Annotated in this window: 207 protein-coding genes, 3 tRNA genes and 3 pseudogenes (2 of these 213 only partly in view); 127 read left to right on the top strand and 86 right to left on the bottom strand. The window is 37.4% G+C overall.

The window, feature by feature from the left end; translation table 11 throughout:
- The 5 genes from QF004_RS05195 to QF004_RS05175 form a co-directional block, all read left to right on the top strand.
- A protein-coding gene (locus tag QF004_RS05195) for a YciI family protein (protein ID WP_133438456.1) crosses the window boundary here: on the top strand, positions 1-132 show its final stretch. Its footprint begins 132 nt before the window's first position; the window shows 132 of its 264 coding nt (coding positions 133-264); the start codon falls outside the window, past its left edge; its stop codon occupies positions 130-132.
- A 193-nt stretch (positions 133-325) separates the two neighbouring features.
- Positions 326-691 carry a transposase gene (locus QF004_RS05190; RefSeq protein ID WP_307423553.1) on the top strand — a complete coding sequence of 122 codons (366 nt, stop codon included), beginning with the start codon at positions 326-328 and terminating at the stop codon, positions 689-691.
- Positions 692-884: 193 nt separating this feature from the next.
- Entirely contained in the window at positions 885-1,763 is an 879-nt protein-coding gene (locus tag QF004_RS05185) for a glycosyltransferase family 2 protein (protein ID WP_307423550.1), read from the top strand.
- Between the two features lie 6 nt (positions 1,764-1,769).
- Positions 1,770-3,464, top strand: coding sequence for an amidohydrolase (locus QF004_RS05180; protein ID WP_307423547.1), 1,695 nt, complete (start codon positions 1,770-1,772; stop codon positions 3,462-3,464).
- A gap of 18 nt (positions 3,465-3,482) precedes the next feature.
- Positions 3,483-4,541, top strand: a complete 1,059-nt coding sequence (locus QF004_RS05175) for a hypothetical protein (RefSeq protein ID WP_307423544.1) — start codon at positions 3,483-3,485, stop codon at positions 4,539-4,541.
- A gap of 4 nt (positions 4,542-4,545) precedes the next feature.
- Here QF004_RS05175 and QF004_RS05170 read toward each other — a convergent pair whose 3' ends face one another.
- Entirely contained in the window at positions 4,546-6,024 is a 1,479-nt protein-coding gene (locus tag QF004_RS05170; protein ID WP_307423541.1) for a lipopolysaccharide biosynthesis protein, read from the bottom strand.
- A gap of 289 nt (positions 6,025-6,313) precedes the next feature.
- Here QF004_RS05170 and QF004_RS05165 point away from each other — a divergent pair, with 289 nt between their 5' ends.
- A complete protein-coding gene (locus QF004_RS05165) occupies positions 6,314-7,939 on the top strand; it encodes an alpha-amylase family glycosyl hydrolase (RefSeq protein WP_307423538.1) in 1,626 nt (541 codons plus the stop codon).
- Between the two features lie 3 nt (positions 7,940-7,942).
- Complete coding sequence (locus QF004_RS05160; RefSeq protein ID WP_307423535.1) at positions 7,943-8,467, top strand: thioredoxin-like domain-containing protein; 525 nt, start codon at positions 7,943-7,945, stop codon at positions 8,465-8,467.
- On the opposite strand, the gene QF004_RS05155 is transcribed toward QF004_RS05160, so the two are convergent.
- From QF004_RS05155 to QF004_RS05145, 3 genes are all read right to left on the bottom strand, one after another.
- The gene (locus QF004_RS05155; protein ID WP_133438449.1) at positions 8,464-9,120 is read right to left on the bottom strand and encodes a DUF2461 domain-containing protein; all 657 of its coding nucleotides are present in this window, start codon (positions 9,118-9,120) and stop codon (positions 8,464-8,466) included. The genes QF004_RS05160 and QF004_RS05155 overlap by 4 nt on opposite strands.
- A gap of 170 nt (positions 9,121-9,290) precedes the next feature.
- Entirely contained in the window at positions 9,291-9,872 is a 582-nt protein-coding gene (locus QF004_RS05150; RefSeq protein WP_133438448.1) for a hypothetical protein, read from the bottom strand.
- A gap of 96 nt (positions 9,873-9,968) precedes the next feature.
- Positions 9,969-10,559, bottom strand: a complete 591-nt coding sequence (locus QF004_RS05145) for a DUF1572 family protein (RefSeq protein ID WP_133438447.1) — start codon at positions 10,557-10,559, stop codon at positions 9,969-9,971.
- A 227-nt stretch (positions 10,560-10,786) separates the two neighbouring features.
- Here QF004_RS05145 and QF004_RS05140 point away from each other — a divergent pair, with 227 nt between their 5' ends.
- Together QF004_RS05140 and glgP are read left to right on the top strand one after the other, a co-directional pair.
- On the top strand, positions 10,787-11,623 hold the full coding sequence (locus QF004_RS05140) for a DUF3667 domain-containing protein (RefSeq protein WP_307423529.1): 837 nt from the start codon (positions 10,787-10,789) through the stop codon (positions 11,621-11,623).
- 92 nt (positions 11,624-11,715) lie between these two features.
- A complete protein-coding gene (gene glgP / locus QF004_RS05135) occupies positions 11,716-13,374 on the top strand; it encodes an alpha-glucan family phosphorylase (RefSeq protein WP_282906011.1) in 1,659 nt (552 codons plus the stop codon).
- 86 nt (positions 13,375-13,460) lie between these two features.
- Here glgP and QF004_RS05130 read toward each other — a convergent pair whose 3' ends face one another.
- Both QF004_RS05130 and QF004_RS05125 read right to left on the bottom strand, forming a co-directional pair.
- The gene (locus tag QF004_RS05130; protein ID WP_282906010.1) at positions 13,461-13,772 is read right to left on the bottom strand and encodes a DUF962 domain-containing protein; all 312 of its coding nucleotides are present in this window, start codon (positions 13,770-13,772) and stop codon (positions 13,461-13,463) included.
- 4 nt (positions 13,773-13,776) lie between these two features.
- A complete protein-coding gene (locus tag QF004_RS05125) occupies positions 13,777-15,465 on the bottom strand; it encodes an APC family permease (protein ID WP_307423524.1) in 1,689 nt (562 codons plus the stop codon).
- Between the two features lie 127 nt (positions 15,466-15,592).
- Between QF004_RS05125 and QF004_RS05120 the strand changes: the two genes are divergently transcribed.
- Positions 15,593-19,138 carry a T9SS type B sorting domain-containing protein gene (locus tag QF004_RS05120; protein ID WP_307423521.1) on the top strand — a complete coding sequence of 1,182 codons (3,546 nt, stop codon included), beginning with the start codon at positions 15,593-15,595 and terminating at the stop codon, positions 19,136-19,138.
- 198 nt (positions 19,139-19,336) lie between these two features.
- Positions 19,337-19,990 carry a fructose-6-phosphate aldolase gene (fsa, locus tag QF004_RS05115; protein WP_133438441.1) on the top strand — a complete coding sequence of 218 codons (654 nt, stop codon included), beginning with the start codon at positions 19,337-19,339 and terminating at the stop codon, positions 19,988-19,990.
- Between the two features lie 115 nt (positions 19,991-20,105).
- On the opposite strand, the gene QF004_RS05110 is transcribed toward fsa, so the two are convergent.
- Complete coding sequence (locus QF004_RS05110) at positions 20,106-21,527, bottom strand: T9SS type A sorting domain-containing protein (RefSeq protein ID WP_307423516.1); 1,422 nt, start codon at positions 21,525-21,527, stop codon at positions 20,106-20,108.
- A gap of 187 nt (positions 21,528-21,714) precedes the next feature.
- Between QF004_RS05110 and QF004_RS05105 the strand changes: the two genes are divergently transcribed.
- The 3 genes and pseudogenes from QF004_RS05105 to QF004_RS05095 form a co-directional block, all read left to right on the top strand.
- Positions 21,715-22,347, top strand: coding sequence for an NAD(P)H-dependent oxidoreductase (locus QF004_RS05105; protein WP_307423513.1), 633 nt, complete (start codon positions 21,715-21,717; stop codon positions 22,345-22,347).
- 29 nt (positions 22,348-22,376) lie between these two features.
- Entirely contained in the window at positions 22,377-22,817 is a 441-nt protein-coding gene (locus tag QF004_RS05100; RefSeq protein ID WP_307423510.1) for a MarR family winged helix-turn-helix transcriptional regulator, read from the top strand.
- A pseudogene (locus QF004_RS05095) lies at positions 22,818-22,940 on the top strand (organic hydroperoxide resistance protein); the annotation flags it as partial. It abuts the gene before it with no gap.
- 205 nt (positions 22,941-23,145) lie between these two features.
- Here the strand turns inward: QF004_RS05095 and QF004_RS05090 are convergent.
- The 11 genes from QF004_RS05090 to acs all read right to left on the bottom strand — a co-directional run bounded on the left by QF004_RS05090 (position 23,146) and on the right by acs (position 36,331).
- Positions 23,146-23,219: transfer RNA gene (locus QF004_RS05090), tRNA-Arg, on the bottom strand.
- Positions 23,220-23,269: 50 nt separating this feature from the next.
- On the bottom strand, positions 23,270-25,045 hold the full coding sequence (locus tag QF004_RS05085; RefSeq protein WP_307423507.1) for a TonB-dependent receptor: 1,776 nt from the start codon (positions 25,043-25,045) through the stop codon (positions 23,270-23,272).
- Positions 25,046-25,126: 81 nt separating this feature from the next.
- A complete protein-coding gene (locus QF004_RS05080) occupies positions 25,127-28,090 on the bottom strand; it encodes a lipopolysaccharide assembly protein LapB (RefSeq protein ID WP_307423504.1) in 2,964 nt (987 codons plus the stop codon).
- A 383-nt stretch (positions 28,091-28,473) separates the two neighbouring features.
- On the bottom strand, positions 28,474-28,728 hold the full coding sequence (locus tag QF004_RS05075; protein ID WP_133438434.1) for a phosphopantetheine-binding protein: 255 nt from the start codon (positions 28,726-28,728) through the stop codon (positions 28,474-28,476).
- A 19-nt stretch (positions 28,729-28,747) separates the two neighbouring features.
- Complete coding sequence (locus QF004_RS05070) at positions 28,748-30,019, bottom strand: beta-ketoacyl synthase (protein WP_307423501.1); 1,272 nt, start codon at positions 30,017-30,019, stop codon at positions 28,748-28,750.
- A gap of 1 nt (position 30,020) precedes the next feature.
- Entirely contained in the window at positions 30,021-30,455 is a 435-nt protein-coding gene (locus QF004_RS05065; protein WP_307423498.1) for a 3-hydroxyacyl-ACP dehydratase FabZ family protein, read from the bottom strand.
- A 1-nt stretch (position 30,456) separates the two neighbouring features.
- Positions 30,457-31,254 carry an SDR family oxidoreductase gene (locus QF004_RS05060; protein WP_307423496.1) on the bottom strand — a complete coding sequence of 266 codons (798 nt, stop codon included), beginning with the start codon at positions 31,252-31,254 and terminating at the stop codon, positions 30,457-30,459.
- Complete coding sequence (locus QF004_RS05055) at positions 31,248-32,300, bottom strand: type III polyketide synthase (protein WP_307423493.1); 1,053 nt, start codon at positions 32,298-32,300, stop codon at positions 31,248-31,250. Before QF004_RS05055 ends, QF004_RS05060 begins: the two co-directional genes overlap by 7 nt.
- Entirely contained in the window at positions 32,297-33,010 is a 714-nt protein-coding gene (locus QF004_RS05050; protein ID WP_307423491.1) for a methyltransferase domain-containing protein, read from the bottom strand. The genes QF004_RS05055 and QF004_RS05050 overlap by 4 nt, the downstream gene beginning before the upstream one ends.
- Positions 33,010-34,152, bottom strand: a complete 1,143-nt coding sequence (locus QF004_RS05045; protein WP_307423489.1) for an NAD(P)/FAD-dependent oxidoreductase — start codon at positions 34,150-34,152, stop codon at positions 33,010-33,012. Before QF004_RS05045 ends, QF004_RS05050 begins: the two co-directional genes overlap by 1 nt.
- A 271-nt stretch (positions 34,153-34,423) precedes the next feature.
- Positions 34,424-36,331: an acetate--CoA ligase gene (gene acs, locus QF004_RS05040; protein WP_307423486.1), complete on the bottom strand. Its 1,908-nt coding sequence runs from the start codon at positions 36,329-36,331 to the stop codon at positions 34,424-34,426.
- A 391-nt stretch (positions 36,332-36,722) separates the two neighbouring features.
- On the opposite strand from acs, the gene QF004_RS05035 reads away from it, so the two are divergent.
- The 8 genes from QF004_RS05035 (at position 36,723) to argH (ending at position 44,870) form a co-directional block, all read left to right on the top strand.
- Positions 36,723-37,310, top strand: a complete 588-nt coding sequence (locus tag QF004_RS05035; protein WP_307423483.1) for a GNAT family N-acetyltransferase — start codon at positions 36,723-36,725, stop codon at positions 37,308-37,310.
- Positions 37,282-38,475: an argininosuccinate synthase gene (locus tag QF004_RS05030; protein ID WP_307423479.1), complete on the top strand. Its 1,194-nt coding sequence runs from the start codon at positions 37,282-37,284 to the stop codon at positions 38,473-38,475. The genes QF004_RS05035 and QF004_RS05030 overlap by 29 nt, the downstream gene beginning before the upstream one ends.
- Complete coding sequence (gene argC, locus QF004_RS05025; RefSeq protein ID WP_307423476.1) at positions 38,472-39,434, top strand: N-acetyl-gamma-glutamyl-phosphate reductase; 963 nt, start codon at positions 38,472-38,474, stop codon at positions 39,432-39,434. Before QF004_RS05030 ends, argC begins: the two co-directional genes overlap by 4 nt.
- A 24-nt stretch (positions 39,435-39,458) precedes the next feature.
- Positions 39,459-40,595 (top strand): aspartate aminotransferase family protein, encoded by a 1,137-nt coding sequence (locus tag QF004_RS05020; RefSeq protein WP_307423473.1) that lies wholly within the window; start codon positions 39,459-39,461, stop codon positions 40,593-40,595.
- Between the two features lie 57 nt (positions 40,596-40,652).
- Positions 40,653-41,609 (top strand): N-acetylornithine carbamoyltransferase, encoded by a 957-nt coding sequence (locus QF004_RS05015; protein ID WP_307423470.1) that lies wholly within the window; start codon positions 40,653-40,655, stop codon positions 41,607-41,609.
- 12 nt (positions 41,610-41,621) lie between these two features.
- Entirely contained in the window at positions 41,622-42,419 is a 798-nt protein-coding gene (argB, locus tag QF004_RS05010; protein ID WP_133438421.1) for an acetylglutamate kinase, read from the top strand.
- Positions 42,394-43,476 carry a M20 family metallo-hydrolase gene (locus tag QF004_RS05005; RefSeq protein WP_307423618.1) on the top strand — a complete coding sequence of 361 codons (1,083 nt, stop codon included), beginning with the start codon at positions 42,394-42,396 and terminating at the stop codon, positions 43,474-43,476. Before argB ends, QF004_RS05005 begins: the two co-directional genes overlap by 26 nt.
- Positions 43,477-43,565: 89 nt before the next feature.
- On the top strand, positions 43,566-44,870 hold the full coding sequence (argH, locus tag QF004_RS05000) for an argininosuccinate lyase (protein ID WP_307423465.1): 1,305 nt from the start codon (positions 43,566-43,568) through the stop codon (positions 44,868-44,870).
- On the opposite strand, the gene QF004_RS04995 is transcribed toward argH, so the two are convergent.
- A complete protein-coding gene (locus tag QF004_RS04995; RefSeq protein ID WP_133438419.1) occupies positions 44,867-45,322 on the bottom strand; it encodes an Lrp/AsnC family transcriptional regulator in 456 nt (151 codons plus the stop codon). The genes argH and QF004_RS04995 overlap by 4 nt on opposite strands.
- A gap of 240 nt (positions 45,323-45,562) precedes the next feature.
- Here QF004_RS04995 and QF004_RS04990 point away from each other — a divergent pair, with 240 nt between their 5' ends.
- The 7 genes from QF004_RS04990 (at position 45,563) to QF004_RS04960 (ending at position 55,823) form a co-directional block, all read left to right on the top strand.
- On the top strand, positions 45,563-46,468 hold the full coding sequence (locus QF004_RS04990; protein WP_133438418.1) for an aspartate carbamoyltransferase catalytic subunit: 906 nt from the start codon (positions 45,563-45,565) through the stop codon (positions 46,466-46,468).
- Positions 46,469-46,590: 122 nt separating this feature from the next.
- Entirely contained in the window at positions 46,591-47,697 is a 1,107-nt protein-coding gene (locus QF004_RS04985; RefSeq protein ID WP_307423462.1) for a carbamoyl phosphate synthase small subunit, read from the top strand.
- Between the two features lie 149 nt (positions 47,698-47,846).
- Positions 47,847-48,674: a Bro-N domain-containing protein gene (locus tag QF004_RS04980; RefSeq protein ID WP_307423459.1), complete on the top strand. Its 828-nt coding sequence runs from the start codon at positions 47,847-47,849 to the stop codon at positions 48,672-48,674.
- Between the two features lie 42 nt (positions 48,675-48,716).
- Positions 48,717-51,899, top strand: a complete 3,183-nt coding sequence (gene carB, locus QF004_RS04975; RefSeq protein WP_307423457.1) for a carbamoyl-phosphate synthase large subunit — start codon at positions 48,717-48,719, stop codon at positions 51,897-51,899.
- A gap of 217 nt (positions 51,900-52,116) precedes the next feature.
- A complete protein-coding gene (locus tag QF004_RS04970) occupies positions 52,117-52,272 on the top strand; it encodes a hypothetical protein (protein ID WP_307423454.1) in 156 nt (51 codons plus the stop codon).
- 87 nt (positions 52,273-52,359) lie between these two features.
- Entirely contained in the window at positions 52,360-55,344 is a 2,985-nt protein-coding gene (locus QF004_RS04965) for a DEAD/DEAH box helicase (RefSeq protein WP_307423451.1), read from the top strand.
- Entirely contained in the window at positions 55,332-55,823 is a 492-nt protein-coding gene (locus QF004_RS04960) for a DEAD/DEAH box helicase (protein WP_307423615.1), read from the top strand. The genes QF004_RS04965 and QF004_RS04960 overlap by 13 nt, the downstream gene beginning before the upstream one ends.
- Positions 55,824-55,904: 81 nt before the next feature.
- Here QF004_RS04960 and QF004_RS04955 read toward each other — a convergent pair whose 3' ends face one another.
- Together QF004_RS04955 and QF004_RS04950 are read right to left on the bottom strand one after the other, a co-directional pair.
- Positions 55,905-56,672, bottom strand: a complete 768-nt coding sequence (locus tag QF004_RS04955) for an anti-sigma factor (RefSeq protein ID WP_307423448.1) — start codon at positions 56,670-56,672, stop codon at positions 55,905-55,907.
- A gap of 2 nt (positions 56,673-56,674) precedes the next feature.
- Positions 56,675-57,250: an RNA polymerase sigma factor gene (locus tag QF004_RS04950; RefSeq protein ID WP_246012404.1), complete on the bottom strand. Its 576-nt coding sequence runs from the start codon at positions 57,248-57,250 to the stop codon at positions 56,675-56,677.
- A 153-nt stretch (positions 57,251-57,403) separates the two neighbouring features.
- Here QF004_RS04950 and msrB point away from each other — a divergent pair, with 153 nt between their 5' ends.
- The 6 genes from msrB (at position 57,404) to QF004_RS04920 (ending at position 61,636) form a co-directional block, all read left to right on the top strand.
- Complete coding sequence (msrB, locus tag QF004_RS04945) at positions 57,404-57,880, top strand: peptide-methionine (R)-S-oxide reductase MsrB (RefSeq protein ID WP_307423613.1); 477 nt, start codon at positions 57,404-57,406, stop codon at positions 57,878-57,880.
- An 83-nt stretch (positions 57,881-57,963) separates the two neighbouring features.
- A complete protein-coding gene (locus QF004_RS04940; protein WP_185145769.1) occupies positions 57,964-58,539 on the top strand; it encodes a fasciclin domain-containing protein in 576 nt (191 codons plus the stop codon).
- A 145-nt stretch (positions 58,540-58,684) separates the two neighbouring features.
- Positions 58,685-59,284, top strand: a complete 600-nt coding sequence (locus QF004_RS04935; RefSeq protein WP_307423444.1) for a DUF2911 domain-containing protein — start codon at positions 58,685-58,687, stop codon at positions 59,282-59,284.
- Between the two features lie 260 nt (positions 59,285-59,544).
- Positions 59,545-60,588 (top strand): bifunctional transcriptional activator/DNA repair enzyme AdaA, encoded by a 1,044-nt coding sequence (locus QF004_RS04930; protein WP_307423441.1) that lies wholly within the window; start codon positions 59,545-59,547, stop codon positions 60,586-60,588.
- 17 nt (positions 60,589-60,605) lie between these two features.
- A complete protein-coding gene (locus tag QF004_RS04925) occupies positions 60,606-60,968 on the top strand; it encodes a nuclear transport factor 2 family protein (protein ID WP_307423438.1) in 363 nt (120 codons plus the stop codon).
- 122 nt (positions 60,969-61,090) lie between these two features.
- The gene (locus tag QF004_RS04920; protein ID WP_307423435.1) at positions 61,091-61,636 is read left to right on the top strand and encodes a GNAT family N-acetyltransferase; all 546 of its coding nucleotides are present in this window, start codon (positions 61,091-61,093) and stop codon (positions 61,634-61,636) included.
- Positions 61,637-61,638: 2 nt separating this feature from the next.
- On the opposite strand, the gene QF004_RS04915 is transcribed toward QF004_RS04920, so the two are convergent.
- On the bottom strand, positions 61,639-61,797 hold the full coding sequence (locus tag QF004_RS04915) for a hypothetical protein (RefSeq protein ID WP_165983168.1): 159 nt from the start codon (positions 61,795-61,797) through the stop codon (positions 61,639-61,641).
- 216 nt (positions 61,798-62,013) lie between these two features.
- On the opposite strand from QF004_RS04915, the gene QF004_RS04910 reads away from it, so the two are divergent.
- From QF004_RS04910 to QF004_RS04900, 3 genes are all read left to right on the top strand, one after another.
- Entirely contained in the window at positions 62,014-63,564 is a 1,551-nt protein-coding gene (locus QF004_RS04910) for an aldehyde dehydrogenase family protein (protein ID WP_307423431.1), read from the top strand.
- Positions 63,565-63,765: 201 nt separating this feature from the next.
- The gene (gene lat, locus QF004_RS04905) at positions 63,766-65,100 is read left to right on the top strand and encodes an L-lysine 6-transaminase (protein ID WP_133438409.1); all 1,335 of its coding nucleotides are present in this window, start codon (positions 63,766-63,768) and stop codon (positions 65,098-65,100) included.
- 125 nt (positions 65,101-65,225) lie between these two features.
- Positions 65,226-65,468, top strand: coding sequence for a putative signal transducing protein (locus tag QF004_RS04900; RefSeq protein WP_133441016.1), 243 nt, complete (start codon positions 65,226-65,228; stop codon positions 65,466-65,468).
- A 135-nt stretch (positions 65,469-65,603) separates the two neighbouring features.
- Here QF004_RS04900 and QF004_RS04895 read toward each other — a convergent pair whose 3' ends face one another.
- A complete protein-coding gene (locus tag QF004_RS04895) occupies positions 65,604-67,322 on the bottom strand; it encodes an AraC family transcriptional regulator (RefSeq protein ID WP_307423427.1) in 1,719 nt (572 codons plus the stop codon).
- Positions 67,323-67,506: 184 nt separating this feature from the next.
- Between QF004_RS04895 and QF004_RS04890 the strand changes: the two genes are divergently transcribed.
- The 7 genes from QF004_RS04890 to QF004_RS04860 all read left to right on the top strand — a co-directional run bounded on the left by QF004_RS04890 (position 67,507) and on the right by QF004_RS04860 (position 76,899).
- A complete protein-coding gene (locus tag QF004_RS04890) occupies positions 67,507-67,734 on the top strand; it encodes a hypothetical protein (protein WP_307423424.1) in 228 nt (75 codons plus the stop codon).
- Between the two features lie 360 nt (positions 67,735-68,094).
- Positions 68,095-70,524: a thiamine pyrophosphate-dependent enzyme gene (locus QF004_RS04885; protein WP_307423421.1), complete on the top strand. Its 2,430-nt coding sequence runs from the start codon at positions 68,095-68,097 to the stop codon at positions 70,522-70,524.
- A gap of 646 nt (positions 70,525-71,170) precedes the next feature.
- Complete coding sequence (gene lpdA / locus QF004_RS04880; RefSeq protein WP_307423418.1) at positions 71,171-72,562, top strand: dihydrolipoyl dehydrogenase; 1,392 nt, start codon at positions 71,171-71,173, stop codon at positions 72,560-72,562.
- A gap of 70 nt (positions 72,563-72,632) precedes the next feature.
- A complete protein-coding gene (locus QF004_RS04875; RefSeq protein ID WP_307423416.1) occupies positions 72,633-72,929 on the top strand; it encodes a hypothetical protein in 297 nt (98 codons plus the stop codon).
- Positions 72,930-73,120: 191 nt separating this feature from the next.
- On the top strand, positions 73,121-75,064 hold the full coding sequence (locus QF004_RS04870; protein WP_307423414.1) for an alpha/beta fold hydrolase: 1,944 nt from the start codon (positions 73,121-73,123) through the stop codon (positions 75,062-75,064).
- 73 nt (positions 75,065-75,137) lie between these two features.
- Positions 75,138-75,923 carry a patatin-like phospholipase family protein gene (locus tag QF004_RS04865; protein WP_307423412.1) on the top strand — a complete coding sequence of 262 codons (786 nt, stop codon included), beginning with the start codon at positions 75,138-75,140 and terminating at the stop codon, positions 75,921-75,923.
- Positions 75,924-76,113: 190 nt separating this feature from the next.
- Positions 76,114-76,899 (top strand): patatin-like phospholipase family protein, encoded by a 786-nt coding sequence (locus tag QF004_RS04860; RefSeq protein ID WP_307423409.1) that lies wholly within the window; start codon positions 76,114-76,116, stop codon positions 76,897-76,899.
- Here QF004_RS04860 and QF004_RS04855 read toward each other — a convergent pair.
- The 8 genes from QF004_RS04855 to QF004_RS04820 form a co-directional block, all read right to left on the bottom strand.
- Complete coding sequence (locus QF004_RS04855) at positions 76,883-77,236, bottom strand: diacylglycerol kinase family protein (protein ID WP_307423406.1); 354 nt, start codon at positions 77,234-77,236, stop codon at positions 76,883-76,885. The two genes, QF004_RS04860 and QF004_RS04855, sit on opposite strands and share 17 nt — an antisense overlap.
- Positions 77,236-78,600, bottom strand: a complete 1,365-nt coding sequence (locus tag QF004_RS04850; RefSeq protein WP_307423403.1) for a M20/M25/M40 family metallo-hydrolase — start codon at positions 78,598-78,600, stop codon at positions 77,236-77,238. The genes QF004_RS04855 and QF004_RS04850 overlap by 1 nt, the downstream gene beginning before the upstream one ends.
- A 55-nt stretch (positions 78,601-78,655) precedes the next feature.
- On the bottom strand, positions 78,656-79,900 hold the full coding sequence (locus tag QF004_RS04845; protein ID WP_307423400.1) for a DUF1015 domain-containing protein: 1,245 nt from the start codon (positions 79,898-79,900) through the stop codon (positions 78,656-78,658).
- Positions 79,901-79,903: 3 nt separating this feature from the next.
- Positions 79,904-80,866, bottom strand: coding sequence for a D-2-hydroxyacid dehydrogenase (locus QF004_RS04840; RefSeq protein ID WP_307423397.1), 963 nt, complete (start codon positions 80,864-80,866; stop codon positions 79,904-79,906).
- Positions 80,867-81,931 (bottom strand): 3-phosphoserine/phosphohydroxythreonine transaminase, encoded by a 1,065-nt coding sequence (serC, locus tag QF004_RS04835; protein ID WP_307423393.1) that lies wholly within the window; start codon positions 81,929-81,931, stop codon positions 80,867-80,869.
- 100 nt (positions 81,932-82,031) lie between these two features.
- Positions 82,032-82,382 (bottom strand): 4Fe-4S binding protein, encoded by a 351-nt coding sequence (locus QF004_RS04830; RefSeq protein WP_133441003.1) that lies wholly within the window; start codon positions 82,380-82,382, stop codon positions 82,032-82,034.
- Positions 82,383-82,815: 433 nt separating this feature from the next.
- Entirely contained in the window at positions 82,816-83,415 is a 600-nt protein-coding gene (locus QF004_RS04825) for a mobile mystery protein B (RefSeq protein WP_307423390.1), read from the bottom strand.
- Positions 83,406-83,864, bottom strand: a complete 459-nt coding sequence (locus tag QF004_RS04820) for a mobile mystery protein A (protein ID WP_307423388.1) — start codon at positions 83,862-83,864, stop codon at positions 83,406-83,408. The genes QF004_RS04825 and QF004_RS04820 overlap by 10 nt, the downstream gene beginning before the upstream one ends.
- Before the next feature lie 766 nt (positions 83,865-84,630).
- Here QF004_RS04820 and QF004_RS04815 point away from each other — a divergent pair.
- Positions 84,631-85,665 (top strand): acyl-CoA reductase, encoded by a 1,035-nt coding sequence (locus QF004_RS04815; protein WP_307423384.1) that lies wholly within the window; start codon positions 84,631-84,633, stop codon positions 85,663-85,665.
- Positions 85,666-85,849: 184 nt separating this feature from the next.
- On the opposite strand, the gene QF004_RS04810 is transcribed toward QF004_RS04815, so the two are convergent.
- On the bottom strand, positions 85,850-86,164 hold the full coding sequence (locus QF004_RS04810) for a DUF4286 family protein (RefSeq protein ID WP_133441001.1): 315 nt from the start codon (positions 86,162-86,164) through the stop codon (positions 85,850-85,852).
- 146 nt (positions 86,165-86,310) lie between these two features.
- Between QF004_RS04810 and gyrA the strand changes: the two genes are divergently transcribed.
- The 3 genes from gyrA to QF004_RS04795 all read left to right on the top strand — a co-directional run bounded on the left by gyrA (position 86,311) and on the right by QF004_RS04795 (position 92,576).
- Positions 86,311-88,908 (top strand): DNA gyrase subunit A, encoded by a 2,598-nt coding sequence (gyrA, locus tag QF004_RS04805; protein WP_307423381.1) that lies wholly within the window; start codon positions 86,311-86,313, stop codon positions 88,906-88,908.
- A 30-nt stretch (positions 88,909-88,938) separates the two neighbouring features.
- A complete protein-coding gene (locus tag QF004_RS04800) occupies positions 88,939-90,327 on the top strand; it encodes a hypothetical protein (protein WP_307423378.1) in 1,389 nt (462 codons plus the stop codon).
- Positions 90,328-90,803: 476 nt separating this feature from the next.
- A complete protein-coding gene (locus tag QF004_RS04795; protein WP_307423375.1) occupies positions 90,804-92,576 on the top strand; it encodes an aminopeptidase P family protein in 1,773 nt (590 codons plus the stop codon).
- A gap of 52 nt (positions 92,577-92,628) precedes the next feature.
- Here the strand turns inward: QF004_RS04795 and QF004_RS04790 are convergent, their stop codons facing one another.
- The 25 genes from QF004_RS04790 to QF004_RS04670 form a co-directional block, all read right to left on the bottom strand.
- The gene (locus QF004_RS04790) at positions 92,629-92,922 is read right to left on the bottom strand and encodes a hypothetical protein (RefSeq protein WP_307423372.1); all 294 of its coding nucleotides are present in this window, start codon (positions 92,920-92,922) and stop codon (positions 92,629-92,631) included.
- Positions 92,923-93,354: 432 nt separating this feature from the next.
- Positions 93,355-93,846: a nucleoside deaminase gene (locus tag QF004_RS04785; RefSeq protein ID WP_307423370.1), complete on the bottom strand. Its 492-nt coding sequence runs from the start codon at positions 93,844-93,846 to the stop codon at positions 93,355-93,357.
- Positions 93,847-93,909: 63 nt separating this feature from the next.
- Positions 93,910-94,890 (bottom strand): dipeptidase, encoded by a 981-nt coding sequence (locus QF004_RS04780; RefSeq protein WP_307423367.1) that lies wholly within the window; start codon positions 94,888-94,890, stop codon positions 93,910-93,912.
- A gap of 386 nt (positions 94,891-95,276) precedes the next feature.
- Complete coding sequence (locus QF004_RS04775; RefSeq protein ID WP_307423364.1) at positions 95,277-96,269, bottom strand: glycosyltransferase family 4 protein; 993 nt, start codon at positions 96,267-96,269, stop codon at positions 95,277-95,279.
- Positions 96,269-97,165 carry an NAD-dependent epimerase/dehydratase family protein gene (locus QF004_RS04770; protein WP_307423361.1) on the bottom strand — a complete coding sequence of 299 codons (897 nt, stop codon included), beginning with the start codon at positions 97,163-97,165 and terminating at the stop codon, positions 96,269-96,271. The genes QF004_RS04775 and QF004_RS04770 overlap by 1 nt, the downstream gene beginning before the upstream one ends.
- Positions 97,165-98,310, bottom strand: a complete 1,146-nt coding sequence (locus QF004_RS04765) for a glycosyltransferase family 4 protein (protein WP_307423359.1) — start codon at positions 98,308-98,310, stop codon at positions 97,165-97,167. Before QF004_RS04765 ends, QF004_RS04770 begins: the two co-directional genes overlap by 1 nt.
- A gap of 105 nt (positions 98,311-98,415) precedes the next feature.
- Entirely contained in the window at positions 98,416-99,573 is a 1,158-nt protein-coding gene (locus QF004_RS04760; protein ID WP_307423356.1) for a glycosyltransferase, read from the bottom strand.
- Positions 99,563-100,705, bottom strand: coding sequence for a non-hydrolyzing UDP-N-acetylglucosamine 2-epimerase (gene wecB / locus QF004_RS04755; RefSeq protein WP_307423353.1), 1,143 nt, complete (start codon positions 100,703-100,705; stop codon positions 99,563-99,565). Before wecB ends, QF004_RS04760 begins: the two co-directional genes overlap by 11 nt.
- Before the next feature lie 223 nt (positions 100,706-100,928).
- Positions 100,929-101,297, bottom strand: coding sequence for a GxxExxY protein (locus QF004_RS04750; RefSeq protein WP_307423350.1), 369 nt, complete (start codon positions 101,295-101,297; stop codon positions 100,929-100,931).
- Between the two features lie 198 nt (positions 101,298-101,495).
- Entirely contained in the window at positions 101,496-102,614 is a 1,119-nt protein-coding gene (locus QF004_RS04745; RefSeq protein ID WP_307423347.1) for an NAD-dependent epimerase/dehydratase family protein, read from the bottom strand.
- A gap of 18 nt (positions 102,615-102,632) precedes the next feature.
- Positions 102,633-103,046, bottom strand: coding sequence for a WxcM-like domain-containing protein (locus tag QF004_RS04740; RefSeq protein WP_307423345.1), 414 nt, complete (start codon positions 103,044-103,046; stop codon positions 102,633-102,635).
- 8 nt (positions 103,047-103,054) lie between these two features.
- A complete protein-coding gene (locus tag QF004_RS04735) occupies positions 103,055-104,086 on the bottom strand; it encodes a polysaccharide biosynthesis protein (protein ID WP_307423342.1) in 1,032 nt (343 codons plus the stop codon).
- Between the two features lie 11 nt (positions 104,087-104,097).
- Entirely contained in the window at positions 104,098-105,198 is a 1,101-nt protein-coding gene (locus tag QF004_RS04730; protein WP_307423339.1) for a hypothetical protein, read from the bottom strand.
- Positions 105,199-105,208: 10 nt separating this feature from the next.
- A complete protein-coding gene (locus tag QF004_RS04725) occupies positions 105,209-105,658 on the bottom strand; it encodes an acyltransferase (RefSeq protein ID WP_307423337.1) in 450 nt (149 codons plus the stop codon).
- Positions 105,659-105,756: 98 nt separating this feature from the next.
- Entirely contained in the window at positions 105,757-106,965 is a 1,209-nt protein-coding gene (locus QF004_RS04720) for a glycosyltransferase (RefSeq protein ID WP_307423334.1), read from the bottom strand.
- A gap of 2 nt (positions 106,966-106,967) precedes the next feature.
- Positions 106,968-108,182: a glycosyltransferase family 4 protein gene (locus QF004_RS04715; protein ID WP_307423331.1), complete on the bottom strand. Its 1,215-nt coding sequence runs from the start codon at positions 108,180-108,182 to the stop codon at positions 106,968-106,970.
- Entirely contained in the window at positions 108,145-109,395 is a 1,251-nt protein-coding gene (locus QF004_RS04710; RefSeq protein WP_307423328.1) for an O-antigen ligase, read from the bottom strand. Before QF004_RS04710 ends, QF004_RS04715 begins: the two co-directional genes overlap by 38 nt.
- A 9-nt stretch (positions 109,396-109,404) precedes the next feature.
- Positions 109,405-110,862 (bottom strand): lipopolysaccharide biosynthesis protein, encoded by a 1,458-nt coding sequence (locus tag QF004_RS04705; protein WP_307423325.1) that lies wholly within the window; start codon positions 110,860-110,862, stop codon positions 109,405-109,407.
- A 195-nt stretch (positions 110,863-111,057) separates the two neighbouring features.
- Positions 111,058-112,083, bottom strand: a complete 1,026-nt coding sequence (locus QF004_RS04700) for an NAD-dependent epimerase (RefSeq protein WP_307423322.1) — start codon at positions 112,081-112,083, stop codon at positions 111,058-111,060.
- A 7-nt stretch (positions 112,084-112,090) separates the two neighbouring features.
- Positions 112,091-113,257: a nucleotide sugar dehydrogenase gene (locus QF004_RS04695; protein WP_307423319.1), complete on the bottom strand. Its 1,167-nt coding sequence runs from the start codon at positions 113,255-113,257 to the stop codon at positions 112,091-112,093.
- 53 nt (positions 113,258-113,310) lie between these two features.
- Positions 113,311-114,591 carry a nucleotide sugar dehydrogenase gene (locus tag QF004_RS04690; RefSeq protein ID WP_307423318.1) on the bottom strand — a complete coding sequence of 427 codons (1,281 nt, stop codon included), beginning with the start codon at positions 114,589-114,591 and terminating at the stop codon, positions 113,311-113,313.
- Positions 114,581-115,588, bottom strand: a complete 1,008-nt coding sequence (locus tag QF004_RS04685; RefSeq protein ID WP_307423315.1) for an SDR family oxidoreductase — start codon at positions 115,586-115,588, stop codon at positions 114,581-114,583. Before QF004_RS04685 ends, QF004_RS04690 begins: the two co-directional genes overlap by 11 nt.
- A 75-nt stretch (positions 115,589-115,663) precedes the next feature.
- The gene (locus QF004_RS04680; RefSeq protein WP_307423313.1) at positions 115,664-118,009 is read right to left on the bottom strand and encodes a tyrosine-protein kinase; all 2,346 of its coding nucleotides are present in this window, start codon (positions 118,007-118,009) and stop codon (positions 115,664-115,666) included.
- Positions 118,010-118,012: 3 nt separating this feature from the next.
- Positions 118,013-118,810 carry a polysaccharide biosynthesis/export family protein gene (locus QF004_RS04675; RefSeq protein ID WP_307423310.1) on the bottom strand — a complete coding sequence of 266 codons (798 nt, stop codon included), beginning with the start codon at positions 118,808-118,810 and terminating at the stop codon, positions 118,013-118,015.
- A gap of 925 nt (positions 118,811-119,735) precedes the next feature.
- Positions 119,736-120,122 (bottom strand): HU family DNA-binding protein, encoded by a 387-nt coding sequence (locus QF004_RS04670; protein WP_133440975.1) that lies wholly within the window; start codon positions 120,120-120,122, stop codon positions 119,736-119,738.
- 230 nt (positions 120,123-120,352) lie between these two features.
- Between QF004_RS04670 and QF004_RS04665 the strand changes: the two genes are divergently transcribed.
- From QF004_RS04665 to QF004_RS04645, 5 genes are all read left to right on the top strand, one after another.
- Complete coding sequence (locus QF004_RS04665; RefSeq protein WP_307423305.1) at positions 120,353-121,147, top strand: helix-turn-helix domain-containing protein; 795 nt, start codon at positions 120,353-120,355, stop codon at positions 121,145-121,147.
- Between the two features lie 2,146 nt (positions 121,148-123,293).
- A complete protein-coding gene (locus QF004_RS04660) occupies positions 123,294-124,265 on the top strand; it encodes a polyprenyl synthetase family protein (protein ID WP_307423302.1) in 972 nt (323 codons plus the stop codon).
- Between the two features lie 557 nt (positions 124,266-124,822).
- On the top strand, positions 124,823-125,773 hold the full coding sequence (locus tag QF004_RS04655) for a GSCFA domain-containing protein (protein ID WP_133440972.1): 951 nt from the start codon (positions 124,823-124,825) through the stop codon (positions 125,771-125,773).
- Positions 125,774-126,094: 321 nt separating this feature from the next.
- Positions 126,095-126,859: a TatD family hydrolase gene (locus QF004_RS04650; RefSeq protein ID WP_307423299.1), complete on the top strand. Its 765-nt coding sequence runs from the start codon at positions 126,095-126,097 to the stop codon at positions 126,857-126,859.
- Between the two features lie 9 nt (positions 126,860-126,868).
- Positions 126,869-127,990, top strand: a complete 1,122-nt coding sequence (locus QF004_RS04645) for a 1-acyl-sn-glycerol-3-phosphate acyltransferase (protein WP_307423295.1) — start codon at positions 126,869-126,871, stop codon at positions 127,988-127,990.
- 110 nt (positions 127,991-128,100) lie between these two features.
- On the opposite strand, the pseudogene QF004_RS13955 reads toward QF004_RS04645, so the two are convergent.
- Positions 128,101-128,223: pseudogene (locus tag QF004_RS13955) on the bottom strand (helicase-related protein); the annotation flags it as partial.
- Between QF004_RS13955 and QF004_RS04635 the strand changes: the two are divergent.
- From QF004_RS04635 to QF004_RS04625, 3 genes and pseudogenes are all read left to right on the top strand, one after another.
- Positions 128,209-128,508, top strand: a pseudogene (locus QF004_RS04635) (TatD family hydrolase); the annotation flags it as partial. The pseudogenes QF004_RS13955 and QF004_RS04635 overlap by 15 nt on opposite strands.
- Positions 128,509-128,587: 79 nt before the next feature.
- The gene (locus QF004_RS04630; protein WP_133440969.1) at positions 128,588-128,821 is read left to right on the top strand and encodes an addiction module family protein; all 234 of its coding nucleotides are present in this window, start codon (positions 128,588-128,590) and stop codon (positions 128,819-128,821) included.
- Positions 128,818-129,108 carry a type II toxin-antitoxin system RelE/ParE family toxin gene (locus QF004_RS04625; RefSeq protein WP_307423289.1) on the top strand — a complete coding sequence of 97 codons (291 nt, stop codon included), beginning with the start codon at positions 128,818-128,820 and terminating at the stop codon, positions 129,106-129,108. Before QF004_RS04630 ends, QF004_RS04625 begins: the two co-directional genes overlap by 4 nt.
- A gap of 71 nt (positions 129,109-129,179) precedes the next feature.
- Here the strand turns inward: QF004_RS04625 and QF004_RS04620 are convergent, their stop codons facing one another.
- The 5 genes from QF004_RS04620 to hpt form a co-directional block, all read right to left on the bottom strand.
- The gene (locus tag QF004_RS04620) at positions 129,180-130,433 is read right to left on the bottom strand and encodes a DEAD/DEAH box helicase (RefSeq protein WP_133440967.1); all 1,254 of its coding nucleotides are present in this window, start codon (positions 130,431-130,433) and stop codon (positions 129,180-129,182) included.
- Positions 130,434-130,821: 388 nt separating this feature from the next.
- The gene (locus QF004_RS04615) at positions 130,822-131,298 is read right to left on the bottom strand and encodes a DUF6438 domain-containing protein (protein ID WP_307423284.1); all 477 of its coding nucleotides are present in this window, start codon (positions 131,296-131,298) and stop codon (positions 130,822-130,824) included.
- A gap of 90 nt (positions 131,299-131,388) precedes the next feature.
- Positions 131,389-132,372, bottom strand: coding sequence for a GTPase ObgE (gene obgE / locus QF004_RS04610; protein WP_133440965.1), 984 nt, complete (start codon positions 132,370-132,372; stop codon positions 131,389-131,391).
- Between the two features lie 85 nt (positions 132,373-132,457).
- Complete coding sequence (locus QF004_RS04605; protein ID WP_133440964.1) at positions 132,458-133,036, bottom strand: adenylate kinase; 579 nt, start codon at positions 133,034-133,036, stop codon at positions 132,458-132,460.
- Positions 133,037-133,058: 22 nt separating this feature from the next.
- Positions 133,059-133,616, bottom strand: a complete 558-nt coding sequence (gene hpt / locus QF004_RS04600; RefSeq protein WP_133440963.1) for a hypoxanthine phosphoribosyltransferase — start codon at positions 133,614-133,616, stop codon at positions 133,059-133,061.
- A 154-nt stretch (positions 133,617-133,770) separates the two neighbouring features.
- Here hpt and QF004_RS04595 point away from each other — a divergent pair, with 154 nt between their 5' ends.
- The 21 genes from QF004_RS04595 (at position 133,771) to QF004_RS04495 (ending at position 151,640) form a co-directional block, all read left to right on the top strand.
- The gene (locus QF004_RS04595) at positions 133,771-135,057 is read left to right on the top strand and encodes an adenylosuccinate synthase (protein ID WP_307423273.1); all 1,287 of its coding nucleotides are present in this window, start codon (positions 133,771-133,773) and stop codon (positions 135,055-135,057) included.
- Positions 135,058-135,287: 230 nt separating this feature from the next.
- Positions 135,288-136,106, top strand: coding sequence for an energy transducer TonB (locus tag QF004_RS04590; protein WP_307423270.1), 819 nt, complete (start codon positions 135,288-135,290; stop codon positions 136,104-136,106).
- 171 nt (positions 136,107-136,277) lie between these two features.
- Complete coding sequence (locus QF004_RS04585) at positions 136,278-137,051, top strand: ParA family protein (RefSeq protein ID WP_133440960.1); 774 nt, start codon at positions 136,278-136,280, stop codon at positions 137,049-137,051.
- Positions 137,052-137,106: 55 nt separating this feature from the next.
- Positions 137,107-137,994, top strand: a complete 888-nt coding sequence (locus QF004_RS04580) for a ParB/RepB/Spo0J family partition protein (RefSeq protein ID WP_307423265.1) — start codon at positions 137,107-137,109, stop codon at positions 137,992-137,994.
- A complete protein-coding gene (locus QF004_RS04575; RefSeq protein ID WP_133440958.1) occupies positions 137,994-138,623 on the top strand; it encodes a DUF5683 domain-containing protein in 630 nt (209 codons plus the stop codon). The genes QF004_RS04580 and QF004_RS04575 overlap by 1 nt, the downstream gene beginning before the upstream one ends.
- Positions 138,624-138,917: 294 nt before the next feature.
- On the top strand, positions 138,918-139,622 hold the full coding sequence (gene dapB, locus QF004_RS04570) for a 4-hydroxy-tetrahydrodipicolinate reductase (RefSeq protein WP_307423260.1): 705 nt from the start codon (positions 138,918-138,920) through the stop codon (positions 139,620-139,622).
- 117 nt (positions 139,623-139,739) lie between these two features.
- Positions 139,740-141,389, top strand: a complete 1,650-nt coding sequence (gene lepB, locus QF004_RS04565) for a signal peptidase I (RefSeq protein WP_307423257.1) — start codon at positions 139,740-139,742, stop codon at positions 141,387-141,389.
- A 232-nt stretch (positions 141,390-141,621) separates the two neighbouring features.
- On the top strand, positions 141,622-142,233 hold the full coding sequence (locus QF004_RS04560) for a WbqC family protein (RefSeq protein WP_307423254.1): 612 nt from the start codon (positions 141,622-141,624) through the stop codon (positions 142,231-142,233).
- 1 nt (position 142,234) lies between these two features.
- Positions 142,235-143,947, top strand: a complete 1,713-nt coding sequence (locus tag QF004_RS04555; protein ID WP_307423251.1) for a S8 family serine peptidase — start codon at positions 142,235-142,237, stop codon at positions 143,945-143,947.
- A 123-nt stretch (positions 143,948-144,070) separates the two neighbouring features.
- Positions 144,071-144,550, top strand: coding sequence for a lipocalin family protein (locus QF004_RS04550; RefSeq protein ID WP_133440953.1), 480 nt, complete (start codon positions 144,071-144,073; stop codon positions 144,548-144,550).
- A 19-nt stretch (positions 144,551-144,569) separates the two neighbouring features.
- Entirely contained in the window at positions 144,570-145,262 is a 693-nt protein-coding gene (locus QF004_RS04545) for an OmpA family protein (RefSeq protein WP_133440952.1), read from the top strand.
- Positions 145,263-145,350: 88 nt separating this feature from the next.
- The gene (locus tag QF004_RS04540; RefSeq protein ID WP_133440951.1) at positions 145,351-146,238 is read left to right on the top strand and encodes a decaprenyl-phosphate phosphoribosyltransferase; all 888 of its coding nucleotides are present in this window, start codon (positions 145,351-145,353) and stop codon (positions 146,236-146,238) included.
- A complete protein-coding gene (locus tag QF004_RS04535; RefSeq protein WP_307423243.1) occupies positions 146,235-147,548 on the top strand; it encodes an FAD-binding oxidoreductase in 1,314 nt (437 codons plus the stop codon). Before QF004_RS04540 ends, QF004_RS04535 begins: the two co-directional genes overlap by 4 nt.
- 64 nt (positions 147,549-147,612) lie before the next feature.
- Entirely contained in the window at positions 147,613-148,338 is a 726-nt protein-coding gene (locus QF004_RS04530) for an SDR family NAD(P)-dependent oxidoreductase (protein WP_307423241.1), read from the top strand.
- Between the two features lie 62 nt (positions 148,339-148,400).
- The gene (locus QF004_RS04525; RefSeq protein WP_307423238.1) at positions 148,401-148,988 is read left to right on the top strand and encodes an HAD-IB family hydrolase; all 588 of its coding nucleotides are present in this window, start codon (positions 148,401-148,403) and stop codon (positions 148,986-148,988) included.
- Positions 148,989-149,028: 40 nt separating this feature from the next.
- The gene (locus QF004_RS04520) at positions 149,029-150,204 is read left to right on the top strand and encodes a cysteine desulfurase family protein (protein ID WP_307423234.1); all 1,176 of its coding nucleotides are present in this window, start codon (positions 149,029-149,031) and stop codon (positions 150,202-150,204) included.
- A 70-nt stretch (positions 150,205-150,274) separates the two neighbouring features.
- Complete coding sequence (trxA, locus tag QF004_RS04515; protein ID WP_133440946.1) at positions 150,275-150,592, top strand: thioredoxin; 318 nt, start codon at positions 150,275-150,277, stop codon at positions 150,590-150,592.
- A gap of 223 nt (positions 150,593-150,815) precedes the next feature.
- Positions 150,816-150,889, top strand: a tRNA-Asp gene (locus tag QF004_RS04510).
- Positions 150,890-150,952: 63 nt separating this feature from the next.
- Positions 150,953-151,026, top strand: a tRNA-Asp gene (locus QF004_RS04505).
- Between the two features lie 37 nt (positions 151,027-151,063).
- Positions 151,064-151,303: a GIY-YIG nuclease family protein gene (locus QF004_RS04500; RefSeq protein ID WP_133440830.1), complete on the top strand. Its 240-nt coding sequence runs from the start codon at positions 151,064-151,066 to the stop codon at positions 151,301-151,303.
- A gap of 97 nt (positions 151,304-151,400) precedes the next feature.
- A complete protein-coding gene (locus tag QF004_RS04495) occupies positions 151,401-151,640 on the top strand; it encodes a GIY-YIG nuclease family protein (RefSeq protein ID WP_133440829.1) in 240 nt (79 codons plus the stop codon).
- A 137-nt stretch (positions 151,641-151,777) separates the two neighbouring features.
- Here the strand turns inward: QF004_RS04495 and QF004_RS04490 are convergent, their stop codons facing one another.
- A complete protein-coding gene (locus QF004_RS04490) occupies positions 151,778-153,934 on the bottom strand; it encodes an outer membrane beta-barrel family protein (RefSeq protein WP_307423229.1) in 2,157 nt (718 codons plus the stop codon).
- A 410-nt stretch (positions 153,935-154,344) separates the two neighbouring features.
- Here QF004_RS04490 and QF004_RS04485 point away from each other — a divergent pair, with 410 nt between their 5' ends.
- The 6 genes from QF004_RS04485 to apaG all read left to right on the top strand — a co-directional run bounded on the left by QF004_RS04485 (position 154,345) and on the right by apaG (position 161,941).
- Positions 154,345-155,613, top strand: a complete 1,269-nt coding sequence (locus tag QF004_RS04485; protein WP_307423226.1) for a glucose-1-phosphate adenylyltransferase — start codon at positions 154,345-154,347, stop codon at positions 155,611-155,613.
- Between the two features lie 84 nt (positions 155,614-155,697).
- The gene (locus QF004_RS04480) at positions 155,698-156,735 is read left to right on the top strand and encodes a polyketide cyclase (protein ID WP_307423223.1); all 1,038 of its coding nucleotides are present in this window, start codon (positions 155,698-155,700) and stop codon (positions 156,733-156,735) included.
- A gap of 101 nt (positions 156,736-156,836) precedes the next feature.
- Positions 156,837-159,644, top strand: a complete 2,808-nt coding sequence (locus tag QF004_RS04475; protein WP_307423220.1) for a 2-oxoglutarate dehydrogenase E1 component — start codon at positions 156,837-156,839, stop codon at positions 159,642-159,644.
- Between the two features lie 8 nt (positions 159,645-159,652).
- Entirely contained in the window at positions 159,653-160,219 is a 567-nt protein-coding gene (locus QF004_RS04470) for a hypothetical protein (RefSeq protein WP_307423217.1), read from the top strand.
- 26 nt (positions 160,220-160,245) lie between these two features.
- Positions 160,246-161,472, top strand: a complete 1,227-nt coding sequence (odhB, locus tag QF004_RS04465; protein WP_307423214.1) for a 2-oxoglutarate dehydrogenase complex dihydrolipoyllysine-residue succinyltransferase — start codon at positions 160,246-160,248, stop codon at positions 161,470-161,472.
- A gap of 82 nt (positions 161,473-161,554) precedes the next feature.
- A complete protein-coding gene (apaG, locus tag QF004_RS04460; protein ID WP_307423212.1) occupies positions 161,555-161,941 on the top strand; it encodes a Co2+/Mg2+ efflux protein ApaG in 387 nt (128 codons plus the stop codon).
- A 13-nt stretch (positions 161,942-161,954) separates the two neighbouring features.
- Here the strand turns inward: apaG and QF004_RS04455 are convergent, their stop codons facing one another.
- From QF004_RS04455 to QF004_RS04430, 6 genes are read right to left on the bottom strand one after another with little or no spacing between them, the layout of a single operon-like run.
- The gene (locus QF004_RS04455; protein WP_307423209.1) at positions 161,955-162,512 is read right to left on the bottom strand and encodes a 3'-5' exonuclease; all 558 of its coding nucleotides are present in this window, start codon (positions 162,510-162,512) and stop codon (positions 161,955-161,957) included.
- A gap of 45 nt (positions 162,513-162,557) precedes the next feature.
- Entirely contained in the window at positions 162,558-163,328 is a 771-nt protein-coding gene (locus QF004_RS04450; protein WP_307423206.1) for an alpha/beta hydrolase, read from the bottom strand.
- Positions 163,329-164,621, bottom strand: coding sequence for a hemolysin family protein (locus tag QF004_RS04445; RefSeq protein ID WP_307423204.1), 1,293 nt, complete (start codon positions 164,619-164,621; stop codon positions 163,329-163,331).
- A 54-nt stretch (positions 164,622-164,675) separates the two neighbouring features.
- Complete coding sequence (locus tag QF004_RS04440) at positions 164,676-165,539, bottom strand: alpha/beta hydrolase (protein WP_307423201.1); 864 nt, start codon at positions 165,537-165,539, stop codon at positions 164,676-164,678.
- 54 nt (positions 165,540-165,593) lie between these two features.
- Complete coding sequence (locus tag QF004_RS04435) at positions 165,594-166,556, bottom strand: glycosyltransferase family 2 protein (protein ID WP_307423605.1); 963 nt, start codon at positions 166,554-166,556, stop codon at positions 165,594-165,596.
- Between the two features lie 35 nt (positions 166,557-166,591).
- Positions 166,592-167,467: a lysophospholipid acyltransferase family protein gene (locus QF004_RS04430; RefSeq protein ID WP_307423198.1), complete on the bottom strand. Its 876-nt coding sequence runs from the start codon at positions 167,465-167,467 to the stop codon at positions 166,592-166,594.
- 82 nt (positions 167,468-167,549) lie between these two features.
- On the opposite strand from QF004_RS04430, the gene QF004_RS04425 reads away from it, so the two are divergent.
- Complete coding sequence (locus QF004_RS04425; protein ID WP_307423195.1) at positions 167,550-168,140, top strand: thioredoxin family protein; 591 nt, start codon at positions 167,550-167,552, stop codon at positions 168,138-168,140.
- 207 nt (positions 168,141-168,347) lie between these two features.
- On the opposite strand, the gene QF004_RS04420 is transcribed toward QF004_RS04425, so the two are convergent.
- Positions 168,348-169,709 (bottom strand): aldehyde dehydrogenase, encoded by a 1,362-nt coding sequence (locus tag QF004_RS04420; RefSeq protein ID WP_307423192.1) that lies wholly within the window; start codon positions 169,707-169,709, stop codon positions 168,348-168,350.
- A 134-nt stretch (positions 169,710-169,843) separates the two neighbouring features.
- Between QF004_RS04420 and QF004_RS04415 the strand changes: the two genes are divergently transcribed.
- The 7 genes from QF004_RS04415 (at position 169,844) to purF (ending at position 180,113) form a co-directional block, all read left to right on the top strand.
- Positions 169,844-170,650, top strand: a complete 807-nt coding sequence (locus tag QF004_RS04415) for an SDR family oxidoreductase (protein WP_133440817.1) — start codon at positions 169,844-169,846, stop codon at positions 170,648-170,650.
- Positions 170,651-170,706: 56 nt separating this feature from the next.
- Positions 170,707-172,134, top strand: a complete 1,428-nt coding sequence (gene purB / locus QF004_RS04410; RefSeq protein WP_307423187.1) for an adenylosuccinate lyase — start codon at positions 170,707-170,709, stop codon at positions 172,132-172,134.
- A gap of 119 nt (positions 172,135-172,253) precedes the next feature.
- Positions 172,254-175,943, top strand: coding sequence for a phosphoribosylformylglycinamidine synthase (locus QF004_RS04405; protein WP_307423182.1), 3,690 nt, complete (start codon positions 172,254-172,256; stop codon positions 175,941-175,943).
- A gap of 358 nt (positions 175,944-176,301) precedes the next feature.
- Positions 176,302-176,907: a SatD family protein gene (locus QF004_RS04400; RefSeq protein ID WP_133440814.1), complete on the top strand. Its 606-nt coding sequence runs from the start codon at positions 176,302-176,304 to the stop codon at positions 176,905-176,907.
- The gene (locus QF004_RS04395) at positions 176,908-177,609 is read left to right on the top strand and encodes a DUF3307 domain-containing protein (RefSeq protein ID WP_133440813.1); all 702 of its coding nucleotides are present in this window, start codon (positions 176,908-176,910) and stop codon (positions 177,607-177,609) included.
- 214 nt (positions 177,610-177,823) lie between these two features.
- Positions 177,824-178,543, top strand: coding sequence for a phosphoribosylaminoimidazolesuccinocarboxamide synthase (gene purC, locus QF004_RS04390; RefSeq protein WP_133440812.1), 720 nt, complete (start codon positions 177,824-177,826; stop codon positions 178,541-178,543).
- Positions 178,544-178,622: 79 nt separating this feature from the next.
- Complete coding sequence (gene purF / locus QF004_RS04385; protein ID WP_307423173.1) at positions 178,623-180,113, top strand: amidophosphoribosyltransferase; 1,491 nt, start codon at positions 178,623-178,625, stop codon at positions 180,111-180,113.
- A gap of 57 nt (positions 180,114-180,170) precedes the next feature.
- Here purF and QF004_RS04380 read toward each other — a convergent pair whose 3' ends face one another.
- The gene (locus QF004_RS04380) at positions 180,171-180,776 is read right to left on the bottom strand and encodes a porin family protein (RefSeq protein WP_133440810.1); all 606 of its coding nucleotides are present in this window, start codon (positions 180,774-180,776) and stop codon (positions 180,171-180,173) included.
- A 295-nt stretch (positions 180,777-181,071) separates the two neighbouring features.
- Positions 181,072-182,112, bottom strand: coding sequence for a 3-dehydroquinate synthase (aroB, locus tag QF004_RS04375; RefSeq protein WP_307423170.1), 1,041 nt, complete (start codon positions 182,110-182,112; stop codon positions 181,072-181,074).
- A 90-nt stretch (positions 182,113-182,202) separates the two neighbouring features.
- Here aroB and QF004_RS04370 point away from each other — a divergent pair, with 90 nt between their 5' ends.
- From QF004_RS04370 to QF004_RS04345, 6 genes are all read left to right on the top strand, one after another.
- Complete coding sequence (locus tag QF004_RS04370) at positions 182,203-183,372, top strand: proline dehydrogenase family protein (RefSeq protein ID WP_307423602.1); 1,170 nt, start codon at positions 182,203-182,205, stop codon at positions 183,370-183,372.
- Positions 183,373-183,650: 278 nt separating this feature from the next.
- Complete coding sequence (gene priA, locus QF004_RS04365) at positions 183,651-186,104, top strand: primosomal protein N' (protein WP_307423600.1); 2,454 nt, start codon at positions 183,651-183,653, stop codon at positions 186,102-186,104.
- A 152-nt stretch (positions 186,105-186,256) separates the two neighbouring features.
- On the top strand, positions 186,257-187,708 hold the full coding sequence (dacB, locus tag QF004_RS04360) for a D-alanyl-D-alanine carboxypeptidase/D-alanyl-D-alanine-endopeptidase (protein WP_307423167.1): 1,452 nt from the start codon (positions 186,257-186,259) through the stop codon (positions 187,706-187,708).
- A gap of 80 nt (positions 187,709-187,788) precedes the next feature.
- Positions 187,789-189,720 carry a M1 family aminopeptidase gene (locus QF004_RS04355; protein ID WP_307423166.1) on the top strand — a complete coding sequence of 644 codons (1,932 nt, stop codon included), beginning with the start codon at positions 187,789-187,791 and terminating at the stop codon, positions 189,718-189,720.
- Positions 189,721-189,817: 97 nt separating this feature from the next.
- Positions 189,818-191,011 carry a glycine C-acetyltransferase gene (gene kbl / locus QF004_RS04350; protein WP_307423163.1) on the top strand — a complete coding sequence of 398 codons (1,194 nt, stop codon included), beginning with the start codon at positions 189,818-189,820 and terminating at the stop codon, positions 191,009-191,011.
- A gap of 4 nt (positions 191,012-191,015) precedes the next feature.
- Positions 191,016-191,459 carry a hypothetical protein gene (locus tag QF004_RS04345; protein ID WP_307423159.1) on the top strand — a complete coding sequence of 148 codons (444 nt, stop codon included), beginning with the start codon at positions 191,016-191,018 and terminating at the stop codon, positions 191,457-191,459.
- Positions 191,460-191,561: 102 nt separating this feature from the next.
- Here QF004_RS04345 and QF004_RS04340 read toward each other — a convergent pair whose 3' ends face one another.
- The 7 genes from QF004_RS04340 to QF004_RS04310 all read right to left on the bottom strand — a co-directional run bounded on the left by QF004_RS04340 (position 191,562) and on the right by QF004_RS04310 (position 197,299).
- Positions 191,562-191,765: a type II toxin-antitoxin system RelE/ParE family toxin gene (locus QF004_RS04340; RefSeq protein WP_307423157.1), complete on the bottom strand. Its 204-nt coding sequence runs from the start codon at positions 191,763-191,765 to the stop codon at positions 191,562-191,564.
- Positions 191,766-191,849: 84 nt separating this feature from the next.
- Entirely contained in the window at positions 191,850-192,086 is a 237-nt protein-coding gene (locus tag QF004_RS04335) for an addiction module protein (RefSeq protein WP_133440803.1), read from the bottom strand.
- Between the two features lie 251 nt (positions 192,087-192,337).
- Entirely contained in the window at positions 192,338-193,834 is a 1,497-nt protein-coding gene (locus tag QF004_RS04330; RefSeq protein WP_307423153.1) for a TSUP family transporter, read from the bottom strand.
- Positions 193,835-193,861: 27 nt separating this feature from the next.
- Positions 193,862-195,103, bottom strand: a complete 1,242-nt coding sequence (locus QF004_RS04325; protein WP_307423152.1) for a sulfate adenylyltransferase subunit 1 — start codon at positions 195,101-195,103, stop codon at positions 193,862-193,864.
- 76 nt (positions 195,104-195,179) lie between these two features.
- Complete coding sequence (cysD, locus tag QF004_RS04320) at positions 195,180-196,091, bottom strand: sulfate adenylyltransferase subunit CysD (protein WP_307423149.1); 912 nt, start codon at positions 196,089-196,091, stop codon at positions 195,180-195,182.
- A 15-nt stretch (positions 196,092-196,106) separates the two neighbouring features.
- A complete protein-coding gene (locus tag QF004_RS04315) occupies positions 196,107-196,802 on the bottom strand; it encodes a phosphoadenylyl-sulfate reductase (RefSeq protein ID WP_307423146.1) in 696 nt (231 codons plus the stop codon).
- A gap of 89 nt (positions 196,803-196,891) precedes the next feature.
- Complete coding sequence (locus tag QF004_RS04310) at positions 196,892-197,299, bottom strand: Rrf2 family transcriptional regulator (RefSeq protein WP_307423143.1); 408 nt, start codon at positions 197,297-197,299, stop codon at positions 196,892-196,894.
- 314 nt (positions 197,300-197,613) lie between these two features.
- Here QF004_RS04310 and QF004_RS04305 point away from each other — a divergent pair, with 314 nt between their 5' ends.
- The gene (locus tag QF004_RS04305) at positions 197,614-198,042 is read left to right on the top strand and encodes a DUF4268 domain-containing protein (RefSeq protein ID WP_133440798.1); all 429 of its coding nucleotides are present in this window, start codon (positions 197,614-197,616) and stop codon (positions 198,040-198,042) included.
- A 126-nt stretch (positions 198,043-198,168) separates the two neighbouring features.
- Here the strand turns inward: QF004_RS04305 and gldG are convergent, their stop codons facing one another.
- The 4 genes from gldG to QF004_RS04285 all read right to left on the bottom strand — a co-directional run bounded on the left by gldG (position 198,169) and on the right by QF004_RS04285 (position 202,182).
- Positions 198,169-199,824: a gliding motility-associated ABC transporter substrate-binding protein GldG gene (gene gldG, locus QF004_RS04300; RefSeq protein ID WP_307423139.1), complete on the bottom strand. Its 1,656-nt coding sequence runs from the start codon at positions 199,822-199,824 to the stop codon at positions 198,169-198,171.
- A gap of 25 nt (positions 199,825-199,849) precedes the next feature.
- Positions 199,850-200,578 (bottom strand): ABC transporter permease subunit, encoded by a 729-nt coding sequence (locus QF004_RS04295; RefSeq protein ID WP_133440796.1) that lies wholly within the window; start codon positions 200,576-200,578, stop codon positions 199,850-199,852.
- Positions 200,579-200,693: 115 nt separating this feature from the next.
- Entirely contained in the window at positions 200,694-201,245 is a 552-nt protein-coding gene (locus tag QF004_RS04290; RefSeq protein WP_133440795.1) for a CopD family protein, read from the bottom strand.
- Between the two features lie 109 nt (positions 201,246-201,354).
- Positions 201,355-202,182: an S-adenosyl-l-methionine hydroxide adenosyltransferase family protein gene (locus QF004_RS04285; RefSeq protein ID WP_133440794.1), complete on the bottom strand. Its 828-nt coding sequence runs from the start codon at positions 202,180-202,182 to the stop codon at positions 201,355-201,357.
- Positions 202,183-202,310: 128 nt separating this feature from the next.
- Here QF004_RS04285 and QF004_RS04280 point away from each other — a divergent pair, with 128 nt between their 5' ends.
- The 3 genes from QF004_RS04280 to QF004_RS04270 all read left to right on the top strand — a co-directional run bounded on the left by QF004_RS04280 (position 202,311) and on the right by QF004_RS04270 (position 205,109).
- Complete coding sequence (locus tag QF004_RS04280) at positions 202,311-203,270, top strand: PhoH family protein (RefSeq protein ID WP_133440793.1); 960 nt, start codon at positions 202,311-202,313, stop codon at positions 203,268-203,270.
- A 303-nt stretch (positions 203,271-203,573) separates the two neighbouring features.
- The gene (locus QF004_RS04275) at positions 203,574-204,053 is read left to right on the top strand and encodes a hypothetical protein (RefSeq protein WP_307423132.1); all 480 of its coding nucleotides are present in this window, start codon (positions 203,574-203,576) and stop codon (positions 204,051-204,053) included.
- A 474-nt stretch (positions 204,054-204,527) separates the two neighbouring features.
- Positions 204,528-205,109, top strand: coding sequence for a hypothetical protein (locus QF004_RS04270; RefSeq protein WP_246012375.1), 582 nt, complete (start codon positions 204,528-204,530; stop codon positions 205,107-205,109).
- A gap of 188 nt (positions 205,110-205,297) precedes the next feature.
- Here QF004_RS04270 and ffh read toward each other — a convergent pair whose 3' ends face one another.
- Positions 205,298-206,668: a signal recognition particle protein gene (ffh, locus tag QF004_RS04265; protein ID WP_307423126.1), complete on the bottom strand. Its 1,371-nt coding sequence runs from the start codon at positions 206,666-206,668 to the stop codon at positions 205,298-205,300.
- Positions 206,669-207,685: 1,017 nt separating this feature from the next.
- Here ffh and QF004_RS04260 point away from each other — a divergent pair.
- The 12 genes from QF004_RS04260 (at position 207,686) to QF004_RS04205 (ending at position 217,441) form a co-directional block, all read left to right on the top strand.
- Positions 207,686-207,955 (top strand): hypothetical protein, encoded by a 270-nt coding sequence (locus QF004_RS04260; RefSeq protein ID WP_307423123.1) that lies wholly within the window; start codon positions 207,686-207,688, stop codon positions 207,953-207,955.
- An 80-nt stretch (positions 207,956-208,035) separates the two neighbouring features.
- On the top strand, positions 208,036-209,151 hold the full coding sequence (atpB, locus tag QF004_RS04255) for a F0F1 ATP synthase subunit A (RefSeq protein ID WP_307423121.1): 1,116 nt from the start codon (positions 208,036-208,038) through the stop codon (positions 209,149-209,151).
- A gap of 41 nt (positions 209,152-209,192) precedes the next feature.
- On the top strand, positions 209,193-209,414 hold the full coding sequence (locus tag QF004_RS04250) for an ATP synthase F0 subunit C (protein WP_034716508.1): 222 nt from the start codon (positions 209,193-209,195) through the stop codon (positions 209,412-209,414).
- A gap of 94 nt (positions 209,415-209,508) precedes the next feature.
- Positions 209,509-209,997: a F0F1 ATP synthase subunit B gene (atpF, locus tag QF004_RS04245; RefSeq protein WP_307423110.1), complete on the top strand. Its 489-nt coding sequence runs from the start codon at positions 209,509-209,511 to the stop codon at positions 209,995-209,997.
- A gap of 1 nt (position 209,998) precedes the next feature.
- A complete protein-coding gene (atpH, locus tag QF004_RS04240) occupies positions 209,999-210,538 on the top strand; it encodes an ATP synthase F1 subunit delta (protein WP_307423107.1) in 540 nt (179 codons plus the stop codon).
- Between the two features lie 18 nt (positions 210,539-210,556).
- Complete coding sequence (gene atpA / locus QF004_RS04235; protein ID WP_133440784.1) at positions 210,557-212,134, top strand: F0F1 ATP synthase subunit alpha; 1,578 nt, start codon at positions 210,557-210,559, stop codon at positions 212,132-212,134.
- 69 nt (positions 212,135-212,203) lie between these two features.
- On the top strand, positions 212,204-213,061 hold the full coding sequence (gene atpG / locus QF004_RS04230; protein WP_307423102.1) for an ATP synthase F1 subunit gamma: 858 nt from the start codon (positions 212,204-212,206) through the stop codon (positions 213,059-213,061).
- A gap of 156 nt (positions 213,062-213,217) precedes the next feature.
- Positions 213,218-214,576 carry a hemolysin family protein gene (locus QF004_RS04225; RefSeq protein WP_133440782.1) on the top strand — a complete coding sequence of 453 codons (1,359 nt, stop codon included), beginning with the start codon at positions 213,218-213,220 and terminating at the stop codon, positions 214,574-214,576.
- 32 nt (positions 214,577-214,608) lie between these two features.
- Positions 214,609-214,926, top strand: coding sequence for an ATP-dependent Clp protease adaptor ClpS (locus QF004_RS04220; protein ID WP_282905887.1), 318 nt, complete (start codon positions 214,609-214,611; stop codon positions 214,924-214,926).
- A 42-nt stretch (positions 214,927-214,968) separates the two neighbouring features.
- The gene (locus QF004_RS04215) at positions 214,969-215,625 is read left to right on the top strand and encodes a rhomboid family intramembrane serine protease (protein ID WP_133440780.1); all 657 of its coding nucleotides are present in this window, start codon (positions 214,969-214,971) and stop codon (positions 215,623-215,625) included.
- A gap of 440 nt (positions 215,626-216,065) precedes the next feature.
- Positions 216,066-216,875, top strand: coding sequence for a GLPGLI family protein (locus tag QF004_RS04210; protein WP_307423095.1), 810 nt, complete (start codon positions 216,066-216,068; stop codon positions 216,873-216,875).
- A gap of 143 nt (positions 216,876-217,018) precedes the next feature.
- Entirely contained in the window at positions 217,019-217,441 is a 423-nt protein-coding gene (locus tag QF004_RS04205; protein ID WP_307423092.1) for a hypothetical protein, read from the top strand.
- A gap of 472 nt (positions 217,442-217,913) precedes the next feature.
- On the opposite strand, the gene prmC is transcribed toward QF004_RS04205, so the two are convergent.
- The gene (prmC, locus tag QF004_RS04200) at positions 217,914-218,765 is read right to left on the bottom strand and encodes a peptide chain release factor N(5)-glutamine methyltransferase (RefSeq protein ID WP_307423090.1); all 852 of its coding nucleotides are present in this window, start codon (positions 218,763-218,765) and stop codon (positions 217,914-217,916) included.
- A gap of 165 nt (positions 218,766-218,930) precedes the next feature.
- Between prmC and QF004_RS04195 the strand changes: the two genes are divergently transcribed.
- The 13 genes from QF004_RS04195 to hisA form a co-directional block, all read left to right on the top strand.
- The gene (locus QF004_RS04195; protein ID WP_307423087.1) at positions 218,931-219,470 is read left to right on the top strand and encodes a C40 family peptidase; all 540 of its coding nucleotides are present in this window, start codon (positions 218,931-218,933) and stop codon (positions 219,468-219,470) included.
- Positions 219,471-219,509: 39 nt separating this feature from the next.
- A complete protein-coding gene (locus QF004_RS04190) occupies positions 219,510-220,319 on the top strand; it encodes a 2,3,4,5-tetrahydropyridine-2,6-dicarboxylate N-succinyltransferase (protein WP_133440775.1) in 810 nt (269 codons plus the stop codon).
- A gap of 20 nt (positions 220,320-220,339) precedes the next feature.
- Positions 220,340-221,509 carry a glycosyltransferase family 87 protein gene (locus QF004_RS04185; RefSeq protein ID WP_307423083.1) on the top strand — a complete coding sequence of 390 codons (1,170 nt, stop codon included), beginning with the start codon at positions 220,340-220,342 and terminating at the stop codon, positions 221,507-221,509.
- Positions 221,510-221,522: 13 nt separating this feature from the next.
- A complete protein-coding gene (locus QF004_RS04180) occupies positions 221,523-222,452 on the top strand; it encodes a glycosyltransferase family 2 protein (protein WP_307423080.1) in 930 nt (309 codons plus the stop codon).
- 2 nt (positions 222,453-222,454) lie between these two features.
- Positions 222,455-223,231 (top strand): polysaccharide deacetylase family protein, encoded by a 777-nt coding sequence (locus tag QF004_RS04175; protein WP_307423077.1) that lies wholly within the window; start codon positions 222,455-222,457, stop codon positions 223,229-223,231.
- Positions 223,228-224,325: a glycosyltransferase family 1 protein gene (locus QF004_RS04170; protein WP_307423074.1), complete on the top strand. Its 1,098-nt coding sequence runs from the start codon at positions 223,228-223,230 to the stop codon at positions 224,323-224,325. The genes QF004_RS04175 and QF004_RS04170 overlap by 4 nt, the downstream gene beginning before the upstream one ends.
- Positions 224,326-224,378: 53 nt before the next feature.
- The gene (locus tag QF004_RS04165) at positions 224,379-224,807 is read left to right on the top strand and encodes a hypothetical protein (RefSeq protein ID WP_307423071.1); all 429 of its coding nucleotides are present in this window, start codon (positions 224,379-224,381) and stop codon (positions 224,805-224,807) included.
- Positions 224,808-225,078: 271 nt separating this feature from the next.
- On the top strand, positions 225,079-225,936 hold the full coding sequence (gene hisG, locus QF004_RS04160) for an ATP phosphoribosyltransferase (protein ID WP_282905856.1): 858 nt from the start codon (positions 225,079-225,081) through the stop codon (positions 225,934-225,936).
- A gap of 47 nt (positions 225,937-225,983) precedes the next feature.
- Positions 225,984-227,279 carry a histidinol dehydrogenase gene (gene hisD, locus QF004_RS04155; RefSeq protein ID WP_307423066.1) on the top strand — a complete coding sequence of 432 codons (1,296 nt, stop codon included), beginning with the start codon at positions 225,984-225,986 and terminating at the stop codon, positions 227,277-227,279.
- Positions 227,269-228,291 carry a histidinol-phosphate transaminase gene (gene hisC, locus QF004_RS04150; protein WP_307423064.1) on the top strand — a complete coding sequence of 341 codons (1,023 nt, stop codon included), beginning with the start codon at positions 227,269-227,271 and terminating at the stop codon, positions 228,289-228,291. The genes hisD and hisC overlap by 11 nt, the downstream gene beginning before the upstream one ends.
- Before the next feature lie 3 nt (positions 228,292-228,294).
- Complete coding sequence (hisB, locus tag QF004_RS04145; protein ID WP_307423061.1) at positions 228,295-229,389, top strand: bifunctional histidinol-phosphatase/imidazoleglycerol-phosphate dehydratase HisB; 1,095 nt, start codon at positions 228,295-228,297, stop codon at positions 229,387-229,389.
- Positions 229,386-229,967 (top strand): imidazole glycerol phosphate synthase subunit HisH, encoded by a 582-nt coding sequence (gene hisH / locus QF004_RS04140; RefSeq protein ID WP_307423058.1) that lies wholly within the window; start codon positions 229,386-229,388, stop codon positions 229,965-229,967. The genes hisB and hisH overlap by 4 nt, the downstream gene beginning before the upstream one ends.
- Before the next feature lie 158 nt (positions 229,968-230,125).
- Positions 230,126-230,686: the 5' portion of a 1-(5-phosphoribosyl)-5-[(5-phosphoribosylamino)methylideneamino]imidazole-4-carboxamide isomerase gene (gene hisA, locus QF004_RS04135; protein WP_133440764.1), read on the top strand. 153 nt of this gene lie beyond the right edge of the window; 561 of the gene's 714 nt are visible here — the first part of the coding sequence; its start codon is at positions 230,126-230,128; the stop codon falls past the right edge of the window.

The following is a 230,686-nucleotide window of genomic DNA, read 5'->3' as shown; positions in this document are numbered from 1 at the left end:
GTTCCCGGAGAAGGCGCGATGGCGATTTTTATCGATAAAGCCGTTGCCGAAGAGTTTGTGAAAAGAGATCCTTTTGTTTTGGAAGGATTGATCGCAAAAGTTACCATCAAAGAATGGAACGACGAAATGTAGATTATGAAATTCCTGAGTTTGTATAAAAATCATCAAAATTTGTAAATGATATCATTTTTACAAAGATTTAAAAAACTCCAGCGGAGTTTAATCTCTGTAGTAAAATATGAAGTCAAAATTCTGCGTTCCGTAGGAACGCCATCTAAAAAAGATAGAAATAATGTTATATCTTATTTAAATTGATATTTTAAAAATGGCAAATACCTACACACAGATTTACATTCAACTGATTTTTGCTGTGAAATTTCGGGAAAATAAAATTTCAGAAGAAATAAGAGATGAGGTAGAAAAATATATTTGCGGAATTTTTAATCATAAGAAACAAAGCGTTTTAGCCATTTATGCAAATCCGGATTACATTCATATTTTCTTTTGCTTCAGAAATCTTCAAATTTCAATTCCAGATCTGGTAAAAGTGGTTAAGGTTGAATCAACTAATTTTATTAACGAAAAGAAATATTTAAAAACTCATTTTTCATGGCAGGAGGGATATGGTGCTTTTTCCTATTCGAAAAGCCAAAAAGAAAATGTGATCAAATATGTTTTAAATCAAAAATAACATCATCAAAAACAAAGTTTTAAACATGAATATATCGGTTTTTTGAAAAAGTTGGAAATAGAGTTTAAAAATGAATATCTATTTGAATTTTTTGAATAACCAGCAGAGAGCGTTCCTCTGGAACGTGATTTTAAACTACAAAACCTAAATCTACAGAAATAAGATTCCGTAGGAATCTTGAAATAAATATTAAATGAAATTCCTGATCATCATTCCAACACACAACGAAGAGAATAATATTCTTTTCACCCTGAAATCTCTGCAACAACAGACTTTTCAGGATTTTTCCTGCATTGTAGTCAATGATGGTTCTACGGACAAAACCCAGCAGGTTGTTGACGGATTTATTCTTAACCATCCTAAATTTAAAATTCTGAATTTACAGGAATCAGCGCATCAACCTGGCGCGAAAGTAGTCCGGACTTTTAATAAAGGTTTAGAAACCGTTGTTTTAAATGATTTTGATGTCATCTGTAAATTCGATGCAGATATTATTTTTCCGCCCAATTATTTAATGAAAGTTAATCAGATCTACGAAACGCAGCCTAAAGCAGGAATGGTATCGGGGATCGTTAAAATACCGAAATCTATTTTTGAAATGGCGTTGGCATTCGATTTTAAAGATGAAAAGCACCAATGGAAATTCGAAAATTTATCCTCCAAAAATCATGTTCGCGGCCCGATAAAATCCTATAGGAAACAATGCTTTCAGGATATGAAAGGTTTGCGCCCGGTTTTGGGCTGGGATAATATCGATGTGATGTTGGCCAGAAAAAACGGTTGGGAAACGATCACTATAAAAGACTTGTGGGTCAAGCATTTACGTCCGACCGCTTTTCAGTATAAGAATCAGAAAGCCGAAAAACTCGGTGAGTATTTTTATAATATTGGGTTGAATCTGCCTTTGACTCTGATTTCATCGGCAAAATCATCATTGAAAAACAGATCATTGGGAGAGTTTTTAACGACGATGAAATCTTTTTTTAAACAAAAAGGAAAACGGGAATTATCAAAAGATGAAATCAAATTTATAAGAAAATTACGCTGGAAACAGATATTCACTAAAAAATAAACAAATATGAAAAAAATAATTTCCCTTTTAACGGCGTGTTTTTCGATTTTTTCAATTGCCCAAAAAAATGCTGATCTCATCATCACCAATGCGAAAATCTACACGGTCAATCAAAATTTTGATACCGCAGAATCGATGGCGATTTCTAATGGGAAAATTGTTGCGGTGGGAAAATCTGCGGATGTTCTGAAAAATTACAAATCTAAAAATATTCAAAACCTTCAGGGGAAAACTGTTTTTCCAGGATTGATCGACGCGCATTGCCATTTCACAGGTTTCGCGACCGACAAATGGAAATGCGAATTGTGGGGTACCAAATCGTGGGATGAGATTGTGGCAAGAATTTCAGATTTCGCAAAAACTGCACCGAAAGAGTGGTTATATGGTAGAAGTTGGGATCAGAATGACTGGGCCGTTAAAGAATTTCCAAATAAGGAAAAATTGGATCAGTTGTTCCCGAACCGTCCGGTTTATTTAAAACGAATCGACGGTCACGCTGCGGTTGCGAATCAAAAAGCGTTGGATATTGCCGGAGTTACAAAAGATTCAAAAATTTTGGGCGGCGAAATTGAAGTGAAGAACGGGAAACTGACGGGGATTTTAATCGATAACGCCATGTTATTGGTAGAAAAGCACATCCCGGAAATTGAGGATAAAGAGGCCATTCAGTATTTTGCAGATTTACAGAAAGAATGTTTTTCTTATGGTTTGACCTCGCTTCACGATTGCGGAATTACCGAAAAAACGCTGGGTCTTTTAGAAAAAGCACAGGCACAGAATACTTTGCAAATGAAGATTTTTGCTTTGATGGAAGATAATCGTGATTACTATGACCGTTGGATTAAGAAAGGAAGATATACCAATAAAAACATTACTGTTGGCGGTTTCAAAGTCTATTCCGATGGAGCTTTAGGTTCGCGGGGCGCAAATTTAATTCACGATTATTCGGATAAAAAAGGCTGGAGAGGTTTTCTTTTAAGTGAAAGAACTCATTTCGAAAACTTAGCCAAGAAATTAAAAAACAGTGATCTTCAGATGTGTACCCACGCGATTGGAGATTCTGCTAACCGAACGATTCTTCAGATTTATGGTGAAGTTTTGGGTATGAAAAACGACAGGAGATGGAGAATTGAACATGCCCAAATTGTCGATAAAAACGATTTCGATCTGTTTGGGAAATATTCAATTATTCCGTCTGTTCAGCCAACGCATGCGACTTCTGACATGTATTGGGCGGAAGACCGTTTAGGAAAAGACCGTTTGAAATATGCATATGCTTATGAAGATTTATTGAAGCAGAATGGCTGGCTTCCGTTGGGAACCGATTTTCCGGTGGAAGAAATAAATCCGTTAAAGACTTTTCATTCTGCCGTGGCGAGAAAAGATTCACAGAATTTTCCTGCAAACGGATTTCAGAAAGAAAATGCGTTGACCAGAGAACAGGCAATTCGTGGAATGACCATCTGGGCGGCAAAAGCTGCGTTTCAGGAAAATGAGATCGGAAGTTTAGAAGTTCGGAAATCTGCGGATTTTGTGGTTTTAAATCAGGATTTAATGCAGGTGGAGGAAAGTAAGATTTTGGAATCTAAAGTTCTGGAAACGTACAGCGGAGGAAAAAGAGTCTTTTATAACAAAGAATATTACGATGATTTAGCCCAAAAGTTGTCAGGAAGAACTTATGGAATTTCCTCTTCTAAATAATTCCGAATACCCTTAACCTTGAAAAAAATCGCCTACATCGAGCTCGATACCCACGCAGAAATTGCGGGAAATTTCATGGAATTAATGAAAGAATCCAAAGCATTTGAGGTGGATTATTATCTCTCGGAAAGGATCATTAAACAAATCGGGAAACATCATTCTAATATTCATTTAAGTGAAAACACCGAACTTTTAAACCAGTTAAATAAGAAGCAATATGATCTGGTAATCATTGGAACGGTGCATCGGTATTTTAATTTGTTTAATGAAATTGCCGAAAAATTCAACACTTCGGTGATTGTTCATAATCTGAATTTTACCAAGATCTCCCGTGTGCAACTTTTTAAAAATATCTTTAAAAAAGACTTTAAATACCGTTTGAAACTCTGGCTAAAAGAAGATTTGCTTTCTGCACCGGAAGTCTTTAAAAAAGCAAAAAACCTTTTGGTTTTAGATCAAAGTTTACTGCAGCAAAATCTTAAATATTTCCCTGTTTTCTTTAATCAGTTTCAGGAGGTGAACAATTCAGGAATTGATACGGTTGTCATTCCCGGCGCGGTTTCTCAGGCGAGAAGAGATTATAAAAAAGTGTTTGCTGATCTAAGGAATTATAGCCATACCAGATCTCATTCTGCAAAGTCTGTTCAAGTAATTTTTCTCGGAAAAGCAGAGGGAAAAGAACTTTTGTGGTTAAAAGATTTTGAAAAAGAAAAATCCCCAAATATTTCAATTCAGTATTTTAACGAAAAAGTTCCTCAAAATGTTTTTGATGAATGGATGAATAAAGCCCATATTTTGTGGTGCCCTATTCAAAGTGAAACCGAATTCTTCAGCAACAAAGAAATCTACGGGAAAACCAAAATGAGCGGTAATATCGGCGATGCGATTAAGTATGGGAAAGTGGCTGTCTTTCCCGAAAATTATCCGTCGGATTTTGAGTTTATTATTAATGAAAAGGCGAATTCAGGACAGGAAATTTTCGACTTTAAATCAGAAAACTCGTACGATTTTCAAAAGGAATTCAGTGAAAATAAAATCGCTGCTGAACTTGAAGAAATCTTGAAATCTTTACTCTGAATTTTTAAAATTTAAAGATGCTTTTAAAAAACTTTTTATTCAGATAATCTTCGGTTGGGAAGATTTTCATGACATGATTTGCACCGAAAATTACGATGAGAACAAACGCAGGTTTGTACAAGAGATTAACCAAATTGCTATTTGTTACCGGGAACATGATCGCCAAAGTGATCGCCAAAGTGCAGATAATGAAAACGTACATCATTTCGATGGTCAGCGGGAAAACTTTAAATTTCACGTAATTAAAATAAATTTTAATCATATTAAATAAGGTGAGCGAGATCGCTGTTGCCATGGCAATTCCGATAATTCCAAACTGGGTTTTCGTGAGGAAAAGGTAGTTCAGGGATATTGTGGTAATGGCTAAGAACAGCATCACTACAATATTGAACCGGTAGTATTTTGACAGCGAAATAATATGTCCGTTGAAGCCGGTGGCCAAATCGAAAAGCATGGCGAATCCTAAAATCCAGACCACAGGTTCGGCTTGCTGCAACTGTTCCCCATTTTTTATAAAATTGCTCAGGTAAGGGAATCCCACCAAAATACACGAGAATAATACGGCACCCAGAAAAAACAGGGTTAAAGAAGTTTTTTTATGGAAACGGTCCAGTTCTTCGAATTCACCTTCAGCAATGGTTTTATTGATAATCGGCGCCGAGATATTGAACAGACCCATTTGCGGAATAAGGATAAAAGAGAGAATTGATAAAATAATACTGTAAACTCCATTTTCTTCAAAATTCAGAAATTCTCCAATCATGAAATTGTCAACCCGGAAAGCGATATAATTCCCGATATTTCCCAGGAAACCATAAAAACTATAATTCAGGATTTCTTTCCAAAGGTTGTCTTTTTTTATATAATCTGTACTGAAATCGGGCTGTATTTTTTCAAGTTTATTGGCATAAAAAAAATAGCCTACCAATGATAAAATAAACATTCCTAAGAAAAATCCATACGATCCTTTTTCTGAAACACCTAAAAAGAAAAACAAACAGAAAGCTCCCAAATTGGCGATTTTGGGAAAGAGATTTTCGAAAATATTCGGAACAACAATCCGCTTGAAGTTGGTGAGATACTTATTGAAAACTGCAGATAAAGCCATTATCAGAATAAGCGGCAGAATTAACATTTTCATTTTCCACAACTGCAGAGTTTTGAATTGAGGAAACAACAGGAAAAAAGCGAAAAATAAAAGCGAAAAAATGATGAAATTCACCAGAACCCCGGCAAAGGAAAGGGAAAGTAAATTTTGATGTTTACCCTCTTTTTGGGTCTGATGAAAAAACTTAACGGTAGAAAAAGAAAGTCCAAAAACCACGATAGGCAAAAGCATTTCGGCGGTCGGCATAATGTAGCGCAATTTGCCGTAGAACTCCATGTCATACGGGAAAATAAAAATCGCAGAAATGGTTCCCAGTAAAAAACCAAAATATCCGATTAAGGAATATTTAAAACCCTGGCGAGCAACTACACTCATAGTTTGTTGGTTTTTGTAGAATGTAAATTTTCTTTGAAAGTGAAATTTCGCACCATATTATTAACGGTAAATTGGTTTTTTAAATCGAATTAGTCAGTAAATTTCTAAATCATCAATGTTGTTTTCAAATTCAAGAAAACAAAGATAGTAAAATATGTTAAATAAATGTTAAATTCGCAAGAGGATCTGAAATGATTTTAAGTTGACGGGATTTTGTATTACATTTAACGAGAATCTGATATGACCCAAATTAAATCTGGACAGACTAAAAGTTTCTGCCTAAAATATTATGAAAAAAGTCCTTATTTTCCTCGTTTTTAGTTTATTGACCTCGTGTAATTCCGTTAAAAAAATTCAAGAAAAACCATTTGTTTGGGAAGGTGCCAATGTTTATTTTCTTTTAACCGATCGTTTCAAAAATGGAGATCCTTCCAATGATATAAATTATGGAAGAAAGGAAAAAACTGCGGTTCTTCGTGGATTTGAAGGTGGCGATTTAAGAGGGGTTATTCAAAAAATTGATGATAATTACTTTTCTGATTTAGGAATTAACGCGATATGGATAACTCCCATTGTAGAGCAGATTCACGGCGCAACCAATGAAGGAACAGGAAACACTTATGGTTTTCATGGGTATTGGACCAAAGACTGGACGGAACTCGATCCGAACTTCGGAACCAAAAATGACCTTGGAGAATTGGTAGAGAAAGCCCATAAAAAGGGAATTCGAATTGTCTTAGATGCAGTTATTAATCACACCGGTCCGGTGACTGATATCGATGAAGTCTATCCTGATTCCTGGGTACGAACTTCGCCAACCTGTACTTATAATAATTTTAAAAATACAACAGAATGTACTTTGGTGGCTAATCTTCCAGACATTTTAACTGAATCAGACGAATCTGCTGAACTGCCGCAAATGTTAGTGGATAAATGGAAAAGAGAGGGAAAATATGAATCTGAAATGAAATCCCTTGACGCCTTTTTTGGGAGAACAGGTTATCCTCGGGCACCGAAATATTACATTATGAAATGGCTGGCTGATTATGTTCAGGAATACGGAATTGACGGTTATCGCGTTGATACTGTAAAGCACACCAACGAAGACGTTTGGAAAGATTTCCAGAAAGTTTGTCAGGAAGCTTTTAATATTTACAAAAGAAATAATCCTTCGAAAGTACTTGATAACAATCTGTTTTTCACTGTTGGTGAAGTGTATGGCTATGGAATTTCTCAAAAACAAAATTACGATTTCGGTGATAAAAAAGTAAATTATTATCAAAATGGTTTTAAGTCGCTCATCAATTTTGATTTTAAAGGAGATGCAAACCAACCTTATGAAGAACTCTTTTCTAATTATTCAAAATTATTGCATTCTGATTTAAATGGAAAGACAGTCATGAACTATTTAACTTCTCACGATGACGGTTCACCCTTTGACAAGGAAAGGAAAAGAACTTATGAGGCAGGAACAAAATTATTATTAGCACCTGGAATTTCACAGGTTTATTACGGAGATGAAACGGCCAGAACATTAGCGGTCGCCGGTGCAGAAGGTGATGCAAATCTCCGTTCGAACATGAACTGGAATGATTCAAACAATAATTTAGCTACCCAGAAACTATTGGAACACTATCAGAAATTAGGGAAGTTCAGAGCGGATCATTCTTCAGTAGGAGCGGGCGTTCACCGGTTGATTTCCTCTTCACCATACTGGTTCACGAGAAGTTATAATGATGATAAAGTGTTAATCGGTTTAGACTTGAATTCTGGAATTAAAGAAATTTCGGTATCGGGAATTTTTGATGATGGCATTCGCCTCCGGGATGCTTATTCGGGGAAAGTCATTAGCGTTCAAAATGGGAAGGCCACCATTAATACAGATCATTCCATCGTCTTATTTGAAAAAATTTAAAATATGAAAAAACTGATTCAACTATTTTTATTATCAATTTCAACGATATTTTTTGCACAAAAAGTTCCCGAAATTAACAAGACCGAATTTTCAAAAGAGGCCTTAAACCAAAAAATAACCGCTCTGGAAGGAAAGAAAATTTCCATCTCAGATGTTTTGAAAAAACACGAAGGCCGAATCTTAATTATTGATTTCTGGGCGAGTTGGTGTCGCGACTGTATCCTCGCACTGCCTGCTACAAAAGAGTTAAAAGAAAAAAATCCCGAAATAGACTTTGTGTATTTTTCGCTGGACCGTTCCCACGAACAGTGGAAAAGAGGATTGGATAAATATGAAATTACCTCCCAGGAAAATTATTGGTTTGACGAAGGTTGGAAAAACAATTTCAATAATTACATCGATTTGAATTGGGTGCCACGATTTATGATCATTGATCAAACCGGTAAAATTGCCAAGTATTACTCCATTCATCCGAACGATCAGGATATTCAGACAACGATTGATTCTTTAAAACAGAAGTCTTTTTAATGGAAAGGCAATTCCAGGAAATTATTCAGCGGTTGAATACTCCGGAAAATTTCCGCGAAATTTTTGGCTGCCTCCCGGGCAAAAAGTGAATCGTCAGAAACCGGATGGCTAACGGTAAAACTTTTCAGTTTCAGATATTCTGCCATCGGATGGTTCTTTTCAAAACCGGTGGGAACTCTTTTTAATTTGCTTTCTACACTTAATCCACGGAAATTATTCCGGAAATCGTTCTGTTCTAAAATCTTTAAAAAATCGTCACCACTGGCCGAAATTTCCTTTCGGATTTCTTTTAAAATCGCAGGTTCCGGATTATAAACTCCGCCAGCCAGAAAAGATTTGCCCGGTTCGATATGCAGGTAATATCCCGAAATTTTACTGCCTTTTCCCATCCCTAAACTTACGCCGAAATGCGTTTTATACGGAGTTTTATCTTTAGAAAAACGGGTGTCACGATAAATTCGAAACAGAGATTTTTTAGGATCAATTTTCAAAATTTCTTCATCAAATTCAGCAATTTCCTGAATTAAAGTTTCAACAAAAGATAACACATCGTCTTTCGCTTTTTCGTATTGATCTTTGTTTTCATTAAACCAGACGCGGTTATTGTTTCTTTCGAGAGTTTTTAGAAAGCTTAAAGTTTCGTTTTTTATCATTTTAGTTTTTTTTGAAACGGTCAGATTAACCGGAATTTTTTTTGCAATTAAGGATATCACAAATTTAAAGATTATTCCTTTTCAACAATAAAATGAATTGAACAAAAAAAACCACAACAAGTTGTGATTTTCTAATGAATGAAATTTAATTTGAAATGAAATTTAGTATGTTATATTTGAATGATTTTTTTGTAATGATTTTGCGGTAAATTCCAGGAGCAGGATTTCGCTTCACTGGAGAGGTAGGCGATTTTTCGGTTTTCAGTGTCAAAAATTCTGACGCCTTCCACCCATAATTTCGGAGTTCTGTAAATATGAAGACTCACCGAAATGCCTTCCGAATTATTAATGATAGAATTGATGTCGGTTTGTTCTTCTACCAAAACATCACCAACTCTGGCAGTTGTTTTCGAGTCATATTCGATAAAGTTTGAATTTTCACGATAACTGGCTTCGGTTAAGCTTCCTTTTAAAACTTTGATTTTTGCGTCGTAATTGGAATGGTCTCGGATTGCAGAATAATTATTAATTCCCCAGATCTTTAGCGAAGCCACAAATTCATCATGATAAACCGGAATTCGCATCAGGGTTTCGTTCGGAACTTCTAAAGGAGAAATTTGAAATAATTCGTCGAAATCTTTGAACTGAAACGTAAACAACAAGTCGCAGACATCGTCGAAACTTAAATGTTTCTTGGTTTTTAAATCCAGTAAAACCTGCTCCAGATTATGTATTCCACCATTTGTTTTCATGTGTTTTAGTTTGATGGTGTAAAATTAGTCACAACCTTCTGGAATGTTTTATAAAAAGGTGCTGACTTTTATCACAAGTGATTTATGTCAGCGTTTTCAGATCTTATAATCGTCCCGAATTTCATCGCTTTTTGCGAAACAAACCGGTGAAGAATTTTCCTGAATTTCCGGTGAATCAAGACTTTTTAATTTTTCTGAATTAAATTTTTCAGACTCATTTTTTGCGATGGACAGGGTTTTCCAGTTTGTGTTTGTCAACATTTTTCCGAGATAAACGATTTGCCCGATGTGGTAAGGATGATGGGCGAACTGTCGTAGAACGGCATCCAGAATGCTGAGTTGTTCACCACGGATGAGGATGGTATCATTCCAGTTTTCTTCTTTAATCTGGTTCAAAGCACCGAAAAAAACAGTCCATCCTTTTTCCCAGACCGTCAGCATTTCTGCTTTGGAATTAATGTCATTTTCAAATTCGGCGTCGCGGTTGCGGTTCGGTTTTTCGCCGTCTTCGGTACGGAAATCAGTCCAGCGCGAAAGCATATTTCCCGAAAGGTGTTTTGCTAAAGTGGCGATAGAATTACTTTCTTCATTGTATTTCCAAAACAGCTGTTCCTCAGAAACCTGATCGAAAGTTTTTTCGGCAAGTTCTTTATAATATTGAAAACGTTTGATGAAAAGCTCTTTCATTTTAAATCTTTTTTAATAAAAATTGGAACGATCAAATTTAGTGAAAAGTAAAAGACAGGAGATGCTTTTTTTATAAAATGCGTTTCAGAATATTATTTTTTTATAAATTTAATATTTTGATATCTAGATAATTACCAGCTTGAAAAGTCTTTCTTGCTACAGTTGATTTTCTCTTTAAAATATTATTTATTTTGCCTGAAAGTTGTAATTTTGATAAAAACAAAATCATGATTGGCCTTGAGAACCGTTGCAAAAATTGCAGTCAACATTTGCTTTTGAATCAAAAATACTGTCACGCGTGTGGCCAAAAAAGTGATACGCACCGGATTAATTTTCACTTTCTTCTGCATGAAGTTCAGCACGGTATTTTGCATGTACACAGCGGAATTGTTTTCACCATAAAGGAACTTTTTACAAGACCCGGCCACATGTTGCGCGAATATCTCGATGGCAGGCGAAAACAGCACTTTCCGCCGCTGCTTTTTGTTTTGGTAATGGGTTCGGTCTGCGCGCTGATTCAGTTTTTTTTGAAACATAAAACGGAAGCAAAAAGTGATCATACACTGACGACAAATTTATCAAAAACAGAAATCGCCAACTATATTGATTTTAAAGGTCTTATCGCTTATTTTGAGCATATTTTCGAGTGGCTGGGCGGACATCTGGCTTTTACCATTTTGCTGATGCTTCCCATTGCGGCGCTCGCTTTCTTTTTGGGTTTCAGAAAGTATCGGTATAATTATCCTGAATGGCTGGTTATCCTTCTTTTTCTTGCTGGACAGTGCCTAACTTTTTATGTTCCGTTTATTTTTCTCAGTCATTTTGCAGGGAATTTTAATTTTCTGTTTTTCGTGCTTTGTTGGGCTTTTGTTACTTTTTCACTTATTCAGCTTTTTAACAGCCGCGGGAAATGGTATGTTTTTTTACGGGCATGTTGGTCTCTGTTTCTCAGTTATTTATTTTCAGTAATCTACATCATATTTGCGATTTTATTGATCACCGCAGTAGGAATTTTGCTGTATGGCTATGATAATATTACTCCTAAAATAATGAATAAACTGTGATAAGTAACAGCTATTCAAAAAATGCAAGGATATTTTTAATATTTAAAAGTTTTAATCAATACATTTGTAATCGACTTTTTTAAAATATTAAGATGGACTTTAAAAACTTTTCGATGCCGTACAGCATCAACCCCGATTACGCACAAAAAGTGGCTTACTTTTCAATGGAATTTGCCATTGATCAGGCGTTAAAAATATATTCCGGAGGCCTTGGGTTTTTAGCCGGTTCTCATATGAAAAGCGCTTATAATTTGAAGCAGGATATCGTAGGAATCGGTATTTTATGGAAGTTCGGTTATTACGATCAGGCCAGAAATCATGACCAGACCTTGCAGCCAACCTGGACCCGGAAAATGTATTCGTTTTTGCAGGATACGGGAATCATGTATCAGATCGAAATTCATTCTGCTCCTGTTTGGGTAAAAGTGTATTATTTGGCACCTGAAATTTTCCATACAGCTCCGATGTTTTTTCTTTCCACGGATGTTCCTGAAAATGACCATGTTTCAAAAACCATCTGTCACCGCTTGTATGATGCCAATGAATCGACCAAACTCGCGCAGTATATTCTGTTGGGAAAAGGGGGAGCAAAGTTGTTGGACATGATGAATTTCGAACGGGATGTTTATCATTTGAATGAAGCGCACGGTCTCCCGGCAGCATTTTATCTGTTGAAAAAATTCGGCGGCGATTTGGAAAAAGTGAAAGAGAAACTGGTATTTACCACCCATACGCCTGAAGAAGCCGGAAACGAGAAGCACAATATTTTTATGTGCCATGATATGTCGTATTTTTCGGGATTATCGATTGACGAAGTGAAAACGATTGAAGGTGTTGAAGATGACCGTTTTAACCATTCTCTCTGTGCGCTGCGCATGGCGAGAATTGCCAATGGAGTTTCCCAGTTGCACGGCGTAGTGTCGCGGGCAATGTGGAGCAAATATTCTAAAATTTGCGAAATCAAAGCGATTACCAATGCGCAGGAATATAAATACTGGGCAGATAAACCTTTATATCAGTCGAAAGATGAAGATGATTCGACGATGTTTGATTTCAGGAAGAAACATTTAAAGAAAAGATTATTCAAAATTGTGGCAGATCAAACTGGAAATTTATTTGATTCAAATGTATTCACCATTGTTTGGGCCCGAAGATTCGCCGGTTATAAAAGAGCGGATTTATTACTTCACGATAAAGAACGGTTTGAAAAATTATTAAATAATCCGAAATATCCGGTACAGATTATTTGGGCAGGAAAGCCTTACCCAATGGATTATTCAGCGATTTCTACTTTTAATGGTTTAGTAGAAGAGAGCAAGAATTACAAAAACATGGCGGTGCTTACCGGTTATGAATTGGCATTGAGTAAATCGATGAAGCAGGGATCGGATCTTTGGTTAAATAATCCGCGCGTACCGAGGGAAGCATCCGGAACCTCTGGAATGAGCGCTGCGATGAACGGCTCCGTAAACCTGTCCACCGATGATGGCTGGATTCCTGAGTTTGCAAAACATGGCGAGAACTCTTTTGTAGTTCCAAAAGCAGATTACGAAAATATGAGCGTTTACGATCAGGATAATTACGACCTCGGGAAATTATACGAAATTTTAGAAAACGAAATTATTCCCATGTATTACGACCGGCCGGCGGAGTGGAGAAAAGTGCAGCAAACCGCAATGGATGATGTTAAAATTGCCTTTAATTCTGACCGAATGGCCGATGAATATTATAAGCAGATTTACATTAAATAAACTTGTTAAAATAAAAAGAAATCCGGAAGCAGCAATGTTTCCGGATTTTTTTATGAATTATTGTAGAATTATTTTAGAAAAAAAAATTAAGGTCTGAACTTCTGCTTGCCCATTATCAGATCAAAGAACATTTTGAAATCAGCTATCAAACTCCACAAAGGATATCTGAAGGTGGCCGGTTTGTTCTTTTCGAATACCGCGTGGCTGAACCAGGCAAATCCATATCCAAATATAGGAATATACCACAGAAACCTTTCTTTTCCCGATCGGATAACATAAAAGATAACCACAAATATTAAAAGTGTTCCCACGAAATGGAAAATCCTCGTCCATTTATTGGAATGCTCCGTGAGATAAAAGTCGTAAAAGTCCTTGAAATTTTTAATTCTGTTCTCCATAATTTTAATCTAAATCGCCATTTAATTCCTTTTGTAATTTGCTGTTTCTGTAACCATAAGAGAAATAGATTATAAGGCCAATGGCGAACCAGACCAGAAACCAGAACCAATTGTTATGCGTCATTCCGGTTAGTAGATACAGACATGAACTTAAACCCATTAATGGGATAAGTGATAGGTTTTTCACAAAAGCTAAAACACAAAGTCCCAAATTGATGATCAGGAAGAAGAACATCGAGATTCTAAATTCACTTTCATTCGGATCTTTCCAATCCATAATCGTATGAAAAAATGAAGGCTGCCAAAAGTAGAAAAACGTTAATCCTCCCAGGAATATGATGGGGAATATAATTTTAGAATTGATATAGGGCATGTGAAATCTGCCGGGTATTTTTTTCTTTGAAGGCAGTAACAACACGCCACCGCAAACGAGTACGAAAGCGAAAATGGTTCCAATGCTTGTAAAGTCCAGGATGAAGGACTTGTCTGTAAATAAAATAGGGATTCCGACCACGATTCCGGTAATAATTGTCGCGAAAGAAGGAGTTTTGTGTTTCGGATGAATTTCCATGAATTTTTTTGGCATCAAACCATCTCGACTCATGGCATACCAAATTCTTGGCTGTCCCATCTGAAAAACAAGTAATACGGTGGTGATGGCGACGATTGCTCCCAGAGAAACTACGAATTCCATCCAGGCGACATTGGCATTTGTCTTTTCGAAAATGAAAGCCAGTGGATCCCCGATACCATCAAATTTTCTATAATCAACCATTCCGGTAAGAACCAGGGTTAAAATAATATAAATTACGGTACATAAAATCAACGAAATAATCATTCCCCGCGGGAGATTTTTCTGTGGATCTTTGGTTTCTTCGGATAGCACACTTAAGGCATCAAAGCCGATATAAGCAAAGAATACTCCGGAAACCGCACTCATTACTCCGGCAAAACCATTCGGCATAAATGAATGTTCACCCGTGATTATACTTTTTGGAAACCAGTTATCGGTATTCATATATCCGATTCCGACTGCAATAACCAGAAGGATGATGAATAATTTTAAAATGACAAAAATGTTGTTGAAGTTTTTTGATTCTTTGATCCCAACATACACGAGCCAGGTGATTAATCCATTGATGACCAAGGCTGGAACATCAAGAATGATTTTTAAATTTCCGATTAAGGGAGCATTTTTCCAGGCATTAATTAATTCTAAATTTTGGGAACCTTTCAAAAACGCTTTATGTGCTTCAGGATAACTACAGGTTAAATATTCGGGAATAAAAACACCGATCCTGCCCATAAAACTGGTGAAATAATCGGACCAGGAGAATGCGACGTAAATGTTTCCGAACGAATATTCCATGATCAAAGCCCAACCTATAATCCAGGCAATGAGTTCGCCGAAACTTGCATAAGCATAAGTATAGGCGGATCCTGCGGTGGGAATTCTACTTGCGAATTCCGCGTAACAAAGGGCTGTAAAACCGCAGGCAAAGCCACAAATAATATATAAAACAATGACGCCGGGACCGCCACGAAATACGGCTTCCCCCAAAGAACTGAAGCTTCCGGCACCAATAATGGCAGCAATACCGAAAAAAACAATATCCCAAACGCCTAAAACGCGCACCAAACCTGAGGGTTTATCACTTGCACTGTATTGTTTTCTTCTGAAAAGTTGGTTCATCTTAAAAATTTAATTTACACAAATGTAACAGAAAATTTTAAAAAACATAATTTTTCAACACTTTTATACGAAAATAGGTGAATATTGTGTTTTAATAAATAACGTATTTTTGGCAAAAATTGATTTGATGAAGAAGTTTTATTTTCTAGTCTTTACCTTTTTACTCGCGCTCGGATATGGACAGTCTGTTCAGCTCTATAATCCGGCCACGAGCGAAATCTACCAGAACGAACAATATTTTTGTGCCGGCGAAAAATTTAATTTTAAAGTGGATGCGGTTGCGAGTTCTACAGGGGATTATGTGATGAGCAGCGCGTTACCTACTGATTTTGGGCTTTCTACAGGATCGCTACCAATAAATTTTCCTTCTTCCGGTGCAGATAAATTCAGTGAAGCATTTCCGATCGGATTTAATTTTAGTTTTTATGGAAAAACGTATTCCAAAGTGGTCATGGGTAGCAATGGCCGATTGGTTTTTACAAATGATCCCGAATTAGAAAATCTCAAAAATACAGCGGTTTACACAGATCGCACCTTCAGTGGGGTTACAGGTTACAATACTTTCGCTGCCTTACCTTCTGCAGACTATAATAAGATTTTCAAAGCTAATAGAGCCCAAGAGTTAAATCTGGCACAGATATTTTTTGGTTATACCGATTTGGTTCCTAAATCTGCGAATGGTTCCGTTGTTTATTTATACAAAAATGTAGTAGTGGGCGGAGTAAATGGGCTGATGGTCTCTTTTCAGAATCAGATTAGAACCAACGGAACAGGCGATATTTCGAGTACAGGATATTACAGTTATATTTTGCTCCTCGAGGACGGAAGAATAGTAATTTATGTCAATAATAAATCGGAAATTAGGTATAATGCAATCCTTGGGATACAAAATGATGATGCGATTAAATTTAAAGTTCCTACACACAGTATTTCAGGAGAAAATTATAATAACGGGCCGTGGAAAAGTGAAGGTAAAGCTTGGCTTTTCACCCCGAATCAAAATTTAACCCCAGTTTTTAAATGGTTTCAAAACGCAACTTTATTGGGAGAAACTACCAATACTTTACTCAATTTCTCTCCTAATGATGGCGATATTCTGAAAGTTGAAGTTACGTATCACGATCCTTCGGGAGCGCAGGTTGGCGCGATGGTTTCTGATCAGGTGATATTTAAGAAAATTGCAAAACCTATGATTTCTTATAACGCTGCAGCTGCCTGTGTGAGTGGCGTTTCGATGACGGTTCCGAATGATCCCGATTTAAATTTTGAATGGTATCTCGTCGGAAATGCAACAGCTCTCGGTACAGGAAATTCTTATTATGCAACACAAAATGGAAGTTATTTTGTACGGGCTACCCGGAAAACTTTGCCTATATGTTCCGTAGATTCTGATTCTGTTCCCGTTAATTTAAATTCTACGATTCCGCCTTTTAACCCAAATAATGTTTCTCTCAAATATTGTGACAATACGGGAGCGACATCTAAAATAATTAATTTATATGATTACTATCCTCCAGGTTCTAATTATACCTTACAGTTCATTGATGGGGTAACTCCAGTTGCAGATCCTACGAATTTTATTATATATGCAAATACAACAAGAACAGTTGGAATTTATGCTAATGATCCAGTTTCTGATTGTACAGTTTTGAGAAATTTTGATCTTCGGTTCGATTCATTACCAGTGGCTGCTAATAATTTAACAAAAAGATTTTGTTTTGGTGAAACTTCAGTAGATATTTCCCAATATTTGCAGGATTTGGCAGGTTCTAATTTTTCTGTGTTTGATTATCAATATTCTAGTGATGGAATTAACTATGCAGTAAACTCAATTATTAATCCCAGACAATTTCCAAAAGTTTGGGTGAAAATAGTTCCTAAAAATGTAAGTACAGGATCTTGTAACACTATTTCTACCCTTATTTTCACTGAAGATGCGAAAGTTATTGCAAATGCTCCTACAACACAACTTGCTCCGCAATGCTCAAGCTCTTTTTCTCCTTTTAATTTAAATTCTTTAAAACCTGAAATTAATTCTGGAAACGTTACGGTTACTTATCATAACACTTTAAATGGTGCAATTTATGACAATGATTTATTTCTGAATGATAACGCAGTAGGATCGAAGACTGTTTACGTTCGTGTGGTAGATAATGTCACAGGTTGTGTTTCGCCTGATCATCCTTCGGCTAGCCTTTTGGTTTATGCAAAACCCACTTTACTCCTTACTTCAATTCCTAAAAGTAATTGTCAGGGAAATACAATATTTAATTTAAAACAAAACGTAAGTGACCTAGTAACTGTAGCAGCGCCCATCACTGTAACTTTAGAATACCACGCACCCAATGGAGATCTACTCGTGGGTAGCCAAATTACAGCTTATGATGAATCGGTTTATGGGCCAAATCCTTATATTAAAGTGATTTATAATACGACTTGCAGCGATTCGGTTTCTTTCAGCTTATCATATAATCTAAAACCTGTTGCAATAACTTCTTCGATTTTACTTTGTGCCGAAACAACCTATTCCTTGCAGGATTTTAAAAATAAAGCAATCAGTAATCCAGTAAATTATACTTTTACGGATCTTTCAGGCAGTCCGCTTCCTGCCAGTTTTAATCTTTCAGTGTTGCCGAAAAGCGTTGACTTTTTTATTAAAGATAATACGACCGGCTGTGTTTCTAATCCTCAAACCATTACTTTTGTTAAGGGCGGAAGTTCTGTCCTGATGCAGTCCGAAGCAGATTATATTCTTTGCGATATCGATTTTGACGGGAAAACCGCTTTTAATTTAGATTCAAAAAAAGCTGAATTTACAAATTCTTCCGCCACTTTTGAGTATTTTAAAGATTCCGGGTTCACTCAGAATATCAGTTCGGATTATACCAACGAAACGCCTTTCGCGCAGACAGTTTATGTTCGAATTACGGTTGCTGGTTTCTGTCCGTCTACTGCGAAAATTAATTTAAAAGTCAATACGCCCACAAAATCGATGTCGCTTTTAAACAAATACATGATTTGTTTTGGCGAAACTATTCTCGTAGATGCCGGTTCTGAAAATGTGATGTATAAATGGAGCACAGGTGAAACCACAAGAACGGTCAACTTTTCAAAAACTGGAAATTATTCCGTTGTATTAACAAACGCTAATGGCTGTTCTTACACTCACAACTTCACGATTTCCGATGAAAATCAACCCAAAATTCAGGTTGTCAACCAAACCAATAATTCGATCGAAGTTATTGCGGAAGGAGGTGCAAAGCCTTATCAATACTATTTTAACGGAGTTGCTCAAAGTTCAAATATTTTGCAGAATCCTGCGGCATCCTCTTATGTAATTCAGGTTAAATCGGCGGCAGGCTGCTTAGGTCCGCCAAAAACGGTTTACTTTATAAAAATCAATAATACGTTTACGCCCAATGCCGATGGTATTAATGACGTCTGGAAAATCGAAAATCTAGCGAAAATGCAGGAGGTATCGATTCTGATCGTTGACCGAAACGGAACGAAAGTTTTTGAATCCACCAATCCCACTAAAACGGAATGGGACGGAAAAGCGAACGGAAGAACGTTACCAACTTCTACTTACTGGTACGTTATTTCGTGGTATGATGCAGTCACACAAAAAGCTGAGCAGCGCCAAGGTTGGATTCTGATGAAAAATAGAAATTAAACGTGGAAAATTTAAATGCAAAAACTGCAGAATTGATTCTGTGTTACTGAAGAAGAGTAAATTGAAATTCCTGCAATAACTTTTGCGCCAGATAACTCAGATTATTTTTATGGTTTACCAATTTTTACCCCGATTTAAGATCAAAATCATTTTCCTGTTGCACCCGAAAATCTTACCTTTGCGAAAACAAAAAGTAATATGAAATTTTTTATCGACACTGCTAATCTGGAGCAAATTAAAGAAGCACAGGATTTAGGGATTTTAGATGGAGTTACCACCAATCCATCACTGATGGCCAAAGAAGGAATCAGTGGGAAAGACGCAATTTTGAACCATTACAAAACCATTTGCGAAATTGTTGACGGAGATATCTCTGCCGAAGTTCTGAGTACCACTTATGAAGAAATGATTAAGGAAGGCGATGAATTAGCAGCAATTCACCCAAATATCGTGGTGAAAATTCCAATGATTAAAGACGGTATTAAAGCGTTGAAATATTTCTCCAACAAAGGAATTAAAACCAACTGTACTTTGATTTTCTCGGCCGGTCAAGCTTTATTGGCAGCAAAAGCTGGAGCGAATTACGTTTCTCCTTTCCTCGGAAGATTAGATGATATTTCAGTAGACGGCATGAACCTGATCGAAGAAATCAGAATTATTTTCGATAACTATATGTTTGATACAGAAATTCTTGCAGCGTCGATTCGGTCGCCAATGCATATCATCAACTGTGCAAAAATCGGTGCCGATGTGATCACTTCGCCATTAGATTCGATTCTTAATTTATTAAATCATCCATTGACCGATAAAGGTTTAGCGCAGTTTGTTGCTGATGCTAAAAAAATGGGATAAAATATTTTTATTTAAAAGAGTAAACCGTCCGAATTTTTCAGGCGGTTTTTTGTTTGATAAAATTTTGAAATGAATTTTAAATATTAAGTTTAAAATTATAATTAAAAGAACGGTTTTAATTCTTAATGAGTTTTTTTGAAAATATTTCTCCGTTTTTCATACTCATTTTTAGGATGTAATTTCCTTTTGGAAGATTTGCAGTATTGATGTTTTTAAAATTTCGGGAAGCTAAAATCTTTCTTCCTTCCACATTGTAAATCTCAAAACTTTCAGCGTTTTCGGCATTTGTAATATTTAAAAAATCTTTGATGGGATTTTCTACTTCTATCTTCTTAAGTGTATTATTAGAAGTCGAAAGCTGTTCTTTTGAGATTAAAAATTTTTCTATTTTCACCCGGACCAGATTTTGATAATCATCGGGAAGTATAGAATTCACTAAAATATAATTGTCTTTGATCTCAATTTCGTGCCCCGAAAGAAGATTAAAATCTCTCTGGCTGTTAATTTTTAAAGAAGTTCCGCTTTGAGAATAGGCCTTGAGCGCTTTTTCATTTCCTTTCTGATTTAAAATGAAAAATACATTATCTGCAAAACCTGAATCTAAAAATTGCTCGTAGTTCTCAGAAGTCACAAACCCTTTTGCATTAAAATCAGGATCTAACTGCTCATTCCTGATCACCACCAGTCTGCTGAAATCCGGAAGCGGATAATTCTGATATTGAAAAACGGAATGCACCATTCCACTGCTGGTCATTCTTGTAGAGGTATTGGTTTTGTTCTGCAACGGAAAACCATTGTATTGGTGGCATTCTTTCTCATTTAAATTCAAGACAGTGTTAGCAGTCAGAGCATTGAGGTTATAAAATGAATACACCGAGGAAGAAAGAGAACTCACATCACACGTGGCAATTTTTCCGGTCGAGGACTGGCCAAGCGGAAAGTAATAATTATAAATTATTTCGCCATTACTTCCAAACCCAGTATCCAGCCGGCCATCAACTGTAAATTTTTTCGGATAAATACTGTTGGAATTGGTCACCACTAAACTTTGATCCTCAAGAACCAAAACGCTCAGTGATTGTGGATTTGTACTTTCCGTAACTTCATTGATAACGCCGTTGTTCCCAAAAGTGCTGTCCAGCGTTCCGTTGAGATGGTATCTCAAGATTTTCGAATCTCCGTAAGTATTATAATCAAGCGGTTTTGGCCCCAAATAAACGATTATTTTATTGCCTTGTAAAACAGCATTGAGAAAATTATTTTCTCCGAATTCCAACCTGCCATTGTCAGCAAAATCTGAATCTAAAGTCCCGTTCGGATGCAGCTTGAGGATATAATTCCTGTTCGCGGTATTAATAATGTACAGCATCGCATTATTGGGCAAAACCAGAACATTACTGTTGAGAACGGTTTGGTTGGAATGGAAGTTGGCAGTGAAGACGCCGTTGTTTCCGAATGAACTATCCTTTGTGATAGTAATCTGCGAAAATATCTGAATACCGCATAGGGTAATCAGAAAAAAGGTAAATTTTTTCATAGCATTTGTGTGTATGCAAATTTAGAAAATTTAATTAATCTAAAAAGGGCGAAATAACCCTATTTAAGAAAACCACGAAAGACAGCGAAAATTCACAGTAAGAATTTAATCGTAATTAAATTGCACACAATATAATTGTTTGATATATTTGCGGTTCGAAAATACATAATCATTTAAAATACAAAATATGTCATTACTGGAAGATTTAAAATGGAGACATGCCGTAAAAGCTTACGATCCTGCAAAAAAAGTATCAGAGCAAGATTTAAATAAAATATTAGAAGCGGCCAGACTGGCGCCAACTTCATCGGGATTACAGCCTTTCCGGGTGATTGTGGTAGAAAATCAGGAACTGAAAGAAAAAATGGTGCAGGGCGCGCTGAATCCTGAAGTGATGAGAGATTCTTCTCACGTTCTTGTTTTTGCAGCTTGGGACCGTTACTCTGATGAAAAAATCGATAAAGTTTACGATTACCACACCGATGTGAGAGAATTACCAAGAGGAAGATTCGGCAGTTATACCGATAAACTGAAAGAAATTTATAACGCTCAAACTGCGGATGAAAATTTCGCTCATACCGCTCGTCAAACATATATTGCTCTTGGTTTAGCGATGGCTCAAGCTGCAGAATTAAAGATTGACAGCACACCAGCCGAAGGTTTCAGCAATGAGGTTGTAGATGAAATTTTAGGTTTGAAAGAACTGGGTTTAAAAAGTGTCAGTCTTTTATATTTAGGCTATAGAGACATCGAAAAAGATTATCTTTCTCACATGAAAAAAGTGAGAATTCCGATGGAGGAATTTATCATTCAAAAATAAGTTATTTAATTAAACCTTCTTTTTGCCTTATGGAAAATCAGGATACTCCAAAATTGGGAAATCAAATTTGTTTTCCGCTGTACGTCATCGCCAAAGAGATTACGGGAATGTACCGGCCGTTTTTAGATGAACTGGATATTACCTATTCTCAGTATTTAGTGATGATGGTACTTTGGGAAGAAGAAGGTTTAACGGTAAATCAAATCGGTGAAAAACTGTATCTGGACAGTGGAACTTTGACGCCTTTATTAAAAAGACTGGAAGCAAAATCTTTTTTGCAGCGAAACAGAAAAAAGGAAGATGAACGTGTAGTGCAAGTTTTTTTAACCCAAGAAGGAAAGGATTTGCAAAAACTGGCTTGTGCAATTCCGGGCAAGATGAAAGAGAGACTCAATTTTTCAGATGAAGATCTGCTCGAATTAAAAATAACAGTCGATAAAATTTTAAACAAAGTAGAAAATAAGAAGTGAAATATTCCCGGCGTTTCGATAGAGGAAGCACAGTCGCTCACAGAAAAGGCGCATCAGGTTTGTCCTTACTCGAATGCGACAAGAAATAATATTGAGGTTAAATTGGCAGTAACCAATAATTAATCTTTTCAGATTCATTTAAAAAAAACACATTTATTATATATCGAGGTTGAATTAATAACTTGATTTAATCATCATTAAAACGACAAAACCATAACCGGTTTTGTCGTTTTGTTTGTTGCGCATTTCAGAAAGATTGAAATTGTAAAATAAATGAGAGTCCTAAAAAACAAAAAAAGGATAAAAAATTAATTTTATCCTTTTTGTGTGACCGCGAAGGGATTCGAACCCCTAACCCTCAGAGCCGAAATCTGATATTCTATCCAGTTGAACTACGCAGCCTTTTTTTATGAGTAATGAGTAATATTGCTCATTACTCATTGCTCATTTTTTTAAAAACTTATCTTCACTCCTCCCAAAATCTGTGCTCCCAAAACTTTATAACCTTTGTAAGTTTGATACTGGGTGTTGAGTAAATTGTTTCCGAGTGCAAAAATACTGAAATTTTTGTGAACTTTGTACTCTGCGGACAAATTTAAATCAGCAAATCCACCAATTTTGTCATTTTTATTTTCCAGAGCGCGAAAATTAGGATCAATTGCTTCATGATTTACTTCAAATGAATTGGTTGTCTGATCCGTCGCAAAAATCGCTTTCGCTCCCAAATTCAGTTTTTTGTCCAACATCGAATATTTTCCACCCAAACTGGCTTTTACCAAAGGTTTATTGTAAATGTTCTCATAATTTTCAAGATTATATTTCTCAAACTTTAATTCTGCATCCAGCGCCAAATTCGCCAATGGAAAATATTGCACACTCGCTTTTGCCTCACTCACAGTTCCGTTATCGTAAACAGATGAAAAAGTGTTGGCATAATCATAAGGCAAACGGTTATATTCAGCGGCTACATTAAACAAATTATTTGCTTTAAAGAAAAGAATATCATTCATTTTTCCAAATCCTGCGCTGAAATCGTATTTAATATTCTGATCAATATCGCCCCGCAAACCAAAGTAGAATTTATATTTTGTTTCTGTCGCACGCAATTCCTGGTCCGAAACCAAATAAGGATTTTGTTCCAGTAAATCGGCGTAAGTATTTAATTGTAAACCACCGGTAATCCCAGCATAAAACTTGAATTCATCGGCGGCTGCAAACTGCAGTTCTGCTTTTGGGAACCAATAGGTTTTATTATTTTTCACCTCTTCTGCTAAAGTCATATTTGAATTCTTTGCATTTAAAAATGAAAAATCCGAACCGATGATCAAATAAGATTTTCCTTTAAAGAAAGTCATTTTCGGTGCTAAAGTCGCATTGAGAAATTGAGAGGAATTTTTAGTAAGCAATTCAAAATCAGATTTTACGGTTTCTAAATTTAAACCCAGATCCGCATTGAAATTCACATCATCAAAACTTGGCAATTCTACGCCGTGCTTTGATAAATTCACCAAAATTTCAGCCTGATTTTCCTTCGCTCCAAAATGATCGCTCAGGAAAGAAGATTTCACGCGGACATCATTCAGGATTTCATTGGAATAAAAATCGTAGTAACCGTTTACTTTAAAACGGTTGGTTTTCTGCTTTAAATCGACATTGTTTGAAGCCGGAGCTAATGCATAAATTCCGTAATAATTATAATCGTTTAAACCATAATCTGCATTCACGCTGAATTTTCCTTTCTCACCATAAGAATTTAGAAAGGCGCCAATATTCGCAGTACTTTGTTTGGAATCCCAGGCATAAACTTTCTTTAGACCGCTTGTAGAAAGGAAATGAACGTCGCCACCGGCTTCCATTCCGTTTTCCAGTTTGGTGGAAATATTTCCATCGGCAAGAATTTTTCCGTAATTTCCCATTCCAAGCTGGAAATAGTTATTTTGATATTCGGCATCGAATTTCGGCGAAATATCTTCTCCCTGAATCAGCGAAGTTTTAAAATCTGAAGACGCCGGAACATTGGTAATGTCGTACGTCGGCGGATTCGCGGATTTTTCCTGCGGCGGATAATTTTTCTCTGCTTCGACGGATGTTTTTTTCTTTTCGATTTTCTTTACTTCCGGTTCACGCTTTCGGTCCAAAATCAATTTCTCTTCTTTGATCTGGGAAAAAACTGCGGTCGAGGAAAATAGTAAACCGAGGAAAAATATATGTTGAATGGTCTTGTTCATTGTTTTTATATTACTGTAAAATGTGGAGTGTACAATGTCGATACGTTTTACATTGTACATAATACTTTGTACAATTTAATTTTACTTTTTAATTTGCTTTTTTAAATCTTTCGCTTCGGCGACAATTTCCGGGAAATCGCCATAATTGGCAATAATCTGATCAGCGGTGTAACTCGCCTGATAATTGTCTTTCAAACCGATGTAATTCTTAACCATTAAAACCAAAGATTTTGCACCCCAAAATTCTTCGGAAGCATAATTATTGGCCAGCTTGAAAATGGTTTCATTCGATGATTTAAAGGCTTTTCCTTTGTTTTGATAAAAAGCTTTTGCGTATAAAGCTTCCGCCGCAACTTCGGTATTCGAAGATTTTTCTAAAGCCGCATAAGCTGTTTTTGCGTCGTTATCTTTTCCGTTGTTCATCAAGCTTCTGGCTTTGATGACTTTTGCCTGTTCATTCACCGAGGCAGAATTTTTAGGATTCTGCAACACTAAATCAGCCAGCATTTCTGCTTTTTTGAAATCTTTTTCGTCAGAATAAATTTTCATTAATTCGACATTGGCAAAATTTTTCACGTTGACATTGGTCGAATTCGAAAGTGAGACCAGATATTTCTTGGCTTCATTCGTATTATTCTGCGCTAAATAAATTTGTGCAACCCTGGTTTGCGCATCTTCCTGATAATCATTCTGAACATTTGCAACTTCCTGTAAAACCAATAATGCTTTGGCGGAATTCTGCGTCTGGAAATAACTTTCGCCCAATTCATATTGCGCCTGATACAAACCTTCACCGGTTGGATTCTGCGTTAAATATTTTTCAAAAAGCGGAATAGCATTTTTATAATCTTTACTGGCATAGAAAGTTTTCGCACGGTTCAGATTAATTTCATCGATTTCAGACGCATCGATTCTCACGCCTAAACTTTGGGCGAAATTCTGATATCCCGAAACATCATTGTTTTTAATAAAAAGCGGACGCGCAGCCTGAACAATTTTACTGGCAAATGCCGTATTTTTATACTGATTTCCGAGCGACTTTAATTCAGATAAAGCTTTTGCATCTTCGTTCTGATCGATGTAATTCTGGGCGCGGTAAATCTGGGCATTGGCTACCAAATCCTTATCCGTACTGGTTTTTATGACTTGAGTAAAATAATCATTCGAGTTTTTGAAATCATCATTTGCCGCATAAGACGTTGCAATTTCATACTGTGCGTCATCGAAATATTCTGAATTTTTAAACTGCGCAAGCAATTTTTTCAGTTCGGCGATTTTCGCCACCGTATCACCTTTGAATCCTAAAGCCATGGCTTTTTGGAACAAAGTATAATCGTCGGCATTTTCTGTTTTATCGTAAATAGCGATTGCCTCATTCAGGTCGTTATTCGCATAATGCGTATCTGCCAAACGAAGTTCTGCATCATTTTTAAATTCCGGTTTTGGATTATTTAAATAAGCTTTGAAATATTCTTTAGCCTTATCAAATTTCTTTGATTTAAAATAAGCATATCCCAAATCGTAGTTCAACTGTTGTTTTTCCGGAAAATCTGTATTTTGAAGTTTTTCAAAACGCGTAATTGCAGAAGCATAATTTCCTTTCTGATAATATGTCTGGGCCAACCAATACAGCGCTCGTGAATTGAATTCTTTATTGATATTAAATTCTAAACTCCGCAGAAAGTATTTTTCGGCGGCATCGAGATTTCCTTTATTAAATTCTTCCGTTCCTAACAAATAGGAAACCTCCTGATCGATTTTATCGGTTTCCGGTGTGGAATTCGGCATTTTATCAATCGCAGCCAAAGTTCCTTTATAATCGCCTGAATACAGATAAGATTTCACCAAAAGAGATTTCATGGCCGCAGTGTCAGCACTTTTCGGATATTTGGTAATATAACTTTGAATCACATTTGAAGCTGATTCAAAAGGATTTCCGAGTTCGTAACTCAGTTTAGCGTATTGCAAATGAGCGAGCTGCTGCACTTTCGGATCATAAGTCATCTGATACGCTGAACGGAACGCAGAAAGCGCTTCCTGTTTTTTACCGACTTCCAGATAGGCATTTCCCAACTGATAATATGCATTTTGTGAAGTCGCCGAATTGCTGTTCAATAATTGATTGTAATAAGAAACGGCTTCATCGTATTTTTTCAGATGCGCCGAAACAAATCCCATTTCGTACAAATCACTTTCAGAAGGTTTTCCCTTGCTTTCCAAATAAATTTTCAAATGAGGATAAGCCGAACTGTAATCGCCTTTCATGAAATAACTTTCGCCAATCATCTTGTGAACTTCCGCTTTATAATCAGCAGAAATATTTTCATTGAGCAACGCATTTCCTTCTATAATTGCTTTGTCATAATCCTTATTATTGAAATACAACTGCACATAATACGGTTTTACAACGCGTGCATATTTGTCGTTATCTTTGATCTGATCGAAAAAAGAAAACGCTTTATCATTCTGCCCGTCTGCATAATACAGATGTCCCAACATGTAAGCGATGTCGTTTTTATCGGAACCATCTGTGGTTTTATAAGCTTCTTCCAAAGCTTCAATCGCACCTTGAGAATCGCCCGTCATGAATTTCGCATAACCGAGTTTCATGATATACTGCGTATTTTCTTCTTTTGAAAGCTGATACTGATTCACGTTTTTCAACGTTTCTAAGGCTTTATCAAAATCTTTCTGAGCTAAGTAAAAATCCGCCAAAGGTAAATTCGCCTGCGCAAAATAGGCCGAGTTCGGATACTGTTTAATAAATGCATCCAATCCTTCTTCCGCATGATTTTTACGCAAAATGACACCGATGACATTATCGAAAAACTGGGCCGCTTCTTTTTTTGAATTCGAAAGATTTTCGTTGTAGAAATACTGCCGTGCGTATTCAAACTGAGAAGCGTTATAAATTTTATTTTGGTAAAGGTTTTCCGCTAAGTTGAAGCGGTAGTTTTCGCGGTCGCTGAAGTATTGAGATTGCTGAGCCTCGGATAAGCCGAAATAGAATATTGCCGTGGCAATTAAGATTTTTTTTGAATTCATTTACTCCTGATTTTCGGAAGGTTTTAAGGAATTTGCTTTTCCACATTTAATCAACGAAAATAAAGAAAACTTATTGCTTACACAAGTTAATTTGTTGGTTGTGGAAATGTGGATAAGTTGAAAATATTGGCGCTTTCAAGCTGTTTTTTGACTTGAAAAACATAGAAGTTTTGTATTCTTTAAGAGCCTCTTTAAAAATGATGAAAATATTTAAAACGCAAAAGGCACCAAAGAAAATCTAAAAAGGAAAATCTCCACAAGAGCAAAAAAGGCAACTTTTTAGAATTTAAACAGGTTCTGAAGTTGATCAAAAGTGTATAAAAAACCGTTGAAAATTAAAAATTAATTTCAACATTTAATATTTTACTCTTTGGTTTAAAGGTTTATTTTATCGCCAATTTCTCTTCGATGACCGCCAGCGCAGATTTTACATCCCGCATTTTCTCCATCGATGCCGCGTCGATTTCAATATCGAAAACTTCCTCCACATCTAAAACGACATCGACTAAATTAGCAGAATTAATATTGAGATCATTAATGAAATCTGTATTTTCATTAATGTTTTTTAAAAGTTCCGCCTCTTTCACGTAAGGTTTTACAATCTCTTTTAATTTTTGAATAGCCTCTTCCTTGTTCATATTTTCGTATTGAAATTTTTTAAGAATATTTTTTAAAGATAACACATCCGTTTACATCGCCAAAACCAAAACTAACTTTCGCCGCGATATTGAGTTCTTTTTCTAAAAATTTCTGCGGAATGCATTCTGCATCGATGATTGAAGTAATTTCCGGATTTAGATCTTCGCAGTTGATATTCGGAGCAATAAGATTTTCAGTCAGCTGCAGAATAGTTGCCACGGCTTCAATACTTCCGGCACCGGAAAGGCAGTGTCCGGTCAAAGCTTTAAGTGAATTGATATACGGGAAATTTTTGCCGGAACGGTTCAGGGCTTCAGCTAAATTTTTAATTTCTGTTGCATCTTTTGAAGTCGCAGTTAAATGTCCGCTGATATAATCGATGTCTTTTGGCTCAATTCCAGATTCTAAAATTGCATCTTTTACGCATTTTTGTACGGCCACAGAATTCGGGGCGGTCATACTTCCGCCGCCCCGTTGACCACCAGAATTAAGATTTCCGCCGAGAATTTCACAATAAATTTTCGCATTTCTTGCCAAAGCCGATTCCAGATCTTCGATGACCAAAGCTCCGGCGCCGCTTCCCGGAACAAAACCTGCTGCAGAAGCACTCATCGGTCGCGAGGCTTTTTCCGGATGATCATTCGATTTAAAATTACAGACTTTTATGGCATCAAAACCCGCCCAAATATACGGTCCCGAATCGCTCGTACTGCCCGCTAGAATTCTTTTTGCTTTTCCTGATTTTATACGGTCAAAAGCCATTAAAATACTTTCTGTTCCGGTTGTACATGCCGATGAATTGGTGGTGACCTGATTTCCCAAACCTAATTTTCCGCCCAAATAGGCAGAAATCCCGCTGTTCATGGTTTGTGAAACGGCCGTGCTTCCTAATTTCCTTGTTTGAAGTGCATCTATTTTATAAATGCTTTCCCGAAACTTTTCGATGCCCGAAGTCCCGGTTCCGAAAATGGTTCCACTGTCCCAATCGGGATTTTCGCCGTCTGAAATTTCCAAACCGGCATCTTTCCAGGCATCTAAACCTGCGATGACGCCGTACATAATTCCGGTCGAATTGAAATTTCTTAATTCCAAATCGGTGAAATATTTCTTTAAATGTTCTTTATCGATGGGCGGCGTTCCGGAAACCTGACACGAAAATTGCAAGTCGGCTAATTGTTGGTCAAACTGAATTCCGGAGCGGCCTTCTTTTAAAGCTGATTTAAAATCTTCCAAACCGACTCCGTTCGGAGCTACGACGCCTAAACCTGTGATGACAACTCTTCTTTCCATATTAATTGACTTTAATAATTCCGGCAATTGTTCCTTCACAAACAATTTCGTTCTTTTCATTCAGCATCTTCACTTTGCATTTTAATTTATTAAATCTAAAATAAATTTTCTCTGAAATCACGGTGACTTTTTCATTAGGAAAAACGGGTTTTAAAAATTCTATTTCTGTTGAAGTTAGACCAATCTGACTTTCTTCAGTCAAATCATTTCCCACCAGATAAATTCCGAGACAAACCAGTCCAATCTGCGCCATACATTCGGTTAAAATGACGCCGGGCGTGACCGGATTATTTTTAAAATGACCTTTGAAAAAATCTAAACTTTCATTAAAAGTAAAAGTGCCGGTCGCACCATTTTCGTCAACGCTCAGTAAATCATCCACAAATAGAAATGGAGTAGTATAAGGTAATTTCTGTAAAATTTCTTTAGTATTCATTTTATCCTAAATGTTCGCCACCATCCACGGGAATTACGCAACCGTTGATCCAGGAAGCTTCGTCCTGACACAATAAACTCACCACATCCGCGACATCTTCCGCTGTAGTTAATCTTTTGAAAGGATTTCGTTTTTTCGACTGTTCTTTTATTTCTTTACTTCCGGGAATCATTTGTAAAGACCGTGTATCTGTTACTCCGGCTTGAATACAATTGCATCGCAAACCAAAAGGCGCAAATTCCAAAGCAATGTTTCTGGAAATTGCTTCTAAAGCGGCTTTCGCGGCAGAGACTGCTGCGTAATTGTGAATTGGTTTTGTACTTCCTTCACTTGTAAAAGCGAGGATTCTGGCGTCTTCCGCGAAGAGGTTTTCATTAAACAGTAGTTTTGTCCAATCGTATAGACTCGTCGCCATCGCATGAAGCGTGATACTGAAATCATCGGTGGACAGACTTTCATGCTCTGAACCAATCATCGGTTTTAAATTTCCTTTCGCGATGCTGTGTAAAAGGCAACGAATTTTGCCTTCTTTTCCTACAACTGTTTTTAATTCCGATAAAATATCCTGCTGGTGTTGCAGATTTAAAATGTCTTTATTTAAACTTAAAAATTGAATATTTTCATTTTGAATCTTCGCAAATTCACGATTAATCATTTCCATTTCAGCACGCGGATTCCGGTGAATTATACAGATGTTCATTCCTTCGCTTGCTAGTTTTTTTGCAGACGCCAAACCTAATCCTGAACTTCCGCCCAGAATTAAAGTCCAGTAACCTGTATTTTCAAATCTTTTTACCATTGCATTAGAACTCTTTGTGCAGAAAATCCTGGGCCGAAACTGAGCATTAAACCTTTTTCGCCTTTCTGCGGTTGCTGATTCATGATTTCTTCTAAAACATACAAAACGGTAGCGCTCGACATATTTCCGTACAAACGTAAAATTTCTTTTGTCATATCAATATTTTTGCCCAACTCGGAAAATAATCCCTCGACCATCTGAACGATTTTTTTTCCGCCCGGATGAAAAATCAGGTGATCGATATCTTTAATTTCCAAATGCTGTTTGGCTAAAAATGGATGAATAATATTTGGAAAATGTTCACCGATCGTGTTGGGAACTTCGATATCCAAAATCATCTGCAAACCGGAATTGGTGAGTTTAAAACCCATCATGTGTTCGTTGTTATAAAAATGATACATTTCTTCCGCAAGAATTTCCGGACCTTCCGCATTTTCTTCGGAAGAAAGCAGAACGCACGCCGCACCGTCGCCGAAAATCGCAGCGCTTACAATATTTGCCATGGAGAAATCATCGAGTTGAAAAGTCGCGGTCGGACTTTCGACCGCAATTACTGCAGCGCGTTTCCCCGGATTTGCCTGCAGGAAATTCTTCGCATAAATAATTCCGGAAACTCCGGCTGCGCAACCCATTTCGGTAACAGGCAAACGGACAATGTCCTGACGAAGATTTAATTTATTGATCAGATAAGCATCCAATGACGGAATCATAATCCCGGTGCAACTTACGGTAATAATATAGTCCAGCGATTGCGGATTCCAACCGGCTTTTTTTAACGCTTTTTCCAAAACCTGTTCGCCCAAAATAACAACTTCACGGGCGTAAATATCATTTTTGTCTTCAAACGAAGTGGCGGTGAAAACTTCTGCGGGATCCATTATAGAATATCTTTCATCGACGGCGGCGCCTTCAAAGATTTTTTTAACTTTCCGTACGAAACGGCTTTCCTGACCTTCTAACCAAAGATCTAGAAAAGGTAAAACTTCGGTAGTTTTTCGGGAATATTTTGGCAGTTGCTTGGCAACGGTAACTATTTTTACACTCATATTTTTTCAATAATCCATTGGTAGCGGAAAGCCCATTTCCATTGGATGCTGTATTTTTTTAATGCTAATTTTTTTGAAAATTTTTCTAAATCTTCTCTTTTAAAACCTCTTAAAATTGAAATCAATCCATCATTTGCGGTCATTTTTTCTAACCTAAAGATAAAGATAATTATTTGGAAAAGACGGTACGCTAATTTACTTCGCTGTAAATCATTCACAACGATTCCTTTTTTGACTAAATTTAAAATAACACGCAGTATTTTTAAAATCTCATCGTCTTTAAAGTGATGTAAAGTCAATGTAATCAGGGCGATATCAATTTTGTATTTTGCAAAATCGTAGAGGAAAATGTCTTCTGCCAAATAGGAAATGTTTTCAAATTCGGTGGAGCATTTTTCGGCGTGGCGAATCGTGGCTTCGTTGGCATCGATGCCGATCAGTTTAAATTTAATATTGTTTTTCGTTCCAAATTTGGACAACATTCGAAGCATATCGCCGCTTCCGCAACCGAAATCCATGATGGTAATGGTTTGGTCTTTTGGAAAGTTTTTAATTAAATTTTTAACGCCATTTAAAGTAATCGAATTTCCGCCGAGCAACTGATTGATTCGCGCAATGTCATCCAAAGCGGTTACCAATCCGTCGTTATCCATCGAAAAATCGTCCATTGATTCTTCTAAATCTGTTCTGTGCGTGGTGTCTAAAGCCATTAATTTTGAGTCATTTTGATTTCTCTTCCGTGGGTTTTTCTAATAATTATTGGAAGTAAGAAAGGAAAATAGGTTAATAAATTAGTCAAAACTTCAGAAAGTTTTGAATGTTCTAAAATACTACCTAAAAACCTGCCATACCACAATCGTTGTTTAAAATTTATGTTCCAGTTTTCAGTGTAATTCTGTTCCATTTGCGGGCGGGAAATTTTACCTTTTAAAAAAGAGATGGTTTCTTCCGATGCCAGTTTTGCGCTGTGAATCGCCATTGCCATTCCATTTCCGCACAACGGATGTATTAAACCGGCAGTATCGCCCATCATTAAAACATGATCTTCTACATTATCTTTTTTCTCAAAACAAATCTGACTGATGGTCAAAGGTTTTTCAAAAACAGATTCAGAATTTTCCAGAATATTTTTTAAATGAGGATTTTGAGAAACTGTTTTTTCCTGGAATTCTTCAATATTTTTAAATTTCCTGAACGATTTAAAATTAGTTAAATAACAGATATTGAGCAAATTATTCTCCACTTTCGAAACACCACAATAACCGCCTTTAAAATTATGCAGGCCAACAAGATCATCCGGAAAATTACCTTTATAATGAGATTTCACCGCCAACCATGGAGATTTCTGCTCTACAAAATTGCGTTTCATTTTCAGGTCTAAATTAGAGCGTTTTCCAAAACCGCCCAAAACGACTTTCGAAGTCACAACTTTGCCGGAAGCCAAATGAACTTCAAAAAAATCGTCTTTAAAATTCACCTCATTGACTTGATCTTCGAGAATCCCGCAATTCTGGGAAAGTGCTTTTTGATAAAGGAATTCATCTAAAGTATAACGGCTGATTCCAAAACCGCCGAGCGGAAGTTTGGTTGCAATGTTTCTTCCGGATTCTGATGAAAATTGCAGCGTTTTAATATGAGTCGGCTTTAAATCTTCAACATCAATCTCAAGCCATTTAAAATAGGGAATAACTTCATTGGAAATATATTCGCCACAGACTTTGTGTTTTGGATAGTGATTCTTTTCAATAACAATCACGCCAACTCCCATTTTTGAAAGGTGAATCGCGCCTGTTAAACCTGCCAAACCGCCGCCAATGATGATGACTTCGGTAGTACAATTTGAATCGTCCAATTTTTTTTATTTAAAAGTAGTAAAAAATTTCACCAAACAATCAAAAAGTTTTTATTTACTGTTTAAACATAAGAGTCATATTTTAGTTTTCAATTTCGGTGAGGGATCTTAATCATCTTAACTCCTTAACCAAAATCTTAATGTTGAATTTTTTTTGCAAAATCTTTCAAATAAATAAAATAGAACAAAAAAACCTCACGTTTCCGCAAGGTTTAATTATAATCAAAGTATTGCGTTCATCAATACACCAACACATTGTCAAATCAACAAATTAAATCTTCTCATTCTTAATCTCTTCTACGATCTCCGGATTCAGTAGGGTAGAAGTATCCCCGAAATTAGCAAAATCACCTTCCGCAATTTTTCTCAAAATACGACGCATGATTTTACCGGAACGGGTTTTTGGCAAGGCAGAAACAAACTGAATTTTATCAAGTTTCGCGATTGGTCCAATCGTATCCGAAATAACGTTGTTGATTTCTTTTCTCAAATTATCTCTATCACGGTCTTCACCGCTGTCTTTCAACATCACGAAACCGTAAAGCGCACTTCCTTTCACATCGTGCGGATAACCGACGATTGCTGATTCTGCAACGGCTGGATGTAAATTTACACTGTCTTCAATCGGTGCAGTTCCCAAATTATGCCCGGAAACGATGATCACATCATCAACCCGACCGGTGATTCTGTAATACCCAACTTCATCCCGCAAAGCGCCGTCTCCGGTAAAATATTTCCCTGGGAAAGCGGTGAAATAGGTGTCTTTGTATCTTTGATGATCGCCCCAAATCGTTCTTGCAATTCCCGGCCACGGAAAACGGATGCATAAATTTCCATCGACTTGATTTCCTGTGATTTCATTCCGTTTGTCATCCATCAAAACAGGTTGGATTCCCGGCAAAGGCAAGGTTGCGTAAGTTGGTTTTGTAGGCGTAATAAAAGGAAGCGGCGAAATCATAATTCCACCTGTTTCTGTCTGCCACCAGGTATCAACAATCGGGCATTTTCTTTTGCCGACATGATCATTGTACCAATGCCACGCTTCATCGTTAATCGGCTCTCCCACGGAGCCAATGACGCGTAAACTCGACAGATCGTGTTTTTCAACCCATTCGTAAGATTCTTTTGCCAGAGCACGAATCGCTGTCGGAGCAGTGTAAAATTGCGTGACTTTATGTTTTTCGATGACTTCCCAGAAACGGTCCGGTTCCGGATAAGTCGGCACGCCTTCGAAAATGACCGTCGTGGCGCCATTTGCAAGCGGCCCGTACAGAATGTAGGAATGACCGGTTATCCAGCCAATATCTGCGGTGCACCAATAAATATCATTCTCTTTATAATTAAAAACATTTTTAAAAGTATAGGCCGTATAAACCATATAACCAGCCGTTGTATGAAGCATTCCTTTGGGTTTTCCAGTGGAACCGGAAGTGTACAAAATAAAAAGAGGATCTTCTGCATCCATAATCACCGAAATAAAATCTGAGGCTGCTTTTTCATACAGAGGTTCCAGCCAAAAATCCCGTCCTTCCTTCATTTTCACTTCGCTTCCGGTTCTTTTTACGACCAAAACTTTTTCTACTGTCGGGCATTTTTCTACAGCTTCATCAATGATTCCTTTTAAATCGATTGATTTTGAGCCGCGGAAACTTCCGTCTGAACAGATGATCATTTTCGCACCGCAATCATTCACCCGAGATTCCACTGCGTTTGCCGAAAATCCTGCAAAGATCACGGAATGAACCGCGCCCAATCTCGCACACGCCAGCATCGAAACTGCCAGTTCGGGAATCATCGGCAGATAAATACAAACACGGTCGCCTTTTTGCACGCCCTGATCACGCAGTACATTCGCCATTTTACAGACACGGTCGCGCAATTCACTGTAGGAAATATGTTGCGCTTCTTCTTTGGGATCGTTGGGTTCAAAAATAATCGCCGTTTTGTCGCCACGCTCGTTCAAATGCCGGTCAATACAGTTTTTGGTGATGTTCAGTTTTGCATTTTTAAACCATTTGATTTTCGCTTCTTCCATGTTGTAATCTACCACTTTGGACCAGCGTTGGTACCACACGAAATTTTCATCGGCCACTTTATCCCAGAATTTTTTCGGGTTTTTGATGGATTTTTTGTACTGTTTAAAATAGTCGGGCAAATCGTCTATTACGTAATTTTTCATGCTTTATTATTGTTTAGTTTTCTACTTTTTTTTAGGAGCTTTATCCTGCTATCCGCTAATTAGGACGCGGCTTCCTTTGAAGGATTTTGTTTTATCAAGATTTTGTGTTTTTACTCAAGATATAATGAAAAGAGGGTTTTCAAATTTTGTATGAAGATAAAAAAATCGACTCTGTAAAATGATATTTTTTACAATTTTTATTTTCTCCCTCTCATTTAGTGATTTTTTTCTATGATCATCTCATTTGGTTTTCCAGATATTATATCCTTTTATATTAGGCGGTTTGGGTTAAAAATCTTTTTAATTAAATTTTAACAGTAATTAATTGTTGTTTTATTTGTTTAATAAAGATTTTTTATCTTAAATTTGTTGCTTTAAAAGTTGTAAATAAATGAAAATAGAAGTTTCTTCAGATAAACATTTGAAATACGCAGAAGAAATACAGCATGAAATTGCAGATTCAGCCAAGAAACGGGGAACGGGTATTTCGAAACGGTCACTGGATTATATCAGTGACAAAATTCTGGAAGGAAAAGCAGTCGTTGCCTCAGAAGATGACGGAACTTGGGTTGGCTTCTGCTACATCGAAACCTGGTCACATGGTGAGTTTGTTGCGAATTCGGGACTTATTGTTTCCTCAAAATTTAGAAATAAAGGCTATGCCACTTTAATTAAGGAAAGAATTTTTCAATTATCCAGAGAAAGATATCCGAATGCAAAAATTTTTGGTTTAACGACGGGATTGGCGGTCATGAAAATTAATGCTGAAATGGGATATAAACCGGTTATTTATTCAGAATTAACCCAGGATGAAGCGTTTTGGAGTGGATGTAAAACCTGCGTCAATTATGAAATTTTAATGAGTAAAAATCGACAAAATTGCCTTTGTACCGCAATGCTTTTTGCGCCGAAAAACGACAAAGACCAATTAACAAAAGAAAAACAAAACGATGAAGAAAAGTGTAGTACTAGCATTTAGTGGAGGATTAGATACTTCCTATTGTGCGAAATATCTCAGCGAAAATTTAGGGTATGATGTTCATGCGGTGACCGTAAATACCGGTGGGTTTTCTAAAGATGAGGAGCAGGAACTGAAATTGAAAGCAGAAAAACTGGGCGTAAGTTCCTATACTTTTATTGATGCTGTTCAGTCGTATTATAATGAGTGTGTTAAATATTTGATTTTCGGAAATGTGTTGAAAAACAATACTTATCCGCTTTCTGTAAGCGCAGAACGAACCGTTCAGGCGCAGAATATTGCAAAATTTGCGCAGAAAATTGGGGCAGCAGCAATCGCTCACGGAAGTACAGGAGCGGGAAATGATCAGGTGCGTTTTGATTTGATTTTTCAGGTCATGTGTCCGAACATCGAAATTATTACCCCAATTCGTGATATGTCTTTATCACGGGAAGAAGAGATTTTATTTTTGAAAAATCACGGCTATGAAATGGATTTTGAAAAAGCGCAATATTCCATTAATAAAGGACTTTGGGGAACTTCGGTCGGCGGAAAAGAAACGCTGACGTCGAAAAACAATCTGCCCGAAGAAGCCTTTCCTTCACAAGTGGAGAAAACGGAATCTTCTGATTTGGAAATTGAATTTAAAAATGGCGAAATCATCGGTGTGAATGGCGAGGAGTTTTCTCATCCGGTTTTAGCGATTCAGAAAATTGAAGAACTTGCAAAGGTTTATGGAATTGGTCGTGATATTCACGTCGGCGATACGATTGTTGGCATTAAAGGTCGCGTTGGTTTCGAAGCAGCAGCAGCAACGGTGATCATTAAAGCGCATCATTTGTTGGAAAAACATACACTTTCAAAATACCAGCAAACCATCAAATCTCAATTGGCAGACTGGTACGGAAACTGGCTTCACGAAGCACTTTTCTTAGATCCGGTCATGAGAAATATCGAAGTTTTCTTTAATGATTCTCAGAAAAGCGTGAACGGGAAAGTATTGATAACGCTTCATTCTTACCGTTTTGTGTTGAATGGAATTGAATCTGAAAACGACTTAATGTCCGCAGAATTCGGAAGTTATGGCGAAGCAAATCTTGCCTGGACTGGCGAAGATGTGAAAGGATTTACCAAAGTTCTCAGCAATTCATTGTCGATTTATCATCAAATAAATAAGTCATCATGAAATCGGCAGGAATAATTGGGGCCAATGGTTACACCGGTAGCGAACTGGTGCGGTTGCTGGCTTTTCATCCGAAAGTTGAACTTCAGTTTTTATACAGCCGTTCGAATGCAGGAATCAAGGTTTCTGATATTTATCCGGATTTAATTGAGATTTGTGAAATGACTTTAACCAATCAAACTGAAGAAGTTGACATTTTATTTTTGTGTCTGCCTCATCAGGAAAGCAAAAATTGGTTGACGGAAAATCCGGTAAAAGAAAATGTTTTGGTCATCGATTTAGGAAATGATTTCCGGCTGGAAAGTGATTTTCAGGACAGAAATTTCATTTACGGTTTACCTGAACTTTATAAAAATGAATTGAAATCTGCTAAAAGTATTGCAAATCCCGGCTGTTTTGCCACCGCAATTCAATTGGCATTATTGCCTTTAGCAAAAGAGAAATTACTGAAAAATATTTATACCACAGGAATCACAGGTTCTACCGGAGCGGGGCAGTCGCTACAATCGACGACTCATTTTTCCTGGCGTAATGATAATATTTCAGCCTACAAAACTTTATCGCATCAACATGTAGATGAGGTTTTGCAGACTTTAAATCAATCAAATGAAAAGGAAATCGAACTTCATTTTGTTCCTTGGCGTGGCGATTTTGTACGAGGAATTTTCACCAGTTCGATCATTAAATGTGATTTAGAATTACATGAAATTCAGGAAATATATCAGGGTTTTTATAAAGATTCTGCTTTTGTGACTGTATCAGAAAAGCCAATCGATATGAAGCAAGTTGTTAATACCAACAGATGCGCCATTCACATTGAAAAAAATAAAGATACGATCGTGGTTCATTCTGCGATTGACAATTTATTAAAAGGTGCTTCCGGACAAGCTGTGCAAAATATGAATATCGCCATGGATTGGGAAGAAAATACCGGTCTTCAGTTAAAACCCATTGCATTTTAAAAATGCATTATTAAAAAAGTAAAAATGAATTTATTCCAAGTATATCCTTTATTTAATATCAATCCTGTAAAAGCAGAAGGTTCTTTTCTTTGGGATGATAAAGGCGAAAAATATCTTGATTTTTATGGAGGGCACGCTGTGATTTCCATCGGTCATAACCATCCTCATTATCAAAATAAACTGAAAAATCAGTTAGAAAAAATATCGTTTTATTCGAATTCTGTTCAAAATGATTTACAAACAGAATTAGCAGAAAAGTTGGGTCAAATTTCAGGATATGAAAATTATTCGCTTTTTCTCTGCAATTCTGGTGCAGAAGCGAATGAAAATGCTTTGAAACTCGCTTCGTTTCATAACGGAAAAAAGAAAGTGATTTATTTCTCTGGTTCATTTCATGGCCGGACTTCCGCCGCAGTTTCTGTGACAGATAATCCTAAAATTGTTGCACCTGTTAATTTTTCAGACCGTTTTATAAAATGTGAATGGAATAATGTGGCTCAGTTAAAACAATTGCTCGCAGAAAATCAAGGCGAGATTTCGTCAGTAATCATCGAAGGAATTCAGGGAGTTGGCGGGATTATTTTACCAACGGAAGAAATGATTCAGGCGCTTAAAAATCTTTGTGCTGAAAACGAGGTCGTTTTAATTATGGATGAGGTTCAATCCGGTTACGGAAGATCCGGGAAATTCTTTGCACATCAGGAATTTGATATTCAGCCCGATTTGATTACGGTGGCAAAAGGAATGGGAAATGGTTTCCCGATGGGCGGCGTTTTAATCAGTCCGAAATTCAAAGCCAGCAATGGACTGTTGGGAACTACTTTCGGTGGAAATCATTTGGCTTGTGCTGCCGGAATTGCAGTTTTAGAGGTCATTAAAAATGAAAATCTTATTGAAAATTCAGAAAAAATAGGATCTTATATCGAATCTGAAATTCAGAATTTCAACCACATCAAATCTATCAGGCGCAGAGGTTTAATGATTGGAATTGAGTTGGATCAACCTTGTGCAGAAATCCGGTCCGACTTATTGACGAAACATCACGTTTTTACGGGAAATTCTAATGATGCAAATGTGCTGAGAATTCTTCCTTCAATCAATATTACAGAAAAAGAAGCCGATATATTCATCGGTGCTTTAAAGTCTGTTCTTCAAAATTAGGAGTCTTTTTTAAGATTCATTTCAACTGCCAAAAGGCAAATTTTAAATAAAAAGAAAATGAAAAATTTCACTTCCATAGAAGATATTAATGATCTTCAGTCCATGATAAAAAAGGCGCTTCAGATTAAAAATAATCCATTGTCAGAGCCGAATAAAGGAAAAGGAAAAACAATTGGTCTTGTATTTTTAAACTCCAGTTTAAGAACCAGATTGAGCAGTCAGATTGCCGCTCAGAATTTAGGATTAAATGTACTTATTTTAAACGCATCGCAGGAAGCCTGGAATCTTGAATTCGCAGATGGAGCAGTGATGAATGGCGGAACCGTGGAGCATGTTAAGGATGCTGTAGAGGTTTTGAATCAATATTGCGACATCATTGCGGTGCGTTGTTTTGCAGGAATGCAGAATAAGGAAGATGACGTGAATGAAAGTATTTTATCACAGTTTTTGAAATATGCAAAAGTTCCGGTGATTTCTTTGGAATCTGCAACGCGGCATCCTTTGCAAAGTTTTGCAGATTGCATAACTATAACTGAAAATTGGAAAGAAAATCGCAAACCGAAAGTCGTGTTAACCTGGGCGCCCCATATTAAACCAATTGCTCACGCCGTTGCCAATTCTTTTACTGAATGGATGCAATCGATGGAAGTAGATTTCGTAATTGCCAATCCCGAAGGCTATGGTTTGGATCCAAAGTTTGTAAAAAATACCACTGTTTTTCATGACCAAAATGAAGCCTTAAAAGATGCTGATTTTATCTATGTTAAAAACTGGTCATCGTTTGAAGATTACGCTGCAATGCCCGAAGTCAAAGAAAACTGGATGTTGACACAGGAAAAATTAAATGCAACGCAAAATGCGAAAGTGATGCATTGTTTGCCGGTTCGAAGAAATGTAGAGTTGAGCGATGAAGTGATGGACAGCGAAAACTCGATTATCTATCAAGAGGCAAAAAACAGAATCTTTTCAGCACAGACGGTTTTCAGTGAAATTTTAGATGAATTGCCGACTTAAAAGTAAATCATCATGGATAAACAGAAATTATATGTCATTAAAATCGGTGGTTCGTTAATCGATAATCAGGAAACTCTAATGAATTTTTTAGAGCAATTTGCTTCTATAAATGCATTGAAAATATTGGTTCACGGTGGCGGAAAGCTGGCTTCAGATTTAGCGGTAGAACTAAATGTTCCTCAACAAATGACTGACGGTAGAAGAATCACCAATGAGGAAACTCTGGATATTGTTACCATGGTCTATGCCGGTAAGATCAATAAAAAAATCGTTGCAAAACTTCAGAATTTTAACTGTAATGCGATTGGATTTTCAGGCGCAGATGGGAATTTAATTAAAAGTGAAAAACGGTCGGTTTCAAATGTTGATTATGGATTTGTTGGAGATGTCGATTCGAAAAGTGTCAATGTTGATTTACTTCAAAAATTTTTAGAATTACAGTTATCTCCAGTTTTTTCGGCAATTACGCACGACCAGAAAGGTGATTTGCTCAATACGAATGCGGATTCTGTGGCTTCAGTTTTAGCGCAGGCTTTATCTCAAAACTATGATGTCGAACTTTTGTATTGCTTTGATAAAGACGGCGTTTTAGAAGATGTGGTAAATCCGGATTCTGCTGTAAAGATGTTAAACTTTGCAAAATACGAGCAGTTAAGGTCTGAAAATAAATTGCATCAAGGAATTTTACCCAAACTTACCAATGCTTTTCAGGCGAAAGAAAACAATGTAAATAAGGTGGTTTTACACAATGAAACCAAATTACAAAACCAAATTAATCATCAAAATGAAGGAACAGAAATCATATTATAGTCAGGAAGAATTAGTATTAAACGCAACGGAATTATTAAAAAAAATCATTGCAACACCATCTTTAAGTAAAGATGAATACGATGTTTCTTTAGTTATTGAAGGTTTTTTTCATCAAAGAAATATTCCTACAAAAAGACTGAAAAATAATATTTGGGCGGTCAATCAATATTTTGATGAAACCAAACCGTCGATTGTTTTGAATACGCATCACGATACGGTGAAACCAAATAAAGCATTTACAATTGATCCGTTTATTCCCATTGAAAAAGACGGAAAAATATTTGGTTTAGGAAGCAATGATGCCGGTGCTTCTTTGGTTTCGATGGTTCAGGTTTTTCTGCATTTTTATGAGAACGAAAATCTTTCCCATAATTTAATTATTGCGTTAACAGCCGAAGAAGAAATTTCAGGAAAAGAAGGAATCGAATTGCTTTTTCCCCAACTTCCAAACGTAGAATTAGCAATTGTTGGCGAACCTACAAAAATGAATTTAGCCATCGCAGAAAAAGGATTATTGGTTATCGATGGCGAAATGTTGGGAACGGCTTCTCATGCGGCGCATCCAAATCAGGATAATGCGATTGTGAAATGCATGGCAGATTTAGATCATATTTTGAACTTCAAATTTCCGAAAGTTTCGCCCTATTTGGGTGAAGTGAAAGTCACGCTTTCGGTCATCAATGCCGGAACGCAACACAACGTGGTTCCCGAAAAATGTAATTTTACTTTAGATGTTCGTGTGACTGATGAATACAGCAATAAAGAAGTTTTTGAAATCATTCAGTCCGAAATGAAATCCAAATTAACTGGGCGATCGTTCAGGTTAAATTCTTCGAGAATTAATGAAGATCATCCGATCGTAAAAGCAGGTTTAGAAATCGGTCGAACAACGTACGGCTCACCAACCTCTTCGGATCAGGCAATTATTCCTTGTACATCGGTGAAAATTGGTCCCGGAGACAGCACACGATCTCATACCGCCGACGAATTTATTTACATTAATGAAATAAATGAAGGTATTGAAATCTATATTAAAATTTTAGAAAAAATATTGTAACTCATTTTATTAAATGCTTCAATTGGGCAGCCACGAAGTGGCGAAATAAAATAGCATAGGGTGAAGCCCTATGAAAAATAAAAGAAATAATGAAAAAAATTTGGCAAAAAGATAAATCATTAACCGACCAATTGGTAAATCATTTTACCGTTGGGAAGGATTTAGATTTCGATGATCGGTTGGCAAAATACGATGTTTTGGGATCGATGGCACATTGCAGAATGTTGGCAGAAGTAGGACTGATTTCAAATGAGGAATCACTTGAATTGCTTGCAGTTTTAAATGAAATTTTAGAAAGCATCGAAAATAATACTTTCGAAATCGATAGCGAAGCAGAAGATATTCACTCTCAAATTGAATCTGTTTTAATAAGAAAATTAGGCGATACCGGAAAGAAAATTCACACTGCACGTTCCAGAAACGATCAGGTTTTGTTGGATATTAAATTGTATCTGTTAGATGAAATCAGAGCAATTGGTGAACTGACGGATTCTCTATTCCAACTGCTGATTCGTTTGGCAGATCAGCACAAAAAGGTCCTGTTGCCAGGTTATACGCATTTTCAGATTGCGATGCCGTCGTCTTTCGGATTGTGGTTTGGCGCTTATGCAGAAGCCTTGGTCGATGATTTGGAACTGCTTTTGTCGGTTAAAAACATCATCAATAAAAATCCTTTGGGTTCAGCCGCTGGTTATGGTTCTTCCTTCCCAATTGATCGGGAAAGTACGACTTATCATCTGGGTTTTAAAACATTAAATTACAATTCTGTTTACGCACAGATGACGCGTGGAAAATCCGAGAAATTACTCGCATCTTCGATGGCAGTTTTGGCAGGAACTTTAGGTAAGTTTTCTTATGATATTTGTCTGTATTTAAGTCAGAATTTTGATTTCATTAGTTTTCCGAAAGAATTTACTACCGGAAGCAGCATTATGCCGCACAAGAAAAATCCGGACATTTTTGAGTTGGTAAGAGCGCGTTGCAACCGAATCCAGTCTTTGCCCAATGAACTGATTTTGTTGACCAACAACTTGCCTTCCGGCTATCACCGCGATATGCAGCTGACCAAAGAAATCCTTTTTCCGGCGATTGATTCTTTAAAAGAATGTCTGGAAATTCTGATTTATACTTTGCCAAATATTGAAGTGAAAGAAGGAATTTTAGAAGACGAAAAATACAAATATTTGTTCAGCGTAGAAAAAATTAATGAAGAAGTCAAAAACGGAAATTCATTTCGGGATGCTTATGTAAAAGTAGGAAATGATATTGAAAATGATGATTTTCAGTATGATACAAAAGATTTGAATCACAGCCATCAAGGCAGTATTGGTAATTTGTGTTTAGATGAAATTGCCCATCAGTTTCATAAAATCTCTTCTAAATTATTGGCTTAATCCAATTTAAACTTGGTCGATTTTTTTACTTCATGTAAAGCAATCGAACTGTGATATTGCCAGATATTTGGCGAGTTAGAGATGACATTAACAGCGAAGTCGTTGTAAGAGTTAATGTCCTTTGCGATAATTTTCAACATATAATCATATTCCCCGGAAAGGCTGATGATTTCCTGTACTTCCTCGAAACTTTCGATATGTTTTTCAAAGTCTTCCAAAGTTTTTTGAGATTGCTCTTTTAAGCGGATATTACAGTAAACGATAATATTCAGACCGAGTTTCTCCCGATTAAGGATGGCGACATATTTCTCGATGACATTTTGTTTCTCAAGTTGCTTGATCCGTTCATAAGTGGGCGTAAAAGTCAGACCAATCTTCTCCGAAACTTCTTTCACCGATATTGTAGAGTCTTCCTGAAGTAAACTGAGAATCATTCTGTCCTTGGCATCCATAAATTTGATTTTGAACAAAAATATTAAAAATTAAACAAAAAATTGGGTGTTCATCGGGAATAGTTTGATTTGTTGAAAAAAAATTTTTTCAGATTTCAAAAAAAATGATATCTTTGCATCTAATGAAAAGAATATTTCCATTAGACGATTTACATAAAGGCAGCAATGCCGATAATTACGATATTTATTTACAACGAAGTCATTTTGGCTTCGTTTTTTTTTGAATTAAAAACTAAAATTATGCTCAGAACAGCCGATTTATCCGTAGAAAAAATCAACAAATTACTCCAGGAAGCAGAAGAGTTTTCAAAGGGGAAAGTATTGAAAGCGAAACAGGAAATTTATGTGTCCAATCTTTTTTTTGAAGACAGTACGCGTACAAAAACCAGTTTCGATGTTGCCGAACGAAAGTTGGGACTAAATGTAGTTCCTTTTGACATCTCTGCAAGTTCCGTTAATAAAGGAGAATCACTTTACGACACGGTAAAAACCATGAAAAGTTTGGGAATCGATCTTTGTGTCATCCGTCATAAAAAAGAAAAATTTTACGATGAGTTCAAAGGAATTGATATTGCTATTATTAATGGTGGCGATGGAACCGGAAATCATCCTTCTCAAAATATTCTAGATTTAATGACCATTCAGCAGGAATTTGGGAAATTCAAAGGGTTGAAAGTCGGGATCGTGGGCGATGTAAAACACAGCCGCGTTGCGAATTCGAACGCCGAAGTTTTAAGAAAAATGGGAGCAAAAGTATATTTCTCCGGTCCGGAACAGTGGTTTGATGAAGGTACGATTATCAACGGAACTTATTTATCCATTGATGATTTGGTGAAAGAAGTGGATGTTTTAATGTTATTGAGAATCCAGCATGAAAGACATGAAAGCGATGAAAAGTTAAATCTCTCTCCCGAAAAATACCACCGGAAATTTGGATTAACCAAAGAACGCGAAACAGCAATGAAGAAAAATGCGATCATCATGCATCCGGCACCGATTAACAGAGGAGTTGAAATCGACGGGGAATTGGTAGAATGCAGCCGTTCCCGAATTTTCAAACAAATGGAAAACGGTGTTTTCGCCAGAATGGCTATTTTGAAAACCGCTCTTGAAGCAAAAGGATTTGAGTTCGAAGAAGTGCAGTGATAAGTAGCCCTTTCTAAAAGCCAAGTCAAATGATTTTACAACCTGGATTGGCGCAGGATTATGAAAGAAATTTTGCGTCTTTGCAATAAAAATAAAAAGTGACGATTTAGTAAAAAGTAAAAATGAAAAAGAAATTAATATTAGAATCCGGCGAAGTATTCCGCGGAAAAGGTTTCGGAGCCGACCAGGACATTGAAGGCGAAGTCGTTTTCAATACGGGAATGACCGGCTATCAGGAATTGATCTCCGATCCTTCTTATTGCGGACAGATTGTTTGCATGACCTATCCGCTCATCGGAAATTACGGAATTAACCGTGATGATTACGAAAGTATCGAACCTGCGATTAAAGGTTTAATTGTAAAAGAGGTTTGTGATTTTCCCTCCAATTTCAGGGCACAAATGGATCTTGATGAATTTTTTAAAAAGCGTAATCTCTCCGGAATTTCTGGAATTGACACGCGGAGATTAACAAGAATCCTTAGGAATTCAGGAGTTGTAAAAGGAAAAATAGTGAGTGAAGATGCTGATGAAAATGCAGTCATTGAAGCTTTAAAAGCCAGTATTTTAGCCACCGATCAGGTTGCGCAGGTTTCTACCAAAACTTCGTACGCAAACCCGGGAAGAGGTTTGAAAGTCGTTTTGGTCGATTACGGTTCCAAACTCGGAATTTTACGGGAACTTGCTCAGCGGGATTGCGACGTGACCGTAGTTTCTCAGGATACAACCGCAGAAGAAATTCTGTTGATCAATCCTGATGGAGTCATGCTTTCCAACGGTCCTGGAGATCCGGTGGATGTAAAAGGAGCGACCGAAATGATTCAGAAACTTTTAGGAAAAGTTCCCATTTTTGGAATCTGTTTGGGACACCAATTGATTGGTTTGGCTTGTGGCGCAAAAACTTTTAAACTTAAATTCGGACACCGTGGCGGGAATCATCCGGTCTTGGATTTGAAGAAAAACAAAGTCGCCATCACGTCCCAAAATCACGGTTATGCCGTCGATCAGGAATCTTTAAAAAAGACCGATTTAGAAGAAACGCATATCGCATTAAACGACAGAACGAATGAAGGTCTAAAACATAAAATTCACCCCTGTTTTTCTGTGCAATATCACCCGGAAGCAAGTCCAGGACCGGAAGATGCGAATTACTTGTTTGATGAGTTTATCGTTCTAATGGAACAATTTAAAAATGGAACAGATTCACAATTTTTCAATCCTCCAATTTAAAAGGGTATCAGTCTTAAAATTACGAATATGATCAATTTTGAAAATAATCCTCAAAAAACAGTTCAGTTTTCTTTAGATAGTATTGAGTATTGTGAACTTTTGGAAGAAAAAAGAAAGTTCATAGATCGTTAAATTGGTAAATTAATTTTATGAAAACCACGAATATCCAACTTTTTGAACAAAAACAAGTTCGTTCGGTTTGGGACGAAGAGCAGGAGAAATGGTATTTTTCCATTATTGATGTTATTGAAATTTTAGTTGAAAATAAACGGCCAAGAAAATATTGGAGTGACTTAAAAGCCAAACTGGCAAAGGAAGGAAGTGAACTGTCCGAAAAAATCGGACAGTTGAAAATGACTGCGCCAGATGGGAAATCAAGATTAACAGATGTTGCAGATACTCAACAGCTTTTGAGGCTAATCCAATCCGTTCCTTCCAAAAAAGCAGAACCATTCAAACTTTGGTTGGCTCAGGTTGGTTCTGATAGACTCGATGAAATGCAGGATCCGGAATTAAGTATCAATAAAGCAATGCAGGATTATTTGAATCTGGGATATTCTGAAAACTGGATTAATCAAAGATTAAAAAGCATCGAAATCCGGAAGGAATTAACTGATGAATGGAAACGTCTTGGAATGAAAGAAGGACAACAATTCGCAGTGCTCACAGATATCATCACAAAAGGTTGGAGCGATAAAAACACCAAAGAATACAAAAAACACAAAGGTCTGAAAAAAGAAAATCTTCGCGATAATATGACCAACACCGAATTGATTTTAAATATGTTGGCAGAAGCATCAACGAAAGATATTTCGCAGGCAGTAAATCCCGGGACTTTTGAGGAAAATAAAACAGTCGCCCAACAAGGTGGAAATGTTGCAAAAGTAGCGCGCTTGGAACTGGAATCGAAAACCGGTAAAAAAGTAGTGAGCGATTTATCTGCGAAAAAAATGTTAGAAAATAAACCTAAAAAATAATTTAAAAGTATCTAATCTTCACTTTTAAATCAAAGTAAAAAAATGAAAAGAAGCGACATAAAAACAATTTTAGTAATCGGCTCCGGTCCCATCATCATTGGTCAGGCCGCCGAATTCGATTACGCAGGAACGCAGGCTTGCTTATCTTTGAGAGAAGAAGGCTACAAAGTGATTTTGATCAATTCTAATCCCGCAACGATTATGACGGATGTAGAAATTGCTGATAAAGTATATATTGAACCGATTTCTCTGGAATTTGTAAGTCATATTATCCGCAAAGAAAGACCCGATGCGCTTTTGCCGACTTTGGGCGGACAAACCGGCTTGAATATGGCGGTAGAATTACAAAATTCCGGGATTTTGGAGGAATGCAAAGTGGAGGTTTTGGGAACCAAATTATCAGCCATCAATCAAGCTGAAGACCGGGATTTGTTCCGTAATTTAATGAATGAATTGGGCGAACCTGTTCCAGATTCTGATATTGTAAATGATGTTGAAAGTGCTTTGCGCTTTGCCGAAAAAATCGGTTATCCGGTGATTGTGCGTCCAGCTTTTACAATGGGCGGAACCGGCGGCGGAATTGCCAATACCAAAGAAGAACTGAAAGAAATTACCGAGTTTGGTTTGAAATACAGTCCTGTTGATCAATGTTTGATTGAAAAATCCATCGCTGGTTTCAAAGAAATCGAATATGAAGTGATGCGCGACAAAAACGACAACGCGATTGTGGTTTGTAATATGGAAAACGTCGATCCCGTAGGGATTCATACCGGGGATTCCATTGTAGTCGCGCCTTCGCAAACGCTTTCTGACCGGGAATATCAAATGTTGCGAAACTCTTCATTAAAGATTATTCGCGCCTTAGGAATTGAAGGTGGCTGTAATGTTCAGTTGGCTTTAGATCCGAATTCTTACGATTATTATATCATCGAGGTGAATCCAAGAGTTTCCCGTTCATCCGCTTTGGCGAGTAAAGCAACAGGTTATCCGATTGCAAAAATCGCGGCAAAGATAGCAGTCGGTTTGACTTTAGATGAAATCATGAATCCGGTTACAGGAAAGACCTACGCGTGTTTTGAACCTGCTTTGGATTATGTGGTAACGAAATTCCCGCGTTTCCCTTTTGATAAATTTGAAACCGCTGACCGCAGACTTTCTACGCAGATGAAAGCAACCGGCGAAGTGATGGCGATCGGAAGGAATTTTGAGGAATCATTGCAGAAAGCCATCCGTTCTTTGGAAACGGGTTTAAGACATATCGGACTGAAATCCAAACAGGCAGAAGCATTAACCGACGAAGAAATCGAAAGAAGAATCAGGGTTTGTGATGATGAGCGTTTATTCATTATTGGCGATGCTTTGCGGCGAGGTTACGATTGGGAGAAAATCGTGGAGTGGAGTAAAATCGACAAATTTTTCATCTGGAAAATTAAAAAACTGATCGATTTTGAGAAAGTAATTTCAGAAAATAAATTGGATAAAGAAACTTTACTCGAAGCCAAGAAATTAGGGTTTTCAGATTTAAGCATCGCAACATTATGGGATTCCACGCAAAAAGAAATTTTTGAATTCAGAAAAAATAATGGAGTGATGCCGGTTTACAAAATGGTCGATACCTGTGCCGCAGAATTCGAAAGCGAAACTCCTTATTTCTACGGAACTTACGAAGAAGAAAACGAAAGTATTCCTTCCAATAAAGAAAAAATCATCGTTCTCGGTTCTGGTCCGATACGGATTGGGCAGGGAGTAGAATTCGATTATGCCACGGTTCACTCGGTTTGGGCGATTAAAGAAATGGGTTACGAAGCGATTATCATTAATAATAATCCGGAAACGGTTTCCACCGATTTCTCCATTTCCGATAAACTTTATTTCGAGCCTTTAACGGAAGAAGATGTGATGAATATCATCGAACTCGAAAAACCAAAAGGCGTAATCGTACAGTTTGGTGGACAAACCGCCATCAATTTGGCCGATAAATTAGCAGCACATGGTGTTCAGATTTTAGGAACTTCTCTGGAAGATCTGGATCGTGCCGAAAACAGAAATAAATTTGAAGCCGCACTTCAGGAAATGGGAATTCCGCAACCTTTGGGAAAAACCTGTTTTACGAAAGAAGAAGCTTTGGTCATCGCCAATGACATCGGTTTCCCGGTGTTGGTTCGTCCGAGTTATGTTTTGGGTGGAAGAGCGATGGAAATCGTGTATGATGAAGCGGAACTCGCTCATTATATGACCAATGCGGTGAAAGAAAATTCGGAACATCCGATCCTGATTGACCGGTATCTGACCGGAAAAGAAATAGAAGTTGATGCCATTTGTGATGGTGAAACCGTGGTGATTCCAGGGATTATGGAACATATTGAAAGGGCGGGAGTTCACTCCGGAGATTCCATCGCGGTTTATCCACCGCAAAATATCAATGCTGAACAGATCGCAACTTTGGTCGATTACACCGAAAGATTGGCGAAAGGGTTGAATGTCATTGGTTTAATGAATATTCAATATGTTTTGTCAGAAGGAAATGTGTATGTCATCGAGGTGAATCCACGTTCGTCGAGAACCGTTCCTTTCTTATCGAAAATCACCGAAATTCCGATGGCCAACTTAGCAACGAAAGCAATTCTCGGACAAAAATTAAAAGACTTAGGTTACAAAAACGGTTTGGCACCAAACAAAGAAGGTGTCTTTGTAAAAGTTCCGGTCTTTTCTTTTTCAAAATTAACGAGAGTTGATATTTCCCTCGGCCCGGAAATGAAATCGACCGGAGAAGTGATGGGGAAAGATGTAACCCTGGAAAAAGCCTTGTACAAAGGTTTAATTGGTGCCGGACGAAAAATGCCTTTACACGGTTCGATCCTTTTCACTGTGGCAGACAAACATAAACCAGAAGCATGCGAACTGGCGCGGAGATTTCAGGAAATAGGTTTCCGAATTTGGGCAACCGAAGGAACCGCCAATTATTTTGAACAACATGGAGTCCGCACCAAAATCGGTTACAAAATCGAAGAAAATCCGGAAATTAATCTCATCGATTTAATCCAAAAAGGAAAGGTTCAATACATCGTAAATACCATGACCAAAGGAAAACAATCCGAACGCGACGGTTTCCAGATCCGCCGGACTTCGGTAGAAAACGGCGTCCCGTGTTTAACATCGATGGATACGGTAGAAGCGATTTTGAAAGTGATTGAAAGTATGAGTTTTAAAATGGAGAAGATGTAATTTAGACAAGAGATAATAGATTTTTAAATAATAGATCTTAGCAATGAAACGAGGGAAGTACTTCTCTCGTTTCTTTTATAAATAGCTGGAATTTAAATCGTAAAATTTATTTTCAATCAAGGTAGTGGTTCTAGTTATTATCAAAAATTCCCGCATTTTTTTGATAATCAGGTCCAGCCAAAAAATCATTTTATATATTTGAAAAAACTTTTATAAAGTGGATATTAAAACCATTAAAAAATACATCAAAGACAACAGCACTCCTAACTCCAGAAGCAATTCTTATTACGTAGATCCTAAATTGGTCAGCCATTCCAACTCCCATTTTGAGTTTACTTATGAGGGAAATTCGGGATATGATTATCAGATTTGAGTCGATTTTCGAAACGGAATTAAAACTTCCTGCAATTGTCCTTTTAAAAATAATTATCCTGGAATTTGTAAACACGTCATCGCTTCTTTGAATACAATTATTGTCAAGTATGCAGATCAAATTGTAAATGCCGTCACGACTGGTCAAAACGTAGATTTGTTTGGAAATATTATTCCCGCAAAAATCATTCAAATAAAAAAAACAATTCCGGAAATAAAGTATCAGTCTGATAAAATTTTTCTGCCAGAGGCAATAATTACGGATGAAATTATTGAAGAATGTACGGTAAAACCTGATCATCGACATAAAGCTCCGGATGAACTTCAAATTGCTGAAGTTGATAAAAATGAAGTCCATTGTCAATTAAAAGGTTGGTACAGCGATAATCAGGTTTTGAAATTTGATCCCAAAACAAATCGTATCGATTTTAAATGCAGTTGTGCTAAACAAAAAAAGATGTGTGAGCATTTGGGAACAGCATTAAAAAAAATTGTAGAAGTTTTTGGCAATGATTTTTTCACCGAAAATTATTTTCAGAAAAATATGGAGAATATTGTGGTAGAAAAAGGGTTTTCGCTTGACGAAGATTATCATTCTATTTTCAATTTTCAATTGACGGCAACAGGTTTTCAGGCGAGTTACAAAGTCGATAATTTAGTTTCAGATTCTCGGGATATTTCAATTTTGGTGGAAAACGATTTGGATGATATGGCAATCAAACTGCCCGGGGTTTCCAAAGTGCCTGATGATTTTGGGTTGGGCGTTTTTTTTGAATTTTACCGAAAAGCCTTTACCAAAACAAGCCTTTTTCAGGCCAAGTATAACAAAACCAAAACCGATTTTTCTTCTTCGATAGTTCCAATTAATTCCAGCAATTTTGAGGATGCTTTAATCGTTTATGACAGCGCAGAAGAACAAAAACTGATTTTAAAATCGATCCAAATTGACCGCAGTTTGGCAAAGTTTAGGTATTCTAAAGATATTCAGTATTTGAAGAAAGCCGTTTCTGCCAATGCAGATTTTTTGAAACTGATAGAAAATAAATTCAATTATATTTTTGATTCAGGCAAAAGTTTGGTTCGCAAAAACCTTACACCAGCAAAAATTGAAAATAAAGACGTCAAATTATTTTTCAGTTTTATAGAAACGCCTTACTTCTATACTTTAAAAGCGAAATTGTGTATTGAAGGTAAAAATTACAATCTAAATGCTTCAGCATTGCAGATTTCGCCGCTTTATATTTTCCTGGAAGATCTCATTATTCCCATTACCGATGCAAGATTATCTGCTTATATTCTGCATTATCAGAAGTTTTCCGAAATTAATTACCTCAAAAAAGATACGCCGGATTTTTTTGATAAAATCATCAAACCGTTATCTAAAAAATTCGAAATTCAGTCGGCTGTTTTAAAAAAGAGCAAAGCGAAAACCGGTGAAGAATTATTAGAAAAGCAAGTGTATATTACTGATCATGAGGGCGAATTTATCGTTTTTAAACTGGCGGTTAAATATAAAGATCAATTGGTAGATGTACTTTCTACAGAGTTTTTATTTGATGAAAATCAGAAAAAATTATTGGAAAGAAATCAATCTTTTGAAGATATTTTTGTTGAGGAATTCCGGAGTATTCATCCCAATTTTGAAACACAGGAAAATATCTTTTTTCTGACTCCCGGCGAACTTTTTGAAAACTATTGGATGTTGCATTCCATCGAAAGAATGAAACAGTTGGGAATGACTGTCTTTGGCGTAAATGATTTAAAATCTTTTAAATTCAATTTGAATAAACCCGTCATTCAGGTGAATTTAAAGTCGGATATTGACTGGTTTGATATCGAAATCGACATCAGTTTTGGCAATCAAAAAGTGAATATTAAAGAATTACAGAAAGCATTTATAAAAAAGTCAAATTATGTAACGCTCGGCGACGGAACGCTTGGAATTCTTCCCGAAGAATGGATGAAAAAATTCGCCAATTATTTTAAAACAGGCGAGGTAAAGAAAAACGGCATACAAATGTCGAATTATCAGTTCGGAATTATCGATGAACTGTATCAGGAAATGGATTCGAAACCAGCTTTTCTGGAAGAACTCTATCATAAAAAAATGCGTTTACAGAACATCTCCGAAATCGAAAATATTGCCATTCCAAAAGGGATAAAAGCGAAACTTCGGGATTACCAACATCATGGTTTGAACTGGCTGGCTTTTTTAGACAAAAACCAATTAGGCGGTTGCTTAGCAGACGATATGGGTTTAGGAAAAACCTTGCAAACCATTGCTTTTTTGCAGCATCTGAAAGTAACCAATCCCAAAATTCAACCCTCGCTGATTATCGCGCCAACTTCGCTAATTTTTAACTGGCGAAATGAAATAGAAAAGTTTTGTCCGACCTTGAAAATGCTCACTTTTACAGGATTAAACAGGCATGAAAATAAAGATGATTTTAAGAAATATGACCTCATTATTTCTACCTATGGCTCATTGTTAAATGATATCGAATTTTTAAAAGATTTCAAATTTCATTATGTGATTTTAGACGAAAGTCAGGCCATTAAAAATCCAAATTCTAAAAGATATAAAGCCGTACGGTTGCTAAATTCATATAACAAAATTGCGCTTACCGGAACACCCATAGAAAATAATACTTTCGATCTGTATGCGCAGCTCAATTTCCTGAATCCCGGATTATTGGGCAATATGACCCATTTCAAAAATAATTTTTCGGACGCCATTGATAAAGAAAAAGAGGTAGATGCTTCGTTGCTTTTGAGTAAAATCATCACGCCATTTATGTTGCGGAGAACCAAAGAACAGGTGGCCACCGAATTGCCGGAAAAAACAGAAAGCATTATTTTCTGTGAAATGGAAAAAGAGCAGCGTGCAGTTTACAACACGTTCAAAAATCAATACCGCGATTATTTATTGAACAAAATTGATGAAAACGGAGTCGAAAAATCTCAAATGTATATTTTGGAAGGATTAACCAAATTGCGACAAATTTGTAATTCTACAGCATTGATTCCTTCTGAAGAAGATTTGGAAATTATTCTGTTAAACTGGAAGCTTTAATCGAAAACATCAAAGAAAAAACAGGAAATCATAAAATTTTGGTCTTTTCGCAATTCGTAAAAATGCTTCAAATTGTAAAAAACCGGTTAGAAGAAGAACATATTCATTACGAATATCTGGACGGCCAAACAACCGACCGGCAAAATCGGGTGGAAAATTTCCAGAACAATGCCGCCGTTCGCGTGTTTTTGATCAGTTTGAAAGCCGGCGGAACTGGCTTGAATTTAACCGAAGCCGATTATGTTTTTATCATCGATCCTTGGTGGAATCCCGCCGTAGAAAACCAGGCGATAGACCGCTGTTACAGAATCGGGCAGACCAAAAAAGTAATGGCCTACCGAATGATCTGTAAAGATACCATTGAGGAAAAAATTGTTTCCTTACAACAGAAAAAGAAAAATGTAGCTTCGGGTATTATCTCCATCGATGATGAGAAAAAATCATTTGATATTGATGAAGTGAAAGAACTGTTCCGATAGATGAATATCATACCATTGATAAATCCTACAAAAAAAGCGAAGAACAATTCTTCGCTTTTTACTATTTGCAAATGACGGCTTTTAAATCGTTCCCATCACATACATTTCTTCCATCGTTGGCGTAGGATTTCCGCCTTCTTTTTCTAAAGTTATTGCGAATGCCTGAGCATTATTTACCGATTTCATCTCCTGAACGGCAGAGTCTTTTTTGGCATTATACATTCCCATATCTACAGGTTTGCCATCGACAATTGCCCAAAGTTGGTATTGTTTTCCTGCAGGCGCGGCCGGCAGATTTTTGATTTCAAGAAACACTTTTTTCGAAGTATGCCAGTAAATATCAGCCAACATATTCGGATGGTTTTCTACGCCTTTCAGTTCTATTTTTCGGGAATTCATTACAATCGAATTCATTTCTTCCAAAGTGGAAACTTTAGTTGAAAGTTCCAGGTTGTTTTTTGCGATTTCCTGAAGTTGACTGTTCTTCGAGTTCACTTCATATCCCAAATAACCCAGTCCAAATAAAACGGCTACAGAAGCGGCTTTCATCCAGGCAGAGAAATTATTGTTTAAGGTATTAACTGTTCCTTTTTGTTGTAAAGGAATTGTTTCTATTTCTTCATTTCCGAATGTAATTTTACTTCGGATAAGTTCCTCTAAATGAGCAGGTGGAGTAATCGCCTGCTGAGTCGCCAGTTGCTCAAAAGTTTGCTGTGCCGCGAAGACCGCTTCCTGAACTTCTGTGTTGTTTTTCATCACACATTCCAAAATAGAAGATTCTTCGCTGGAAAGATTTCCCATCGCATAAGCTTCGATAACGCCTGATGATATGTAAGTTTTAATATCCACTTTTATTTAATGAAAAAAAATAAAAAAATAAATTTAAATTCTTTCAATATATTTTTTAGTTCTAATAATGCCGCTCTGGTTCTGGTTTTTACGGTTCCCAAAGGAATGCCGAGTTCTTCCGAAATTTCTTCCTGCGTAAATCCACCGAAATAGGCTTTGTTGATCAGGATTCTGTAATCTTCACGTAAAGTATTTACTCCTTTCTGTATTTCGTTGAACTCATGTTGCTGTTCCGTAGAAAGTGTTGCATGGTCATTTACGAAATCGGGGAGACTTTGGTTTTGTAAATCGTTCTGAAAAGATTTTGATTTTAAACGGTCGATGGCAGAATTCCTTGCAATATTCAACATCCAGGTATATAATGAAGCTTTATTAGAGTCGAAACTTTTTACAGAATTCCAGATTTTAACGAAGACATCCTGCAAAACTTCATTGGCTTCTTCTTCGTACCGGACAATCCTGATAATCACCCCATAAAGAGCGCCAGAATAATTTTTGTACAAATAATTAAAACCCTTTTCATCTCTACTTAACAGTAAAGACAGAATTTGATCTGGTGAAAGGATTTCTTTTGTCACTTATTTTATTGAAGTCCAAAAATAGTTTTTTTTATCAAGATATAAAACCAAATCGTAAAGTTCTGCGTATATCCTTTTATAATTAATAATGAAATGAAAAATTTAGTTAAAATATCAGCAATCTTTTTAGTCGGGACATTAGGTTTTCAGAAAATGGAGGCACAAAGAATTCAGAATGTAAAAGGGAAAAATATTGTGAATCCTTATTACTCGAGAACAGATACCCAAATTTTAAAAGTTCCGAATTCAACCTGGAAAAAAGTTCTGAACGCCGATCTTTATTCTGTTTCCCGGCTGAACGAAACCGAAATGGCCAATACCGGGAAGTATAATAAATTCGATGGAAGAGGAACATACTACTGCGCGGCCTGTGGAAATGCACTCTTCAGATCTGATGCAAAATTCGCAAGTACTTGTGGCTGGCCAAGTTTTTTTGAAACCATTCGTCCAAAATCAGTTATATATATAAAAGATGAGTCTTATAATATGGTAAGAACTGAAGTCCGGTGTGGAAGATGCGACGCGCATTTGGGTCACTTGTTCGATGACGGTCCAACAGCTTCAAAAAAGAGGTTCTGCATGAATTCAATTTCACTGGAATTTGAACCGATGGTGAAAAAATCGAAATAATTTCACAAAAGATAAATCCAAACATAATTCCTTCTCGTATCTCCTGATAACACATCAATTATATAACATTAAAACAATTTAAAATGAACTTTTCAAAAATCACAGCAGCGGCTTTAGCATTAACAATGACTTTAGCCATCGGGAACAACGCCAACGCTCAAACAATGGCAAAAAAAGAAAAAACAGTAATGGTCGGGGGAGCAGCAATGTATCCTACGAAAAACATCATTGAAAATGCGGTGAATTCGAAAGACCATACTACTTTAGTAGCCGCAGTAAAAGCAGCCGGATTAGTGGAAACATTAGAAAGCAAAGGGCCTTTTACAGTTTTTGCGCCTACCAACGAAGCGTTCGATAAATTACCTGCAGGAACAGTAGCCACGTTATTGAAACCTGAAAACAAAGCGACGCTTTCCAAAGTTTTAACCTACCACGTTGTTCCGGGAAGAATTTCTGCCAAAGATCTCTGGATGTGGACCAAGAAAAACGGTGGAAAATACATGGCCAAAACGGTAGAAGGAGAAAAACTGACTTTCTGGACCAAAGGTAAAGACCTGTATATTAAAGATGCAAAAGGAAATTCTGCAAAAATTACGATTGCAGATGTTAACCAGTCAAATGGCGTAATTCACGTGATCGACACGGTTTTAATGCCATAGTTTTCATAGTTTTAGTTTTTAATGGGGCCACCTGAATTTCGATTCAGGTGGCTTTATTTTTTTTTAAATTCGATATGCTATTTTTTAATATCTTTAAACCTTATTAACGTTGACTTTCAATATCTATTAATTCAAATCAGCTATTATGAAAAAATTATTCGTTACCGTCTTTTTATCGCTTTCTTTTTTGGGGTTTTCGCAGTTTAGCGTTCCTACAGCGAGTCCACGTCAGAAAGTTGAACAGCAGTTTTCACTGACTAAAATTTCTGTGGATTATGGCCGTCCTGGCGTAAAAGGAAGAAAGGTTTTCGGCGAACTCGTTCCTTACGGGAAAGTTTGGCGTGCCGGCGCAAATTCAGCGACCAAAATTACCTTTGAACAAAACGTTAACTTCGGTGGAAAAGACGTGATGGCAGGAACTTACGGTCTCTTTGTCATTCCAGCAGAAAAGGAGTGGAAAGTTATTTTAAACAAAGATTCCCAACAGTGGGGCGCTTATAGTTTTGATGAAAAACAGAACGTGGTTGAAGTTACCGTTCCCGCGCAGAAACTGAGCGACAGACAGGAATGGTTTGAGATTTCCTTAATGCCGGTTGATATCCATTCCGTTGATTTGGTCTTTAAATGGGATATGGTGAAAGCAGTAGTTCCGGTGAAAGAAGCCAAGCCCGAAACAGTCGCCAAAATCATCGACAAACTCACTGAAATAAAGCAGATTGAAAAAGAGGCAGCTGCAAAAAAATAAGTAAAGGTGAACTTCGGTTCACTTTTTTTCTATCATCAATGCTGTTTTTTTTGGGTCTTTAGGTTGTCGAAAATTCCCGATGAATTGGTTTCATAATCAATATAAAAACGGTCGCAATAATAAATAGAGATGGCGTTAAACCTGTCTTTCATCTTTCATCTATCAGCGAAGCGGTCTCTCATCTTTTTAAAAAAAATACTTGTCGGATTTTCGGTTGTCCTCAAATTTTAATTAAAATAAATTTGCTTTAAATTTACAAAATGGAACTTTCAGACCAAATCATGTATCAAGCTTCATTCGACAAAAATCCTGATTTCGAGGGTGTTTTTTGGATGGGTGTAAAAACCACCGGGATTTTTTGCCGGCCAACCTGTACGGCAAGAAAACCCAAACCCGAAAATGTGGAGTTTTTCCAAAATACAAAAGAGGCCATTTTAAAAGGATATCGACCTTGCAAAGTTTGTAAGCCACTGGAAAATCCAGATGAAACACCGGAATATATTCAGAAAATTTTAGAAGAATTAAGAGAAAATCCTTCTCTGAAATTCAAAGATTTTGATTTGATTCAGCGCGGGCTGGAACCTGCGACCATCAGAAGATGGTTTCAGAAAAATCACGGAATGACGTTTCAAAGTTTTCAAAGAATGTTCCGGTTAAATACAGCGTTTAAAAAAATACAGCAAGGCGAAAATATTATGGAAACTGCTTACAACAGCGGTTTTGAAAGTCTGAGCGGTTTTAATGAAAGTTTCAAAACCATATTTGGCGTTTCTCCCAAAAATTCGAAAACGCAGAGAATCATTGATTTAAAAAGAATCGAAACGCCCATCGGAACCATGTACGCCGCGGCAGTGGAAGAGGGAATTTGTATGCTCGAATTTACCGACAGAAAAATGTTGGAAACAGAATTCACCGATTTGGCAAAATCATTAAATGCAACGATCGTTCAAGGTGATAGTCCACATTTTAAAACTTTGGAAAAAGAGCTTTCAGAATATTTCGCAGGAAACAGAACCGAATTTACCGTTCCACTTTCTCCTGTAGGAACCGAATTTCAGAAAAGTGTCTGGAATGTTTTACTAAAAATCCCTTACGGCGAAACCTGGACGTACAGAAAACAATCTGAAGTTTTAGGTGATGCGAAAAAAGTCCGTGCCGTGGCCAATGCGAATGGAATGAACAAAATTTCTATTTTAATTCCGTGTCATCGGGTTATTGGTAGCAACGGAACTTTAACCGGCTATGGTGGCGGAATCTGGCGCAAACAGAAATTACTGGAACTGGAAAAAGCGATTCTTTTCTAAACTTAGAATGATAATTTATGAATCCTGAAGATTTAAAAAATATTGCAAAACTTTGGTTTAAAGCATTCAACGAACACGATTTAGAAAATCTCCTTGAACTTTATGATGACCAAGCTGAACATTTCAGCCCGAAATTGAAAGTTCGAGAACCTGAAACTAATGGTTTAATTCAAGGAAAAAATGCATTGCGAAACTGGTGGAAAGACTGTTTTGAAAGATTACCGACTTTGAATTATAAACTTACCAGATTAACTGCAGATTCAGAACAGGTTTTCATGGAATATACCCGACAGGTTGAAGGCGAAGAAGATCTGGAAATCGGTGAAGTATTGGAAATTAAGAATGGTAAAATTGTTTTTTCCCGGGTTTATCACGGATGAAATAATTTGAAATAAAGTTCAGTAGCGAAATTTATCAATAGGAGTGGGCTTTAGCCTGTTTGTTTTTTTAATTCAATAGGCCTTAGCCAAAACTTATTTTTATCTTTGAAAAAACATCGACTATGAATTTCTCCATTCAACCCACTTTAGAAAACGAAAATATCGAATTGCTTCCTTTAAAGGAAACTGACTTCGAAAGATTATTCATGGTAGCCTCTGATCCCGAAGTTTGGGCAATGCATCCTAATAAAGAGAGGTACAAAAGAGAAGTTTTTCATAACTTTTTCAAAGGAGCATTGGAAAGCAAAGGTGCTTTTTTAATCATTGACAAGCATTCAGAGGAAGTTTTAGGAAGTACACGGTTTTATGATTTTAATGAAAATGATAAAAGTATTTTCATCGGTTATACTTTTTACGGCACTAAATCTTGGGGAAAGAACATCAATGCAAGTGCAAAAAAAATGATGTTGGATTATATTTTTCAATTCGTTGAAAAAGTGATTTTCCATGTTGGGAAAGATAATATCCGGTCTGTAAAAGCGATGACTAAATTAGGTGCAGAAAATTTGGGTGAGGAAGAAGTGGCCTATTTTGGCGAAGCTTCGAAAACAAATGTCGTTTTTCAAATCAAAAAAGAGGATTGGAAAAGCAAGGAAACTCTTTCTTGAATTTATTTTCCACTGCAATTCTGAAATAACTCCGTACCATAATAAAATACAAAAAGCCAGGCAATTCCTTTCACGGTGAAAAAGATAAGCCCACCGATCCCTACTCGTTTGAACCACTTTTTAAATTTTGAATTTTTATCTTCAGGCTGTAAATTTTCCATGGAGAATTTTTTTCAAAATTAATACTATTATTTAAGCCTTTCAAATTTATGAATGGAAATAATGCCACTTATTTTTTTGTGGCAAAATAGTCTGTTCATCGAATTTGCGGTATTGTTTTCTAAAACTTAAAATTGTTTAAGATTCAATAAAACTCTGTTAAAATTTTTCTGATTTCAGTAATTTTTCTATCTTTAAGGATAATTCAAATAAATATTATGTCCCATACAAATCAGGATTTTGGAATCGAAAAATCCCTTTCTAATTTAGGTATTGCAAAAGAAAATAAAGGCGTCTCTTCTGGTGGAAATTACTTTGCCAATGGCGATTTACTCGAAAGTTATTCCCCAACAGACGGAAAATTAATTGCTAAAGTGATCACTGCAAATTCAAACGATTATGATCAGGTAATCGAAAAGGCTAAAAAAGCCTATTTAGAATTTCGCCAAATTCCCGCTCCGAAAAGGGGAGAATTGGTTCGTCAGTTCGGTTTAAAACTTCGGGAATATAAGGACGATTTAGGAAAACTGGTTTCCTATGAAATGGGAAAATCGCTTCAGGAAGGGCTTGGTGAAGTTCAGGAAATGATCGATATCTGTGATTTCGCAGTTGGTTTATCGCGTCAACTTCACGGTTACACGATGCATTCTGAACGTCCTGGACATAGAATGTACGAACAGTATCATCCGCTTGGAATTATTGGAATTATTTCCGCATTCAATTTCCCGGTGGCAGTTTGGTCTTGGAATACCGCTTTGGCGTGGATTTGCGGAAACGTAACCATTTGGAAACCTTCAGAAAAAACACCCCTTTGCGGAATTGCCTGTCAAAATATTATCAATGAAGTTTTAAAAGAAAATAACCTTCCGGAAGGAATTTCTACCATGATTGTGGGCGATCATCAAATTGGTGACAAAATGGTGAACGATAAAAATGTTGCCTTGATTTCTTTCACCGGTTCTACGAAAGTGGGAAGAATCGTGGGAACGAATGTTGCGCAACGTTTCGGCAAATCAATTCTTGAACTGGGTGGAAATAATGCGATTATCATTACCGAGAATGCCGATTTGGATATGTCGATTATCGGTGCAGTTTTCGGCGCAGTGGGAACTGCGGGACAAAGATGTACTTCTACAAGAAGATTAATTATCCATGAAAATTTATATGATGAAGTGAAAAACCGTCTGGTAAAAGCCTACGGACAAATAAAAATCGGAAATCCTTTAGATGAAAATAATCATGTTGGACCTTTGATTGACAAAGATGCCGTAAAACAATATCAGGATTCCATTGAAAAATGTAAAAAAGAAGGTGGGAAATTCGTAGTTGAAGGCAGCGTTTTGGAAGGAGAGAATTACGAGTCCGGTTGTTACGTAAAACCGTGTATCGCAGAAGTTCAAAACTCTTATGAAATCGTGCAGCACGAAACTTTTGCCCCGATTCTTTATATTATGAAATACAAAACTTTGGAGGAAGCAATCGCAATGCAGAACGATGTTCCTCAAGGTTTAAGTTCTGCGATTATGACCACTGATATGCGTCAGGCAGAATTATTCCTTTCACAAAATGGTTCCGATTGTGGAATTGCCAACGTGAATATCGGAACTTCCGGTGCAGAAATCGGTGGTGCTTTTGGTGGTGAAAAAGAAACTGGCGGTGGCAGAGAATCCGGTTCCGATGTTTGGAAATATTACATGAGAAGACAAACCAATACCATTAATTATACCGACAGTTTGCCTTTGGCGCAGGGAATTAAATTTGATCTGTAAAATATTAATATTTATTTGGGCAGCTGATCCGCCCTCCGTTCCCGCTTTTTTGTTCCGCTGCGCTGCACAAAAAGAGCTCCACTCAGGTCGGGCTGCAAAAGATTACAAATACAAAGATTTTTTTTAATTATAAAATAGCGTAAAATAAATTCTAACCTTGAATTTCCGACTTCGGACTTTCTGCTTTTAACTTCAAAAAATATGAACAACGCAATAGCACCTCATCCACAACCGACCAATACGGTAAAAGAAACCTTGTCCAAGCATATGCTTGCCGACGGTTTCGATTTCGTAATGGATTTTGAAAAGTCTCAGGGGTCGTGGATCCATGATAGAATTACAGGAAAAAATTACCTCGATATGTTTTCCATGTTCGCCTCGGCATCTATCGGTTACAATCATCCGTATTTAATGGAAAGATCGGCATGGCTCGGGAAAATGGCCGTCAATAAACCTACTTTAGCCGATGTTTATTCTCAGGAATTTGCAGATTTCATGACTGTTTTCGAAAGAGTGGCCATTCCCGAAGAACTGCAGTACTGCTTCTTTATCGAAGGGGGAACCATGGCCGTAGAAAATGCCATGAAAGCTTGCTTCGACTGGAAAACGAGAAAGAATTTCGAAAAGGGAATTGATCATGAAGCGGGAATTTGTATTCATTTCAAACAGGCCTTTCACGGAAGAAGTGGATATACATTAAGTTTAACCAATACTTCTGACCCAAGAAAATACCAGTATTTTCCGAAATTCGACTGGCCAAGAATCATTAATCCTCATTTGAATTTTCCGGTTACAGAAGAGAATTTGGAAGAAACCATAAAAAATGAGAATCTTGCGCTCCTTAATATTGAAGAAGCCATTCTTTCAAATCCAAATAAAGTGGCGTGTATCATCATTGAGCCGATTCAGGCAGAAGGCGGCGACAACCATTTCCGTGATGAGTTTTTTGTTGGTTTAAGAAATCTTTGTGACCAAAATGAAATTTTACTGATTTTTGATGAGGTACAGACCGGAGTAGGAATTACCGGAAAAATGTGGGCTTTCGAACATTTCAGTGCAAAACCGGATATCATTTCTTTCGGTAAAAAAGCGCAGGTTTGCGGTGTTTTGGCGAATAAAGAAAAATTCGACGAAATTCCTAATAATGTGTTCCGTGAAAGTTCCAGGATCAATTCAACTTTCGGCGGGAACTTTATTGATATTCTGAGATTTCAATTAATTTTGGAAGTTATCGAAAAGGAAAATCTGGTAGAAAACGCTCGGATTGTCGGTGAATACTTACTTCTCGGTTTACAGGGTTTAGCCCAAAAATATCCGGATAAAATTTCCAATGCAAGAGGACGCGGTTTAATGTGCGCGGTCGATTTACCCAATGGCGCAGAACGCAATAAGTTGCAGGAGCTTTTGTACCAGGAAAACGTAATTGTTCTGTCTTGTGGTGATCATTCCATCCGGTTTCGGCCACACCTGAATGTTAGCACGGCAGAAATTCAAATGGCGCTCGATAAAATCGAAGTTTGTATGGCGAAAATGTAATTATAGAAACAGATTCAGGCGGTTTTTAAATAAAACAGAGTTTGAATTCCTATTAATTTTTGATTATTAATGAATAAATTACAATTATTTTGTTGTAACTTTAACAATCGAAAATGAAATGAAATATGGAAAGAGAAACGAGAGTCGCGGTTTTTGAAAGTGAGAAACCGTCTGAAATTCAATTGGTAAAATCAAAACTGGAAGCACAAGACATTACAAGTTTTTTAATTGATAATTATATGTCTTTTACTACCACGCCCACTGCAAACACAGTTCGGTTAATGGTCAATTTATCAGATGAGCAGAAAGCATTGGAAATTATCGATAAGATGCTCCGGGAAATGGAATTTAACCCCAATAATAATTAATAACAGCTAAAACCAAGTTCATATTTTTAAATTTTACGTTTTACAGAAATCGAAATCTTGGAAAAGATTTCGATTTTTTATTGTCAAATCCGGCTACAATCCAAAAACGTCTGAAAAAGATGAATTGGAAATTGACTACAGTTTGTCTTTCATCATTTTTATAAATACAGACGGTTTTAAATCGAATTTCCTGCGGAAATTATCCGAAAAATTTTCGGTACTCGAAAATCCTGCAATTCTGGCAAGTTCCTTTACATCCATATTGATATATTTTACATCATTTTTAAGATGATCAATAATATAATCTAACCGGAGATCGCTAATATAAACTGCAAAATTTTTCCCTTTATAGGTATTGATGATTTTTGAAAAATAAGTGGAGTTTGTTCCCAACTCTTCACTCAAAGATTTTTGGGAAACCTGTGAATCCAGAAATTTATTTTCATTTTCAAAAAGTTCCAGTTGCTTTAAAATATTTTCGACAAAAATTGGATTGAGTCCAGCTATTTTATTGTAAAACTCATAATCGAATTTCTGCTTATAGTCAGGAGAATCTGGAATTAGTTTTTCTTGTGTGGTATTACCTGTATTTTGTTGGGCAATAATTTCTTCGAATCTCTTTTTATAATTTTGTTTTTCCTTTTGAATACGGAAACCAAAAAACAGAAAAACAAACACCAAAATTATAAATAAAGCCACAAAAATAATTCTTTGGTTTTTAAGCGTACTTTCAATCCTGTTTTTTTCTGATACTAATTTTTTGGTATCATATTCTTTAACGATCCTTCCATAAAGATATTTGTAGTTTTTCTCGTAAGATCTGTCCAGGATCATTAGTTTATTAATGTACTCCAGTTGCTTTTCTGTATTTCCGACGGAATTATAATATTTAATCAGGATCTCATAAGCAGATCTGAACTGCGGATCCAGCTTTTTGGTTTTGGTATAATATTTATCGATTTCCTCCAGATATTTTACCGCCAATTTTTTTTTGCCAATATGCCAATAAGAAAGTCCCAAATAGAAAACTTCGGTATTATGCTGCCACTGATCATTATATAATTGAATGGCTTCAGAAAGTTTGGAAATGGCAGTCTCATAATTATTGGAATAGTAGGAAATCAAACCTTCCGAGGTAATAAAATAGGGAATGTACTGATTGAGCTTGTTTTTTTTGAGATAGTCAAAAGCTTCTTTCAAAAGTATTTTGTTTTCTTTAAATTTTCCAAGTTTTGTATTGGAATCGATAAGACTCATCAGCGAATAAATATAATACATCTGATAATTTTTCCCCAGAGATATTTTGTTTGTTAAATTATCTTTAAAAAATTGTAAGCATATTAGAAGCTCTTTATTGGCATCTTCATACTGACCGAGGTAAATTTTATTTTGAGCAATATAATAGATCGTTTTATTAAAAATGTAGGCATTACCCGATTCCTGAGATAATTTGTTGGCCACCAAAATATCATCGAGGGCTTTTTGGTAAAATTCTTCAGACATATTGATGTTACCTCTGTTAAGATAAGCGTCTAACAGTATTTTTTTTATGCCGGATTTTTCCCCAATACCTAATGCACTGTCTGCGTATTTTATATTTAATGGATAAGTGCTGGTTGTACTTGCATATCGGTATGCATAAAAAAGGGCTTCGTTATTCTGGTCTTTTTTAGATTTTTTAATATAGAAAGTTATGAGTTCCCATCTTTTTGTAGGATTGTTGCTGGAATTATCAATTCTTTTTTCAATTTCCTCATTACTTAAATCGGATTTTGATAGACTTTGAGCATGAAAGTTTGATAAAAAAAACAAGTAAAAAAGAAAAAGAAGAGGGAAAGTGTATTTCAGCTGCATAAACCTTAATGAAGTGATTAGTAATGATATAAGATTTTTTAAGTCATTTGTTTTACAATAATACTGCTATTTTTTTAAAAAAACAGTACTTAATTTATAATTTGCTTGTCATTTTTTATAAACTAACGGTTTGTTTTATTGGTTCATAACTGCATTCCACAATACATTTGTAAAAATTAAACGAATGAAAAAATTTGCACTTATCGCAGCAGTAGTTTTTACTACAATTACATTACAATCATGCAGACAGTCTGACGATGTATTATCACCGGAAGAAGCAGCAACTTTACAGAGAGTTCAGGATTCCACAACTGTTTTATTACAACAAGATAGTTCTAGTACAACTGCTGAAGAAACAAATAATGCAGCTTCTGAACTTGAAGGAGAAATTGCAGCACCACCAAGAAAATAACCCCCTAAACTAAATAATTTTTTTTTCATCATTTGTGTTGGTTCTTCCGCGGATTTATTCGCGGAAGAATTGTTTTGAGGATACTTTGTATTTTATTTTAAATGAGATTTAACTTTTCTTTAATGTACACCTAGTTTGTCATAAAAGGACAAAGGCTTGTAATGGTCGCAATTTAATCACTAACGCAGAAATCTTTTTAAGAGATGACTTGATTTTTATCATTATTTAATGTGATATGTTCAACATACTGATTATCAAATTTATAAAAAAGGGTGCTGAAAAATAGAATATTATCAAAAAATAAAATTCTAATTTTAAAAATTCAATTCATTTATTTATCTTTGTGAAAATTCAGCTTTTATGGAAACGACCTATATTGAAACTCAGCAGATTACTTTTCAGGACTTTAAAAACCAAATCTTAGAAGATTATAAACTGGGCAGAATTTCCAGAGAAATGTCTTACCTCGGAAGAAGGGAAGTGTTGACGGGAAAAGCAAAATTCGGAATCTTTGGAGACGGTAAAGAATTGCCGCAATTGGCCATGGCAAAGGTTTTTAAAGATGGCGATTTCCGGTCGGGATATTATCGTGACCAGACTTTTGCATACGCCATTGGTGCGATAACGGTTGAGAATTTTTTCGCCCAATTATATGCAGATACGAGCATTGAGCGTGAACCAGCTTCTGCGGGTCGACAAATGAACGGCCATTACTCCACCAGAAGTTTGAATGAAGATGGAAGTTGGAAAGACTTAACAAAACAAAAAAACATATCCTCTGATATTTCTCCTACCGCCGGACAAATGCCAAGATTATTAGGATTGGCGCTGGCTTCTAAAGTTTATAAAACTGTTGAATTCGCTGGTTCAGAAAAATTTTCAAATAAAGGAAATGAGGTCGCTTTCGGAACAATTGGTGATGCCTCAACGGCAGAAGGGCATTTTTGGGAAACCTTAAATGCTGCCTGCGCTTTGCAGGTTCCGATGATTACTTCGATTTGGGATGACGGTTACGGAATCTCGGTTCCTACACACAACCAAAGAGCCAAAGCAGATATCGCCGAAATGCTTTCAGGTTTCCAAAGAAAAGAAGGTGAAAATCAGGGTTGTGAAATTATTCAGGTAAAAGCGTGGGATTATCCTTCCTTATTAGATGCTTATGCACGCGCAGAACATTTTGCAAGAACAGAAAGTGTTCCTGTTGTAGTACATGTTATCGAAGTTACGCAACCGCAAGGACATTCAACTTCCGGTTCACACGAAAGATATAAAGATGAAGACCGCCTGAAATGGGAAGGGGATTTCGATGGTTTGGTAAAATTTAAAGAATGGATCCTGGATTATTCGATTGAAATTGAAGGCAGTGAACAACAGTTAGCAACCGTTGAAGAATTAGAGAAAATTGATTCGGAAGCGAAGAAATTTGTGAAAGACGGTCAGAAAAAAGCATGGGAAAATTATCAGAAAACGATTCAGGATTTAAAAGAAACTGTTGTTCCTTTGGTTGAAAATTTAAAATCTCAAAATATTGAAGTTGCCGCAGAATTAGAAAAATTCAATAAAGTGATTTCTGTAGCGAAAAAAGATATTTTCCATTTGGTGAGAAAATCTTTATTGTTGACAAGAACAGATCAAACTTCAGAAAGACAAAATCTTCATAAAAAATTTGAAGAGATTTTCGCAGTGGAAAAAGACAACTATTCTTCTCATTTATATTCTCAGTCAGAATGGAAAGCAACCAATGTCAAAGAAGTTGCACCCGTATTTTCTGACGCTTCGGAAACGGTCGACGGCAGAGTAGTCGTCAGAAATAATTTCGATAAAATTTTTGAAAAATATCCGGAAACACTCATCTTTGGTGAAGATGCGGGAAATATTGGTGATGTCAACCAAGGTTTAGAAGGCCTTCAGGAAAAATATGGCGATTTGAGAATCGCAGATACCGGAATTCGTGAAGCAACAATTCTGGGACAGGGAATCGGAATGGCAATGCGTGGCTTAAGACCAATTGCAGAAATCCAGTATTTGGATTATATCCTGTATTGTCTGCAGGGAATGAGCGACGATTTAGCAACCGTTCAATACCGAACCAGAGGCGGACAAAAAGCACCGTTGATTATCAGAACACGTGGCCACCGATTAGAAGGAGTTTGGCATTCAGGTTCTCCGATGGCGGGAATTATTAATCTCTCAAAAGGGATTTTAGTCCTCGTTCCGCGTAATTTAACAAAAGCGGCTGGATTTTATAATACCATGCTTCAGGCAGATGAGCCGGCTTTAATTATCGAATGTTTAAACGGTTACCGATTAAAAGAAAAGCAACCTGATAATCTTGGAGAATTTACGGTTCCGGTAGGAAAAATTGAAGTAACGAAAGAAGGAAAAGATGTTACTTTAGTTACTTACGGTTCAACCTGGAGATTGGTCATGGAAGCCGCTCAGGAATTGGAAAAAATCGGAATTTCTGCGGAAGTGATCGATATTCAGTCGTTAATTCCATTCGATCTGAGTCATGAAATTTCCGAAAGTGTGAAGAAAACCAACCGTTTGGTAATCATCGATGAAGATGTAGAAGGTGGGGCCTCGGCGTTTATTCTTCAGCAGATTATGGAAAAACAGAAAGCGTTCAGATACCTGGATTCCGATCCGTTAACCATTTCTGCAGAAAATCACCGTCCGCCATATGGAAGTGACGGCGATTACTTCAGCAAACCTAGTGTTGACGATATGGTCGAGAAAATTTACGGATTGTTTACAGAAACGAATCCTGAAAAATTCCCGAAGATTTAGGAGCGGGATAATTTTTAAGTAGTAATTATTGCTTTGTTATGTTTTATTGAAACTTTTTGTTTCGGTAAAATTTAGAAAGCTACAGGAACTTCCATCTCCAAAAATATAAACTTATTCACAGAAAACAGCGAAAATTAATTTTTCGCTGTTTTTTTTAACTTTGAATTATATTTTAAAGATTCAAATTAAATTACTACCTGTATGCCTTGTTTTTTCATCTCAATTTCCTGTACGGGAAAGAAACTGCAGTAAAAATACCTTTTACCGGAAAGCTTTTTTGGTTATTTTCATTTCTCTTATTCTACCTGTTTTTCAAAAATAAATTTAATTTTTACTCAAAAATATCACTGTTTTATGGTTTTCCGTAAGGAAGTTTTGGCGGGGTGCTTTACATTTGTCGGAAATAGAAAAGCGATACCATTTTACAACACACCGAAGCTCCAGAGAAAGCAAATCCTCAACAAAAACACAACTTTATTATAATCAGGCGGAATCTGGAGCTGATGGTGAAAAGCTTAATATTTATCCAATAGTTTTTTCTTCAAAGTTGTTTATTCTTGCGAAAAACCCACAGTATTTAATTCCTCGGTATGCTATAAATATAAATCGCAAAATTTTCCGTAAATTCGCATCAAATTTTTAAATAATGAACTACGATATTATTGTTATTGGGAGTGGACCTGGTGGTTACGTTACGGCAATTAGAGCCGCACAGTTAGGTTTCAAAACGGCCATTATCGAAAAAGAAAACCTGGGCGGAATTTGCTTAAACTGGGGGTGTATCCCAACCAAAGCATTGTTGAAATCTGCGCATGTTTTTAAATATTTACAACAAGCCGAAAATTACGGTTTAAATAAAGTAGAAAATCCAGGTTTTGATTTTTCTAAAGTCATCCAGAGAAGTAGAGGAGTTGCCACGAAAATGAGTGGTGGAATCGCTTTCCTGATGAAGAAAAACAAGATCGATGTGATCATGGGAACAGCCAAAATTCAAAAAGGTAAAAAAGTTTCTGTAACCGATAAAGACGGAAAAGCAACTGAATATTCAGGACAGCATATTATTATCGCAACTGGCGCGCGTTCCAGAGAATTGCCAAACCTTCCACAAGATGGAAAAAAAGTGATCGGATACAGACAGGCGTTGAATCTTCCTGAGCAACCAAAATCGATGATCGTTGTCGGTTCAGGTGCGATCGGAATTGAGTTCGCTGATTTCTATAATACCATGGGAACCAAAGTTACCGTTGTTGAATTCATGCCAAACATTCTTCCCGTGGAAGATGAAGATACTTCAAAACACGTTGAGAAATCTCTGAAAAAATCAGGGATTGATATCATGACCAACGCTTCCGTAGAATCTGTGGATACTTCCGGAAACGGCGTAAAAGCAACCGTAAAAACAGCAACCGGAAATATTACTTTAGAAGCAGATATTTTACTTTCAGCCGTTGGAATTGCTTCCAATATTGAAGGTCAAGGTTTCGAAGAAGTAGGAATCCAGACTGATAAAGGAAAAGTTTTGGTGAACGAATGGTACGAAACTTCTGTTCCGGGCTATTATGCGATTGGTGATATTTTGCCAACGCAAGCTTTGGCGCACGTTGCATCTGCAGAAGGAATTACGTGTGTGGAGAAGATCAAAGGTCTTCACGTAGAAAAGATCGATTACGGCAATGTTCCGGGCTGTACGTATTGTCATCCAGAGATCGCTTCTGTAGGCTTAACCGAAAAACAGGCGAAGGAAAAAGGCTACGAACTGAAAGTAGGTAAGTTCCCGTTCTCAGCTTCCGGAAAAGCCACTGCCAACGGAGATACCGATGGTTTCATCAAAGTGATCTTCGATGCGAAATACGGCGAATGGTTGGGTTGTCACATGGTCGGCGACGGCGTTACCGATATGATTGCAGAAGCAGTTGTAGCGCGTAAATTAGAAACCACCGGTCACGAAGTGTTGAAAGCGATTCACCCACATCCAACGATTTCAGAAGCTGTGATGGAAGCCGTTGCCGCCGCTTATGGCGAAGTGATTCACATCTAAAATAAACGATATTTTTATATAGAAAACTCCAGTGATTCGCTGGAGTTTTTTTATTGAGAAACTGTTTTAAGTGGAGGGATCATCAATAAACTCACAGCACTTTCTGCCGGGATTCTTTGCAAAGCCCACAACGGCGCAAATAGGAATCAATAAAAATGAGGTAAAAACTCTTCCGCAAATTGTAGAAATCATTCCGCAACGTGCAGAAATCATTCCGAAAGGTGTAGAAATGGTTCCGCAACGAGTAGAAATGGTTCCGCAACGTGTAGAAATGATTCCGCAAGATGCAGAAATGATTCCGCACATTGCAGAAATGATAAAACAACCTTGCGCATTCGTTTCTGTAGTGGATTATCTGTATAGGTAGTCGATTGCTTGTAATGTTTACAATGAAATATCAATAATATTACAAAATACTGAAAATAAAATCTGAAATATAGAAAAGCAAATCCCGTTCGCACATCATTCCGACTTTGAGCCAATACAAACAAACCGCAACCACAAATTATGCTTTTTTTAATTCCCAAAAATTCTTATCTTAACATCAAATTATAATATATGCACCTAAAATCTTTTATTCCGGTTTTTTTGTTGACTGGGGCAGCATTTTTTGCTCAAACTAAAAATGATATTGTCGTTCCTAATGAAAATTTGATAACTGAGAATATTCCAGCGATACCGAAAAGTTTAAATCAAAAAATTAAAAAATATTCAGAAAGCAGAAGCGCCAACTTTACCGCAATTCATCCCAACGGTAAGGAGTTGATCATGGTCACCAGATTTGCTTCTACCAATCAATTGCATCATTTATCAAAAGCATTAGGCAATAGAAAACAAATTACTTTTTTTGACGAACCTGTGAATTCCGCAGATTACGAACCAACGGAAGGAAAATACTTGGTCTATTCTAAAGATATTGGCGGAAATGAATTCGGACAACTTTTCAGATTAGATTTAAACACCATGGAATCCACGCTTCTAACCGATGGCGGCAGATCCCAAAACGGCGGAATGCGTTGGAAGAAAGACGGTTCTGGTTTTTACTTTTCTTCAACCAAAAGAAATGGCGGCGACCGGGATATTTATTTTATGAATCCATTAAAACCTGAACAAACCAAATTGATTCTGGAATTGAAAGGTGGCGGCTGGGGAATCAGCGATATTTCAGCGGACGGCAAAAAACTTATCGTCAGCGAATATGTTTCGGCGAACGAATCTTATCTGTATTTATTAGATACAGAAACAAAAAAGCTGGAACCAATCACCGATAGAACTGAAAAACAGATCGTTCAAAGCAGCGCTGAATTTGCAAAAAATTCTGACGAGATTTGGTATGTGACCGACCGTGATAATGAGTTTGACCGTTTGGCTTTGATGAATTTAAAAACGAAAAAAATCACTTATTTCACCACCAATATTCCGTGGGAAGTTTCTGATTATGCGTTATCGAAAGATAAATCCAAAATCGTTTTTAAAACCAATGAAAGTGGTTTGAATAAGTTATATTTAATGGATACTGCAACCAAAAAATATTCAGAAATAAAAGGTTTACCGATTGGTTTAATCAATAATATAGAATTTACAGACGACGGAAAATCCCTCTTTTTCTCACAGTCAACTTATGATTCTTCCTCTGATATTTATCGTTTAGATTTAGCCACGAAAAACATCGAAAGATGGACGGACAGCGAACAGGGCGAAATGCAGAAAAGCGATATGGCTCAACCGAAATTGATTGAATGGACGAGTTTTGACAAGATGAAAATCTCCGGATTTTATTATCCTGCTTCTAAAAAGTTTACCGGGAAAAGACCAGTGATGATCAATATTCATGGCGGTCCAGAAGGTCAGTCGATGGCGTCATCTTTAGGTGCAAATAATTATTATACCAATGAAATGGGCGTTGCTTTGATTTATCCCAATGTTCGGGGTTCTTCAGGTTTCGGTAAAACGTATATCGCGAGTGACAACGGTTTCAACCGAATGAATTCTGTAAAAGATATCGATGCTTTATTGGATTGGATCGCCAAGCAACCGGAACTTGATAAAGATCGTATTATGATCATGGGCGGAAGTTACGGCGGTTTTATGACGTTGGCTACGGCGTATGAATATGCAGACCGAATCAGATGTTCTGTGGATGTGGTGGGAATTTCAGACTTTAATACCTTCCTGAAAAACACCGAAGAATACCGGCGTGATTTAAGAAGAGCAGAATATGGCGACGAACGTGATCCGAAAATGAGTGAGTTTTTCACCAAGATCGCTCCTTTAAATAACACCGATAAAATTAAAAAACCAATGTTCATCATCCAGGGAACCAATGATCCAAGAGTTCCGGTGACGGAGGCAATGCAAATGCGTGATAAACTGAAAGCGCAGGGAAATACGGTTTGGTATTTAGAAGCTAAAAATGAAGGACACGGTTTCCGTAAAAAAGAGAACGTGGATTTTCAGAGATTGGCAGTAATTCAATTTATGCAGGAATATCTTTTGAAATAGAAAGAACATTATAAAATTCAAATAAAACCGCAACATTAGTTTGCGGTTTTTAATTTTTGACTAACTTTTAGTTATGAAAAAATTCAAACTTGGACTCGTGCTTTCCGGTGGCGGTACAAGAGGAGTTGCACATGCAGGCGCTTTAAAATTTTTGATGGAAAAAGATATTCATCCGGATGTTTTGGCTTGCTGTAGTGCGGGTTCCATTGTTGGTACGCTCTATACAATTGGAAAATCACCCTTGGAAATTTTGGATTTTTTCAAGTCTATTTATTTTTTTAACTGGCATCATTTTGCCTTCAATAAGCCTGGTTTTATCTCGTCTGACGTCTTTTCTGATTATCTGAATCCAGTTTTTGGAGAAATGACTCTTGGTGATTTGGAGGTAGAAGTACAAATTATTGCCACCGAACTTATTTCAGGAAAACAGAAAATTTTTGGGGAGAAGGACAAAATCGTCGATGCTGTAATCGCATCCTGTTCTATTCCCGGAATTACGGTTCCTTATATTGTTGGTGACGAAATGTTCAGTGATGGAGGCGTGCTTAATAACTTTCCGGCAGATATTATTCATCAGGATTGCGAAAAATTAATTGGTGTTTTTGTCTCTCCGTTACAAGACGTGAAAATTAGTGATTTGAATTCCATAAAAGCCGTGACGACAAGAGCTTTTGAATTATTATCACACAAAAATCAAATCCATAAATTTTGTTACTGTGACTGGCTTATCACCTCCAAGAAATTAGCAAATTATGGGATCTTCGAAAGTAATGCAGAGCGTTTAGAGGAGATCTTCGAAATCGGTTACCAGGCAGCAAAAACTTCTTATGATGACAGTATCTTTAAAACAGAAATTTAGAAGATATGTAAATTTTGATGATAGAAAACTCTTCTCATTTTTGATAAACGAAATGTAACGTTGTTTAAAGGATATTTTTTTATTTCAGAACTATTTTTTAATGAAATGAAATACTGAGTTTAGCATCTTAAAATTCGAAAAATTCCGCAAAGTTTCAATGTGGTTTCTTATTTTTGACTAACTTTTTAAAATGGAAAAATATAATTTGGGTTTGGTTCTTTCGGGAGGTGGGACAAAAGGACTTGCTCATGCCGGAGTTCTAAAATTTTTAGCAGAGAAAAATATTACTGCAGATGTTTTGTCATGTTGCAGCGCAGGTTCGATTGTGGGTGCATTACACGGTGTCGGCAAATCGGGCGAAGAAATTCTGGACTTTTTTAAATCGGTCTATTTTTTCAACTGGCGACATTTTGCGTTCAACAAACCGGGACTGGTTTCCTCTAAAATTTTCTCAACGTATTTGTATCCTATTTTCAAGGATATGACCATTGGAGAACTTGATATCAATTTGAAGGTCATTGCTACAGAACTGGTTTCCGGTGAGCAAAAAATATTTGAAGGCAAAGACAAAATCGTGGACGCAGTAATTGCCTCCTGTTCAATTCCCGGAATTACAGTTCCTTATATTGTTGGTAATGAAATGTTTAGTGACGGCGGAGTTTTGAATAATTTCCCCGCAGACATTATTCATCAGGATTGTGAAAAACTGATCGGTGTTTATGTTTCGCCACCGCAAGATGTTGAAATTGGGGATCTTAACAGTATAAAATCGGTGACGACGAGAGCTTACGAATTAATGTCACACCGTACAGAAATCCATAAATTTTCCTATTGTGACTGGATCATTACGTCCAAAAAATTAGCTAATTACGGAACTTTCGAAAGAAATGCGAGCCGTTTGGAAGAGATTTTTGAAATCGGTTATCAGGCAGCGAAAATGTCTTACGATGACAGCATTTTCAAAGAAGATATTTAGTGTAAATTAAAACCCCGACTATTGCAGAAGCGATTGCCATTAAGAATACAGATCCTGCTGCAATGTCTTTAATGATTTTAATGCGTTCATCATACTCAGGTTGAATTATATCGCAGATTTTTTCTACACACGTATTCAGAATTTCTAAACTTAAAACCGAGAATGAAACCACTAAAATGATAGTCGCTTCAAACTCGGTTACTTTTAAATAAACGATTAAAAAAAGATTGATAAGCAACGCCAAAACTTCGATCTGAAAATTACGTTCAGATTTCAGCATCCAGATGACTCCTTTGATGGCGTTCCAAAAACTTCTGTGAATCGGAGGTTTTCTCATTACCAGTTTTTATCGACCATGTAAATTAACTGTCCCATTGCAGACGCTCCTAATAATAATTCTCTGCGATTTACTTTGTCAAAAGTATCTTCATCGGAATGGTGAATTTCAAAATATCTTTGAGAATCTGGAATGAGTTCTGCTAAAGGAACGCCCAAAGGTTCCATCGGCTCGATATCGGTTCCTGCATATTGAACTTCGAAATTATGAACTCCATACGGCAAGAAAAGGTTTCTCCAGGATTGTACTTGTTGGCGTTTTTCAGGAGTCATTACCAAACCAAAACCACGGGGTGTAAAACCGCCACCATCACTTTCGACAGCAAAAATATGTTTTTCGTTATTTTTCTTAATGTTGGTTGCGTACTGATTTCCACCTCGTACGCCGTTTTCCTCATTGGCAAAACAAACGACCCGAATCGTATGGTTGTTATTAATTCCTAACTTTTTGAAAGTTCTCAGTACTTCGATACTTTGAACAATTCCGGCACCGTCGTCCTGCGCGCCTTCACCCACATCCCAGGAATCGAGATGTCCACCGACTACAATCACACTTTTGTCTTTATTGCCGGTGATTTCTCCAATCACACTATACGAAAGTTTTTCACCTTTCATGGTTGCGTTAGAATTTAATCTGGCAAATACTTTTTGGGATTTCAAAGTTTTTTCCAATTCATCAGCGCTTTTCGGACCAATCGCTACTGCCGGGATTTTTGCTTTATCATCTTCGTCATAACGCATCATTCCGGTATGTGGAACATCATCTAAAGCTGAAGAGAGCGAACGGATAATGACTGCTTTTGCGCCTCTTTTTCCGGCCCAGGAAGCGGCGCTTCTGCGGTATTTGTTAGCATCATCATAAGCCTGCCCGGTAGAAATGAATTTTTGGTTAAAGGCATAATTAAAGAAGATGATTTTTCCGTTTATGGCTGCATCAGGAAGTTTGTCAAAATCCTCTTTATTCTTAACAAAGACCATTTCGGCTTCTACGTCTTTTCCTTTCGTTCCCTCAGAATTCCCTAATGAAAGCATTCTCAGGGTTTTCCAGTGGCCGTTTCCTTCTTTTATCTGAAGAGATTCTTTGCCTCTTTCCCAAACCGGAACCATCACTTCTTCTTTCCAGACTTTATCTGCGCCGGCTGCTTTTAATTTTTGAACCGCCCAGTCTGCCGCCTTTTCATAAGCAGCGGAACCGCTCAAACGTTGACCGATATTTTGGGTTAACTCCCGTAAATTTTCGTACGCAGTTCCATTTACAAGTATTTCATCGGAAATGTTTTTGAACTGGACAGAATCGGTGGATTGCTGAGCAAATAAAAATCCGCCCAAAAAGAGCGGAAGTATTTTTATAATCGAATATTTCATAGGTTTCACAATTGATAGACCCAAATTTAAAAAAAATTAATAACAAAAAGTAAATTTACTGCTTCATATCGTACATTATTAATGCAGTTACCAGTTTCGGCTCGATATAAGTACATTTGGGCGGCATGATTATTTTGTTATCGGAAACCTTTAATAAATCATTAAAACTGACAGGATAAATTCCGAATCCTACTTTAAAGTCGCCGGAATCAACCTTTGCTTTGATGGTCTTAATTCCTTCGATATCCGAACTTCCTTTGATATAGGTTATTTTTTCGGTTGTTTTCGGATCATCGATTCCTAAAATATCTTTAAAAATATATTCTTCCAATAAATAATGGTCGAGATCATTCATCTCACCCTGTTGCTTCCTTAAATCATGATGAACGTGAAGCGAATAAAATTTTCCGCCCAGATACATCGAGATGTGGAATTTCTGAGAAGGGTAGTACGGTTCTTCTCCTTTTTCATGAATTCGGAAATTTTTCTCAATTTTCTGGAGGAATTCTTTTTCATTCAATCCGTTCAAATCACTCAAAAGCCGGTTGTAATCATGAATCTTGATCGACTGGTTGGAAACAACGAAACTGAAGACGTAATTATAATGTTCTGTTCCGGTATGTTTTTTATTTTTTTTCTTTTGATTTTCTGCATTCAGTGCGGTGGATCCGATTCTGTGGTGGCCATCGGCGATATAAAAGGAGTCAATCTGCTCCAGAACTTCTTTAAACTGAAGCATTTTCAGGCGGTTATCAATCTTCCAGGCCTTATGTCTGATGCCGTTGTCATCTAAATAATTAAGGATAGGTACATTTTTTTCCTCATGGTTCATGAGCATTTCCACTTTCGGGTTTGCCAGATAAGTAAGCAAAACGGGTTCTGCCTGTACATTGACTTTATCCAGATAATAAGCCAGTTTTTCTTTTCTGTAGGTAAGCGTAGATTCGTGTTTTTTTATTTTTCCATTCCGAAAGTCTTCGACACTGACCAAACCTAAAAGTCCGCGGAATATGGTTTTATTAGGCAAGATCTGTTCATACAAATAATAGGACGAGTGATCCTGCACTAATTTTCGGTCAGCCAAAAGCTCTTCGAAATTGGTTCTGATTTTTCGAAGGTTCCGGTCGATATCTTTTGATTTGCTCACCACGTAGGGTTTAACCATCTGGATGTAGGACGAATCCACTTGAGATTTTTTATTAATTTCCTCCTGGGAGTAATTATCCAACGGGTGGGTTGGGAAAATATCTACGTAATCTTCGGTTGGTCTGATTCCCCGAAATGGTTTAAATATAGGCATATACTACTGTAGTTTCTTTTTAATTTCAATAATCTGTTCCGCAAGTTCTTTACCAATTTTCTGTTGGGCATCTTGTGTATTTCCACCTAAATGGGGTGAAAGAGACAAATTAGGATTCATTAAAAGGGCAAGTTCAGGGGTAGGTTCATTTTCAAACACATCCAGAGCTGCTCCGGCGACTTTTCCGTTTTCGATGGCCTCCAGCAAGGTAACTTCGTTGATCACGCCTCCTCTTGCGGTGTTAACGATAAAAACGCCGTCTTTCATTTTTTCGAACTGCGGTGCATCCAAAAGATAGCCGGCCGTTTTTGGGGTGTTAACGGTGAGGAAATCCAAACCGGACAGGAACTGATCCATGTCATTTTCAGTGGAAATTTCAAAATGCAGTTGCTGCCCATCAAAAAAGTCTAAAGTAACTTTTTCGGTTTTCGGTTTTCTTGTGAGCACTTTTACTTTCATTCCTAAAGAGATTCCGATTTTCACGACTTCTTTTCCGATACTGCCAAAACCGATCACTCCTAAAGTTTTCCCTTCTAATTCCACCGCACTTGAAAAAGATTTTTTCAACGCTTTGAAATGGGTTTCCCCTTCCAGCGGCATCAGTCTATTGGATTCATGCAGAAATCTTGCCAACGAAAAGAAGTGGGCAAAAACCATTTCGGCTACCGAACGGGAGGATGCTTTCGGTGTATTGATAATATAAATTCCTTTTTCAATCGCATGCTCTACGTCGATATTGTCCATACCTACGCCGCCGCGACCGATGATTTTCAAACCGGGACAGGCATCGATTAGATCAGCTTTCACTTTTGTGGCACTTCGGACTAAGAGCACGTCTACCTTGTTTTCATTAATGAAACTGATAAGATGTTCCTGTGAAACTTTTGTTTCCAGAATTTCGATTCCTGCGTCTTTCAGCAGTTGTTCTCCGGCTTTTGAAATGCCGTCATTAGCAAGAACTATCATTTATTTTAAATTTTGCATTACATCAACTAAAACCTGAACACTTTCAATGGGCAACGCGTTGTACAGACTCGCACGGTAACCTCCTAAACTCCTATGGCCATTCAAACCATTGATTCCTGCAGCTTTCCAGGCGTTATCGAATTCTTCTTTTTTAGACTCATCCAATAATTTAAAAGAGACATTCATCAATGAACGGTCTTCTTTCACACAGAAGGTTTCGAATAATGGATTGCGGTCGATTTCAGCATATAATAATTTCGCTTTTGCTTCATTTCTAATTTCTGCGGCAGCGATTCCACCATGGTTTTCTAAATGCTGCAATGTTAAAAGCGAAGCATAAACCGGGAAAACGGGCGGTGTATTGTACATGGATTCTTTGGCAATGTGTAAAGAGTAATCCAACATTGAAGGAATATCTCTTCCCGTTTTGCCTAAGATTTCTTTTTTTACCACAACCAGAGTTGTTCCTGCAGGACCCATGTTTTTCTGAGCGCCGGCATAGATTAAATCAAACTGGGAGAAATCAATCACTCTGGAGAAAATATCAGAACTCATATCGCAAACCATCAGCGTATCCACTTTCGGGAATGTTCTCATTTGGGTTCCGTAAATCGTATTGTTAGAAGTGCAGTGAAAATAATCGTATTCGCTTCCGACGGTATAATCTTTCGGGATGAAAGAATAATTTTCTGCTTTAGAAGAACCGACAATATCAACGGTGCCTAATTTTTTCGCTTCCTTAATCGCTCCTGCAGCCCAGGTTCCGGTATCTAAATAAGCAGCTTTTCCGTTTTCGGATTTCATTAAATTAAAGGGAACCATTGCAAACTGCAAACTCGCGCCACCACCTAAATATAAAACTTCGTAGTCGTCGCCGAGTTTCATCAGTCTTTTTACAATCGCTCTGGCTTCGTCCATTACGGCTACGAAATCCTTGCTGCGGTGAGATATTTCTAAAATCGACAGTCCGCTTCCATTAAAATCGAGAATTGCTTCGGCAGATTTCTGAAAAACTTCCTGCGGTAAAATGCATGGTCCTGCACTGAAGTTGTGTATTTTGCTCATACTTTTTGGTTTTTATAAGAACTGGTCGCTGATATTCCTGAAATTCGAATAAATTAGAAATGTTATAAAAAAAACGCCCACGGTTTGTGAGCGAATTTACTTATTCTCCGTGTAAAAAGGCTTTTTTCTCGAGCAAACTTTCCTCAGATTCCACATGGTCTTCATCTGGAATACAGCAGTCTACCGGGCATACAGCCGCGCACTGCGGTTCTTCATGAAAGCCGATACATTCGGTACATTTATCGGTGACAATGAAATACACATCGTCGCTTACGGGTTCTTGCGGGTCATCAGCATCCACAGCCAAGCCTGATTTCAAAACTACTTTACCTTTCAGGGCAGTTCCATCTGATGCTTTCCAGTCTACTGCTCCTTCATAGATCGCGTTGTTGGGACATTCCGGCTCACAAGCGCCACAATTAATACATTCGTCGGTTATTTTAATAGCCATTGCTACTTTATTTTTTAAATTTGTACAAAGATAAAGAATTTTCTCTGTATTGTCCAGCTTTTCGCTCAAATAGTGATGGATAGGACATTGATTTTTTTCGATCATTCAATTAAAAGTAATTGAAAGCATGCGAATTAAGAGCTTGTTATATCACTTGTTGACCTTTTAACTGCAAACTTTCAAAAAATTATCTTTGGAGTGATGAGAAATGAAATTTGTCCTTTTGTCTCTGATTCTGTAATTCGTGAATTCAATCCCGAAATCGGACGCGGCCGCAGCGCCCATTACCAGTTGGAATTAGACGGGTAAAACCATAACAAATAACAGAAAGGCAATGATACGCACCTCTCAACAGCTAAACCGTTGTTGCCCCGTATCCCGCCAGCTGCATTCCGTTCAGGGCAATAGAATTTCGCTGTGGTGAATGTAGAATTTAGGTTCGGGCAAACTTTAGCAAGAGCGTGTAATCGTGCAAGTCACCCTTTTTAACAGCCTGCAGATATTGTTTCCGCGCTTCCCCATCTTTAGAAAGATTGCCCCACGATCCCCAGGTGAATACAGGTAAACCAAATATTTTTTCAATAATAAGATCTGCCATGAGGCGGCTGTGTCTGCCGTTTCCATTCGCAAAACAGTGAATGCTTACCAGTCGGTGTTTGAAGCGCAGCGCAATCTCTTCTGGCGGATAGGTGTGGTGTTCAATCCAAAAAAGCGCATCATCCAGCAGATTTTTAACTTCGGTAGGAATTTGCCACCGGTCAACACCAATATTCTTGTTCGTTTTTCTGAATTCACCGGCCCATTTCCATACATTTCCATACATTCTTTTATGCAGGGCTTTAATGAATTTTTCGGTGAATAAATCCTGGGCCTTTAATTTTCGTGTGAGGGTCCAGAACACAGCTTCTTCAATGTTTTGCTGCTCAAATTCATCAAGCTCTTCCCTGATCGCAATGGTGGGAATAAGCAGACCTTCCTTTTCTTCCTCCTCAAGAGGCGTTTGTCCGTCGATGTACTGAAGATTTAATCCCACAGTATTTTAGGCATTTCTTTAATGATTGCTTCAGTTCTTTCTTCAATGGCTTTGACAAGGCGTTCCTGACTATTTTCCTGGTCTTCCAGTTTCATTGTGTTGGAAGAGCGGAGAACAACATCCTTAGCCAATTCCCTGGCTTTTCTTTCAATCAGATGATCCAGAGATCCGTCTTTGGGAATAAAACCGTAAACCAACCGCAAATCCATAGCGTTCCCTGCTTCGCGAAGGGATTTCAACGTAATCGATTCCTCCTGTTCTCTTCGCTCCAGATCCTGAACAGCCTGTTTAGATACCGACAGTTTTTCCCCCAGCTGTTGCATTGACATTCCGAGAGAAGTTCTGATCGCCTTGATCCACCCGGTAGGGGGCATAGCCACATGCTCAACAGCAGAAAATTGATTTAATTTGTGAGTAATCTGTTGAAGCTGTAATGATTTTTTTCTCATTTTATAAAGTGATAGTTGGACTTTAATACAACAAAAGTAAAACTATATATTGACTTAAACAAATAAAAAGTAAAGCTATACTATGACATCTATATGAATAAAGTAAACCTATGGTTTGACAGAATAAAAACTGACGCAAAACAAGATTTTGATAATAAGCAAATACAAACGATAACAACTACTCGTTTTAAACTCATTGGATTATCGGCAGAGTTTTGGTTGGTGAGCGTTAAATCGTCAAAGAAGGATTCAGTCAGGAGACCAAGGAAATACGCTTTATGACCTCGACGCACCTCGAGGTGTCTCTCAGCAGCAGATGCGCGGGCATGAAGCGGAAAGCCGCCTTCCCGCTGGTCTTTTGCTGCAGTCCGGACTTATGAGTTTGGTTATGTTTTACAAGTTGAGCCATCTGGAGCCATGATCACGGTTCTACAGGAAAGAAAAAACCTTTTAGACTTTCCGCTCGCCGATTAGCCTGTGTGATTTTACCGTCCAGAGAATGTCTGAATGAATTATTACTGAAAAATGGCACGGGAAAACCATCAAGTAATTATTATTGCACTTGTTTGCAGTACTTTCAACAAATAAGTAACTTTGCAAAAGCAAACAATAAAGGAATATATAAGTTTATCTGGGAATTTTAAAAAGTGGTACCCGTGTCGTAGCGCAGAAAGTAAGGGAGCAAGAAAAGTCCCTGCTGGAATACGGTTCCGAAGAAATTTATTGCTTTGTGCAAATTGCTGAAAATACCTCAATTATCCATACAATGAACATAGAAAAGCAAATTTCGGGACTGTGTAAACTAAGTACTTATATTAAAGAGTTTTTACACAAAAATCCCGCTGATTTTAATGAAGAAGACGAACGGTTTTCTGCGGTTTTGAGAAGGTCTCAAATTGAGAATTCATGGTTTACCATTGAAAATCAAAAATTTGCCTTGAAGCAATGGGCGGATTTACTGACCGAAACTCAGCTGAAAAAATGGCTTGCCGGATATCAAGTTGCCAAAACGCCTAAAAAGGTAGGACTGATTTTAGCGGGAAATATCCCGTTGGTGGGATTTCACGATGTGATTTCAGTGATTTTAAGTCAGCATGTTCCCGTTATTAAACTGTCGTCAAAAGACAAAACAATGCTGCCTTTTCTGCTCGGCAAATGGAATGAATTTTCCGATGGAAAGATTCAATACGAATTTGCGGAGCGGTTGACTGATTTTGATGCCGTTATTGCCACAGGAAGTAATAATACCGCAAGATATCTGGAGTATTATTTTAAAGATTCATTAAGTATTATCCGTAAAAACCGAACGTCGGTCGCGGTCTTAAAAGGAGATGAAACCATAGAAGAACTGCAGCTTTTGGCAGAAGATATTTTCAGGTATTTTGGGTTGGGTTGTCGGAATGTTACGCGGCTTTTTATTCCTCAGGATTTTTTAATCGACAAAATATTTGAAAATTTCCTTCATTTTAAAGAAGTCATTAATCATAACAAATACGCCAATAATTATGAGTACAACCGTGCGGTTTATCTGTTGAATGCGGAGCGCTTTTGGGATAATAATTTCGTGATGCTCAAGGAAGACGAAGCGTTATTCTCGCCACTTTCTGTGCTGAATTTCAGCCGGTACAGCGACATTGAAGAAGTGAAAAGTTTCATTGCTGAAAATGAATCCAGTATTCAGGCGATTGTTGCAAAACCGGAATTGGGTCTCGACTCCATTAACTTTGGTGAAGCTCAGAATCCCGGCTTGGCTACTTATGCCGACAAGGTCGATACGATGAGGTTTCTGGAAGTGATTTAGAGCCTGTTTAAATGTGTTTTAAAAACCACAAAAGTCACAAAAGCTACCGTCTTTTTTAAGTTTTTCAAAAGATTAAAAAAGGAAAGCGGTCTGGAAAGTTACTTTTACCGTTTTTTTTTAAATTTTCTTTTGTGACTTTGCGCTTTAAATATTTTTTATCATTTATGAACAGGATCTTCAAGGATTAAAATCTCGACTTTTTCGGATTCAGATACGTTTTGAAAATCATCACATTTTGGCCAAATTCTTTAAGAATCCGGTCGGTAATATTTATTAATTCGATTTCGACGAAATCCTGGCGTTTTTCCTCATTTTCAAAAATCAAAAGCAGGTTCGTGTTTTTACCCTCCGAGATCATTTCAGTTTCAACTTCTGAGAGGATGTATTTTTCTGCATCGATTAGGTTTTCGACCATTTGATGAAGATTGTTTTCCAGGTAGTGATCCCATTCTTTACTGATGGTTTCGGTGGTATGAAAAGTGATGCTTAAAACACTCATTTTTTTAACTTTTTTTATGATTTTCTAAGGAAATTATAGCGCAAAAATCGGTAATTTTTTCGTACTTTAGCACGTTATTAAAATCAGAATTGTAAGAAAGATCAAGTATAGCTATAACTGCTTGATTTTCATTTTATTAAAATACTATGCATACAGAAGGAGAAAGGTTAATTCCTATCAACATTGTTGATGAAATGAAATCCTCTTATATCGATTATTCGATGTCGGTAATTGTTTCCAGAGCGTTACCCGATGTAAGAGATGGTCTTAAGCCCGTACACAGAAGAGTTCTTTACGGAATGTACGGATTGAACGTTTTTTCAAACAGAAAACATTTAAAATCAGCGAGAATCGTAGGAGATGTCCTCGGTAAGTATCACCCACATGGTGATACCTCTGTTTATGATGCGATGGTAAGAATGGCGCAGCCGTGGAGTTTGCGTTATCCCCAAGTCGACGGGCAGGGTAACTTTGGTTCTGTAGATGGCGATCCGCCCGCAGCAATGCGTTATACGGAAGCAAGACTGAAAAAGATTTCTGATGAAATATTAGCAGACCTTGATAAAGATACGGTTGATTTTCAAAATAACTTCGATGATTCCATGACGGAACCAACCGTGATGCCAACGAAAATTCCGAACCTTTTGGTGAACGGAACTTCGGGGATCGCAGTAGGGATGGCTACCAACATGGCACCCCATAATCTTACGGAATCGATTGACGCCATCTGTGCTTATATCGATAATCCGGAAATCACCATCGATGAGTTGATGAAACACATCATCGCTCCCGATTTCCCGACGGGTGGGATCATTTATGGCTATGACGGCGTACGGGATGCATTACATACCGGACGTGGCCGGGTGGTTCTCCGTGCAAAAGTAGGTTTTGAAGAAATTGGAAACAGAAATGCCATCATTGTTACCGAAATACCTTACCAGGTGAATAAAGCGGACATGATTGCCAGAACAGCAGAGCTTGTTAAGGATGAGAAGATTCCGGGAATCTATGAAATCCGTGATGAATCTGACCGACAGGGAATGCGCGTAGTTTATGAACTTAAAAATGACGCGATACCGAATGTAGTATTGAATATGCTTTATAAATATACAGCGTTACAAACTTCATTCAGCGTGAATAATATTGCCTTGGTTAAAGGGCGCCCGGTTCAGTTAAATGTGAAGGATTTAATTCTTCATTTCGTAGAACACAGACACGAAGTAATTGTCCGCAGAACGAAATATGATTTAAGAAAAGCCAGAGAAAGAGCTCATATTCTTGAAGGTTTCATGAAAGTGATCGGGACTCAGGATGACCTGGATAAAGCAATCGCGATTATCCGTCACAGTTCAAATCCTGCGGAGGCGAAAGACGGGTTGATGAAAGAATTTGATCTTTCTGAACTTCAGGCGCAGGCGATCCTGGATTTAAGACTCGCCCGTTTAACCGGAATGGAACTCGACAAAATCCGTGCGGAATATGACGAGATCATGGCTTTAATCAATGATTTGGAAGATATCCTGGCAAATGAACCTAGAAGATATCAGATCATCAGAGAAGAGATGGTAGATATGAAAGAAAAGTATGGCGACGAAAGACGTACGGAAATTGATTATTCAGGAGGCGAAATGTCGATTGAAGATTTAATTCCAGACGAAAAAGTAGTGCTTACGATTTCTCATGCAGGCTATATCAAAAGAACTTCGCTTTCAGAATACAAAGTTCAGAGCCGTGGTGGCGTAGGAAACCGTGCAGCAACAACCAGGGATGAAGACTTCCTGGAATATATTGTAGCGGCGACCAACCACCAGTACATGCTCTTCTTTACCGAAAAAGGAAAATGTTTCTGGCTGAGGGTATTTGAAATACCGGAAGGTTCTAAAATTTCCAAAGGCAGAGCGGTTCAGAATTTAATAAATATCGAACCCGATGACAAGATCAAAGCCTACATCAGAACCAATGATTTGAAGGATTTGGATTATGTAAACCAAATGAACGTCGTGATGATTACCAAAAACGGAACCATCAAGAAAACTTCATTGGAAGCCTATTCAAGGCCAAGAACCAATGGAGTGAATGCGATCGAAATCAGAGAAAACGACCAGCTTTTAGGAGCAAGACTGACGAACGGAAGTTCCGAAATCATGATTGCTACTAAAAACGGTAAGTGTATCCGCTTCCCTGAAGAAAAAGCCAGAGCGGTAGGGCGCGGTTCCATCGGAGTGCGCGGTATTACTTTGGATGAAGGGGATGAGGTGATTGGAATGATTGTTGTGAACGATGTGCAGAATGAATCTGTTTTAGTGGTTTCTGAAAAAGGTTACGGAAAACGTACAGCGGTAGAAGACTATCGGGTAACCAACCGTGGCGGTAAAGGAGTAATTACATTAAATATTACCGAGAAAACCGGAAATCTTATCGCTATTCAAATGGTAACTGACGAGGATGGTTTGATGATCATCAACAAATCAGGCGTTGCCATTAGAATGGGAATGGATGAGATGAGGATTATGGGTAGAAATACGCAGGGAGTAAAAGTGATCAACCTGAAAAAAAATGACGAAATTGCGGCCATCGCGAAAGTGGAAATGGACAAAGAAGTCATCGTTGAAGAAGAGGAATTAACCGAAGGCGCAGAAGGACAGGAGGAAACTCCATTGACTGGAACCCCGACGGTTGAGTCAGAAAACAGTCAGACAGAAGAAAACAATCAGTCAGAAGGCCAAGAGGAATCTGCAGAATAATAAATCAACCAAATTTTTAATTAAAATAAAATGAAAAAAATATTTTTAAGCGCAGCAATGCTAACCGTTGCATTCGCATTTGGACAAAAAAAGGAAATCGCAGCTGCGGTTAAAGCCATCGACGCCGGAGATGTTGCCACCACCAATGCGCAGCTCGCACAGGCGGAAAGTGCTATGGGGAATAAAACCTATCTCCTGGAACCGGCTGTTTTGGAACAGTATTATTATGCTAAAGGACTGTCGCTTTTAAAAGCAGGAAAGACTGCGCAGGGAGCTTCTTATTTGGCGAAAATTAATGATTTGTCCAAAAATAAAATCTATGTCGGAAAAGACTCCTCGAAAAACAAAGTTTATTATGTGGGGAAAACAGCGGCTGACGAATCAGGCGTTCAGGGTTTGAAGGAAGAGACTTACAGTCCCACTTTAACCAATAAACTGGCGGGATCGATCAATCCCGTTGTGGAATCCGCAAATAAAGCAGCTTTAGAAGCTTATAATGCAAAAAAATATGCTGAAGCCGCACCAAAATTTCAGGAGGTGTATGACTTACTGAAAGCTGCCGGACAGGATAACAAAAAATACCTGTATTATTCAGGGCTCACTTACGCGTTGGCAGACAAGAAAAAAGAAGCCACTGAGGTTTATATGGAGTTGATTAATTCCGGATTCACGGGAGTTGAAACCACTTACACTGCAAAAAATAAAAAAAGCAATGAAGTTGAAAATCTGGAAAAAACAACTTGGGAACTGTATAAAAAGATGGGAGCCACAGGAGATTATTCTGATTTTAAAACCGAAACTTCTAAAAGTTTAGAGCAGGAACTGTACGAAACGACCGCAGCCTTGCTTATCGATACCGACCAATCAGAACAGGCATTATCGTTAATTGAAAAAGGACTGAAAAAATTCCCGATGAGTTCTAAATTATCTGAACTTCAGGGAACTGCTTATTTTAAGTCAGGAAAAACCAATGAATTTGTAGCAAGTTTAAAAGCGCAATTGGCGAAGAATCCCAATGACGCGACCAGCTGGTATAATTTAGGAGTTATTCAAAGTAAAGACCCTGCCGCTCAGGTAGATGCCGCTGCGTCTTATAAAAAAGCAGTAGAAATCAATCCGAACTTTGCACAGGCCTGGCAAAATCTTACCTACTTAACGATGGGTGACGATGCCAAATCAGTAGATGATTATAACACAGCGCGGAAAGCAGGTAAAATTGAAGAAGCCAATAAAATCATCGAAGCAAGAAGAGTGAGGCTGGCAGCAACTTTACCTTATGCAGAAAAATGGTATCAGACCGATCCCGAAAATTTAGATGCGGTAAGTTTATTGAAAGGATTATATTTATCCACTAAAAACGAAACGAAACAACAGGAATTTAAAGCAAAAGAAGCTGCCATGAAAGCGGCTAAAAAATAAGATCTTTCAAACAGATTCATTAAAGTATACCGGATTCATTTCCGGTATACTTTTTTTTTGGTTAGAAAAATAATTTTCTGGAGCACCAGACTTATTTTTTCTCCAGAAAATCAGTCCCTCTTTTTCCCGTCTTAAAACAAGACCGTTTCAATCAGGGCCAAAATGAAGGGTGTTTTTATAGCTGTAAAGAAAATGAATTTTACAAAAAATAGTATGATCTGTGAAAAAAATCAGTGCCATTTGTATTTTGATACAACTCAAAGATTGAGTGCTGTTCTTTAAAAGTGAATCACTAATGAACTACTTTAAATTCCAGAGATTAGGCACCGATATATTAGAAATAGCATCCAATTGAGATGAAGTGGTACCTTTCACGAGGTTAAATTTTGAATAAAATCAATTTTTATTAAAATTTTAAGACCCTTCTTTTTCCAGACCCTTAAATTCTTTGTAAATTCACGTCAAATTTAGATCTTATGACCTCATCAGAAAAAATAGTGGCCCTTCGCCAAAAAATGTCAGAAAATAATATCGATGCTTTTATTATCTATTCTGCGGATCCTCACATGAGTGAATATTTACCTGCGGAATGGCAGGAAAGAAGCTGGCTTTCGGGCTTCACCGGATCAGCGGGCTTCGTGGTTATTACCCACAGTAAAGCCGGTTTATGGACCGACGGAAGATATTTTGTACAGGCGCCCATAGAATTACAAGGTTCCGGAATTGAGCTTTTCAAAGAAGGAATGGAGGGCACGCCAAATTATATCGACTGGATTAATTCTGAGATCCCGGAAAACGGAACTGTTGCCGTCAATGCCATCGCAACTTCTCATGCAAACTGGGAACTGCTTTCTGAAAAATTAGCCGCAAAAGGAAATAAACTGGTGGATTTGCCTTTGCTGAAAGACATTTGGACCAACAGAAATCCGGACGCTAAAAAGAATCCCATTTTTGTACAGCCCGTTGAAAGAGCCGGAAAATCGGTCACCGACAAATTGGTCGACATCCGTAATAAGATGCAGGAACTGGGCGCTTCGGTGCACGTGATTTCCAGTTTAGATGATGTGGCCTGGACTTTAAATTTAAGAGGAAGCGATGTAGAATCCAATCCGGTCTTTTTGGGATATATTATTCTGACGAAAAATGAAGCAAAACTTTACGTTGATTTAGAAAAATTAGAGGTGGAATCCAGAAAGCAACTGGATGATGCCTGTGTGAAGATGCTTCCTTATGAAGAGTTTTACAACGATTTGAAAAATATCAGCGACGAACAGATCCTGGTTTCGCCCAACAGCAATCAACTGATTTTCGAAGCTTTAAAAAACAATAATACTTTTATTAAAGCACCCGTTCCTGGAAATTTAATGAAAGCCATTAAAAATGAAACCGAACTCCAGGGTTTCAGAACTGTGATGCAGCGAGATGGAGTAGCGATGGTGAAATTCCTTTACTGGCTGACTCACCAAGCCGGAAAAGAACCGATGACCGAATATTCAATCGGTGAAAAACTGAGAGGATTCCGGGCGGAAGGGAAAAACTTCGTCGGTGAAAGTTTCGGCAGTATCGTGGGTTATCAGGAAAATGGTGCCATCATGCATTATTCTGCAAAAAGCGAAGGCAGCAAAGCAGTTACGAATGAGGCTACGATTCTCGTGGATTCCGGTGGACAATATCTGGAAGGAACCACTGATATCACCCGAACTTTGGCGCTGGGGACAGCTTCGGATGAATTCAGGCACAACTGCACTTTGGCGTTAAAAGGATTGATCCAGCTTTCGATGGTTAAATTTCCGAAAGGAACCCGCGGTGTTCATCTTGATGCTTTTGCCAGAATGGCGCTTTGGCAGGAAGGGAAAGATTACAACCACGGAACCGGACATGGCGTAGGCAGTTTTATGAATGTTCACGAAGGTCCGCAAAACATCCGGAAAGACATGAACCCGCAGGAACTGATTCCGGGAATGGTTTTGTCGAATGAACCCGGCTTCTATTACGATTACCATTACGGAATCCGTCATGAAAACCTTATCGCTGTAAAAGAAGTGGAAACCACAGATTTCGGGACGTTCTATGAATTTGAAACCTTAACCATCTGTCCGTTCGACAAAAACGTGATTGCCACGGAATTATTAACTGATCCCGAAAGAAACTGGCTCAACAGATACCATGACTGGTGCAGGGAAAAATTAGAAAATGATTTGGAAGGCGAAATTAAATCATGGTTTTTGGAACAGGTAAAACCGCTATAAAAAAAGGTGCAGATTTTAAATCTGCACCTTTTTTATGTCAACAATTCTGAATTTATTTGATCGGAACTGTTTTTACGTTTTTTTCCATTTCACCGGCTTTTTTAGTTTTGATAGTGGCAGTTTTATTTTCGGTGTTCACTCTCTTTACATATTTATTGCCTTTTCTGGTTTTTTTCTTAACCTTGTAACCGCTGTGTTCAGGGTGTTTGGGATCCACAATATTGTGAATTTCCTGCGGAATGGTGGTGGTCTTTTTTACTTCATCTTTTTCTTTTGGTTTGGTCTGCTGCGCTTGAGCTGCGGTCAGGCCACCAAAGAAAATTATGGCTAAAACTAATTTTTTCATACTATAATTTTTTAATTTGTTGTACAGTGTTTTAACCAACATTAGTGCCATATCCTTGTTAAAAATAAGTTAATACGTTTTATATTTTAAGGTATTGCTAATATATTTAGATCGGCGATTGAAAAACCCTAATCTGATAGCGTGTTCCTAAAATTCATTATTATTTTCTCCAACAACCATTAATGCTACCCATAACCCTTTTCGATAAGTGAAATTGAAGTGATGAGGTGGCTAAAATTTACCGGTGTTTTCGTATTTTTTTCTTTAATCAAATTCCCCAGCCTTCATTTTTATTTATGCCGTTATCCTTAGATAGGTAGAAGCCGACCCAAGGGCTGGTGGCAGAGATGACAGTTCAGCAACCGGAAGATATTCATCTTCATTAGGCTGCATTGGTGAAACTGCGGTATAAAAATGGAGGATGCAGCGATTTTATTTTTTGGCCCTGACTTTCTGATGCAGCATTTTGATCTCTTCTAATAATTGACCTATGGCCGGACCGCGAACTTCTGTATTTTTAATGATATCTTCTGCCGGTAAAAAATTAACAGGTGCAGCCGGAAAATTATACTGCTTCTGCCATTCACCGAGTTGCTTTGCGGAACTCAAATATACCAAAGGACCCAAGCCCACCCATCCGTGTGCGGCTGAACACATGGGACAGTGTTCTCCTGTGGTGTACAGGGTTGTTTTTGCTCTTTCTTCATCTGATAAATGCTCAGCAGCCCAGTATGCCAGCTCAATTTCAGGATGTGCTAGAACGGTTTTTTCATTTACCCGGTTCCGGGCTTCGGCAATAATTTCTCCGTTTTTATTTACTAAAACGGACCCGAAGGCTTCATCTCCTGCTGTTACGGCTTCGCTGGCAAGCTCCAGACATCTGCGTAAATATTTTTCGTCATTATCTTTTAATTTCTGAGCCATTGTTTTATTTTAAGATTTTACATTTTTTGAATCTCCTGTTCCATCCTCAAATCATCGCATCACCTATTTCCAAAGACGTTTAATAAAATCCAGCGCATTCTGGCTGCTTATTTTACCGGTCTGCCAGGCGCCAAACTGCTTTTCAAAGGCTGTGTTGATTTCCGGATAACAAGCCGCATTTCCGTGCTCCGCAAAATAAAACGGAATCCTCGACTGATCCGGATGACTTTTGGTGTAAAAATAATCGGCGCCGTAACAGACTGCATTTTCGCCGCCCAGTTCAATTCCGTGTGCCAGATGGTCATTTAAACGGTGTGCTTTTTCCGGATTCACGAAAGCGCGCACGAAGTTGAGACCAATCAATCCTTTCCGGTGAATGATTTCTTGGGCTACCTCATCCGGCAGATTCCGCGGATGGTCAAAAACCGGACGGTAGTTGGAGTGACTTGCTATGATGGGAACACTGATGTTTTCTTTAGAGATATAATTGAGGATATCATACGCCAAAGCATCACCAGTATGCGAAAAATCGATAGCAATGTTTCTGTTATGCAGGTAATCGATCATTGCTTTACCGTCATTTTTTAAACCCGCTGCGGAGCAGTTTCCACCGCCAAACCTGTTTTCTGCGTGATGCGTAAAACTGATGTAAAGGAGGTTTCCAACATTTGCGATGATCTTTTCCAGATTTTCAAATCCCTGTTTCAATGTGATGTTTTCATCGCAAAATGCGGAGCCACTTTCAACTGCGGCAATCATTCCGATATTATCGGCGGTGGTGAAATTGTCCAGATGCTCTTTTTCAAAACGGTATAATTCATTTTCCTGCATATTTAAATCCCGGAAAATTTCACTTTGCTTTAAACCAAACTGATGGCTCTTTTCTTCAACTGCTGCAAAGAGGGCCATAACCTGTAATTTCACATTTCCTTTTTTTAAGTAAGGAATGGCGCAACCGATATCTTCGGTATTGTAAAGGTGCGAATCCGGCTGGGTTAAATAGGAGAGGAGATCACAGTGGAGATCGATAACGGGTTGATTCATTTTATTTGTTATTAGAAAAGTGTTTTTAGCTGTACCGAACTTTTTCAAAACTCACCCTCAGACAAATTATTTTAATTTTTTGATGCATCAATGGCCTTCTTCATCATCATGAAAATTTTTAATTTCATCGTGAAAGAAACCCAGATTTCAGTTACAAATGGACTGTTTTTCTCACTTTTTTAAGGTCGTCGTAATCACCAATTCCTTTAAAACAATAAGAAAGAAAGGGTAAAGGTTTCCGACGTTGAATCTTTGATTTTACCTGGTAAAGGGCAGAATAAAGATATTTTATTACTGATGACAGATATCCATTAACTCTTTTATGTGATACTGTCTGAAAGATGCCAGCCTGCATTAAACTGTAATTTTATCCAGAGAATAAATATTTACATGGTGGAGGTGTTTTTTAATCGGTATTTCAATATAAGGTATAACACCATCAATGGCAGTGCTATGAGCGGAAATAACCAGAGGCCAAGGTGTTCTTCTTTGATGATGACGGCGCAGATGACGACCTGTAAAAGTGCATAGGCAAAACTGATGAGCCGGTGATCGACCTGCTGTTCATTGGCAAAAAGCTGGTACAGATGTCTGCGGTGGGGTTTGAAAATATTTTCCTTCAGTCTTAGCCGTTCTGCAATGGTTGAAATCACATCGATACCATAAACGGTTAGAAAAAGCAGGTATTTTAATTCGCCGGTTTTGATGATTAATAACCCAAGGAGCGCCAGGATCCAAAATGCGATGCCCATGCTCCCAATGTCTCCGAGAAAGCATCTGGCTCTTTTCCGGAAATTGAAATAGAGAAAAACGACGGCCGCCATAATGGGATAAATGATGAAATCCGGTGTAACAAACTCGACCAGATATTGATTGACAAACCATAGGGAACCCAGCAATACGACACTGTACAGTCCTGATATCCCATTGATCCCATCCATGAAATTATAGGCATTGAGGATGCCGATAATGAGGATATAACACATTGGGATGGCCCAAAACGGCAATAACTGGAATGCATTTAAAAAATAAAGGAGTAAAGTCACCGAAATAAAATGGAAGATCAACCGGATTTTACTCGACAGATTGATGATGTCATCGATAAAGCTGATGGCGCAGATGAGCAATAATCCCAGACCGAAGAGCCAGAAATTAGGGATTGGCGAATTATCCAGGTAAAATGCATAGTGGTTGAACAGCACTTCATAGCCCATAAAAAGCAGGTAGGCTATGGGAAAAATCATCCCGCCACCGCGCAGGGTAATCCGGCTGTGGGAGCTTCGCTCATTAGGTTTATCTACGATGTTGTATTTTTTGGCTATGGCGAAATAAAGCTGGATGCATAGCAATAAAGCAGCAGTTACGATAAGGTATTTCATTATAGTTGAAAACTTTTGATGGTTTTTTCCAGTCCCTGTGCAGCAGAAATGGGAAGTTCAGTGATTCTTAAAGCATCTTTTATTTTAGCATTGGAGACGACGTAACTTTCGGTCAGTTTTTTCAGCCGTTCAGAATTAAGTGGTAATTTTAAAACATCGCCGACTTTAGCGCAAGCGGAAATGAGATTTGCATTGATTTTCCATAACTTTTCTTTTTTACCGGAAACATCAGCAATAATTTTCACCAGGTCATTGGTTGATAAATGGTGGTCATCGGCGAATTGATACACGCCTGAGGGAATATCCTTATTTTGTAACATTTTTAAAATTAAAAAATTAAGATTATCAATACTTAAAAAAGAACGTTCGTTGTGAAAAGCTGCCAATGGCCACGGAAGTCCTTTTTCGACGACTTTGTACAGTAAGTTTAAATTCCCTTTATTTCCGGGCCCATGTATCATACACGGCCGGATGATAAAGAGTCTTTTTCCCGCGGGCAGTTTTTGGCTTAACAAATAATTTTCAGCTTCTAATTTTGATTTGCCGTAGGGCGTTTGAGGATCAGCATTGTCATTTTCATCTAAAATGCCCTCAACGGTATCGGCAGCCGCTTTTACGGAACTGAAATAGAAAAAACCGCTGATATCAGAAGCTAAAAACTGATCAAACAGCTTTATTGTCAGATCGGTATTAATTTTAAAATAAGATGTCGGATCAGAAGTGTTGCTTGTATCGTGCGCTTTTCCGGCTAAATGAATCACCGCCTCCGAATTTTGGTCTAAATCCCAGTCTTCATTTCTAAGGGATAAATGTACGACCGTATTTCCCTGCTCTTTCAAATGTTTTGATAAATGCTGACCGACGAAGCCGGATGCTCCTGTGATGGTGATTTTCATTAATGTATTTTATAAATATTAAGCAAGTGATTATAAACTACTGTTTCGGAAAATTCTTCTTCGTAAATTTTTAGGCTTTCACTACCTGCATTTTTTAAATTCTTTCCTGTTAAGATTTTAATCGCTTTTATCAGTTCATCCGTACTTTCCGGTTTAACTAAAATTCCGTTTTTAGTATTTTTGACAAGATGATTACAACCGGGCATATCTGTAGTAATAATAGGCTTCGCACTTGCCATTGCTTCTAACAAAAAACGTGGTGTCCCTTCCCGATAAAAGGTGGGTAAAACTGCAATGTCCGCAAAAGCAATCAGTTCATTAATATCAGTTCTTTTACCTAAGAAAAATATTCTTTCTAATTTACTGAAAATGTCAATCTCGGTTTGACTAAAAGAATCCGGATTATTGGGGTCTAACCAGCCTGCTATTATAAGATTTATCTTTACAGTTTCATTCGATTTATTGATAGAATTAATTGCCTGTATTAAGTAACTTAAACCTTTCTGTTTAAGAAGACGTGAAACAAAAATAAAAGTGATACCATCTTTTATACCAACAGTCTCCCGAAGTTCAGTTTTAAGATTGTCATTAATTTCTAAATGAGGTACGAATCGGTCTTCATTCACAGCACTTCCTTTTACTACAAAAAACTTTTTGTCATTACCTAATTCCTTCTTATCTTCATCATTTTGGAAAATTAATGAGGCTTTAAAAAAATTGCTATTAACTTTATATAATAATTTTATACAAAATTTAATTAAATTATATTTTGGTGTGTTTTTAGTAAATGCAACGCCTAAACCCGTAATGTGATTAATTATTTTTGCGTCTTTTGAACTGAAATAAGCAATTGGTGTCCCAATTAAATTTGGCTGCATTCTATATAGATGAATAATATCAAATTGTTCCCTTTTAAAAATTTTACGTAATTCTCCAGCAAAAATTTTCATACTTGACAAATTTCTTTTTCGAATATCAACATTTAGGGCAATAGTCTTTATGCCCTCCTCTTGAATTCTTTTTGCAAAACCATCATTTGGAACAATTGCAATTACTTCGTGGCCTTTTTCTTGTAAAAAAAGTGCGTAGCGCATTCTTGCGCCGTAAAAGTCAGAACCAAAATTTTCAACAAGGGCTATTTTCATATTTAAATTTCACTAGAGTTATCTGCATCGTATTTTTTAATACAATAACAGTAAAAAACACTTAGATTTTGTAAAAAAGTTACTCAGTCTAATTTTGTATAATTATTATTTGTTTATTTTTTTAAAAAAAGATTCTGTTACCGATATATATTTTCTATAATCAAAAATTTCATTTTCTCTGAGTTTTTCTTTAATCGTAAGTATTTCATCTTTACTCAAAGAAAGAATTTTGAGAAGTTGTACTTTTAAAATAGTAGTATCATTACTGATAACAAACCCATTTTCGCCATCCTTTAAATATTCTGACAAATCACTGGAAAGATTTGTAATCACTGGTATTGCACAAGTGTGTGCTTCAACAAATTTTGTTGGAAAACCTGCAGTATTCACTCTATTATTAGTTCTGAAAAAGAATACAAAATCAGATCTTTTTATAAAATTAATAGTGTCAGAATGAGATTTTCTTCCATGGAATGTAATGAAATCATAACTCTTAGTATTAATATTTTTCTGATAATCTTCCAAAGTCATTCCTACAATATTGAAAATAATTTTAAAATTATTCTCTACAATTAATTCATTAAGTATATCAAAAACTGCAACTAAATTATCTTTTTTAGTACCAAACTGACCAGCATAAATCAAATTTAAAGTCTGATTATCAATGCTATTTTGATCTGGGATATTATGCCATTTATTATCTTTATAATCTGTTAACGGAGGCAATAATAAAGTGTTTTTATTATTATAGAACTTTTGAAGATATTTACTAATTACTATATTACCATTATTCAGTTTATTTATAATTCGGAGTCTGAGAGAGGTATCTAATTTTTTTATAATTCTCTTTATTATATTTCCTTCACTTGCGCTATACCATTCTGTGGTATCAGATAACCAAATTATGTTTTCTTTTTTTAAAAAAAAGTATAGTCTAAGCTGAGCAAAACTGGGATAATTATAAAAAATAATGTGGGTTGGTTGGTATTTTTTACAAAAATTAATAATTGATTTGGGGGAGATGATATAGTCAATCCAGGAACTAAAATTATTTGGATAGGGTCGAGAAAACATTTCAATTGAGTCCCCAAATTCACCCTCAAACTTTAGATTGTCAGAGCTTAAATTATCAGAATGGCCAATTAAAGTAACTCGGTAGCCTAATTTATTAAATAACATAGAGTTTGCTAAAACTCTATGTGCTGCTGCATTTTTGTCTGGTAATTTAAATCCTCCGACATATAGTATTGTTTTATCCTTCATAAACATTCCAAACTGTTCTTTTAATGTAATCAGTATAACTCAAAATAATGCGTACTACTTTCTCAGACACATTCGGCATCGAATAATCAGAAACGCGGCGGTAATTTCTTTCTGCGCCAATTTTCTGCTGTTGCAGCTGGGTTAAACCCTGCATGATTCTTTCGGGATTCATGCCGACCATCATCACGCTGGCTTCTTCCATCGCTTCAGGTCTTTCGTGGGCATCTCTGATATTTAGGGCACGGAAGTTTAATATAGAAGATTCTTCGGAAATGGTTCCGGAGTCAGATAATACCGCATAACTGCGCATTTGAAGTGCATTGTAATCGTGGAAACCCAAAGGTTTTAAAAACTGAACTTCCGGGCGAACAACCACTTTCATCTTGTCAATCATATTTCTGGTTCGCGGATGCGTAGAAACGATGATCGGATAACCGAACTTTTCCGCAATCGTATTTAAACTCTCTATTAAACCGTTGAAGTTTTTCTCTGAATTAATGTTTTCTTCGCGATGAGAACTCACGACGAAATATTTTCCTTCTAGCAGATTGAGTCTGGATAAAACATCGGATTTCTCAATTTCCGGAAGGTAATGATTTAACACTTCAAACATGGGAGAACCGGTTTTAATGATCCGGTCGGCGGGAAGACCTTCTCTTAAAAGATATTCCCGGGCGATATCAGAATAGGTTAAATTGACATCGGACGTGTGATCAACGATCTTACGGTTGGTTTCTTCGGGAACTCTCTGGTCGAAACAGCGGTTTCCGGCTTCCATGTGGAAGATTGGAATTTGTCTTTTTTTCGCCGGGATGGCACAGAGACACGAATTGGTATCACCGAGCACTAAAAAAGCTTCGGGCTGGAGTTCTTCTAAAAGGGGATCGATTTTAATCAAAATATTTCCAACCGTTTCAGTGGCAGTTTTTCCGGCGGCTTCCAGGAAATAATCCGGTTTGCGTAAACCTAAATCTTCAAAAAATATTTGGTTGAGTTCGTAATCGTAATTTTGACCCGTATGAACGATGATGTGTTCGATGGCTTCGGAATGGTCGAGTGCCGTGAGGACTCGGGCTAATCTTATAATTTCCGGACGGGTACCTACGACCGTCATGACTTTCAATTTCTTCATAGTTTCTTTGAACGCGGATAACGCTGATTTAGCGGATCTCCACGGATTTATTTTTTTATTTAAACACGAATCACGATTCTTAAACGCTGATGACGCGGATTTTACTGATTATCACAGATTTCTTTTATTCTGTAAATGTTTTTCTTTTTTTATGAGCTTTTCAAGCAGCATCATTTTTTTAAAAATCCGTGATCATCCGCCTAATCCGTGACATCCGTGTCCTTTAATTTGTATATATTTTTCTTTTAAACTGTGGTTTTTTGCCAAAATTCAGCAAAAGCCCGATTTCTAATTCTGTCGCTTTTAAATAATTGATGAGTTGACATTCATGGGCTTCAACAATATTCTCTGCTGCTTTCAGTTCGATGATGATCAACTCTTCTACCAATAAATCGGCAAAATATTCACCTACCAACTGGTCTTTATAAAATACCCTGACGGGCACCTGCCGCTGCACATTCAAACCCATCCCGCGCAGCTCGAGCATCATTGCATTCTCATACACCTTCTCTAAAAAACCATATCCCAACGTATTATACACTGCATAAAACGCTTTAATAATTTTATCCGATATTTCCTGATGAAGCAGCACTTATTTTAATTTATTTCTCCCAAATTTATGAAATTTATCCGTGAAAACCTGTTTCACCGGAATTCCGATCATCCTCAGAAATTTTCTGTTATCCTTATACTGGATTCATCCGTCAAAATCCGCCGCATGCACGTTCCCATCAATCCGTGAAAATCCGGTAAATCCGCCTCATCCGTGTCCCCCAAAGGCCGTGTTCCATCAAACTTCCACAAAATACGTATCCGCATCCTCCGGATCATAAGGCTCATTGATCCAAAACATGGTCAACAATTCTTCTTCTCCAATATTTTTGATATTATGGGTATACCAAATAGGCATATCCACATACGCAGGCTCCTTCCCATCCAGATAAAAATCTAAAACTTCGTCTGTATCTATTTTTCTCAGCTGAATCAATGCTTTGCCTTTGATCACCGCAAACCTTTCTATTTTCCGGGTGTGGAAATGATTCCCTCTCGTAATTCCGGGAACGGTGGTCGAAAAAGAACACTGTCCACCGATACCTAAGCGGATCACTTCCACGAAAGCACCTCTGGGATCGATATTTTGCTTAAATTTCACCGGATAATGACTGGCAATATCGAAATAAGACCGGAACGTATTAAACAACTGATAATCAAAATTGGTGACCAATTCCGGGATTTCCCCATGATCAAAATACAGTTTTTTGTAATGCTTCAGTTTTGCCAAAACTTCAGAGACCTTCATCGAAGTGGTAAAAGGAACAGGGTAGTGCTCTTTGCTTTCGGCGGTCTGAATCTGATTCATGATTTCCTGAACCAGTTCGCCCACATAAATCAATTTCACTTCGCCGTCAACGTCCACCACCGGATTTTCACCATGGGTGAGCTGGTGGCAGAAGGTCGCGATAAAGGAATTGTAATTTGGTTTTCCGAAAGGGCCGAAAACATTGGGAATGACCATTCCGGTAAAGATTCCGCCATTTTCTCTGGCCCAGTCCGCCAGGAGCGACCGGCCTTCTTTTTTAGATTTTCCGTAGAGATTATCCCTTTCTTCCTGTGAAGAAGAGGAGAATATAAGGTGCGCTTTGGAACCGGTTCTTTTTAACGAGCCCACCAACTGCTTCACTAATTCTATATTTTGGAAGTAAATCACTTCCGGATCAGGATGACGGTTCATCGCGGCAAGATGTACAATGACGTCGCATTTTTTTACGAATTCGTCCAACAGACCGGGCTGTTCAAAATATTCTTTTTTAAAATCGATTCTTTCATATTCTTCAGGCTGCAAGCCCAGAGTATTATACAGATGCGATCCTACGAAACCGTTCTGACCGGTAATTCCTATTTTCTTCATGAAGCGTTTTTAGTTTTTTTAATTAAAATAATCGGGTGGGAACCGATATTCATCTGCCACCTCCCCTAAAATATAATCTGCAAAAACGAGTAATTTCGAATCTGCTTCCAGCGACTGGATGGAACTTATATAACCGGCTGGAACATGCAAAACATCCAGGCTTTCAGTCTTTAATACAAATTCCGCATGAGGCAGCTCTTTCGCCGGATTTTCCCAGGAATCTATTCTGATCAGTTTGATCATAAAAGATCCAGCCATTGCAGAAAACCAGCGCTGTTCTGTTTGGTGACCTTGCCAGGCTCTGATGAAATGAGTCTCTGCATTTTGAATGGTATACATTCTTTTAATGCCTAAGGCATTGAACTCATTGTTAAAACAAATTGTTCCCCGATGATCCTGATGGCAACTGCCTTTGATTAAACTGGGTTCCATCAATATCATTAATAGGGATTCGTTATCTCTTCACCGAAAATTTCTTTACGGATTAAAGGAAGGGTGGATATTAACGTTTTTAATCCTTCTACGCCCTGTTGGTGGGTATTATGAGAATGATAATCTTCAATCACGGAAATATCCTGTTCGCCTTCAGAGAAAAATTTCGCATAATTCAGATCTCTGTTATCGGACGGAATCCGGTAGAAATCACCCATATCTTCGGCCTTCAGCATTTCTTCTCTGGTACAGAGCGTTTCGTACAGTTTCTCGCCATGTCTGGTACCGATTACTTTGATGGGCGTTTCTTTTCCCGAAAGTTCCATGAGTGCTTTTGCCAGATCACCAATCGTTCCGGCGGGTGCTTTATTGACAAACAGATCACCGGCATTGGCGTTTTCAAAAGCGAATAACACCAGATCTACGGCATCATCCAGTGACATGAAAAAGCGGGACATGTTAGGATCGGTGATGGTAATTTCTTCTCCTTTCTGAATTTGATTTAAAAAAAGAGGAATGACAGAACCACGCGATGCCATGACATTGCCATAACGGGTTAAACAAACGACCGTGTCGGTCAGATTTCTGGATTCCGCTACGGCGACTTTCTCCATCATGGCTTTTGAAATTCCCATGGCATTGATGGGGTAGGCCGCTTTATCGGTGGAGAGACAGATCACCTTCTGCACTTTATTGGCTGCAGCGGCACGGATAACATTGTGCGTTCCTTCAACATTGGTCTTTACGGCCTGCATTGGGAAGAACTCACAGGAAGGCACCTGTTTTAAGGCAGCCGCATGAAATACGTAATCGACGCCTCTGGTGGCGGGTTCTACACTTGCGTAATCTCTGACATCGCCGATATAATATTTGATTTTATCGTTTTTGTAAAGGTTCCGCATGTCATCCTGTTTTTTTTCATCGCGTGAAAAAATGCGGATTTCTTTGAAGTGATCGGTATGCAGAAAGCGGTTAAGCACAGCGGTTCCGAAGGAACCTGTGCCACCTGTAATCAGAAGGACTTTGTCTTTTATTTTCATTGAATATTATTTTAATTAGAATTTAGCTCCCTTAATTTGATTTGAGTATCATTGTTTAATTCAGTACCTATTGTAGAAATTTCCACCTTAATATTATTATACTTGACCCCATTTTTTTTGTTAAATAAAATATGAGTTTTTTTTACATTTAACCATTTACTATTATTTATACGAATATTACCAGTTATGTTTGAATAATTAATTTCTCGTTTATCCAGATATAATGCCAAGGCATATACCGAAGAATCATCAATATGATTATTCACCGTCATTCCTATTTTTTTACTCTCTTTACCACTTAATGCTCCTAAGTATACAAGCAATCCAGTAGTGCAATTATAAGTGATGAGATTGTTAATGTTAATGTTTTTTAGATTTTCCTGATTATTATTTGGTTCAATATCAATTCCTGCTTTGGGTTCAGTGCCATCAGAGTTAGCAGCTATAAGTGAATTGAAGGTGATGTTTTTTCCAGAAATTATAGAGACACCGTTTCTTCTATTATTATTCACAAAAGCTTTATTTACGGTTACATCTACACCATTATTTATATAAATACCGTCGCCCCAACCGTATTTTACTTTAGGTTTAAAAAGGTAGATATTGTTGCTTGACCATATTCCAATTCCATGTCCCCATTCTCCATTTTTGTTAAGATGTTCATATCTATCGCCAACAATATTTGCAAAATAAACCTTTACGTCCTTAACACCTTTAATCTTCAAAACATCATAATTACTTTTATCTGAAGGTTTCTTTAAAAGAACCGTTTTTTCATTGAATATAACGGTAGAGCCAGACTTTAAAATCAATCCCTTATCATTTATAAGCAAGGGGAAATTCGGAAGGAGTACATTAGAGTATATGTTTAAAGCATTTTGGACATAATCTGTATAATCAACCGATCCGTCCTCCACGTAATTCTGGGGCAAGAGTAAAGTTATATCTGTAATATTTTTTACGTCAGATATTATTTTGCGACGTTCGGCAGACGAAACTACAGAACTTTTTGTGTATTTCACTGGAACAAAATCAAATGATGTTGCTTGCGTATTTTCACAAAAGGATAATAACAGAGAAGAAATAATCAATATAACATTTACAATTTTCATAATATTCAACTTACCTGTCTCTAAATATTTTTTTTAATTCTATCTCTTTAGAATCTCTATCTAAATGCCCAATTTTTAGAGATTGCAATTTAATCTCCTCATGATATTGATCAACAGTTTTAATTTTACAGGCCGGCGTCCCAACAATCAGGGAATCACCTTCTATACTTTTTGTAATGACCGACCTTGCACCAACAATCACTCTGTCTCCAATTGTAACACCTTGCATAATTAAAGTATCTAGACCAAAATAAACATCATTTCCAACCGTTATCGGTGAAGTTAGTTCAAGGTCTGGTGTTTCTTTTCTCAAAATTAAAGTTCCACCATCATGTGTATTAAACTTGCATCCATTCGTAATATGCACATTATTGCCAATTTTTATTAAAAAAGGTTCAGTTCCCCACATATTCGGTGAATTACCATAAATTCTGCAATTATTGCCGATGGTTACTCCCATAAATCTCGAATATTTAATTGGATCTACCTTAAAGTAAAGTAAGAGCAAAATTTTTCCTAATATATGAAGTTTAAATCTTTATTTGACACTTATTAATATTAATGTTCAGCCATTAAATCAATTATTTTTTTAACCTGTATTTCAGGGTTTTTTTCTTCTAAAATAAAATCTGAAGCTGACTGACCCATTTCTTGCAGCAAATTCTCCGGTAGACTTAAGATTTCAGTTATCTTTTCTGCTAAATTTTGTGCATCAGTTCCTTCCAATGTATAGCAATACTTAAAATATTCCGCAGGTACGCCGGGCAATTTATACATTAAAACCGGAGTTTTTGAGGCAAAATATTCCATAGTTTTAGACGGAAACGAAAATTTTGTAAATTCTCCCTCCGGAGTTCTTGGATTTATAAGTAAAGCTGCTTGTTTTTGCAAAGATAGAATTTCACTGTGTGGCAACTTACCCAGATAACTGATGCGATCATCTTTCTCACAAAACGTTTCCACTAAATCTTTAGCTTCCCCGTCGCCGCAAATTATCAATCTGTAATTTTCATCTTTTAATGATGAAAATGCATTTAGCAATGTTTCAATGCCATATTTACGGACTAAAGCACCTGAATAAAGCAGTGTTTGGGTTTTCTCAGACGAGCAACTGCTTTCTGCACTGATGAGTTTAGGATCAAAAATTCCTTCTACCACGCAATACGATTCGGGCGATATATTTAAAGGTAAGGCCATTGCTTCACTCAATAAAACAAAACGATCAAAAGCAGAAATATTTTTATAAATAAAATCTACATCTCGCTTCTTTAAACCTAAAGCTGTATAAATTTTATTCGAACCCATAAACTCAGGTAAATCTGGAACGATAAGTGTGAGGCGCACATTGGCAAAAGTTTCTTTGACTTTAAGTGCAATTTTGATTAAATCAACCGTTAATGAGTAAACAATGATATGTTTTATTTCCGAAGGGTTTTCGATAGATTTGCACCAGTTGAAAACATTCTTCTCTGTACTATTGTAAACTTGGCGAAGAAAAGGAATATTAATAAAGGTGGAACAGAAAGTGGGTACACGGCCGTTAAATTCGGAGGGGCCGAATTTAACCAGAGGCTTTTTGTAACCAGCAGGAAAAGTGCTTAAGAAAGGCATGGTTACAATAGATAAATTGATATCATTTTGTATAAAGCCCTCAATAATAGCTTCCTGCAAAGTTTGTGCAGCGAACTGGTAGCCTTTTTTGCTATTGGCAAATATTTCAGATTGATGAGCTTGAGGATATAATCCACAGAGGAATAGAACGTTCATTATTAAATCTTATTCAGGAAATGGATCATTTCCTTTGTTATTAATTTAGCGTCAAAATTTTTGTAAACATATTTTTTTCCATTTTCTGCAACATCCAATGCCTCAGAATAATTATCAAGTATATATTCCATTTTTGAAGCATAGTCGATTACATTAGATGGTTCTGCTAGCCAGCCGTTTACCCCATGCTTTACATACTTACTTATTTCACCCACATTCGTGACTAACATTGGTACTCCCGTCGCCATATACTCTCCGAGTTTAGTAGGAAAACCACCTTGAGCTCTTTTAGTATCAGGCTGTGAAGAGACCAGGAGCTTACTTGCACTAAGAATAGGACTTACTTTATTGTTACTGATAATACCTTTTAGAAAAACCCTTTCGCGAAGGTCACTTTCGTCAATAATTCGTTCCAAAATTTGCAGATCATTTCTATTCGGAGTTCCATATAAGTGAAGTTCTAAGTCTGGATATTTATTTTTTACAAGATTGAATGCTTCAATGATATTATCAACATTATCTTTAGACAACTCTAAACTCCCCATGTAACATATATAATCTAGAACGTCATTTTTAACCACTGTTGAAAAACGAGAAAAATCAGTTAAGCTAGGCAATATAAAACTTGGTTTTAAAACAATTGACCTATAAAAGCTTTCTAATTTGCCAGTTATAAAAATCATTCCGTCGACTTGCTGAAGAATTGTACGCAAAAGAAATTTATGCAACTTCGGTAATTCTTCTTTTAAATGAACCCTCATAGGAACAGGATATTCATCTGCAATAAAAATTGCCTTTGTATTTATTGTCTTCAAAATAGGAACATAAAAATATAGTATTCTAAAAAAATCGGAACTCAGTATTGTGACATCAAAATGATTTTTTTTATGTTTCTTTAGATATTTATAAGCACTGATAATTAAAAAATATATATGGCTTATTTTCCTAAAAAACACGTGGCTCGGATATAGTCTGGTATTTGGATAGTGATAATTTATACCATCAATAACACCATCTACTGAAAAGTGGTTTGGCTCCCTATCAGAGGGAAAAAATACATAAATATCAACCTCTACACCATTTTCCACCAAACCTTTTGCATACGTTAATATACGAGTTGTAGACGCTAAACCTTCCGGAAACGAATAGCCACAAATAATTGCTACTCTTTTTATATTATTACTGCGCATTGTTGATGATCTTGTACTTTTTATCATTATTTTGTTTATAATCTAAAGAAAAAGCAAGTCCCCAAAAAATTAAAAACAAATAGAAGTGTCTTATGGTAATATCCTGCGAAAATGCTAAAATTAAAAATAATATAAATAAACAATACCCCAAATACTTGTTGGGCTGTTGAGCTAAATGTCTCACAATATTTTTACATGATTTTAACAGCAATATATAATAGCATAACCCAAAAGGAATCCCATATTTTACAAAAACCAAGGTTATACCATTAGCAGTAGACTCTGCATTTGTATATTGTCCTATGAATCTTGATGTTCCCTCGCCCACCCCAATAAATGGATAATCTCCAATTACCTGCAAATGAATTAACAATGCGCCAAATCGACTTGCTCCATCACTATCTGCAGATTGAAGTTGATCCACAATCTTACTTTGCAAAAAATCAAGTTGAAACACAAAATATGAGCCTAATAATAAAATAGCGATATAAATTAATCTAAGTTTTGACCTGGAATAAAATAGGTTAAAGGTTATAAAAGTGAAAAACATTCCAAGATAACCGGTGGTGGAAAATGTTGTTATTATAGTTGCAATAAAAACTATATTTTTGAATGAAAAAAGCCTTTTGAATCTTATAAAATTGAAAAAAAGCGCAAAGTTTAGAAACACGGCATACATTCCGGGCTCCCAAAATGGTCCGGAATTTCTGTTATAACTAAAGGCAAAGTTCTTAAAATTATATATTAATATATTCGTCGATTCAGTAAAAATATTAGGGTCATTACTTTTTATATTTAACGGATGAAAATAAACTGCGACATTAGTTATGAAGAAATCAAGTAGTTTGTCATTGTATGTTAGAAAGAAAAAAACTAAACTGATCAGTGATATTATAAACATAAGATTGTCATAAACTATAGCAAAATGGTATTTAGTTATGCGAGCTATCAAAAAATATCCCAGAAAAAAAATGCTGGTTATAAAAAATATAAATATGTTTTGATTAAAACCAAACAGCGTTTGTAAAAGTGATAGGATACTAACCATTAAGACAACAAGCAAACTGGAATTGACACCGAACCCCTTATGAAAAAAAATTAATAAGGAATAAAAAACAATCGGGATTAAAAGAATATCCGCTCTGTAGAAGTATTCAAAACCCGTGAACGCTAATATTGAGAGAACAAAAACATACGTTTTCATTGGCACTTTAATAGGAGTATTTACTTTTTTTAACATCTGCGTCTTTTAGCGTTTGGTTATATAACCTAATAAATGATTTCTAAATAGATGGCTGGCTTCTGTATAAGCGTCTAATTTTAAAAATTTCGCAAGGGCTACATACAACGATACGCCTATAAACAGACCTAAAAATATTTGAGAAAGATCGTTGAACGGGCTGAGATAATGAGATGCAAAAAAAATAGCTGTCGCACAGAATAAGGTTAGTAAGAATATAGGAAGTATATCCAGTATTTGGTGTGAGAGAGGGTAATGTATAAATACTCCTGTATAATAACTATTTATAAAATAAGAAATAATACTGTTAATAACCTGAAATATAATGATCGCTTTTATCCCGAACGGTATGGCTATAATTACACCTACAGCAGTTATTATTTTTTTGATAATTTCTAATTTAAGATATAAATCACTCCGTCCTTTTATATTTAAAATTTGGAGGTTAAAACCATTGAGCGGGAAGAAAACACCAACTATGCAAAGTAGTTGAAAATAAGGAACAGAGGGTAACCATTTTTCGGTAAAGATATATCGAAACAGAGGTTCTGCTAATACACTTGCAAAAATAAATAAGGGGCAGATTAAAAATAACGTAAGTCGCATTACATTTTTAAATCCTTTCTTTATTTTTTCATTATCATCTTGAATGGATGAAAATATGGAGAAAAAAACTTTGTTAATCGCATCACTCAGCGTATAGCTCGGCGTATTAACGAGGTTATTCGCGTTTTGATAGTAACCTACACTGCTTAAAGAAAAATATTTTCCGATTACGATCAGGTAGAGATTTTCAAAAATGATATGTATGATTTCTGAAATTATTAATTTGCTTCCGAAAGAAAGCAAACCCTTTATTTTATTAATATTGAATACTATCAGGGGTTTCCATTTTGAAATAAACCAGATTTGGACTACAAAAACACTCCTTGATACAAGTTGCATTGCCACAATACTCCACACACCAAAATCATTCAGCGCCATTAATACACTTACAGTTCCTCCTATTATTAGTGAAGGTATGTTTATAATTGCTATTTTTTTAAAAAGAAAATTTTTAACCAGACGAGTTTCCTGAACATAAGAAAAAGAATTAATTATAAAGACTAAAGATAAAACACGTGTAAGGTTAGTGAGTAAGGGCTGGCGATAAAATTCCGAAATAAGCGGGGCCGCGAGGAACAAAATGACATAAATTAAGCTACTTAAAAGTAAATTCAACCAAAATACCGAAGAAAAATCTTCATCAGATGTGTCCTTTTTTTGAATTAGGGCTTGATTAAAACCGGCAACTATTAGAGCTTGACTTAGCTGAATAAATATGGTTAATAACGAAATTAACCCAAAGCTTTCCGGAGTAAGAAGTCTGGCTAATAATAGCATCACCCCAAAAGAAATAAATCTTCCGCCCACGCTTTGCAAAAGTGACCAAAACATTCCGGAAATTGATTTATTTATAATTGACATTAGTGTTTTTATTGCTTAGAATTGGAGGTATTTAGTAGTCCAATTTAATATTTTTTGTAGAGTTAAAATATATTAGATATTATTATTATGACTTACTATCACTGACTGATTCATTAGACTTTTTAATATTTTGACTTCAAAATACTCGGTATATATTTACGTTTTTGTACCTCGCGACATTTATTGGTGAATAAATCAACTTATGGAATAGTAATCCTTAAACCAATTGATAAAACTTTTCACGCCTGTCTCAATCGGTATGGTATTTTGATAACCTAACATCTTTAATCGTGATGTATCTGCCCACGTTCGTGGTACATCTCCAGATTGCATAGGTAACATTTCTTTTTTCGACTCTTGTCCTAATTCTTTTTCTAAGGTTTCTATAAATTTCATTAAAGAAACTGGTGAGCCATTACCAATATTAAAAAGCTGATAATAAGAATTATCTCCCTTCTTTGTTGGTGGTTTTTTTAAAGTGAGTATAATTCCTTGAACGATATCATCAATATAAGTAAAGTCTCTGCTCATTTCACCGTGATTGAAAACCTTGATGGGGTGACCTTTTATAATAGCATTAGCAAAAAGTATAGGTGCCATATCGGGTCGACCCCAAGGACCATAAACCGTAAAAAAACGGAGACCCGACGTAGGAATTTCATACAAGTAACTGTACGAGTGGGCCATGAGCTCATTGCTCTTTTTAGTAGCAGCATATAAACTTACCGGGTAATCAACTTGATCATCTTCTGAAAACGGCACTTTTGCGTTTGCTCCATATACTGAGGAGCTTGACGCATATACCAAGTGTTTAATATGATGATGACGGCAACATTCTAAGACATTAAGAAACCCCACAATATTACTATCGACATAGGCCATAGGATTCTCTAAACTGTAGCGAACTCCTGCTTGAGCAGCTAAGTTGATGACACTGTAGAACTTTTGGTTGTTGAATAATGTAGGTAAATTTTCGCGGTCTTCTAAGTTTAAACGAATAAACTGAAAAGATGGATAAACTGAGGATTGAACCAAATTGTTTTCCTGTTCTGCTTCTTCACGATCTATACCTAGTTCTTTTAATCGGTCGTATTTTAGATTCACATCATAATAATCGTTGATGTTATCTAATCCTACCACCTGATAGCCTAAGTCGATTAATTTTTTAGCGGTATAAAAGCCAATGAAGCCCGCAGCTCCTGTTACTAATATTGTTTGCATCGTTTTCTTAGTCATTCCCAAATAAATCTCTTGTGTACACTTTTTCTTTTACGTCTGCTAATTCTTCTGCCATACGGTTCGAAATAATCACATCACATACTTGTTTGAACTGATTGAAATCTTTAATTACCGTAGATCCGAAGAAGGTTTCTTCTTCTAAAACTGGTTCGAAAACCACCACTTCAATTCCTTTCGCTTTGATTCTTTTCATCACGCCCTGCATCGCAGACGCTCTATAATTGTCAGATCCGGACTTCATTATTAATCGGTAGACCCCTACTTTTTTTGGATTTTTAGCCAATACGGAATCCGCAATAAAATCCTTACGGGTTCGGTTGGCATCTACAATCGCCTGGATAATATTGTTAGGCACCGCTGCGTAATTCGCCAGCAACTGCTTGGTGTCTTTTGGCAAGCAATAGCCGCCGTATCCGAATGAGGGATTGTTATAATGGGACCCAATGCGGGGATCAAGACTTACTCCTTCGATAATCTGCCGGCTGTCTAACTCATGTATTTGTGCGTAACTGTCCAGCTCATTGAAATAAGCCACGCGCAATGCCAAATAGGTATTGGAAAAAAGTTTAATCGCTTCTGCTTCAGTAGGATTGGTAAATAATACTGAGATGTTTTTTTTGACCGCCCCCTGTTTCAATAATTCTGCAAAAACTTCCGCTCTTTTACTTTGTTCACCAATAATGATTCTTGAAGGGTGCAGGTTGTCATACAGCGCTTTACCTTCTCTTAAGAATTCCGGAGAAAAGATAATGTTCTGAAAATCCAGTTTGTTTTTAAGTCCCTCCGTGAAACCTACGGGAACGGTAGATTTTATAATAACCACTGCATCAGGATTGTATTCTTTAACTTCAAGGACGACCGATTCTACACTGTTGGTATTAAAATAATTTGTTTTAGAATCATAATCAGTTGGCGTTGCGACAATCACATAATCTGCATTCTGGTAGGCCTCTTTTTTGTCTAAAGTTGCTCTGAAATTTAAATCCCGGTTGTTTAAAAAATCAGTAATCTCATGATCTTCAATGGGCGACTTTTTATTGTTGAGCAGGGCGATTTTTTCAGGTACAATATCCAGGGCCACCACTTCATGATGCTGAGCCAGCAAGATTGCATTTGACAGTCCAACATACCCTGTTCCTACTATTGTTATTTTCATTTCATTCATTATTGCTACTGGTGTTCTTGGTGTAATCAAAATATAAACTCAAGTTATAATTTTGAATCATAATGTTCTAAAATTCCTTTTACATCGTAAACTATTGCCTGTTCTTTTTTAAATTTCTCTAAATCAAGGTCTAAAAATTCCTGATGCGCCACCCCTAAAATAATGGCGTCAAACTTTTCCACCGGTATTTCAGAAGTGCTTTCAATGCCATACTCATGGTTCACCTCTGCCGCATTCGCCCAGGGATCATACGTTGTGACTCTTGCGCCATAATCTTCTAAAGCCAATATTACATCCACAATCTTCGTATTCCGAACGTCCGGACAGTTTTCTTTGAAGGTAATTCCGAGCATTAAGATTTTCGAATTTTTGACAGAAATCTCTTTCTTAATCATGGTCTTCACCACCCGCGTGGCCACGTATTGTCCCATGGAATCATTCAGCCTTCTTCCAGCTAAAATGATTTCCGGATGGTAACCATATTCCTGGGCTTTCTGGGCCAGATAGTAAGGATCTACACCGATACAGTGTCCACCCACCAATCCAGGTTTAAAAGGAAGGAAATTCCATTTGGTACCCGCAGCTTCCAGGACATCATGCGTATTGATCTCCATTAAATTGAAAATTTTCGCCAATTCATTGACAAAGGCAATATTGATATCGCGCTGTGAGTTTTCAATGACTTTCGCCGCTTCAGCGACTTTAATGGTCGGTGCTAAATGGGTTCCCGCAGTAATCACTGATTTGTAAATATCATTTACGATCACTCCAATTTCCGGCGTAGAACCCGAAGTTACTTTCAGGATTTTTTCTACGGTATGTTCTTTATCCCCCGGATTAATTCTTTCCGGTGAATAACCGGCAAAGAAATCGACATTGAATTTTAAACCGGAAACTTTTTCTACTACAGGAATACAGTCTTCTTCGGTAGCGCCGGGGTACACCGTGGATTCATAAATCACGATATCGCCTTTGTTGATCACTTTTCCTACCGTTTCACTCGCTTTAATTAAAGGGGTCAAATCTGGGCGGTTGTTTTTATCCACTGGTGTTGGTACCGTGATGATGTAGATGTTGGAATCTGTAATATCTTTTAAGTCAAAAGAACAGTACAGGCCTTTTTCCTCTTTTGAAGGATTATCCGCTATCAGCACCGATTTTAAAAGTTGATCAGAAATCTCCAGTGTATTGTCTTTCCCATCATTAATCTGTTGGACACGGTTTTGATTAATATCAAATCCAACCACCGGATATTTCGTCGCGAAAAGTCTTGCCAATGGCAAACCGACATATCCTAAGCCTACAATGGTCACTTTATACTTCATCCTGTTGTTTTAAATTATTCCAATACCAGGTCACGGCTTCTTTCAGACCGTCTTTCATGGAAAACTGAGGATTGTAATTCAATAAGTTTTTAGCTTTATCGATGCTGGCTAAAGAGTGGGGGACATCACCTTTCCGGTAGTCGCCATACTTCACTTCAATATCCGCGATTTTGGGATCAAATTCCGCTAAATACTCTTTAAGATATTTGACCAGATCATTCAAAGTCGTTCTTTCGCCAAAAGCGGTATTATAGACCTGATTTTGCGCTTCGGGATTTTCAGAAGTCAGCGCCAGAAGGTTCATTAAAACCACATTGTCAATATAGGTAAAGTCTCTTGAGTACTCACCGTCCCCGTTAATGGTTGGGGATTCGTGCGCCATGAACTGCATCACGAATTTTGGGATCACCGCGGCATATGCACCGTTGGGATCCTGCCGGCGGCCGAAGACATTAAAATAACGGAGGCCGATCGTATCGAAATCGTAGGTTCTTTTAAAGACGTCGGCATAGAGCTCATCCACATATTTGGTGATGGCATAAGGAGACAAAGGTTTGCCGATGACATCTTCCACTTTCGGTAAAGATGTGGAATCTCCATAGGTAGAAGAACTTGCCGCATAGACAAATCTCTGAACACCGGCATCTTTTGCCGCCACCAACATTTTCAGAAAACCGCCTACATTCACTTCATTGCTGGTGATGGGATCATTGATGGAACGGGGCACAGACCCTAAGGCAGCCTGGTGAAGGACGAAATCCTGACTGGCGCAGGCTTGATGACAGGTGTCTAAGTCCCTGATATCGCCTTCGATTAAAGTAAATTTTCTGTCTGACAGAAATGGTTCGATATTTTCGCGTTTGCCCGTGGCAAAATTATCCAGACAGGTCACTACCGAGCCATGTTCAAGCAAAGCCTCACAAAGGTTGGACCCAATAAAACCGGCACCGCCAGTGACGAGTACTTTTTTATCTGTTAAATTTGAAAAATCGGACATGAACTGTTTTTTTATAATGAGGCTGTCTCTTTTTTCAGGACTGCTTTATTTGTGAGGCAAGACATGAACTGTAATTTAAAACCTGTCCTGTAAACGCTTCCAGAAAGTTTTCTTACCGTCTGTATAATAGCCGTAGCCATATTTTCCACCATAGCCATAGCGAAGTTCATCTTTATCAACATCATTCAAAACGATCCCTATTTTTTTAACATTCTCATCTGCTTCCACTACTTTTACATAATTGAGGAGCTGTTTTTCGGTGTATTTCGCCCGGGTCACATAGACCAACACATCTGCAAGCGATAAAATATGGAAAGAATCACTCACCATCATCATGGGTGCGGAATCGATTAACACATAATCGTAGCGGGTCACCAATTCATCGATCAGCAGTTTTAAACGGCCATCCTCCAACAGGTCCGTAGGATTGGGCGGAATAGAACCCGAATCAATGATATCTAAATTGGAGGTGAGTCCCGAGGTATTGATAATGTCCTTTACGGAAATGTTACCATCTGAAAGATAATCGGACAATCCCAGGACCGCTGCCGGAATATACCTCTTTAACTGCGGATTCCGAAGGTCGGCTCCAATGAGCACCACCTTTTTGTTGGAACTTAAAATTAAGGCGGAATTCATCGAAACCGTCGTTTTCCCTTCTCCTTTTACCGAGGAGGTGACCAGGATGACGGGGGCCCTATCCTTGATCCTGGTGAGCATGAATTTCAAATTCGTGGTCAGGATCCGGAACGCTTCCGCATAAATTGAAAGATCATTTTTTACCACAAGATCACCTGCCTCTTTATCTGCTGTGGGAATTTCTGCCAATAAAGGGACATTAGGCAAAACACGGGATATATCGCTTTTATTCGAAATTTTAGTATCAAAAAAGGAGTAGAGGTAAAATAACGCAGCTGGTACGAGTAAACCTAAAATGAATGCCGCTAAATATGAAATTTGCGTTTTGGGTGAGACCGGCATTATATTAGTGTAGGCCGGATTTACGACCCTTGCTTTTGGCGTGGTTACAGCTAATGAGATGGAGGTTTCTTCTCTTTTTTGAAGCAGGAATAAATAGAGCGCTTCTTTAATATTCTGTTGCCTGTCGATGTTTCTGAAAATCTTTTCCTGCTCGGGGAATTGTGCCACTGCGGATTTGTTTTCGTTCACTTTTTGTTGCAGTGCCGCCATATTCGACTGCAAGGACATGCGTGATTTTTGAAGGTTTTCTTTAATGACCGAGCGCATGGAGGAAATGTCGCGGTTGAACTGAATCACTGCGGGGTTAGAATTCGTCGCCTGCCGTAAGGTTTTATTGCGCGTTAACACCAATTGATTGTATTCGTTGATCACATTGTCCAGGCCCGAAGGCATCCCTAAATTACTGGGAAGCAACTGTTCGTTATTCGCGGAGTTAGCATAACTTAAGACCGAATTCACCATTTCCAACTGGGTACCCACGTCCATTATTTTTTTAGTGGCTTCATTGGCATTCTGTACAGACAATTGGGCCTGAGTCACCAAATCGGTAATCTGGTTGTTTCTTTTAAAGGTCGCTTTCTGATTTTCGATATTTCCCAACTCTTTGGTGATCAAATCTAATCGACTGTCAATAAAAGATGCGGTATTCTGCGATTCTAAGTTTTTATTGTCAGTAGCGTCTTTATTATAGAGCCTGATCAGTTCATTGAGAATGTTTTCTGATTTTTGGGGAATTTTACCTACTCGAGTGAGCGTGATGATGCTGGATTTATTTTTTGAATCCTCTTTTGCGGTTATATTTTGTTCCAGATCATTTACGACTTCATCAGGCCGAATAAGTATAATCTTTAATGGGTTTTCAAAAGCTACCAATGGTTGACGGTAAATTGTAAGCACAGCATGATCCAGTCGAATCTGTTGTCCATACTTATACGTTTTTTCAAAATGATCTTCCTGTTTTAGCTTAAATTGCTGTGCATTAACAGGAGAAAAAGAGAAGGATTGTGACTGAAATTTTTTTGAATTTAAAATATCAATATTGCCAAAAATAGGGGTGTCATCATAAATAGCTTTGCTAACCACTCTTCCTTCAGAGGCTATTACAACATCTAAATTCAGTTTTTTAACCAAATCGAAGAGAAGTGGTTTCGATTTCATGATCGCGATCTCATCCTGTAGATTGTTCCCACCAAAACCTCCCCCAAGAGAAAGGTTGGCGAAATCCTCCATGCTGACAGACGTGTTTTTCTTATCTGACGTAGAGACCAAGATGGAGGCGTTAGTAGAATATTGTTTCGGTGTGTACCGAAGATAAAGCCAGGCAAGAAAAAAAGCAACTATTACTGAAAGTAGGAACCAAGGCCATTTTTTTAAATATTTACTCAGTTCTGTCTGCAAATCAAAGGAATTGGTATCCTCCTGTTCATTGAATTCGTTCATAACTTATTTAAATCGGATAATGATTGAGAGTAATGCAATTGCGCTTCCAATAATCGAAAAAGTGAGCGCGCGGTTTGGATTGGTGCCTGCGATGATTTTCTTATTTTCATCTGGCTGCACATATAAGACATCATTCTGCTGCATATAATAATAAGGGGAAGAAGTGATGTTTTTATCGGTGAAATCGATGACATGGGTTTGGTCGATGCCATTTTCATGCCGTACGAGTTTTACCTGGGTCCGGTCGCCGTTGTCGGTCATGTCGCCCGCCATTCCCAAAGCCTGAAGAAGGGTTACTTTATCGGAGGGACTGGTATATTGTCCGGGTTTCTTTACTTCGCCCAGAACGGTAATATTGAAGTTCAACTGTCGGATGGACACCAAAGGATCGGTTAGGTATTCCAAAAGTCTTGTTTCAAGATTTTCCCTAAGCTGAGACATGGTCATATTCTGGACCATTATTTTTCCCAAAACAGGAAAGACGATATAGCCTTCGTTACTCACTAAATATCCAACTGGCCCTGTCTGCGCTGTTTGGTTGGGTAAGAATTCACTACTGTTACCTGCCTGATTCATCGTATTAATGTTGAACGGCCTAACCGCATTGTCGTCAAAAGCGGTCACTTTGATATCCAAAAGATCTCCGGGTTGTAGATGGCTTCCTTCAAACACCGCCTGCTTCACTTCCTGATCCAGTTCTGTCGTTTGTTTTTCCATATAAACCATATTTTCTTTGGGTTTACAGGAAAAAGCCATAGCGATAAGCGTGGCCGCCAGAAAAATATTTTTGATCTTTGTCATGTTATACTTAAAGTTCGCAAAAATAGTAAAAATAAAGTACTTTCACAGGGTAGTGAGGTGCGAATTTCGCTGGGTGTTGGTTTGTTTTCTTGAATATTTTGCGTTCAAAAGGATTGTTATTTAATGATTTTCGGCTTTTAAAGCTTTTTTTTATGAGAATAGTTCATTGGAGAAAAAATAATACAGTAAAGTGGGAAGGCGGGTGAAAATACTGTTTTGCAGTGATTTTTTTTATGGGGTAGAGAGTTACGGGGTACGAGGTTCTAGGTGCGGGTTGCGGGTTCGGCCTCTGGGAGCTGTTAGGTTCAGGCGGAATGTTTAGAATTCCAAGGATTTTTTTACGGTATATTAAATTTGCTTAAAAAAAGAAATTTTCTTTTGCTCCGACCCTAAAATGGTGGAACATTTCTTAAATTTATCAAAATTATACCCTTTAGGGATTGGGGAAATTGATTTTGATGAATTTTATCACAGACTCTAAGACAAAAATAATAGATTCATCAGGATAAAAAATATTCCTTTAAGTAAACTGATTCCTTTGCTTTTTTTTACTTTTTACCTGGCTTCTTTTAAGTAAATAATCAGTAATGGTCGCCATTCTTTATTTTTACCATTAAGGGATTAAGGTGAATTAAGAGCTGTTTAAATTTGCTCAAAAAGAGAAATTTTCTTTTTCTCCGATCCTAAAATGGTGGAAAATTCTTCAAAAATACACTCTTCAGGGATTGGGGAAATTAATTTTGATGAATTTTGACCGGAAAATAATTTCATCAGGACGAAAAAAATAGTCCTTTAGGCCAAAAAATAAATTCATCAGGGCAAAAAAAAATTCCGTAAGTACGAAATTTGATAATAATGCTTAACTTTATAGCCACAAAAAACTCCCGGATGGCAGTCCGGGAGCTTCAAAAGCGGTTCAGGGTTTTTAGGAGGCCTGAATTTTTTTGACCACGGCAGTCGCCACGGTATGTTTAAGAATCGGAGAAGGGGAGAAAATAATCCGGATCTTCTTTACACTCGAAGCGGTTAATTCATCGGCAGTCTCAGCGCCGGTGCCCCGCAATGAAGGACGGAAAGTTCCCAGGTCTCCAAATTTAACAATATATCCTTCCCGCAGGTATTTGAGGAGGGATTTTTCAAGACCGAACAATACGGCCCGGATGTCTACACTGTTTAGCGTGGAGGCATCTGAGAGTTCTTCAGAAATCATTCTGATGTCGACTACCCCTGTACTTTTTACCTGGGGGTAGAACTTTTTAGGATCATCCGGCAGTAGCGGATTTCGCCGTTCAACGGCTTTAAAATTAATCATATTCTTTTGTTTTAAAAATTAATGTTTAGCCGCGCCTTTGCCATTGGGGAGCGGAGCAGTTTGCTGATTGTTGAACCTGGAATGGTGGTCGGTTCGTCTTTTTTTTAGGTCATGTCTGTTATTTTAAGGTTAAATATTTTGTGTGAAAAAAAATAGTCTGTATCTTTACAGCTGTACAAATATAGTAAATTGTTTTTAAATCGATACAAAAATTAAAATAAAGTTTTTAAATGGAAACAAACGAGAAGATCAAACACATCCGCTTAGAGCATGACATGACGCAGAACGAGTTTGCAGCGTCGCTGGGAATCAGCCGCAGTGCCCTGACGCAGATGGAGGCCGGCCATACCAAACCTTCTTTTGATGTGCTTGAAAAATTGATCGACCTTTATGATATCGACGTTACTATTTTCTTTAATGCTGCGGTCCCACAAAAGAAAAAACTCGATAATGTATTGGAAGTCGGACAAAAAGTGCAGAAAATTTTGGCTTTTTATGACGGTTATTATGGCCTGCGTTATAATCAACTGCTCGTTGACCGTCTTGTGCAGCAGGTTACGGATGGTTATCATGACCGGGAGAAAGCGAATGCCATGAAACAGACTTATGAAGCCTATTCCATGGTTAAAGGGGTGGCGCAGGAACTGGAGGTACTGCTGGTCGACCCGCTGAAAAGATACGCCAACAAAGTCAGGAAGCAAAGGATCACCGATGATGAAAATGATGATGAACTGATTCTTTCCCCCGATTCTGAAGAGGTGCAGGCTCACCTTGATCATATCATGAATGAGGTTTCCAACTATCTTGAAAATGGCGGAGGCGCCATTCTGGATTGGTATGCCGCCGCAAAAGAGGATGGACTGGTTTTGGGCGAAATCTATTTTACATCGCCTCTCAGTAAGGTGCTTTACAGTTCGCTGGAGGAGTTTCTGCATCATTTCGAAATCCTGCTGAAGAATGCGGATGCTTTGTCAGATGTGGAACATTATTATCAGACCGAGCATCACTTCTTCGGCAAGCTGTAAATGACGGGGCCGCGTTGCGGAAAAGGGAGACGAATAAGGTCATCTATAGCTGAAAGCCGCTCTGATAAATTTTCAGACCGCAGTTTTTTTAATAAAACAGAGTGGATTTTAGAGCCTGTTTACATTTGTTTTGAAAACCACAAAAGGTGCAAAAGCGGTATTTTTTTAAGTCTTTCAAAAGATTAAATAAGAACCTGTCGTAAAATGTTGCCTTGTTTGCTCTATTGGCGTTCTCTTTTTAAACTTTTTTTTCGATTCAGGTTTAGTTGAAAAATCAAATGCACTCCCTTTTTTATGCTGAGCGAAGCCGAAGTAAGGGTTGGGGCAAATGAGTTTGATTTTCTTTATTCTTTACTTTTTGTCTTGACACAAAAAGTAACAAAAAAGTCAAGACTGGATCTTTTTGCCTCACCGATTTCTATTGTTTTTAATGGAATCGGCGAACCTCCTTCGTCGGTTTGCTAAAAAATGAAGATTTCTTCTTAGAAAATCCCCAAAATTTATCTCGTCCCTAAGACGAGACTCGGGCGGAAACAAGATTTGTTATCGATTAAAAGTTTTTGCCGCCCTCGAACAGTGGGGATTTTTAGGCGGTATGCTCGTTTAAAGATTTGGATGGGAAGAAATCTTCATTTGCCTCCTCTTTTTTTATTTTTTAATGGAATCAGCGAACCTCTTCGAGGTTTTTCTTAATGCAAAAATCTCCTAAGTCGTTTTAAATTCAGGTTTTGTTGAAAAATCAAATGCACTCCCTTTTTTATGCTGAGCGAAGCCGAAGTAAGGGTTGGGGCAAATGAGTTTGTTTTTCTTTATTCTTTTAATTTTTGTCTTGACACAAAAAGTAACAAAAAAGTCAAAACTGGATCTTTTTGCCTCACCGATTTCTATTGTTTTTAATGGAATCGGCGAACCTCCTTAGTCGGTTTGCTACAATATGAAGATTTCTTCTTAGAAAATCCCCAAAATTTATCTCGTCCCTAAGACGAGACTCGGGCGGAAACAAGATTTGTTATCGATTAAAAGTTTTTGCCGCCCTCGAACAGTGGGGATTTTTAGGTGGTATGCTCGTTTGAAAACTGGATGGGAAGAAATCTTCATTTGCCTCCACTTTTTTTATTTTTTAATGGAATCGGCTAACCTCTTCGAGGTTTTTCTTAACGCAAAAATCTCCTATGTCATTTTAAATTCAGGTTTTGTTGAAAAATCAAATGCACTCTGGCGCGGATTTGCAATCCGATACCGCAGTGCAAGAAACTATGTGATGATTATCAAAAGATTTTAGAAATTGATGTGAATTTATAATTATTATGGGTACGAGCGAGACGCTCGGACCAGTGTGGGATTTATTCTTTTACTTTTTGTCTTGACACAAAAAGTAACAAAAAGGTCAAGACTGGATCTTTTTGCTAAAAAATGAAGATTTCTTCCAAGAAAATCCCCAAACTTGCACGGGAAGAGAGTATCGTTGAGAAACGAGATTATTGCCGTGCTTCGGACAAAGGGGATTTTTAGGCATTGATAGTTGATGGATTTGGAGGGGAAGAAATTTTCATTTTTCTTAACGCAAAAATCTCCTAAGTCGTTTTAAATTCAGGTTTTGTTGAAAAATCAAATGCACTCTGGCGCGGATTTGCAATCCAATACCGCAGTGCAAGAAACTATTGTGATGATTAACAAAAAATTTTAGAAATTGATGTAAATTTATAATTATTATGGGTACGAGCGAGACGCTCGGACCAGTGTGGGAAAAGGAGGCGAATGAGGTCATCTGTAACTGAAAGCCGCTCTGAGAAATTTTCAGACCGCAGTTTTTTTAATAAAACAGAGCGAATTTTAGAGCCTGTTTACATTTGTTTTGAAAACCATAAAAGGTACAAAAGCGGTATTTTTTTAAGTCTATCAAAAGATTAAATAAGAACCTGTCCTAAAATGTTGCCTTGTTTGCTCTATGGTGTTCTCTTTTTGAATTCGTTTGGTGGCTTCGTGGCTTAACTGTTTTATTGCATTTAAACTGGGCTCTCAGAAGTTCTTCGGTTTTTACGCAGTCAGCCCTAATGTTACCTTTCATTCAGGATGGTCAATTTTTGTGGTTGATTTTGAAGGTCAAAACTTTTTTAAATTGTATTTTTGCGCAAACAAGAAATTTATGCAGTTTTTAGATGAGTATCAGGGGATGGTTGCCAGTGCAATCACGAAATATGTCTTCAAGGATAAACCTGAGGAACTTTATGCTCCCATGAATTATATTATCTCGCACGGCGGAAAAAGACTTCGCCCCATGATGGTTTTGATGGCGTGTGAAATGTTTGACGGTGATTTAAAGAAAGCCCTTAAACCCGCTTTGGCCATCGAATTCTTTCACAATTTCACGCTGATTCATGATGATATTATGGATGAAGCTCCTCTGCGACGGGGAAAGGCCACCATTCATACCCTGCACGGAATCAATACGGGAATTCTTTCCGGAGATGCCCTGATGTTCAAAGCCCTTAAGTTTTTTGAAAATTTAGAACCCAACTTATACAAAGCGTGTGTGCGCGTTTTCATTCATACCGGCTTACTGTTGTGCGAAGGCCAGCAGTATGATATCAATTTTGAAACTCAGGAAGAAGTGACTTTCAATGATTATATCAGAATGATTACCTATAAAACGGGGGTGTTGAGTGCGTCATCGTTTGAGATCGGTGCCTTAATCGCCGGGGCAGATTTTAAAGATGCCAAAGCGATATTCAATTTCGGGAAACACGTGGGAATCGCTTTCCAGATTATGGATGATTATCTGGATGTTTTCGGAAACCAGGAACAGTTTGGTAAGAAACACGCCGGCGATATCTATGAAAATAAAAAAACGGTACTGTATCTTTTAGCGAAAGAACATGCCACCGAGGAAGAACGAAAAGAACTCGAATTCTGGTATTCCAAAAAAACCGATAATGTGGATAAAGTCTATAGTGTAGAAAAGATTTTCCGCCGTACCAAAGTGGATGAGAAGACCCTGCATCTGATCCAGGAACACAATGAGCTGGCACAGCAGTATCTGAATAAAATAAGTGTTTCCGACGAAAAGAAAAAACCGTTTATTGAGCTGGCGAACTATTTATTGAGAAGAGAATCTTAGCGCATTATTTAAATCAAAGAAATGAAAGCAGCTGGCTTTTGCTGGGAATCTGTTCAGGTGAATATTTTAACGCAGAGGGGGTTTCAGAACTTTAATTTTTGTCTTTTTTTAACCATTAAGGGATGAAGGGGAATTAAGGTTTCTTCGGAAATTATTTTTAAAAACCTTACTGGAACGTGAAAAGGAATTGCTTAAATGATTATTAAATAAAACAGACCGTTTATTTTTAACATTAAGGGATGAAGGGAAATTAAGATTTCTTTTTGGACGGTATATTAAAATGGTTATTATAGACAGGAAAAAAAGAAGTAAAATATCACCTCAAATTTTGCGGTTATTTTGTTTTAAATAAACAGGTGAGTGGAGTGCATATCTTTTAGATTAAAAGTTAACCTTTATATACCGTATGCATTTTGCAGACTTTTGACTTGCTGTTAAAATAAAACTTTTGTGACTTTTGCGGTAAAAAAATCTTTGAAAATCATATCATCCCATCACCTTAATATCACATCACCCCATCATCAAATCATCAAATCACCACATCATCCCATTAACCAATGAAATTTAGAACAGAAGTAGAAATTCCAAATTCCGAGATTAAAATTGAAGTTGAAGACCAGATCTTTTCCATCGGTTCCTGCTTTGCCACTGAAATGAGTGATCTGCTTCAGAGCGGACAGTTACAAACTTTTAATAATCCTTTCGGGACCATTTTTAACCCGTTCTCCATTAATCATGCGGTCAAAAAATTACACGATGCCCGATGGTATGAAGAGTCTGATCTGATCAGTTTCAATGAAGAAGTGATTTCACTGGACCATCACAGCTCCTTTAATTCCCGGTTTCTTCACCAGACTTTAGAAAAAATAAATTCGCAAATCGAGACCGGCAACCGGTTTTTACAAAATACGAACTGGATTTTAATTACGTACGGAACTTCCTTTATTTATGAATTTTTGCCGAAGAAAAAACCCGTGGCGAACTGTCATAAAATTCCGGCAAAGTATTTTGAAAAAAGACTGCTGACGAATCTTGAACTGACGGATGCGATGTATGAAACCATCGTTAATCTTAAAGATATTGCGAAACCAAACGTTCAGATTTTATTTACGGTTTCGCCCGTCCGTCACACCAAAGACGGAATGGTGGAAAATAATCTGAGCAAATCGAAATTGATTACCGCCATTCACGAGATGTTGCCACAATTTGAAAACTGCCATTACCTGCCGGTTTATGAAATTTTAATGGACGATTTGCGCGATTACCGTTTTTACAAAGAAGATTTAATTCATCCCAATAATCAGGCGGTCAGGTATATCTGGGAGAAATTCGGGAATGCTTATTTTTCTGATGAGACCATGGATTTCATCGAGGAGAATTTAAAAATCGCCAAATCCTTAGACCATAAAACCTCTGATGAAAAAAATCCGAAATACCAGGAGTTTTTAGAAAAGCTGAAAGCAAGGATTTCAATACAGCAGGCGAAAGTGAAACATAAAATATTTTGAAAACCGTAATAGATGTAAAATAAAAAACCAAAGAGACAAAACCACAAAAGTCACAAAAGTTTAAAGGAAATAGAGGATGAATAAAAGTTCACAAAGATTTTCAGATTTCGGTATTCTTCTTTTGTGACTTTTGTGGTTAAAAAAAATTGCCTAAACTAGTAAAGAATCAGTTTGAATGAAATTTAAAAAGGCTCTAATTAAATCCGAAACATTTTTAAACTTAATGATCTTAATTCCTTCCTCTTTCTTAATGGTTCAAATTTTCATTTAAAAAATTAATATTTTTCTGTTTTTAACCCGAAACATGTAACTCAGACCCCAATGATCGATACCCACACCCATTTATATTCCGAAGAATTCGATAACGACCGAAAAGAAATGATCGACAGAGCTCTTGCAAAAGGAGTTTCCAAATTCTATCTGCCCGCCATCAATTCTGAAACGCATGAAAAGATGCTCGCCTTGGAAAGTGAATATCCAGATCAGATCATTTCAATGATGGGATTGCATCCATGTTATGTAAAGCAGGAATCCTGGCTACAGGAACTGAAACTGGTTGAAGAATATTTAAATAAAAGGCCGTTTGCCGCGATCGGAGAGATTGGTATTGATCTGTATTGGGATAAAACGACTTTGGAAATTCAGGTGAAAGCATTCGAACAGCAGATCGACTGGGCGGTTGAAAGAGATCTGCCGATTGTGATTCACACCAGAGAAAGTTTCGACGAGACATTTGAAGTTTTAGACCGCAAAAAACATCCCAAATTACGCGGTATTTTCCACTGTTTTTCCGGAGATCTGGATCAGGCAAAAAGAGCCATGGATTTGAATTTCATTTTAGGAATCGGTGGAGTAGTCACCTTTAAAAACGGAAAAATCGATCAGTTTTTAGATCAGATTCCTTTAGATAAAATAGTCCTGGAAACCGATTCGCCTTATCTGGCGCCGGTTCCGCACCGTGGCAAAAGGAATGAAAGTTCTTATCTGGATCTGGTCGTGGGAAAACTGGTCAATATTTATAACAAAGATTTTTCGGAGATCGACCGAATTACTACAGATAACGCAAACCGGATTTTTAATAGGTAAAGAAAGATCATGAAAGAGAAATTCGACAGCATAAGATTTTATCATCCCGAAGAAGTGAATCCTGCAATACGCTTTATAATGCGCCATCCTATGATGAAACTTCTTCTGCATTATAGTCTTCCCAATATTTCAGATGAAGAAATACAGCAGATTGTTGGCGATATTCATTCGATCGAAGATTTTCAGAAAGCCATTATTTACCCAAGCATCAAGAATGTTTTGAAAGCAAGTTCTGACGGATTTACGATTTCCGGAGCAGAAAATTTGAATAAAAATGAATCGTATCTTTTTATTTCCAATCACCGGGATATTCTTTTAGACACCTGTTTGTTAAATTTTGCTTTGTTAGAGAAAGGTTTAAACCTTACAGCATCGGTCATTGGAGATAATTTGGTGCAAAGAGATTTGTACCTTATTTTGGCAAAACTAAACCGTAATTTTTTTGTAAAACGGAGTGCAGCGCCAAGGGAACTTTTAGAAAATAGCAAACTTTTATCTGAATATATTTTCCGATTATTAACCAGTGAACATCGCTCGGTTTGGATTGCGCAGCGGGAAGGTCGTGCTAAAGACGGTAATGATTTCACCCAGGTTGGTGTTTTGAAAATGATTTCGATGTTTGATGCGCAAAGTAAACCTTGTTCCTATTTTAAAAAATTAAAAGTAGTACCTGTTTCTATTTCGTATGAGTTAGACCCGACAGACAAATTGAAAGTTGAAAAAATGTGCGCAGATCAACTGAATCAGAAAAAGCACAAAAACGAAGATTTTCTCAATATTATGACGGGCGTCTCTGGCCAAAAGAAAAGAATTCACCTGCATTTTGGCAAGATAGAAGATGAGATTTATATGGATATTGAAAACGCGGTTTCCAATTCTAATAAGCAAATACAGCAGTTGGCAGAGGTTTTAACCCAAAAAATTATAGAGGGTTACCACCTTTGGCCAAGTAATTATATTGCTGCAGATGTACTGAAAAACAGCACCCTATATTCGAAATATTATACTGAAAAGGAAAAGCAATTCTTTATCAAAAGAATGAATTTAAGCATTGTTAAAAATAATCATTGTATGAAGCAAGCGTTTTTGGAAATGTATGCAAATCCCGTTTTTAACAAACGAAATCTATAAAAAATGCCACGAATTCACAAATAATTAATTCGCGGGTTCGTGGCATATGTTTTTTTTAGCGAAAAGCTATTTTCCTCTCGAAAAATTACTTTTATTATTCGGCTTTTTACCACCAGGATCCTGGTTTTTCCGGACTTGAAGTTGGAAAGTGCATTCTGTCTTGCATTTTGGGACTTGTTTCCGTGAATGGCTTCTGCGGAAATTTTGTGACTATGTAGTTTTCTGGCGATCTGGATCAGGCAAAACGGGCAGTTGATTTTCAGTTTATTTTGGGAATCGGTGGAGTAGCCACCTTTAAAAACGGAAAGATCGATCAGTTTTTAGATCAGATTCCTTTAGATAAAATAGTCCTGGAAACCGATTCGCCTTATCTGGCGCCGGTTCCGCACCGTGGCAAAAGGAATGAAATTTCGTATCTGGATCTCGTTGTCGGAAGACTGGTGAATATTTACGGCAAAGATTTTTCTGAAATTAATAGGATTACGACGGAAAATGCGTTAAGAATGTTTTATAGGTAAATTGCGCAAAATACAGTCAACCAGTTCCATCGGATAAGATAAATTTTAGTACATTTGAAAGTATAAATACACCAGAGAAATGGAAACTACATTGGATATTAGAAAAAAAATTCATGAATTTATTGATCATGCCGATGAAAGAATTTTAAGGATTATCAATGCAATCATCTTAACTGAGCAAGAAACAGCGCCAATGAATCCCGACTCTTTTTATGAAGAATTGGACAACAGGAAAGAAAGACATTTAAAAGGGGAATCAAAATCCTATACCTGGGAAGAAGTAAAAACCAAAGCAAGAGCAGCCGTAAAATGATTTACGAACTGGAAATTGTAGAAGAAGCAGATTTAGAGATTATTGATGCTTATTTGTATTACGAAAGTAAACAGTTTGGATTAGGCGAGAAATTTTTGAAAGAACTGGATCAATATTTTGAAAGAATTTGTGAAAGCCCCAAACACTTCGAAGTTAAGTATAAAAGTTATCGTGAAGCCTACATTCGAAAGTTCCCATATCTGATTATTTTTGAAATTGAAGAACAAAAAGTTGTTGTTTATTCGGTTTTTAATACCCCACAAAATCCTGAAAAGAAGCCCAAATAAAAAAGACCGCAAGTATCAATTGCGGTCTTTTCGTTTTGTTCAGTCCCATTATTAAAACGGGATGAAAAAAACTATCTATTTCTCGTGAAATTACTTTTATTATTCGGCTTTTTACTGTGACCGCTCGCAGAATTTCCTTGGGGTGGTCTTGGGCGGAAAGGCTTATTGTTCGAATCTCTTTTCTCAGCAACCAAATTCTCAGTATGGAAAGGATGCTCCTTCTCAACCGGAATTTTCTTACCGATCAGTTTCTCTGTATTCTTTAAATTGACAAGATCCAACCCATCAACAAAAGAAATCGAACTTCCTTCTGCACCGGCTCTTCCGGTTCTTCCGATACGGTGAACATAGGTTTCAGAAACGTCGGACAATTCGAAGTTAACGACATATTTCAGTTCATCGATATCGATTCCTCTGGCTGCAATATCTGTTGCCACCAGGATTCTTGTTTTTCCGGACTTGAAGTTGGAAAGTGCATTCTGTCTTGCATTTTGGGACTTGTTTCCGTGAATGGCTTCTGCGGAAATTTTATGACTTTGCAACTTTCTTGCGATTTTATCAGCGCCGTGTTTTGTTCTTGAAAATACCAAAACAGATTCGCGGATGTCATTTTGTAAAATGTGGGTTAACAAATCGAGTTTGTTGTCTTTATCTACAAAATATACTTTCTGCTGAATGGTATCTGCGGTTGCAGAAACGGGTGCTACTTCCACTTTTACAGGATTGGTAAGCATGGAACTCGCCAGTTTATTAATTTCTTCCGGGAACGTGGCCGAGAAGAAAAGGGTTTGTCTTTTTGGGGGAAGTAATTTGATGATTCTCTTCACATCGTGCACAAATCCCATATCGAGCATTCTGTCTGCCTCGTCTAAAACGAAGACTTCCAGATGCTTCAGTGAAATAATTCCCTGTGAAATAAAATCCAGTAACCTTCCTGGTGTGGCTACTAAAATATCAACGCCTCTTTTCAGGGCATTTTCCTGTGCGGCCTGTTTTACACCACCGAAAACCACGAGATTTCTCAGTCTCAAATGTCTTCCGTACGATTTAAAACTCTCATCAATCTGAATGGCTAATTCCCGGGTTGGGGTTAGGATCAAAACTTTGACGTGATTGCTTTTAACGTTTTTGGTGGCTAAATTCTGGAGGATCGGAATGGCAAATGCTGCTGTTTTTCCGGTTCCGGTCTGTGCGGTTCCCAGTAAATCTCTGCCTTGTAAAATGTGGGGAATCGATTTTTGCTGAATAGGTGTTGGTTGGGTGTAACCCTCTTCCTTAAGCGCTTTTGCGATAGGATCAATTAAGTTTAAGTCGGTAAAATTCAAATGAAATATTTTTTAATTAAAATGAAACTCGTGTCATTCTATAGTATATGTAACGAAGAAAAATGAAGTAAAAAAACTTTTTGGGTTTTCAGTTCCGCAGGAAAGCGGATTCATCTAGAATGACTACGTCCATAAAAAATCCTTCCAAAGAAGGAATTTAGTGATGCAAAGATAGTTTTTTTATTTTTAACAGATCATTTTTAATAACGGTTTAAGTTTTTTTACCGCAAAAGGCACAAAGTTTTATTCAGAGGTGGAACTGTTGCCTTTAATTAGTTCACCGGGGAGGTGACTGCCCTTTTTTTTAAGCACGAATTCTCAATTTTATTTCAACAGTTTTGCAGAATTTCAAATGATAAGATTTAAACAAATTTTTCCTTAGGGTGGTTTATTTAATTTTTGTCCAGGTTTGATTCGTCTTTAATTCTTCAAAAAATTGATATAGTTTTACCAGTTCCGGCGTTCCGTGTTTTCCGTAATCCTGAATTTTTTTGAAGCTTCCGTCCTGATAACTGATGGTTAAATACGAGGTTGGTAAATCGGTCACATTTTTATTTCCGTAATCCTCTTTTAAATTTTTAAGTTGCAAAGCATTTAATAAAGCGGTTAATTCATCGTATTTCTGCTGATCGATCTTCCCTTTAAAAGTTCCTTCACTTTCCTGAGACTGCGTATCCCGTGAAAAATTAAAACGTTCTGCTTCGAAAACTGTGGTGCGGTCTTTATTAATCGTCATTTTAAAAATGGGGCAGAAACCAAAACAGGCACCGGCCTCATACTGAATGGTTGCATACTCCGCCGGACCTCTGTTGGTGGAACAGTTGAGCAGGAGGGTTAATACTAATAAAGAGAAAAGGTATTTCATACGTTTATTTTAAATAGAGGGTTTCAACTATTGTTCCAAAAAAAATAGGTCTGGAAAATCCAAACCTACTGTGTGAAAAAAAATTATTAATTATCCGTGTAACTGTTTCCAAATGGCATCTTTTAACTCCATTAAACCTTCCTGGGTAACGGCTGAAAAGAAGATAGGCTGTTTGTTTTCCGGGAATTCTTTCGAGATTTCCGCTTTCAGTTCATCATCTAATAAATCTGCCTTAGAGATCGAAATAATATAATCTTTATCCAAAAGTTCCGGATTGTATTCCTTTAATTCGTTTTCTAAAATTTTAAACTCCTGAAAATGACTTTCGGAATCGGCAGGAATTAAGAACAGAAGAATGGAGTTTCTTTCAATATGTCTCAAGAACCGGTGCCCCAGCCCTTTTCCTTCTGCTGCGCCTTCGATGATGCCGGGAATATCTGCCATCACGAATGATTTGTAATTCCGGTAATCTACAATACCTAAATTGGGCGTTAAGGTCGTAAAAGCGTAGTTCGCAATTTTCGGTTTAGCTGCAGAAACGGCGGCCAGTAAAGTCGATTTTCCGGCATTGGGAAAACCTACCAGACCTACATCGGCAAGTAGTTTTAATTCAAAAGTAATATACCCTTCTTCACCGGGAAGTCCTGGTTGCGCATATCTTGGCGTTTGATTGGTCGAAGATTTAAAATGCTCATTGCCTTTACCGCCTTTTCCACCATGTTTAATGATGATTTCCTGGCCGTGTTCTAAAATTTCAGCAACGATTTCTCCCTCTTCATTTTTTGCAATGGTTCCCAGCGGAACATCGATGTAAACATCTTCACCGTAAGCGCCGGTTAACTGGTTTTTGCTCCCGTTTTTACCGCGTTCTGCCTTGATATGGCGCGTGTAACGCAAAGGAAGCAAAGTCCATTCATGTGAATCTCCTCTTAAAATTACGTGACCTCCACGGCCACCGTCGCCACCATCGGGACCCCCTTTGGGAACATATTTTTCACGGTTAAGGTGTGCAGATCCTGCACCGCCATGACCACTTGTACAATGGATTTTTACGTAATCTACGAAATTTGACATAATTGGTTTCTTAGTCATTACAAGAGAAAACGACAAAGCAATCCAATTCAACAGATTGCTTTACTGCACTCGCAATAACGGTTTTTTATTTTATTTTTTCTACTTCCGCAAAAAGCTTTTCAGAGATTTCATCGATGGCTCCAACTCCGTTTACTTCTACATATTTTCCCTGTTGTTTGTACAATTCGGCAACTTCTGCAGTTTTTGCGTAATATTCTTTAATTCTGTTGCTGATGATTTCCTGATTGGAATCATCTGTTCTTCCACTGGTTTCCCCTCTTTTCAGAAGCCGTTCAACCAAAACTTTATCCTCTACAATTAAAGAAAGACAGATATTGATATCGCTGTTTAGAATTTCTTTAACAATTTTTTCCAAAGCTTCTGTTTGGGTGGCTGTTCTTGGGAAACCGTCGAAAATAAATCCCTGTGCGTCACATGGTTTTTTCAATTCATCGGTCAGCATATCGATGGTCACTTGGTCCGGAACCAATTCGCCTCTGTCGATATATGATTTTGCCAATTCACCCAATTCGGTGTTGTTTTTCATATTGTAGCGGAATAAGTCGCCGGTAGAAATTTGTTTTAAATTGAATTTCTCAATCAAATTCTGCGCCTGCGTACCTTTTCCGCTTCCTGGAGGACCGAATAGAACGATATTTATCATATTACTTATCAGATTTATTTTTTTAGTGATTTATTCTTCCTTCAGACAATTGGTATAAATCCGGAAGATTTCTTCCTAATTCATCATAATCAAGTCCGTAACCTAAGACAAACTTATTCGGGATTTCTTTGGCGACATAATCGATTTTGAATTCTTTTTTGTAAACATCCGGCTTTAATAATAAAGAGGCTACTCTTAAAGATTTCGGACGCTGGGTGTTTTTAAAGTATTCAAACAGGCTTTCAATGGTGTTTCCTGTATCGATGATGTCTTCCATCAGGATGATGTGGCGGCCTTCTACTTCCTTAGTCAGGTCCATTTTCTTATAGACAATTCCTGTCGACTGTAATCCGCCGGAATAAGAGCTCATCTGAATAAAAGCGATCTCGCACTCTCCCGGATAATGTTTCAGGAAATCAGAAAAAAACATAATTACTCCGTTGAGAACCCCTATAAAAACCGGGACTTCATCTTTGTAATCTTCATATACTTTTAGGGCAAGTTCTTTAATGATGGACTGAATTTCGTCGTTTTTTAAGTAGGGGACGAATTCTTTATCGTGAATTTTAACTATATTCATATGTTTTTTCTAAAGTGCAAATTTAAGGAAATAATTTGAAAGAGAATGGTGTAAATCCAGAGCATCTATAAAGGCGGTGAATATTTCATGTCTAAATTTTGTTCAAGATTATTATAAAAACTATTTTTGTAGAAATCTAAATAAAAAGTAAAATATGGCAACTTACGTTGTAGTTGGTCTTCAGTATGGCGACGAAGGCAAAGGAAAAATCACAGACGTTTTATCAGCAAAATCGGACTATGTAGTGCGTTTTCAGGGAGGAGACAATGCCGGACACACCGTATATGCGGGCGAAGAAAAATTTGTTCTGCACCTGCTTCCATCGGGAGTTTTGCAGTGCAAAGGAAAATGTATTATTGCCAACGGAGTCGTGGTCAACCCGAAAGCATTTTTGAGTGAAATCGCTCAGATCGAAGAAAAAGGCATGCGTACCGATCACGTTTTTATCAGCAGAAGAGCGCATGTGATCATGCCATATCATATTTTGCTCGATACGTACCGTGAAGAGGAAACAGGCGGAACGTACATCGGTACGACCAAGAAAGGAATCGGCCCCTGTTATGAGGATAAAATTGCAAGAGTGGGCATCCGGATGATTGATCTTTTGAATCCTGAAGTTCTGGCGGAGAAGATCAGAAAAAATTTAAAAATTAAAAACTCGCTTTTCGAGAAATATTTTGAAAAACCAACTTTAGAATTTGAAGAAATCTATAATGAGTTTTTAGAATTGGGAGAAAAGCTGAAACACCGAATCGTTGATACCGAAGTTGAATTAAATCAGGCGATCCACGACGGAAAGAATATTCTGTTCGAAGGTGCACAGGCTGCAATGTTGGATATTGATTTCGGAACGTATCCGTACGTCACCTCTTCATCGCCAACAACGGGAGGAGTCTGTTCAGGCGCAGGAGTGCCGCCAACAAGTCTTCAGAATTTAATCGGAGTAGCAAAGGCGTATACCACAAGAGTTGGCGAAGGACCTTTCCCAACGGAACTTGATAATGAATTGGGTAAAAAAATCAGACAGATTGGTTTCGAATTTGGGGCGACCACAGGAAGACCGAGAAGAACGGGCTGGCTCGATCTGGTTTCACTGAAACACGCCACCATGATTAATGGGATCAATAATCTGGTGATTACCAAACTGGATGTTCTTTCCGGGATTTCACCAATAAAAATTGCAACGAAGTACAAAACCGAAGACGGAAAAATCATCGATTATTTTACTTCTTCCACCACGAAGCTGTACAATTATGAACCGATGTACGAAGAACTGGAGGGTTGGGACGAAGATATTACCAAAGTCCGCAGTTACGATGAGCTGCCGGAAAATGCCAAAAAGTATATTAAATTCATTGAAAACTATTTGGGAATCAATGTTTATCTTGTTTCAGTCGGTCCTGAAAGAAGTCAGAATATTATCCGGAAAGAATTATTTTAAGGGCATTAAAGAAATTTCTGAAAAATATAAAGTAAAAACCACTCTGCAAAGGGTGGTTTTGCTGTTGGTGGGTTAAAATTATACATCTGTTATGTTTTGAATGGTTTCTTTTATTTATTGTTAAAAAATTGGCTTGTATTTTGATAAAAACTAATCATTGAATACGATAATATATTAAACTAATAATCATCAGTTGATTTTTACCTTTAACCCATTAAAATAATATTGTGATGAGAAATTTACTCCAAAACAAAGAGTTTCAACTGGATGAAATTCTTTTCGAACACCGAAACAAGAACTATGGCGCTTATGTTTTAAGAAATGAAGCAGATCATATTTTAACAAAATCGATGTTGATCGGAATAGGCGTTTTTGCGATGATGGCGATCTCCCCTTTAGTGGTCAATGCTTTTAAATCAACAGGGAAAATAATCACTGATGAAATCCCGCCACCTTATATCATGAGAGAGGTGGAAAGAGCAGAAAAACCTCCTGAACCTGTACACACAACTCCTCCGGTTCAAACTCCGGTGAATACGTTAGATTCGAAAGTTCCGACTCCGGCAAAAAATCCGCCGGTGGAGAAAGTAATGCCTAAGCAATCAGACTATATCAATGCCGTGCCGGGCACTCAGGACATTATTGGTGATCCGCCTGTCACTACTTATACACCGCCTGCAGTTCAGGATGTTCCGGTGAAAAATCCGGAAACCGGTATTCCAAAACCGGTCGATAATTCACCAAAAACAACGGTTGATGTGGAAGCCAATTTTATGGGTGGAATCAATGTCTTCAGAAATAAAGTGGTGAACCAGTTTGACGGTTCTGCGATCGACGGAACTGGTGAAGTTTTAAAAACAACCATCGTTTTCATTGTTGAAAAAGACGGTTCTATCAGCGAAGTGAAAGCGACCGGACCCAACGCGGATTTCAACCGCGAAGCAATAAAAACCATTAAATCCGTGAAAGGAAAATGGGTGCCTGCAAAGTTAAATGGCGAGAATGTGAGAAGTTATTTCAAGTTCCCAATCTCTATGCAGTTCGAATAAACAGGCAGTTACCGAAAAAAAGATCTGACTTATCCACAAAATACCTTGTTTTGTGGATAATTTTATTTAGGGCTAAACCATTAATTTATAATACTTTAACTTTATTCAGGGGTTTGGGAATCATTTAAAAATCAGAAAAAAGTGTATTTTTGGACATTAAATTTTTATATAATGGCTAAAATCATAGGGATCGCTAATCAAAAAGGCGGCGTAGGTAAAACCACGACTGCGGTAAATCTCGCTGCAGCACTGGGAGTTTTGGAAAAGAAAATTCTGATTATCGATGCAGATCCTCAAGCAAATGCAACTTCAGGATTAGGGATTGAAGATGCAACTTTTTCTACCTATCACCTGTTGGAACACAGCGTAGAAGTTGAAAAATGCATTCAGAAAACAGCTTCTCCCAATTTGGATATTATTCCGTCGCATATTGATTTGGTGGCTGCTGAGATTGAGTTGGTCGACCGTGAAAACCGGGAGTATATGCTCAAAAAAGCATTACAGTCGATCAAAGCGAATTATGATTATATTATTATCGACTGCGCACCAAGTTTAGGATTGATTACTGTAAATGCTCTCACAGCGGCAGATTCGGTGATTATCCCCATTCAGTGCGAATACTTTGCGCTGGAAGGTTTGGGTAAATTACTTAATACCATAAAAAACGTTCAGAATATTCATAACAAAGATTTGGATATTGAAGGTTTGCTGCTCACCATGTTTGATTCCCGTTTAAGATTGTCCAATCAGGTAGTAGAAGAAGTTCACCTGCATTTCCCGGAAATGGTTTTTGAAACAATTATCAGCAGAAATGTCCGTTTAAGTGAAGCACCGAGTTTCGGCGAAAGCATTTTGAATTATGATGCAGAAAGCAAAGGCGCCATCCAGTATCTTCAGTTGGCTGAGGAAGTTTTACTGAAAAACGAAAATTTAATAAGTAACTAAGCAATGATTTTTAAGGGTTGATTTAAACTTTAAAAATCAAGAAAATATTTTAACAATGAAAGACAAGAAAAGAGCAATGGGACGTGGATTGGGTGCGATTTTGAGCGCCGAGTCGAAAGCCACGGTCAACTCCGCTACCGATGAAGGTGCAGACAAATTTGTCGGCAATATTATGGAGGTCTTTTTAGAAGATATTGATCCGAATACCACGCAGCCACGGACTTACTTTGATGAAAAGGCACTGAATGATCTGGCGCAGTCTATCAAAACTTTGGGCGTCATTCAGCCGATTACTTTAAGAAAAGAAGGCAACAGGTTTGAAATCATTTCTGGGGAAAGACGTTTCCGGGCCAGTAAAATTGCCGGTTTAAAAAGCGTTCCGGCTTATATCCGTCTGGTCAATGATCAGGAACTGCTCGAAATGGCTTTGGTTGAAAACATTCAGAGAGAAGATTTAGATGCCATCGAAATTGCGCTCACCTACCAAAGATTGCTGGAGGAAATCGGAATGACTCAGGAGAATTTAAGCCAGAGAGTGGGCAAGGAAAGAAGTACGATTACCAATTCCATCCGTTTGCTGCGTTTGAATCCTGACTTTCAGAACGCCATCCGGAGTGGTGAGATTTCTGCGGGACATGGTAGAGCGATTATCAGTGTAGAAGAGGAGGAAAAACAAAAGGAACTTTTTGATAAGATTTTAAAAAATAACTTAAGTGTCCGCCAAACCGAGCAGGAAGCCAATTTGCTGAAAAATCCCAAGGAGGAAGTTAAGAAACCGAAAACACAGCTGCCGAATCATTTCAAAAAAGTAGAGAAGAATTTAGCCGATATTCTGGAAGTTAAAGTAGAAATAAAAACCGCTGCCAACGGCAAAAAAGGAAAAATCGTTCTCGATTTCAAAAATGAAGAAGAGTTAGAACAAATTCTGGCACACTTTAAATAATGCAAAAACTTAAGGTACTATTTTTGGTTTTATTTTCAATGATGACTTTCGCACAGATCAGTCCGAAAGATACCATCCGTGTTGAAAATTATCCAACAGATTCGGTTTCTGCAAAACAGGTACCTTCTGAAATAGAGGTGCTTACCAATATTGAAAAGGCCAATGCGCCTGCGGGTGTAATGAAATTTAATCCTACCAAAGCAGGTCTGTATTCCGCAATCCTTCCGGGATTAGGGCAGTATTACAATAAGAAATACTGGAAAATTCCCATCGTTTGGGGCGGCATCGGCACCGGAGTTGGGATTACGCTTTGGAATCAAAAACAGTATAACCGTTACAGAGATGCTTTTGTCGCGGAATTAAACGGGCAAAAGCATGAATTCTCGGATATTCCCGGCGTTACCAAAGAAGTTTTGGGCAGAACCCAGGACCGGGCAAAAAGACAGCGTGATTACGCAATCGCCATTACCGGTTTGGTGTATATCCTGAATATTGTAGATGCAGTCGTAGATGCACACTTGTATGAAGGAAGACATGATCCGGATCTGGCCTTAAAACCCACCGTGATTTTTGACGAATTCGGAAAGATGAATTCTAAAGCCGGTTTGAGTTTAAGTTATAATTTTTAATTAAAGGTAAATTACACCATTATAAAATAGGAGGTAACTGAAAATAAAAGTTTTTTAAACCACAAAGTCATAAAAGATTTTAGGGAAAAGAACTGGAAGTAAAAACGTAATTTATGAAGACCCATAGAGGAGGGAAATCTGTAGATTTTCATTTGGTGAACTTTTATTAACTCTTTTCTTAAGAAATCTTTTGTGACGGGGTGGTGGAAAACATCAACCGTTGATTAAAGTAAAATAAGGTTTGATCTACAACAGATCATTCATTTAATAACAAACGCACTGCGATAAATAAATATGAAAATAGCACTTGTTGGTTACGGAAAAATGGGCCATATCATTGATGAGATTGCCACCAAAAGAGGTCACGAAATTGTAGCGAGATTAAGCGAAACTCCTACTGCCGAAAACCTGAATAATCCTGATGTGGTCATCGAATTTTCTCATCCGGAAGCCGCCTTTAATAATATTAAAATCTGCCTGGAAAATAAAATTCCTGTGATTTGCGGAACAACCGGCTGGCTCGATCAAAAACCGGAAATCGAGAAAATTGCGCTTCAGAATGATACGGCTTTTTTGTACGGATCTAATTTCTCGTTGGGTGTTAATTTGTTTTTTGCGCTGAACGAAAAACTGGCCAACCTGATGAAGGATTTTTCCGAATACAAGGTGCAGCTGGAAGAAATTCATCATACCCACAAAAAAGATGCACCTAGTGGAACTGCTATTTCCCTCGCCGAAGGAATCATTAAAAATGACCAAAGATTTGATGCCTGGAAACTCGATGAAACCCAAAACAAAGAACTCGGTATTTTTGCCATTCGTCAGGATGAAGTTCCCGGTACACACAGCGTTTACTACAAAAGCGATGTTGATGAAATCGAAATCAAGCACACTGCTTTCAACCGGAATGGTTTTGCAGTAGGAGCTGTAGTTGCCGCTGAATGGATTATCGGTAAAACGGGAAATTTCACCATGAACGATGTGCTTTTTAATAAATAATAAGTAATAAGCAATAAGCAATAAGCAATAAGCAATTACTCATTACTTTTCACTCATTATTCATGAACCTGTAACAATTTTGAAATACACTAAACTAATAGTGATAAGCAATAAACTATGAATTACTTTCTTACCTATTCGATTTACGTTGTCATCCTTTCTTTACTGATGGGGATTTCTACGTGGAAACTTTTTAAGAAAATGGGTTACAATCCGCTTTTTGCGTTTGTTCCGTTTTATAATTACTTCATTATCTTAAAAGAAACTGAACATTCAAAATGGTGGGTGGTTTTATCGTATGTTCCGATTGTCGGACCGATTATGATGACGGCTTTCCATTTGTTTTTAATGAGGCATTTCGGCAAAAAGTCTTTTGTACAGACTTTGTTGACGATCCTGCTTCCGTTTATTTATTTGGCGGCGGTTAATTATTCGAAAGATCCCGAAGTGGAGAAAGAAGACGATCTGTATTTGACAGAAGAAGAATTAGCATCTAAAAAGAAAGATACTTTTACCGGTTCTATTACCTTTGCGGTTGTTTTTGCCACCATTATTCACGTCTTCTTTACCCAGCCGTTCGGGATTCCGACCGGTTCTATGGAGAGAACACTTTTGGTGGGAGATTTCTTATTTGTAAATAAATGGTCCTACGGTTTCAGAATGCCGATGCGGCCGGTAGCATTGCCATTCCTGCAGGGAACCATTATGGATACGGGACAAAAAGGAAATCCGAAAGACGATCCCAAATCGTATGTTGATGCCATCAAACTTCCTTACAGCAGGATTTTGCAGTTAAAGAAACCGCAGAGACACGATATCGTAGTGTTCAATTATCCCCAGGATTCTGTGCACACAGCCATTGACCGGAAAGATCCTTACGTGAAAAGATGTGTCGCCGTCGCCGGAGATGTGTTGGAGATGAGAGCCGGCCGACTTTTCATTAATGGAAAACCGGAAGTGGTTTTAGGAGATCAACAGTTGCAGCATAAGTACATCGCGACGACAGGCAGCCAGTTGGATATTCCGGCACTGTATAAAACGTATGGCTTTTTACCGGTTCAGGAAATCCAGACGCAGAACGGTTTCATGTATGATTTCCAGGGATTAACCGATCAGACTGCGAGAGAAATAAAAGCCCTTCCACAGATTATCGACCTCAAAGAACATATTTGGGAAAAAGATTCCGCAGCGGTTTCTTATAAAGCAAATGCGGCCAGAGATGCCTATACCAAAAACATCGATACCACCCAATCGATTTTCCCCATTAATAAAAAGTGGAATCAGGATTGGTACGGTCCGCTGAGAATCCCGAAAAAAGGCGATGTCGTAACTGTAAATCAGGACACTTTACCCGAATATCAGTGGATTATTTCAGAATATGAACACCATCATTTAGAAAATAAAAACGGAAAAATCTTTATCGACGGCAAAGAAGCCACCCAATATACCATTCAGCAGGATTATTACATGATGATCGGTGATAACCGGGATGCGTCTCTGGATGCACGGTTTTTCGGCTTTGTTCCGGAAGAGAATATCGTGGGATCACCCATGTTTACCTGGCTGAGTGTGCAGGGACTGTTCAAGGACAGCGGCTCTTCTTATCAGGCAGACACCAAAATCCGCTGGGACAGAATGTTCAAAGCGACCAATACCGGCGAGCTGCACAAAACCTCTTACTGGTGGGTTGCGGCCTTAATTCTTGGATTGTTTTTCGGCTGGGATTTCATTGTGAAACTCTTTAAAAAGAAAAAAGAAGAGCAGTAATGTTTTTGGGAGCTGTTTCCCGCTGTCCGCTGTATCCCCTCACTGCTGCCGCAGATTCGGGGGATGCCGCTTCCATCGGGGCTAGGGGTTCCGTTTCCGATCAGAAATTTGTACATCGTAGAAATAGACTTCGATTTTAAAGAAGTACGTTTAATTTTTCGAATCATCGTTTTGTCTTTTATCAGGAAGCGAAGCGGCCTTTCATGTTTCATCTAAAATTTAGTATTGAGCAATGCCTATTTTATTACCGATATTTTACCTTCCTCCAATTTCATGGTTTTCTGTTTTTTTGCAGGAAGATGCCAAGATCATTTTCGAACAGTATGAACATTTTCCAAAGCAGACTTACCGCAACAGAGCCAATATATATGGCGCCAACGGAAAACTGTCTCTGATTATTCCGATGAATCACAACGGAACAAGGGTATTAAAGGATATACAGACTTCTTCCCGGGAAAAATGGCAGCAGCTTCACTGGAAATCCATAAAAACCGCTTACCAGACTTCTCCTTATTTTGACTACTATGAAGATCAGCTTGAAGAAATCTTTAAGTTCCGGTCAACTTCATTGATAGAATTTAATCTTAATGCTTTAAAAGTGATTCAGAAAATTCTGAAAACAGAAAAGGCATATTCTTTGAATAGTGAGTTCTTCAAAGAACCTTTGGTGCTCAGTTACAGAGATCAGTTTTCAGCAAAATCAGAAACCGCTTATCACATGGAAGACTACTATCAGTCTTTTTCAGATAAATATGGTTTTTTAGAAGACCTGTCAATCATTGATCTTATTTGTAACAAAGGCCCGGAATCGATGACTTATATCAGAACCATTCAACAGAAATAATATGAAAAAAATAGTAATCGCGGCTTGTTTTATAACAGGCGTTGTATCATTTGCACAGCAGGCAGCTGCTCCTCTAGATCCGATCAAGGATAAAAATCTGATGACCTGGTATCATCAGGATATTGCCTCAGGCAATATTTATGGGGTCAATACCCAAAACGCATACAAGTATTTAGAATCCAAAGGTTTAAAACCAAAAACAGTAATCGTTGGGGTTTTAGACAGCGGAGTAGATGTTGAACATCCCGGTCTGATCAAAAACAGGTGGGTTAACATCAACGAAGTTCCGGGAAATGGAATCGATGATGACGGAAACGGATATATCGATGACATCTACGGCTGGAATTTCATCGGAGGAAAAAACGGAGATACCGATGTCGATAATATGGAAGTAACCCGTTTGGTTAAAAAATACCAGCCGATTTTCGAAGGTGCGAATTCTGTAGAAAACAAAGCCAATCAGGCGAAAATGCCGGCGGACTTTGATATGTACATGAAGTCGAAAGAAATTTTCACCAAAAAGAGCATTGAAGCAAAGCAGAATTACGAAACCTATAAGAGAATCTCCGACATGATTCCGTCGATGATTGCAATGCTCAACGGTCAGAATCTTACCCAGGAAGCTGTGGCAGCAATTAAACCGGCTACTCCCGAGCAGTCAATGGCGGTTTCTGTTTTAGCGCAGGTCAGCAGAGATCCTTCTGTTACCGGTAAATCTCCGGCTGAAGTACAGAAATTTTTAACTGCTCAAATGAAGGAAGCATTGGATTACTACGAACCACAGGCCCTGAAACAGTATAATTTGGATTATGATCCCAGAGCTTCAATTGTTGGAGATAAGTACGACGATTATTCAGAAAAAAAATATGGGAATAATCACTACAAAGGTCCTGATGCACAGCACGGAACCCACGTTGCCGGAATTATTGCGGGTATGCCGCAGGGCAGTGAAGTGCAGTATGGAGTAGGCTATAAAACGGCGAAAATCATGACTGTACGTGCAGTTCCAAATGGAGATGAAAGAGATAAAGATGTTGCCAATGCAATCCGCTATGCTGTAGACAACGGTGCAAAAATATTAAATATGAGTTTCGGAAAACCGGTTTCTCCGGGGAAAGAGTTCGTGTGGGATGCCTTTAAATATGCCGAATCAAAAGGAGTTCTTTTGGTGAAAGCCGCAGGAAATGAAAATGAGAATATTGCGGAGCATGTTTATTTTCCGACAAATTTTAAGAACGCAGATGATGCCCAGCCATTCATTAGCAATATGATTGTTGTGGGAGCTTCTACCAACGATAACGAGTTCCTGAGAGCCGACTTCTCCAATTACAATAAAAAAATGGTCAATGTATTCGCACCAGGCGACAAGATTTACTCTACCGTTCCGGATGGTAAGTACGAATATCTGCAGGGTACTTCTATGGCATCGCCGGTTGTGGCAGGTGCTGCCTCTATTTTACTTGCGTATATGCCGAATCTGACTCCTGCACAGATGATCGAAGCATTGGTGAAAACTTCAAATAAATCGTCGGTAAATGCCATGATTAATTCTAACACCAATAACAGATTTGATCTTATTTCTGAAGCGGGCGGTGTCATCGATGTAAGAAAAGCAGCCGAGTATGCCTATTCGAATTTTTATAAACCGTCGCCTCATTCAGCTCCTGCAAAAGTGAAACCTTCTGCAGTAAAGAAAAAGAAGGTTAAACGGTAATTCGTTGATTAAATAAGACTTTATTTAAATAGTAAAAAAAAACCCGTTAATTCGGGTTTTTTGGTTTTTGATGTTTACTTGGCACGGTTTTTTGTAGTGTTAAACTAATTAATTGTAACTACTATGAAAAATTTATTATTAGCAGGAATTATCGGAGCAGCATTTACTGTCTCATGTTCCACCGCAAAAACTGCGCAGTCCAGCCGTGCAGAATTTTTGAAACTGAAAGGCGACTGGGAGATTACCAGCGTAAACTATGACAAGAACTACAAAGTAAAACCTTTTGATGAAGGTGCTGATGCGCAATGCTTTGTTGGAAGTCACTGGAGACTGATCCCAAATAACTGGACCGGTTCTTATACCATCAATGGTGGTGGAAGCTGCCCAAGTGTTATTCAGCCTATTAAATTTGAGGTAACTAATGGTAATGAATTTAAATTCAAGAAACTGTTGGAAGGCTCAAAAGCCAAAGCAGTTACGGTAGGTTATTCATTAAATTTAATCAGCCAGACCGCGGATCAATTTAGTTTAGAGCAAAATATTCCTTCGGGTGGAGAAAATGTAAGAGTGGTTTACAATTTCGAAAGAACAGGAATGAAATAAAAATATTAAAATAAACATTATGAAAATTTTCAACAAAACAAATATTGCAGCACTATTTATCTCCGCATCAATGGTGATGACCAGTTGTGAGGCTGTAAAAAACTCAAACAATCAACAAAAAGGAACGGTAATCGGTGCTGCTGCAGGAGCGGTCTTAGGTGGCGTTCTCGGTAATAATTTAGGTAAGGGTAAAAACGCACCGTTAGGGGCTGTGCTTGGTGGTGTTATTGGTGGAGTAGCCGGTAATGTTATCGGTAACAAAATGGATAAACAAGCCAAAGAAATCAAGGAAACTTTACCTGGTGCCGAAGTCGAAAGAGTTGGTGAGGGAATTAAAGTAACCATGAAAGAAAATATGGTCAACTTCGGATTTGACTCCTCTAATCTTACTTCAGACGCTAAAATAAACCTTGATAAATTAGCAACTATTCTGGCAAATAATCCTGATACCAATATCAATATCTACGGTTATACCGACAGCAAAGGAACAGACTCTTATAACCTTGCCCTTTCCGACAGAAGAGCGGCAGCGGTTAAAAGTTATTTATCTTCCAAAGGTGTTTCTTCAATGAGAATGAATACCATGGGAATGGGTGAAGCTGATCCAATTGCTTCCAATGATACCGAAGCAGGCAGAGCACAGAACAGAAGAGTGGAATTTGCCATTACCGCAAATGAAAATATGATTAATGATGCTAAATCAGGACAATAAGCTCATCTTAAAATACTGATATATAATCCGCTCCGGCGGATTTTTTTTTATTTAAAATTCACTAATTTCGCAATAGAATTTTAGATGAATGAAGAAATACTTAAAACTGCTTCGCATAGAGCAGTGGGTCAAAAATAGTTTTGTTTTTTTGCCGCTCTTTTTTTCGGGCAATATTACCCATTTTGATTTGTTAGTCAGAAGTATTTTTGCTTTTATCATGTTTTCCTTGGTCGCCAGCAGCATTTATATCATTAATGATTATTCTGATATCGAATCCGACCGAAAGCATCCTGACAAAAAAGACCGTCCGCTGGCAAGTGGCGCCATCTCAAAATCAACTGCCAGGATTATTTTAATCATCCTTCTGTCTTTGATAGCTGTTTTAATGTTCCTAAGCCGGGATTTTTTATTGGATAACTTCTGGAAATTCGCAAGTATTATCGGTTTTTATTTCGTGATGAATTTGGCATATACGTTTAAACTAAAGCACGTTGCGATTGTAGATGTCATGATTATTTCCATTGGTTTTGTACTCCGGGTATTAGCCGGCGGTTATGCTACCGGAATTTTAATTTCGCAGTGGGCCATTTTGCTTACTTTTGTTTTGGCCTTGGTTTTAGCAATCGGAAAACGGAGAGGTGAACTGATCAACGCTCAAATATCGGGGAGAACAAGAAAATCGCTGGACGGCTACAATGTTCAGTTTGCCGACATCGCACTTTCAATAAGTTGTGCTTTGGCAATCGTCTGTTATCTCATGTTTACCCTTTCGCCGGAAGTTCAGCAGCGGTTCCATCCCAGAGTTTTTTATACGGTCATCTTTGTTGTTTTTGCTTTTTTACGTTATTTACAGCAGACTCTGGTTTATAACAAAACCGAATCACCGACCAAAATTATTTATAAAGACCGATACATCCAGGTTACTTTGATGCTTTGGTTGGCGGCGTTTTTATTACAAATTTATTTCAAAAAATGAAACCAGATTACAAACAGACCGTGACGAACTGGGGGAATTTTCCCGTGGTGGAAAAAGAAATGAAGTCCGAAGATTCGCCTGCTAAAATTAAAGAATATGTCCGCGATAATCACGACATCATCGCCAGAGGAAATGGCAGATGTTACGGTGACGCAGCACTTTCTGAAAATATATTTTCTACCAAAAGACTGAATAAGTTCATCAGTTTCGACCGTTTGAACGGAATCATCGAATGTGAATCCGGCGTGCTGCTTTCCGACGTTTTAGAAGTCATTGTTCCGCAAGGTTACTTTCTTTTTGTAACGCCGGGCACTAAATTTATTACGGTTGGTGGAGCAATTGCTTCTGATGTTCACGGTAAAAACCATCATGCAGAAGGCTGTTTCTCAGAATATGTAATTGAATTTTCTTTAATGAACGAAAAAGAAGAAATCCTCAATTGCTCGAGAAGTGAAAATCCCGGGAAATTCTGGGCAACAATAGGCGGAATGGGATTAACGGGAATTATCCTTTCTGCTAAATTTAAATTGAAAAATATTGAAAGTTCTTATATCCGCCAGGAAAGCATTAAGGCAGAAAATTTAGATGAAATTTTTAAATTATTTGACGAAAGTGAATCCTGGACTTATAACGTGGCCTGGATTGACTGTCTCCAAAAAGATAAAAACTTGGGCAGAAGTGTGATGATGCGCGGCGAACACGCTTTTAAACATGAACTGCCAAAGAAATTACAGGACAATCCTTTAAAACTGAAGAAAATCAGCAGCCCGTCAGTTCCGTTCTACTTTCCCAATTTTGTGCTGAATCGCCTTACCGTGAAGTTCTTTAACTTTTTGTATTACAGTAAACAGAAGAAAAAAGACGTTAAAAATTTCGTGCATTATGAACGATTTTTTTATCCTCTGGATATCGTGAGCGACTGGAACCGGATCTATGGAAAAAAAGGATTTATCCAGTATCAATTGGTGATCCCCAAAGAAAGAGGAAAAGAAGGAATGAAGAAAATTCTGGAAACCATCGCCAAAAGTGGAAACGGATCTTTTCTCGCAGTTTTAAAATTATTTGGAAAAGATCAGCCGGAAGCCTATAATTCGTTTCCGATGGAAGGTTATACTTTGGCTTTGGATTTTAAAGTCAATTCGAAACTGAAGAAACTGGTCGCTCAGCTCGATGATATTGTTGAAGAATTTGGCGGCAGAATCTATTTAACCAAAGATTCGATGAGCAAATCATCGCTGACCAATTATCTGCAAAATGTTCAGAATCCGAAATTTGTTTCCATGCAGCAAAAGAGAATTCACAATCAATAATCTTCGGAATTAAGTAAGTTTAAAAAGCATTCAGACTCCACATCCAGAAATTACACAATAAACTATGATCGTTTTAGGAAGCAATTCAGAAGTTGCCCAGGCCTTTGTTGAGAAAACTTTAAGTGCGGGTGAAAAATTTGCGAAAATATTTCTCTTTACTTCTGATAAAGAAACCACCGAGAAATTTGCCAAACATCTTGAGGTAAAATATGTTCAGCAGTCAGAGATTATCGAACTCGATTTGCTGCGGCCAGTGGATTATACCACTTTTGATGAAATCACTTCGGATCTGCTCTTTTGCGCAACCGGATATCTCGGCGAAGGAACAGAAGAAGGGCTGTACGATAACAGGAATACGGAGAAAATCATCGATATCAATTATGCGAAATTGATTCCTGTTCTTAATTTTTTCGCGAGTAAAATGGAGCGGCAGAGATCCGGAACCATGATCGTTCTTTCATCGGTCGCAGGAGAACGCGGGCGGCAAAGCAACTTTATTTACGGAAGTGCAAAAGCCGGTTTAACGGCCTATTTAAGTGGATTGAGAAATTACCTGTTCAGCAAGAAAGTTCATGTTCTTACCGTAAAGCCCGGTTTTATGGCCACGAAAATGACCGAAGGACTGCCGCTGAATCCTAAACTGACTGCAAGCCCAAAACAGGCAGCGGAAGAAATTTACAGCGCCTATAAAAATAAAAAAAATGAGGTCTATGTTCTGCCGGTTTGGAGTATTATCATGGTAATCATCAAAAATATTCCGGAGTTTATTTTTAAGAAATTAAAACTTTAGTACGATAAAAAACAGTCCGGAATTTTAGGAGAGAATTAACTGAAACGTATTTTTAAAAACAAATGAAAAAATTATATTGCTTTGATTTTGACGGAACATTAACGTATAAAGACACCATGTTTCTGTATCTCAAATTCTATAATGCTTCAAAATTCAGAAGACAGTTTATTAAACATATTCCGCTTTTTACTTTGTTGAAATTAAATCTTTTAGAGGCAGAAAAAGTGAAAAAGAGTTTTATTTCTTCAGTTCTCAAAGGAGAGAAGCGGGAGGAAATTGAAAAAAAATCACAGCAGTTTTTTGATCAGTATTATCCTGAAATCTTTAGGGAGAATGCATTGGAATTCATTGAAAATATCGATCATTCACAAACAGACTGTTATATCGTTTCTGCTTCACTCGATATTTGGGTGAAACCTTTTGCAGAAAAATTCAACATGAATCTGCTGTCCACACAGGCAGAGTTTAAAGATGAAATCTTCACCGGAGATTTTGTAGGAAGCAACTGCAATGGCAAAGAAAAAGTAAACCGAATAGAAAAAGCAATATCAGACAAAAAATACGATAAAACCATCGCTTTCGGTGATACTTCCGGTGATCAGGAAATGATGGATTGGGCAAATGAAGCTCAGTTTAAATTTTTTCATTAATTTTAAAGTCTGAAAAATCTAAAAAAAAGGAAAAGTAAAAATGAATAAAATTTATTTGGATAATGCTGCGACAACGCCGCTCTCAGAAGAGGTTATCGATGCAATGGTGTCTGTTTTGAAAAACAATTATGGGAATCCATCATCCACCCACAGTTTTGGTCAGGAAGCCAAAATACTCATCGAAAACGTGAGAAGAGAGATTGCAGATTATCTGAAAGTGAGTCCGGCAGAAATAATTTTCACTTCCTGCGGGACAGAATCCAATAACATGATTATAAAATCGTGTGTCGATCATTTGGGAGTAGAGCGGATTATTACCTCGCCTCTGGAGCACAAATGCGTGGCAGAAACGGTCTTAGATATGAAGAAAAGAAGAGGAGTGGAAGTGGCTTATCTCCGTCCTGATAAAAAAGGAGATGTGAGTTTGGAGCAGCTGGAAAATCTACTGAAAAGTTCTGACAAGAAAACTTTGGTCACCTTGATGCATGCCAATAACGAAATAGGAAATCTGCTTGACATCAAAAAAGTAGCGCAGCTTTGCAAGGAAAACAACGCGTTATTCCATTCGGACACGGTGCAGTCGATGGCACACATGGATTTGGATTTCTCCGATATTCCTGTAGATTTTGCTTCATGCAGCGCTCATAAATTCCATGGACCCAAAGGAAGTGGTTTTGCATTCATCAGAAAAGCTTCAGGCTTAAAAGGAATTATCACCGGTGGTCCCCAGGAAAGAAGCTTACGGGCAGGAACAGAAAACGTCTGCGGAATCGTAGGTCTGGGAAAAGCCCTGGAGATTTACCTGAAAAATATGGACAGTTACGCCAATCATATCAAAGAAATTAAACAATATACCATCGATCAGCTTTCTCAGAAAATCGAAGGCGTAAAATTCAACGGCAGAAGCGCAGAAATGGACAACAGTTTATATACGGTGCTCAGTGTACTGCTGCCTTTCAAAGATCCGATGATCGGGTTAAAATTGGATATGAAGGGAATTGCAATTTCCCAGGGGAGCGCATGTTCTTCGGGAGCGGCAAAACCTTCTATGGTGATGATGATGGTGGTAGATGAAGAAGAGATGGATCATACAACGCCTTTAAGGGTTTCTTTCAGCCATCTTACCACCAAAGAAGAGATCGACGCTTTGGTTGATGCTTTAGTAGAAATCGCAAAAAGTTTTCAAATAGAAAAAGCAAATATTGAACATAGATAAACGAAGACTTGAATTAACAGGAATATCGTAAATTTGTACACTGATAAATTAATTTAAAATAGATAAAAAAATGGCATTAGAAATTACAGATCAATCATTTCAGGAAATGGTTTTGAATTCAGATAAACCGGTATTGGTAGATTTTTGGGCAGTATGGTGTGGACCGTGTAGAACACTGGGCCCGATTATCGAAGAAGTAGCGGCTGATTTCGAAGGAAAAGCAGTAGTAGGAAAAGTAGATGTAGATAACAACCAACAGGTTTCTGTAGACTACGGAATCAGAAATATTCCTACGGTTTTGATTTTCAAAAATGGAGAAGTGGTTGATAAAATTGTAGGAGTAGCTTCAAAAGAAGTAATCTCTGAAAAATTATCAGCACATTTATAAAAAATAAATTGCTTGAAAATGAGTGCTTTCCTTATCAGGAGAGCATTTTTTTTAAAAAACATTTGCAGGCTGTAATAAAAGTTGTACTTTTGCAGTCATCAAAAAGAAAGGAGTTCTTACAAACAAAGATAATACGGTCATTCAAGTGGTAGAAACGCCAGTCATCCCGATAAGGTTGGCAGGACGCATTCAAATCACAACTGATTGATCAGTGCATAAAAAAGATCCGGTAGTTCAGCTGGTTAGAATGCCGCCCTGTCACGGCGGAGGTCGCGGGTTCGAATCCCGTCCGGATCGCTTTTTATAAATACATTTTATTTATAAAAATTTTAATAAAAGTTTATCATTACTTTAAAAAATGATCCGGTAGTTCAGCTGGTTAGAATGCCGCCCTGTCACGGCGGAGGTCGCGGGTTCGAATCCCGTCCGGATCGCAAATCTCTCAAATTATTTTTGGGAGATTTTTTTTTGATGGAATATTTCGTTTACATACTTTACTCCGCCAGTTTGGATGTTTATTACAAAGGTTTTTCAACCGATGTGAATAAACGTCTTGAATATCATTTAGATTCCCAACATAAATTTACTTCGCAGGCTAAAGATTGGATTATCGTTTACGTTCAGGAATTTGATGAAAAGAAAGAAGCTTTAAAAGAAGAGAAACGTTTGAAGAAATTAAATCGGAAATCCATCGAGAAGCTGATAGGTTAGCATGCTGCCCTGTCATCTCGTCAGCAGCTGACGAGACGGGTTCGAATCCCGTCCGGATCGCAAATCTCTCAAATTATTTTTGGGAGATTTTTTTTTGATGGAATATTTCGTTTACATACTTTACTCCGCCAGTTTGGATGTTTATTACAAAGATTTTTCAACCGATGTGAATAAACGTCTTGAATATCATTTAGATTCCCAACATAAATTTACTTCGCAGGCTAAAGATTGGATTATCGTTTACGTTCAGGAATTTGATGAAAAGAAAGAAGCTTTAAAAGAAGAGAAACGTTTGAAGAAATTAAACCGGAAATCCATCGAGAAGCTGATAGGTTAGCATGCCGATCTGTCATCTCGTCAGCAGCTGACGAGACGGGTTCGAATACGTCCCATTGCAAGCATAAACTGAAAAACAAAAACCATTCAAATCATGTGATTTGAATGGTTTTTGTTTTTCAGTTTATGAGCTCAGTATTAATTTTTCCCTCCACCACTTTCCTTTTCTACATTCCTTTTGGTGCTTTCTTTTACTTTTTGGTTCCCAAAGCGTTTTACGAATGAGAGGTTGACACCATACCAGTCCCATTGGTTTACATTTCTAAAGGTTCCGATTGGTGAATAAGTAATATAGTCGTTTCCTGGTCTCTGGAAGATATTATTGAAACGGATTCCCGTTTCCATCTGCCTTTCTGGGAAAAGTTTTGTCGCACCGAAGCTGTGGAAGAAATTCATTTTGTTACCCACAGAATTGCCCCAGTTTTGCGAGTGCAGGCCAAACCAGCCATTGAGATTGATGTTTTTATTAAAAAGGTTTGTGTAGGAAAAGTTCGTTGAACCACTGAAATTAATGATATTATCTTTCATCCCTACAAAATTGTTCCGTTGTTTAAAGTCGCTGTTATCGACATAGCTGACTCCCAAGTTAAGGTTGATGTTGAGTTTGTTTTTCAGAAAATTCTGATTCGTATTGGCATAAAGAGAGTAGTTATTGATTCTGCCGTAATAAGTGGTAGGCATCATAATCGTTTTGTCATCTTCTATGAGATAAGAGGTCCAGTAATCCTGATTGGTAGTAGAGAAGTTTGCCGAAATGAAATATTTCTTGTAAAGTCCTAATTTTAATCCGAATCTGTCATTAGGGTTGGGTTGCAAGTCCATATTCCCGCGCCGGTAAGTTCCGTTTTCTGTCGGCATTAAAAAAGGATTGAATTCTGTGTACCAGGGACGCCATAGACTGTGTTTGTAGGTTGCAGTTAAGTTATAGTTGTCATTAAAAGAATATTTTACAAGCAAATCAGGCATCAGTGTTCCGTATGAATCACGTTTTTCAACAGTTCCCACCTCCTGTTTTACCGTGAAATTGATGTATTCGTACCTTAAACCGATTCGTGTCTCCAGCTTTTTGAAAAAGGTTCTGCTGAAATTAGCGTATAGAGAATTCAGGTTTTCATCATACCGAAAGGTATTGCTTCTCGAGCCGTCCAGTGCCCAGGTATTATTTTGATAATTAAAATAATAAAATGGCATCACATTATTCCGGAAATTCATTTTACCGCCAAACTCTAGTTGATTGCCATCTTTACCTATGGGTTGCGAGTAATCGACTTTTAAATAATATTCACGGTTTTTGTTATCCGCCATTGTTCTTATTCCTTCGAAAGCTGATGCATCCCATACAGTCGAGTGAATACTGTTATTATGGTTGCTGTCGTAATTAATTCCTGCATTGAGGTCCAGTATTCTGTTCTTCTCTTTATCATAGTATTTATAAAAAATATTGCTGCCTACAAACCTATTTTTACCGTCTGAATCAACCGTTTTGGTATAATATTTTTGCAGAATATCATTAAGGAAATAATCTCCTCTTGCATCGGAAACCGCACTGTTATTTGAACCGTAATATTCCACGACTATTCCCACATTATTCTTATCGTCCAGCTCAAATTCTGTAGATGAGGAAGCGGAGGGTGATTTCCAGTTACTGTTGTTTTCAGAGGTTATTTTGGTCAGGGAGTTGTCTGCATAAATCAGGTTTTCGTTATAGCTTTTCATTACATTATTGTTGTTGCCGAAACTCCCGCTGAGTGACTGTGTAAATCTTTTGCTGTGGTAATTGAGGTTGAGGCTCGAGGATTGTGAGTTTTTATAACTTTGGGAATTATTCATTGAAACGCTTCCTTTTAGTCCCTCATTATCATTTTTTTTAAGAACGATGTTAATGACGGCTCCGGAAGTTTCGTATTTTGCAGAAGGACTGGTGATTACCTCTATCTTCAAGAGATTATCTGCAACGATGGTTTTTAAATATTCTTTCAGTTCCTTTCCTGTGAATACAGATTTTCTGTCATTGATGTATACGGTAACATTGCTGCCTTCTGCCTGAACATTATCATTGTTGTCGATATTGACCAAAGGGGTCATCCGGAGGACGTCCCAGGTAGTGTTTCCGGTAAGAATGGCGCTGTTCGCCACGTTGAAAACCGTTCGGTCTGCCTTGCTTTCTATAGTGGGTTTGCGGGCAATTAAAACGACCTCTTTTATATTTTCGGTTTTGGCTGAATCCGCATTTGCCTCCTGTGCGAAGGAAAAGCCGCCACAAAACATGACCGCTGCAGTAAAATTTTTCATCATAGTTTTCACTTAATATTAATTAGACAACAAAAGATACAGTTATGTTACATTGGCTGAAGTTTATTTAAAAATGGGTTTTTTCGGAAGTTTGCGACTTTGAGGTAAAAAACGTCTTTGTATTGAGACGGCTTCCTTTGTTTAATCCTGTCCGAAGTTCTTTGTAAGGAATTAATTCTAAATATTCCCCTTAGGTTGTCTTTTAGCTTTTGGTCTGAAATTTGAAATAATATTTTTTAAGCCCGCTTTTTACAATTTCAAATTTCCCTTCTCATGACCTTGTTGGTTTTAAGTTTATTATTCAAATATAATAGGAATAATAGCGTTAATCATGCTGTTTTATTTTGATTAGTACAGGAAAAATGGTAATATTGTTAAGCAACATTATTATTAATCTATTAAAATAAAAGTATATGAAACCCAGTGTTATTTCAATTGTCCTAGGTGGTGGCAGAGGGACGAGGTTGTCGCCTTTAACCCATAGCCGCTCAAAACCGGCGGTTCCTATTGCCGGAAAGTACAGGTTGGTGGATATTCCTATTTCCAATTGTCTTAACTCGGGTTTTAACCGGATGTTGGTGCTGACTCAATTTAATTCAGCTTCACTGAACTCACACATCAAGAACTCATACCATTTCGATACTTTCAGCAAAGGTTTTGTAGATATTTTGGCAGCAGAGCAAAATATTGAAAGCGATGCTTGGTATCAGGGTACAGCAGATGCCGTGCGTCAGTCGATGAAGCATCTGGATAAATATGATTATGACTATATCCTCATTCTTTCGGGTGATCAGCTTTATCAAATGGATTTTCGGGAAATGATCGACTTTCACTGCCGGAATAAAGGAGATATTACCATCGCAACGATTCCTGTAAATTCTAAGGATGCGCCTGGATTTGGTATTTTGAAATCTGACGAAGAAGGAAATATTACTTCATTTATAGAAAAACCTTCCGGCGACTTATTGCATGACTGGAAATCTGAAGTATCAGACAAGAATAAAGCAGAAGGTAAAGAATATCTGGCCTCAATGGGGATCTACGTTTTCAATAAAAACGGGTTGAAGAAAATGTTTGATGAAGACGCCGGTGATGATTTCGGTGGCGAATTAATTCCCAACGGTATTGGCAAATATAAAACACTGAGTTTTCAATATGATGGCTATTGGACTGACATTGGAACCATACAGTCGTTCTTTGATGCAAATTTGGATTTAACCACCGATTTTCCGAAATTTAACTTATTCAGCAAATCGCCCATTTATACGAGAGCCAGAATGTTGCCACCATCCAAAATTTTAGGATCTTATGTGAGTAAAGCGGTTTTCGGCGATGGATGTATTGTGATGGCAGATAAAATAGAAAATTCAATTGTGGGGAACAGAAGCCGCATTGACAAAGGAAGTACCATCATGAATTCCTATATGATGGGTGCTGATTTTTATCAGGATACTCAGGAAATTGTTTCAAATGATAGAGACGGGATTCCTAATCTGGGTGTGGGGAAATACTGTTATATCGAGCAGGCGATTCTTGACAAGAATTGCAGGATCGGTGATAATGTCAGAATAATTGGAGGCAAGCATTTGCCTGATGGTGATTTTGAAAACCATTCCATTAAGGATGGAATTGTCATTGTTAAAAAGAATGCAGTGATTGCGCCCGGAATTCAAATTTCTTAAGAAAGTTCATTTTTAAATAAAACGACACGGCACTATTTTGGTGACCGTGTTTTTTTTGCGCGTCTTTTTGCCTATTTTTGCCCCATGCGTTGGTTAAAATTCGGAATTATTATCGTTGTGTTTTTTGGAGCAGTTTATGCTGTCTCAATGACTTTTGTGGATGAAAGCAAAAATTTCACCCTTGAAAAAGAAATAAATTATCCTGTAGATAAAGTGTTTCCGCAATTTAATAATTTGCAGAATTTCACCAGATGGAATTCTTTTTTTGCAGATCATAAAAATTTGTCGGTACAATACTTTACGCCCTATGAAGGGAAAGGAAGTGCAATGAGTTTCCGTGACCGAAAAGATGAGGCTGTCTTCGGAGATTTTTTTATCCGGTATGAAAATCCCGGGCAAACTCTTAAATACCAATTATTCGAAGGCCGAAAAAATACGCCCTACGAAATCGACCTTAAGTTTATTCCTGAAAAAGATAAAACCAGAATTATTTGGTACGTGCGTACTCCAAAACAATCTTTTTTAAAGAGATCTTTGAATTTGATTTCAGAAGATTTTTGGGTAAGCAATATTGATAAAAGCATGAAAAATCTTTATCAGATTTTAGGAAATAAAGTAAATAAAGAAACTCAGCTCGAAAGTTTAAAATTCGACAGCCTAATGGTTGAGCAGCAGGAAAATCAATTACTTTTGGGAATTAATGTGACGACGAAAAATGTAAAAGATGCGCTTTTCAAAAACATTGTTATCAATCACAACAAGGTGATGAACTATGTGAAAATGGATTTGGGTAAAAAAGAGGATGAATATGGCGAGCCGATCTTAATTAATGATGCGGATAATTATAAAGATAAAGAAGTCTCTTATTTTTACGGAATTCCGGTTTCAAAAAAAGAAGCGGTTACCGATAATAATTTTAGTTTTAGAACTTTAAAAAAAGGCACGTATTACGTAATCTTCTATAAGGGAAATTACGAAGGCAGAATAAGGGCAATTCAGCAACTTTTAACAAAAGCAAAACAGGATACCATGCGAATTGGTGATTTGCAGCAGACTTTTTTAGAAGAGCCAGTTGTTGATAATAAAACGGTTATGAAGTTATCTCTGCCGGTTTACAAATAATTTGTCGTTATCCCTTTTTTAACCATTTTTAGGCTTTAGTACTTCACTTATTTTTGTTAAATTTGTTCTTTAAATAAAAATAAACAGATAATTTGTAAATAATGGACAAATTTTCATTCCTAAACGCTGCTCATTCGCAGTTAATAGAAGACTTATACCAACAATATTTAAAGTTTCCTGATTCGTTAGAGCCTTCCTGGAAAGCATTTTTTCAGGGATTCGATTTCGCTTTAGCGGGATATGGTGATGATTTTGGGGGAAATTCGGGCCCGTCACAGGTTTCAACACCAGTGCAGTTTGCTCAGCAAGCTTCTGCAAATGGTCAGATTCCTGCAGATATTCAGAAAGAATTTCAGGTTCTCAATCTGATCGAGGCTTACAGACACCGTGGTCATCTCTTTACCAATACCAATCCGGTGAGACAGAGAAGGCATTACGAACCCACTTTAGCCATTGAAAATTTTGGTCTAACGGCGGCAGACTTATCCCGAAAGTTTAATTCTGCGACGACTACAGGTCTTCCGAATGCGATGACGCTTCAGGAGCTCATTGATCATCTCGAAAAGATTTATTGCAAATCGATCGGCGTGGAATACATGCACATTAATAATATCGCTGAGCGCAAATTTATTAGAGAATGGTTGCAGGTTAATGAAAACCATCCGAAATTAAATGCTGCAGAGAAGATAGAGATTTTAGAAAAACTCAATCAGGCAGTTGCTTTTGAAAATTATCTTCATACCAAATTCGTCGGACAAAAAAGATTCTCTCTGGAAGGAGGGGAATCATTGATTCCGGCATTGGATCAGCTGATTACGCGTTCATCGCAGTTAGGCGTTGATGAAGTGGTTTTAGGAATGGCGCACAGAGGCCGATTAAATGTTTTAACCAATATTTTCGGTAAATCTTACAAGCAGATTTTCTCGGAATTTGAAGGGAAAGAATTTGAAGAAGATGTGTTTTCCGGTGACGTAAAATACCACTTAGGTTCTTCCAAGATTATAAAAACTGAAAATGGGGAGGAGGTAGCGATCAATTTAACACCCAACCCATCGCACTTAGAAACGGTTGCAGCCTTGGTAGAAGGAATTTGCCGTGCAAAAGTAGATAACAAATACAAAGATTTCAAGAAAGTCTTACCGATCATTATTCATGGTGACGGCGCGATTGCCGGACAGGGAATCGTATACGAGGTGGCTCAAATGATGACTTTGGAAGGATACAGAACGGGTGGAACCGTACATGTTGTAGTGAACAATCAAGTTTCATTTACCACGAATTTCTTAGACGCGCGTTCATCCAACTACTGTACTGATGTTGCCAAAGTGACCGAATCACCGGTAATGCACGTGAATGCTGATGATGTAGAAGCGGTTGTACACGCGATCCGCTTCGCAGCAGATTTCCGTGCGCAGTTTGGTAAAGATGTCTATATCGATCTTTTAGGATACAGAAAATACGGGCATAACGAAGGGGATGAACCGAGATTTACACAACCTAATCTGTATAAATCAATTTCAAAACATCCTAACCCGAGGGAGATTTACAAAGAACAGCTGATTAAAGAAGGAATGCTTTCTGATGAGGTTCTGAAGAATATGGAAACTTCTTTCAAGAAACTTTTAGATGCAGATTTTGACGCGTCGAAAGAAATTGAAAAAAACACCATGGATCCTTTTATGTCTGATGATTGGAAGACTTTGCCAATGTCTGGTAAAGGCGCGGTTTACAATACTGTTGATACTAAATTCGATACTAAAGAATTAAAGGATTTAGCCATCAGAATGTCAACTTTACCAGGCGACAAAAAATTCATTAATAAAGTAACGCGTCTTTTTGAGAACCGAATCAAAGCGATCGAAGGAAATACTTTGGACTGGGCAATTGGTGAGTGGTTAGCGTACGCAACATTACTTACAGAAGGTCACAATATCAGAATTTCAGGGGAAGATGTCGAACGGGGAACTTTCTCGCACCGTCACGCTTTAGTGAAAACCGAAGATACCGAAGAAGAATATATTCCATTAAGACACATTTCCGAAAACCGTTTCGATATTTATAACTCGCACCTTTCAGAATACGGAGTGCTTGGTTTCGATTACGGTTATGCAATGGCTTCTCCCAATACCTTAACGGTTTGGGAAGCACAGTTTGGTGACTTTGTTAATGGAGCGCAGATCATTATTGACCAGTATTTGGTGGCAGCAGAAGAAAAATGGAAGATCCAGAACGGTTTGGTCATGCTTCTTCCGCATGGTTACGAGGGGCAGGGTGCAGAGCATTCTTCCGCAAGATTAGAAAGATTCTTAGGACTTTGTGCCAATGAAAATATGGTCGTTGCCAATGCGACAACACCGGCAAATTACTTCCATTTGTTGAGAAGACAGATGAAGTGGAACTTTAGAAAACCTTTGGTAGTAATGACTCCGAAATCGTTATTGCGTCATCCAAAAGTAATTTCAACCATCGAAGATTTAGCCAACGGACAGTTCCAGCCCATCATTGATGATGAAACTGCCAACGCAGAAAAGGTTGAAAAATTAGTCCTCTGTTCAGGTAAAATTTACTATGAACTTTTAGCGAAGAAAGAAGAATTGAACTGCGAAACTATTGCATTGGTGAGAATGGAGCAGTTGTATCCGCTTCAGCAAGACAAAATCGATGAGGTTTTTGCAAAATACAGCAACAGAAAACAGTTACTTTGGGTTCAGGAGGAACCGGAGAATATGGGAGCCTGGGGTTATATTTTAAGAAACTTCCGCGATACAGGAATTCAGGTTGTTGCTGCGGTACCAAGTGGTTCACCAGCGCCGGGAAGCCATAAAATGTTTGAGAAAAATCAAAACAGCGTAATCAACAGAGTTTTTGATAGAAATGATGAGCCGGCAAAAAGGCCGGTAACCGCTTAATTCCGATAATGAAAAAGGTGTTTTTATTTTTATGCTTTTCATTTTCTGTACTGGCTTTTTCGCAGAATATTCAGTCTGATATCGAAAGTCAGTTTAGAGATTACAGTTCTTTAATTGAAAATAAAAACTTTGGTAAAGCCCTTGATATTTACGGTAATGAAGATTTTTTGAAAATTTTTCCAAAAGAACAGGTGATTGCTGTGATGGATCAGATGTTCAATTCTAAAGATTTTGACTTAAAGATTCATCAACCCGAAAATGTGATTGTAAGCACTGAAATCATTAAAGATAAAAATAATACTTTCGTTAAATTAAGTTACAGACAAAACCTGGAGATGAAGTTCAATATGCCCGGTCTAAAATCAGGACAGCTACTTTCGGCATTGCAGGCAGAATTTGGAAACGGACAGGTAGATTATAAAGAAAGTAGCGGACTTTTTGAAGTAAGAACGGTAAGAGAAGCGGTGGCCAATTCTGCCGATTTAAAAAACTGGAAGTTCATCATCATAGAAAAAAAACAAATTCCGATTCTCAAACAGTTTATCCCGGAATCGTTGTTAAGATCATTAAATTAATAAACAAAAAATAAAAAATATATCCGATGTCAATATTAGAAATGAAAGTCCCTTCTCCGGGAGAATCGATCACCGAAGTTGAAATCGCGACGTGGTTAGTAAAAGACGGCGATTATGTAGAGAAGGATCAACCCATCGCAGAAGTAGATTCTGATAAAGCAACCCTTGAATTACCTGCTGAAGAAAGCGGCACCATCACGCTGAAAGCAGAAGAAGGTGAAGTAGTACAAGTTGGTCAGGTCGTATGTTTAATCGATACCTCCGCCGCAAAACCTGAAGGTTCAGCTCCCGCTCAACCGGAAGCAAAAGCAGCAGAGCCGGCAAAAGTGGAGGCCCCGAAAGTGGAAGCAAAACCTGCAGCAACCTATGCAACAGGAACCCCTTCACCAGCGGCTAAGAAAATCTTAGACGAAAAAGGAGTGGAGGCTTCTCAAGTAAGCGGTTCTGGAAAAGACGGTAGAATTACCAAACAGGACGCTGAATTTGCTTCGGTTCCGGCAATGGGATCAATTTCTGCTACCAGCGGTTCCAGAGCATCCAGCACCACTAAACTTTCTGTATTAAGAAGAAAAGTGGCAGCAAGATTGGTGAGCGTGAAAAATGAAACAGCGATGTTGACTACTTTTAACGAAGTGGATATGTCGGAAATTTTCAGAATCAGAAAACAATATAAAGAAGAATTTGCACAGAAACACGGTGTTGGTTTAGGATTTATGTCTTTCTTTACCAAAGCGGTTACCAGAGCATTGAAATTATATCCGGACGTAAACGCTTCTATAGACGGCGATTATAAAATCAATTATGATTTCTGCGATATTTCGGTAGCGGTTTCTGGTCCAAAAGGATTGATGGTGCCGGTCCTGAGAAATGCAGAAGATATGTCTTTCAGAGGGGTGGAAAGTAATATTAAATCTTTGGCAGAAAAAGTGAGAGATGGCAAAATTACCGTTGACGAAATGACCGGCGGTACCTTTACGCTTACCAATGGCGGTACGTTCGGATCGATGATGTCGACGCCGATTATCAACCCGCCACAGTCAGCGATTCTGGGAATGCACAATATCCTTCAAAGACCTATGGCAATTGATGGTCAGGTTGTCATCCGTCCGATGATGTATGTGGCATTGTCTTATGACCACAGAATTATCGATGGCAAAGAATCGGTAGGATTCCTCGTTGCAGTAAAAGAAGCGATAGACAATCCTGTTGAATTCTTATTAGGAGGAGATGAAAGAAAAGGACTGGAACTTTAATTAATTTAAAGATTTTAACGAATTATATAAATCCCGTCTACATAGGCGGGATTTTTGCTTTGTTTCATTTAAAATTTGAATAATGTTTTCAACTACTACTTTCGATATTAAAGTTTCTGTTGTTCCGCAATATGATATCAAAAACAGTTTTCCGGCCGAGAACCGTTTCGTCTTCCGTTATAATATCAGCATCGAAAATTTAGGACGGGACACCATAAAGTTAATGAGTAGAAAATGGCTGATTTTTGATCTGGGCTATGGCTTTACCGAAGTAGCCGGAGAAGGAGTGATCGGTTTAACGCCGATTATTGAACCCGGCGATAATTTCACCTATTTTTCAAATGTTTTACTGCGCTCGGGCGTGGGCAATATGTCCGGTACTTTCTACTGTAAAAATCTGCTGACCGATGAAACATTAGAAGTAGAAGTCCCTAAATTCAATTTGGTTTCAGAAGTTTTGAATAATTAAAATGAAAATAATCTTACAAGATTTTCAGATTTTTCTTCATCACCTCCGTTACTTCATCATTTCTTGTAAGCATTAAATTATCGAATGCCAAAAGCGATATTTTGGCACATACTTCCGCATCGGCACCAGCTCTGTGATGCTTGAACTGAATATTATGCTGTTCCGCTAAATTTTTCAATCCGTATCTCGGTAGATTTTTCCACGATTTTTTGGCTAATGAAATACTGCATAAGTAATTCAGTTTTGGTTTAAAGAAACCATAATAATCCAGACAGGAACGCAAAACTCCGGCATCGAAACCGGCATTGTGAGCGATCATCAGATTGCCGTACATCAAACTTTCCGCTTCATGCCAAATCTCATCAAAGGTCGGCGCATCTTGAACTTCTTTTGGCGTAATTCCGTGAACGTCGATATTCCTGGGATGAAAATAAGGGTAGCTTGGCGGTTTGATGAGCCACGTTTTGGTAGAAACGATTTCGCCATTCTCCACTATACAGATTCCCATTTCACATGCAGAATTTCTTTCGTGAGTTGCAGTTTCAAAATCAATGGCGCAGAAATCGATCATAAGAAGGTATTTTATTTTAAAGGATTCAGATTTTTATCAAAAATTTCAGTCACCTAATATTTTTTTCATTTCCGTCAAAAATAAGTCATAATTAATTAAATTGTCGTGATTTCCGCCAGGAATTTCAATAAATTTTTTTTCAACCTCAGGTTGCGCTTTTTTAAAGACCTCAAACAGTTTTTTACCGGATGTAAAAGGAACGACCTTATCTTTTGTCCCGTGAAACTGATAGAGCGGGACTTTTACTTTACAGATGTTTTCATTGGATGAAAAATGATACGTCATTCTTGGTGAAACTTTATCGGTTACTTTTTCGGGCAGCCAACGGTTGACAATGTCCTGAATGTTGAAAAATGTCGCTTCTAAAATCACTGCTTTAGGATGATTATCGGAAGCAATTTTTATGGCAAATGCTCCACCTAAACTTCTTCCGTACACCACCGTTTTATTTTCACCATAATGTTCTTTTGCAAAATCATAGCAGAATTGCGCATCAGAATAAAGGAATTCTTCATTTCGCGGCCCCGTACTTTTACCGTAACCGCGATAATCCATGATCAGAACATCATACCCGAACTGCGTGTATTCATGGGCGATTTTTCCCCACCGGTGAATATTGGCAGAATTTCCATGAAAGTAAATGATCACGCCTTTCGGGTTTTCGATTTTAAAATGAAGGACATTTATTTTGCCTTGAAAAGGAGTATCCCAAATGTATTCATCGAATTTTTTCTCAAAAATAAATTCATGAGTCTGTGGCAAAACTATGGGAAAAAAAACTACTTTTTCCTGTAAATATTGTAATAGTTTTCCCATTTAATGATGCGGTAAAGGAGTTGTTCTGGTTATCAGAATTTTATCGACACGCTGCCGGTCCTTGTCGATAATTTCCAACTCGAGATCTTCAATTCTTATTTTGTCTCCCACTTCCGTAGAACCGTTGTGTTGGTTGAGAAAAAAGCCCACCAAGGTGGTATAATTTTCCTTATTTTCAAATTCATAATCCAGATCAAAATATTTTAAGAATTCTATGATAGGAAACTGGGCATCTGCCAACCAGGAATTTTCGCTCCGCTGCGTAATTCTGTAATCAAAATTTTCATTGGTTGTAGTATCTCCCACCAACGCATCCAATACATCATGCATGGTTACGATACCCACTGTATTTCCGTATTCATCGATGACGATTCCGTAATGGTTTTTTTCTTTCTTGAAAATTTCCAGTACTTTGTATGCATAATAATTTTCGTTGAGAAAAATAGGTTGCCGTACATGCTTTCTTAAGTCAAAATGTAAAGGATCCTCAATAGGAAATAAATCTTTCATCAAGACAATTCCGATGATATTATCCAGATTATTTCCCTCTGTAACGGGATATGCATCGTGCTTTTCTTTTTTTATTTTAGTGAGAACATTTTCTAAACTTTCATTGACATTGAAAAAAGTGATGGCTGTTTTATGCGTTAGAAGCGTGTTGATTTTTCGGTCTCCCAGTTCGAAAACCCTTTCTACAATATTGTGTTCTATCTGATCAATTTGCCCTTCCAGAGCACTTTCTTTAACAATCGATTTTATTTCTTCTTCGGTAATGTTGCTTTCTGATGTATTCTTTATTCCCAACATTTTCAATAATAAATTATTCGACAGGGTTAACAATAAAACAAAGGGTGAGGCGATTTTAGATAAAATGTCCATCGGTTTTGCGAGCAGGGTAATAATGCGCTCTGGAAAAGTCATAGCGATTCTTTTCGGTAACAGTTCTCCGAGAAGAATTGACAGATAAGTAATGAAAATAACGATTGCCATCGTTGCCAATGTTTTCGAATAAGGCTGGATAACCGCAAACTGATCCAGAAAACTTTTAAAATCACTGCTGAGATTTGCACCGGAATAAACCCCCAGTAGAACGCCGATCAATGTAATGCCGATTTGTACCGTCGATAAAAATCGGGTAGGATTTTCTGAAAGTTCAAGCGCTTTCTTGGCTCCTTCACTTCCTTTCCTGCCGGCATTTTCCAATTTAAATTTTCGGGACGAGACAAGTGACATTTCCGACATGGCAAAAACTCCGTTAAGTAAAACAAGTAAAATAATGATAAGTAATTCCATTAAATTTTAATATTTATTACAAAGTTAATTTTTTTGATTGTAGGACTGTATTTTTTATTTCCGGTGCGAATAACCCAGACTTGTCTTTGCCGAATCGATGACAATCTTTTTTTCTTCGAAAATTTCTTCCATCACGCGGTGGTACTCTTCAAACTGATGAATATTAATATGTCCCGCTCCTAGAATAACATACAGTCTTGTCCGTTCAGGATTTATTTCCGACAGATCGACCGCTGTGCGGAGTGGAACCAATCGGTCATCGCTCCCATGAATAATTTTAATCGGACAGCGTACATTTTTTAAATATTGAAAAGTCGGAATATTATAACGTAGAAAGGGTTTCGCCGGCATAAAGGGGAGATAACGGTGAATGGTCCGCAACAGGGAATAAAGTGGTGAGGTCAGAATTAACAGCCGTGGATTATTTTTCGACGCAAGCCGTGCTGCAAAACCAGAACCCAGTGAGCGGCCGTACACCACAATTTTATCTTCGCTGAATTGTTGTTTAGCAATATTATAAATGAACTGAGAGTCCCGTTTCATCGCTTCTACAGTCCTTTTTCCTGTGCTTTTTCCGAAACCGCGATAATCCATCATGATGACTTCGTAACCCAATCTGGTGAAATCGATAGCGAATTTTCCCCAACCTTTGATGCTTTTTGTATTTCCTTTCAGATAAAGAACAACGCCTTTGGGCGAATCAACCTGAAAATGCAGGTAATTAATTTTGGCACCGGGCTCGGGTTCTACCGTCTTTTCTTCTGCCTTTAAATTGTCGTAGGCAAATTTAAAATCGGGAGGAAGTTTTTCAGGCTGAAAGAAAAATTTATGTTGAAAAAAATAAATAAAAATCCCGAGTACGAGAATAACCACCGCAATGATGGCAACAGCCAGGTAGATATCTATTTTTATATTCATAACATAAAAGTAGATAAATTTAATTCAAAAAACAGAAAAGAAAGTGGTAAAAAATTAAAGAAAGTTTTTAAATACCAACCATTTATCCTGATAAAATTTAGAAATCTGGCTGTTCTGGCGGAGTTTTACCGTTTGGGGAATCTGGGCATAAAATGAAAAATGTGCCCTGATTACCGCCCAGAAATGCGATATTCCGTTTTTGTAACCCAGGTAAATCCCGGCAAATCCGTCTAAAACCAAACGGAATGGAATCAGCCAAAGTAAGGTAGAAAGTGGAGTGTTCTTCAAAATCATCGAAAAATTATTCCGGATATTTAAAAAAGTTTTCTGCGGACTTTGTTTATTTAATGTTCCGCCGCCGACATGGTAAACCGTTGATTTTCCTGTATAGAAAATTTTCCTGCCAGAGTTTTTTAAACGCCAGCACAAGTCAATTTCTTCCTGATGCGCAAAGAATCTTGCATCGAAACCATTTTGTGACCAGAAATCTTTTGACCGAATAAAAAAGCAACATCCGGAAGCCCAGAAGATTTCAACTTCGTCATTATATTGTCCGTGATCTTCCTCGATATTTTCAAAAATTCTGCCCCGGCAGTATGGATAGCCGAGATTATCGATCAAACCGCCGCCCGCTCCTGCAAATTCAAAATAATTTCTTCGGTTATAGTCAAGGATTTTCGGTTGAACGGCCGCAATATTTTCATCATTTTTAAAAATAGTTAAAACCGGGATTATCCAGTTTTCAGTCACTTCGACATCAGAATTTAAAAGACAATAAAACTCGTGGTCAATATGTTTTAATCCTTCATTATAGCCTCCTGCAAAACCGTAATTTTTTTCGTTCTGTATGATGGTAACCCGCGGAAAATTTTTCTTTAAAAAAGACACGGAATCATCGCCCGAAGCGTTGTCGATGACATAAATATCAGCGTTTTCAGAATGCCGGATGACGTTGGGAAGAAACTGTTCTAACCAATTTTTACCGTTCCAGTTGAGTATGACGATTGCTAAATCCAATTGATAAAGGCTAATAATTTTAAAGAATTTGAAATTTATTCCTCCATGACTTTTATGGCTTGCTGGTATTTCCATTTTCTGTGGGACCAGAGATAATTGTCGGGTCTTTTATTAATGGTGTTTTCCAACAGATGATGAAATTTTTTCACGACTTCATGCTCAACGAATTTTTCTCCGTCAGGCCTAATCCGGTAATAATTAACCTGATAGAATCCGCGCTTTACTTTTTTCATTTCACAATACACAAAAGCCAGATCCATTCTCAGTGAAAGTTTATCATAACCTACAAAAACGGGCGTTTTCTGATTCAGGAAATTTAAACCGTAGGTTATTTCTGAAACATGGGGTGTTTGGTCTGCAACAAACATATAAACCGAATTGCCGTCATTAGGATTTCTGAAAATATGACGAATAACTTCTTTCGCTTCTAAAGGTTGATTTCCGAACCGGTTCCGAAGACCTTTTATTTTATCTTCCCAAAAGCCGCTCTGCACTTTACGGTAAACAGGAAAACTGTTTTCTTGGGGAATGATGGTCGCCAGTACATTGAACCATTCCCAATTAAAAACATGGCCGGCCAATAGAATAACGTTTTTATTTTCGGATTTGGCTTCATTAAAAACATCCTGATTAAGATGCTGAATCCGTACCCGCAATTCATTAGAAGAAATGGTAAATGATTTAAAGGTTTCTACGATATAATCACAGAAATTGAAGTAAAATTTTTTCTCTATTTTTTTAAGTTCTTCCGGTGATTTTGTGGGAAAAGAATTATGTAGATTTTCCAGTACTGCTTTTCGTCTATAGCCCACAACATAGTAGATCACAAAAAACATGAAATCTGAAAACACATACAAAACCCGGAGCGGAAGTTTTGAAAAAAGCAGGATTATTTTAAAAATAAAATTCATAAAGATTTGCAAATTTAGCGATAATAAACTTTATGATTGGTTCTGTTTTTGTTAATTTGCAGGGAATAAAAATTTAAATACAATGATTAATGTTAATTTGAAGATTTTTGCAGTGGCATCATTACTGATTACTTCCTTGGCATTTTCTCAGAAAACTGAAAATGTTAAGGTAAAAGAAGTTGCTTCTGACAAGACGCTTCTTGTAGAATCAGACAGTACGGCCATTCTGGAAGCCAAGAAAAAAGCTGCAGCCGCAGAAAAAGCAAAACTTCCAAAACCTTATAATGATAAGGAAAATGCAGAAGCTAAAATTGCCGAGTTGGTAAAACAGGCTCAGGCAGAGAACAAAAACATTATTTTGCAGGCCGGTGGAAACTGGTGTATTTGGTGCTTAAGGTTCAATCAGTTTGTACAAACAACGCCGGAACTGAAAAATATTGTCGATGAAAATTATCTCTATTATCATTTGAATTACTCGCCGGAAAATAAAAATGAAAAAGTTTTTGCCCAGTATGGCAAGCCGGGCGAAAAATTCGGTTATCCGGTTTTCGTGGTTTTAGATAAGGATGGTAAACAGATTCATACACAGGACAGTGCAGTATTAGAAGAGGGAAAAGGGTATAGCTTAGAAAAAGTAAAAGCGTTTTTTACCGAATGGGCGCCAAAATCATAAAATAAGAAAGTCCTGTCAAAATGACGGGACTTTTTTACTGCATTATTAAAAATTAATTTTTACTGTAAAAGAGGCAAAAATGCATTTAGAAAAAGAAAGAATTCCTAAATCAAATGCTTATGTAAACTGCTTTTGCAAAGTTTTCAAGTACTTAGGGAAGTGTTTTTTCTTTTATCATTTCTGTGCTAGAAATTACGGTGATTAATGCTATAAAAGTTTCTTAATCCAGGTCAGTTTTTTATCGGTGTATGGTGGATATTTTAAGTCCGGTTCGCCCCAGGTTGCTCTGTTTAGAATGGCTTTCTGGTGAGAAAATGCTTCAAAACCGAATTTGCCGTGATAGTTTCCGATTCCCGAATTTCCGACGCCGCCAAAAGGCAGATAATCATTGCTTAAATGCATTACGACATCATTGATGCAACCACCACCGAAAGATATTTTGGAAATAAAATGTTCCTTCTCCTCAGAATTGTCCGTAAACAGATAGGCAGAAAGCGGTTTTTCGTGCGCAGCGATTTGAAGCAGAGCCTCATTGAAATTTTTAAAAGTTAAAACGGGAAGGATGGGTCCGAAAATTTCCTCCTTCATTACGGCGTCGTCCCATGTAACATTGTGCATGATGGTAGGCTCAATAAATTTTTGCGCTGAGTCCGAATTACCACCGAAAAATACTTTTTCTTTATCAATTAATTTCACCAATCGGTCGAAATTCTTTTCGTTAATGATTCTGGTATAATGTTCAGATTCGGGTTGATAATTAAATTTTTGGATATATGATTTTAAAGAATCCAGGAAGCTGTCTTTTACTTTTTCATCGACTAAAATATAATCGGGTGCGACACAGGTTTGCCCTGCATTCAGGAATTTTCCCCAAACGATTCTTTTGGCCGCCACTTCGAAATTAGTACTGGAAGTCACAATGGCCGGACTTTTTCCGCCCAGCTCCAAAGTTACGGGAGTTAAATGCCTGGCTGCAGCTTCGTAAACGATTTGCCCGACTTTCGGGCTGCCGGTGAAAAATATCTTATCGAATTTCAGTTTCAGAATTTCCGTAATTTCTTCTACACCACCTTCTACAACATATAAATATTCTTTCGGGAAATTCTCATTAATGATTTGAGCCATCGCATGCATCGAATGTGCTGCTATTTCGCTGGGTTTCAAAATACAGGTGTTACCGGCTGCTAAAGCCGCAACCATCGGTGACAGTGAAAGCTGATATGGATAATTCCATGCGCCAATAACCAAAGTACATCCTAAAGGTTCCGCATACACTTTGCTGGATCCCAGTTGATTGGCGAGATTGGTGTGTACGCTTTTTGGTTTTGCTAAAGAATTCAGATTTGTCAGATAATAATCAATGTCTTTCAAAACGAACGAAATTTCAGTTGAATAAGTGTCAAACCTGGATTTACCGAAATCTTTGTAGATGGCTTCATATAATAAATCCTCATTTTTCAGGATGACTTCTTTTAGTTTCTCCAGATACATTTTTCGGAATTTCAGATTTTTGCTTTTCTGACTGTCAAATAATTCCCGCTGTTCGGTTAAAATATCTTTGAAATTCATTACTTTTAATTATTAATTTAATTGTAGTTTAGATTTTGTTATTGACAGTTTAGGCAATAATCAGTATTTAATGAAATTTAGCAACAATTATCAATCCAAACAAATTTACCTTAAATAAATAATATCTTTAAAAAATGGATTTTAAAAATAAAATAGTTCTCATCACAGGCGGCTGCTCCGGAATCGGAAAGATTATGGCCAGAAAATCATTGGAAAGAGGTTGCTCTAAATTGATAATCTGGGACATTAATGAAGACGGTTTAAGTAGAACAAAAGACGAATTCTCCAAGTTGGGCGGTGAAGTTTTCACTTTTAAAGTTGATGTCTCTAACCTGGATGAAATCAAAATTAATGCTCAAAGGGTAAGAACTGAAGTCGGTTCTGTGGATATTCTGATTAACAATGCAGGAATTGTGGTCGGTAAATATTTTCATGAACACACGCACGATCAGATTCAAAAAAGTATGTTGATTAATTCGAATGCTCTGATGCATATTACGTTAGAATTTCTTCCCGGTATGATATCGAAGAATTCTGGTTCCGTTTGCAATATAGCTTCTTCGGCCGGATTGATTTCCAATCCAAAAATGTCTGTTTATGCTGCTTCAAAATGGGCAGTAATCGGTTGGGGCGACAGCGTACGTTTGGAAATGGAACAGTTAAAGAAAAATGTCAGGGTAACCACGATTATGCCATTCTTTATCAATACAGGAATGTTTGACGGGGTGAAATCCAAAGTACTTCCCATTCTGGAGCCTGAAAAAACTTCAGAAAGGATAATTAAAGCCATTGAAAATGAAACGAAAATGTTGGCAATGCCACTTCCATACTGGTTTATTCGTCTTTCGCAAGGTCTTTTACCAATCCCGGCATTTGACTGGGTGATGGAAAATGTTTTTGGAATTTATGACACGATGAAGGAATTTACAGGCCGAAAATAAGTTTTAGACCTCAATATTTTTTCTTAAATTTGTGCAAGTAAAAAGTAAAAGAAAGAATGAATTCCTACAAAAACCCTCTTGAAGAACGCTATTCAAGTGAGGAAATGCTCTATAATTTCTCGCCGAACAACAAGTTCAGAAACTGGCGGAAATTATGGATTGCCCTTGCCGAAATCGAAAAAGATTTAGGGCTTGACATTTCCGATGAGCAGATCGCTCAACTTAAAGAAAATTCCGAAGAAATCGACTACGAAAAAGCAGCGATATACGAGAAGAAATTCCGTCATGACGTGATGGCGCATGTTCACACGTATGGCGATGTTGCTCCTTTAGCAAAAGGAATTATTCACCTTGGTGCCACTTCGGCTTTTGTTGGTGATAATACCGATTTAATTCAGATGCGAGATGGACTTTTGTTGATCAGAAAACAATTGGTCAATGTGATGAAAAATCTGGCTGATTTTGCCATTCAATATAAGGATCTGCCGACTTTAGGATTTACTCATTACCAACCGGCTCAATTGACTACCGTTGGAAAACGGGCGACTTTATGGCTGCAGTCTTTAATTTTAGATTTCGAAGAATTAGAATTTTTCTTAGAAACTTTAAGATTTCGTGGCGTTAAAGGAACAACCGGAACTGCCGCAAGTTTCTTAGAGTTATTTAATGGTGATTATTCCAAAGTAAAGCATCTGGATAAAGAACTTTCAAAGCGTTTTGGTTTTGACAAGGTTTTCGGCGTTTCCGGACAGACTTACGACCGAAAAATTGATGCAAAAGTTGTTGCCTTACTTTCAAATATTGCACAATCTGCCCATAAATTCACCAATGATTTACGTTTGCTTCAGAATTTAAAAGAAATTGAAGAACCTTTCGAGAAAAACCAGATTGGTTCGTCTGCGATGGCATATAAAAGAAATCCGATGCGTTCCGAAAGGATCGGAGCTTTGGCAAAATTCGTGATGTCATTGTCTACAAGTTCAGCAATGGTCGCTTCTACACAATGGTTTGAAAGAACTTTGGATGATTCTGCGAACAAGAGATTGACTATTCCACAAGCGTTTCTTTCAGTTGATGCGATTCTGATGATTTGGAACAATATCATGAACGGAATTGTGGTTTACGAAAACAGAATCCAGAAACATATTATGGAAGAACTTCCGTTTATGGCCACCGAATATATTATTATGGAAGAAGTGAAAGCCGGCGGTGACCGTCAGGAAATTCACGAAACGATTCGGGTTCATTCCATGGAAGCCTCAAAAAAGGTAAAAGAAGAAGGAAAAGAAAATGATCTGCTCGAAAGAATTTTAAATGATCATTCCTTAAAACTGGATAAATCGAAATTAATGGAAGTGCTCGATCCGAAAAACTTCATTGGTTTCGCGCCAATCCAAACCGAGGAATTTATTGAAAATGAGGTAAAGCCGATCTTAGAAAAGTACGCCGAATTAATCGGGTTAAAAGCCGACCTTAAAGTATAAAAATTAATGCAGTCTTTCTTGGCTGCATTTTTTTTAGTGATTTTTTCCAATAAATTGAAATTGACAAAGTCCCATCGGGACGATTTAATAAAGGATAGGATGTAATCCTGTTATAAAAAATGAAAAAAAGAATCTTCGTAGAAAAAAAAGGAATTTTTGATGTTGAAAGTCCACAGGTTTTTAATGAAATCAAAAATATCGTACCGACCATTAAAGATGTTAAAGTCTATAATGTGTACGATGTTTTCGGTGTTAATGACAATGAATTCTCGAAAGTCATCAACAGTACTTTTGTAGATCCCGTGACCGATATTTTGCATGAAGTGAATCCTGCGGAAAGCCTTCATTTCGCCACCGAATTTTTGCCCGGTCAATATGACCAGCGTGCAGATTCGGCACAACAGTGTATTGCTTTACTCACTGAAAATGAAAATGGAAAAGTAAGAAGCGGGAAACTCATCGAATTGTTTGGGGTTGCTGAATCAGATGTTGAAACCATTAAAAATCATTTCATTAATAAAGTTGAATCGCAGGTTAAGGATTTGTCGAAATTCGAAATTCCGGCAGAAGAAACGCCGGATCCTGTTATTGTTCATGAAGGTTTCAATGATTTTTCTGCAGAAGAATTAAAAGAATTTTATGACCATCACGGTTTTGCTTTAGATATTGACGATTTAGAATTTATTCAAACTTATTTTAAATCAGAAAACAGGAATCCTACTGAAACGGAACTTAAAGTTCTGGATACGTATTGGAGTGACCATTGCCGGCATACCACTTTCGAAACAGAACTGACTGATATTCAGTTTAATGATTCTTTTGAATCGACTTTGCAGACTATTTTTAATGATTATATTGAGAAAAGAAAATTCTTAGGCAGGGAATTGAAACCTATTTCACTAATGGATTTGGCTACGGTTTGCGCCAGGTATTTCCACAAAACCGGGAAACTGGAGAATCTGGTAGTTTCCGATGAAATAAATGCCTGTACCATTGAAATCGAAGCCGAATTCGACGGAAAAAAAGAGCCATGGTATTTGCTGTTTAAAAATGAAACACATAATCATCCGACCGAAATTGAACCTTTTGGTGGTGCTTCAACCTGTTTAGGTGGCGCAATCCGTGATCCTTTGTCTGGGCGTGCTTTCGTTTATCAGGCGATGCGTTTATCCGGAGCGGCCAATGTTTTAGAACCGATTTCTGAAACTTTAGCAGGGAAACTTCCGCAAAGAACGATTACGAAACAGGCTGCGAACGGTTATTCTTCTTACGGAAACCAAATTGGTTTAGCCACAACCTCGGTGAATGAAATTTACCACGACGGTTACAAAGCAAAACGGATGGAAGTTGGTTTCGTCGTCGGTGCCGTGAAAAAAGATTGGGTCAAAAGAGAACAGCCTCAAAATGGAAATCTCGTGATTTTATTAGGTGGCGCAACCGGTAGAGACGGAGTTGGCGGTGCAAGCGGAAGTTCAAAAGTTCAGGACGAAACCTCAATTCATACTTTATCCACTGAAGTTCAGAAAGGAAACGCGGTTGAAGAACGTAAAATTCAGAGACTTTTCAGAAATCCTGAAGTCACGACTTTAATTAAAAAATCAAACGATTTTGGTGCTGGCGGAGTTTCGGTTGCGATTGGTGAAATTGCTGATTCACTGGAAATTAACCTCGATATTCTCCCTTTAAAATATGAAGGTTTAAATGGAACTGAACTCGCGATTTCTGAATCTCAGGAAAGAATGGCGGTCGTTATTGAAGCAAAAGACAAAGAAAGATTCATCAGTTTCTGTGAAAAGGAAAATATAAAAGCCGTAGAAGTTGCGAAAGTAACCGATTCCGGCAGAATGCAGATGTTCTGGCAGGGAAATAAAATTGTTGATTTAAGCCGCGAATTTTTAGATACCAATGGTTGTGCGAAAACACAGGATGCTGAAGTGTCGCATCTTCAACCGATTGAAAATGAGAGGATAGAATTTAACGAAGAAAACTTTTTGAAGATTCTTTCCGGCAAAAATGTTGCTTCCCAAAAAGGTTTGGCAGAAATGTTCGATGCTTCAGTTGGCGGGACGACGGTTGCGATGCCCTTTGGCGGAAAACACCAGTTGACTGAAATGGAAGGAAGTGTACAGACTTTACCGATTTTAAACGCTAAAAACATCGAAACCGTCTCATTGGCAAGTTGGGGATTCGATGCCGATATATCATCTCAGAACTCCCTGGTTGGCGCTGCAAATGCTGTCGTTGAAAGTGTTGCCAAGATCGTCGCCATGGGTGGAGATTACAAAAATATCCGTTTGAGTTTTCAGGAGTATTTTGAAAAGCTCGGAAACAATCCAGAGAAGTGGGGGAAACCTTTGGCTTCTTTGCTTGGCGCGTACGATGCGCAGATGAATTTCGAACTGGCTGCGATTGGAGGTAAAGATTCCATGAGTGGAAGTTTCCAGGATATTCACGTTCCTCCGACCTTGATTTCTTTTGCCTGTGCGAACGGAGAAAAGGCAACTATCATTTCACCTGAGTTTAAAAAAGCGGGAAATAAACTGTATTTATTCCAACATATTTCGCAAGAAAATGGAATGCCGAATTATGGAGATTTGAAACGTATTTTTGATTTCATATTTGAAAATATCAAGGCCAAAAAGATTGTTTCAGTGAAGACCATTAAAGAAGGTGGAGTTGCGGTTGCGTTGGCAAAAATGAGTTTTGGAAATCAACTTGGAGCAGAAATTAAAGCAGATGAAAATTTGCTTTTAACCAAGAATATCGGAAGTTTAATTATAGAAAGTTCGGAGGTTTTAGAAAGTGATTTACTTCAAGTTATCGGTGAAGTTAATTGTTCTGATAGTTTGAAAATCAGTAGTTTTAACTTCAATATCAAAAAATTACTTGAAGTATGGAAAGGAACTTTTGAAGAACTTTTTCCAACAACGGAAAAAAATAAAACGGTGGTTGAAATTGATTCAGAACTGAATTCTATTCAGCCAAGAACGATTCATATCCTCAAACATCAATTGGCAAAACCGAAAGTTTTTGCACCGATTTTTCCGGGAACGAATTGCGAATATGAAACTCAAAATGCCTTTAGAAAAGAAGGTGCTGAAGTTTCAGGTTTGCCGTTAATCAATCTGAATCATCAGCTTTTAAATGAAAGTTTAGAGGCATGGATTTCTGAAATTAACCGGTCTCAGATTTTGGTTTTATCCGGAGGTTTTTCAGCCGGCGATGAACCAGATGGCTCTGCAAAATTCATTGTCAATGTTTTGAAAAATGAGAAAATGAAAAACGCAGTTCATCAATTATTGGAGAGAGACGGAATGATTCTCGGAATCTGTAACGGTTTCCAGGCATTGGTGAAATCAGGTTTGTTGCCTTACGGTGAGATTCGGGATTTAGATGCAGATTCGCCGACTTTAGCACATAACGCAATTGGTCGTCATATTTCTCAAATGATCGATGTGAAAGTGATCAATGATGATTCTCCATGGTTAAAAGGAATGAAAGATCAGGTATTTACGATTCCGATTTCGCACGGTGAAGGTCGGTTTATGGCATCGGAAAATGTCATTAAAGAATTATACGAAAACGGTCAGATTGCTACACAATACATTGATTTTGATGGAAACATTGCCCACGGAATGCCGTTTAACCCAAATAATTCACTGTTCGGAATTGAAGGTTTAACTTCTAAGTCCGGGAAAATATTCGGAAGAATGGGACATCCGGAGCGTTTTTCTGAAGGTTTGATGAAAAATATTCCAACTGCGAATTATCATAATATTTTTAAAAATGGAGTTGAATACTTTAAATAGTTTTCTGAAAATGTAAGTTTTTAACCGCAAAAGGCAAAAGAGAAATCAAAAAATGGATTCTCAAAATAATGCGAAAAGTAAAAAATGTAATCCATAAGCATTTTGCATTCTTTTGAATTGGTTTTTAAAATGAAACTTTTGCATCTTTTGCGGTTAAAAAAAATTGAGCAGGGTTTGAAATAGCTTCAACTATTATTATTATTATTTAAGAAAAGCAGTTTTTAATTATAAGTCATTTTGCTTATATTGAATACATATTAGTGAATTAGCTTATATTCTGAACTCAGTTTTAACAAAACATTATAAGGTGTTTGCCTTATAATTTGAATTTATAAGGAATAATGCTTATATTTGAATCATGATTGCAATTATTACCGGTGATATTATTAATTCTCAAAAGTCCGATTCTGAGTTGTGGCTCCCAAAACTGAAGGAGTTGTTGGAATCATGGTCAGCGGCGCCTGAGAACTGGGAAATATACCGGGGTGATGAATTTCAGTTAAAATGCAGCGTTGATGAAGTATTTCGCAAGGCGTTACTGTTAAAGTCGCTTATCAGAACTTTTGAAAATTTAGATGTGCGTCTGGCAATCGGCATCGGAAACGAAGTATTTCGGTCTGAAAAAATTACAGAATCAAACGGTTCGGCTTATGTGAATTCGGGAAGATTACTCACTGAAATAAAATCTCAGGGAAAAACACTGTCGATACAAACCGAAAATGACAAAGTAAACCGCGATTTAAATATTCTTTTCAAATGGGCTTCCCTCGATTTTGACAGTTGGACTGCAGCAACTGCGGAGATTATTCATCAGCTTCTCCGAAATTCAGAGTTGACTCAGGAAGAGCTCGCAAGAGAATTAAATATCACGCAGTCATCAGTAAGTCAAAGGGTTAAAAGAGCTAATTTCGAATTATTACAGGAAACCGATCAATTCTTCAGAAAGAAAATATCAGAATTATAAATGATTTTCATTCCTCTCATATTGGCCCATTTATTAGGAGATTTTATTCTTCAGCCTAATTTTTGGGTGGCCGATAAAGAGAAAAAAAAGGGTAGAAGTTTTTATTTATATATCCATGTTTTATTGCATGCAGTTCTCGCCCTGATTTTTTTATGGGATTTGAATCTTTGGTGGATTGCTGTAATGATTGGCGTTACCCATTTTTTGATCGATTGGGCAAAACTGCAGTTTCAAAATGCGAAGACCAAAAGAACCTGGTTTTTTATCGATCAGGCTGCCCATCTCTCAGTCATCGGAATACTGTCGGTTTTTTATTTTCCTTATTTCAGATGGGAAGATTTCTTCAACCACGAAACTTTAAAATTGCTTACCGCCTTGGTTTTTCTCACTGTTCCATCTTCGATATTGATTAAAATAATCATATCAATTTGGACGCCGGTTACCATAGAACACAGCAAATTACAAACAGAATCTCTGGTCAATGCCGGAAAATATATTGGTATTCTCGAGCGGCTTTTGGTCTTCGTATTCATTTTGGTCAATCATTGGGAAGGCGTAGGTTTTATGATCGCCGCAAAGTCGGTTTTCAGGTTCAGTGATTTGGCCGAAGCAAAACAGAGAAAACTCACAGAGTATGTATTAATAGGGACTTTGCTGAGTTTTGGCATCGCAGTTCTTACGGGAATTTTGATAAAAATTTAAAATAAAAAGTATATTAATTAGGTGGTTTTTAACCGCAAAAGAAACAAAAGATTTCAAGGTTATAAGTTGTTCAAAAGCGGACAAAATATAAGTTTAACATTTTGCAATCTTTTGTAATTTTTTTTCAAACATCTCTTTTGTGGCTTTTGCGGTAATAAAAGAAGGGTTTTGTTCAAGACTAAAAAGTAAAAAATAAATCAATAAAAAGTAAAAAATGACAAAAGGAGCAATGCTTTATGAAGGAAAGGCAAAGCAGGTTTTCGAAACCGATAATCCAAACGAGGTGATTGTCCGTTTCAAAGATGATGCAACCGCTTTCAATGCACAGAAAAAAGGGAGTGTGGACTTAAAAGGTGAAATGAACAACGCGATTACCACGTTGATTTTCGATTATTTAAACCACAAAGGAATTCCGACTCACTTTATTAAAAAATTAGACGAGAGAGAACAGCTCGTAAAGAAAGTACACATCATTCCCCTGGAAATGGTGGTTCGCAATTACTCTGCCGGAAGTATGGCACAGAGATTAGGCGTGGAAGAAGGAATTAAATCCCCAGTGACCATTTTCGATATCTGTTATAAAAGAGATGATCTTGGAGATCCTTTAATAAACGACCATCACGCGGTTTTTCTCGGTGCTGCGACTTACGATGAACTCGATGAAATGTATGAACTGTCGTCAGATATTAATGATATTCTGATTGAACTTTTTGATCAAATGAACATCATACTGGTAGATTTCAAAATTGAACTGGGAAAAGATTCCCATGGCAAAATAATTTTAGCCGACGAAATCTCACCGGATACCTGCAGGCTTTGGGATAAAGATACGATGAAGAAACTCGACAAAGACCGTTTCAGACGTGATTTGGGAGAAGTAACCGAAGCGTATGTGGAGATCTATGAAAGATTAAAAAAAGTATTAAACAAATAAAAATCATTGAAACACGAAGTCGTGTTTTATTAATAAATCCAGCTTCCTCTTCTTCGGAGAGGGTTGGGGTGAGGATAAAATGAAAGATTTACAACAATACAGAGAGGATTATTTAAATCAGTTTAAGGAAAATACGTACGGCAGAAATCTGCTCAAATCAGATGAGCCGTTTGACGCACCTGCTGAGGAATGCGGTATTTTCGGATTGTATTCCGACCATAATGTCGATACCTTTTCGCTTTCGCAGTTTGGTCTTTTTGCTTTGCAGCATCGTGGTCAGGAAGCGTGCGGCATTTCGGTGATGAAAAGCGGAAGAATTTTCAATATTAAAGATGAAGGACTGGTTTTAGATGTATTTAAAGAAATCCGCGAACCGGAAACCTTCATGGGCAATTCAGCCATCGGACATACACGGTATACGACGGCTGGCGACAAAAAGAAATATAATTTCCAGCCATTTTTTGCCAAGAACGAATATGATCAAATTATTCTTTCGATTGCACACAACGGAAATTTAACCAATGCTGCGGAATTAAAAAGAGAACTGGAAGCAGAAGGAGTTGTATTCAGGGCCACCTCAGACTCTGAAGTTATTCTGAGATTAATTCAGAAACACCTGGATTTAGGCCTGCGTGCAGCCATCAAAACCACCATGGAAAAAATTGAAGGAGCATATTCCGTCGTCGGAATGACCAGAAATAAATTCTTTGCATTCCGTGATTTTCATGGAATCCGCCCGTTGGTTTTAGGAGCGATTGATGAGAAAACGTATGTTGTCGCTTCCGAATCCGTAGCTTTAGATGCGGTGGGTGCGCAATATGTTAGGGATATTTTGCCTGGAGAAATTATTTATACCAATGAAAATGAAACCGGTTTACAAAGTTTTATGGTTAAAGAAAACTGTGAAAAAAGAACCTGCGCTTTCGAATATATTTATTTTGCCAGACCGGATTCCATCATGGAGGGCCTTAATGTGCACGAAATAAGAGAAAAATCAGGGAAGAAAATTTGGGAGCAGGCGCCTGTAGAAGCAGATATCGTCATCGGAGTTCCGGATTCGGGAGTTCCTGCGGCCATTGGTTTTTCAATCGCTTCCGGTATACCGTTCCGTCCGGTTTTGATTAAGAACAGATACATCGGTAGAAGTTTTATCGTGCCGACTCAGGAAATGCGTGAGCGGATTGTCAACCTGAAACTCAATCCTATTATTTCTGAAATTAAAGGAAAAAGGGTAGTCATCATCGATGATTCAATTGTTCGCGGTACGACTTCCAAGCGGTTGGTAAAAATTCTGAAAGATGCGGGTGTAAGGGAAATTCACTTCCGCAGTGTTTCGCCGCCGATTATTGCACCGTGCTATCTAGGAATCGATACGCCAACAAAAGACGATCTGATTTCGGCCAATATGAGTGTAGAAGAATTACGGAAATATCTAGGAGTTGATTCCCTGGAATTTTTGAGCATGGCTAATCTCAAAGATATCCTCGGCAGTTCAGACCATTGTTTTGGTTGCTTCACTGAAAAATATCCCGTTCCGGTAGGGCCAAATCCAGATTTTAAAGATGAATAAAAAAAAGGTTGGGAATTATTTCTCAACCTTTCTTAATAATATGTATAAAATGTGTTCTTAGAATTTATAAGCCAAACCTACTTGGAATACGTTGTTTCTAACTGCGCTTGACCCACTAGGTCTTTCTTTTGCAATATCTGTTACACCAGCGACATATCTTGCAGTTAAACCTACATTCGGAGTGAAGTAGTAACCTGCACCAAGACCTACACCGAAGTTAAATGCATTCAAATCATCTTTGTAGTTTGCAGATTCTCCAATAGTGGTGTTGGCTGATTCGTTTGTGAATTTGTTTTTAGCACTTACCAACAAACCGAATTCCGGACCTGCCTCTAAATAAAACGAAGGTGTTGCATTGTACTGGAACATTACCGGTAAAGTAACATAATCTAAATGTTTTGATCTGGCGTATGTAGTTCCTGAAATGGTTTGATTGTATTTTTCACCCATTTGTGAATACAAAAGCTCTGGCTGAATACTGAAGTTTTCTGCTAAAGGAGCGTTCATGAATACCCCTGCATTGAATCCAATTTTAGAACCTTGATCGCTTAAACCTTCTTCAGTAGAAAGTGATGATACGTTCATGCCTGCTTTAATACCAAACTGTTGTGCGAATGTCAATGAACTTATTGCAATTGCTGCACTTAATACTAACTTTTTCATAATGTTAAATTTTTCTGATTAATTTTACGTTTTTGATAATAGGATTTTATTTTGTTCAAAAAATTAATGTTTTAATTTCTAAAATAAGTAAATCCTGATTATCATTACATTTTAAATTTTGTTTTACGAGTCAGTACTTTCAAATGGTGTGCCAAAATCAGAATGAATTTATATAAATTAAACGATGGTTTAAATCGTATTTGTCGTAAGTGATTGTTGATTAACAGTTTAAAATTAAAATAAAAGATCCCCAATCTCATTGAGATTAGGGATATTATTTAGTAAAATTTAGGATTTATTCTAATTTTTGATAATAAATTAACGCCTTTTTTATGTTTTCATTAGGAATGGAACAATCAAAAGTTGCATTTCCAATTCTTTTAATTAAAGAAAAATTAATATTTCCGAAAGAATTCTTTTTGTCATTTCTCATTAAATTTACTATTTCTTCCAATGAAAATTCAGTGATATCCAAATGAGGAAAAAATTTCCGAATGTTGGAAATAATGTCATTCGCGGTTTCCTCTGCAATTAAATCTTGAAGCACTGAAATTCTCGTTTCGCAGATCATGCCCATTGCCACGGCCTCACCATGCATGATGGGTTTTCCTTTTAAGAGAAATAAACTTTCAACCGCATGACCTATGGTATGACCGAAATTCAGCGTTTTCCGGATGTTTTGTTCCCTGAAATCCTGTTCCACTACATTCTGCTTAATATTCATCGACCTTTCAATGAAAGGAAATATATTTTCTGCCGTTAGATCTTTAATCGAAATTAAATCTTTCCAATGATTTTGATCTGCAATCAATCCATGTTTCAGCATTTCGGCAAAACCGCTTCTCAGTTGCTCAAAAGGTAAGGTGTTCAGAAATTCCGGAAAGACAAAAATATGTTCCGGATGAGCGAACGTTCCGATAATATTTTTCAGGAACTGATGGTCAATTCCTGTTTTTCCACCAATTGAAGCATCGCACATTCCTAAAAGCGTCGTCGGAATATTGATGAAGGGAATTCCTCTTTTGTAAGTTGAGGCGATAAATCCACCCATATCGGTGATTACGCCGCCGCCCAAATTGATCATCAATGCTTTCCGGTCGGTTTCAAATTCGGTCAAGATTTCCCAAAGCTGGGCTGCCGTTTCCAACGTTTTCAGTTCTTCACCCGCTTCGATTTCAATGATTTCAAAAGGAATTTCGGTTTCCAGATTGCCAAGAAGCGTTGGGAGACAATATTCGTGGGTATTTTCATCCACTAAAATTAAAAGTTGAGTAGGTTGTAAGATAGTGAGAAAATCGTTGAGTTGCGAGAAATCGTGATCTAAAATTGAAATCATTGATACTGAAATTTATCACAAAATTAAACTTTAATTTAGTTTTATCAATCCATTCAGTATTATTAAATTTGCTCTAATTTAAAAAATATGATGAGCGTTTTCAACAATACCCAAATTGCGTTTGCAGACAAAACAGATTCTCAGCTGAAAAAAGCGTATTGGATGTTCAAGGCTATTGAACAACCGGTAATTACGAATATTGGAATTTCTGCGCTGAATTTTACAGTCAAGAATAATTTCCCTTTCGTAACCGATATTGTGAAGCAGACTTTGTTCGAGCAGTTTTGTGGTGGCGAAACCCACGAAGAGAGTATGAAAGTAGTGAAGCAGATGTTTAAGCATCATGTGGGAAGTATTTTCGATTATGCCATTGAAGGAAAAGCAGAAGAAAAAGTTTTTGATGATACGTGTACCGAAATCAAGCAGAACATCAAATTTGCTGAAGGAAACCCAGCGATTCCGTTCGTGGTTTTTAAACCAACAGGTTTTGGCCGCATTGAAATTTACGAAGAAGTAGGGAAAAAAGTAGAATTAACGACTTCACAAAAAGAAGAGTGGGCGAGAGTCGTCAAAAGATATGACGAAGTCTGTCAAATGGCTTTTGACAGAAATGTAATATTGATGATCGATGCCGAAGAAACCTGGATGCAGGATGCTACCGACGCTTTGGTGAATGAAATGATGGAAAAATTCAATAAAGAAAAAGCCATTATCTGGAATACCGTTCAAATGTACCGAACCGGAAGATTAGAATATCTGGCCAAAGATTTGGAAAGAGCCAAAGAGAAAAATTATTTCCTGGGGTACAAATTTGTACGCGGCGCTTATATGGAGAAAGAAAGAGCACGAGCCGCAGCCATGAAATATCCTGATCCGATTCAGCCAACAAAACAGGCTTCTGACGAAAATTATAATGCAGCGGTCGATTTTGTTTTAAATAATCTGAATAAAGTTTCTGCGTTTTTCGGAACGCACAACGAGAAATCAACAGAACTCGTGATGGATAAAATGAAAGCGATGGGCTTGCCTCACGATCATCCACAGATATATTTCGGACAGTTGTACGGAATGAGTGATAATATTACGTATTATTTAGGAGCAGAAAAATACAATGTCTGTAAGTATCTTCCGTATGGTCCCGTAAAAGATGTGGTTCCATATTTAACGAGAAGAGCGCAGGAAAATACTTCCGTTGCCGGACAAACAGGTAGAGAATTAGGTTTGATCCAAAAAGAATTGGACCGAAGAAAAGGCAAATAAATCCATAGTTCCGTAGGAACGACCGATAATCCAGCGTCGTAACTTATTCCGATGCAGCTGAAAAAACATTCGTTCCGATGCAACCAAAAAAAAACGTTGGAATCCGCGCCGACGCAACCGATAAAAGGATTGGAACCTATTCCGATCCTTTTTTATTAAATAAAGTCCATTGGTTTTAGCCGAAATTTATTTCTAAATTTGTCCATTGAATTGTAGAAAATCGTCACATTATCAAATCAACAAATCATCACATCACCAAATCAACACCTCACCAAATCATCACACCAACTTTTGCCCAAGTCATCCTTCCCTTAAATCTAAAAGGAACTTTTACTTACAAAGTTCCCGATGAACTCGTATCTTCCATTCAGATTGGAATGCGGGTTTTGGTTGCTTTTGGCGGAAAAAAAATCTACACCGGAATTGTTTTTGATCTTCATGATCAAGAACCCGAAACATTTGTACCAAAAGAAATTATCAATATTTTAGATGATTCCCCGATTTTACCGAAAGAACAAATCCGGTTTTGGGATTGGCTATCAGGTTATTACCTCTGTAATCTTGGCGAAATTTACCGTTTTTCATTTCCGGGTTCTTTAAAATTGGAAAGTGAAACCTATCTGAAATTAAAACCGAATGTCACCGTTGATTTCGAGAATTTAGATGTGAATGAAATGTATCTTATTCAGGCTTTGGAAGTTCGGCAACTCATAAATTTGACGGAAATTGAAGCTTTTATTCCCAAAAGGGATATTGTAAAAACCATTAAATCATTAATCGATTTACAGTATATCGAAATCGATGAGAAAATTGCGGAAAAATATAAAGCCAAAGAAGTTGCTTATTTAAAGATTAATGAAGAAACAGTAAAAAATGCAAATCTTCCCGAAATACTTTTATCACTGAAACGGTCCGGTAAACAACAGGAATTATTTCTTTTAATTTTAGAAAAACAAACAGAACATCCTGAAAAACTCATTAAAAAATCGGAAGTTTTCCATGAAGGAAACTTTGCCCACGCTCAATTAAAATCGTTGATTGAAAAAGATTTAGTTCAGGAATATTACTTGCAGAAAGACCGTCTGGAAAGTTATGAAGGCGAAACCGAAGATTTAGAAAAACTGAGTGATATTCAACTTCAGGCAAAATCTGAAATTGATGAAGCCTTTGAACAGGGAAAAAATGTTTTGCTTCATGGCGTTACTTCTTCCGGGAAAACCCACGTTTATTTAGAAAAAATTGAAGAAACGGTGGAGGATGGGAAAAACGTTTTATTTCTGCTTCCCGAGATTTCTCTGACCAAACAGATTGTTCAGCGTTTAGAGAAAAAATATGGAAGGCAGTTGGGGTATTACCATCAGAAACTGACCGATTTCGAAAAGGTAGAGGTATGGCGCAGAATTAAAAATAATGATATTAAAATCCTTATCGGAACGAGGAATGCTCTGTTTTTGCCTTATCACAATTTAGGATTAATTGTGGTGGATGAAGAACATGATTCGAGTTATAAACCACGGGAAATTTCTCCGTTTTTTAATGCAAAAGATGCTGCTCAGGTTTTAGCGAAATTTTACAGTGCCAACGTAATATTAGGTTCTGCGACGCCATCTGTAGAATCGTATTACGCCGCAAAAAAAGAAAAACTGACTTATATTTATTTAGGCGAACGTTTTGGGAATGTGAAAATTCCGGAATTTGAACTGATTAATTTTAAAGAAGCGCAGGATACTAAAAAATTAGTCGGAAGTTTTTCTCTTCATTTAATTGATGAAATAAGAAAAGAACTCGATCATAAAAAGCAAACCATGATTCTCCACAATCGCCGTGGTTACGCCAATGTGGTGGAATGTGAAACCTGTGGTTATGTAAATTACTGTTCAAATTGTGATGTCGTGATGACCTATCACAAATATAATAATGAAATGAAATGTCATTATTGCGGGCAAAAAGCGGCGAAACCGAAAGCCTGTCCGAAATGCCATTCTGAGAAATTGAATGTAAGAGGAGTTGGGGTAGAACAGATTCACGAAGAAGTTTCGAAAATTTTTCCCGACGCAGAAGTTGATCGGATGGATGTGGATTCCATGCGCAAAAAATTTGCTTATGAGAAATTATACGAAAAAATAGAAGAAGGCGAAACGGATATTATTGTCGGTACGCAGGTGATTTCCAAAGGGTTAGATTTTGAGAATATTGAACTGGTCGCAATCCCAAAAGCAGACTCCTTATTATATGTACAGGATTTTCGCGCAGAAGAAAGGGCATTTCAGCTGATCACTCAGGTTTCGGGAAGAGCAGGCCGGCTTTCAGGAAACGGTAAGGTTTTAATTCAAACCTATAATCCGCAACATTCGATTTTTCAGTTATTAAAAGAGCACGATTCGCCCAATATTTATAAACATTTGTTGACGGAGCGAAAGAAGTTTCTGTATCCGCCTTTCGTCAAATTAATTATGATTGAACTGAAGCACCGCCGTGAAGATAAGGTCAATCGTGCTTCTCAGTTTTTAGGATCAATTCTCAGGAAATATTTACCGGAAGAATGCATTCTGGGTCCTGAAAAATCACCCATTGGAAAACTGAATTTAATGTATCAATACCAACTTTTACTAAAATTACCGCGCGGTAAAAAATATGCGGAGTATAAAGATTTGGTCAGCAAAAGTTTGGCGGAGTTTGATGAGATTTCCGCTTACCATTCTATAAAAAAGGTGATTTTTGTTGACTTTTAACAAAGTTTAACAGTAGTTACCACCTTTTTAGTACCGTTAAATCACTGTGCTTCAACAATATTTTATACTTTTGAACGTTAAAGAAATGTTTTGCGGCAGAATCGTATTCTTTCATGCAAAAGCATTCATAGATAATCAAATAATAAAATTAAATGATTAACATCAAAAAAATTCTGGTTTCTTCTGCAATCGCAGTTTCTGCATTTGCATTTGGGCAGGGAACCTTCGCTTCTACCAATTATCCTCAATCTTACGACAGTCAAAATTCGAATATTTCTAAAGAGTCCGCTGAAAAACTTCTCAGCGCAAAAGAACTCGTAGATATCAAGCTGAATTCGATGATGAATGATCCTGTTTTGCGAAACGCAAACTGGGGTTTTGTAGTGTATGATCCCAAAACAAAGAAAATTATCAGTTCTTATAATGAGAACGCTTCTCTGATTCCTGCTTCTACTACTAAATTGCTGACCACAGAAACGGCGATGAATCTTTTGGGTGAAAACTTCAGGTGGATCACTCAGCTGGAATATTCCGGTGAAATCGAAGACGGAGTTCTTAAAGGGAATTTGTACATCGTAGGAAGCGGCGATCCTTCGCTGGGAACCAATAAAGCGGGCGCTAGTTCCTATAGTCAGATTATTTCTGAATTTATTTCGGCTGCCAGAGAAAAAGGAATTAAGAAAATCGATGGCGATATTATCATTCAGACCGGTGTTTTTAAATTAAATAAATCCCAGTCATTACCGGAAAATATTGTTTGGCTTGAAAACGGAAATTATTATTTACCCGTTGGAACAACCCACGAAATAAATCCCCAAAATGAAAAACTGATTGCCAAAAAATCAAATCCTTTTTCAGAAAACAAAAACTATTATTATATCTCACCATACATCGGTCAAATGGTGTATGCCGATAAATTTGATGGCGGCTATCTGACGACCAAATTACCGGATGCTCCGGCTTATCTGGCGAACAGCCTGCGTGCAGCCATGCTGAAAAGTGGCTTGTCGGTGGCGGGAAAAGTGGTCACAAAAAGTACAGATCCAAATCCTGAGAAACGGGAAGTAATCACTTCTTATCAATCGCCAACTTTAGCAGAAATCATCATGTATACCAATCAGCACAGCGATAATGCATTGGCAGAAGCAACGTTGAGAATGGTGGGTTTTCAGAAACTGGGTGACCAGACTTTGGAAGCGGGAAGAATGGTGGTGAATAACCACTTAAAATCAGTCGGTTTCGAAACGGATGGTTTAAATTACTTCGATGGAAGCGGACTTTCAAGAGCAAATGTGGTAACTCCAATTTCTCAGGTGAAATTTTTAGCGAATTTGATGAACGAAAAATATTACAAAACCTTCCAGGAAACCTTGCCAATCGGCGGACAGACGGGAACTTTGAAAAGAATGTTCAACACTACCGGAAACGGACAGATCTTTGCCAAAACAGGCACTTTAAATAAAGTAAAAACCTTAGCCGGATATATGAAAACAAATTCCGGTAAAACACTGGTGTTTTCACTGCTCATTAATAATTATGGAGGTTCTGTAGATCAGGTTAAAAGTAAAATGGAGCAAATCCTGGAGCCGACTTTGAATCTCTGATTGTTTATTTGACTAAAATAGCAGCCTTTCAATAATTATTGAAAGGTTTTTTTTACCTTTATCGGTAAATAATTTAATCAATGAAACAGATTTATATGATTGCGTTAATGTTATGTTTTGCACACCTTTTTGCGCAAAACGAAGAGGCAGAAAGAAAAAGCATGATCCGAAATGAAACGCAGCGCTATTCGAAAATGATTAATTACAACGTGAACCCAAACACTTTGAATTATGATTTGAAATATCAAAGACTGGATTTGGATCTTGATCCTGCTCAATATTTTATAAGTGGAACGGTGACCAGTCATTTTGTTCCCAATCAAAACATTACCAGTATTTATTTCGATTTTTCTAATGTGTTGACGGTTTCTGAAGTGAAATACCACGGTACTAACTTGGCCTTTACTCAATTGCCAACGAAGGAAGTAAAAATCGATTTTCCAGCCGCACTCAGCTCGGCTACTTTAGATTCTTTATCGATTAAATATTCCGGCACTCCAGATACTATTGGAAGTGCTGGTGATGCTTTTACAATTTCTACGCAATCTGGAACTCCGGTGCTCTACACGCTTTCTGAGCCTTACGGCGCACAGGAATGGTTTCCCACTAAGCAGAGTATGAATGATAAAATAGAGAAAGTTGATATCAGAATTACAACTCCGGCGCAATATAATGTCGCTTCGAATGGTAAATTGTTTTCCGAAACAATGGTAGCCGGTAATAAAAAACTAACTTTCTGGCAAACGAATTATCCGATTCCGGCGTATTTAGTTGCTTTGGGAATTACGAATTATACCAAGATAAATGATACGATGGGAATACCGCCTTTCCCGTTTGTGAATTACGTTTATCCTTCTACAGCGAATAATAACACCGCAATGGCCAATATCAACTGGACCAAAAATATCATGAATACGTTCGAAGAATTTTTTGGACCTTATCCTTACAGGAATGAGAAATACGGGCACATGCAATTCGGCTGGGGAGGCGGAATGGAGCATTCTACCATGTCGTCAATGGGATCTTTCGGCAAGGGAATTATCGCTCATGAATTAGCCCACCAATGGTTTGGTGATAAAGTAACTTGCGGCGCCTGGAACGATATCTGGCTTAATGAAGGTTTTGCGACTTACGGTGAACATCTCGCCAACGAAAAATTATTAATGACTAACACTGAATTTATGAATTATTTGCAGTCGCAAATGGATTATATTACCCAGTCATCAGGCGGAAGTGTTTATGTTGCTGACGGTAATTTAGGAAATACCAACGCAGTTTTTGACAGTCGGTTGAGTTATTCAAAAGGCGGATATGTTTTAAGAATGATGAAGTGGATTCTAGGTGATTCCGCTTTTTATCAAGCTTTAAAAGAGTATCATTCCCGTCCAAATCTCGCCTATAATTATGTGAGAACAGATGATTTAAAGAATTCATTATTACAATCTACCGGAAAAGATTTTTCCGAATTTTTCAACGACTGGATTTACGGCCAGGGATATCCTTCCTATCAAATAAAATGGAATCAAACTGCGGATAAAATCATTCGTTTTAAAGTGGGCCAGACGCAAAGTCATTCGTCTGTCAGTTTCTTTGAAATGCCTTTGCCAATTAAAGTGACCGGAACTGGTGGGGAAATTGCTTATTTGGTTTTAAATAACGATTCAAATAATCAAAGTTTTGCAGAAGCGCTTACTTTCAATGTCGCTTCAGTACAATTTAATTATGAAAATCAGATTATTACCAAAGGTTCCACAGTAACAAAAGATACTTCGATTCTTTCCATAAATGATACGGCCAAAAATGAAATCAGAATTTATCCAAATCCGGTGAAAGACCAACTTTCAGTAGCGGGAATTACCAAAGATGAATCGTATGAAATTTTCAGCCTCGATGGGAAATGGGTGAAATCAGGAATACTTAGTTCAAAAAAATCAATTGGTGTAAACGCCCTTCCGAAAGGTGTTTATCTTTTAAAAATTGCTGAAAAGAATTTGAAATTTATTAAAGAATAATCAAGGTCCATTTAACTTTATGTTATTAATAACAAAATGATAAAAGCACTCGCAGGAGGGCTTTTTTTCGTATTTTAGCATTTCAAAATAATTAAATATGATTTCTAAAAATTATCTGGAAAATTTACAGAACGAACTTCAAAATATTAAAAATGACGGCTTGTTTAAAACCGAAAGGATCATAACCTCACAGCAATCTGCGGTGATTGAAGCCAACGGGAAAACACTCCTGAATTTCTGTGCCAATAACTATTTGGGATTGTCAAACAATAAAGAAGTGATGAAAGCTTCCCAGGATATGATCGAAAGTCACGGCTACGGAATGTCTTCGGTGCGTTTCATCTGTGGAACTCAGGATATTCATAAAGAATTGGAAGCAAAGATTTCAGCGTTTTTGGGATTGGAGGATACCATTTTATATGCAGCGTGTTTTGATGCCAACGGCGGCGTTTTCGAACCTTTGTTTACCGATCAGGATGCCATTATTTCTGATGAACTGAATCACGCTTCAATTATAGATGGCGTTCGACTTTGTAAAGCAGCGAGATACCGTTACAAAAATAACAATATGGCCGATTTGGAAGAGCAGTTAATCGAGGCTTCCAAAAAGAATCACCGTTTCAAAATCATCGTGACCGATGGTGTTTTCTCAATGGACGGAATTGTGGCCGATTTAAAAGGAGTATGTGATTTGGCAGATAAATACGATGCTTTGGTAATGGTTGACGATTCACACGCCACCGGATTCATCGGTAAAACTGGACGTGGAACGCACGAAGCCAATGAAGTGATGGGAAGAGTTGACATCATTACTTCAACTTTAGGAAAAGCTTTAGGCGGCGCGCTTGGAGGATTTACTTCCGGTAAAAAAGAAATTATCGATATGCTGAGACAGCGTTCAAGACCTTATTTGTTCTCAAATTCTTTGGCTCCGGGAATCGTTGGTGCTGCGATTAAAGTTTTGGATATGATTTCCGACGACACTTCGTTGAGAGATCAGGTAATGGAAAATGCCGAATATTTCAGAAAAGAAATGAAAGCCAAAGGTTTTGATATTCCCAACGGTGATGCGGCGATTGTCCCGGTGATGCTGTACGATGCCCCTTTGGCCCAAAAAATGGCCGAAAAATTAATGGATGAAGGAATTTATGTCATCGGATTTTTCTATCCCGTGGTACCAAAAGGAAAAGCGAGAATCCGTGTGCAACTTTCTGCTTCCCATACCAGAGAACACTTAGACAAAGCGATTGCAGCCTTTGAAAAGGTAGGAAAAGATTTGGGAGTGATCTGATGCTATGAAAATCAATTATTTTCTTTTATTAATTACGATTTCTCTGGTATCCTGTGTTCCGGGTAAAATTAATCAATATATAAAGGAAGCTAAGATTCAGAAAAGAAATGGCAAATGGGTAGAAACCAATTCTACCGAACAGGGAGATTTTGTTTCAAAAGGAAAATACAGAAAGGGAGACAAGGTTGGTATCTGGCGTACTTTTATTGATGATAAAATAGATCAGAAGGAGGTTTACCGCAAAGATAAAATTAAGACACAATTTTTTTATCCAAACGGAAAAATCAAGATCAAAGGACAATCTACTACCGAAGTTGCCGATAATTTTATACACTGGTACTATCATGGCGACTGGAAATACTATAATGAAAAAGGAAAATTGATTTACATTAAAAAGTATGATAAAGGAAATAAAACCGACAGCATTGCATTGACTAAAATAAAATGATAAATACAGCGGGCGGGCTTAGCCCGCTTTTTTCTTGCTGCCTAAAGTCTTTTTTTAGAGGCGGAGGCAGAATGTTATTGGAAAATTCAGGCGGTAGACTTTTTATTTTACACGCTTTTCAGCTGTTTTTGGATTTTGTTTCGTGGGTAAAATTGCGTGGATATAAATTGTATTTTCTTCAATGGTGTAATAAATTCCGTAAGAAAATTTCTTTGTAAAAATGATTCTTATTTCGTGATATCTTTTCTGATAATGTTCCGGGTTTTGCTGTATTTTCTCTAAGCTTTCATCGATTTTATCAAGCAATTTTTCGGTAAATTTCCGCCTTCTGCTTTATACCAATCAAGTGCTTTTTTTATATCATTCTGGGCTTTTGGCTTTATAATCAGATCATATTCCATATTCTTTTTTCAGTTCCTGTTTTACTTTTTCCCAAGGTTTTCCCGAAGTTGGATTTTCGTGGTGTTCTTTCAGGCGTTCATCCAAAATTTCTTTGTATTCTGCACTCAATACGTGTTCTTCAACTTCTTCCATAGTAATAATTGCGTGAAAAATACGGAGTATTCTTTCGTCTGCATGATCGATAAATTCGTGGATTTTTTTTCGGATATCTATTGTAGTGTCCATTACTTTAATCATATTTATTATGTTCAAAGTTATAAAATATTTAGTTTAGGTTTCTCTTTGGGAAAGTTATTTATTTTATCGGATGGAACTGATAAATTGATTTTTGCAATGTGTCAATTCTTGTTTTTTGGTGTTTTCCCAGTGGTATCTGCGTGTATTCTACAAAATAAGATTTGCGCCCTGGTCTGATTTCAGTTTGATAACGCGTTGTGTGACGGGCACTAAATAATGAATGTCTTCCGAAGTAATATTTAAAAAAGTGATTTTACAATCGAAATTAAACTCAAAACAATAATAAGAATCCCAATCACCACGAACATTTTTTTAATGGGAATTCTGCTCGTTAACAAAGCAGCAAATGGCGCGGTAACAATTCCGCCAATCAATAGTCCGAGTACAATATTCCAATGCTGAATTCCGATGGTCACTACGAAAGTGATTGCACTGGTAATCGTCAGAATAAATTTCGATAGGGTAGAACTTCCAATCACATATCTTGGAGTTCGTCCGTCTTTTAGTAAACTTCCCGTAACCATTGGTCCCCAACCACCGCCCGTAAAAGAATCGATAAATCCACCGGTCAATCCTAAAATGCTGATATTTCGACCGGATTTTTGAGTGCTTTTTTTGTTTTTTTTGAAGGCATTTCGCAAGATATTAATTCCAAGATATAAAGTATAGCAGGAAATCAACGGTTTTACAATGTGGGCATAATGTTCCCCAAAATAAGTGAGCGATAACGCTCCAATAATTGCCCCGATAATTGCCGGAATAGCCAATGCTTTTACCAGTTTCATGTTTACGTTTTTCAATCGGTAATGACTGATGCTTCCCGCGGCTGAGGTAAATGTTTCGGCAGAGTGAATACTCGCACTGATGATCGGTGGCGCAATATTGAGCATCAAAAGAATCGTGGTACAGATAATCCCATAACCCATTCCGGTACTTCCTACCACCAATTCTGCTACAAAACCGACCGCCAGCATTTTATAGAAAATATGGTTGTCGCGATTCAGGAATTCATTGATGTCCGGAAACAATTGGAATTCGACAAGAATATAAGACAAAACTCCAATTAAAACCATCACGCCGATGATTCCCAGATAAATATTGGCACGGCGCCGAACCGCTTTCGTTATTTTTTCTAAATTTTCAAATTCAGAATCAGCAAGAGGATGTTTTTGTTTTTGATCCAGATATTCCGCGGTAATATTGTCAAGTGTTTGCAGTTCTTCTTCGCGGTTCATTAAAGGGTGCTTGTGGGCGAATTTCAGTTTACCGATAAACTCTTCGATATCGGAAGGAATGCTGTGTTCGATAATTTTATTGATTCTTTTTTGAACTTCCGGCGAATAATCATTTGAAGAAATTCCGAGTTTTATGTTCTCCTTTTTAATAACGGAAACCAACGAAAAATCACTGATTTTTGGTTTGCCGATGACATCAATTAAAATGTTTTTATTTTGAGAAAGATGAATAAGTTGTTCTTCGTATTCGTGATCTTCGGTCGAAATTATTAATAATCCAAAGTTCTCTAAATCCTCTTCTTTAATTTTTTGATAAAAAAGTTTGATATTGGATTTTTCCGCCGAAAATCTGATGATTTCCTCTGACATTTCTTCATCATAAATTTTGATTTTACAATGAGCAGCATTTCGGCAAATCTGCTTTACTGCCCGAAAAATTAAATCGTCGTGTCCCACCAATAACACCGGAATCCGTTCCAGATTCAGAAACAGAGGATGCATATTATTGGGTTGAACTTCGCTCACGGGTTACAGAATCATTACGCCTCCTACGGTTGCATTGCTGGTTTCGTCGATCAAAATGGCACTTCCGGTTCCTTTGTTTTTTTCAAAAGAATCAAAAACCAATGGACTTGCTGTTTTGATGGTCACCCGAACCACTTCATTGAGTTTTACCGAATCGTTGACTGGTGTTTTTTCTAAAGTATTAACGTCTAATTGATAGTCGATTTCTTTAACGATCGCTTTGACCAGTTTGCTTCGGTGCTGAAGAAAATATTTATTCCCCGGAACCAATTCTTTATGATCCATCCAGCAAACCAAAGCCTGAAATTCATTGTCAACAGTGGGAATCTGATCGGTATGAACAAAATAATCGCCCCGCGAAATATCAATATCATCTTCGATATGGATCACCGCAGGTTGTGGTGCAAAAACTTCATCCACTTCTTTTCCGCCGGTTTCCACTTTAGAAATGGTGGTTTCTATATTTTGCGGCAGGATTTTTATGCGGTCTCCTTTTTTATAAATTCCGCTAACGACTTCTCCCGCGTAACCCCGGTAATCGTGGAGTTCATCGGTTTGCGGACGAATGACAAACTGAACTTGAAACCGGGTATCTTTCAGATTAATTTCTTTGTTAATTTCTACCTGTTCCAGATATTCTAACAGCGAATTTTCCTTAAACCAAGGCATTTTGTTGGAGCGATCCACAATATTGTCGCCATCTAAAGCCGAAATAGGAAAGAACTGAATATTGATGAGGTTGAGTTTCTGGGCAATTTCAAGATAACCGGTTTTAATATTTTCAAAAACTTCTTCCGAATAATCCACCAGATCCATTTTATTCACTGCGATTACAATGTGTTTGATTTGCAACAAAGAAGCGATGATACTGTGTCTTCTGGTTTGCTCGATCACGCCTTGTCTTGCATCAATTAAAATAATCATCAAATCGGAATTCGACGCGCCGGTAATCATATTTCGAGTGTATTGAACGTGTCCCGGAGCATCAGCAATAATGAATTTTCTGTTCGGCGTCGAGAAATAGCGGTACGCCACGTCGATGGTGATTCCCTGTTCCCGTTCGGCCCGCAAACCGTCGGTAAGAATTGCCAAATCGATTCCATCGGAATTTTTATTTTTTGACTGTTTTTCCAGTGCTTCCAGCTGATCCACGAGAATACTTTTGCTGTCGTATAAAAGTCGGCCAATTAAGGTACTTTTGCCATCATCAACGCTTCCGGCGGTCATTAATCTTAATATATCCATGTTTTGTTTTTATCAGTACTAAGCAATTGGTAATCAGTAATAAATACATTGCTTATTGCCTATTACTCATTGTTTATTAAAAGTATCCTCCTTTTTTCCGGTCTTCCATGGCGGCTTCGGTGACTTTATCATCGATTCTGGTTTCGCCTCTTTCCGAAATTCTTGACGCGGTAATTTCCTGAACCACTTCATCCAAAGTAGAAGCATTGCTTTCTACGGCTGCCGTACAGGTCATATCACCAACAGTTCTGTATCGAACCGTTTTTGTAGAAATAACATCATCTTCATCAATTTGAATAAAATCGGAAACTGCAATTAACTGACCTTCATATTCCAAAACTTCTCTTTCGTGGGAAAAGTAAATAGAAGGAAGTTGAATCTTTTCTTTTTTAATATAATTCCAGACATCGAGTTCGGTCCAGTTCGAAATTGGGAAGACGCGAACATTTTCGCCTTTATGAATTCTGCCGTTGTAGATTTTCCATAATTCGGGTCTTTGCAGTTTGGGATTCCATTGTCCGAAATCATCACGAACAGAGAAAAACCGTTCTTTGGCTCGGGCTTTTTCTTCATCGCGTCGTGCGCCACCAATGCAGGCATCAAATTGAAATTCTTCAATGGTTTCCAGTAAAGTATGGGTTTGCAGCCAGTTTCTGGAAGCAAATTTTCCTTTAGGTTCCGTCAGTTTCTGTTTGTGAATGGTATCTTCCACTTTCCTGACAATCAATTCGGCACCGATTTCTTTGGCTAAAAAATCTCGGTAAGCCAGTGCTTCAGGGAAGTTATGTCCCGTATCGATATGAACCAAAGGAAAAGGGATTTTCATCGGAGCAAAAGCTTTCATTGCCAAATGAACCAACGTAATCGAATCTTTTCCACCGCTGAATAATAAAGCGGGTTTTTCAAATTGGGCCGCAACTTCCCGCATGATGTAAATGCTTTCTGCTTCTAACTGCTCCAAATCATTTAATTGATATTTTGCCTTCATCGTATTTTACAATTTTTATTTTTCTGAATGCAGACCGCATTCTTTCTGAGATTCTTCCCACCACCATCTTCCGGCACGCGGATTTTCAGCCGGCTCGATTGCTCTCGTACACGGTTTGCAGCCCACGCTGACGAAGCCTTTTTTATGAAGCGGTAAATCCATAATTTGATGGTCTTCGATATATTTTAAAACAGCATCATAATTCCAGTGAAGAAGAGGATTGAATTTATAGAGTTGTCGGGATTCGTCCCAATCCAGCATTTTTAAAGTTTGTCGGTTTTCAGACTGTTCGCTTCTAAGACCGGTAATCCATACTTTGGCGCCTTCCAGCGCACGGTTCAGCGGTTTTACTTTTCGGATGTAGCAGCATTCTTTTCTGTTTTCTACAGAATGAAAAAAGCCGTTAATTCCTTTCTCGTTCACATAATTTTCAACATCAGTGGCTTCGGGAAAATAGACTTCCGTTTTGATTTTGTATTTGGAATTGTTGTTGGAAAGAAGGTCATAATGTTCATAAAATAATCTTCCTGTATCCAGCGTGAAAACCTTAACCGGTAATTTATTTTTAAAAATGACATCGGTAATGATCTGATCTTCCTGCCCTAAAGAAGTTGAAAAGATGATTCCGTCTGGAATAATTTCGCACAGTTTGAAAAGACTTTGTTGGAGATCTAGCGCTTCTAAATGTTGAATTTCTTCTGCTGTAAACATTATTTCATTCATTAATGTCAACAAATTTGCGACAAATTTATTATTCCACCAAATTAGTGGACTAATAAGGCAAATAAAAAGCTAAAGCTTTAATCCACGATATCCAGCAGTGTTTTCTTTTCTAAAATAGCCAGAGAAGCGTCGCGGACTTCGATCAAAACATCGTGCAAACCGCAGTGTTCCTGATTGCAGTTAAGACACTGTTCATGAAAATGAATGCTCACACACGGAATCATCGAGATCGGACCGTTAACCAACCGGATTACCGTCGCAAGCGATATTTCAGCCGGATTTGCACTAAAAAAATAACCGCCGCCTTTTCCTTTTTTACTGTCAAGGATATCGGCTTTTTTCAGCTCCAGCAGAATGTTTTCCAGAAATTTTAACGGGATTTTTTTCGCGGTGGCAATATCTGAAATCAAGACCGGACCTTCATCTTTTTTGCCGACGAGGTAGGAAAGGGCTCTTAGCGCGTACTGTGATTTTTTGGAAAGCATAACGCAAAAATAAGTAAAAAGTTCTTAGAAGCCTTAAAGAGGATCAGATCAAATATAAGTAGATCGAAGAATATAGATGAAAGATAAAAGACTTACAATCAGTCGTCTAAATTCTTACAATATATTGTCAAATATTAGGAAACTTTTCTGCCACGAATGCACGAATAATTTGCCGGCAAAACTGAACTGAAATATTTTTTAAACAGAAAAATCTTTGTAAATCCGTGTAATTGGTAAGCTCCAAAAAAAATAATACACTGTAACTCGATACAATATGATATTTTGATTAGTTTCGCAGTTCTTAAATTATTTCAATGTTTAGTAAAGAAGAAGCACAGCAACTTAGAAAAGAATTCTGGATCGCCTTTGGGAAAAGTTTTCCCAGAAAGTGGATTTTGTATAATACCAAAATTAAAGATTTCGCCTTTAAATTTAATGCTGATCCAAAGAAAGCCGAAGTTTCACTGGATATAGAAATAAACGACGAACTCTTTCGCAATGCTTATTTCGAAAAAATGTGGTCACTGGAATCTATTCTGGAAGAGGAATTAGGTTCAGTTCAAAAAGATGAATTTTACACTTTGGAAAACGGAAAAGTGATTTCCCGGTTTTGGATCACCAAAGAAAATGTTTCGATTTATAATAAAAATACCTGGCAGGAGATTTTCGAGTTTTTTGTCGAAAAAATGGATGGATTCGAGCGGGTGTTTTATGAATATGAGGATTTTATTAAAGATATTTAAGGTTGCCAAGAATTACTAATTTTAAATGACTTCTTGGTTTTAAGAAGGTGTTAAAGACGGCGTCATCTGTAATTTGCGGTATATTTTAGCCAAAAACCTTCAATATTTATTCTTGAAGGTTTTTATTTATCCAAATTTTCTTTTTCTCCACCAGTAAAAGAATCCGCCCAACAATCCAATAATTGCCAATGGAAGCAATAAATTGAACCATTGCCAGTCGGTTTTTTCTTCGTCAATTCTTTGTCGGTCGAGTAATCTTGCTTCGATGTTTCTGTTTCTTAATTCCATTAAATTAGAATCGTCTAAAAGAAAATCGAGGGCATTTCTCAGAAACTGTTCGTTGCCATACGATTGTTTGGTGAGTAAATCTTCACCCAGTGGGAGCGGTTTTCCTTTGTAGATTTGATTTCTTCCAACATCACCGTCGGCAATAATAATCATCTTGTTTTCCGGACTTTGTGCTTTGAAATTAGGATAAATTTTTCTTTCGCTTCGTGTTGCATAAGCGGAACTGAATTTACCTTCTAAACTAACCGCATATATTTTGGGTTGAGCTGGTTTATCAACTTCGCTCAGGGAATCGGTCCGGACGATTTCTGCAAGCGCCACATAATTGGGAACCTGTTTGATATTCGTTCTTTCGCTTGATTCAAACAAAACTTTTGTCTTAATATTTTTGCGTCCTAAGGTATCAATCGAAGTCGGAAATTCAAATTTAACAGGATTGATATTTTTGGTAACCGGGTTTTTATTTTCTGCAATTCCTAAAGGAAAGTAAGGCCATAGAAAACTGCTGTATTGTGGATTCCCGGCAACTTCACCAGATTGAACCCGCAAAAGTGCAGATTTTTTCATATCCTTTACCAAACCTGCATTAAGCCGAATTCCATAATTAAAAAAGAAATCGGTTAAGTTGACATCCATGGGATAAGCCATGATTTTTTTGGCGTGAAAAAGGGTGTCCATTTCAGCATTCACGGCATCGATCATCCAGAGGGTTTTTCCACCGTTCATGATGTATTGATCCAGAATTACCTTTTCATTTTCGGTAAAAGCTTTTCGCGGTTTTGCGATGACCAAAGCATCCATGTGCTGAAGTTGCGGAACATCAGCGTAAGTCAATTCCATTTGATTTTTTGGAATAATCGGTCCGGCATTATAATTTTCCAAAGCCATTTCCATAAACCCACGGAATTCTTCAGGACGAAGTTCATCCTGATTGATGAGAATACCAATGTTTTTTTTATGATCCTGAGTGATGTTTTTAATATTCGAAACAAAATTATATTCCAGGTTTTCAATCGATTTACTCAACTGTTCTGAAGCATCAATTCCGGTTAAATTCACGATTAACGGAATTGAGGTTCCGTGCGAATCATATTTAAGGACCGCATAGGGAAACATGACAATTTCAGAAATCCTGCCTTCTTTCATATCCGGTAAGATGGAAGGTTGCATTCCCATGGCTGCCAAAGTATCTTTCGACATTTTCGTCTTAATGGGATCGATGAACCGGTAATCTATTTTTGGATTCACTTTTCGGAATTCTTCCAGAATGAATTTTGTTTCGTTCTGTAACTGACGGAAACTCGCCGGAAAATCACCTTCCAGATAGACTTCAAATGTCAAAGGTTTGGCAACAGACTTCAAAACTTTAATGGTAGAAGCAGAAAGCGTGTATCTTTTCTCCTGGGTTAAATCGAAACGTTTCGAAAAAATCCCGAAAGTTCCCATTAATAAAAACAGAGCAATTATACTGTAGAGGAGGTTTTTTTTGTTCATTTTTAAAAGCGGTAAATAATTTCAGTTACTTTTTCTTTTCTACAAAAATTTTAGCGAGAAACAGACAACCCGCAATCACCAGAAGGAAGTAAAATAAATCTCTCGTATCGATCAACCCTCTGGTAAAGGCCAGAAAATGTTGATAAAAGCCAATATTAGAAAGGAAATAATCAGCGCCACCCAATATTTTATAACTGGCCAACTGCTCAATCCCGAAATACAAAAAGAAGGACAGGAAAACGCCGAGCAGGTAAGCCATAATTTGGTTTTGCGAGAGCGATGAAGCTAAGATTCCCACTGCGGAAAAAGCGGCAATTAAAATGATTAAACCAAAATAACTTCCGAAAGCGGCTCCTAAATCGATATTCCCTTCCGGAACTCCTAAAACATAAACGGTGTATAAATAAACCAGCGAAGGAAGCAAACATAAAATGCCGACCAACCAAACCGACAGAAATTTACCGATGACGATATCCGATATTGCAAGAGGTTGCGAAAAAAGCCAGTTCAGCGTTCCGGATTGCTGTTCTTCTGCCAGCGTCTTCATAGAAATTGCCGGAATAATGAACATCAAAAGCCAGGGAACGAGCACAAAATAACTCTGTAAAGTCGCCGACCCAATCTCGAAAATATTGGAATCATTATCAAAGAAAAATAAGAAAAGCGTGCCGATTAAACTGAAAGCACCAATAATTAACCAGGCGCTCCAGTTTCCGAAATAAGTCCAAAGTTCTTTTTTAAATATTGCAATCATGTATTACGTTGAGGTTATTGCTAAGTTTGAGGTTGAGTTGCGTGATGCGAGGTTCGAGGCTTTAAAAGTTCACCATTCACGATTGACCATTCACTATTGATTGACTACTCACCATTCACCGTTGTTTATTCTTTTTATTCACCAACTTCACCGTCGTCATAATCAAAAATACCAGAACGGTAAATCCGGCAATTAATTGCCACCAATATTCGATGACCATTGATTTTAAAATTACGGTGAAGACCACTAAAAATAATATAAAAGTAGCAATTTCATTCGCCTGCCGAAGTTTAATATTTTCAATCGGTAGAATATTGCCTTGAAGATTTTTGATTTGTAAAACTTTTTTCCAGCACCAGTAATGATAAACTGCAAGTCCGACTAAGAAAGTCAGTTTCAGATGAAACCACGGAGTTTTCATTAAACCAAAGTTGAGGAAAATCATTGTTAAACCTGTTACCAGCATAATAATTCCGGCCGGAACGGTGATGATATTCCATAATCTGCGCGCCATAAAAACATATTGTTCACGAAGAACCTGTTTTTTATTTTCCTCAAAATCATCGGTATCTTTATAATACACGAAAATGCGGGCGAGATAAAAAATCCCTGCAAAATAACTGACCATAAAAATGATGTGAACAGCTTTGATAACGGTATAAAGCATCTGAAAAATTTAGAGACAAAGATAAAGGAATTATCTTATAAACTGGAAATCCGGTTTTAATAGGTTTTAAAAAAGTGAATTTTCTGTGTCTGGAGCAACCACCGGTTTTCTATTGATATTCGATATAAATGCTTTCACCGACCTGCAAACCGAAAAGCGTTCTGGCACCGCTTTCGCCATTTCCTTTATAGATGGTCAATTCCAGTAAGCCGGCGTCGTTAAATACCGCAGCCGCTTTCCCGTGAAATTCCTGCTCCTTCGTCCAGTCGTGTACCAGATCCGTGTATTGATTATGTATTCTGGACAGCGCTAAGTTTCTGAACTTTAAAATAAAGTTTTCATAACCGATTCCGCTTTTCTCAAAGAATTTTTTAGTAATATTTGAGACTACATTTCCGAAATTATCGATATACATAATTTCACCAATCAGCATTTTTTCACTTTCGATAAAGACCGCACGCGGAAAGGATAGTTGCTTTGGATTTTTATAAGGTCGCCCAATAACTTCGGGCAAACCGCCATTTTGAAGATGCACCGCAACCGGCGCAAAAATATCGGTTGAGGTAAATGAGACTTCATCATCAAAACGGTTATTAAAGGTGATCTCATATACCGCTTCTGGATTGATGTCATAGAAAATCAAACTCAAAACGCCATTATCCGCAGCGATGAAATAATGATCATCTGCTTTATAAAGAATGCATTTTCTTTCTTTGGTGTAGAAACTGTCCACCGAGATAATGTGTACCGTACCTTTTGGAAAATAAGAGTAGGCATTTCTCACAATATACGCGGTCTGCAATAGATTGTATGCCTGTATCTGATGGGTAATGTCGACAATGGTGACGTCTTCCTTTAAATTCAAAATTGTGCCTTTCACAGCAGCAACTCTGTGATCGACCAATCCGTAATCTGAAGTGAAGGTGATAACTGACATGTTTATTTTTAGGAAAGCACAAATTTAGTCTAAAAAAAATATTTAACGCCTTATTGTGGAAAAGTTAGCCCGATATTTGAATAAAAAATAATACTTTTAATAAAAATAAAAATTAAAACTGCTAATCAATGTTTGAACTGAAATACGAGATTGAAGGCATCGATGCCAAAACTTTTTATGGAGTCAATAACCAATATTTTAATTTATTAAAATCAAAATTTCCGACCCTGAAAATTACCGGAAGAGACCAGTCGATCTCCGCGTTGGGAACTCGGGATGCACTCGATGTGCTGAAAACGAAGCTGGATGATGTAGTGAGTTTTATTTCGAAATACAATTCAATTACGTTACAGGATTTTGAAAACATCTTGAGTCTGAAAGATGAAGCCGAAAAGGAAATTGTTTTCGATCAGGATATTATTGTAAAAGGAGTGAATGGTAAAATCATAAAGGCAAAAACCACCAATCTGAAAAAATTGGTAAGAGCCTCTCAGACAAAAGATATGGTATTTGCAATCGGTCCGGCCGGAACAGGAAAAACATATACCAGCGTTGCACTGGCCGTACGGGCTTTGCGGGATAAAGAAGTGAAGAGGATAATTTTGACCAGACCCGCCGTAGAAGCCGGTGAAAGTCTTGGTTTTCTGCCCGGGGATTTAAAAGAAAAATTAGATCCTTATTTGCAGCCGCTTTATGATGCCCTTCGCGATATGATTCCGCATGAAAAGCTGGAGGGTTTTATCGAAAAAAACATTATTGAAGTAGCGCCGCTCGCTTTCATGAGAGGACGGACCCTGGACGAAGCGTTCGTTATTCTGGATGAGGCACAGAACACGACCCATTCCCAAATGAAGATGTTTCTTACCAGGATGGGCATGAATGCTAAATTCATCATCACGGGTGATCCAACGCAGATTGACTTACCGATGCGGCAAAAATCCGGTTTAAAGGAAGCCATGCGAATCCTGAAAGATGTAGGCGAAATTGGCTTCGTGCATCTTACGGACGAAGATGTGGTGAGACATCCGGTCGTACGTAAAATCATCAATGCGTACGTAAAAGAGGAAATAAGACAGCGTGAAGAATAGGGGAGATTTTCCAGATCAATCTCTTTCTTACTTTAAAAAAAAGTAAAATCAGGGAAGATCTCAATAAAATCGCTATGAGTTCTATTTTTATAATTTGGCAACATTAAAAAATACACTACGAATAGAAAAAACTGAAATGCTTGTTTAAATACAATAAAAAATTCCTTTGGAATACAGTGATTGCGTTTTTTCGAGATAAAATTATTTTAATCAGAATATTGTTTACGGTATAAAATATTTGTTAAAGCTTTGTTATTTTTAAAAAATAGTTTTACATTTACTAAACAATTAAAATTAAAAACCATGAAAAAAGTATTGTTAGTGGGTGCTATTGCACTTTTTGGAGCAGTAAATGCTCAGACAGCAGGAAATTTTAAATTGGGTGCCCATATCGGGTTGCCTGTTGGTGATTCCAGTTCTTCGAGTAGTGTATTAATCGGCGTAGATGCAGCTTACCTTTGGCCGGTTGCATCGGAATTTAATTTGGGACTTGCCACAGGATATTCTGCCTGGATTGGTAAAAGTGGTTATGATACTCTAAGTATGATTCCACTTGCGGCAGCAGCAGAATACAAAATCTCACCGCAGTTCAGTTTGGGTGTTGATCTTGGTTATGGTTTTCTCTTTTCAAATGGAGACAGTACAGGTGGATTTTACTTCCAGCCAAAAGCGGCTTACCATTTCGGGCCAAGTGAAGTGTATGTAGGATATTTGGGGGTTTCTAAAACCGGATATAATGCGGGCGCTATTAATTTAGGATATGCATACTCTTTTGGCCAGTAATTTCTTTTAATTTTATAACACCAGCCACTCTGTTGAGTGGCTTTTTTTTTGGCTACCTGATTAATGTTGTGATGGGAAGTGATGAGAAGAAAATTGGTTTTCAGCCCATCTTAAAAGATGGATTATTGAACGTACATTTCTTGGTTTGATCATGGCAGAAGATGGTGTAGAAATTATGAATTCATCATGTAAACCTCTGAAAACAGGGTTAAATTATCCGCTATAAAATTTTTCTTGAATAAAATTTAAATAGGCTCTAAATAAGGGCAATATTACTTTTTAAAGCAGTTAATGCGCAAATATAAATTCCAATGCCTGAAAAAAACTGTTCTTTCATGATAAAACATTCCATTGGTTTATTGAAACAGCATCGAAAATAGCAACTTGAATGATCATACAGGGCTTGATTCTTGCAGCATAATTGAGGTAAGCATAATTTTATTAACGGAAATTTAAATCATAAAAAAAATTATTATGAAAAAAATTTTAATGGCAGGGATGTTTGCTTTTTTAGGAAATCCTGCTCATGCACAGTTACAAAAAGCCAATTGGATGGTCGGTGGTGAAGTGGCCGCCGCAAATTTCGGACTCAATAAGGGAGCGGGTTACAGCTTTCAGGTGACGCCGCAAGTTGCTTTTTTTGTCAAGGATAATTGGGCAGTCGGCCCATACGTTAGATTAGGGGTTTCCGGAGCAAAATCGTCGCCGACTACGTTTACTTATGGGGTAGGGGCGCTGTCCAGGTATTATTTTTCTTCAGGAGAAGAAGGAGTGGACAGTTTAGTGAGACACGGCAGGTTCTTCGTGGAAGGCAATGCGGGAATAGGAGGAACTACGGTTTCAGATGGCGGAGCTTCGGCAAATGGTTTAGACTTAGGAATTGGTCCGGGATATACGTACTTTCTTACCTCTGATATCGGCTTGGATGCCTCGCTGAAACTGAACGGGAATTTAGGTTTTGGAAATAGAGGAACTACTTCTGCGATAGACTTTAGATTAGGTTTAAATATTTTCTTGCCACCAGGCAAGTCGCTGAAAGATTACAAATCTGAATAAAATTCATTTAAAAGTAGAAAAACTGTTTTGACGTTGTGAGACCGTTTTCTTGTTTCATTACCTTGTGAAGTCCGAGACCGGTTCAGTTTTTTAAAGAAGAAATATCTTTTGTCATTATATGGACTGTAATGCAAAAAAAATCCTGTGCGTTATTAACACACAGGATTTTTTTATAGGTAAAGTTTAAATTATCTTCCAAATAAATTACCGCCGCCCATTCCCGGGACTTTCGGCATTCCTTTGCTCATCATTTCCATCATTTGTTTTCCTTGTGGTCCCTGCATCATCTTCATCATTTTGCCCATTTGGTCGAACTGTTTCATCAAAGCATTCACATCCTCGATTTTTCTTCCGGCACCTTTGGCAATTCTGGTTTTTCTCTGGGTATTAATAATAGAAGGTCTTCTTCTTTCTTCCGGCGTCATGGAATGAATGATGGCTTCAATATGTTTAAAGGCGTCATCCTGAATATCGACATCTTTGATGGCTTTGCCCACGCCCGGAATCATCCCCATCAAATCTTTCATATTCCCCATTTTTTTGATCTGATTGATTTGTTTTAAGAAATCATCGAAACCAAATTCATTTTTGGCAATTTTTTTATGAAGCTTTTTGGCTTCTTCTTCGTCAAACTGTTCCTGCGCTCTTTCTACTAATGATACCACGTCACCCATTCCCAGGATTCTGTCGGCCATTCTTTCCGGATAGAAAATATCCAGCGCCTCCATTTTTTCTCCGGTCGAGATAAACTTAATCGGTTTCTCTACGACGGAACGGATGGTCAGAGCAGCACCACCACGCGTATCACCATCTAATTTGGTCAAAACAACACCGTCAAAGTTTAAAGCTTCGTTAAAGGCTTTTGCCGTATTCACCGCATCCTGACCGGTCATGGAATCTACTACGAAAAGCGTTTCATCAGGTTTAATGAAATAATGAACCGATTTTATTTCGTTCATCATCTGCTCATCAATCGCCAAACGGCCTGCCGTATCCACAATGACGACATCGTGGCCATTTTCTTTCGCAAACTTCACCGCATTTTCTGCGATCGACGAAGGATTCAATGCGCCTTCTTCTGTATAAACAGGAATGCCGGTTTGGGAGCCCAATATTTTCAACTGCTCAATTGCGGCCGGACGGTAAACGTCACAAGCCACCAAAAGCGGTTTTTTATTTTTTTTCAGTTTTAAATAGTTCGCTAATTTTCCGGAAAAGGTGGTTTTACCCGATCCCTGTAAACCGGCGATTAAGATCACACTTGGTTTGCCGGAAAGATTAATTCCTTCGTGGGTGCTTCCCATTAATTCTACCAGTTCGTCATGAACGATTTTGGTCATTAACTGTCCCGGCGTTAAACTGGTCAGTACATTTTGCCCGAGTGCTTTGTCCTGAACTCTCTTGGTGAGGTCTTTCGCTACTTTGTAATTAACGTCGGCATCCACCAACGCGCGGCGGATTTCCTTTACCGTTTCTGCAACGTTGATTTCTGAAATTTTCCCGCGCCCTGAAATATTCTGAAGCGCTTTGTCTAATTTATCCTGTAAGCTGTTGAACATAATTTTTCTTTAAGAGTTGCAAAAATACATAAATATTTGCGGAATTGAAATTGAAATTTTAGCAAGGAGAAGTAGAAGAGTTACCAGATTTTTACCCAATGGAAATCGATAGGATTATAGATCCGATTAAAGCATGATTATTTGCGCAATTCTTGCTGTTATTTCGGACGTGCTACCAAGAGGGGTTAGCGAGAAAATGTCTTTTCGCGATACTCCATAGTTCTTCCTGGGATGCTTCATGGATGCTTCATGGATACTTCATGGATAGTTCATGAGGAGTTCATGACAATGAAATTACAGAAAGAAGGATTTTCGTGTCCAAAAATTAGTTTAAAAAATTTAATTAGATCTTAATTTTTAGTGTCTGTTTAAATTTGTTTTAAAAACCGCAAAAACCACAAAGGGCAAAAAAGGGATATTTCTTTTAAGTCTTTCAAAAGAGCAAATAAGGAAACTGATTCCCAGGCTTCCTTAAACTCCGCTTAGATTACCGTTTTTTGAGGTTCCTGCCATCATCCCAGCTTGTTAGTGGGATCCTTGACCTTACAGAGTATCTAAGCCTTAAATTAATATACTGTAAGTTAATGGTTTAACTATAAAATTACTGGTGTGGTTATGGAGTTGCTATGGACTCGCTATGGAGTAGCGCACTTGGAGAGTGGAACGTGACCTGTCGGGAGAACGATACAGATCAGTAAATCGAAATATCACTTACAAATATAAATAATAATTGTGAAAGAACGGCACAAATGCTCAGGTCCAACGCATTAAAATCTCACTGTTTTCTCCATAAACCTTGGATCCAATTGATCTAATATAGAAATGAGGATGTGTGCGGCAGCGGTGTTAGATTGAATTGCTCCTGTAGGTTTTGTTATTATTGCTCAAAGTCGGGGACTTTGCCAGCAGGGAGACAGGGTGAATGTCAGTTTCGTTTTTGTTACTAATTTATTGACATCGCACATTTCGTAATATCGGATTTCGTAGAATTATCGTAAAGTTGCTTATTTTTGCCAGATGAATATCCTGACTATCGCTTTATTATTCCTTTCAGCAGCTTGCTTAAATGTAATTATGTTCTACATTTTCAAAAAATATCTGATGAAAACAGAAAATCCTGCCATGTTATTTTTAATGATCAATATATTTAAAGACATTATTTGGGTAGGGTACTGGTTGATTAATTTAGAGACCGATCAAACCAATTTCTTAGTTCTTATTGGAATCTTTTTGGTGACTTCTTTTGCCTTATATTTCAAAGTAATCCGATTATTAAACCGTTCCTGAAAATAACTGATAAAAATCAATTTTTAATATTGGTGGGTTTTAATAAAATCAATATATTTGCAAACCGATAAATTTGACCTATGAACAAGAGAATTTCTTCTTTATTTTTCGTTTTATTTCTAACGCTTTCAAGTGTTTTCACTTATGCACAGCAAGAAGTTGAAGCCAAGACCCCTGAGAGTTTAGAACAGACAATCGTAGAGGATAATCAAAAATTCGATGCGAAGGAGATGATTATGAGTCACATTAGCGACGCTAATGAGTGGCATATCTTAACTTTGAACGAAGGAACTGCAGAGGAAAAACATATTTCTATTCCTTTACCTGTTATTATCAAAGATAAAAACGGGCTTCACATGTTTATGTCGAGTGCGATTGCTCACGGTCACGAACATGAGGGTTATACTTTAGAAAACGGTATTGTAAAATCTACACAGGGGTTGGAACAGGCCAAATTATTTTCTGTAATGAGCGGAAAGCAAACAGAAGCAAACGCTTTTTATGATTTCTCGATTACGAAAAATGTGGCTGCGATTTTTATCTCCATCTTTTTCATGTTGCTTGTCTTTGTAGGAATGGCAAGAGGATATGGGAAATCTTTAGTTCCCAGCGGATTTGGCAGATTTATGGAGCCGGTTATTCTTTTTATCAGAGACGAAGTAGCGATTCCAAATATTGGTGCGAAAAAGTATAAGAAATACATGCCTTATTTATTAACCGTATTTTTCTTTATCTGGTTTAATAATATGTTTGGTTTGATTCCTTTCGCGCCGTTTGGTTATAACCTGACCGGAAACATTGCGACCACTGCGGTTTTGGCTATTATTACTTTATTAATTACCATCTTCAGTGCCAACAAAGATTACTGGAAACATATTTTTATGCCACCAGTGCCATTATTATTATATCCGATCATGGTGCCGATTGAAATCATCGGGATTTTCACAAAACCATTTGCTTTAATGATGCGTCTCTTTGCGAATATCACTGCAGGTCACATTATGGTATTGGCGATTATGTCACTGATCTTTATCTTTAAAACACCGCTTTTAGGTTTTGCTTCTGTTCCACTTGGATTATTCATCGGAGTATTGGAATTATTGGTAGCAGCTTTACAGGCGTATATTTTTACCGTTCTTTCGGCTTTGTTTATTGGGATCGCAGTACAGGAGCACGAACACGAAGGAGCGCATTAGTATTTAATTTAGAATATTTTTAACCTATATATTTTTTTATTATGGAAATCATTTCACAAGGAACTGGACTTATTTACGTTGGAATCGGATTAGCAGTATTAGGCGTTGGTCTAGGTATTGGTAAAATCGGTGGACATGCAATGGATGCTATTGCAAGACAACCAGAGCAGGCAGGTAAAATCCAGGGAGCAATGCTTATTGCTGCAGGACTTATCGAGGGTGCTGGTTTGATCGCGATCATCTTTGGAGCGTTCGTAAAATAAGAAACCTCAGAAACTAATTCTTAGCAGCGCGGTTGGCTCTGCTAAGAGTTTTTTAAATTCCATATAGAAAAAAAATTACAAAAAAATTACAATTATGATAGAACCGGGAATTGGCTTATTGTTTTGGATGACTTTAACCTTTTTGATCCTTTTGTTTTTATTGGCAAAGTTTGCATGGAAACCAATTTTAACTGCAATTAACGAAAGAGAAGTTACCATTGTAGATTCTTTGAACCAGGCAAAATTGGCGAGACAGGAAGTTGAAAACCTTAAAGCTGAAAACGAAATCATCATCCGTGAGGCAAAAGTTGAACGTGATCAGATTTTAAAAGAAGCCAGAGATATCAGAGACAGAATTGTAGGGGAAGCCAAAGGTCTTGCAAAAGCAGAAGGCGATAAAATGATTGACGCTGCCAGACAGACAATTCAGGCTGAAAAATCAGCTGCTGTTTCAGACATCAAGAACCAAATCGGTACCTTGTCTGTAAACATTGCAGAATCTATTTTGAAACAGAAACTGGATAACGATGGTGCACAGGATGCATTGGTAGCAAACATCCTTAATACTTCTAACTTAAACTAGTATGCGTACAAGTAAAGTTGCAAAAAGGTATGCACAGGGTTTACTGAATTTTACCCAGGAATCAGGAAGTACAGCTTCTGTTTTTGGTGAAATGAAGGACCTGGTAAATACCATAGAGAAATCAAAAGAGTTGCAGAGCTTTTTCCATTCGCCGATTATCGAGGTGAAGAAAAAAATAAGTGTTTCCGAAGAGATTTTTAAGAGCTTTTCTCCTGTGACCAGAAATTTAATCCAATTGGTTATCAAGCATGGCCGGGAAGCACAGTTGATCAATATCGGACAGGAATTTATTAATAAAGTGGATGATATGAACGGCGTACAGAGAATTACGCTGACTTCTGCAACCGCACTTTCTGATGAAAATATTAAAAATATTCTGAAATCTACCAGCCTTGTTAATCATAATAACCAGTTCGATGTAAAATCTATCATCAATCCTGAGCTCTTAGGAGGATATATTTTACGGGTGGGCGATCAGCAGGTAGACGCATCGGTGAAATCAAAATTAAGCCGACTGAAAAAAGAATTTCAATTAAATTAAGACAAAAACAACCATAAAATGGCAGAAATAAATCCGGCAGAAGTATCTGCAATTCTTAAACAGCAGCTAGCCAACTTCGAGACGCAGTCGAATGTAGAAGAAGTAGGAACGGTATTAACCATCGGTGATGGTATCGCTTTAGTGTACGGTTTAGAAAATGTTCAGTACGGTGAATTGGTAAAATTCCAAAGCGGTGTTGAAGGAATCGTTCTTAACCTTGCTGAAGACAACGTTGGGGTCGCTCTTTTGGGGGAATCCAAATTAGTAAAAGAAGGTGACACGGTTAACAGAACTCAAAGAATTTCATCGATTAAAGTTGGTGAGGGAATGTTGGGAAGAGTAGTAGATACCTTAGGGAATCCTATTGACGGTAAAGGACCAATCACTGGTGAAACGTATGAATTGCCATTGGAAAGAAAAGCTCCGGGAGTAATTTTCCGTCAGCCGGTAACTGAACCGTTGCAAACCGGTATCGTTGCGATTGACTCGATGATTCCTGTAGGAAGAGGACAAAGAGAATTAATCATCGGTGACCGTCAGACAGGGAAAACTGTGGTAGCGATTGACACGATTATTAATCAAAGAGAATTTTATGATGCAGGTGAACCTGTATTCTGTATATATGTAGCGATTGGACAAAAAGGTTCGACTGTTGCTCAGATTGTAAAAACATTAGAAGACAAAGGCGCTTTAGCATATACGGTCATCGTAGCAGCGAACGCTTCTGATCCTGCACCGATGCAGGTTTATGCACCAATGGCCGGAGCAGCGATCGGTGAATTCTTCCGTGATACCGGTAGACCGGCATTGATTATCTATGATGATTTATCGAAACAGGCGGTGGCTTACCGTGAACTTTCTCTTTTGTTGAGAAGACCACCGGGCCGTGAAGCTTATCCGGGAGACGTTTTCTACCTTCACTCCAGATTATTGGAGAGAGCAGCAAAAATCATCAAAGATGATACGATTGCAGCACAGATGAATGATTTACCGGATTCATTGAGACCTTTGGTAAAAGGAGGAGGTTCTTTAACCGCACTTCCGATTATCGAAACTCAGGCAGGTGACGTTTCAGCGTATATTCCTACCAACGTAATTTCGATTACAGACGGTCAGATTTTCCTTGAAACCGATTTGTTTAACTCAGGAGTCCGTCCGGCAATTAACGTAGGTATTTCTGTATCGCGTGTTGGAGGTAATGCTCAGATTAAATCAATGAAAAAAGTTTCCGGAACTTTGAAACTGGATCAGGCACAATATAAAGAACTGGAAGCATTTGCTAAATTTGGTTCAGACTTAGATGCTTCCACGCAGGCAGTTATTTCTAAAGGGGAAAGAAACGTAGAAATCCTGAAACAACCGGTAAATTCTCCACTTCCTGTGGATAGCCAGGTTGCGATGATTTATGCTGGAACAGAAAACCTGTTGAGAAATATCCCAATCAATAAAGTGAAAGAATTCCAGATAGAATATGTAGCGTTCCTGAGATCAAAATATCCTGAAACAATGGCAGCCATTAAATCCGGAAAAATTGACAACTCGATTACAGATATTCTGAAACAGGCCGCTGTAGAATTAGCATCGAAATACAACTAAAAAATATTCAATTTTCAGTATTCATGATTTTATTCTTGAATACTGAATTTTAAACATTGACTTCATAGAATGGCAAACTTAAAAGAAATACGAGGAAGAATTACTTCAATCTCTTCGACAATGCAGATTACGAGTGCGATGAAAATGGTTTCGGCAGCGAAACTGAAGAAAGCAACCGATGCAATTGTCATGTTGAGACCTTACTCAGAAAAATTACAGGAAATTATAGAGAATGTAAGTTCCACGGTAGATTTAGAAGGCGTGTCGGGCTACACCGAAGAAAGAGAAGTGAACAAAGTTCTTTACATCGTTGTCACTTCTAATAAAGGTCTTGCCGGCGCATTTAACTCTGCGGTAATCAAAGAATTGAATCTCTCGGTTGCAAATGCAGCGCATGAGATCGAAATTCTTACCATTGGTAAAAAAGTATATGACGCGGTTCGCAGAAGCAGAAAAGTGTACGATAATCAAAGTGCTATTTTCGATGGCATGAGCTTCGAGGTCGTTTCCAATTTTGTAGAAAACGTAATGAAAGATTTCCGTGAAGGAAGTTTTGACAAAGTATATTTGATTTACAATAAGTTCATCAATGCGGCTACACAGGAAGTTATTAAAGAACAGTTGTTGCCGATCGCATTACCGGAAAAAACCGAAGTTTCCAATACCGATTATATCTTTGAGCCTACGGCGAAAGAAATTTTAGAAGTATTAATGCCGAAGTCGATAAAAACTCAGGTTTACAAAGCGATTTTGGATTCGGTAGCTTCAGAACACGGTGCCAGAATGACTGCGATGCACAAAGCGACCGACAACGCAGAAGCATTGAGAAATGATCTTAAAATATTCTATAATAAGGCCCGTCAGGCTGCAATTACCAACGAGATTTTGGAAATTGTAGGAGGTGCAGAAGCATTGAAAAATTCATAACTTCTAAGAAAAGAATAGTTTTCTTTTATAAAACTGAAAAGCACCATCATTGATCGGTGCTTTTTATTTGGAGTAAACTTCAGTTCCTATTCTCAGAATAGTTAATATTAATTATTTTATTTACGTATCTTTGTCGCAATATTTTTAAATTTCTAAATGGATTCTGACATAATTAAGCTTTTTTTAGCTGTATTTTTAGTAGTACTGAATGGTTTTTTTGTAGCCGCAGAATTCTCAATCGTTAAAGTCCGGTACTCTCAGATTCAATTAAAAGCCGCCGAGGGGAACGCCATGGCAAAGCAGGCGGAGCATCTGATAAAGCATCTGGATGAATACCTTTCTGCTACACAGTTAGGAATTACCTTAGCATCCCTTGCTTTAGGTTGGGTGGGTGAAAGTGCGATGCATCACGTGATCGAAAATCTCTTCCACTATTTTAATGTAGCAGTGGCAGACAGTACGATTACCACCATTTCACTTATTCTGAGCTTCCTGATTATTACGATCATGCATATCGTGTTTGGTGAATTAATTCCTAAATCAATTGCAATCCGAAAATCTGAGCAGACCGCTATGTTTATTGCGGTTCCTTTACGGGTTTTCTATACCGTGTTCAAACCGTTTATCTGGTCGATGAATCACATGTCGAATGCTTTTCTGCGTTTGGTGAAAATTCACCCTGCTTCAGAACAGGAAATTCACTCCACTGAAGAATTGCAGTTGCTTGTAAAACAATCTGCTGACTCAGGGGAAATCGAAGAAGAGAATTACGAAATCATTAAAAATGCGTTCGATTTTACAGATCACTCCGCAAAGCAAATCATGATTCCCAGACAGAATATCTCGTCGATTGATATCGAACTGCCAATCGAGGATATCATTAATATCATTATGGAAGGCGGGTATTCCAGACTTCCGGTTTATCAGGATTCTATTGACAATATCATCGGGATATTTTACGCCAAAGAAATTATCCGTGAATATGTGAAGAGAAAAGGTGAAATCGATCATGATGATTTAAAAGATTTGATGCGGGATGCATTCTTTGTGGTCGGGAGTAAAAAGATTTCTGACCTGCTGAAAGTCTTCCAGCAGAAAAAGCAGCATTTAGCCGTAGTTATTGACGAATTTGGAGGTACCGAAGGAATTGTTACTTTGGAAGACATTTTAGAGGAATTGGTCGGCGAAATACAGGATGAAGAAGACGATGAAGAAAGAATTGTTGACAAAGTGGGAGAGAATGTTTTCTGGGTTAAGGCAACACAGCCTTTAGATGAAATCAATGAAAAATTACCCAAAATGTTTCCGTTGTCAGATGACGGCGAATACAACACGTTGGCCGGGTTTATCCTGCATGAACTGGAAGATATTCCAGCTGAAAATGAGGAATTTAATATCAATAACTACCATGTTAAAATTCTGAAAATGCAGAATAAAAGTGTGGATCTGGTGGAATTAACCTACAACGAACCACGCATCATGAATGATTTGTCTAATGAAATAGGAGAAATTTAATGTAAAGAAAAGTGATTTTTAAAATTAAAGAAATGGGTTTACATTATAATATTCCGGCCAATATAAAGGATTACGAAAATCCGAAACGGGAAACCGAAGAAGATATCGCGGTTCTGGAAAGAGAAGACGAAGTTTATAAACTGATTTTGTGGAATGACGATGTCAATACTTTTGATTACGTCATCGAAGCACTGATCGAAATTTGTGGTCATACCCTGGAACAGGCCGAGCAGTGTACCATGCTTGTTCATTACAAAGGCAAATGCACCGTAAAAACCGGGGATTTAGAAAAGCTGAAACCCATGCACGAAAAATTATTAGCAAGAAGTTTAACTTCAGAAATTGTTTAAACCAAAGTTTCGGATTTCGAAACTTTTATTTTATAAAAAAATATGAGTCCAGTTCTTTTGATTATTATTGCAGGCACCGCGATTTTCAGTTATATCGCCTTTAGCAATCAGGCGCTTTTCGAAAAATACAAATTCAATGTCGGGGCCATCCTTCGCAACAAAGAATATGTGCGTTTGATTTCTGCAGGTTTTCTGCACGCCGATCTGATGCATTTGCTGTTCAACATGATGACGCTGTATTTCTTCGGCCCAATTGTGGTTCAGGCATTTGGAGCGTTCGGCTTTCTGCTTGTTTATTTTGGCTCCATTCTTTTGGGAAATATTTTCTCGCTTTATCTGTACAAGAATCAGTCCTGGTATTCTGCGATTGGCGCGAGTGGTGGAGTTTCAGGGATTTTATTTGCCTCCATTGCGATGATTCCCGATTTAGGGATTTACTTTTTCTTTATACCGATTGCCATTCCGGGCTATATTTTCGGATTCGCCTATTTCGCCTATTCCGTTTACATGATGCTGAATCCGAAACAGCATGACAATGTCGGACATGCTGCGCATCTAGGCGGCGCATTTTTCGGTTTGATTTATGCCGTAGCTTTGCAGCCGGAGCGGGCTATCGAGAACGCATTTTACTTAGGAATCATGGCACTTCCGTTGCTGTATATGTCGTATATGGTTTTCGTAAAGAAGAGAATTAACTAGAATTTTCAGGAGCACCGGAATTTCGATTTTTTATAGAAACCCGTCCCGCTGTCCGCTATATCTATTGTTCCCGCTACGCTCCACAATAGGATGCCGCTCCCATCGGGGCTATCATTTCAGGTGGTTTGTTATTTGAGGAAAAAGAAAAAACAACAAAGTAATTTCCCGCAATCAATGTTATTATTTTGCAGGAATGGCAATGTTATTCTGGGCTTGTAGAATGTTTTTCCGCTTTATTAAGTTTATTGCCGGTATAAAATTTTCGTATTTTTAAGCAGTTTTTTCACAATGATACATTTTACATAACATCGATTTTAATTGGTTTGAAAATAAGTGGAAAGCACATTTTTTAAAGTTTTATCAATTTCGATATTTTCATTTTTATCCAAGTATTATTTGTAGTTTTAAAATGACAATAATTGCAAAACAATTGAAAAAAAATGAACAAATTCCCCTTAATATTTCTATTTCTTTCCCTTTTGTATTCCTCTCAATCAAAACAGTTTGTGTACGAATATAAATTTATACCGGATTCTACAATTGCGGAAAATGTAATAACTGAAATGATGATTCTGGATATTGGAAAAGATCGATCAGAATATTTTAGTTTTGCCCAATATAATTCTGATTCTACCCTTTTAGCAGACAGCAAAAAAGGGCTTATGACGATGCCTCCCAATAAAGAGATGATTTATGATCGGATTATCAAAAGTCCTAATTCGAATCAAATCATGCATATCAAGAGACTTGTCTATGATCGATACAATATAAAACAGGAAATTAACTTTAAGTGGGAACTCATCAACGAGTTTTCAAATATTTTAGATCACAAAGTTCAGAAAGCAACCTCTGAATTTGGCGGACGAAAATGGATTGCCTGGTTTTCGCCGGATATACCCATTCAGGATGGACCCTATAAGTTTAAGGATTTACCTGGACTGATTTTCAAAGTGGAGGATGAAAAGCAAAATCATATTTTCGAATTGAAGGGAATTAAAAATAATGAAACTGCTTTTATTTATCCAGATGTAAAAAATTATAGGGAAGTTAATGTCACTTTCCCCCAATATGTAAAAGTATATCAAAATTATAGAAAGAACCCCGCGAACTTAATTGGAAGAATACCGGATCAAAGAAATGCAGACGGTAAATTTCGAACAGGCACAGAAATCATACGGGAAATAGAGAAAAATCTACTTGAAAGAATCAGAAGAGATAATAATATAATAGAAATTGATTTGTTAAAGTAATTGCTGCTATATGGAACAGAATATTTTTTAGTTTCCAGACATAGGAATTATGATATAATAGTGATAAAAAAGGATTAAATCATTACTTCCAAATTTGGAAAAACTATAAATAATTGGTGAAAAACCGTCTAAAAACTAACGATATGCAAAAAATTATTGTCATTATCTCACTTCTATCCTTTCACTTTGGAATATCGCAAACAATAAGGAATGAATTTGAGTCTAAACAGCCGCAAGATTTAAATGTTCCACCACCACCAAATATTACATTTCCGGCACAATATCCGACAGGAAATAAGAAATTCATTGAGGAAATAAAAGCTAACATTGATAGGACTGGTTTAGAAACAAACAAAACTTATAAAGCCAAAATAATTTTAAAGATTGAAAACGATGGAGAAGTTCTAAATATTTCAATTTATGGAAGTGATGAAAATTTTAATAAAGAATTGAAGAAAACAATTCAGAATATTACACAACAAAAAAAATGGACGGCAGGAAAAAACAAACAAGGAGAAAATGTAATTGATATTGTTGCTTTACCAATAGAAATAAAAAGAAAATAAAGAGCGTTTAAAAATATTTGTGAAAGTAAAAATTGGCGCGATGGTGTCTTATAAAGCGACTGTGAAATATGGAGGTAGAAATTGGATTGCCTGGATTGATCCCAAAATACCGGTTCAAGACGGGACCCTATTCATAATGGTAATACAATGTTCAATCTGAGAAAAGGAAAAGAAATAAGTTGGGAGAACTACAATAAGTTACAAAAAGATTATTATTCACATCCGTTTTCTGAATTAAGAGCAAAGGAATGAAGTACAAAGTAGGTGACGAAAACGGCAATCCTGTTGGCATGAATTTAAAACAGTTAACGGAAAATATTTAAAAGCAGATGAGGGAAAATAACAATCCCATTGAGTTGAATTATAAGATAGAATATTTATAAAAAATTAAATTAAAAATTAGTTAATTGACTTGTTCAATAACTCAAAAACCCAATGACTCGACAACTCAAATACCCAATCACCCAATCACTCAAGAAATTCCCCAGACAAACCTCTCATTCCCCGAAAGATCCTTCATCAACTTCACTTCGGACAAAACATCAGTAAAAAGTTCCAGCGTCTCTTTTCCTAATTTCTGATTGATTTCCAGAAAAACCAAACCATTTTCTGCGAGGTGATTTTTGCAGTCTTCAGCGATTTTTTCATAGAAAATTAATGCGTTTGAAGTTGGAGAAAATAACGCCATTTTCGGTTCAAACTCTTTTACCGAATCTGTGATTTCATCTTCTTCCTCCATCCCGATATAAGGTGGATTCGAAATAATAATGTCATAAATTTCAGTCAAATTTCCGGTCAGATAATCCTGATGGATAAAATGAATTTCAGCCTGATGAAAATCTGCATTTCTCCTGGCCGTTTTCAAAGCGTTTTCAGAATAATCAATAGCCGAAACTTCCGCTTTGGGAAAATGTTTCTTTAAAACAATCGGAATAATCCCGGAACCTGTTCCAATATCCAAAATTTTGAAATCTTTCTTATTTAAACCTGAACTTTTAATCTTCGCAATCGCCAATTCCAGAAGTTCTTCGGTTTCAGGTCTTGGAATGAGAACGTGTTCATCTACGAAAAATGTCAGACCGTAAAATTCGGTTTCACCCAAAATCTGCTGATAAGGTTTTCCCGATTTTAATTCATCAATGATCCTTTGAAAATCTTCTGACTGTTTCTCCTGAACCTCATTATTCATCGCCTTTCGCAGTTCAATCTGATTCAGGTCCATCAGTTTTTGCACGAAAATACCGAATAAAACTGAACTTTCAGAACCGCTGTACAGTTCAGAAACCTGTTCTTTAAAATAGATTTTGTAGTCCTTTAGAGTCATTGTAGGTTTTTCGGAATTTTAAAAATATAAATCCTTTTTTTCAAATGCAAAGATAGACTCTTTAAAAAAAATGAGAAAACGGCTGCCAAAAAGGAAAATGTCTTTAAATTAAAAGAAAGATTTGAATATTTTCACTATTTTTGGGAAAATTGTGATATTAAGAAAATGAAGAAATATTTGATGCTTACTTTTTCCGCATTAGTAATCATTTCCTGCAGTTCTTCCAGGAATGTGGTGGTAAAAAGAGAAATCCCTACAAAGACGGTGAAAAAGGCAGATAATTTGAAAACTTTGGAGTCTAATTATTCGGGGAAAGTCAATGCTGAAATTAAGAAAATTTTAAAAGATGCTGAAAAATATTTGGGTGCACCCTATAAATATGCAGGGAATACCTCCGCCGGTTTCGATTGCTCGGGATTAGTGACCAAAGTTTTTGATGAAAACAGTTACAAACTCCCCAGAAGATCTGAAGAACAGTCAAACCAGGGAATTTCTATTAAAATCAATGAAGCAAAACCCGGTGATTTAGTCTTTTTTGCAACCTCAGGCGGAAATAGAGTTAACCATGTCGGAATCGTTCACGATATCGGAAATGATGGCGAGGTTAAGTTCATTCATTCCTCCACTTCGAAAGGAGTTATTATTTCTTCACTTAACGAAAAATACTGGAACAATGCTTACCTTTTCGCCAGAAGAGTTTTGTAAATTTGCCCTTATTCAAAAATTAAAAATTCAACAATAAATATGTTACAACAAACGATAGAAAATATTTGGGACAACCGGGAACTGTTACAAAATGATGACAGTAAAGCATCAATCCGTGAAGTAATCCGACAATTAGATTTAGGCGAACTCAGAGTTGCCGAACCTACGGACAATGGCTGGAAAGTGAACGAATGGGTGAAGAAAGCTGTGGTCATGTATTTCCCAATCCAAAAAATGGAAACCATTGAAGTAGGTCCGTTTGAATTTCACGACAAAATGCCTTTGAAAAGAGGCTATGCCGAAAAAGGGGTTCGCGTAGTTCCTCACGCGGTGGCAAGAGAAGGCGCTTATATTGCGCCCGGTGTTATTTTAATGCCGTCTTATGTGAATATCGGTGCTTATGTAGATTCGGGAACCATGGTTGATACCTGGGCAACGGTTGGCAGCTGTGCACAAATCGGAAAAGACGTTCATTTGAGTGGTGGAGTAGGAATTGGTGGGGTTTTAGAACCTTTGCAGGCTGCTCCGGTAATTATCGAAGATAATGTTTTCGTGGGTTCAAGATGTATCGTTGTAGAAGGAGTTCATGTAGAAAGAGAAGCGGTTCTGGGCGCAAATGTTGTTTTAACGGCATCCACAAAAATTATCGATGTAACCGGTGATACGCCGGTAGAAATTAAAGGAAGAGTTCCTGCCCGTTCGGTAGTGATTCCCGGAAGTTATACGAAACAGTTCCCTGCTGGAGAATTTCAGGTTCCGTGCGCTTTAATCATCGGACAAAGAAAAGAATCGACTGATAAAAAAACCTCTCTTAACGATGCTTTGAGAGAAAATAATGTAGCGGTTTAAACTTTATATACTGCTTAAAATTGAAAGATAAATTCCTAAAATTCATATCAAATCCCAAATATATTTTTGGGATTTATTTTCTTGTTTCTGCTTTATCTGCCATCGCAAAATACCGCGGCGGACCGGAAAAGTATAATAATTACATGATCTTCAAAAATGTTTTTACCAATACTTTGGCAGAGAGAAACATCTATCTGTTATATCCGGAAGTACATTTTGATTCCAATCATTACGGCATTTTATTCAGCATATTAATAGCGCCTTTCGCCATTTTACCCGATTGGTTGGGAATTGTTTTATGGAATATTGCCAATACTTTCGTTTTTGTTTATGCCATTCATAAACTGCCGTTCTCTAATCCGAAAAAAGCATTTTTTGCCTGGTTATGTTTGCAGGAATTCATTACTGCTGCGGTGAGTCTTCAGTTTAATATTGCTTTGACGGGTTTATTAATGTTGTCGGCGGTTTATATTTACGAACGGAAAGAAACCCAGTCAGCGATTTCCATTTTAATAGGATTTTTTGTCAAACTCTACGGAATTGCCGGGCTTTCTTCTTTCTTCTTTATTAAGAATAAATGGAAATTCATCTTATCTTTTTTAGGATTCGGTATTTTATTTCTGATATTGCCGATGTTGATTTCAAGTCCCCATTTTGGGCTTCAGTCTTACGCCGATTGGTTTCAGTCACTGTCAGAGAAAAATGCAGCGAATCAGGTTTTAGGAAACAGACAGGACTATTCTCTGATGGGAATCGTCAGACGGATTTCCGGACATGCCGATATTTCCAATCTGGTTTTTCTCCTTCCTGGAATGGCCGTTTTCGCCCTGCCTTATTTACGGATAAAACAATATAAAAATCTTTCGTTTCAGTTGATGATTTTAGCATCGACCCTTTTGTTCATTGTTCTCTTCAGTTCCGGTTCAGAATCGCCGACTTTTATTATCGCCGTTGCGGGAGTGATGATTTGGTTCATCATGCAAAAAGAAAGATCACTATTAATAATTGGTTTATTAATCTTTGTCATCATCTTAACCTGTTTTTCATTTTCGGATTTATTCCCCCAAATCATTAAGGATAATTATATTATGAAATATTCCTTAAAAGCATTACCTTGTTGCATCGTTTGGTTCCGGATTATTTACGAATTGCTGACCAAAGATTTCGAAAAAGATTATCAATTAGATTAATTAAATTTCAGCTGTGAAGAAGATTTCCATCGTCATTCCCGCTCATAACGAAGAAGATAATGTCGTCTTGATTCATCAAAGAGTCAAAGAAGTTTTTGCTAAACTTAAAAATTACACTTTCGAAATCATCTTTGTAAATGATGGAAGCCGCGACCAGACTCAGGCAAAACTCGAACAACTGGCCATGAATTTTGAAGAAGTAAAGTTTATTGAATTTTCCCGGAACTTCGGACATCAACCCGCTGTAAAAGCTGGAATGGATCTCTCTACCGGAAACGCTGTAATATCAATGGATGCCGATTTGCAACATCCGCCGGAACTCATTCCCGACATGATAAAAAAATGGGAAGAAGGATTTGATATCATTTACACGATACGAACTTATCCTAAACAAATTTCTGCTTTTAAAAGAAAAACGTCTACGATCTATTATAAGTTTTTATCCGCAATATCCGATGTTAATCTTTCTGAAGGGGGCGGTTCTGACTTTCGATTAATGGATGCTTCGGTGGTCGGTGTTGTGCGGAATATGAATGAAGCGGATATTTTTCTCAGGGGATTATCGAACTGGATGGGTTTCAGGCGAGCAGGAATTCGTTTTACCGCAGGTGAACGGACGTTTGGTGAAAGCAGTTATAATCTTAAAAAAATGATGAAGTTTGCTTTTACAGGAATTACAGCATTTAGTGTGAAACCATTGTATTTGGCGGCGTATCTTGGATTCATTTTCTCTGTTTTTTCTATTTTCGGATACGGAATTTATGTGGTTCATTCTTTTATTACGAAAACTGAAATTTCCGGCTGGGCTTCTTTGATTATGACCGTTGTCTTTTTTGGCGGTTTACAGTTAATAATTATGGGAATCATCGGCATTTATCTGGGCAAAATCTTCAAACAGGTAAAAGAAAGACCGAATTATATCATCCGTTCCAAAAATTTTTAACAATGGTTTTACTCAGTTTTGATATTGAAGAATTTGATATGCCTTTCGAATACAAAGGCGATATTTCCTTTGAGGAACAGCTTTCAATTTCGAGAAAAGGACTACAGAATATATTGGAACTTCTGAAAAAATATGGCGCGAAAGCTACTTTTTTTTCAACGGTTGTTTTTGCGGAAAATAATAAAGATTTAATAAAGCAGCTTTTAGAAGAAGGTCACGAATTGGCTTCTCATACTTGGTTTCATTCAAAATTTGAAATTGAAGATCTGAAAAAATCCCGTGAAAGATTAATGGAACTTTTTAATACCGAAATTACCGGACTTCGAATGCCGAGAATGATGAAAGTGGATGAAAAAGAAGTTGAAAAAGCCGGTTATTCCTACAATTCATCGGTCAACCCAACCTTTCTTCCCGGAAGATACAATAATTTAAAAGTATCGCGAACCTATTTTAAAGAAGGCGACGTTCTACAGATTCCGGCTTCTGTTTCTCCGAATTTCAGGATTCCGTTATTTTGGCTGAGTTTCCATAATTTCCCTTTAAGTTTCTACAAAAAACTGGCGAAAGATGTTTTGAAAAAAGACAACTATCTGAACATTTATTTTCATCCTTGGGAGTTTGCAGAAATTAAAGACGGGAAATTTAAACTTCCCGGATTTACAACCAAAAATTCAGGAAAAGAAATGATCGAAAGGTTTGATCAGTTTCTATTTTGGCTAAAGAATTCCGGCTGTCAGTTCGGAACTTTTCAGGAATTTCAAAAAAATATTTCATCATGAAAATTGCTTTTGATGCGAAACGTTTCTTTAATAACAGTTCGGGTTTAGGAAACTATTCCCGCGATTTGGTAAGGATTTTGGCGACCTCTTTTCCTGAAAATGACTATATTCTTTTCAATGAAAATCAGTCTGAGAAAGGAAAGGATATTTTAAATTTACCCAGTGTTTTTTTTGTCGAAACTTCCAAAGGAACGATGTCGCGGCAATTTAAAATGGGAATAGACGCGCAAAAAACAAACGCCGGTATTTTCCACGGCCTTTCCGGTGAACTGCCTTTAAAATGGACGGATCAACCGATTAAAAAAATCGTCACCATTCATGATTTGATTTTCATGAGATATCCGCAGTATTATTCTTTTTTCGACCGGATGATTCATTTCTGGAAATTTAAAAGAGCCTCCGTTCAGGCGGATGTTATTATTGCCATTTCTGAACAGACGAAAAGAGATATTATTAAATTCTTAAAAGTTCCGGAAGAAAAAATCCGAGTTGTTTACCAAGGTTGCCATCACGCTTTCAAGGAAAATCAAAGTGAAGAATTTTTACATTCAGTTAAGGAAAAATATCTTTTACCTGAAAGATTCATCCTGAATGTTGGAACCATCGAAGAACGTAAAAATTTACTAAATGTGGTGAAAGCGGTTAACGGAACAAAAATTCCTTTGGTCGTCGTCGGTAAGAAAACGAAATACTTTAAAAAAATAGAAAAGTATATCCTCAAGCATCAATTGAAGAGCCAGATTATCTTTCTGGAAAATGTTTCAATGGAAGAGCTTGCGGCAATTTTTAAACTCGCAGATATTTTCGTTTATCCGAGTTTTTTTGAAGGTTTCGGGATTCCTGTGATCGAAGCTCTTTTCTCTGAAACACCGGTTATTACAAGTAATGTAAGTTGTCTTCCGGAAGCTGGAGGAAAAGATTCAGTTTATATTAACCCTCATGATGTTGAAGATATCAAAGCAAAAATTCTGTTTCTCTGGAATAACGAATCCGAAAGAAAACGTCGGGCAGAAAAAAGTTTGGTATTCGTTCAAAAATTTAATGATGAAAATATTGCGCAGGATTTGATGAGTGTTTACCGGCAGATTCTTTAGGTAACCAAAAGAAATATTCAAAACAGAAATTATTTTACAATCAACAAAACAGGATGAAAAATATTTTACTATTTGCTTTTTTTATAGTGTCCACGTTCCTGTATTCGCAGGATGAGAAACAAAGATTCGAACAAACGCAAACCAAAGAATTGGTTTCCAATGCCGCTTATAACAACGCTCTGAACGAAATGCAGAGCAGTGCGGACAAGAGTACTAAAGAAAAAATAAAACAGGTGGACGAACAGTTCGAACTGAACTTCAGTAAAAAAGCAAAATATGAAACCAGGTTGAAATTATTGCTGCAAAAGAAAACAGAGGCGAATGAGAAATTAATGCAGGCTAAATCAGATGCAGAAAAGGAAAAGTTTAAAGAAAAAATATCGGAACTCCATCTTGATATCGATAAGTTAAAGAAGAAATTGGTGGAAAATGAAGTCGAATTAAAAACCCTTCAAAATTTCTATAATAAGTTGAAGAAATAAATTATTGTCAAATTTAGTATCTGTTTATCAGGTGTTTATGTTTTTATAAAAAATATATCTTGCACATTCGGAAATTTATCAGCTATATTTGCACAGTTAAAACAACATGAAAAATACAACCGCTTTATTCCATCATTATCATCTCATCTAAAGACGAGTTGATTTAATGTGGTCCAAAGTGGCTAAAATAATAATAAACCGTCTGAGCAAAGACGGTTTTTTTTGTTTAAAAAATTAAGACATTTGTTCAGACCCAATCCCAAAACTGAAGATGAACAAATTAAAGATCGCCATCCAGAAAACCGGACGGTTAAGCGAAAAATCTCTTGAACTATTAAAAGAATGCGGTATAAAAATCCCGGATTTTAAAAGCAAACTCAAAAACTCAGCTACTAATTTTCCGCTGGAAATTCTTTTCCTCCGCGATGATGATATTCCAAAATATGTAGAACAGGGCATCGTCGATATCGGGATCATTGGGGAAAATGAAGTGCTAGAACAAGGCAAAAATGTAGAGGTAGTGAGAAAGCTGGGTTTTGCCAACTGCCGGTTGTCATTGGCTATTCCAAAAGAGCAGGACTATTCTGATCTCAGCTTTTTCAACCAAAAGAAAATCGCGACTTCTTATCCAAACATTGTTAAAAATTATTTCGAAAAAAATAATATTGAGGCAGAAATTGTTGAGATTTCAGGAAGTGTGGAAATTGCGCCAAGTATTGGTTTAGCAGACACGATAGCGGATTTGGTGAGTTCCGGAAGTACACTTTTGCACAATGGTTTGAAAGAAGTGGAGCAGGTTTTAAAGAGTGAAGCCGTTTTGATTTCCAGTCAAAATCTTCCCGAAGATATTTCTGTTATATTGGAATCTTTCCTGTTTCGAATTCAGGCGGTTATCAATTCGCGGGAAAATAAATATATTTTGCTGAATGCCCCGAACGATGCTATTGATAGAATTATTGAAATTTTACCCGGAATGAAATCTCCAACCGTTTTGCCGCTGGCGGAATCTGGATGGAGCAGTATTCACTCGGTAGTTCGTGAAAATGAATTCTGGAAAATTATCGATGAATTAAAAAAATGTGGAGCCGAAGGAATTCTGGTCATCCCAATCGAAAAAATGGTTTTGTGAAAAATTAGAAAGGAGACGATTAGATATTAGACATTAGATGATTAGATATGAAAAATATTATTAAATATCCAGCGCAGAATACCTGGGAAACTCTTTTACAGAGGCCGGTTCTTGAAAAAACTAATTTGAGAAATACCGTTCAGGAAATTTTCATTGAAGTTAGAAATGAAGGTGATTCAGCATTAAAAAAATTCTCGGAAAAATTCGATCGGGTAAACATCGATAATTTATTGGTTGCGAAAGAGGAAATAGAATTGGCTATCAATCAGGTTTCACCGGAATTAAAAGAGGCGGTTTCTCAGGCAAAGGAGAATATTTACCAATTTCACTTTGCTCAGAAAGAGAAATCCGATGAAATTGAAACCACAGAAGGCGTCGTCTGTTGGCGCGAATCCAGAGGGATTGAAAAAGTGGGGTTGTACATTCCTGGCGGAACGGCGCCGCTTTTTTCTACCGTTTTAATGTTGGCCATTCCGGCTCAGATTGCGGGTTGTAAAGAAATTATTTTGTGTACGCCACCGCAAAACGACGGTTCGGTCAATCCCGCGATTTTGTACACGGCAAATCTGTGTGGAATTTCCAAAATATTTAAAGTTGGCGGTGCCCAGGCGATCGCAGCTTTAACTTTTGGAACAGAAAGTATTTCTAAAGCAGATAAAATTTTCGGTCCAGGAAATCAGTATGTTACGCAGGCGAAACAATTGGCCATGGAATATAATGTGGCAATCGATTTGCCGGCGGGTCCCAGTGAGGTTCTGGTGATTGCCGATCAAACTGCAAATCCGGAATTTTGCGCGGCAGATCTATTGTCACAAGCCGAACACGGCACCGATTCTCAGGTGATTTTTATTGCGACAGATGAAACTGTTTTTAATGAAACTTTAAAGGAAATTAAAAAACAGTTATCCGATCTTCCGCGAAACGAAATCGCAAAATCTGCCTTGGAAAAAAGCTCTTTTATCTTAATGGAAAATCTTGATAAATCCATTGAAATGAGTAACTTTTATGCTCCGGAGCATTTAATTTTAGCGGTTGACAATCCCAGAAATTCTGTTTCAAAAATCACCAGTGCCGGTTCTGTTTTCCTCGGAAATTATACGCCGGAATCTGCCGGAGATTATGCCAGCGGAACCAATCACACTTTGCCGACCAACGGTTTTGCCAGGAATTACAGCGGTGTTTCGCTCGACAGTTTTGTCAAGAAAATAACCATCCAGGAAATATCAAAAACCGGGATTCAGAATATTGGAAAAACAATAGAAATTATGGCTGCCGCAGAAGGTTTGATGGCCCACAAAAATGCAGTTTCACTTCGCTTAAAATCTTTAGAAAATGAAATTTAATTTAGAAAAGACAATCAGACCGCATTTGGTGGGAATGAAATCCTACTCGACTTCGCGACCGGTTGAAAACAAAAACCAGTTCATTTTACTGGATGCCAACGAAAATCCTTTCGGAAATTTCAACCGCTATCCGGATGCTGAAAATGTTCGGTTAAAACAAAAACTGGCGGAAATCAATAAGGTTGAAACCGGAAATTTGTTTTTGGGAAACGGAAGTGATGAACTGATCGATTTGATCATGAGAATATTTTGTGATCCGGGGAAAGATTCGGTAATGGTTTTCAATCCCAGTTTTGTCATGTACGAAATTTATGCGAAAATGAATAATGTGCAAGTTGAAAAACTGCAGCTGAATTCAGAATTTCAGTTGGATAAAAAGGAGTTTGAAAATGCTATTTCAAAAACTCAGGCTAAAATTTTGTTCCTGTGTTCGCCCAATAATCCGACAGGAAATTCGGTTGATGATTTGGAGTATTTTATTCAAAGTTTTAATGGAATCGTGGTTGTGGACGAAGCATATATCGAGTTTTCGCCTCTGGAATCAACAGTCAGTTTACTGAATCAATATCCGAATTTAATTGTTTTAAAAACGTTGTCTAAAGCTTATGGAATGGCGGGATTAAGAATTGGAGTTGGGATTTCATCGGTAGAAATTGCTGCGTTTTTTAACCGGTTTAAGCCTCCGTATAATATCAGTTCAGAAAGTCAGCGGCTGGCTTTGGAACAATTGGAAAAAGAAGATGAACAGGCTGAAAATATTCAGACCATTTTAGCAGAGAAAGAAAAATTGAAGAAAGGTTTGGCAGAAAATAAAGAGGTTGTCAAAATATATCCGTCACATGCTAATTTTTTTCTGGTGGAATTTAAAGATGCCGAAAAGGTTTATCAGAAATTACAGGAAGCCAATATTTATACAAGTCTTCGCCACCCGCAGTTAAAAAATTGTCTCCGGCTGAGTGTCGGGAAACCTGAAGAGAATTTAAAAGTTTTAAACGTATTATCAGAAATATAAATCATGAAAAAAGTATTATTCATCGACCGTGACGGAACTTTAATTATAGAACCGCCGATAAATTTACAGGTAGATTCTTTAGAAAAACTGGAATTTTATCCGAAAGTGATTCAGAATTTAGCCAAAATTGTCAACGAACTCGACTATGAATTGGTCATGGTGACCAATCAGGACGGTTTGGGAACGGATTCTTTTCCTGAAGAAGATTTCAGAATTCCTCAGGAGAAAATGCTGACCATTTTAGCCAATGAAAATATTGTTTTTGCTGATCTCCTTATTGACAACAGTTTTGAAACAGAAAATTCGCCCAACAGAAAACCGCGAACCGGATTACTGCAGAAATACATTTACGGAAATTACGATCTGAAAAACTCTTTCGTCATTGGCGACCGAAAAACTGATGTAGAACTGGCGAAAAATTTAGGCACACAATCTATTTTTATTGGAAAGGAAAATTTGGAAGACGCCACTTTGACCACGGAAAGCTGGGATGAAATTTATCAATATTTAAAACAGATTCCGCGCAAAGCAAAGATCAGCCGAAAAACAAAAGAAACCGAAATTACCATCGAACTGAATCTGGATGGAAGCGGAAAATCGAATATTAATACGGGTTTGGCGTTCTTTGATCACATGTTAGAACAGATCTCCAAACACGGAAATTTTGATTTGGAAATTTTGGTCAATGGCGATCTGCAGGTCGATGAACATCACACCATCGAAGATACGGCTTTGGTTCTGGGAACCTGTTTTGAACAGGCTTTGGGATCCAAAAAAGGAATAGAAAGATATGCGTTTGCTTTGCCGATGGACGATTGTTTGGCGCAGGTTGCACTGGATTTCGGAGGTAGAAACTGGCTCGTTTGGAATGTAGATTTTAAAAGAGAAAAAATTGGCGATGTTCCGACGGAATTATTTTATCACTTTTTCAAATCATTTACGGATACCGGAAAATGCAATCTCAATATTCAGTGTGAGGGCGAGAATGAACACCACAAAATTGAATCTATTTTCAAAGCTTTTGCCAAAGTTTTACGCGATGCCGTAAAGCAGGATCAAAACAATTTTTCCATCCCAAGTACCAAAGGTATATTATGATAGCAATCATCGATTACGGCGCCGGAAATATAAAATCCGTGGAAAATGCCGTAAGAAAGTTAGGTTTTGAAACCATCATCACTTCAGATTCTGAGGAAATCAGAAATGCTGAAAAAGTAATTTTTCCAGGAGTTGGTGAAGCTTCGACAGCGATGAATTATTTAAAACAGAGAAATTTAGATACGTTGATTCCGACTTTGAAACAACCGTTTTTGGGAATCTGTTTGGGACAACAGTTGTTGTGCAATTTTTCGGAAGAAGGTAATACCAAATGTCTGGGGATTTTTGATCTGAAAGTAAAGGAATTTCCCGCCACCGATATTGTTCCGCACATGGGTTGGAATAATTTACAGGCGATAGAAGGTAAACTTTTAGAAGGAATTTCCGCAGAAGATAATTTCTATTTTGTCCACAGCTACTATTGTGAAGTGGGAGAGAATACGACTTCCGAGTGCGATTATATTTTACCTTTCTCTGCGGCTTTGCAAAAAGACAATTTTTATGGAACGCAGTTTCACCCTGAAAAATCTGGCGATGTTGGTTCTAAGATTCTTGAAAATTTTTTAAAATTAAAATAAAAGACTTTAACCACAAAGTCACAGAAGTAAAAGTTTACATTTTATCTCCTAAAGTTGACAAAAGGAATGTATTTATTCTCATTCTTTTATAGATTTTTGAGTTGCTTTAAGGAGTAAAAAACTTTTGTTCTTTTTGTGGTTTTAAAACTAAAATAAAAATGAAACTCATTCCAGCCATAGATATCATCGACGGGAAATGCGTACGTCTCTCGAAAGGCGATTACGACACCAAAAAAATCTATCATGAAAATCCTTTGGATATCGCCAAAGAATATGAAGAGCACGGAATCCAATATCTACATTTGGTCGATCTGGATGGGGCGAAAGCGAAAACCATTCAAAATCTAAAAACTTTAGAAATGCTCGCAGTTCAAACGAATTTAATTATTGATTTTGGAGGTGGCATAAAAACGCGAGAAAGTTTGCAAAGTGCTTTCAATGCCGGAGCGAATCAAGTGACAATCGGAAGTATTGCCGTTGAAAATCTGGGACTTTGCCAAGAATGGATTAGTGAATTTGGTGCCGAAAAATTAATTTTAGGCGCAGACTGTTTAGACCGGAAAATAAAAACGTCCGGTTGGTTAACCGATTCTGATCTGGATGTTCTGGATTTTATTCAATCTTATGAAACGAAAGGATTGAAAGAAGTCATCTGCACCGATATTTCAAAAGACGGAATGTTGGAAGGGCCTTCATTTGAATTGTATAAAGAGATTTTA

Source organism: Chryseobacterium sp. MDT2-18 (genome assembly GCF_030815285.1).
Classification (GTDB): domain Bacteria; phylum Bacteroidota; class Bacteroidia; order Flavobacteriales; family Weeksellaceae; genus Kaistella; species Kaistella salivictor.
This window is presented reverse-complemented; position numbering and strand designations above follow the sequence as displayed.

Coding starts and splice junctions, on each gene's coding strand:
- QF004_RS05190 (WP_307423553.1), top strand. CDS start 326: ATGGCAAATACCTACACACAGATTTACATTCAACTGATTTTTGCTGTG.
- QF004_RS05185 (WP_307423550.1), top strand. CDS start 885: ATGAAATTCCTGATCATCATTCCAACACACAACGAAGAGAATAATATT.
- QF004_RS05180 (WP_307423547.1), top strand. CDS start 1,770: ATGAAAAAAATAATTTCCCTTTTAACGGCGTGTTTTTCGATTTTTTCA.
- QF004_RS05170 (WP_307423541.1), bottom strand. CDS start 6,024: ATGAGTGTAGTTGCTCGCCAGGGTTTTAAATATTCCTTAATCGGATAT.
- QF004_RS05165 (WP_307423538.1), top strand. CDS start 6,314: ATGAAAAAAGTCCTTATTTTCCTCGTTTTTAGTTTATTGACCTCGTGT.
- QF004_RS05160 (WP_307423535.1), top strand. CDS start 7,943: ATGAAAAAACTGATTCAACTATTTTTATTATCAATTTCAACGATATTT.
- QF004_RS05155 (WP_133438449.1), bottom strand. CDS start 9,120: ATGATAAAAAACGAAACTTTAAGCTTTCTAAAAACTCTCGAAAGAAAC.
- QF004_RS05150 (WP_133438448.1), bottom strand. CDS start 9,872: ATGAAAACAAATGGTGGAATACATAATCTGGAGCAGGTTTTACTGGAT.
- QF004_RS05145 (WP_133438447.1), bottom strand. CDS start 10,559: ATGAAAGAGCTTTTCATCAAACGTTTTCAATATTATAAAGAACTTGCC.
- QF004_RS05140 (WP_307423529.1), top strand. CDS start 10,787: ATGATTGGCCTTGAGAACCGTTGCAAAAATTGCAGTCAACATTTGCTT.
- glgP (WP_282906011.1), top strand. CDS start 11,716: ATGGACTTTAAAAACTTTTCGATGCCGTACAGCATCAACCCCGATTAC.
- QF004_RS05130 (WP_282906010.1), bottom strand. CDS start 13,772: ATGGAGAACAGAATTAAAAATTTCAAGGACTTTTACGACTTTTATCTC.
- QF004_RS05125 (WP_307423524.1), bottom strand. CDS start 15,465: ATGAACCAACTTTTCAGAAGAAAACAATACAGTGCAAGTGATAAACCC.
- QF004_RS05120 (WP_307423521.1), top strand. CDS start 15,593: ATGAAGAAGTTTTATTTTCTAGTCTTTACCTTTTTACTCGCGCTCGGA.
- fsa (WP_133438441.1), top strand. CDS start 19,337: ATGAAATTTTTTATCGACACTGCTAATCTGGAGCAAATTAAAGAAGCA.
- QF004_RS05110 (WP_307423516.1), bottom strand. CDS start 21,527: ATGAAAAAATTTACCTTTTTTCTGATTACCCTATGCGGTATTCAGATA.
- QF004_RS05105 (WP_307423513.1), top strand. CDS start 21,715: ATGTCATTACTGGAAGATTTAAAATGGAGACATGCCGTAAAAGCTTAC.
- QF004_RS05100 (WP_307423510.1), top strand. CDS start 22,377: ATGGAAAATCAGGATACTCCAAAATTGGGAAATCAAATTTGTTTTCCG.
- QF004_RS05085 (WP_307423507.1), bottom strand. CDS start 25,045: ATGAACAAGACCATTCAACATATATTTTTCCTCGGTTTACTATTTTCC.
- QF004_RS05080 (WP_307423504.1), bottom strand. CDS start 28,090: ATGAATTCAAAAAAAATCTTAATTGCCACGGCAATATTCTATTTCGGC.
- QF004_RS05075 (WP_133438434.1), bottom strand. CDS start 28,728: ATGAACAAGGAAGAGGCTATTCAAAAATTAAAAGAGATTGTAAAACCT.
- QF004_RS05070 (WP_307423501.1), bottom strand. CDS start 30,019: ATGGAAAGAAGAGTTGTCATCACAGGTTTAGGCGTCGTAGCTCCGAAC.
- QF004_RS05065 (WP_307423498.1), bottom strand. CDS start 30,455: ATGAATACTAAAGAAATTTTACAGAAATTACCTTATACTACTCCATTT.
- QF004_RS05060 (WP_307423496.1), bottom strand. CDS start 31,254: ATGGTAAAAAGATTTGAAAATACAGGTTACTGGACTTTAATTCTGGGC.
- QF004_RS05055 (WP_307423493.1), bottom strand. CDS start 32,300: ATGAGTGTAAAAATAGTTACCGTTGCCAAGCAACTGCCAAAATATTCC.
- QF004_RS05050 (WP_307423491.1), bottom strand. CDS start 33,010: ATGGCTTTAGACACCACGCACAGAACAGATTTAGAAGAATCAATGGAC.
- acs (WP_307423486.1), bottom strand. CDS start 36,331: ATGAAAAATTACGTAATAGACGATTTGCCCGACTATTTTAAACAGTAC.
- QF004_RS05035 (WP_307423483.1), top strand. CDS start 36,723: ATGAAAATAGAAGTTTCTTCAGATAAACATTTGAAATACGCAGAAGAA.
- QF004_RS05030 (WP_307423479.1), top strand. CDS start 37,282: ATGAAGAAAAGTGTAGTACTAGCATTTAGTGGAGGATTAGATACTTCC.
- argC (WP_307423476.1), top strand. CDS start 38,472: ATGAAATCGGCAGGAATAATTGGGGCCAATGGTTACACCGGTAGCGAA.
- QF004_RS05020 (WP_307423473.1), top strand. CDS start 39,459: ATGAATTTATTCCAAGTATATCCTTTATTTAATATCAATCCTGTAAAA.
- QF004_RS05015 (WP_307423470.1), top strand. CDS start 40,653: ATGAAAAATTTCACTTCCATAGAAGATATTAATGATCTTCAGTCCATG.
- argB (WP_133438421.1), top strand. CDS start 41,622: ATGGATAAACAGAAATTATATGTCATTAAAATCGGTGGTTCGTTAATC.
- QF004_RS05005 (WP_307423618.1), top strand. CDS start 42,394: ATGAAGGAACAGAAATCATATTATAGTCAGGAAGAATTAGTATTAAAC.
- argH (WP_307423465.1), top strand. CDS start 43,566: ATGAAAAAAATTTGGCAAAAAGATAAATCATTAACCGACCAATTGGTA.
- QF004_RS04995 (WP_133438419.1), bottom strand. CDS start 45,322: ATGGATGCCAAGGACAGAATGATTCTCAGTTTACTTCAGGAAGACTCT.
- QF004_RS04990 (WP_133438418.1), top strand. CDS start 45,563: ATGCTCAGAACAGCCGATTTATCCGTAGAAAAAATCAACAAATTACTC.
- QF004_RS04985 (WP_307423462.1), top strand. CDS start 46,591: ATGAAAAAGAAATTAATATTAGAATCCGGCGAAGTATTCCGCGGAAAA.
- QF004_RS04980 (WP_307423459.1), top strand. CDS start 47,847: ATGAAAACCACGAATATCCAACTTTTTGAACAAAAACAAGTTCGTTCG.
- carB (WP_307423457.1), top strand. CDS start 48,717: ATGAAAAGAAGCGACATAAAAACAATTTTAGTAATCGGCTCCGGTCCC.
- msrB (WP_307423613.1), top strand. CDS start 57,404: ATGGAGGCACAAAGAATTCAGAATGTAAAAGGGAAAAATATTGTGAAT.
- QF004_RS04940 (WP_185145769.1), top strand. CDS start 57,964: ATGAACTTTTCAAAAATCACAGCAGCGGCTTTAGCATTAACAATGACT.
- QF004_RS04935 (WP_307423444.1), top strand. CDS start 58,685: ATGAAAAAATTATTCGTTACCGTCTTTTTATCGCTTTCTTTTTTGGGG.
- QF004_RS04930 (WP_307423441.1), top strand. CDS start 59,545: ATGGAACTTTCAGACCAAATCATGTATCAAGCTTCATTCGACAAAAAT.
- QF004_RS04925 (WP_307423438.1), top strand. CDS start 60,606: ATGAATCCTGAAGATTTAAAAAATATTGCAAAACTTTGGTTTAAAGCA.
- QF004_RS04920 (WP_307423435.1), top strand. CDS start 61,091: ATGAATTTCTCCATTCAACCCACTTTAGAAAACGAAAATATCGAATTG.
- QF004_RS04915 (WP_165983168.1), bottom strand. CDS start 61,797: ATGGAAAATTTACAGCCTGAAGATAAAAATTCAAAATTTAAAAAGTGG.
- QF004_RS04910 (WP_307423431.1), top strand. CDS start 62,014: ATGTCCCATACAAATCAGGATTTTGGAATCGAAAAATCCCTTTCTAAT.
- lat (WP_133438409.1), top strand. CDS start 63,766: ATGAACAACGCAATAGCACCTCATCCACAACCGACCAATACGGTAAAA.
- QF004_RS04900 (WP_133441016.1), top strand. CDS start 65,226: ATGGAAAGAGAAACGAGAGTCGCGGTTTTTGAAAGTGAGAAACCGTCT.
- QF004_RS04895 (WP_307423427.1), bottom strand. CDS start 67,322: ATGCAGCTGAAATACACTTTCCCTCTTCTTTTTCTTTTTTACTTGTTT.
- QF004_RS04890 (WP_307423424.1), top strand. CDS start 67,507: ATGAAAAAATTTGCACTTATCGCAGCAGTAGTTTTTACTACAATTACA.
- QF004_RS04885 (WP_307423421.1), top strand. CDS start 68,095: ATGGAAACGACCTATATTGAAACTCAGCAGATTACTTTTCAGGACTTT.
- lpdA (WP_307423418.1), top strand. CDS start 71,171: ATGAACTACGATATTATTGTTATTGGGAGTGGACCTGGTGGTTACGTT.
- QF004_RS04870 (WP_307423414.1), top strand. CDS start 73,121: ATGCACCTAAAATCTTTTATTCCGGTTTTTTTGTTGACTGGGGCAGCA.
- QF004_RS04865 (WP_307423412.1), top strand. CDS start 75,138: ATGAAAAAATTCAAACTTGGACTCGTGCTTTCCGGTGGCGGTACAAGA.
- QF004_RS04860 (WP_307423409.1), top strand. CDS start 76,114: ATGGAAAAATATAATTTGGGTTTGGTTCTTTCGGGAGGTGGGACAAAA.
- QF004_RS04855 (WP_307423406.1), bottom strand. CDS start 77,236: ATGAGAAAACCTCCGATTCACAGAAGTTTTTGGAACGCCATCAAAGGA.
- QF004_RS04850 (WP_307423403.1), bottom strand. CDS start 78,600: ATGAAATATTCGATTATAAAAATACTTCCGCTCTTTTTGGGCGGATTT.
- QF004_RS04845 (WP_307423400.1), bottom strand. CDS start 79,900: ATGCCTATATTTAAACCATTTCGGGGAATCAGACCAACCGAAGATTAC.
- QF004_RS04840 (WP_307423397.1), bottom strand. CDS start 80,866: ATGATAGTTCTTGCTAATGACGGCATTTCAAAAGCCGGAGAACAACTG.
- serC (WP_307423393.1), bottom strand. CDS start 81,931: ATGAGCAAAATACACAACTTCAGTGCAGGACCATGCATTTTACCGCAG.
- QF004_RS04830 (WP_133441003.1), bottom strand. CDS start 82,382: ATGGCTATTAAAATAACCGACGAATGTATTAATTGTGGCGCTTGTGAG.
- QF004_RS04820 (WP_307423388.1), bottom strand. CDS start 83,864: ATGAGAAAAAAATCATTACAGCTTCAACAGATTACTCACAAATTAAAT.
- QF004_RS04815 (WP_307423384.1), top strand. CDS start 84,631: ATGAACATAGAAAAGCAAATTTCGGGACTGTGTAAACTAAGTACTTAT.
- QF004_RS04810 (WP_133441001.1), bottom strand. CDS start 86,164: ATGAGTGTTTTAAGCATCACTTTTCATACCACCGAAACCATCAGTAAA.
- gyrA (WP_307423381.1), top strand. CDS start 86,311: ATGCATACAGAAGGAGAAAGGTTAATTCCTATCAACATTGTTGATGAA.
- QF004_RS04800 (WP_307423378.1), top strand. CDS start 88,939: ATGAAAAAAATATTTTTAAGCGCAGCAATGCTAACCGTTGCATTCGCA.
- QF004_RS04795 (WP_307423375.1), top strand. CDS start 90,804: ATGACCTCATCAGAAAAAATAGTGGCCCTTCGCCAAAAAATGTCAGAA.
- QF004_RS04790 (WP_307423372.1), bottom strand. CDS start 92,922: ATGAAAAAATTAGTTTTAGCCATAATTTTCTTTGGTGGCCTGACCGCA.
- QF004_RS04785 (WP_307423370.1), bottom strand. CDS start 93,846: ATGGCTCAGAAATTAAAAGATAATGACGAAAAATATTTACGCAGATGT.
- QF004_RS04780 (WP_307423367.1), bottom strand. CDS start 94,890: ATGAATCAACCCGTTATCGATCTCCACTGTGATCTCCTCTCCTATTTA.
- QF004_RS04775 (WP_307423364.1), bottom strand. CDS start 96,269: ATGAAATACCTTATCGTAACTGCTGCTTTATTGCTATGCATCCAGCTT.
- QF004_RS04770 (WP_307423361.1), bottom strand. CDS start 97,165: ATGAAAATCACCATCACAGGAGCATCCGGCTTCGTCGGTCAGCATTTA.
- QF004_RS04765 (WP_307423359.1), bottom strand. CDS start 98,310: ATGAAAATAGCCCTTGTTGAAAATTTTGGTTCTGACTTTTACGGCGCA.
- QF004_RS04760 (WP_307423356.1), bottom strand. CDS start 99,573: ATGAAGGATAAAACAATACTATATGTCGGAGGATTTAAATTACCAGAC.
- wecB (WP_307423353.1), bottom strand. CDS start 100,705: ATGAAGAAATTGAAAGTCATGACGGTCGTAGGTACCCGTCCGGAAATT.
- QF004_RS04745 (WP_307423347.1), bottom strand. CDS start 102,614: ATGAAGAAAATAGGAATTACCGGTCAGAACGGTTTCGTAGGATCGCAT.
- QF004_RS04740 (WP_307423345.1), bottom strand. CDS start 103,046: ATGGAACCCAGTTTAATCAAAGGCAGTTGCCATCAGGATCATCGGGGA.
- QF004_RS04735 (WP_307423342.1), bottom strand. CDS start 104,086: ATGAAAATAAAAGACAAAGTCCTTCTGATTACAGGTGGCACAGGTTCC.
- QF004_RS04730 (WP_307423339.1), bottom strand. CDS start 105,198: ATGAAAATTGTAAATGTTATATTGATTATTTCTTCTCTGTTATTATCC.
- QF004_RS04725 (WP_307423337.1), bottom strand. CDS start 105,658: ATGGGAGTAACCATCGGCAATAATTGCAGAATTTATGGTAATTCACCG.
- QF004_RS04720 (WP_307423334.1), bottom strand. CDS start 106,965: ATGAACGTTCTATTCCTCTGTGGATTATATCCTCAAGCTCATCAATCT.
- QF004_RS04715 (WP_307423331.1), bottom strand. CDS start 108,182: ATGATAAAAAGTACAAGATCATCAACAATGCGCAGTAATAATATAAAA.
- QF004_RS04710 (WP_307423328.1), bottom strand. CDS start 109,395: ATGTTAAAAAAAGTAAATACTCCTATTAAAGTGCCAATGAAAACGTAT.
- QF004_RS04705 (WP_307423325.1), bottom strand. CDS start 110,862: ATGTCAATTATAAATAAATCAATTTCCGGAATGTTTTGGTCACTTTTG.
- QF004_RS04700 (WP_307423322.1), bottom strand. CDS start 112,083: ATGCAAACAATATTAGTAACAGGAGCTGCGGGCTTCATTGGCTTTTAT.
- QF004_RS04695 (WP_307423319.1), bottom strand. CDS start 113,257: ATGAAAATAACAATAGTAGGAACAGGGTATGTTGGACTGTCAAATGCA.
- QF004_RS04690 (WP_307423318.1), bottom strand. CDS start 114,591: ATGAAGTATAAAGTGACCATTGTAGGCTTAGGATATGTCGGTTTGCCA.
- QF004_RS04685 (WP_307423315.1), bottom strand. CDS start 115,588: ATGTCCGATTTTTCAAATTTAACAGATAAAAAAGTACTCGTCACTGGC.
- QF004_RS04680 (WP_307423313.1), bottom strand. CDS start 118,009: ATGAACGAATTCAATGAACAGGAGGATACCAATTCCTTTGATTTGCAG.
- QF004_RS04675 (WP_307423310.1), bottom strand. CDS start 118,810: ATGACAAAGATCAAAAATATTTTTCTGGCGGCCACGCTTATCGCTATG.
- QF004_RS04670 (WP_133440975.1), bottom strand. CDS start 120,122: ATGATTAATTTTAAAGCCGTTGAACGGCGAAATCCGCTACTGCCGGAT.
- QF004_RS04665 (WP_307423305.1), top strand. CDS start 120,353: ATGGAAACAAACGAGAAGATCAAACACATCCGCTTAGAGCATGACATG.
- QF004_RS04660 (WP_307423302.1), top strand. CDS start 123,294: ATGCAGTTTTTAGATGAGTATCAGGGGATGGTTGCCAGTGCAATCACG.
- QF004_RS04655 (WP_133440972.1), top strand. CDS start 124,823: ATGAAATTTAGAACAGAAGTAGAAATTCCAAATTCCGAGATTAAAATT.
- QF004_RS04650 (WP_307423299.1), top strand. CDS start 126,095: ATGATCGATACCCACACCCATTTATATTCCGAAGAATTCGATAACGAC.
- QF004_RS04645 (WP_307423295.1), top strand. CDS start 126,869: ATGAAAGAGAAATTCGACAGCATAAGATTTTATCATCCCGAAGAAGTG.
- QF004_RS04630 (WP_133440969.1), top strand. CDS start 128,588: ATGGAAACTACATTGGATATTAGAAAAAAAATTCATGAATTTATTGAT.
- QF004_RS04625 (WP_307423289.1), top strand. CDS start 128,818: ATGATTTACGAACTGGAAATTGTAGAAGAAGCAGATTTAGAGATTATT.
- QF004_RS04615 (WP_307423284.1), bottom strand. CDS start 131,298: ATGAAATACCTTTTCTCTTTATTAGTATTAACCCTCCTGCTCAACTGT.
- obgE (WP_133440965.1), bottom strand. CDS start 132,372: ATGTCAAATTTCGTAGATTACGTAAAAATCCATTGTACAAGTGGTCAT.
- QF004_RS04605 (WP_133440964.1), bottom strand. CDS start 133,036: ATGATAAATATCGTTCTATTCGGTCCTCCAGGAAGCGGAAAAGGTACG.
- hpt (WP_133440963.1), bottom strand. CDS start 133,616: ATGAATATAGTTAAAATTCACGATAAAGAATTCGTCCCCTACTTAAAA.
- QF004_RS04595 (WP_307423273.1), top strand. CDS start 133,771: ATGGCAACTTACGTTGTAGTTGGTCTTCAGTATGGCGACGAAGGCAAA.
- QF004_RS04590 (WP_307423270.1), top strand. CDS start 135,288: ATGAGAAATTTACTCCAAAACAAAGAGTTTCAACTGGATGAAATTCTT.
- QF004_RS04585 (WP_133440960.1), top strand. CDS start 136,278: ATGGCTAAAATCATAGGGATCGCTAATCAAAAAGGCGGCGTAGGTAAA.
- QF004_RS04580 (WP_307423265.1), top strand. CDS start 137,107: ATGAAAGACAAGAAAAGAGCAATGGGACGTGGATTGGGTGCGATTTTG.
- QF004_RS04575 (WP_133440958.1), top strand. CDS start 137,994: ATGCAAAAACTTAAGGTACTATTTTTGGTTTTATTTTCAATGATGACT.
- dapB (WP_307423260.1), top strand. CDS start 138,918: ATGAAAATAGCACTTGTTGGTTACGGAAAAATGGGCCATATCATTGAT.
- lepB (WP_307423257.1), top strand. CDS start 139,740: ATGAATTACTTTCTTACCTATTCGATTTACGTTGTCATCCTTTCTTTA.
- QF004_RS04560 (WP_307423254.1), top strand. CDS start 141,622: ATGCCTATTTTATTACCGATATTTTACCTTCCTCCAATTTCATGGTTT.
- QF004_RS04555 (WP_307423251.1), top strand. CDS start 142,235: ATGAAAAAAATAGTAATCGCGGCTTGTTTTATAACAGGCGTTGTATCA.
- QF004_RS04550 (WP_133440953.1), top strand. CDS start 144,071: ATGAAAAATTTATTATTAGCAGGAATTATCGGAGCAGCATTTACTGTC.
- QF004_RS04545 (WP_133440952.1), top strand. CDS start 144,570: ATGAAAATTTTCAACAAAACAAATATTGCAGCACTATTTATCTCCGCA.
- QF004_RS04540 (WP_133440951.1), top strand. CDS start 145,351: ATGAAGAAATACTTAAAACTGCTTCGCATAGAGCAGTGGGTCAAAAAT.
- QF004_RS04535 (WP_307423243.1), top strand. CDS start 146,235: ATGAAACCAGATTACAAACAGACCGTGACGAACTGGGGGAATTTTCCC.
- QF004_RS04530 (WP_307423241.1), top strand. CDS start 147,613: ATGATCGTTTTAGGAAGCAATTCAGAAGTTGCCCAGGCCTTTGTTGAG.
- QF004_RS04525 (WP_307423238.1), top strand. CDS start 148,401: ATGAAAAAATTATATTGCTTTGATTTTGACGGAACATTAACGTATAAA.
- QF004_RS04520 (WP_307423234.1), top strand. CDS start 149,029: ATGAATAAAATTTATTTGGATAATGCTGCGACAACGCCGCTCTCAGAA.
- trxA (WP_133440946.1), top strand. CDS start 150,275: ATGGCATTAGAAATTACAGATCAATCATTTCAGGAAATGGTTTTGAAT.
- QF004_RS04500 (WP_133440830.1), top strand. CDS start 151,064: ATGGAATATTTCGTTTACATACTTTACTCCGCCAGTTTGGATGTTTAT.
- QF004_RS04495 (WP_133440829.1), top strand. CDS start 151,401: ATGGAATATTTCGTTTACATACTTTACTCCGCCAGTTTGGATGTTTAT.
- QF004_RS04490 (WP_307423229.1), bottom strand. CDS start 153,934: ATGATGAAAAATTTTACTGCAGCGGTCATGTTTTGTGGCGGCTTTTCC.
- QF004_RS04485 (WP_307423226.1), top strand. CDS start 154,345: ATGAAACCCAGTGTTATTTCAATTGTCCTAGGTGGTGGCAGAGGGACG.
- QF004_RS04480 (WP_307423223.1), top strand. CDS start 155,698: ATGCGTTGGTTAAAATTCGGAATTATTATCGTTGTGTTTTTTGGAGCA.
- QF004_RS04475 (WP_307423220.1), top strand. CDS start 156,837: ATGGACAAATTTTCATTCCTAAACGCTGCTCATTCGCAGTTAATAGAA.
- QF004_RS04470 (WP_307423217.1), top strand. CDS start 159,653: ATGAAAAAGGTGTTTTTATTTTTATGCTTTTCATTTTCTGTACTGGCT.
- odhB (WP_307423214.1), top strand. CDS start 160,246: ATGTCAATATTAGAAATGAAAGTCCCTTCTCCGGGAGAATCGATCACC.
- apaG (WP_307423212.1), top strand. CDS start 161,555: ATGTTTTCAACTACTACTTTCGATATTAAAGTTTCTGTTGTTCCGCAA.
- QF004_RS04455 (WP_307423209.1), bottom strand. CDS start 162,512: ATGATCGATTTCTGCGCCATTGATTTTGAAACTGCAACTCACGAAAGA.
- QF004_RS04450 (WP_307423206.1), bottom strand. CDS start 163,328: ATGGGAAAACTATTACAATATTTACAGGAAAAAGTAGTTTTTTTTCCC.
- QF004_RS04445 (WP_307423204.1), bottom strand. CDS start 164,621: ATGGAATTACTTATCATTATTTTACTTGTTTTACTTAACGGAGTTTTT.
- QF004_RS04440 (WP_307423201.1), bottom strand. CDS start 165,539: ATGAATATAAAAATAGATATCTACCTGGCTGTTGCCATCATTGCGGTG.
- QF004_RS04430 (WP_307423198.1), bottom strand. CDS start 167,467: ATGAATTTTATTTTTAAAATAATCCTGCTTTTTTCAAAACTTCCGCTC.
- QF004_RS04425 (WP_307423195.1), top strand. CDS start 167,550: ATGATTAATGTTAATTTGAAGATTTTTGCAGTGGCATCATTACTGATT.
- QF004_RS04420 (WP_307423192.1), bottom strand. CDS start 169,709: ATGAATTTCAAAGATATTTTAACCGAACAGCGGGAATTATTTGACAGT.
- QF004_RS04415 (WP_133440817.1), top strand. CDS start 169,844: ATGGATTTTAAAAATAAAATAGTTCTCATCACAGGCGGCTGCTCCGGA.
- purB (WP_307423187.1), top strand. CDS start 170,707: ATGAATTCCTACAAAAACCCTCTTGAAGAACGCTATTCAAGTGAGGAA.
- QF004_RS04405 (WP_307423182.1), top strand. CDS start 172,254: ATGAAAAAAAGAATCTTCGTAGAAAAAAAAGGAATTTTTGATGTTGAA.
- QF004_RS04400 (WP_133440814.1), top strand. CDS start 176,302: ATGATTGCAATTATTACCGGTGATATTATTAATTCTCAAAAGTCCGAT.
- QF004_RS04395 (WP_133440813.1), top strand. CDS start 176,908: ATGATTTTCATTCCTCTCATATTGGCCCATTTATTAGGAGATTTTATT.
- purC (WP_133440812.1), top strand. CDS start 177,824: ATGACAAAAGGAGCAATGCTTTATGAAGGAAAGGCAAAGCAGGTTTTC.
- purF (WP_307423173.1), top strand. CDS start 178,623: ATGAAAGATTTACAACAATACAGAGAGGATTATTTAAATCAGTTTAAG.
- QF004_RS04380 (WP_133440810.1), bottom strand. CDS start 180,776: ATGAAAAAGTTAGTATTAAGTGCAGCAATTGCAATAAGTTCATTGACA.
- aroB (WP_307423170.1), bottom strand. CDS start 182,112: ATGATTTCAATTTTAGATCACGATTTCTCGCAACTCAACGATTTTCTC.
- QF004_RS04370 (WP_307423602.1), top strand. CDS start 182,203: ATGAGCGTTTTCAACAATACCCAAATTGCGTTTGCAGACAAAACAGAT.
- dacB (WP_307423167.1), top strand. CDS start 186,257: ATGATTAACATCAAAAAAATTCTGGTTTCTTCTGCAATCGCAGTTTCT.
- QF004_RS04355 (WP_307423166.1), top strand. CDS start 187,789: ATGAAACAGATTTATATGATTGCGTTAATGTTATGTTTTGCACACCTT.
- kbl (WP_307423163.1), top strand. CDS start 189,818: ATGATTTCTAAAAATTATCTGGAAAATTTACAGAACGAACTTCAAAAT.
- QF004_RS04345 (WP_307423159.1), top strand. CDS start 191,016: ATGAAAATCAATTATTTTCTTTTATTAATTACGATTTCTCTGGTATCC.
- QF004_RS04335 (WP_133440803.1), bottom strand. CDS start 192,086: ATGGACACTACAATAGATATCCGAAAAAAAATCCACGAATTTATCGAT.
- QF004_RS04330 (WP_307423153.1), bottom strand. CDS start 193,834: ATGCATCCTCTGTTTCTGAATCTGGAACGGATTCCGGTGTTATTGGTG.
- QF004_RS04325 (WP_307423152.1), bottom strand. CDS start 195,103: ATGGATATATTAAGATTAATGACCGCCGGAAGCGTTGATGATGGCAAA.
- cysD (WP_307423149.1), bottom strand. CDS start 196,091: ATGAAGGCAAAATATCAATTAAATGATTTGGAGCAGTTAGAAGCAGAA.
- QF004_RS04315 (WP_307423146.1), bottom strand. CDS start 196,802: ATGTTTACAGCAGAAGAAATTCAACATTTAGAAGCGCTAGATCTCCAA.
- QF004_RS04310 (WP_307423143.1), bottom strand. CDS start 197,299: ATGCTTTCCAAAAAATCACAGTACGCGCTAAGAGCCCTTTCCTACCTC.
- QF004_RS04305 (WP_133440798.1), top strand. CDS start 197,614: ATGTTTAGTAAAGAAGAAGCACAGCAACTTAGAAAAGAATTCTGGATC.
- gldG (WP_307423139.1), bottom strand. CDS start 199,824: ATGAACAAAAAAAACCTCCTCTACAGTATAATTGCTCTGTTTTTATTA.
- QF004_RS04295 (WP_133440796.1), bottom strand. CDS start 200,578: ATGATTGCAATATTTAAAAAAGAACTTTGGACTTATTTCGGAAACTGG.
- QF004_RS04290 (WP_133440795.1), bottom strand. CDS start 201,245: ATGCTTTATACCGTTATCAAAGCTGTTCACATCATTTTTATGGTCAGT.
- QF004_RS04285 (WP_133440794.1), bottom strand. CDS start 202,182: ATGTCAGTTATCACCTTCACTTCAGATTACGGATTGGTCGATCACAGA.
- QF004_RS04280 (WP_133440793.1), top strand. CDS start 202,311: ATGTTTGAACTGAAATACGAGATTGAAGGCATCGATGCCAAAACTTTT.
- QF004_RS04275 (WP_307423132.1), top strand. CDS start 203,574: ATGAAAAAAGTATTGTTAGTGGGTGCTATTGCACTTTTTGGAGCAGTA.
- QF004_RS04270 (WP_246012375.1), top strand. CDS start 204,528: ATGAAAAAAATTTTAATGGCAGGGATGTTTGCTTTTTTAGGAAATCCT.
- ffh (WP_307423126.1), bottom strand. CDS start 206,668: ATGTTCAACAGCTTACAGGATAAATTAGACAAAGCGCTTCAGAATATT.
- QF004_RS04260 (WP_307423123.1), top strand. CDS start 207,686: ATGAATATCCTGACTATCGCTTTATTATTCCTTTCAGCAGCTTGCTTA.
- atpB (WP_307423121.1), top strand. CDS start 208,036: ATGAACAAGAGAATTTCTTCTTTATTTTTCGTTTTATTTCTAACGCTT.
- QF004_RS04250 (WP_034716508.1), top strand. CDS start 209,193: ATGGAAATCATTTCACAAGGAACTGGACTTATTTACGTTGGAATCGGA.
- atpF (WP_307423110.1), top strand. CDS start 209,509: ATGATAGAACCGGGAATTGGCTTATTGTTTTGGATGACTTTAACCTTT.
- atpH (WP_307423107.1), top strand. CDS start 209,999: ATGCGTACAAGTAAAGTTGCAAAAAGGTATGCACAGGGTTTACTGAAT.
- atpA (WP_133440784.1), top strand. CDS start 210,557: ATGGCAGAAATAAATCCGGCAGAAGTATCTGCAATTCTTAAACAGCAG.
- atpG (WP_307423102.1), top strand. CDS start 212,204: ATGGCAAACTTAAAAGAAATACGAGGAAGAATTACTTCAATCTCTTCG.
- QF004_RS04225 (WP_133440782.1), top strand. CDS start 213,218: ATGGATTCTGACATAATTAAGCTTTTTTTAGCTGTATTTTTAGTAGTA.
- QF004_RS04220 (WP_282905887.1), top strand. CDS start 214,609: ATGGGTTTACATTATAATATTCCGGCCAATATAAAGGATTACGAAAAT.
- QF004_RS04215 (WP_133440780.1), top strand. CDS start 214,969: ATGAGTCCAGTTCTTTTGATTATTATTGCAGGCACCGCGATTTTCAGT.
- QF004_RS04210 (WP_307423095.1), top strand. CDS start 216,066: ATGAACAAATTCCCCTTAATATTTCTATTTCTTTCCCTTTTGTATTCC.
- QF004_RS04205 (WP_307423092.1), top strand. CDS start 217,019: ATGCAAAAAATTATTGTCATTATCTCACTTCTATCCTTTCACTTTGGA.
- prmC (WP_307423090.1), bottom strand. CDS start 218,765: ATGACTCTAAAGGACTACAAAATCTATTTTAAAGAACAGGTTTCTGAA.
- QF004_RS04195 (WP_307423087.1), top strand. CDS start 218,931: ATGAAGAAATATTTGATGCTTACTTTTTCCGCATTAGTAATCATTTCC.
- QF004_RS04190 (WP_133440775.1), top strand. CDS start 219,510: ATGTTACAACAAACGATAGAAAATATTTGGGACAACCGGGAACTGTTA.
- QF004_RS04175 (WP_307423077.1), top strand. CDS start 222,455: ATGGTTTTACTCAGTTTTGATATTGAAGAATTTGATATGCCTTTCGAA.
- QF004_RS04170 (WP_307423074.1), top strand. CDS start 223,228: ATGAAAATTGCTTTTGATGCGAAACGTTTCTTTAATAACAGTTCGGGT.
- QF004_RS04165 (WP_307423071.1), top strand. CDS start 224,379: ATGAAAAATATTTTACTATTTGCTTTTTTTATAGTGTCCACGTTCCTG.
- hisG (WP_282905856.1), top strand. CDS start 225,079: ATGAACAAATTAAAGATCGCCATCCAGAAAACCGGACGGTTAAGCGAA.
- hisD (WP_307423066.1), top strand. CDS start 225,984: ATGAAAAATATTATTAAATATCCAGCGCAGAATACCTGGGAAACTCTT.
- hisC (WP_307423064.1), top strand. CDS start 227,269: ATGAAATTTAATTTAGAAAAGACAATCAGACCGCATTTGGTGGGAATG.
- hisB (WP_307423061.1), top strand. CDS start 228,295: ATGAAAAAAGTATTATTCATCGACCGTGACGGAACTTTAATTATAGAA.
- hisH (WP_307423058.1), top strand. CDS start 229,386: ATGATAGCAATCATCGATTACGGCGCCGGAAATATAAAATCCGTGGAA.